General features: G+C 37.8%; 227 protein-coding genes, 14 tRNA genes, 6 rRNA genes and 1 riboswitch (2 of these 248 cut by a window edge). Of the genes, 207 read left to right on the top strand and 40 right to left on the bottom strand.

Annotated elements, in window-relative coordinates; genetic code table 11:
• The 8 genes from rpoC to NYE67_RS19835 form a co-directional block, all read left to right on the top strand.
• A protein-coding gene (gene rpoC / locus NYE67_RS19870) for a DNA-directed RNA polymerase subunit beta' (protein ID WP_191701143.1) crosses the window boundary here: on the top strand, positions 1-1,063 show its end. 2,618 nt of this gene lie to the left of the window's left edge; only the last 1,063 of its 3,681 coding nucleotides appear in the window; the start codon falls outside the window, past its left edge; it ends in the stop codon at positions 1,061-1,063.
• 181 nt (positions 1,064-1,244) lie between these two features.
• Positions 1,245-1,496, top strand: coding sequence for a ribosomal L7Ae/L30e/S12e/Gadd45 family protein (locus NYE67_RS19865; RefSeq protein ID WP_191701144.1), 252 nt, complete (start codon positions 1,245-1,247; stop codon positions 1,494-1,496).
• 100 nt (positions 1,497-1,596) lie between these two features.
• The gene (gene rpsL, locus NYE67_RS19860; RefSeq protein WP_191701145.1) at positions 1,597-2,016 is read left to right on the top strand and encodes a 30S ribosomal protein S12; all 420 of its coding nucleotides are present in this window, start codon (positions 1,597-1,599) and stop codon (positions 2,014-2,016) included.
• Between the two features lie 41 nt (positions 2,017-2,057).
• Positions 2,058-2,528, top strand: coding sequence for a 30S ribosomal protein S7 (gene rpsG, locus NYE67_RS19855; protein WP_191701146.1), 471 nt, complete (start codon positions 2,058-2,060; stop codon positions 2,526-2,528).
• An 82-nt stretch (positions 2,529-2,610) separates the two neighbouring features.
• A complete protein-coding gene (gene fusA, locus NYE67_RS19850) occupies positions 2,611-4,689 on the top strand; it encodes an elongation factor G (RefSeq protein WP_191701147.1) in 2,079 nt (692 codons plus the stop codon).
• Positions 4,690-4,825: 136 nt separating this feature from the next.
• A complete protein-coding gene (tuf, locus tag NYE67_RS19845; RefSeq protein ID WP_191701148.1) occupies positions 4,826-6,013 on the top strand; it encodes an elongation factor Tu in 1,188 nt (395 codons plus the stop codon).
• A gap of 191 nt (positions 6,014-6,204) precedes the next feature.
• Positions 6,205-8,385, top strand: a complete 2,181-nt coding sequence (locus NYE67_RS19840; protein ID WP_340726493.1) for a malate synthase G — start codon at positions 6,205-6,207, stop codon at positions 8,383-8,385.
• Positions 8,386-8,526: 141 nt separating this feature from the next.
• A complete protein-coding gene (locus NYE67_RS19835) occupies positions 8,527-9,348 on the top strand; it encodes a methyl-accepting chemotaxis protein (RefSeq protein ID WP_340726492.1) in 822 nt (273 codons plus the stop codon).
• A 39-nt stretch (positions 9,349-9,387) separates the two neighbouring features.
• Here NYE67_RS19835 and NYE67_RS19830 read toward each other — a convergent pair whose 3' ends face one another.
• Positions 9,388-10,275 (bottom strand): LysR family transcriptional regulator, encoded by an 888-nt coding sequence (locus tag NYE67_RS19830; RefSeq protein ID WP_340726491.1) that lies wholly within the window; start codon positions 10,273-10,275, stop codon positions 9,388-9,390.
• Between the two features lie 102 nt (positions 10,276-10,377).
• On the opposite strand from NYE67_RS19830, the gene NYE67_RS19825 reads away from it, so the two are divergent.
• The 40 genes from NYE67_RS19825 to rpsI all read left to right on the top strand — a co-directional run bounded on the left by NYE67_RS19825 (position 10,378) and on the right by rpsI (position 35,784).
• Positions 10,378-11,058, top strand: a complete 681-nt coding sequence (locus NYE67_RS19825) for a response regulator transcription factor (RefSeq protein ID WP_340730843.1) — start codon at positions 10,378-10,380, stop codon at positions 11,056-11,058.
• Entirely contained in the window at positions 11,055-12,026 is a 972-nt protein-coding gene (locus tag NYE67_RS19820) for a sensor histidine kinase (RefSeq protein ID WP_340730842.1), read from the top strand. The genes NYE67_RS19825 and NYE67_RS19820 overlap by 4 nt, the downstream gene beginning before the upstream one ends.
• A 96-nt stretch (positions 12,027-12,122) precedes the next feature.
• Positions 12,123-12,884 carry an ABC transporter ATP-binding protein gene (locus NYE67_RS19815; protein WP_340730841.1) on the top strand — a complete coding sequence of 254 codons (762 nt, stop codon included), beginning with the start codon at positions 12,123-12,125 and terminating at the stop codon, positions 12,882-12,884.
• Positions 12,885-12,903: 19 nt separating this feature from the next.
• Positions 12,904-14,856, top strand: coding sequence for an ABC transporter permease (locus tag NYE67_RS19810; RefSeq protein WP_340730840.1), 1,953 nt, complete (start codon positions 12,904-12,906; stop codon positions 14,854-14,856).
• A 125-nt stretch (positions 14,857-14,981) separates the two neighbouring features.
• On the top strand, positions 14,982-16,301 hold the full coding sequence (locus tag NYE67_RS19805; protein WP_340726486.1) for a Na+/H+ antiporter family protein: 1,320 nt from the start codon (positions 14,982-14,984) through the stop codon (positions 16,299-16,301).
• 370 nt (positions 16,302-16,671) lie between these two features.
• Entirely contained in the window at positions 16,672-16,980 is a 309-nt protein-coding gene (rpsJ, locus tag NYE67_RS19800) for a 30S ribosomal protein S10 (protein ID WP_008406970.1), read from the top strand.
• Positions 16,981-17,034: 54 nt separating this feature from the next.
• Positions 17,035-17,664, top strand: a complete 630-nt coding sequence (rplC, locus tag NYE67_RS19795) for a 50S ribosomal protein L3 (RefSeq protein WP_191701156.1) — start codon at positions 17,035-17,037, stop codon at positions 17,662-17,664.
• Between the two features lie 26 nt (positions 17,665-17,690).
• The gene (rplD, locus tag NYE67_RS19790) at positions 17,691-18,314 is read left to right on the top strand and encodes a 50S ribosomal protein L4 (RefSeq protein ID WP_191701157.1); all 624 of its coding nucleotides are present in this window, start codon (positions 17,691-17,693) and stop codon (positions 18,312-18,314) included.
• Positions 18,314-18,598 (top strand): 50S ribosomal protein L23, encoded by a 285-nt coding sequence (gene rplW / locus NYE67_RS19785; protein ID WP_008406966.1) that lies wholly within the window; start codon positions 18,314-18,316, stop codon positions 18,596-18,598. The genes rplD and rplW overlap by 1 nt, the downstream gene beginning before the upstream one ends.
• Positions 18,599-18,640: 42 nt before the next feature.
• Positions 18,641-19,471, top strand: a complete 831-nt coding sequence (gene rplB, locus NYE67_RS19780; RefSeq protein WP_191701158.1) for a 50S ribosomal protein L2 — start codon at positions 18,641-18,643, stop codon at positions 19,469-19,471.
• 60 nt (positions 19,472-19,531) lie between these two features.
• Entirely contained in the window at positions 19,532-19,810 is a 279-nt protein-coding gene (gene rpsS, locus NYE67_RS19775) for a 30S ribosomal protein S19 (RefSeq protein ID WP_004233637.1), read from the top strand.
• Positions 19,811-19,832: 22 nt separating this feature from the next.
• Positions 19,833-20,177 (top strand): 50S ribosomal protein L22, encoded by a 345-nt coding sequence (gene rplV, locus NYE67_RS19770; protein WP_191701159.1) that lies wholly within the window; start codon positions 19,833-19,835, stop codon positions 20,175-20,177.
• Between the two features lie 3 nt (positions 20,178-20,180).
• Complete coding sequence (gene rpsC, locus NYE67_RS19765; RefSeq protein ID WP_340726485.1) at positions 20,181-20,837, top strand: 30S ribosomal protein S3; 657 nt, start codon at positions 20,181-20,183, stop codon at positions 20,835-20,837.
• 2 nt (positions 20,838-20,839) lie between these two features.
• Positions 20,840-21,274 carry a 50S ribosomal protein L16 gene (gene rplP / locus NYE67_RS19760; protein WP_191704084.1) on the top strand — a complete coding sequence of 145 codons (435 nt, stop codon included), beginning with the start codon at positions 20,840-20,842 and terminating at the stop codon, positions 21,272-21,274.
• Positions 21,264-21,464 (top strand): 50S ribosomal protein L29, encoded by a 201-nt coding sequence (gene rpmC, locus NYE67_RS19755; RefSeq protein ID WP_008406958.1) that lies wholly within the window; start codon positions 21,264-21,266, stop codon positions 21,462-21,464. Before rplP ends, rpmC begins: the two co-directional genes overlap by 11 nt.
• Positions 21,465-21,482: 18 nt before the next feature.
• Positions 21,483-21,746 (top strand): 30S ribosomal protein S17, encoded by a 264-nt coding sequence (rpsQ, locus tag NYE67_RS19750; RefSeq protein WP_008406957.1) that lies wholly within the window; start codon positions 21,483-21,485, stop codon positions 21,744-21,746.
• A 45-nt stretch (positions 21,747-21,791) separates the two neighbouring features.
• Positions 21,792-22,160, top strand: a complete 369-nt coding sequence (rplN, locus tag NYE67_RS19745) for a 50S ribosomal protein L14 (RefSeq protein WP_008406955.1) — start codon at positions 21,792-21,794, stop codon at positions 22,158-22,160.
• A 37-nt stretch (positions 22,161-22,197) separates the two neighbouring features.
• Positions 22,198-22,506, top strand: a complete 309-nt coding sequence (gene rplX / locus NYE67_RS19740; protein ID WP_191701161.1) for a 50S ribosomal protein L24 — start codon at positions 22,198-22,200, stop codon at positions 22,504-22,506.
• 28 nt (positions 22,507-22,534) lie between these two features.
• Positions 22,535-23,074, top strand: a complete 540-nt coding sequence (gene rplE, locus NYE67_RS19735) for a 50S ribosomal protein L5 (protein ID WP_191701162.1) — start codon at positions 22,535-22,537, stop codon at positions 23,072-23,074.
• Between the two features lie 21 nt (positions 23,075-23,095).
• Positions 23,096-23,281, top strand: coding sequence for a 30S ribosomal protein S14 (gene rpsN / locus NYE67_RS19730; RefSeq protein ID WP_008406949.1), 186 nt, complete (start codon positions 23,096-23,098; stop codon positions 23,279-23,281).
• Positions 23,282-23,311: 30 nt separating this feature from the next.
• Positions 23,312-23,710 carry a 30S ribosomal protein S8 gene (gene rpsH, locus NYE67_RS19725; RefSeq protein ID WP_008406947.1) on the top strand — a complete coding sequence of 133 codons (399 nt, stop codon included), beginning with the start codon at positions 23,312-23,314 and terminating at the stop codon, positions 23,708-23,710.
• A gap of 31 nt (positions 23,711-23,741) precedes the next feature.
• Positions 23,742-24,281, top strand: a complete 540-nt coding sequence (rplF, locus tag NYE67_RS19720; protein WP_340730839.1) for a 50S ribosomal protein L6 — start codon at positions 23,742-23,744, stop codon at positions 24,279-24,281.
• A 41-nt stretch (positions 24,282-24,322) separates the two neighbouring features.
• Entirely contained in the window at positions 24,323-24,682 is a 360-nt protein-coding gene (gene rplR / locus NYE67_RS19715; RefSeq protein WP_191704081.1) for a 50S ribosomal protein L18, read from the top strand.
• Positions 24,683-24,703: 21 nt separating this feature from the next.
• Positions 24,704-25,204 carry a 30S ribosomal protein S5 gene (rpsE, locus tag NYE67_RS19710; protein ID WP_191701165.1) on the top strand — a complete coding sequence of 167 codons (501 nt, stop codon included), beginning with the start codon at positions 24,704-24,706 and terminating at the stop codon, positions 25,202-25,204.
• A gap of 14 nt (positions 25,205-25,218) precedes the next feature.
• A complete protein-coding gene (gene rpmD / locus NYE67_RS19705; RefSeq protein WP_008406936.1) occupies positions 25,219-25,398 on the top strand; it encodes a 50S ribosomal protein L30 in 180 nt (59 codons plus the stop codon).
• 33 nt (positions 25,399-25,431) lie between these two features.
• A complete protein-coding gene (gene rplO / locus NYE67_RS19700) occupies positions 25,432-25,872 on the top strand; it encodes a 50S ribosomal protein L15 (protein WP_191701166.1) in 441 nt (146 codons plus the stop codon).
• Entirely contained in the window at positions 25,872-27,167 is a 1,296-nt protein-coding gene (secY, locus tag NYE67_RS19695; RefSeq protein WP_191701167.1) for a preprotein translocase subunit SecY, read from the top strand. The genes rplO and secY overlap by 1 nt, the downstream gene beginning before the upstream one ends.
• 62 nt (positions 27,168-27,229) lie before the next feature.
• Positions 27,230-27,883, top strand: coding sequence for an adenylate kinase (locus tag NYE67_RS19690; protein ID WP_340730838.1), 654 nt, complete (start codon positions 27,230-27,232; stop codon positions 27,881-27,883).
• 416 nt (positions 27,884-28,299) lie between these two features.
• Entirely contained in the window at positions 28,300-28,518 is a 219-nt protein-coding gene (gene infA, locus NYE67_RS19685) for a translation initiation factor IF-1 (RefSeq protein ID WP_016839390.1), read from the top strand.
• Positions 28,519-28,555: 37 nt separating this feature from the next.
• Complete coding sequence (gene rpmJ / locus NYE67_RS19680) at positions 28,556-28,669, top strand: 50S ribosomal protein L36 (protein WP_000868344.1); 114 nt, start codon at positions 28,556-28,558, stop codon at positions 28,667-28,669.
• A gap of 24 nt (positions 28,670-28,693) precedes the next feature.
• Positions 28,694-29,059, top strand: coding sequence for a 30S ribosomal protein S13 (gene rpsM, locus NYE67_RS19675; RefSeq protein WP_008406720.1), 366 nt, complete (start codon positions 28,694-28,696; stop codon positions 29,057-29,059).
• A gap of 26 nt (positions 29,060-29,085) precedes the next feature.
• Positions 29,086-29,475, top strand: coding sequence for a 30S ribosomal protein S11 (rpsK, locus tag NYE67_RS19670; RefSeq protein ID WP_008406718.1), 390 nt, complete (start codon positions 29,086-29,088; stop codon positions 29,473-29,475).
• Positions 29,476-29,624: 149 nt separating this feature from the next.
• Positions 29,625-30,569: a DNA-directed RNA polymerase subunit alpha gene (locus NYE67_RS19665; protein WP_008406717.1), complete on the top strand. Its 945-nt coding sequence runs from the start codon at positions 29,625-29,627 to the stop codon at positions 30,567-30,569.
• 56 nt (positions 30,570-30,625) lie between these two features.
• Positions 30,626-31,003 (top strand): 50S ribosomal protein L17, encoded by a 378-nt coding sequence (gene rplQ / locus NYE67_RS19660; protein WP_008406715.1) that lies wholly within the window; start codon positions 30,626-30,628, stop codon positions 31,001-31,003.
• 444 nt (positions 31,004-31,447) lie between these two features.
• A complete protein-coding gene (locus tag NYE67_RS19655; protein WP_191701169.1) occupies positions 31,448-32,293 on the top strand; it encodes an energy-coupling factor ABC transporter ATP-binding protein in 846 nt (281 codons plus the stop codon).
• Positions 32,269-33,141, top strand: a complete 873-nt coding sequence (locus NYE67_RS19650) for an energy-coupling factor ABC transporter ATP-binding protein (protein ID WP_340730837.1) — start codon at positions 32,269-32,271, stop codon at positions 33,139-33,141. The genes NYE67_RS19655 and NYE67_RS19650 overlap by 25 nt, the downstream gene beginning before the upstream one ends.
• Positions 33,138-33,935 (top strand): energy-coupling factor transporter transmembrane component T family protein, encoded by a 798-nt coding sequence (locus NYE67_RS19645; RefSeq protein ID WP_340726481.1) that lies wholly within the window; start codon positions 33,138-33,140, stop codon positions 33,933-33,935. The genes NYE67_RS19650 and NYE67_RS19645 overlap by 4 nt, the downstream gene beginning before the upstream one ends.
• Before the next feature lie 13 nt (positions 33,936-33,948).
• Positions 33,949-34,692, top strand: a complete 744-nt coding sequence (truA, locus tag NYE67_RS19640) for a tRNA pseudouridine(38-40) synthase TruA (protein ID WP_340730836.1) — start codon at positions 33,949-33,951, stop codon at positions 34,690-34,692.
• 236 nt (positions 34,693-34,928) lie between these two features.
• A complete protein-coding gene (gene rplM, locus NYE67_RS19635; RefSeq protein WP_191701173.1) occupies positions 34,929-35,366 on the top strand; it encodes a 50S ribosomal protein L13 in 438 nt (145 codons plus the stop codon).
• Between the two features lie 25 nt (positions 35,367-35,391).
• A complete protein-coding gene (gene rpsI, locus NYE67_RS19630; RefSeq protein WP_191701174.1) occupies positions 35,392-35,784 on the top strand; it encodes a 30S ribosomal protein S9 in 393 nt (130 codons plus the stop codon).
• Positions 35,785-35,853: 69 nt separating this feature from the next.
• Here the strand turns inward: rpsI and NYE67_RS19625 are convergent, their stop codons facing one another.
• Complete coding sequence (locus NYE67_RS19625) at positions 35,854-36,891, bottom strand: C45 family peptidase (protein WP_340730835.1); 1,038 nt, start codon at positions 36,889-36,891, stop codon at positions 35,854-35,856.
• A 166-nt stretch (positions 36,892-37,057) separates the two neighbouring features.
• Between NYE67_RS19625 and NYE67_RS19620 the strand changes: the two genes are divergently transcribed.
• From NYE67_RS19620 to NYE67_RS19600, 5 genes are all read left to right on the top strand, one after another.
• The gene (locus tag NYE67_RS19620; protein WP_340730834.1) at positions 37,058-37,342 is read left to right on the top strand and encodes a 2-keto-3-deoxygluconate kinase; all 285 of its coding nucleotides are present in this window, start codon (positions 37,058-37,060) and stop codon (positions 37,340-37,342) included.
• A 31-nt stretch (positions 37,343-37,373) separates the two neighbouring features.
• Positions 37,374-39,113, top strand: coding sequence for an ABC transporter ATP-binding protein (locus NYE67_RS19615; RefSeq protein WP_340730927.1), 1,740 nt, complete (start codon positions 37,374-37,376; stop codon positions 39,111-39,113).
• On the top strand, positions 39,106-40,914 hold the full coding sequence (locus NYE67_RS19610) for an ABC transporter ATP-binding protein (protein WP_445683380.1): 1,809 nt from the start codon (positions 39,106-39,108) through the stop codon (positions 40,912-40,914). Before NYE67_RS19615 ends, NYE67_RS19610 begins: the two co-directional genes overlap by 8 nt.
• 57 nt (positions 40,915-40,971) lie before the next feature.
• A complete protein-coding gene (locus NYE67_RS19605) occupies positions 40,972-41,685 on the top strand; it encodes an N-acetylmuramoyl-L-alanine amidase (RefSeq protein ID WP_191701178.1) in 714 nt (237 codons plus the stop codon).
• A 73-nt stretch (positions 41,686-41,758) separates the two neighbouring features.
• Positions 41,759-42,814 (top strand): P-loop NTPase, encoded by a 1,056-nt coding sequence (locus NYE67_RS19600; RefSeq protein ID WP_339214509.1) that lies wholly within the window; start codon positions 41,759-41,761, stop codon positions 42,812-42,814.
• Positions 42,815-42,863: 49 nt separating this feature from the next.
• Here NYE67_RS19600 and gerD read toward each other — a convergent pair whose 3' ends face one another.
• The gene (gene gerD / locus NYE67_RS19595) at positions 42,864-43,478 is read right to left on the bottom strand and encodes a spore germination lipoprotein GerD (RefSeq protein ID WP_340726477.1); all 615 of its coding nucleotides are present in this window, start codon (positions 43,476-43,478) and stop codon (positions 42,864-42,866) included.
• Positions 43,479-43,625: 147 nt separating this feature from the next.
• Here gerD and NYE67_RS19590 point away from each other — a divergent pair, with 147 nt between their 5' ends.
• Complete coding sequence (locus NYE67_RS19590) at positions 43,626-44,306, top strand: KinB-signaling pathway activation protein (protein ID WP_340726476.1); 681 nt, start codon at positions 43,626-43,628, stop codon at positions 44,304-44,306.
• 75 nt (positions 44,307-44,381) lie between these two features.
• Here NYE67_RS19590 and NYE67_RS19585 read toward each other — a convergent pair whose 3' ends face one another.
• Positions 44,382-45,026: a hypothetical protein gene (locus tag NYE67_RS19585; RefSeq protein ID WP_340726475.1), complete on the bottom strand. Its 645-nt coding sequence runs from the start codon at positions 45,024-45,026 to the stop codon at positions 44,382-44,384.
• A gap of 253 nt (positions 45,027-45,279) precedes the next feature.
• On the opposite strand from NYE67_RS19585, the gene NYE67_RS19580 reads away from it, so the two are divergent.
• The 32 genes from NYE67_RS19580 (at position 45,280) to NYE67_RS19425 (ending at position 74,203) form a co-directional block, all read left to right on the top strand.
• Positions 45,280-46,834 (top strand): 16S ribosomal RNA (locus NYE67_RS19580).
• Positions 46,835-47,064: 230 nt separating this feature from the next.
• A 23S ribosomal RNA gene (locus NYE67_RS19575) occupies positions 47,065-49,993 on the top strand.
• A 97-nt stretch (positions 49,994-50,090) separates the two neighbouring features.
• Positions 50,091-50,206 (top strand): 5S ribosomal RNA (gene rrf, locus NYE67_RS19570).
• The 16S, 23S and 5S rRNA genes sit together here, the layout of an rRNA operon.
• A 350-nt stretch (positions 50,207-50,556) precedes the next feature.
• Positions 50,557-51,852 carry an alpha/beta fold hydrolase gene (locus NYE67_RS19565; RefSeq protein WP_340730833.1) on the top strand — a complete coding sequence of 432 codons (1,296 nt, stop codon included), beginning with the start codon at positions 50,557-50,559 and terminating at the stop codon, positions 51,850-51,852.
• Positions 51,853-52,004: 152 nt separating this feature from the next.
• A tRNA-Asn gene (locus NYE67_RS19560) sits at positions 52,005-52,080 on the top strand.
• A gap of 134 nt (positions 52,081-52,214) precedes the next feature.
• Positions 52,215-52,289, top strand: a tRNA-Glu gene (locus NYE67_RS19555).
• A 45-nt stretch (positions 52,290-52,334) separates the two neighbouring features.
• Positions 52,335-52,410, top strand: a tRNA-Val gene (locus tag NYE67_RS19550).
• A 31-nt stretch (positions 52,411-52,441) separates the two neighbouring features.
• Positions 52,442-52,525 (top strand) — tRNA-Tyr (locus tag NYE67_RS19545).
• Between the two features lie 13 nt (positions 52,526-52,538).
• Positions 52,539-52,613 (top strand) — tRNA-Gln (locus NYE67_RS19540).
• 17 nt (positions 52,614-52,630) lie between these two features.
• Positions 52,631-52,703, top strand: a tRNA-Lys gene (locus tag NYE67_RS19535).
• 186 nt (positions 52,704-52,889) lie between these two features.
• Positions 52,890-53,792 (top strand): arginase, encoded by a 903-nt coding sequence (rocF, locus tag NYE67_RS19530; protein ID WP_340726473.1) that lies wholly within the window; start codon positions 52,890-52,892, stop codon positions 53,790-53,792.
• 153 nt (positions 53,793-53,945) lie between these two features.
• Positions 53,946-54,509 (top strand): RNA polymerase sigma factor SigW, encoded by a 564-nt coding sequence (gene sigW / locus NYE67_RS19525; RefSeq protein ID WP_191701471.1) that lies wholly within the window; start codon positions 53,946-53,948, stop codon positions 54,507-54,509.
• 13 nt (positions 54,510-54,522) lie between these two features.
• On the top strand, positions 54,523-55,140 hold the full coding sequence (locus NYE67_RS19520) for a zf-HC2 domain-containing protein (protein WP_340730832.1): 618 nt from the start codon (positions 54,523-54,525) through the stop codon (positions 55,138-55,140).
• Between the two features lie 202 nt (positions 55,141-55,342).
• Complete coding sequence (gene cdaA / locus NYE67_RS19515; protein WP_340726471.1) at positions 55,343-56,179, top strand: diadenylate cyclase CdaA; 837 nt, start codon at positions 55,343-55,345, stop codon at positions 56,177-56,179.
• Positions 56,172-57,170 (top strand): CdaR family protein, encoded by a 999-nt coding sequence (locus tag NYE67_RS19510; RefSeq protein WP_340726470.1) that lies wholly within the window; start codon positions 56,172-56,174, stop codon positions 57,168-57,170. Before cdaA ends, NYE67_RS19510 begins: the two co-directional genes overlap by 8 nt.
• Before the next feature lie 88 nt (positions 57,171-57,258).
• Positions 57,259-58,611, top strand: coding sequence for a phosphoglucosamine mutase (gene glmM, locus NYE67_RS19505; protein WP_340726469.1), 1,353 nt, complete (start codon positions 57,259-57,261; stop codon positions 58,609-58,611).
• Positions 58,612-58,797: 186 nt separating this feature from the next.
• Positions 58,798-59,322 (top strand): type 1 glutamine amidotransferase domain-containing protein, encoded by a 525-nt coding sequence (locus tag NYE67_RS19500; protein ID WP_191701466.1) that lies wholly within the window; start codon positions 58,798-58,800, stop codon positions 59,320-59,322.
• A 644-nt stretch (positions 59,323-59,966) separates the two neighbouring features.
• Positions 59,967-61,766, top strand: a complete 1,800-nt coding sequence (glmS, locus tag NYE67_RS19495; RefSeq protein ID WP_340726468.1) for a glutamine--fructose-6-phosphate transaminase (isomerizing) — start codon at positions 59,967-59,969, stop codon at positions 61,764-61,766.
• Positions 61,767-62,028: 262 nt separating this feature from the next.
• On the top strand, positions 62,029-62,529 hold the full coding sequence (locus NYE67_RS19490) for an RNA polymerase sigma factor (RefSeq protein ID WP_339214501.1): 501 nt from the start codon (positions 62,029-62,031) through the stop codon (positions 62,527-62,529).
• Positions 62,522-63,364: a TIGR04104 family putative zinc finger protein gene (locus tag NYE67_RS19485; protein ID WP_339214499.1), complete on the top strand. Its 843-nt coding sequence runs from the start codon at positions 62,522-62,524 to the stop codon at positions 63,362-63,364. The genes NYE67_RS19490 and NYE67_RS19485 overlap by 8 nt, the downstream gene beginning before the upstream one ends.
• An 85-nt stretch (positions 63,365-63,449) precedes the next feature.
• Positions 63,450-63,962: an RNA polymerase sigma factor gene (locus NYE67_RS19480; RefSeq protein WP_339214497.1), complete on the top strand. Its 513-nt coding sequence runs from the start codon at positions 63,450-63,452 to the stop codon at positions 63,960-63,962.
• Positions 63,955-65,085: a hypothetical protein gene (locus NYE67_RS19475; RefSeq protein WP_339214496.1), complete on the top strand. Its 1,131-nt coding sequence runs from the start codon at positions 63,955-63,957 to the stop codon at positions 65,083-65,085. The genes NYE67_RS19480 and NYE67_RS19475 overlap by 8 nt, the downstream gene beginning before the upstream one ends.
• Before the next feature lie 121 nt (positions 65,086-65,206).
• The gene (locus NYE67_RS19470) at positions 65,207-65,824 is read left to right on the top strand and encodes a YdhK family protein (RefSeq protein WP_340726467.1); all 618 of its coding nucleotides are present in this window, start codon (positions 65,207-65,209) and stop codon (positions 65,822-65,824) included.
• Between the two features lie 494 nt (positions 65,825-66,318).
• Positions 66,319-67,542, top strand: a complete 1,224-nt coding sequence (locus NYE67_RS19465) for an urea ABC transporter substrate-binding protein (RefSeq protein ID WP_340730831.1) — start codon at positions 66,319-66,321, stop codon at positions 67,540-67,542.
• Positions 67,543-67,595: 53 nt separating this feature from the next.
• Complete coding sequence (locus NYE67_RS19460) at positions 67,596-68,471, top strand: ABC transporter permease subunit (RefSeq protein ID WP_191701460.1); 876 nt, start codon at positions 67,596-67,598, stop codon at positions 68,469-68,471.
• A gap of 1 nt (position 68,472) precedes the next feature.
• The gene (locus NYE67_RS19455) at positions 68,473-69,528 is read left to right on the top strand and encodes an ABC transporter permease subunit (protein WP_191701459.1); all 1,056 of its coding nucleotides are present in this window, start codon (positions 68,473-68,475) and stop codon (positions 69,526-69,528) included.
• A complete protein-coding gene (locus tag NYE67_RS19450; RefSeq protein ID WP_340726465.1) occupies positions 69,512-70,240 on the top strand; it encodes an ABC transporter ATP-binding protein in 729 nt (242 codons plus the stop codon). The genes NYE67_RS19455 and NYE67_RS19450 overlap by 17 nt, the downstream gene beginning before the upstream one ends.
• 11 nt (positions 70,241-70,251) lie before the next feature.
• Complete coding sequence (locus NYE67_RS19445; RefSeq protein ID WP_191701457.1) at positions 70,252-70,950, top strand: ABC transporter ATP-binding protein; 699 nt, start codon at positions 70,252-70,254, stop codon at positions 70,948-70,950.
• 18 nt (positions 70,951-70,968) lie between these two features.
• Positions 70,969-71,922, top strand: a complete 954-nt coding sequence (locus tag NYE67_RS19440; protein ID WP_191701456.1) for an acetamidase/formamidase family protein — start codon at positions 70,969-70,971, stop codon at positions 71,920-71,922.
• A gap of 157 nt (positions 71,923-72,079) precedes the next feature.
• Complete coding sequence (locus NYE67_RS19435; RefSeq protein ID WP_191701455.1) at positions 72,080-72,478, top strand: CidA/LrgA family protein; 399 nt, start codon at positions 72,080-72,082, stop codon at positions 72,476-72,478.
• Complete coding sequence (locus NYE67_RS19430; protein ID WP_225231364.1) at positions 72,456-73,130, top strand: LrgB family protein; 675 nt, start codon at positions 72,456-72,458, stop codon at positions 73,128-73,130. Before NYE67_RS19435 ends, NYE67_RS19430 begins: the two co-directional genes overlap by 23 nt.
• A 197-nt stretch (positions 73,131-73,327) precedes the next feature.
• Positions 73,328-74,203 (top strand): pirin family protein, encoded by an 876-nt coding sequence (locus NYE67_RS19425; protein WP_340726464.1) that lies wholly within the window; start codon positions 73,328-73,330, stop codon positions 74,201-74,203.
• Between the two features lie 47 nt (positions 74,204-74,250).
• On the opposite strand, the gene NYE67_RS19420 is transcribed toward NYE67_RS19425, so the two are convergent.
• The gene (locus NYE67_RS19420) at positions 74,251-75,027 is read right to left on the bottom strand and encodes a sulfite exporter TauE/SafE family protein (RefSeq protein ID WP_340726463.1); all 777 of its coding nucleotides are present in this window, start codon (positions 75,025-75,027) and stop codon (positions 74,251-74,253) included.
• Between the two features lie 89 nt (positions 75,028-75,116).
• On the opposite strand from NYE67_RS19420, the gene NYE67_RS19415 reads away from it, so the two are divergent.
• The 3 genes from NYE67_RS19415 to psiE all read left to right on the top strand — a co-directional run bounded on the left by NYE67_RS19415 (position 75,117) and on the right by psiE (position 77,511).
• Complete coding sequence (locus NYE67_RS19415; protein ID WP_340726462.1) at positions 75,117-76,007, top strand: LysR family transcriptional regulator; 891 nt, start codon at positions 75,117-75,119, stop codon at positions 76,005-76,007.
• A gap of 357 nt (positions 76,008-76,364) precedes the next feature.
• The gene (locus NYE67_RS19405; RefSeq protein WP_340730830.1) at positions 76,365-76,952 is read left to right on the top strand and encodes a DUF4166 domain-containing protein; all 588 of its coding nucleotides are present in this window, start codon (positions 76,365-76,367) and stop codon (positions 76,950-76,952) included.
• 130 nt (positions 76,953-77,082) lie between these two features.
• Positions 77,083-77,511, top strand: a complete 429-nt coding sequence (psiE, locus tag NYE67_RS19400; protein WP_340730829.1) for a phosphate-starvation-inducible protein PsiE — start codon at positions 77,083-77,085, stop codon at positions 77,509-77,511.
• Positions 77,512-77,580: 69 nt separating this feature from the next.
• On the opposite strand, the gene NYE67_RS19395 is transcribed toward psiE, so the two are convergent.
• Both NYE67_RS19395 and NYE67_RS19390 read right to left on the bottom strand, forming a co-directional pair.
• Positions 77,581-78,516: an S-layer homology domain-containing protein gene (locus NYE67_RS19395; RefSeq protein ID WP_340730828.1), complete on the bottom strand. Its 936-nt coding sequence runs from the start codon at positions 78,514-78,516 to the stop codon at positions 77,581-77,583.
• Between the two features lie 194 nt (positions 78,517-78,710).
• Complete coding sequence (locus NYE67_RS19390; RefSeq protein WP_340730827.1) at positions 78,711-80,699, bottom strand: methyl-accepting chemotaxis protein; 1,989 nt, start codon at positions 80,697-80,699, stop codon at positions 78,711-78,713.
• 159 nt (positions 80,700-80,858) lie between these two features.
• On the opposite strand from NYE67_RS19390, the gene NYE67_RS19385 reads away from it, so the two are divergent.
• The 3 genes from NYE67_RS19385 (at position 80,859) to NYE67_RS19375 (ending at position 83,092) form a co-directional block, all read left to right on the top strand.
• Positions 80,859-81,323, top strand: coding sequence for a GNAT family N-acetyltransferase (locus NYE67_RS19385; RefSeq protein WP_340730826.1), 465 nt, complete (start codon positions 80,859-80,861; stop codon positions 81,321-81,323).
• Positions 81,320-81,862, top strand: a complete 543-nt coding sequence (locus NYE67_RS19380; protein ID WP_340730825.1) for a GNAT family N-acetyltransferase — start codon at positions 81,320-81,322, stop codon at positions 81,860-81,862. The genes NYE67_RS19385 and NYE67_RS19380 overlap by 4 nt, the downstream gene beginning before the upstream one ends.
• A gap of 165 nt (positions 81,863-82,027) precedes the next feature.
• On the top strand, positions 82,028-83,092 hold the full coding sequence (locus tag NYE67_RS19375; protein ID WP_340730824.1) for a PQQ-dependent sugar dehydrogenase: 1,065 nt from the start codon (positions 82,028-82,030) through the stop codon (positions 83,090-83,092).
• Between the two features lie 57 nt (positions 83,093-83,149).
• On the opposite strand, the gene NYE67_RS19370 is transcribed toward NYE67_RS19375, so the two are convergent.
• Both NYE67_RS19370 and NYE67_RS19365 read right to left on the bottom strand, forming a co-directional pair.
• Positions 83,150-83,353 (bottom strand): helix-turn-helix transcriptional regulator, encoded by a 204-nt coding sequence (locus NYE67_RS19370; RefSeq protein ID WP_191701444.1) that lies wholly within the window; start codon positions 83,351-83,353, stop codon positions 83,150-83,152.
• A 6-nt stretch (positions 83,354-83,359) separates the two neighbouring features.
• Positions 83,360-83,878, bottom strand: coding sequence for a DUF6773 family protein (locus tag NYE67_RS19365; RefSeq protein WP_340730823.1), 519 nt, complete (start codon positions 83,876-83,878; stop codon positions 83,360-83,362).
• A gap of 183 nt (positions 83,879-84,061) precedes the next feature.
• Here NYE67_RS19365 and NYE67_RS19360 point away from each other — a divergent pair, with 183 nt between their 5' ends.
• The gene (locus NYE67_RS19360; protein WP_340730822.1) at positions 84,062-84,535 is read left to right on the top strand and encodes a GNAT family N-acetyltransferase; all 474 of its coding nucleotides are present in this window, start codon (positions 84,062-84,064) and stop codon (positions 84,533-84,535) included.
• A 43-nt stretch (positions 84,536-84,578) separates the two neighbouring features.
• Here the strand turns inward: NYE67_RS19360 and NYE67_RS19355 are convergent, their stop codons facing one another.
• From NYE67_RS19355 to NYE67_RS19345, 3 genes are all read right to left on the bottom strand, one after another.
• Positions 84,579-85,562, bottom strand: a complete 984-nt coding sequence (locus NYE67_RS19355) for a threonine ammonia-lyase (protein ID WP_340730821.1) — start codon at positions 85,560-85,562, stop codon at positions 84,579-84,581.
• Positions 85,563-85,635: 73 nt separating this feature from the next.
• Positions 85,636-86,817, bottom strand: a complete 1,182-nt coding sequence (locus NYE67_RS19350; protein ID WP_340730820.1) for a M20 metallopeptidase family protein — start codon at positions 86,815-86,817, stop codon at positions 85,636-85,638.
• A gap of 9 nt (positions 86,818-86,826) precedes the next feature.
• Positions 86,827-87,366, bottom strand: a complete 540-nt coding sequence (locus NYE67_RS19345; RefSeq protein ID WP_340730819.1) for a GNAT family N-acetyltransferase — start codon at positions 87,364-87,366, stop codon at positions 86,827-86,829.
• 425 nt (positions 87,367-87,791) lie between these two features.
• Here NYE67_RS19345 and NYE67_RS19340 point away from each other — a divergent pair, with 425 nt between their 5' ends.
• Positions 87,792-89,495 (top strand): putative bifunctional diguanylate cyclase/phosphodiesterase, encoded by a 1,704-nt coding sequence (locus tag NYE67_RS19340; protein WP_340726449.1) that lies wholly within the window; start codon positions 87,792-87,794, stop codon positions 89,493-89,495.
• 44 nt (positions 89,496-89,539) lie between these two features.
• Here the strand turns inward: NYE67_RS19340 and NYE67_RS19335 are convergent, their stop codons facing one another.
• Together NYE67_RS19335 and NYE67_RS19330 are read right to left on the bottom strand one after the other, a co-directional pair.
• Positions 89,540-89,944: a PH domain-containing protein gene (locus tag NYE67_RS19335; RefSeq protein WP_340730818.1), complete on the bottom strand. Its 405-nt coding sequence runs from the start codon at positions 89,942-89,944 to the stop codon at positions 89,540-89,542.
• Between the two features lie 136 nt (positions 89,945-90,080).
• Positions 90,081-91,292 (bottom strand): NAD(P)/FAD-dependent oxidoreductase, encoded by a 1,212-nt coding sequence (locus tag NYE67_RS19330; protein ID WP_340730817.1) that lies wholly within the window; start codon positions 91,290-91,292, stop codon positions 90,081-90,083.
• Between the two features lie 119 nt (positions 91,293-91,411).
• Here NYE67_RS19330 and NYE67_RS19325 point away from each other — a divergent pair, with 119 nt between their 5' ends.
• The 4 genes from NYE67_RS19325 (at position 91,412) to NYE67_RS19310 (ending at position 93,985) form a co-directional block, all read left to right on the top strand.
• Complete coding sequence (locus NYE67_RS19325; protein WP_340730816.1) at positions 91,412-92,071, top strand: phospholipid phosphatase; 660 nt, start codon at positions 91,412-91,414, stop codon at positions 92,069-92,071.
• Positions 92,072-92,189: 118 nt separating this feature from the next.
• Entirely contained in the window at positions 92,190-92,504 is a 315-nt protein-coding gene (locus NYE67_RS19320) for a PadR family transcriptional regulator (protein ID WP_191701435.1), read from the top strand.
• A gap of 1 nt (position 92,505) precedes the next feature.
• Positions 92,506-93,552 (top strand): DUF4097 family beta strand repeat-containing protein, encoded by a 1,047-nt coding sequence (locus tag NYE67_RS19315; protein WP_340730815.1) that lies wholly within the window; start codon positions 92,506-92,508, stop codon positions 93,550-93,552.
• Between the two features lie 76 nt (positions 93,553-93,628).
• Entirely contained in the window at positions 93,629-93,985 is a 357-nt protein-coding gene (locus tag NYE67_RS19310; RefSeq protein ID WP_340730814.1) for a hypothetical protein, read from the top strand.
• Positions 93,986-94,328: 343 nt separating this feature from the next.
• Here the strand turns inward: NYE67_RS19310 and NYE67_RS19305 are convergent, their stop codons facing one another.
• Complete coding sequence (locus tag NYE67_RS19305; protein WP_340730813.1) at positions 94,329-96,041, bottom strand: ABC transporter ATP-binding protein; 1,713 nt, start codon at positions 96,039-96,041, stop codon at positions 94,329-94,331.
• Positions 96,038-96,772 (bottom strand): MerR family transcriptional regulator, encoded by a 735-nt coding sequence (locus NYE67_RS19300; RefSeq protein ID WP_340730812.1) that lies wholly within the window; start codon positions 96,770-96,772, stop codon positions 96,038-96,040. Before NYE67_RS19300 ends, NYE67_RS19305 begins: the two co-directional genes overlap by 4 nt.
• A gap of 334 nt (positions 96,773-97,106) precedes the next feature.
• On the opposite strand from NYE67_RS19300, the gene NYE67_RS19295 reads away from it, so the two are divergent.
• From NYE67_RS19295 to NYE67_RS19260, 8 genes are all read left to right on the top strand, one after another.
• Positions 97,107-98,663: an NlpC/P60 family protein gene (locus NYE67_RS19295; RefSeq protein ID WP_340726441.1), complete on the top strand. Its 1,557-nt coding sequence runs from the start codon at positions 97,107-97,109 to the stop codon at positions 98,661-98,663.
• A 119-nt stretch (positions 98,664-98,782) separates the two neighbouring features.
• The gene (locus NYE67_RS19290) at positions 98,783-99,187 is read left to right on the top strand and encodes a DUF948 domain-containing protein (protein ID WP_340730811.1); all 405 of its coding nucleotides are present in this window, start codon (positions 98,783-98,785) and stop codon (positions 99,185-99,187) included.
• Between the two features lie 385 nt (positions 99,188-99,572).
• Entirely contained in the window at positions 99,573-99,695 is a 123-nt protein-coding gene (locus tag NYE67_RS19285) for a hypothetical protein (protein WP_263617280.1), read from the top strand.
• A gap of 24 nt (positions 99,696-99,719) precedes the next feature.
• A complete protein-coding gene (locus tag NYE67_RS19280; protein WP_263617279.1) occupies positions 99,720-99,842 on the top strand; it encodes a hypothetical protein in 123 nt (40 codons plus the stop codon).
• Positions 99,843-100,289: 447 nt separating this feature from the next.
• Positions 100,290-100,853 carry an alkyl hydroperoxide reductase subunit C gene (gene ahpC, locus NYE67_RS19275; protein WP_191701428.1) on the top strand — a complete coding sequence of 188 codons (564 nt, stop codon included), beginning with the start codon at positions 100,290-100,292 and terminating at the stop codon, positions 100,851-100,853.
• Positions 100,854-101,070: 217 nt separating this feature from the next.
• Complete coding sequence (gene ahpF / locus NYE67_RS19270) at positions 101,071-102,627, top strand: alkyl hydroperoxide reductase subunit F (protein ID WP_340727296.1); 1,557 nt, start codon at positions 101,071-101,073, stop codon at positions 102,625-102,627.
• A gap of 145 nt (positions 102,628-102,772) precedes the next feature.
• Positions 102,773-102,994, top strand: a complete 222-nt coding sequence (locus NYE67_RS19265; protein ID WP_191701426.1) for a hypothetical protein — start codon at positions 102,773-102,775, stop codon at positions 102,992-102,994.
• 162 nt (positions 102,995-103,156) lie between these two features.
• Positions 103,157-103,729, top strand: coding sequence for a CueP family metal-binding protein (locus tag NYE67_RS19260; protein WP_340726437.1), 573 nt, complete (start codon positions 103,157-103,159; stop codon positions 103,727-103,729).
• A 76-nt stretch (positions 103,730-103,805) separates the two neighbouring features.
• On the opposite strand, the gene NYE67_RS19255 is transcribed toward NYE67_RS19260, so the two are convergent.
• Positions 103,806-104,678 (bottom strand): MerR family transcriptional regulator, encoded by an 873-nt coding sequence (locus NYE67_RS19255; RefSeq protein WP_340730810.1) that lies wholly within the window; start codon positions 104,676-104,678, stop codon positions 103,806-103,808.
• A 180-nt stretch (positions 104,679-104,858) separates the two neighbouring features.
• Here NYE67_RS19255 and NYE67_RS19250 point away from each other — a divergent pair, with 180 nt between their 5' ends.
• A complete protein-coding gene (locus NYE67_RS19250; protein WP_340730809.1) occupies positions 104,859-107,060 on the top strand; it encodes an MMPL family transporter in 2,202 nt (733 codons plus the stop codon).
• 47 nt (positions 107,061-107,107) lie between these two features.
• Here the strand turns inward: NYE67_RS19250 and NYE67_RS19245 are convergent, their stop codons facing one another.
• Positions 107,108-108,844 (bottom strand): ABC transporter ATP-binding protein, encoded by a 1,737-nt coding sequence (locus NYE67_RS19245; protein ID WP_339214457.1) that lies wholly within the window; start codon positions 108,842-108,844, stop codon positions 107,108-107,110.
• A complete protein-coding gene (locus tag NYE67_RS19240; RefSeq protein WP_340726434.1) occupies positions 108,841-110,583 on the bottom strand; it encodes an ABC transporter ATP-binding protein in 1,743 nt (580 codons plus the stop codon). Before NYE67_RS19240 ends, NYE67_RS19245 begins: the two co-directional genes overlap by 4 nt.
• Positions 110,584-111,150: 567 nt before the next feature.
• On the opposite strand from NYE67_RS19240, the gene NYE67_RS19235 reads away from it, so the two are divergent.
• The 5 genes from NYE67_RS19235 (at position 111,151) to NYE67_RS19215 (ending at position 116,190) form a co-directional block, all read left to right on the top strand.
• Complete coding sequence (locus NYE67_RS19235; RefSeq protein WP_340726433.1) at positions 111,151-111,657, top strand: membrane lipoprotein lipid attachment site-containing protein; 507 nt, start codon at positions 111,151-111,153, stop codon at positions 111,655-111,657.
• Positions 111,658-111,674: 17 nt separating this feature from the next.
• Positions 111,675-113,252: an amidohydrolase gene (locus tag NYE67_RS19230; RefSeq protein WP_340726432.1), complete on the top strand. Its 1,578-nt coding sequence runs from the start codon at positions 111,675-111,677 to the stop codon at positions 113,250-113,252.
• Between the two features lie 155 nt (positions 113,253-113,407).
• The gene (locus tag NYE67_RS19225; RefSeq protein WP_340726431.1) at positions 113,408-115,009 is read left to right on the top strand and encodes a glutathione ABC transporter substrate-binding protein; all 1,602 of its coding nucleotides are present in this window, start codon (positions 113,408-113,410) and stop codon (positions 115,007-115,009) included.
• A gap of 146 nt (positions 115,010-115,155) precedes the next feature.
• A complete protein-coding gene (locus NYE67_RS19220; RefSeq protein ID WP_340730808.1) occupies positions 115,156-115,659 on the top strand; it encodes a DNA-deoxyinosine glycosylase in 504 nt (167 codons plus the stop codon).
• A 60-nt stretch (positions 115,660-115,719) separates the two neighbouring features.
• On the top strand, positions 115,720-116,190 hold the full coding sequence (locus NYE67_RS19215) for a DinB family protein (protein ID WP_340730807.1): 471 nt from the start codon (positions 115,720-115,722) through the stop codon (positions 116,188-116,190).
• A 76-nt stretch (positions 116,191-116,266) separates the two neighbouring features.
• On the opposite strand, the gene NYE67_RS19210 is transcribed toward NYE67_RS19215, so the two are convergent.
• Positions 116,267-117,037, bottom strand: coding sequence for a TSUP family transporter (locus NYE67_RS19210; protein WP_340726429.1), 771 nt, complete (start codon positions 117,035-117,037; stop codon positions 116,267-116,269).
• A gap of 134 nt (positions 117,038-117,171) precedes the next feature.
• On the opposite strand from NYE67_RS19210, the gene NYE67_RS19205 reads away from it, so the two are divergent.
• The 9 genes from NYE67_RS19205 (at position 117,172) to NYE67_RS19165 (ending at position 125,485) form a co-directional block, all read left to right on the top strand.
• Positions 117,172-117,885 carry a YjjG family noncanonical pyrimidine nucleotidase gene (locus tag NYE67_RS19205; RefSeq protein WP_340726428.1) on the top strand — a complete coding sequence of 238 codons (714 nt, stop codon included), beginning with the start codon at positions 117,172-117,174 and terminating at the stop codon, positions 117,883-117,885.
• Between the two features lie 109 nt (positions 117,886-117,994).
• Positions 117,995-118,660: a nuclease-related domain-containing protein gene (locus tag NYE67_RS19200; RefSeq protein ID WP_340730806.1), complete on the top strand. Its 666-nt coding sequence runs from the start codon at positions 117,995-117,997 to the stop codon at positions 118,658-118,660.
• A gap of 273 nt (positions 118,661-118,933) precedes the next feature.
• Positions 118,934-120,556 (top strand): glutathione ABC transporter substrate-binding protein, encoded by a 1,623-nt coding sequence (locus tag NYE67_RS19195; protein ID WP_340730805.1) that lies wholly within the window; start codon positions 118,934-118,936, stop codon positions 120,554-120,556.
• Positions 120,557-120,676: 120 nt separating this feature from the next.
• Complete coding sequence (locus NYE67_RS19190) at positions 120,677-121,435, top strand: SDR family oxidoreductase (RefSeq protein ID WP_340730804.1); 759 nt, start codon at positions 120,677-120,679, stop codon at positions 121,433-121,435.
• 171 nt (positions 121,436-121,606) lie between these two features.
• Complete coding sequence (locus NYE67_RS19185) at positions 121,607-122,467, top strand: polysaccharide deacetylase family protein (protein WP_340726424.1); 861 nt, start codon at positions 121,607-121,609, stop codon at positions 122,465-122,467.
• A 100-nt stretch (positions 122,468-122,567) separates the two neighbouring features.
• Entirely contained in the window at positions 122,568-123,404 is an 837-nt protein-coding gene (locus NYE67_RS19180; protein WP_340726423.1) for a putative RNA methyltransferase, read from the top strand.
• Between the two features lie 6 nt (positions 123,405-123,410).
• The gene (locus tag NYE67_RS19175; RefSeq protein ID WP_340726422.1) at positions 123,411-124,298 is read left to right on the top strand and encodes an NAD-dependent epimerase/dehydratase family protein; all 888 of its coding nucleotides are present in this window, start codon (positions 123,411-123,413) and stop codon (positions 124,296-124,298) included.
• 67 nt (positions 124,299-124,365) lie between these two features.
• Positions 124,366-124,968 carry a lysophospholipid acyltransferase family protein gene (locus NYE67_RS19170; RefSeq protein WP_340730803.1) on the top strand — a complete coding sequence of 201 codons (603 nt, stop codon included), beginning with the start codon at positions 124,366-124,368 and terminating at the stop codon, positions 124,966-124,968.
• Between the two features lie 55 nt (positions 124,969-125,023).
• On the top strand, positions 125,024-125,485 hold the full coding sequence (locus NYE67_RS19165) for a low molecular weight protein-tyrosine-phosphatase (protein ID WP_340730802.1): 462 nt from the start codon (positions 125,024-125,026) through the stop codon (positions 125,483-125,485).
• Positions 125,486-125,527: 42 nt separating this feature from the next.
• Here NYE67_RS19165 and NYE67_RS19160 read toward each other — a convergent pair whose 3' ends face one another.
• Both NYE67_RS19160 and NYE67_RS19155 read right to left on the bottom strand, forming a co-directional pair.
• Entirely contained in the window at positions 125,528-126,889 is a 1,362-nt protein-coding gene (locus NYE67_RS19160) for a hypothetical protein (protein WP_340730801.1), read from the bottom strand.
• A complete protein-coding gene (locus NYE67_RS19155; protein WP_340730800.1) occupies positions 126,882-127,400 on the bottom strand; it encodes a sigma-70 family RNA polymerase sigma factor in 519 nt (172 codons plus the stop codon). Before NYE67_RS19155 ends, NYE67_RS19160 begins: the two co-directional genes overlap by 8 nt.
• A 241-nt stretch (positions 127,401-127,641) precedes the next feature.
• Between NYE67_RS19155 and ypfJ the strand changes: the two genes are divergently transcribed.
• The 7 genes from ypfJ (at position 127,642) to NYE67_RS19120 (ending at position 135,277) form a co-directional block, all read left to right on the top strand.
• Positions 127,642-128,505: a KPN_02809 family neutral zinc metallopeptidase gene (gene ypfJ, locus NYE67_RS19150; RefSeq protein ID WP_340730799.1), complete on the top strand. Its 864-nt coding sequence runs from the start codon at positions 127,642-127,644 to the stop codon at positions 128,503-128,505.
• 157 nt (positions 128,506-128,662) lie between these two features.
• Positions 128,663-129,382 carry a YebC/PmpR family DNA-binding transcriptional regulator gene (locus NYE67_RS19145; protein WP_340730798.1) on the top strand — a complete coding sequence of 240 codons (720 nt, stop codon included), beginning with the start codon at positions 128,663-128,665 and terminating at the stop codon, positions 129,380-129,382.
• A 240-nt stretch (positions 129,383-129,622) separates the two neighbouring features.
• Positions 129,623-131,362, top strand: coding sequence for a methyl-accepting chemotaxis protein (locus NYE67_RS19140; protein ID WP_340730797.1), 1,740 nt, complete (start codon positions 129,623-129,625; stop codon positions 131,360-131,362).
• A 154-nt stretch (positions 131,363-131,516) separates the two neighbouring features.
• Positions 131,517-133,214: a M3 family oligoendopeptidase gene (locus tag NYE67_RS19135; RefSeq protein ID WP_340727295.1), complete on the top strand. Its 1,698-nt coding sequence runs from the start codon at positions 131,517-131,519 to the stop codon at positions 133,212-133,214.
• 147 nt (positions 133,215-133,361) lie between these two features.
• Positions 133,362-134,450 (top strand): AI-2E family transporter, encoded by a 1,089-nt coding sequence (locus tag NYE67_RS19130; protein WP_340726414.1) that lies wholly within the window; start codon positions 133,362-133,364, stop codon positions 134,448-134,450.
• Between the two features lie 117 nt (positions 134,451-134,567).
• The gene (locus NYE67_RS19125; protein WP_340726413.1) at positions 134,568-135,032 is read left to right on the top strand and encodes a hypothetical protein; all 465 of its coding nucleotides are present in this window, start codon (positions 134,568-134,570) and stop codon (positions 135,030-135,032) included.
• 20 nt (positions 135,033-135,052) lie between these two features.
• Positions 135,053-135,277, top strand: a complete 225-nt coding sequence (locus NYE67_RS19120) for a hypothetical protein (RefSeq protein WP_340726412.1) — start codon at positions 135,053-135,055, stop codon at positions 135,275-135,277.
• Positions 135,278-135,601: 324 nt separating this feature from the next.
• On the opposite strand, the gene NYE67_RS19115 is transcribed toward NYE67_RS19120, so the two are convergent.
• The 4 genes from NYE67_RS19115 to NYE67_RS19100 all read right to left on the bottom strand — a co-directional run bounded on the left by NYE67_RS19115 (position 135,602) and on the right by NYE67_RS19100 (position 140,848).
• Positions 135,602-137,719, bottom strand: a complete 2,118-nt coding sequence (locus tag NYE67_RS19115; protein ID WP_340730796.1) for an MMPL family transporter — start codon at positions 137,717-137,719, stop codon at positions 135,602-135,604.
• A gap of 107 nt (positions 137,720-137,826) precedes the next feature.
• A complete protein-coding gene (locus NYE67_RS19110; RefSeq protein ID WP_340726410.1) occupies positions 137,827-138,843 on the bottom strand; it encodes an inorganic phosphate transporter in 1,017 nt (338 codons plus the stop codon).
• 18 nt (positions 138,844-138,861) lie between these two features.
• Complete coding sequence (locus tag NYE67_RS19105) at positions 138,862-139,482, bottom strand: DUF47 domain-containing protein (RefSeq protein WP_008405849.1); 621 nt, start codon at positions 139,480-139,482, stop codon at positions 138,862-138,864.
• A gap of 202 nt (positions 139,483-139,684) precedes the next feature.
• Entirely contained in the window at positions 139,685-140,848 is a 1,164-nt protein-coding gene (locus NYE67_RS19100; RefSeq protein WP_340726409.1) for a class I SAM-dependent methyltransferase, read from the bottom strand.
• 136 nt (positions 140,849-140,984) lie between these two features.
• Here NYE67_RS19100 and hflX point away from each other — a divergent pair, with 136 nt between their 5' ends.
• From hflX to zupT, 11 genes are all read left to right on the top strand, one after another.
• Complete coding sequence (gene hflX / locus NYE67_RS19095; protein WP_340730795.1) at positions 140,985-142,262, top strand: GTPase HflX; 1,278 nt, start codon at positions 140,985-140,987, stop codon at positions 142,260-142,262.
• Positions 142,263-142,783: 521 nt separating this feature from the next.
• On the top strand, positions 142,784-144,268 hold the full coding sequence (locus NYE67_RS19090) for a peptide MFS transporter (protein ID WP_340726407.1): 1,485 nt from the start codon (positions 142,784-142,786) through the stop codon (positions 144,266-144,268).
• 311 nt (positions 144,269-144,579) lie between these two features.
• Positions 144,580-145,413, top strand: a complete 834-nt coding sequence (locus tag NYE67_RS19085; RefSeq protein WP_340726406.1) for a GNAT family N-acetyltransferase — start codon at positions 144,580-144,582, stop codon at positions 145,411-145,413.
• 69 nt (positions 145,414-145,482) lie between these two features.
• On the top strand, positions 145,483-146,592 hold the full coding sequence (gene menC, locus NYE67_RS19080) for an o-succinylbenzoate synthase (RefSeq protein ID WP_340730794.1): 1,110 nt from the start codon (positions 145,483-145,485) through the stop codon (positions 146,590-146,592).
• Positions 146,593-147,727: 1,135 nt separating this feature from the next.
• The gene (locus NYE67_RS19075; RefSeq protein WP_191704274.1) at positions 147,728-148,684 is read left to right on the top strand and encodes an ABC transporter permease; all 957 of its coding nucleotides are present in this window, start codon (positions 147,728-147,730) and stop codon (positions 148,682-148,684) included.
• Positions 148,671-149,627, top strand: a complete 957-nt coding sequence (locus tag NYE67_RS19070; RefSeq protein ID WP_340726404.1) for an iron chelate uptake ABC transporter family permease subunit — start codon at positions 148,671-148,673, stop codon at positions 149,625-149,627. Before NYE67_RS19075 ends, NYE67_RS19070 begins: the two co-directional genes overlap by 14 nt.
• Positions 149,624-150,391, top strand: a complete 768-nt coding sequence (locus NYE67_RS19065; RefSeq protein WP_340726403.1) for an iron ABC transporter ATP-binding protein — start codon at positions 149,624-149,626, stop codon at positions 150,389-150,391. Before NYE67_RS19070 ends, NYE67_RS19065 begins: the two co-directional genes overlap by 4 nt.
• Before the next feature lie 178 nt (positions 150,392-150,569).
• Positions 150,570-151,607 (top strand): siderophore ABC transporter substrate-binding protein, encoded by a 1,038-nt coding sequence (locus NYE67_RS19060; RefSeq protein ID WP_340730793.1) that lies wholly within the window; start codon positions 150,570-150,572, stop codon positions 151,605-151,607.
• A gap of 63 nt (positions 151,608-151,670) precedes the next feature.
• Positions 151,671-152,003 (top strand): antibiotic biosynthesis monooxygenase family protein, encoded by a 333-nt coding sequence (locus NYE67_RS19055; protein ID WP_191701387.1) that lies wholly within the window; start codon positions 151,671-151,673, stop codon positions 152,001-152,003.
• A gap of 118 nt (positions 152,004-152,121) precedes the next feature.
• Positions 152,122-152,724, top strand: coding sequence for a phosphatase PAP2 family protein (locus tag NYE67_RS19050; RefSeq protein ID WP_340730792.1), 603 nt, complete (start codon positions 152,122-152,124; stop codon positions 152,722-152,724).
• 138 nt (positions 152,725-152,862) lie between these two features.
• Entirely contained in the window at positions 152,863-153,684 is an 822-nt protein-coding gene (zupT, locus tag NYE67_RS19045; RefSeq protein ID WP_340726400.1) for a zinc transporter ZupT, read from the top strand.
• Positions 153,685-153,741: 57 nt separating this feature from the next.
• On the opposite strand, the gene NYE67_RS19040 is transcribed toward zupT, so the two are convergent.
• The 3 genes from NYE67_RS19040 to thrC form a co-directional block, all read right to left on the bottom strand.
• Complete coding sequence (locus NYE67_RS19040) at positions 153,742-154,389, bottom strand: NAD(P)-dependent oxidoreductase (protein ID WP_340730791.1); 648 nt, start codon at positions 154,387-154,389, stop codon at positions 153,742-153,744.
• Between the two features lie 183 nt (positions 154,390-154,572).
• Positions 154,573-155,484, bottom strand: a complete 912-nt coding sequence (gene thrB, locus NYE67_RS19035) for a homoserine kinase (protein ID WP_340730790.1) — start codon at positions 155,482-155,484, stop codon at positions 154,573-154,575.
• On the bottom strand, positions 155,481-156,539 hold the full coding sequence (gene thrC / locus NYE67_RS19030; RefSeq protein ID WP_340730789.1) for a threonine synthase: 1,059 nt from the start codon (positions 156,537-156,539) through the stop codon (positions 155,481-155,483). Before thrC ends, thrB begins: the two co-directional genes overlap by 4 nt.
• A gap of 211 nt (positions 156,540-156,750) precedes the next feature.
• Between thrC and NYE67_RS19025 the strand changes: the two genes are divergently transcribed.
• The 3 genes from NYE67_RS19025 to NYE67_RS19015 all read left to right on the top strand — a co-directional run bounded on the left by NYE67_RS19025 (position 156,751) and on the right by NYE67_RS19015 (position 160,311).
• Positions 156,751-157,983 (top strand): MFS transporter, encoded by a 1,233-nt coding sequence (locus tag NYE67_RS19025; protein ID WP_340730788.1) that lies wholly within the window; start codon positions 156,751-156,753, stop codon positions 157,981-157,983.
• Between the two features lie 369 nt (positions 157,984-158,352).
• Positions 158,353-159,192 carry a MurR/RpiR family transcriptional regulator gene (locus NYE67_RS19020; protein WP_340726396.1) on the top strand — a complete coding sequence of 280 codons (840 nt, stop codon included), beginning with the start codon at positions 158,353-158,355 and terminating at the stop codon, positions 159,190-159,192.
• Positions 159,193-159,384: 192 nt separating this feature from the next.
• Positions 159,385-160,311: a manganese-dependent inorganic pyrophosphatase gene (locus NYE67_RS19015; RefSeq protein ID WP_340726395.1), complete on the top strand. Its 927-nt coding sequence runs from the start codon at positions 159,385-159,387 to the stop codon at positions 160,309-160,311.
• 20 nt (positions 160,312-160,331) lie between these two features.
• Here NYE67_RS19015 and NYE67_RS19010 read toward each other — a convergent pair whose 3' ends face one another.
• Positions 160,332-161,711 (bottom strand): FAD-dependent oxidoreductase, encoded by a 1,380-nt coding sequence (locus NYE67_RS19010; protein ID WP_340726394.1) that lies wholly within the window; start codon positions 161,709-161,711, stop codon positions 160,332-160,334.
• Between the two features lie 153 nt (positions 161,712-161,864).
• Between NYE67_RS19010 and NYE67_RS19005 the strand changes: the two genes are divergently transcribed.
• Together NYE67_RS19005 and NYE67_RS19000 are read left to right on the top strand one after the other, a co-directional pair.
• The gene (locus NYE67_RS19005) at positions 161,865-162,569 is read left to right on the top strand and encodes a DsbA family oxidoreductase (protein ID WP_340726393.1); all 705 of its coding nucleotides are present in this window, start codon (positions 161,865-161,867) and stop codon (positions 162,567-162,569) included.
• Positions 162,570-162,769: 200 nt separating this feature from the next.
• Entirely contained in the window at positions 162,770-163,408 is a 639-nt protein-coding gene (locus NYE67_RS19000) for an FMN-dependent NADH-azoreductase (RefSeq protein ID WP_340730787.1), read from the top strand.
• A gap of 50 nt (positions 163,409-163,458) precedes the next feature.
• Here NYE67_RS19000 and NYE67_RS18995 read toward each other — a convergent pair whose 3' ends face one another.
• The gene (locus tag NYE67_RS18995; protein WP_340726391.1) at positions 163,459-163,983 is read right to left on the bottom strand and encodes a YceI family protein; all 525 of its coding nucleotides are present in this window, start codon (positions 163,981-163,983) and stop codon (positions 163,459-163,461) included.
• A 178-nt stretch (positions 163,984-164,161) separates the two neighbouring features.
• On the opposite strand from NYE67_RS18995, the gene NYE67_RS18990 reads away from it, so the two are divergent.
• From NYE67_RS18990 to NYE67_RS18935, 12 genes are all read left to right on the top strand, one after another.
• Complete coding sequence (locus NYE67_RS18990) at positions 164,162-164,467, top strand: winged helix-turn-helix transcriptional regulator (RefSeq protein ID WP_340726390.1); 306 nt, start codon at positions 164,162-164,164, stop codon at positions 164,465-164,467.
• An 85-nt stretch (positions 164,468-164,552) separates the two neighbouring features.
• Positions 164,553-165,464, top strand: coding sequence for a UDP-N-acetylmuramate dehydrogenase (murB, locus tag NYE67_RS18985; RefSeq protein ID WP_340726389.1), 912 nt, complete (start codon positions 164,553-164,555; stop codon positions 165,462-165,464).
• Positions 165,465-165,636: 172 nt separating this feature from the next.
• Positions 165,637-166,395, top strand: a complete 759-nt coding sequence (locus tag NYE67_RS18980) for an exodeoxyribonuclease III (protein WP_340730786.1) — start codon at positions 165,637-165,639, stop codon at positions 166,393-166,395.
• 80 nt (positions 166,396-166,475) lie between these two features.
• Positions 166,476-168,884: a penicillin acylase family protein gene (locus NYE67_RS18975; protein ID WP_340730785.1), complete on the top strand. Its 2,409-nt coding sequence runs from the start codon at positions 166,476-166,478 to the stop codon at positions 168,882-168,884.
• 118 nt (positions 168,885-169,002) lie between these two features.
• Entirely contained in the window at positions 169,003-169,344 is a 342-nt protein-coding gene (locus NYE67_RS18970; protein ID WP_340726386.1) for an ArsR/SmtB family transcription factor, read from the top strand.
• Between the two features lie 5 nt (positions 169,345-169,349).
• Entirely contained in the window at positions 169,350-171,467 is a 2,118-nt protein-coding gene (locus NYE67_RS18965) for a heavy metal translocating P-type ATPase (protein WP_340730784.1), read from the top strand.
• 114 nt (positions 171,468-171,581) lie between these two features.
• Positions 171,582-171,863, top strand: coding sequence for a late competence development ComFB family protein (locus tag NYE67_RS18960; RefSeq protein ID WP_191701369.1), 282 nt, complete (start codon positions 171,582-171,584; stop codon positions 171,861-171,863).
• Between the two features lie 197 nt (positions 171,864-172,060).
• Complete coding sequence (gene mntR, locus NYE67_RS18955) at positions 172,061-172,480, top strand: transcriptional regulator MntR (protein WP_191701368.1); 420 nt, start codon at positions 172,061-172,063, stop codon at positions 172,478-172,480.
• A 30-nt stretch (positions 172,481-172,510) separates the two neighbouring features.
• The gene (locus tag NYE67_RS18950) at positions 172,511-173,374 is read left to right on the top strand and encodes a CvfB family protein (protein ID WP_191701367.1); all 864 of its coding nucleotides are present in this window, start codon (positions 172,511-172,513) and stop codon (positions 173,372-173,374) included.
• A gap of 147 nt (positions 173,375-173,521) precedes the next feature.
• Positions 173,522-174,442, top strand: coding sequence for a DUF1002 domain-containing protein (locus tag NYE67_RS18945; protein WP_340726384.1), 921 nt, complete (start codon positions 173,522-173,524; stop codon positions 174,440-174,442).
• A gap of 93 nt (positions 174,443-174,535) precedes the next feature.
• On the top strand, positions 174,536-174,817 hold the full coding sequence (locus NYE67_RS18940) for a GNAT family N-acetyltransferase (protein WP_340726383.1): 282 nt from the start codon (positions 174,536-174,538) through the stop codon (positions 174,815-174,817).
• A 333-nt stretch (positions 174,818-175,150) separates the two neighbouring features.
• Complete coding sequence (locus NYE67_RS18935) at positions 175,151-175,552, top strand: 3-oxoacyl-ACP reductase (protein ID WP_340726382.1); 402 nt, start codon at positions 175,151-175,153, stop codon at positions 175,550-175,552.
• 69 nt (positions 175,553-175,621) lie between these two features.
• On the opposite strand, the gene NYE67_RS18930 is transcribed toward NYE67_RS18935, so the two are convergent.
• Together NYE67_RS18930 and NYE67_RS18925 are read right to left on the bottom strand one after the other, a co-directional pair.
• A complete protein-coding gene (locus NYE67_RS18930) occupies positions 175,622-177,142 on the bottom strand; it encodes a succinate CoA transferase (RefSeq protein ID WP_191701363.1) in 1,521 nt (506 codons plus the stop codon).
• A gap of 341 nt (positions 177,143-177,483) precedes the next feature.
• Positions 177,484-178,134, bottom strand: coding sequence for a LytTR family DNA-binding domain-containing protein (locus tag NYE67_RS18925; RefSeq protein WP_191701362.1), 651 nt, complete (start codon positions 178,132-178,134; stop codon positions 177,484-177,486).
• 542 nt (positions 178,135-178,676) lie between these two features.
• On the opposite strand from NYE67_RS18925, the gene NYE67_RS18920 reads away from it, so the two are divergent.
• From NYE67_RS18920 to NYE67_RS18910, 3 genes are all read left to right on the top strand, one after another.
• Positions 178,677-179,471: a helix-turn-helix transcriptional regulator gene (locus NYE67_RS18920; RefSeq protein WP_340726381.1), complete on the top strand. Its 795-nt coding sequence runs from the start codon at positions 178,677-178,679 to the stop codon at positions 179,469-179,471.
• Positions 179,472-179,753: 282 nt separating this feature from the next.
• Positions 179,754-180,008 (top strand): hypothetical protein, encoded by a 255-nt coding sequence (locus NYE67_RS18915; protein ID WP_191701360.1) that lies wholly within the window; start codon positions 179,754-179,756, stop codon positions 180,006-180,008.
• A gap of 25 nt (positions 180,009-180,033) precedes the next feature.
• Entirely contained in the window at positions 180,034-180,906 is an 873-nt protein-coding gene (locus tag NYE67_RS18910) for a M15 family metallopeptidase (RefSeq protein ID WP_340726380.1), read from the top strand.
• A gap of 37 nt (positions 180,907-180,943) precedes the next feature.
• Here NYE67_RS18910 and cls read toward each other — a convergent pair whose 3' ends face one another.
• Together cls and NYE67_RS18900 are read right to left on the bottom strand one after the other, a co-directional pair.
• The gene (cls, locus tag NYE67_RS18905) at positions 180,944-182,359 is read right to left on the bottom strand and encodes a cardiolipin synthase (RefSeq protein ID WP_340727293.1); all 1,416 of its coding nucleotides are present in this window, start codon (positions 182,357-182,359) and stop codon (positions 180,944-180,946) included.
• A 145-nt stretch (positions 182,360-182,504) separates the two neighbouring features.
• On the bottom strand, positions 182,505-183,305 hold the full coding sequence (locus NYE67_RS18900; protein WP_340726379.1) for a YwqG family protein: 801 nt from the start codon (positions 183,303-183,305) through the stop codon (positions 182,505-182,507).
• Between the two features lie 387 nt (positions 183,306-183,692).
• On the opposite strand from NYE67_RS18900, the gene NYE67_RS18895 reads away from it, so the two are divergent.
• Entirely contained in the window at positions 183,693-183,830 is a 138-nt protein-coding gene (locus NYE67_RS18895; protein WP_176141992.1) for an Lmo0850 family protein, read from the top strand.
• 89 nt (positions 183,831-183,919) lie between these two features.
• Here NYE67_RS18895 and NYE67_RS18890 read toward each other — a convergent pair whose 3' ends face one another.
• The gene (locus NYE67_RS18890; RefSeq protein WP_340726378.1) at positions 183,920-185,110 is read right to left on the bottom strand and encodes an FtsW/RodA/SpoVE family cell cycle protein; all 1,191 of its coding nucleotides are present in this window, start codon (positions 185,108-185,110) and stop codon (positions 183,920-183,922) included.
• A 284-nt stretch (positions 185,111-185,394) separates the two neighbouring features.
• Here NYE67_RS18890 and NYE67_RS18885 point away from each other — a divergent pair, with 284 nt between their 5' ends.
• The 7 genes from NYE67_RS18885 (at position 185,395) to NYE67_RS18855 (ending at position 193,573) form a co-directional block, all read left to right on the top strand.
• Positions 185,395-186,144, top strand: a complete 750-nt coding sequence (locus NYE67_RS18885; protein WP_339214388.1) for a hypothetical protein — start codon at positions 185,395-185,397, stop codon at positions 186,142-186,144.
• Between the two features lie 98 nt (positions 186,145-186,242).
• The gene (locus tag NYE67_RS18880; RefSeq protein ID WP_340726377.1) at positions 186,243-187,316 is read left to right on the top strand and encodes a D-alanine--D-alanine ligase; all 1,074 of its coding nucleotides are present in this window, start codon (positions 186,243-186,245) and stop codon (positions 187,314-187,316) included.
• A 12-nt stretch (positions 187,317-187,328) separates the two neighbouring features.
• Complete coding sequence (locus NYE67_RS18875) at positions 187,329-188,699, top strand: UDP-N-acetylmuramoyl-tripeptide--D-alanyl-D-alanine ligase (RefSeq protein ID WP_340726376.1); 1,371 nt, start codon at positions 187,329-187,331, stop codon at positions 188,697-188,699.
• 98 nt (positions 188,700-188,797) lie between these two features.
• Positions 188,798-189,490, top strand: coding sequence for an alpha/beta hydrolase (locus tag NYE67_RS18870; protein WP_339214382.1), 693 nt, complete (start codon positions 188,798-188,800; stop codon positions 189,488-189,490).
• A gap of 365 nt (positions 189,491-189,855) precedes the next feature.
• On the top strand, positions 189,856-191,415 hold the full coding sequence (locus NYE67_RS18865; protein ID WP_340726375.1) for a DEAD/DEAH box helicase: 1,560 nt from the start codon (positions 189,856-189,858) through the stop codon (positions 191,413-191,415).
• 213 nt (positions 191,416-191,628) lie between these two features.
• Entirely contained in the window at positions 191,629-192,108 is a 480-nt protein-coding gene (locus NYE67_RS18860) for a PH domain-containing protein (RefSeq protein WP_340726374.1), read from the top strand.
• The gene (locus NYE67_RS18855; RefSeq protein WP_340730783.1) at positions 192,101-193,573 is read left to right on the top strand and encodes a PH domain-containing protein; all 1,473 of its coding nucleotides are present in this window, start codon (positions 192,101-192,103) and stop codon (positions 193,571-193,573) included. Before NYE67_RS18860 ends, NYE67_RS18855 begins: the two co-directional genes overlap by 8 nt.
• A 50-nt stretch (positions 193,574-193,623) precedes the next feature.
• Here NYE67_RS18855 and NYE67_RS18850 read toward each other — a convergent pair whose 3' ends face one another.
• A complete protein-coding gene (locus tag NYE67_RS18850) occupies positions 193,624-194,247 on the bottom strand; it encodes a rhomboid family intramembrane serine protease (protein ID WP_340726372.1) in 624 nt (207 codons plus the stop codon).
• Between the two features lie 90 nt (positions 194,248-194,337).
• Between NYE67_RS18850 and acpS the strand changes: the two genes are divergently transcribed.
• The 29 genes from acpS (at position 194,338) to tsaD (ending at position 214,893) form a co-directional block, all read left to right on the top strand.
• Entirely contained in the window at positions 194,338-194,691 is a 354-nt protein-coding gene (gene acpS / locus NYE67_RS18845) for a holo-ACP synthase (protein ID WP_339214377.1), read from the top strand.
• A 65-nt stretch (positions 194,692-194,756) separates the two neighbouring features.
• Complete coding sequence (locus tag NYE67_RS18840) at positions 194,757-195,755, top strand: LolA family protein (RefSeq protein ID WP_191701347.1); 999 nt, start codon at positions 194,757-194,759, stop codon at positions 195,753-195,755.
• Between the two features lie 187 nt (positions 195,756-195,942).
• On the top strand, positions 195,943-197,061 hold the full coding sequence (gene alr, locus NYE67_RS18835; RefSeq protein WP_340726371.1) for an alanine racemase: 1,119 nt from the start codon (positions 195,943-195,945) through the stop codon (positions 197,059-197,061).
• Between the two features lie 169 nt (positions 197,062-197,230).
• Positions 197,231-197,518, top strand: coding sequence for a transcriptional regulator (locus tag NYE67_RS18830; RefSeq protein ID WP_191701345.1), 288 nt, complete (start codon positions 197,231-197,233; stop codon positions 197,516-197,518).
• Between the two features lie 4 nt (positions 197,519-197,522).
• Positions 197,523-197,873: a type II toxin-antitoxin system PemK/MazF family toxin gene (locus tag NYE67_RS18825; protein WP_191701344.1), complete on the top strand. Its 351-nt coding sequence runs from the start codon at positions 197,523-197,525 to the stop codon at positions 197,871-197,873.
• A gap of 284 nt (positions 197,874-198,157) precedes the next feature.
• Complete coding sequence (locus NYE67_RS18820; RefSeq protein ID WP_191701343.1) at positions 198,158-198,556, top strand: anti-sigma regulatory factor; 399 nt, start codon at positions 198,158-198,160, stop codon at positions 198,554-198,556.
• A 16-nt stretch (positions 198,557-198,572) separates the two neighbouring features.
• A complete protein-coding gene (locus NYE67_RS18815) occupies positions 198,573-199,565 on the top strand; it encodes a PP2C family protein-serine/threonine phosphatase (RefSeq protein WP_340726370.1) in 993 nt (330 codons plus the stop codon).
• 69 nt (positions 199,566-199,634) lie between these two features.
• Positions 199,635-199,967: an STAS domain-containing protein gene (locus tag NYE67_RS18810; protein ID WP_191701341.1), complete on the top strand. Its 333-nt coding sequence runs from the start codon at positions 199,635-199,637 to the stop codon at positions 199,965-199,967.
• Positions 199,967-200,437 carry an anti-sigma B factor RsbW gene (gene rsbW / locus NYE67_RS18805; RefSeq protein WP_191701340.1) on the top strand — a complete coding sequence of 157 codons (471 nt, stop codon included), beginning with the start codon at positions 199,967-199,969 and terminating at the stop codon, positions 200,435-200,437. Before NYE67_RS18810 ends, rsbW begins: the two co-directional genes overlap by 1 nt.
• A complete protein-coding gene (gene sigB, locus NYE67_RS18800; RefSeq protein ID WP_191701339.1) occupies positions 200,415-201,200 on the top strand; it encodes an RNA polymerase sigma factor SigB in 786 nt (261 codons plus the stop codon). The genes rsbW and sigB overlap by 23 nt, the downstream gene beginning before the upstream one ends.
• A gap of 121 nt (positions 201,201-201,321) precedes the next feature.
• Positions 201,322-203,493, top strand: coding sequence for a Tex family protein (locus NYE67_RS18795; protein ID WP_340730782.1), 2,172 nt, complete (start codon positions 201,322-201,324; stop codon positions 203,491-203,493).
• 76 nt (positions 203,494-203,569) lie between these two features.
• Positions 203,570-204,037 carry a SprT family protein gene (locus tag NYE67_RS18790; protein ID WP_340726368.1) on the top strand — a complete coding sequence of 156 codons (468 nt, stop codon included), beginning with the start codon at positions 203,570-203,572 and terminating at the stop codon, positions 204,035-204,037.
• 194 nt (positions 204,038-204,231) lie between these two features.
• A tRNA-Asn gene (locus NYE67_RS18785) sits at positions 204,232-204,307 on the top strand.
• A 5-nt stretch (positions 204,308-204,312) separates the two neighbouring features.
• Positions 204,313-204,387, top strand: a tRNA-Glu gene (locus NYE67_RS18780).
• 35 nt (positions 204,388-204,422) lie between these two features.
• Positions 204,423-204,498, top strand: a tRNA-Asp gene (locus NYE67_RS18775).
• Between the two features lie 5 nt (positions 204,499-204,503).
• A tRNA-Gln gene (locus NYE67_RS18770) sits at positions 204,504-204,578 on the top strand.
• Between the two features lie 5 nt (positions 204,579-204,583).
• Positions 204,584-204,659, top strand: a tRNA-Lys gene (locus NYE67_RS18765).
• A 54-nt stretch (positions 204,660-204,713) separates the two neighbouring features.
• Positions 204,714-204,799: transfer RNA gene (locus NYE67_RS18760), tRNA-Leu, on the top strand.
• 15 nt (positions 204,800-204,814) lie between these two features.
• Positions 204,815-204,891, top strand: a tRNA-Arg gene (locus NYE67_RS18755).
• A gap of 21 nt (positions 204,892-204,912) precedes the next feature.
• Positions 204,913-204,986, top strand: a tRNA-Gly gene (locus tag NYE67_RS18750).
• A 196-nt stretch (positions 204,987-205,182) separates the two neighbouring features.
• A 16S ribosomal RNA gene (locus tag NYE67_RS18745) occupies positions 205,183-206,738 on the top strand.
• A gap of 286 nt (positions 206,739-207,024) precedes the next feature.
• Positions 207,025-209,953, top strand: a 23S ribosomal RNA gene (locus tag NYE67_RS18740).
• Between the two features lie 99 nt (positions 209,954-210,052).
• A 5S ribosomal RNA gene (gene rrf, locus NYE67_RS18735) occupies positions 210,053-210,168 on the top strand.
• A gap of 391 nt (positions 210,169-210,559) precedes the next feature.
• On the top strand, positions 210,560-211,651 hold the full coding sequence (locus NYE67_RS18730; protein WP_340726367.1) for an NADH-dependent flavin oxidoreductase: 1,092 nt from the start codon (positions 210,560-210,562) through the stop codon (positions 211,649-211,651).
• 140 nt (positions 211,652-211,791) lie between these two features.
• Entirely contained in the window at positions 211,792-212,130 is a 339-nt protein-coding gene (locus NYE67_RS18725) for a hypothetical protein (RefSeq protein WP_340726366.1), read from the top strand.
• A 153-nt stretch (positions 212,131-212,283) separates the two neighbouring features.
• Positions 212,284-212,736, top strand: a complete 453-nt coding sequence (gene tsaE / locus NYE67_RS18720) for a tRNA (adenosine(37)-N6)-threonylcarbamoyltransferase complex ATPase subunit type 1 TsaE (RefSeq protein WP_340726365.1) — start codon at positions 212,284-212,286, stop codon at positions 212,734-212,736.
• Complete coding sequence (tsaB, locus tag NYE67_RS18715) at positions 212,733-213,437, top strand: tRNA (adenosine(37)-N6)-threonylcarbamoyltransferase complex dimerization subunit type 1 TsaB (RefSeq protein WP_340726364.1); 705 nt, start codon at positions 212,733-212,735, stop codon at positions 213,435-213,437. Before tsaE ends, tsaB begins: the two co-directional genes overlap by 4 nt.
• Positions 213,437-213,880, top strand: a complete 444-nt coding sequence (rimI, locus tag NYE67_RS18710) for a ribosomal protein S18-alanine N-acetyltransferase (RefSeq protein ID WP_340726363.1) — start codon at positions 213,437-213,439, stop codon at positions 213,878-213,880. Before tsaB ends, rimI begins: the two co-directional genes overlap by 1 nt.
• Positions 213,880-214,893, top strand: a complete 1,014-nt coding sequence (tsaD, locus tag NYE67_RS18705; protein WP_340730781.1) for a tRNA (adenosine(37)-N6)-threonylcarbamoyltransferase complex transferase subunit TsaD — start codon at positions 213,880-213,882, stop codon at positions 214,891-214,893. Before rimI ends, tsaD begins: the two co-directional genes overlap by 1 nt.
• Before the next feature lie 567 nt (positions 214,894-215,460).
• Here the strand turns inward: tsaD and NYE67_RS18700 are convergent.
• Positions 215,461-217,401: an ABC-F family ATP-binding cassette domain-containing protein gene (locus tag NYE67_RS18700; protein WP_340730780.1), complete on the bottom strand. Its 1,941-nt coding sequence runs from the start codon at positions 217,399-217,401 to the stop codon at positions 215,461-215,463.
• Positions 217,402-217,614: 213 nt separating this feature from the next.
• Between NYE67_RS18700 and NYE67_RS18695 the strand changes: the two genes are divergently transcribed.
• The 3 genes from NYE67_RS18695 (at position 217,615) to tatC (ending at position 219,396) form a co-directional block, all read left to right on the top strand.
• Positions 217,615-218,247, top strand: coding sequence for a redox-sensing transcriptional repressor Rex (locus tag NYE67_RS18695; protein WP_191701832.1), 633 nt, complete (start codon positions 217,615-217,617; stop codon positions 218,245-218,247).
• 83 nt (positions 218,248-218,330) lie between these two features.
• Positions 218,331-218,558, top strand: coding sequence for a twin-arginine translocase TatA/TatE family subunit (gene tatA, locus NYE67_RS18690; protein ID WP_318245232.1), 228 nt, complete (start codon positions 218,331-218,333; stop codon positions 218,556-218,558).
• Between the two features lie 16 nt (positions 218,559-218,574).
• Positions 218,575-219,396 (top strand): twin-arginine translocase subunit TatC, encoded by an 822-nt coding sequence (gene tatC, locus NYE67_RS18685; RefSeq protein WP_191701830.1) that lies wholly within the window; start codon positions 218,575-218,577, stop codon positions 219,394-219,396.
• 107 nt (positions 219,397-219,503) lie between these two features.
• Here the strand turns inward: tatC and NYE67_RS18680 are convergent, their stop codons facing one another.
• Positions 219,504-220,232, bottom strand: a complete 729-nt coding sequence (locus tag NYE67_RS18680) for a CPBP family intramembrane glutamic endopeptidase (protein WP_340730779.1) — start codon at positions 220,230-220,232, stop codon at positions 219,504-219,506.
• Positions 220,233-220,506: 274 nt separating this feature from the next.
• Between NYE67_RS18680 and groES the strand changes: the two genes are divergently transcribed.
• The 3 genes from groES to NYE67_RS18665 all read left to right on the top strand — a co-directional run bounded on the left by groES (position 220,507) and on the right by NYE67_RS18665 (position 224,091).
• Positions 220,507-220,791: a co-chaperone GroES gene (gene groES, locus NYE67_RS18675; RefSeq protein ID WP_191705257.1), complete on the top strand. Its 285-nt coding sequence runs from the start codon at positions 220,507-220,509 to the stop codon at positions 220,789-220,791.
• A gap of 117 nt (positions 220,792-220,908) precedes the next feature.
• Entirely contained in the window at positions 220,909-222,540 is a 1,632-nt protein-coding gene (gene groL / locus NYE67_RS18670; protein ID WP_340730778.1) for a chaperonin GroEL, read from the top strand.
• 177 nt (positions 222,541-222,717) lie between these two features.
• Entirely contained in the window at positions 222,718-224,091 is a 1,374-nt protein-coding gene (locus NYE67_RS18665; protein ID WP_340730777.1) for an S-layer homology domain-containing protein, read from the top strand.
• 197 nt (positions 224,092-224,288) lie between these two features.
• On the opposite strand, the gene NYE67_RS18660 is transcribed toward NYE67_RS18665, so the two are convergent.
• Entirely contained in the window at positions 224,289-225,035 is a 747-nt protein-coding gene (locus tag NYE67_RS18660; RefSeq protein WP_191701825.1) for an alpha/beta hydrolase, read from the bottom strand.
• Between the two features lie 195 nt (positions 225,036-225,230).
• Here NYE67_RS18660 and NYE67_RS18655 point away from each other — a divergent pair, with 195 nt between their 5' ends.
• The 5 genes from NYE67_RS18655 to NYE67_RS18635 all read left to right on the top strand — a co-directional run.
• Positions 225,231-226,118 carry a LysR family transcriptional regulator gene (locus NYE67_RS18655; RefSeq protein WP_191701824.1) on the top strand — a complete coding sequence of 296 codons (888 nt, stop codon included), beginning with the start codon at positions 225,231-225,233 and terminating at the stop codon, positions 226,116-226,118.
• A gap of 1 nt (position 226,119) precedes the next feature.
• Positions 226,120-226,965: a tetratricopeptide repeat protein gene (locus NYE67_RS18650; RefSeq protein ID WP_340730776.1), complete on the top strand. Its 846-nt coding sequence runs from the start codon at positions 226,120-226,122 to the stop codon at positions 226,963-226,965.
• Between the two features lie 100 nt (positions 226,966-227,065).
• On the top strand, positions 227,066-227,557 hold the full coding sequence (locus NYE67_RS18645; protein ID WP_340726356.1) for a chemotaxis protein: 492 nt from the start codon (positions 227,066-227,068) through the stop codon (positions 227,555-227,557).
• A gap of 153 nt (positions 227,558-227,710) precedes the next feature.
• On the top strand, positions 227,711-229,096 hold the full coding sequence (gene hemG, locus NYE67_RS18640) for a protoporphyrinogen oxidase (protein WP_340730775.1): 1,386 nt from the start codon (positions 227,711-227,713) through the stop codon (positions 229,094-229,096).
• A gap of 96 nt (positions 229,097-229,192) precedes the next feature.
• Positions 229,193-229,290: riboswitch (SAM riboswitch) on the top strand.
• Positions 229,291-229,399: 109 nt separating this feature from the next.
• Positions 229,400-230,686: the 5' portion of a bifunctional homocysteine S-methyltransferase/methylenetetrahydrofolate reductase gene (locus tag NYE67_RS18635; RefSeq protein ID WP_340730774.1), read on the top strand. It continues 558 nt past the right edge of the window; the window shows 1,287 of its 1,845 coding nt (coding positions 1-1,287); the start codon lies at positions 229,400-229,402; the stop codon falls past the right edge of the window.

Raw genomic sequence — 230,686 nt, 5'->3', positions numbered from 1 at the left:
TGGTCGTTACGTGAAGAAAACAGTTCGCCACCCAGAAACAGGAGCGGTTATCGTAGAACGTGATGGTTTAGTAACACAAGATGTTGCTCGTGCAATTGAAGATGCAAATATCGAAGAAGTTACAATCCGTTCAGCATTCACATGTAATACAAAACATGGCGTATGTAAAAAATGTTACGGTATGAACTTGGCTACTGGTGAAGAGGTAGAAGTTGGTGAAGCGGTAGGTATTATCGCAGCTCAATCTATCGGTGAACCAGGTACACAGTTAACAATGCGTACATTCCATACAGGTGGGGTAGCAGGTAACGATATTACACAAGGTCTTCCACGTATCCAAGAGATTTTCGAAGCTCGTAATCCGAAAGGGCAGGCAGTGATTTCTGAAATTACTGGTACAGTTATCGAAATCGAAGAAATCCGTGAAGGTCTAAAAGAAATTACGATCCAAGGTGACGTGGAAACACGTAAATACCAAGCACCTTATAATGCACGCCTAAAGGTAGCTGAAGGCGATACAATTATTGCAGGTCAAACTTTATCAGAAGGTTCGATCGATCCTAAACAATTACTAAAAGTTAAAGACGTATCGACAGTTCAAGAATATCTATTAAAAGAAGTACAAAAAGTATACCGTATGCAAGGGGTAGAAATCGGTGATAAGCACATCGAAGTAATGGTTCGCCAAATGCTTCGTAAAGTGCGTGTAATCGAAGCAGGTGACACAGAGTTATTACCAGGTTCACTGCTTGATATTCACCAATTCTCTGAGGCGAATGTTGATGCCGTACTTAACGGAAAAACACCAGCAACTTGCCGTCCAGTCATTTTAGGTATTACTAAAGCTTCTCTTGAAACAGAATCATTCTTATCTGCTGCATCATTCCAAGAAACAACTCGTGTGTTAACGGATGCTGCAATTAAAGGTAAACGTGATGAGCTTCTAGGTCTGAAGGAAAACGTAATTATCGGTAAACTAGTTCCGGCTGGTACTGGTATGCAACGTTACCGTCAAATTCGCATGGATCAAGAAGGTTCAGCTGAAGTTGTAACAGCTGAATAAACAGTCTATCAACAATTGAAATTCCGGTAGAGGTCATTCTCTGCCGGGGTTTTTCTAATAAATATTCCGGAATTAACAATAATCAATATTCTTTCATAAGAAATTGGTTGACAGTATAACTTTGGAATGATAATATATTGAAGGTTGATAGTTAACTGTCTGTACTTAGGAGGATATGTAAATGTCTTACGATCAAGTAAAACAGGCCAGTAAAACAATCATAGGTATAAAGCAAGCAGTGAAAGCAATGTATGCTGGACAAGTATCAGCTCTTTTTGTCGCAATCGATGCAGACAAGTGGGTTACCGATCCGGCCATTCTTCTCGCGAAAGAAATCGGTGTACCAGTTTATTATGTCGATTCTAGAAAAGAACTTGGTAAAGCTTGCGGCATTCATGTTGGAGCTGCAGTTGTTGCGATTACTGCGATGTAGTTTTTGTGTAAAATACACAAAGACTTTGTTTTTACCCAAAAAATGAACCACCTGGATGTGTGGTATTGAAACAAGGAAAAAATGAAGGGAGGACAAATCGATGCCTACAATTAACCAATTAGTACGTAAGCCTCGTCAATCTAAAAACACGAAATCAAAATCTCCAGCGTTAAACAAAGGATATAACTCATTTAAAAAATCTTTAACTGACGTTAAGTCTCCTCAAAAACGCGGAGTTTGTACTCGTGTTGGTACAATGACACCACGTAAACCGAACTCGGCTTTACGTAAATATGCTCGTGTACGCTTAACTAACCAACTTGAGGTTACTGCGTATATCCCAGGTGAAGGTCACAACTTACAAGAACACAGTGTAGTTCTTATCCGTGGCGGACGCGTAAAAGACTTAGCTGGAGTACGTTACCACATCGTTCGTGGAGCACTTGATACAGCTGGTGTTAACGGTCGTTTACAATCTCGTTCTAAATACGGTACTAAACGTCCAAAAGAAAAAAAATAATTTAAGTTTAAATAGACAACGATTTGAAAGGAGGAAAACACATGCCTCGTAAAGGTCCTGTTTCCAAACGTGACGTGTTACCAGATCCAATTTATAATTCAAAACTAGTAACTCGTTTAATCAACAAAATGATGATTGATGGTAAAAGAGGTACTTCTCAAAAGATTTTATACGGAGCTTTTGAATTAGTTCAAGAGCGTTCGGGTCAAAATGCTTTAGAAGTATTTGAAGCTGCTTTAAACAACGTAATGCCTGTACTTGAAGTACGTGCTCGTCGTGTTGGTGGTTCTAACTACCAAGTACCAGTAGAAGTTCGTCCAGAACGTCGTACAACTTTAGGTTTACGTTATTTAGTAAACTACGCTCGTCTTCGTGGAGAAAAAACGATGGAAGAGCGTTTAGCTAACGAAATCTTAGATGCATCTAACAACACAGGTGCTTCAGTTAAGAAACGTGAAGATATGCACAAAATGGCAGAAGCGAACAAAGCATTCGCTCACTACCGTTGGTAATTTGATCTATGCTCTAGCTTGCTAGGGCTTAGGTTTTTTACCCACTTATACAGCTAACCCAATATGGAAGGAGAAATTTCCTATGAAACGCGAATTCTCTCTAGAGAATACACGTAATATTGGGATCATGGCTCACATTGATGCTGGTAAAACAACAACAACTGAGCGTATCCTTTATTACACTGGTAAGATTCATAAAATCGGTGAAACTCATGACGGCGGATCTCAAATGGACTGGATGGAGCAAGAACAAGAGCGTGGTATCACGATCACTTCTGCTGCAACAACAGCTCAATGGAACGGTCACCGCATTAACATCATCGATACTCCTGGACACGTAGACTTCACTGTAGAAGTAGAACGTTCTTTACGTGTACTAGATGGTGCTGTAACAGTATTAGATGCTCAATCAGGTGTTGAGCCTCAAACTGAAACAGTATGGCGTCAAGCTACTACGTACGGGGTTCCTCGTATCGTATTCATCAACAAAATGGATAAAATGGGTGCAGACTTCTTATATTCTGTAGGAACTTTACACGATCGTTTACAAGCGAACGCTCACCCAATCCAATTACCAATCGGTGCTGAAGATGAGTTCTCAGCTATCATCGACTTAATCGAAATGAACGCTACGTTCTACGGTAACGAAGAAGGTACTGCAGTAACTGTTGGAGAGATTCCAGAATCTCATAAAGCACAAGCCGAAGAGTACCGTGAGAAGTTAATCGACGCTGTTGCAAGTGTTGATGAAGAGCTTATGGAAAAATACTTAGAAGGCGAAGAAATTTCTAATGAAGAATTAAAAGCGGCTATCCGTAAAGCTACAATCGCGGTAGAATTCTACCCTGTACTTTGTGGTACAGCATTCAAACACAAAGGTGTTCGTAAAATGTTAGATGCTGCTGTTGATTACTTACCAGCTCCAACTGATGTTCCTGCTATTAAAGGTACTGATGTTGACGGCGAAGAAGAAATCATCCGCCATTCTTCTGATGAAGAGCCATTCTCAGCTCTTGCATTCAAAGTAATGACTGACCCATTCGTAGGTAAGTTAACATTCTTCCGTGTGTACTCAGGTACATTGGATGCAGGTTCTTACGTACAAAACTCTTCTAAAGGTAAACGTGAACGTGTAGGACGTATCCTACAAATGCACGCTAACTCTCGTGAAGAGATTGGAAAAGTATTTGCTGGTGATATCGCTGCAGCTGTAGGTCTTAAAGATACTACAACAGGTGATACTCTATGTGACGAGAAAAATCTTGTTATCTTAGAATCAATGGATTTCCCAGAACCAGTTATCTCTCTTTCTGTAGAACCAAAATCTAAAGCTGACCAAGATAAAATGGGACAAGCTTTACAAAAATTACAAGAAGAAGATCCAACTTTCCGTGCTCATACTGACACTGAAACAGGTCAAACAATCATCTCTGGTATGGGTGAGCTTCACCTTGATATCTTAGTTGACCGTATGAAACGTGAATTTAAAGTTGAAGCTAACGTGGGTGCTCCAATGGTATCTTACCGTGAGACATTCCGTAGCGAAGCTAAAGTTCAAGGTAAATTTTCTCGTCAATCTGGTGGTCGCGGTCAATACGGTGACGTAACGATCGAGTTCTCTCCAAATGAAGAGGGTAAAGGTTTCGAATTCGAAAACGCTATCGTTGGTGGTGTTGTACCTCGTGAATACATCCCTGCAGTAGAAGCGGGTCTACGTGACTCTCTTGACCGCGGTGTAGTTGCTGGATACCCATTAATCGACATTAAAGCGAAATTAGTATTCGGTTCTTACCATGATGTTGACTCAAGTGAAATGGCGTTCAAAATTGCTGCATCTATGGCACTAAAAGAAGCAGCTAAAAAATGTAACCCAGTTATCCTTGAGCCAATGATGAAAGTAGAAGTTGTAATTCCAGAAGAGTACCTTGGTGATATTATGGGTAACATTACTGCTCGTCGCGGACGCGTTGAGGGTATGGAAGCTCGTGGTAACTCTCAAGTAGTACGTGCTATGGTACCACTATCTGAAATGTTCGGATATGCTACAACTTTACGTTCTGCAACTCAAGGTCGCGGTGTATTCTCAATGGTGTTCGATCACTATGAAGAAGTACCAAAATCAATTGCAGAAGAAATCGTTAAAAAAAATAAAGGTGAATAATTGAAATTTCACCTTGCATCAAGTATAAATAATTTGTAAGCTATGATTGACTGACTAGAGATGGGGCCCGTTGATAGTCAGCAATCTTAGAATAAATTTTAAAAAATAAAACATATCTCTGAGGAGGCATTTTCTAATGGCTAAAGAAAAATTTGACCGTTCAAAAACGCATGCTAACGTTGGTACTATCGGACACGTTGACCATGGTAAAACTACATTAACTGCTGCTATCGCAACAGTTCTTTCTAAAAAAATGGGTGGAGTAGCTAAATCTTACGCTGACATCGATAACGCTCCAGAAGAAAAAGAGCGCGGTATCACAATCAATACTTCACACGTTGAGTATGAAACTGAAACTCGTCACTATGCACACGTTGACTGCCCAGGACACGCTGACTATGTTAAAAACATGATCACTGGTGCTGCACAAATGGACGGCGGTATCTTAGTAGTATCTGCTGCTGATGGTCCAATGCCACAAACTCGTGAGCACATCTTACTTTCTAAACAAGTAGGTGTTCCTTACTTAGTAGTATTCATGAACAAATGTGATATGGTAGACGACGAAGAATTATTAGAATTAGTTGAAATGGAAATCCGTGACTTATTATCTGAGTACGACTTCCCAGGCGACGATCTTCCAGTAATCAAAGGTTCTGCTCTTAAAGCTCTTGAAGGAGAGCCAGAGTGGGAAGAAAAAATCGTTGAATTAATGAACGCTGTTGATGAGTACATCCCAACTCCAGAACGTCAAACTGACAAACCATTCATGATGCCAGTAGAGGACGTATTCTCTATTACTGGTCGTGGTACAGTTGCAACTGGTCGTGTTGAGCGTGGACAAGTTAAAGTTGGTGACGTTGTAGAAGTTATCGGTATCGATGAAGAAGCTAAAACTACAACTGTAACTGGTGTAGAAATGTTCCGTAAATTATTAGATTATGCTGAAGCTGGTGACAACATCGGTGCTTTATTACGTGGTATTGCTCGTGAAGATATCCAACGTGGTCAAGTATTAGCTAAACCAGGTTCAATTACTCCACACACAAACTTCAAAGCTGAAGTTTATGTTTTATCAAAAGAAGAGGGTGGACGTCATACTCCATTCTTCTCTAACTACCGTCCTCAGTTCTACTTCCGTACAACTGACGTAACTGGTATTTGTATGTTACCTGAAGGCGTAGAAATGGTTATGCCTGGTGATAACATCGAAATGACTGTAGAGTTAATCGCTCCAATCGCTTTAGAAGAAGGTACTAAGTTCTCTATCCGTGAGGGTGGCCGTACTGTAGGCGCTGGCGTAGTAGCTTCTATCCAAAAATAATTTTAGCTAATTGCTAATTGTTTAAACACCTTGCAGGGACGCTTGCAAGGTGTTTTTTTATTTGCCTTATAACTTAAAAGCATAATGTTTATTCGAATTATGTATTTCATTTATACCCACTCTTTCTATTATAATGAAAACAAGAACAGGGGATTCTTATTTTATTTTTAAATATGAAGGGGGATATATTTATGACAAATTATGTACAGGTGGGGAATTTACAAGTAGCAGATGTATTGCTTCAGTTTATTAATGAACAGGTACTACCAGACAGTGGCGTTGAGCAACAAGCATTTTGGGACGGTTTCGATCAATTAATTCACGAGCTGGCACCTGAAAATAAAGCGTTACTTGCACATCGTGATCAATTGCAGGATAAAATTAATCAGTGGCATAAAGAAAACAAGGGGAATTTCGAATTTGATAGTTATAAAGCTTTCTTAGAGCAAATCGGTTATGTTGAGCCAAAGGTTGAGGACTTCCGTGTAGAGACAGAAAATGTAGACGAAGAAATTGCTTTCCAAGCGGGTCCGCAATTAGTAGTACCGGTAAGTAATGCACGTTATGCCATTAATGCTGCGAATGCACGTTGGGGAAGTTTCTATGATGCATTATATGGGACTAATGTTATCAGTGATGAAGATGGTGCAACTGCAGGGAAAGGCTATAATCCGATTCGCGGGAACAAAGTTATTGAGTATGCAAAAAATTTCTTAAATCAGGCTGTTCCGTTATTAGATGGTGCTTCACATAAAGAAGCAACTCATTATGCAATTGTAAAAGGCACATTACAAGTAACGTTAAATAACGGCGAAAAAACAACATTAGCAAATCAGGAAAAATTAGTTGGCTACCAAGGTACAGCTGAAGAACCAACTGCAATTTTACTTAAGAATAATGATTTACACATAGAAATTCAAATCGACCGTAACCATCCAATAGGAAAAGATGATGCCGCTGGTGTAAAGGATATTTTCCTAGAGTCTGCCATTACAACGATTATGGACTGTGAAGATTCTGTTGCAGCAGTAGATGCAGAAGATAAAGTTGAAGTATATTCAAATTGGTTAGGTTTAATGAAAGGTGATTTATCGGCAACATTTGAAAAAGGTACAAAGACAGTGACGCGTACTTTAAATCCAGACCGTGAATATACAGGTTTAAATGGTGATACAGTTACTTTAAATGGACGTTCATTAATGTTTATTCGGAACGTGGGTCACTTAATGACGAATCCGGCTATTCTCGATAAAGATGGTGGCGAAGTACCTGAGGGAATTATGGATGGGGTTTTGACGAGCTTAATTGCAAAGCATGAAGTAATCGGAAATGGACAATATAAAAACTCACAAAAAGGCTCTATTTATATTGTAAAACCAAAAATGCATGGGTCTAAGGAAGTCGCTTTCGCTAATAAATTATTTGATCGGATAGAGGATTTAATCGGGTTGTCACGCTATACTTTAAAAATTGGTGTAATGGATGAAGAACGCCGTACGTCTCTTAACTTAAAAGCATGTATTCGTGAAGTAAAAAATCGTATTGTATTCATTAACACAGGTTTCCTAGATCGTACAGGTGATGAAATTCATACATCGATGGAAGCGGGACCAATGATTCGCAAAGGTGAAATGAAAACATCTACTTGGTTAACTTCTTATGAAAAATCAAATGTTGTAGTTGGTTTAAATACGGGATTACAAGGTCGTGCGCAAATAGGTAAAGGAATGTGGGCAATGCCGGATCTAATGGCGGAAATGATTGAGCAAAAGATTAATCATCCAAAAGCAGGTGCGAATACAGCCTGGGTACCATCTCCTACAGCAGCTACCTTACATGCAACACATTATCATGAAGTAAGTGTAAAGGATGTTCAAAAAGGTATTTCAACTTCAGAAGAATTACAAGATGCCATTTTAGAAATTCCGGTTGCTGCAAATACGGACTGGACAGCGGAAGAAATTCAGCAAGAGCTAGATAACAATGCTCAAGGAATTTTAGGGTATGTGGTACGTTGGGTGGAGAATGGTGTTGGTTGCTCAAAAGTGCCGGATATTAATAATATTGGCTTAATGGAAGACCGTGCAACTTTACGTATTTCAAGTCAGCATATTGCAAACTGGTTACACCACGGCATTTGCACAAAAGAACAAGTGGAAGAAACTTTAAAACGCATGGCAAAAGTGGTAGATGAGCAAAATGCAGATGATCCATCATGTACGTCAATGTCAGCAAACTATGAGGAATCTGTAGCTTTCCAGGCAGCAAGTGATTTAGTGTTTAAAGGTTACGAACAGCCAAACGGTTATACTGAGCCGATTTTGCACAAAAAACGAATTGAAGCAAAAGCAAAACAAAAAGTAAACGCATAATATTTTCTGAGTTACTGCTATTTTTAACGAGATAGCAGTATTTTTTTGTTTATTAGGTAAAGGTTAGTAGAAATTTACACGTTTAAAAGACAATAAGTGGTATAATAGTCATGATATAGATAATGAAAGAAGAGATTTGAGATGTTAAATAAAATTGAATCATTGGAGACGTTTATTTCAACGATAGAGGTTATGAATAAAGCCATTCCAACAGATTTATCAATTGCCGTATGCAATTTGGAAAAGTTCGTTGCGTATTTTCCAGGTAAAAATATAAATTTAAAAATAAAAGTCGGTCAACAGTTAAATATAGAAGAACCATTATTGGTTGCATTAAGGAAAAATCGCCGTTTAGAGGCTATAGTACCTTCTGATTTCTATGGGTTTGAATTTATAGGTACAGCTACGCCTTTGCATGACCTAACAGGAAAAGTAATTGGCGGGATTGCAGTACAAGTACGTAAACAGACTGAGTTAATAGAAATCTCAAACACGATGACCGGTTCTTTAACACAGGCAAACAATCAAATTAGTATGATTGCGGATGGTTCTTCTAAACTGACAGAATCAGCAAATGAGTTACTGGTACAATCTAAGCAAGCCGAAGAAAATGTACGGCAGACTTCAGAAATTCTAATATTATTGAAGCGGATGGCTGATCATACAAATTTGCTTGGATTGAATGCCGCCATCGAAGCTGCCCGTGCAGGCGAAAAAGGAAAAGGCTTTGAAGTTGTTGCAACTGAAATCCGTAAGTTTTCCAAAGAGACGATTGAATCTACCCAAAAAATTAGAGAAACAATGACGCAAATTAACGAAGCAACACAAAAAATTGCCCAATCAATTGCTCAGATTTCCAGTATTGGTGCTTCACAGACAGAGTCGATCCATCAAGTTTCAGATTTTGTGAAGGAAATTCAAGAGATGTCTACCCAGTTAAATGATTATGCCAATAAACTATAAAACGGTTGCCTAGATTTTGAACTTTTCTAGGCAACCGTTTTATTGTAAAACATATTCATGTGCGAGTTTGATAAATTCACGTACTGAAAAAGGTAGGTATTTGTTTTTCTTCCATGTTATACCGAGTTCTAGATGAATTGCTTCCTCTTGAAAAGGTATGCACTTGATGGATTTGTACGGAATCTTTTCTGCTAGCTTTTCTGGTAGTAAAGCAATGCCAAGCTTTGCCTGAACCATTTCTATAAAAAAGTCTTTTTGGGTCGTTTCACAGGCAATCATTGGAAAAAAACCATTTTTTGAACATTCTTCAATAATCCGATCATATAAAATAAAATCTTTCCTATATATAATAAAACTCTCTTTAGCTAAGTCTTTTAATTGTACTTTTTGCTTTTGAGCAAGTGGATTACTTTCATGTACGATTAAAAGTAGTGGATCTTTTAAAAACCGGATTGTCTCCAAATTTTCATTCGACGATGTCACACTACATACTAAACCAATATCCAACTCGCCTGATTCAATTTCCTGACGGATCCGCTTTGTACCTACTTCTGTTAATAAAATTTCAATGTATGGATAAAGCTCTTTGTAATAGCTAATTAATCTGGAGAAAAATTCAGCGCCGACAATTGGTGGAATGCCGATCCGAATTTGCCCCTTTTTTAGTTGCATTAAATCGGTTAGTTCTGAGCGCAAGTTTTGAAAGGATTCGAGTACTTGCATTGAATTAATGAGTACCGCTTGACCGGCATCCGTTAGTTCAAGCTGTTTTGATGAACGGTAAAATAACGGCACACCAAGTTCAGCTTCAAAGTTTTGAATTGCTTTACTAATAGATGGCTGCGATACATGCAATGTAGTAGCTGCTTTAGTAAAACTTAAATGTTTTGCTACTTCCACAAAGTATTCAATTTGGCGTATATCCATAGTTTCACCTCTTCTGGTGTAATTGAATTGATTATAGCAAAGTTTAGAAGTAGTGGCGTATTAGTTTTTGTATAATAGTAGTAGGTAAAAGGAGTGAATTGGATGAAGGTGCTACTCATTGAAGACGATGTTTCAATTTTTGATGTAATTTGTGAGCGTTTTGCCCAGTGGAATATAGATGTAATCGGTCCGGAAGACTTTCAGCAAATAATGGTGACTTTTAAAAAAGAGGAGCCACAGCTTGTTATTATTGATATTCAACTTCCGGCATTTGATGGCTTTCATTGGTGTCGCGAAATTCGGGCAGTATCAAATGTACCTATTTTGTTTCTTTCTTCACGTGACCATCCAATGGATATGGTTATGGCTATGCAAATGGGTGCTGATGACTTTGTTCAAAAACCATTTCATACAGAAGTTTTAATTGCAAAAGTACAAGCACTATTACGTCGGGCTTATAACTACCAGGAAACAATTCAGAGTGATGTTGAGAAATGGAATGGTGCTGAAATTCATTATGATCGGGCGATGGTTCATTATATGGGTGAACGTGTTGAGTTGACGAAAAATGAATTGTTTATTTTAAAGGTGCTGGTAAAGGCTAGAGGACAGATCGTTTCCCGGGATGAACTAATGCGTAAATTGTGGGATGATGAACGATTCGTAAATGATAATACTTTAACTGTAAATGTAAACCGTTTAAGGCAACGTTTAGAGGATATTGGTCTTTTAGATGGCATTATTACTAAAAAGGGCTTGGGCTACATGGCGGTGGATGCATGATTTCACTGTTTCTAAGACAATATTTATCGACCATCCTGTTTGTTACTGTACTTCAGCTAATTATAAATTTAATTATATTTATCGATAAAGGATTTGAAGGTGTTTCCTTTTTTTATGTAAACATTGTATGGTTTGCACTCGTTATTGGTTATTTTACCTGGCGTTTTATGAAAGATAGACAAACGATGAAGCCCTATGCAAAACGCAAAGGTAATTATATGGCAGTTATTCATGAAGAGCATGAAGAACAACTAGCAAGAAAGAGTGCTCAAGTGCAAGAGCAAAAGCTGTTAGTACTTGAACGACAGGATGAGTTTTTAGCATGGGTGCATGAAATGAAATCCCCTTTAACCGCTATGCAATTATTAATGGAAAAGATTGAGGATAGCGAATTAAAGGAACGTATTGAAAATGAGTGGCTACGTCTTTACTTATTATTAGATCAACAACTCCACGCAACCCGTCTGATGACAATCGAACTCGACAATCGAATCGAAAAAGTTGATGTTAAAAGTGTTATTATACAAGAAATAAAAGCACTTCGCAGCTGGTGCTTTGAAAAACAAATAGCTATAGAGCTTGATATTGAAAAGATAACAGTTCAATCTGATGCAAAGTGGCTTGGATTTATCGTACGGCAAATTTTATCTAATGCTGTAAAGTATAGTGACGTCGGAGGAGAAATCAGGGCACTAGCACATATGAAAGATGAACAAGTTATATTGGAAATCCAAGATGATGGAATAGGAATAAAAAGTGAAGATTTACCTCGTGTTTTTCGTAAATCCTATACCGGAACTATTGGTCGGGAAACAAGTGCGGCAACGGGAATGGGCTTGTATTTAGCTAAGCAGGCAGCCGACTCACTGCATGTTCTTCTCACAATTGAATCAACCGAAAATATCGGGACTTCCGTAAAAATTACTTTCCCAAAATCGAATAGTTATCATAAAACGCTTGGAATGTGACGAACTTGTCATTTACCGAGCGTTTTTGTCATGTAAATCAAACGATTAAATAGGGCAGAACTTGTAAAATGAACATAACAAGAAAGGATGGGGACAATGAGTATTCTAATCGCACGTAAAGTTCGAAAAACATATGGTAAGCGTTCGCTTGCACAGGAAGTATTAAAGGGGATTGATTTAGAAGTAGAAAAAGGTGAATTTGTTGGGATTATGGGTCCTTCAGGCTCAGGGAAAACAACGTTATTAAATGTACTTTGTTCAATAGATCAAGCGACAGATGGATTTGTGGAGATTAACGGACAAAAGTTACAAGGGATGAAAGAACGTACACTAGCAAAATTCCGACGCGATGAGCTCGGTTTTATATTCCAGGACTATAACTTACTCGACACATTGACAGTAAAGGAAAATATTCTATTACCGCTATCGCTTAGCTCTATTCCAAAAGCGGCTGCAGAAAAACGGTTGCAGGATCTCGTATCCATTTTGGGTATCTCGGATATTTTATCGAAGTATCCGAATGAAATTTCAGGTGGTCAGAAACAGCGTACATCTGCTGCACGTGCACTAATATCTAATCCTTCGTTAGTATTTGCCGATGAGCCAACAGGAGCACTTGATTCAAAGACGGCTACTGCACTGCTCGATAATTTATCGAAAATTAATGAAGCGAAAAACGCAACGATTATGATGGTTACACATGATGCAGTCGCTGCAAGTTTCTGTTCACGTGTACTGTTTTTAAAAGATGGTCAAATTTATACGGAGTTGTACAAGGGTGATAAATCCCGCACAGAATTTTTCCAGCAAATTTTAAATACGCAAAGTGTTTTAGGCGGTGAGCAAGGTGAAGCTTAGTCAGCTCGTTTTTAAAAGCATGCAAAAAAACATGCGTCACTATTATTTATACTTTTTTGCACTAATTTTTAGTGTGACACTGTTTTTCTCTTTTGTAACATTACAATACAATGAATCCATCATAGCAGCGACAAAAGCGAGTGGTACAGCATCATCAGGTTTTGAAGCTGCATCGTATATGCTGTATTTTATTGTGTTATTCTTTGTGCTTTATGCCAATCACTTATTCATTAAGCGCCGGAGCAAAGAAATTGGTCTGTACCAGCTTATCGGTATGACAAAAGGACTTGTAACACGCTTAATTGCCTTTGAAAATATATTACTATTTATCGGAGCAGTAAGTATCGGAATGGTATTAGGGTTACTGAGCTCACGATTGTTTGCAATGATTTTGTTGAAGCTTTTGCAATTTGATGCAGTAGTGACAATGACTTTTAGTAAAGTAGCGGTCGTAAATACTTTAATGGTATTTGGAATTTTATTAGTTATTATTTTAATTCAAATGGCGTTTATGGTTCGTAAAACAAGTTTACTTTCCTTATTTAATGCTTCTAAACAAGCAGATGAGCGTGTAAAACGTTTTAGTTTATTCCCGATGATGATGGGGGCGATTGGCCTCGGCTTAATAATTTATGGATATTATAGAAGTACTGTATTGTTTACAGGGCAAACGACAAATTTATTTGTAAGCATGGTTGTTATTTTAGCGACTACAATTGGCGGCACATATCTAGTGTTTCGTTTTTCAGTAGCATTTTTGTTGAATTTATTCCGTCTTACAAAAAAGGGACATTTAAATTTAACGGATGTACTGGCACTTACACCCATTATGCATCGAATGAAAGGTAATGCTAAATCCTTAACGCTTATTACAGTATTAACAGCGGTGTCCCTTGCGATTACAACACTTTCGTATATAAGCTACTATTCAGCTAGTAATACTGCAGAAGATGAAGTGCCGGCTGATTATATAGCTGTAGATGGGCGCGGGGAGCCATTGATTCAGGCACTTGAGCAGGAAGGAATAGCATTTGAACAAAAAACGTTTAGATTAACGAGTGCACAATTTGATTTGGCTACAGTATTTTCAGATGATGTAATAGGTATGTTTCAAGGTAATACATTAGCAGATGTCATGATACTTCCGCTTTCGGACTATCATCAACTTAATCGTGAGGTACAGCTCAACGAAGGAGAGGCTATCATTACAGGCTTTAGCGGCTTTCAGGCAAATATAATGCCTATTGAAGCACCGATTGATTTAACTCTTTTACATCAGGAAAGTGAATTCCCGCTACGTATCAAAGAAGTGAATGATACGGCTGTACTAGCTTGGCGGGTTACGGCAGGGGGATTTATCGTTGTAGTTGAAGACAGTGTTTTTAATCAGCTTCAACAATTAAATAGCGACTCCGCAATTGGTTACGCAACACAAGAGCAAACATCGATTAATTTAACTGATGCCGATGAGGAAACATATAAGCTGGTGGAAAAGCTTTATAAACAGACAGGTGCGAATGTATTATTTGAATCTCATGAAGGCAATACAGTGAATAAATTAAGTTCACAGCAGTCAACGGTTGAATATAATTTAAACCTTTACGGTACAACAATTTTTACAACAGCATTTTTAGGCTTGGCTTTTTTATTTGCAACAGGTAGTATTCTTTACTTTAAACAAATGTCTGAGGCAGATGAAGAGGCTGAATCATATAGAATTCTCCGTAAAATTGGTTTCACACAGGATGAATTATTAAGAGGCATTATGATGAAGCAGCTATTTAATTTTGGCGTTCCATTGCTTATTGGTTTACTGCACAGCTATTTTGCGGTTAAATCGGGATGGTTTTTATTCGGTACAGAAATGACAACCCCACTTCTGATTACAATGACTTTATATATTGCAATGTATATTGTGTTTGCAACATTAACGATCAGTTATTACAAAAAAATAATTAAACAAGCTTTATAATACTCCAAACCGTCAATTTTTCCTTAATTGACGGTTTTATTTTGTCCTGAAATATTGACTCGATAGTAGATTTCTTGTAACTTTAACACATTAGTAATTTAGCAGACGAAAGTGAAGTGTATAACATGAATGCTGTTTTAATAGCGGTTGGGGTTATGCTTATTTTAAGCCTACTGCGTATAAATGTCGTTTTATCTCTAACAGTAGGGGCTGTCATTGGTGGTCTTGTTGGAGGATTAAATTTAACTGATACAATAGAAGCTTTTGTAGGGGGGCTAGGAGGCGGTGCAAATATAGCGTTGAGCTATGCACTACTTGGAGGCTTCGCATTGGCAATATCCCGTACAGGCATACCAGAAGTGCTAGTAAAGGCAATTCTAAAAGTAGTACAACGTGAGGGCGACTCAAAAAAGCAAGGTGCTGCCAAAGCATTAATTTTCTTAGTATTACTGGCAATGGCGATCATGTCACAAAACCTTATACCAGTGCATATTGCTTTCATACCATTAATCGTTCCGCCACTGATTAAAATAATGAATATGCTGCAAATTGACCGCCGCTTAATCGCATCTATTTTAACATTTGGATTAATTATGCCTTATATGTTTATTCCAGCAGGCTTCGGCTTACTTTATCAAGGTATAATCGTGGAACAACTTGGTTTAGCTGGTCTTGAAATTGCTTTAAGTGATGTTCCAAAGGCAATGGTTATCGTGGCATTAGGAATGGTAGTAGGTCTTATCGGTGCATTTTTCGCTTTCCGTAAACCACGTCAATATGATGACTTAGAAATGGAAGTAACGAGTAGTTTAGAGAAAGAAGTAAATAGATTACACATACTATTTGCTGTAGTTGCACTAATTACTTCTATAGTAGTGCAAGTTATGACTGATTCAATGATCATTGGTTCGCTTGTCGGCATTATGGTTTTATATATAACAGGTGCACTAAAAGTGAAAGAAGCTGACGAAGTTCTTTCGGATGGTATGCGCATGATGGCATTTGTCGGTTTTGTAATGATTTCAGCAAATGGGTTTTCAGCGGTTATTAATGCTACAGGCGATGTAGAATCGCTTGTTGCTGGAGCAATGACTATTTTTAATGGAAATATAAGTGTTGCTGTATTAATAATGCTCATTGTCGGTTTAATCGTCACAATGGGAATTGGTTCTTCATTTGCAACTATACCGATCATCGCAGCAATATTTGTTCCGATTGCAATGGAACTAGGTCTAAGTGAACTAGCGATTATTTGTCTAATTGGAACGGCAGGGGTATTAGGAGACGCTGGTTCACCAGCTTCCGATTCAACGCTAGGACCGACAGCAGGGTTAAATGTGGATGGTCAACACAATCACATTTGGGATACGTGTGTACCGACATTTATCTTCTATAATATACCGCAAATCATTTTTGGATGGATTGCAGTTGTTTTCTTCCTATAGTAAGTAGCCACTTTCACTTAAATGAAAGTGGCTTTTTTTTAATTAAACACAACAGTTGTATTTTCAGAATATTTTATTTAAAATAGATTCTTCTCTTAATAGTTGCTTTCAAGTTAATACTCTTATATACTAGAAAACGGCTCAAAAAGAGCGAACGCAATTAATTAAAAACAAAGAACGAAACATTATTTAAAAGAAATTTGCTAAAACACTTGCGAACTTCTTTTTTATTGTATATAATGTTGAATGTTGGTCTTTGACTGCGATGAAGCGAGAGGTTGCCGACACACCCGGCCGCTTTGCCATGGCGGTGTGTAGGAGAAATTTTCGTGGAGAATGTCTAGAAAATAGGCGAGAAGGAGGGAAAGTAATGGCAAAACAAAAAATTCGTATTCGTTTAAAAGCGTATGATCACCGTATCCTTGATCAATCTGCTGAGAAAATCGTTGAAACTGCGAAACGTTCAGGTGCTGGAGTATCGGGTCCGATCCCACTACCAACTGAAAGATCTGTATACACGATCTTACGTGCGGTTCATAAGTACAAAGATTCTCGTGAGCAATTTGAAATGCGCACACACAAACGTCTTATCGACATCGTTAACCCGACACCACAAACTGTTGATGCGTTAATGAAGCTTGATTTACCATCTGGCGTTGATATCGAAATCAAACTTTAATGGTAAAAACACAATATAAAATCTTTTTCTCAAAATTTACAGGAGGTGTGACAAATGACTAAAGGAATCTTAGGTAGAAAAATTGGCATGACTCAAGTCTTTGCTGAAAACGGCGATTTAATCCCAGTAACAGTTATCGAAGCTGCTCCAAACGTAGTTTTACAAAAGAAAACTGTTGAAACTGATGGTTACGAAGCGATCCAATTTGGTTTTGAAGACAAGCGTATTAAGCTTTCTAACAAACCAGAGCAAGGACACGTAGCTAAAGCAAACACTGCTCCTAAGCGCTTCATCCGTGAGTTCCGCAACTTAGATGCTGCAGCTTACGAAGTTGGTCAAGAAGTCAAGGTAGAAATTTTCGCTGAAGGCGATGTAATCGATGTAACAGGTGTAACAAAAGGTAAAGGTTTCCAAGGTGTTATTAAACGTCATGGTCAATCTCGCGGCCCTATGTCTCACGGTTCTCGTTATCACCGTCGTCCAGGTTCAATGGGTCCAGTAGCTCCGAACCGCGTATTCAAACAAAAGAAATTACCTGGTCAAATGGGTGGCACAGTTGTTACTATTCAAAACCTTGAAATCGTTAAGGTTGATGCAGAGCGCAACTTACTACTTGTTAAAGGTAATGTTCCTGGTTCTAAAAAAGCATTAGTAACAGTTAAGACTGCTATTAAATCTAAATAATTTTCTCAAGAAAGGAGGAAACAGGAATGACAAAGGTTTCAGTACTTAGTCAAACAGGTGCTTCAGTTGGTGAAATCGAATTAAACGATGCGATTTTCGGAATCACACCAAACGAAGCTGTATTATTCGACGCAGTTGTTGCACAACGCGCATCTCTACGTCAAGGTAATCACAAAGTTAAAAACCGTTCAGCAGTTGCTGGTGGTGGTCGTAAACCATGGCGTCAAAAAGGAACTGGTCGTGCTCGTCAAGGTTCGATCCGCTCTCCACAATGGCGTGGCGGTGGTGTTGTATTCGGTCCTACTCCACGTAGTTACGCTTACAAGCTACCTAAGAAAGTTCGTCGCTTAGCGATTAAGTCTGCTTTATCTACGAAAGTATTAGAGCAAAACTTAGTAGTACTTGATGCATTATCATTTGATGCACCAAAAACAAAAGATTTCAAAGCAGTATTAGCTGCATTAGAAATCAGCAAAAAAGCATTATTCGTAACTTCTGAAGTTAACGAAAACGCAATTTTGTCTGCTCGTAACATCCCTGGTGTTACAGTGTTAACAGCTGAAGGAATCAACGTATTAGACTTATTAGGTCATGATAAAGTTGTATTCACTCAAGATGCTGTAAAAAAAGTTGAGGAGGTGCTTGGATAATGGAAGCACGTGATATCTTAAAACGTCCGGTCATTACTGAGCGTTCTTCAGAAATTATGGCAGAGAAAAAGTATACTTTCGAAGTAGACACTCGCGCTAACAAAACTCAAGTTAAAGATGCTGTTGAAGAAATCTTCGGCGTTAAAGTTGAGAAAGTAAACGTTATGAACTACAAAGGTAAGTTCAAACGCGTTGGTAAATTCGGTGGATACACTAACAAACGTCGTAAAGCGATTGTTAAATTAACTGCTGATTCAAAAGAAATCGAATTATTCGAAATCTAATTTCTAATTTATAAAGTAACCTTTAAGAAGGAGGGAAAACAAATGGCGATTAAAAAGTATAAGCCAACCTCAAATGGACGTCGTAACATGACATCATCTGACTTTGCTGAAATCACTACTAATAAACCTGAAAAGTCTTTATTAGAACCGACTAAACGTAAAGCTGGTCGTAACAACCAGGGTAAAATTACTGTTCGTCATCACGGTGGCGGTCACAAGAAACAATACCGTGTTATCGATTTTAAACGTCTTAAAGACGGCATTCCAGGACGCGTTGCTACAATCGAGTACGATCCAAACCGTTCTGCGAACATCGCTTTAATTAACTATGCTGACGGTGAAAAACGTTACATCTTAGCTCCGAAAGGTCTTGAAGTAGGTCACACTATTTATTCAGGTCCAGAAGCGGATATTAAAGTAGGTAACGCTTTACCATTAGCAAACATTCCAATGGGTACAACAATCCATAACATCGAAATGAAACCTGGTAAAGGTGGACAATTAGTACGTTCAGCTGGTACTTCTGCGCAAGTATTAGGTCGTGAAGATAAGTATGTAATCGTTCGCTTACAATCTGGTGAAGTACGTTTAATTCTTGCTACTTGCCGTGCAACAATCGGTCAAGTTGGTAACGAACAACACGAACTTATCAACATCGGTAAAGCAGGTCGCTCTCGTTGGTTAGGTAAACGCCCAACAGTTCGTGGTTCTGTAATGAACCCTAACGATCACCCACACGGTGGTGGTGAAGGACGTTCTCCAATCGGACGTAAATCACCAATGACACCATGGGGCAAACCAACTCTTGGTTTCAAAACTCGTAAAAAGAAAAATAAATCATCTAAATTTATTATTCGCGGACGTAAAAAATAAAGTGGTAATACTACGGTTCAGTTCGAGAGCCGTGGTCGTATCACGGAGGGAGGTTCCTAAATGGGTCGCAGCTTAAAGAAAGGACCTTTTGTTGATGACCACCTTATGAAAAAGGTGGAAGCACAAGAGGCTTCTGAGAAAAAACAAGTTATTAAAACTTGGTCTCGCCGTTCTACTATCTTCCCAAACTTCATCGGTTTAACAATCGCTGTATATGATGGACGTAAACACGTTCCTGTATACGTGACAGAAGATATGGTAGGTCACAAACTTGGTGAGTTCGCACCGACACGTACTTATAAAGGTCACGGTGCAGATGACAAGAAAACAAGACGCTAATTTTGAGAGGAGGTAAATCCTAATGACACAAGCTAAAGCTATCGCTCGTACAGTTCGTATCGCTCCTCGTAAAGTTCGTCTAGTAGTAGACTTAATTCGAGGCAAGCAAATTGGTGAAGCAGTTGCAATTTTACGTCATACTCCAAAAGCGGCGTCTCCAGTCGTTGAGAAAGTATTAAAATCTGCAGTCGCTAACGCTGAACACAACTACGAGTTAGATATTAATAACTTAGTTGTATCTGAAATCTTTGTTGATGAAGGTCCAACATTAAAACGTTTCCGTCCACGTGCCCAAGGTCGTGCATCGGCAATTAACAAACGTACTAGCCACATTACTATTGTGGTATCTGAGAAGAAGGGGGTTTAATCCGTGGGTCAAAAAGTACATCCAATAGGACTACGTGTTGGTATTATTCGTGACTGGGAATCTAAGTGGTTCGCTGAGAAAGATTATGCAAACTTATTACACGAAGATATCAAAGTACGTAAATATATCGAATCTAAACTTAAAGATGCATCTGTATCTAAAGTAGAAATCGAACGCGCTGCAAATCGCGTAAACATTACTATTCACACTGCGAAGCCAGGTATGGTTATCGGTAAAGGTGGTACGGAAGTTGAAAACTTACGTAAACATTTAACTGATTTAACTGGTAAACGTGTGCATATTAACATTATTGAAATTAAACGTGCAGATCTTGACGCTAAATTAGTAGCTGAAAACATCGCTCGTCAACTTGAGAACCGCGTATCATTCCGTCGTGCTCAAAAACAATCAATCCAACGCACAATGCGCGCTGGTGCAAAAGGTATTAAAACACAAGTATCTGGTCGTTTAGGTGGCGCTGACATCGCGCGTGCTGAACACTATAGCGAAGGAACTGTTCCACTTCACACATTACGTGCTGACATTGATTATGCACATGCTGAAGCAGACACTACTTATGGTAAACTAGGCGTAAAAGTTTGGATCTACCGTGGTGAAGTCCTTCCTACTAAAAAGAACTCTGTGGAAGGAGGCAAATAAAAATGTTATTACCTAAACGCGTAAAATATCGTCGTGAACACCGTGGTAACATGCGTGGAGAAGCGAAGGGCGGTAAAGAAGTATCTTTTGGTGAGTTTGGCTTACAAGCTACAACTGCATCTTGGATTACTAACCGTCAAATCGAATCTGCTCGTATCGCAATGACTCGTTACATGAAACGTGGCGGTAAAGTTTGGATCAAAATCTTCCCACATAAGCCTTACACGAAAAAGCCTCTAGAAGTCCGAATGGGTTCTGGTAAAGGTTCTCCTGAAGGTTGGGTAGCAGTAGTAAAACCAGGAAAAGTAATGTTCGAAATCGCTGGTGTATCTGAAGAGATCGCACGTGAAGCACTTCGTTTAGCATCACACAAGCTTCCTGTGAAATGTAAAATTGTAAAACGTCAAGAAACTGGTGGTGAATCTAATGAAAGCTAATGAAATCCGTGACCTTGCCACTAATGAAATTGAATTAAAAGTAAAATCACTGAAAGAAGAGCTTTTCAACCTTCGCTTCCAATTGGCGACTGGTCAATTAGAAAACACAGCTCGCATCCGTGAAGTTCGCAAAGCGATCGCACGTATGAAAACTGTGATTCGTGAAAGAGAAATCAGTGCAAATAACTGATAAAGGAGGGTTTTATGTATGACTGAGCGTAACCAACGCAAAGTTTACACGGGCCGTGTCGTTTCAGACAAAATGGATAAAACAATTTCTGTATTAGTTGAAACTCATAAAAAGCATAAGCTTTATGGCAAGCGTGTAAAATACTCGAAAAAGTTTAAGGCTCATGATGAGCTAAACACTGCGAATATCGGTGATATCGTACGTATCATGGAAACTCGCCCGCTATCAGCTACTAAACGCTTCCGTTTAGTTGAAGTTGTAGAAAAAGCGGTTATTATTTAATAACATTTCGGAATAAAATAAAATTTCCGAAGGGAGGTAACCTAAGTGATTCAACAAGAAAGTCGTATGAAAGTTGCTGACAACTCAGGTGCACGTGAAGTTTTAACAATTAAAGTTCTTGGTGGTTCTGGACGTAAAACTGCTAACATCGGTGATATCGTTGTTTGTACAGTTAAGAAAGCAACACCAGGTGGCGTTGTCAAGAAAGGCGACGTTGTTAAGGCTGTTATCGTTCGCACAAAATCAGGTGCACGTCGTAAAGACGGTACTTACATTAAGTTTGATGAGAATGCTTGCGTAATTATCAAAGATGATAAATCACCACGCGGAACTCGTATTTTCGGACCAGTTGCACGTGAATTACGTGATGGCAACTTCATGAAAATCGTTTCTTTAGCTCCAGAAGTTCTTTAATTTCATGACAGTACCAATCAAGGAGGTGCGACACATAATGCATGTTAAAAAGGGCGACAAAGTAAAAGTAATTACTGGTAAAGACAAAGGTAAAGAAGGCGTAATCTTAGCTGCTTTCCCTAAACAAGACCGCGTTCTTGTTGAAGGTGTAAACATCGTTAAGAAACACGTTAAACCTAACCAACTTAACCCACAAGGTGGAATTGTATCTCAAGAAGCTGCAATCCACGTTTCGAACGTAATGCTAATCGATCCTAAATCTGGCGAGCCGACTCGTGTAGGTATTGAGATCAAAGATGGCAAAAAAGTTCGTGTTGCAAAAAAATCAGGTGTAGTAATCGACTAATAAGTAAAATGAGAAGGGAGGTACACACATGAGCCGCCTAAAAGAAAAGTATTTAAATGAAGTATCACCTGCTCTTATGAGCAAGTTCGAATATAAGTCAGTAATGCAAGTGCCTAAAGTAGACAAAATCGTAATCAACATGGGTGTTGGTGACGCAGTTCAAAACTCTAAAGCTCTTGATGTAGCTGTTGAAGAATTAACAACAATCACTGGTCAAAAACCAGTTGTAACTAAAGCGAAAAAATCTATCGCAGGTTTCCGTTTACGTGAAGGTCAAGCGATCGGTGCTAAAGTTACATTACGCGGTGAGCGTATGTATGAATTCCTGGATAAATTAATTTCTGTTGCACTTCCACGTGTACGTGACTTCCGTGGTGTTTCTAAAAAAGCATTCGACGGTCGCGGTAACTATACATTAGGTGTTAAAGAGCAGTTAATTTTCCCAGAAATCGATTACGATAAAGTTTCAAAAGTACGCGGTATGGACATCGTGATCGTAACTACTGCGAATTCTGACGAAGAAGCTCGCGAGTTATTAACACAGTTCGGTATGCCGTTCCAAAAGTAATAAAATAAGGAGGGCGAAGACGTGGCAAAAAAATCAATGATCGTTAAACAACAACGCACGCAAAAATTTAAAGTTCAAGAATATACACGTTGTGAACGCTGTGGCCGTCCACACTCTGTATACCGCAAATTTAAACTTTGCCGTATTTGTTTCCGTGAACTTGCATATAAGGGACAAATTCCTGGCGTTAAAAAAGCCAGCTGGTAATCCCCTAATTTGGGAAGGAGGTAAATTTTCATGACAATGACTGATCCGATTGCAGATATGCTTACACGCATTCGTAATGCGAACATGGTACGTCACGAGAAGTTAGAAGTTCCTGCTTCTAACGTAAAGAAAGAGATCGCTGAAATTTTAAAGCGTGAAGGTTTCGTACGTGATGTAGAATATGTAGAAGACAACAAGCAAGGTATCATCCGTATTTTCTTAAAATATGGTAAAGAGAACGAGCGTGTTATTACTGGTCTTAAACGTATTTCTAAACCAGGTTTACGTGTATATGCTAAAACAAACGAAGTACCTAAAGTATTAAACGGTCTTGGTATCGCTTTAGTATCTACTTCAAACGGTTTATTAACTGACAAAGAAGCTCGCGCTAAACAAGTTGGCGGAGAAATCTTAGCATACATTTGGTAATTAGTAAGAAAAGAACGGAGGTGCAATATAAATGTCTCGCGTAGGTAAAAAAGTTATCGAGGTACCTGCAAACGTAACGGTCGAAGTCGGTACTGACAACGTTGTTACTGTTAAAGGTCCAAAAGGCGAATTAACTCGTCAATTCAACCAAGATATGAAAATCGAGCAAGAAGGCAACATTCTTTCTGTAGTTCGTCCTTCTGATTCTAAAGAACACCGTACTAACCACGGTACAACTCGTGCGTTATTAGCTAATATGGTAACTGGTGTTTCTGAAGGATTCACTCGTTCTCTAGAACTTATCGGTGTAGGTTACCGTGCACAATTACAAGGCAACAAGCTTGTATTGAACGTAGGTTACTCTCATCCAGTAGAGTTCACACCTGAAGAAGGTTTAGAGGTCGAAGTTCCTTCGAACACTAAGATCATCGTAAAAGGTATTTCTAAAGAGCGTGTTGGTGCATTAGCATCTAACATTCGTGACGTTCGTCCACCAGAGCCGTACAAAGGTAAAGGTATTCGTTACGAAGGCGAATTCGTTCGTCGTAAAGAAGGTAAAACAGGTAAATAATGCGGCTTAAATCGCATTAATAATTGAAAGGAGTGACCACTGTGATTACGAAACAAGATAAAAATCAAGTTCGTAAAAAACGTCATGGGCGTGTTCGTTCTAAAATTTCGGGTACTGCACAACGTCCACGTTTAAACGTATTCCGTTCTAACAAGAACATTTATGCACAACTAATCGACGACGTAGCTGGCGTAACTTTAGTTTCTGCTAATACTCAAGAAAAAGCTTTCGAAGGTATGAGCGCAAACATTGAGGCTGCTGCTAAAATCGGTGAAACAATCGCTAAACGCGCTGCTGAAAAAAATATTACTACAGTAGTATTTGACCGTAGCGGTTACTTATATCACGGACGTGTAAAAGCTTTAGCAGAAGCTGCACGTGAAAACGGCTTAGAATTTTAATAAGAAGGAGGGACATACTTCATGAGTCGCATTGACGCAAACAAATTAGAACTTGAAGAACGCGTAGTTACAATTAACCGTGTTGCTAAAGTTGTTAAAGGTGGTCGTCGCTTCCGCTTCTCTGCTCTAGTAGTAGTAGGAGATAAAAATGGTCATGTAGGATTTGGTACTGGTAAAGCCCAAGAGGTTCCAGATGCAATCCGTAAGGCTGTTGAAGACGCGAAGAAAAACTTAATCGAAGTACCACGCGTGGGTGGAACTACTCCACACTTAGTGCAAGGTCGCTTCGGTGCAGGTTCAATCTTAATTAAACCTGCAGCTCCTGGTACAGGAGTTATCGCTGGTGGTCCAGTACGTGCCGTACTAGAACTAGCTGGTATTACTGATATTCTTTCAAAATCTCTTGGTTCAAACACACCAATTAACATGGTGCGTGCAACTGTAGCAGGTTTAACTGAATTAAAGCGTGTAGAAGATGTAGCAAAACTACGCGGTAAATCAGTGGAAGAGTTATTAGGATAAGGGGGGGAATTATAATGGCTAAATTACAAATTACCCTTAATAAATCTGTCATCGGTACTAAACCAAACCAACGTAAAGTTGTTGAGGCTTTAGGATTACGTAAATTAAACCAAACTGTGGAACAAGCAGATAATGCTGCTATCCGCGGGATGATTACAAAAGTAGCTCACTTAGTTACTGTTAAAGAAATTTAATTTCAATTATACGAACAAGGAGGTGCCACCCAAATGAAACTTCATGAGTTAAAACCAGCAGAAGGTTCACGTAAAGTACGTAACCGCGTTGGTCGTGGTATCGGTTCTGGTAACGGTAAAACTTCTGGTAGAGGTCATAAAGGTCAAAACGCTCGTTCTGGCGGCGGCGTTCGCCCAGGATTTGAGGGGGGTCAAAACCCACTTTTCCGTCGTTTACCTAAACGTGGCTTTACGAACATTAATCGTAAAGAATACGCGATCGTTAACCTTGATGCGTTAAACCGTTTTGAAGATGGTGCAGAAGTAACACCTGCATTATTACTAGAAACTGGTATCGTGAGCAATGAAAAAGCTGGAATCAAGATTCTAGGTCATGGTACGTTAAGCGTTAAGCTTAATGTTAAAGCTCACAAATTCTCTGCTTCTGCAAAAGAAGCAATTGAGAACGCTGGCGGAACAACTGAGGTGATCTAATGTTTCAGACAATCTCTAACTTTATGCGCGTTCGAGATATACGAAATAAAATCATCTTCACACTATTAATGTTAATCATTTTTCGTATCGGGACATTCATCCCGGTACCAAATGTTAACGCAGATGTATTAAAGGCAACTGATGAGTTCAGCTTAGTAGGTTTCCTTAATACGTTTGGCGGTGGTGCATTAGCAAACTTCTCTATCTTTGCGATGGGGATTATGCCATACATTACTGCTTCAATCATTGTCCAGTTACTTCAAATGGATGTCGTTCCTAAGTTTGCAGAATGGGCGAAACAAGGTGATGTAGGTCGACGCAAGTTGGCTCAATTCACTCGTTACTTCACAATTGTACTAGCATTTATTCAATCTTTCGCTATGAGTTTTGGTTTTAACCAATTTTATGGAGGATCATTGATTACGGATACTAGTATTCAATCGTACTTAACGATTTCTGTCGTGTTAACAGCAGGTACAGCATTCCTATTGTGGTTATCTGAACAAATTACTGCATATGGTGTTGGTAATGGTATTTCAATCATTATCTTCGCTGGTATCGTAGCTGCGATTCCTAACGCAGTAAACCAAGTGTATGCACAACAAATTGATGGAGCTGGAGATCAATTATTTATTAATATTGCTATCTTAGCTTTACTAGTTTTAGTGCTACTAGCTGTTGTAGTTGGAGTTATATATATTCAACAAGCGTTGCGTAAAATTCCAATTCAATATGCAAAACGAGTTGCTGGGAATTCACCTAAAGTAGGAGCACAGCAAACGCATTTACCGTTAAAAGTAAATGCTGCAGGGGTTATTCCGGTAATCTTTGCAATAGCGTTTATTGTTACTCCACAAACTTTAGCAACATTCTTTGGAGATAATAATGTAACTGCATTCATCACTAATGCGTTTGACTATACTAAACCTATTGGGATGATTATCTATGTTGCGTTAATTATCGCCTTCACATACTTCTATGCATTCATTCAAGTGAATCCGGAAAATGTGGCAGATAACTTGAAAAAGCAAGGTGCTTATATTCCGGGTATTCGCCCAGGAAATGACACACAAGCTTACTTAACAAAAGTTCTTTATCGTTTAACATTTGTTGGTGCTCTATTCTTAGTAGTCATTTCAATCATGCCAATTTTATTCATCAACTTTATGAACCTGCCAGCTTCGGCTCAAATCGGGGGAACAAGTATGATTATCGTAGTTGGTGTTGCACTTGAAACGATGAAACAGTTAGAGTCTCAATTAGTAAAACGCCATTATAAAGGATTTATGAAATAATGCAGGTTTAGGAAACATTTACGTTTCCTTGCCGGCTTATGTTGTAAAGGGGAACATTACGTATGAATATCGTTTTAATGGGTCTTCCAGGTGCCGGTAAAGGTACTCAGGCTGACAAAATTGTTGAGAAGTACGCAATCCCTCATATTTCTACAGGCGATATGTTCCGTGCCGCTATTAAAGAAGGTACTGAATTAGGTTTAAAGGCAAAATCGTTTATGGATCAAGGCGCATTAGTGCCGGATGAAGTAACGATTGGTATTGTTCGTGAACGTCTTTCACAACATGACTGCGAAAAAGGATTCTTATTAGATGGATTCCCACGTACAGTTCCTCAAGCAGAAGCTTTAGATAGCATTCTTGATGAATTAGGTCGTCCAGTTGAGCATACAATTAATGTTCAAGTTGAAAAAGAAGAATTAATCGCACGTTTAAGTGGACGTCGTATATGTAAGACTTGTGGTACATCGTATCATTTAGTGTTCAATCCTCCAAAAGAGGAAGGCAAATGTGATAAAGATGGCGGCGAATTATATACACGTGCGGATGATAATCCTGAAACTGTTGCAAACCGTCTGGAAGTAAATATGAACCAAGCACAACCTTTACTTGATTTTTATGAAGCAAAGGGTGTACTTAAAAATATTAATGGACAGCAAGAAATTTCTAAAGTATTTGCTGATCTTGATGCTCTATTGCAGGGCAGCCGCAGCTGATATCCGTCCGGGCGCTAGACAGCTTCCGCGGTATTCATGCGGAGGCAACAACGAAACATAATTTTTTGAGAGTTGCAAAAGCATATTGTGCCCGGTATATACTATAAGGGTTGAGCACAAAATTCGTGTGATGACATCTTTGTAACGTATAATGGGTTTCGTGGAAGCATCTGTGTAACGGGTATGAATCTCTCATCAAGACATTCCGGCTATCGTGTTAACATAAGGGATGCGGTTCCTTATTATAAGGACTGTTTCCATGGATTGTGTGAAGCGAAACCAGACGAGCGTCTTATTGTACATCTCTCATGCAATCCAAAACATATGTTGGAACGAGTTGCTTCTTAATCAGGAGAAACAGTTGCAAGAGCTCGCATGAGTTTTTTGATATTAGCATATAGAAGGGAGACGAGAAGATGGCGAAAGACGATGTAATTGAAGTCGAAGGGACAGTTGTTGAGACTTTGCCAAACGCGATGTTTAAGGTAGAATTAGAAAATGGGCACACTGTGCTAGCACACGTTTCTGGAAAGATCCGTATGCACTTTATCCGTATCCTACCTGGAGATAAGGTTACTATTGAGTTATCTCCTTATGATTTAACTCGCGGTCGTATCACATACCGTTTTAAATAATCTTTTGCACTCCGGACTATTAAGGAGGTTAGGTTAGATGAAAGTGAGACCATCTGTGAAACCGATCTGCGAAAAATGTAAAGTAATTCGCCGACGCGGTAAAGTAATGGTAATCTGTGAAAATCCTAAACACAAACAAAAACAAGGATAATTAATCAAGGAGGTGCACTAACGAATGGCACGTATTGCTGGTGTTGATATTCCTCGCGACAAACGCGTTGTAATTTCATTAACTTACATTTACGGTATTGGTAAAACTACTTCTCAAAAAGTATTAGCAGGTGCAGGTATTGACGAAAATACTCGCGTTAAAGACTTAACAGAAGATCAATTAAACCAAATTCGTGAACAATTAGATTCATACAAAACAGAAGGTGACTTACGTCGTGAAGTTTCTTTAAACATCAAACGTTTAATGGAAATCGCTTCAAACCGTGGTATCCGTCACCGTCGTGGTTTACCTGTTCGTGGTCAAAATACGAAAAACAATGCGCGTACGCGTAAAGGTCCTCGTAAAACTGTAGCGAACAAGAAAAAATAATTAAGTAAAGGAGGTTCCTTCTTAACATGGCTCGTAAACAACAAACTCGTAAACGTCGTGTGAAAAAGAACATCGAATCTGGTGTTGCTCACATCCGTTCTACATTCAACAATACAATCGTAACGATCACTGATATGCAAGGTAACGCATTATCTTGGTCTTCAGCTGGTGCTTTAGGTTTCCGTGGTTCACGTAAATCAACTCCATTCGCAGCTCAAATGGCTGCTGAAACAGCTGCTAAAACTTCAATGGAACATGGTTTAAAAAACATTGAAGTAACAGTTAAAGGTCCTGGTTCTGGTCGTGAAGCTGCAGTTCGTGCACTTCAAGCTGCTGGATTAGAAGTAACTGCTATTAAAGACGTTACTCCAGTTCCACATAACGGTTGCCGTCCGCCAAAACGTCGTCGCGTGTAATGGGTGCAGCTTAGAAGTATAATTTTGTACTTCTATGTACATCATGTTACTTTGTACAAAAGTCTTGTGCATTTTTTAGTCTATCTTAGATTAACAACTATGATGATAAGAACCTATACATTAGATGTTTTGAAGGAGGGTAAATTGGAATGATCGAAATTGAAAAACCAAAGATTGAAACAGTGGAGATTAGCGAAGATGCCAAATACGGCAAGTTTGTTGTAGAACCGCTTGAACGTGGTTATGGTAATACTTTGGGAAATTCTTTACGTCGTATCCTTCTGTCTTCATTACCTGGAGCTGCTGTAACGTCAATTCAAATTGACGGCGTACTACACGAATTCTCAACTGTAGAAGGCGTTGTAGAAGATGTTGCTTCAATTATCTTAAACGTGAAAAAGCTAGCTTTAAAAATCTACTCGGACGAAGAAAAAGTCATTGAGATAGATGTGAAGGGTGACGGAACGGTTACTGCAGCTGACATTACACATGACAGTGATGTAGAAATATTAAACCCAGATTTATATATCGCAACAATCGCAAAAAACGGTCATTTACGTATGCGTATGTACGCACAACGTGGCCGTGGTTATACTCCTGCTGATCAAAACAAACGTGAGGATCTTCCTATCGGCGTGATCCCGATCGACTCTATTTACACTCCAGTTTCACGCGTCAACTTCCAAGTAGAGAACACTCGTGTTGGACAAAATTCTGACTACGACAAGTTATCACTTGATGTATGGACAGATGGAAGCATCGGTCCTAAAGAGGCGATTTCACTTGGAGCGAAAATTTTAACTGAACACTTAAATATCTTCGTAGGCATGACGAACGAGGCACAAACTGCTGAAATCATGGTCGAAAAAGAAGAAGATCAAAAAGAAAAAGTATTAGAGATGACTATCGAAGAACTTGATCTTTCTGTTCGTTCTTACAACTGCTTAAAGCGCGCTGGTATCAACACGGTATTAGAGTTAGCTAATAAGTCTGAAGACGATATGATGAAAGTACGTAATCTTGGTCGTAAGTCTCTTGAAGAAGTTAAGCATAAGTTAGAAGAGCTTGGTTTAGGATTACGTAAAGAAGACTAAGCGAAAAATTATAAAATTTAGCTAGATCAGATATATTTAAAAGGAGGGAAACGTCCATGGGTTACAGAAAACTTGGTCGTACAAGTTCTCAACGTAAAGCATTACTACGCGACTTAGCTACTGATTTAATCATCAACGAGCGCATCGAAACAACTGAAGCGCGCGCTAAAGAAACTCGTAAAGCAGTTGAGAAAATGATTACTTTAGGTAAACGCGGTGATTTACACGCTCGTCGTCAAGCGGCAGCATTCATCCGTCGTGAGTTAGTAACAGTTGGAGAAGGCGAAGAAGAAAAAACTGTTTTCGCACTTCAAAAATTATTTGATGATATCGCACCTCGTTATGCGGAGCGTCAAGGTGGTTACACTCGTATTCTTAAAGTAGGTCCTCGTCGTGGAGACGGCGCACCAGTAGTAGTTATCGAATTAGTTTAATTCTAACGAAATAGGTGAAGAGGGGTGTCCGGTTCACCGGTTGAACCCATGCACCCCTCTTTTTTCATAGGTTTTGTGATTTTATACGACAATAATTAAGCTGAGCGTTATGATGAGCGGAGTAGTCAACTACTGGCGTCTCGTTTAGCTCTCCGCACCTCATTCAATGAATTTTCGGGCTTGAGCACCCGTAAATTTTGTAAATGTAACGACAAGCGCATTTCTCTGAATGAGGTGCGCGCTTTTTTATTTATGGAATACTAGGATTGAGCCCCTACATTCCTCATACATATGCAAACATAAAGTACGTTTAAATAGGTGGCATTAAGCTGAACTTGTTTGAGAACGTGCTTTATTTTTATATATGTATAATTTCCTGGGAAATTTAAACTACATATTTATATATGTGTAATACATTCAATGCAAAGGGGAGAATAGCTGAGTATGAATGAGATTTTATCATTTAATCATGTAACATTTTCATATACGCCCGATGAACCAAATGCACGAAATGCTGTAGAGGATGTCTCTTTTGCAATTAACAAAGGTGAATGGATTACAATAGTTGGACACAATGGTTCTGGAAAGTCGACAATGGCAAAATTAATGAGCGGCTTACTATTACCTCAGCAAGGGGAAGTCCGCATAAAACATAATATTCTAACAGAAGAAAACCTATGGGACATACGTTCGCAAATTGGGATTGTCTTTCAAAACCCAGATAATCAGTTCGTTGGGGCTACTGTGCAGGATGATGTAGCTTTCTCTCTTGAAAATAACGGTGTACCGCATAAAGAGATGGTTCAGCGGGTACAGGATGCACTTCAACAAGTTAAAATGGAGGCGTTCATTAATCATGAGCCACATCATTTATCAGGAGGACAGAAGCAGCGTGTAGCGATTGCAGGGGCTTTAGCTATGCATCCTCAAATTCTAATATTGGATGAAGCGACTTCGATGTTGGATCCTCAAGGTCGTGAAGAAGTATTGACGCTCGTTGAAACATTAAGAAAAGAAATTGACTTAACTGTTTTGGCAATTACGCATGATTTGGAAGAGGCACTTTTGGCGGATCGTATAATTTTTATGAATGATGGTAAGAAGTATGAAGAAGGTACACCTGCAGAAATTTTTTCATTAGGAGATAAACTGCTGCAGTTTGGTCTGGATATGCCTTTTGCCATGAAGATGACTAAGCTACTACAAGCACAGGGAGTACAGCTTGTAGGGCAACATATGACAGAAGAAGAGCTGGTGAATGATTTATGGACATCCAACTTCAACAAGTAAGCTATGCCTATGCAAAAGGCACTCCATTTGAAAAACAAGCTTTACATGAGGTTGACTTAACAATTAAAAGTGGAACATTTCAGGCAATCATCGGACATACAGGATCAGGTAAATCAACAATACTCCTTCATTTTAATGGTCTACTAAAGCCATCGAGTGGTACGGTGAAAATCGGAGACCGATTAATTGAAGCTGGAAAAAAGGCGAAAGATTTGAAATCCGTACGGCAGAAGGTTGGAATTGTCTTTCAATTCCCGGAGCATCAGCTATTCGAGGAAACCGTATTAAAGGATATTATGTTTGGTCCGATGAATTTCGGTGTTTCAGAGGAAGAAGCGGAAAAGCGTGCACGTGAATTAATCTCGCTTGTAGGGCTGCCTGAGGATATTCTCGAAAAATCTCCGTTCGATTTGTCAGGGGGACAAATGCGTCGAGTAGCAATTGCAGGGGTTTTAGCAATGGATCCTGAAGTAGTTGTTTTGGATGAACCAACTGCTGGTCTTGACCCTCGAGGGCAAAAGGAGATTATGGACTTATTTTATGAGTTACATAAACAACGAGGCTTAACAACAATTCTTGTTACACATAGTATGGAAGATGCAGCACGTTATGCGGATTCAATTGCCATCATGCATGAAGGTCGATGTGTGTTAAATGGCAATCCAAGAGAAATCTTCGGTGACAGCCGAACACTTGCACAATTTCGTCTAGAACCACCACGCATTGTCCGTTTCCAGCGGCAAGTTGAGAAAATGATGGAGAAATCATTATCAAAAGTTTGCTTAACTGAAGAAGAGCTTGCATTTGAAATCGGACAAGCGATTCCTAAGGAGCGTGAAGGACAATGATGGAAAAAATGATTTTTGGTCGATATATTCCGGGGAATTCATTTGTTCATATGCTTGACCCACGCTCAAAGCTGCTCTTTGTATTTGCATTTATTATTGTTGTCTTTTTGGCCAATAATACGTTAACGTACGGAATATTATTAGCTTTTACCTTAATTGTAATTTTGCTTTCAAAAATTCGGCTTTACTTTTTAATTAATGGATTAAAGCCGGTTATATTTTTAATGCTTTTTACACTCATATTGCATTTATTTATGACGAGAGAAGGCCCTGTACTCATTGACCTTGGCTTTATGAAAATTTATGAAGAAGGTCTGCGCCAAGGTGTATATATTTCACTGCGCTTTTTAATGCTCGTCTTTATGACATCCATCTTAACGCTAACAACTTCGCCTATTTCCATTACAGATGGCTTAGAGGTACTGTTAAACCCATTTAAGAAGTTGAAGCTCCCTGTGCATGAGCTAGCACTTATGATGTCTATTTCACTGCGTTTCATTCCCACATTAATGGATGAAACAGATAAAATTATGAAAGCACAAATGGCGCGAGGTTCAGATTTAAGTGCGGGACCGATTAAAGACCGTCTAAAGGCCGTGGTACCATTGCTAGTGCCGCTGTTTATTAGCGCATTTAAACGGGCAGAAGATCTTGCTACGGCCATGGAAGTACGTGGCTATCGCGGAGGCGAAGGTCGTACGAAGTATCGTTTGTTGAAATGGCATGCAAAAGATACGATTATTTTAGTCGCGCTAGTAATAATGGCGGTCCTGCTGTGGATGCTACGAGGTTAAGAGGGGTATTGAAATGGTCAGATTAAAAGCAACAATAAGCTATGATGGTACGTCATTTGCTGGTTATCAAGTTCAGCCTGGAGAACGTACAGTACAGCTTGAAATTGAAAAAGTATTAGCTATCATGCATAAAGGAAATCAGGTGAAAATTACAGCCAGTGGACGTACGGATGCGCGTGTCCATGCAACAGGCCAAGTGATTCACTTCGATACACCTTTATCCATACCGCTAGAAAAATATCAAAAGGCATTAAATGTGCAGTTACCACGTGATATTCGAGTAATGCAAGTAGAGCAAGTAAAGGATGATTTTCATGCACGCTATGATGTACTAGGAAAGCGTTACCGGTACATTTGGGATTGCAGCATGATTCAAAGTCCATTTAGACGTCATTATGCAGTAGAGACTAATGGGGTAAAACCCGATATTGAAGCAATGCGGGGTGCGGCTCAAGCTATTATAGGAAAGCATGATTTTAGCTGTTTTTGCGCGGCGAATACAAGTGTGGTTGATAAGGTGCGTATAGTTAATGCATTAGAGCTTAATTGGCATGATGAGGAATTACATATGACAATAAGCGGGAATGGCTTCCTGTACAATATGGTCCGGATTATAGCGGGTACGTTATGGGAAGTCGGCACAGGGAAAAGGGAAGTAGGTTCGTTACCCCAAGTGGTTGCTTCAAAGGATCGTTCCCTTGCAGGTAAAACTGCCCCAGCTAACGGTCTATATTTGGAACAAGTTTTTTATGAATAATTTATATATTTTTTAAAAAAATTTTGTACGATTTTCCGAAAATACGAGAGAAACAGCCATTTAAAAAGGATTAACAACCTCTCCAGGTGTTCAATTAAATATCTTGACTTTAAACGCGATACATTATATGATGATGTATGGTATTTTCATTACCACCACAATAATAAGCCCCGAAACTTATATAGTGTATATAATGAAAAATAACGGTAATTCATATCGATTAGGAGGATACAAACATGCGCACAACTTTCATGGCTAAAGGTCAAGAAGTAGAACGTAAATGGTTAGTAGTTGACGCAGAAGGCCAAACATTAGGTCGTTTAGCTTCTGAAGTAGCTTCTATCTTACGTGGTAAACATAAACCAACATTCACACCAAACGTTGATACAGGAGATCATGTGATCATCATCAACGCTGATAAAATTGAGTTAACAGGTAACAAATTACAAAAGAAAATTTACTACCGTCACACTCAATTCGCTGGTGGATTAAAACAACGTACAGCTGGTGAAATGAAGGAAAAATACCCAACTCAAATGCTTGAGTTAGCAATTAAAGGTATGCTTCCAAAGAACTCTTTAGGTCGTCAAATGTTCACTAAACTGAACGTTTACACTGGTTCTGAACATCCACATGCTGCACAAAAACCAGAAGCTTACGAGCTACGTGGTTAATAAACTATAATAGGAGGAAATAACTTTGGCACAAGTACAATACATCGGCACAGGTCGCCGTAAAAGCTCAACTGCTCGCGTACGTTTAGTACCAGGCGAAGGTAAAGTAGTAATCAACAATCGTGAAATTGCAGATTACCTACCATACGAAACTTTACACTTAATTATCAACCAACCATTAGTAGCTACAGAAACTAAAGGTTCTTATGACGTTCACGTTAACGTAAACGGTGGTGGATTCACAGGTCAAGCTGGAGCAATCCGTCACGGTATCGCTCGTGCATTATTACAAGTTGATCCAGACTTCCGTCCAGCTTTAAAAGCTGCAGGTCTATTAACTCGTGATTCTCGTATGAAAGAGCGTAAAAAACCAGGTTTACGCGGCGCTCGTCGTGCACCTCAGTTCTCAAAACGTTAATCTTTACGATTACTATTTTGCGAAATTACAAAACCCTTTCTTGGACTTTTCCAAGAAAGGGTTTTTTCTTTATTCATTTGCAAAGCCGTTTGTCGCATGAAGTTTTCCTTTAACTTTTGTGAGAGGTAAATGATTACCGCTTAACCACGAATGAAAATCAATGACGATAGGTAATGCGTCTCCACCTAAAGCGAAAATACATTTACCTTCAATTGGTATATAGCCAACCGTATGGAGAGTACCATCCCAAGCTCCGTATTTTGTAGCAAATACACCATTTTCGATTCGATTCATTAATTTAAACGCATTTTCAAAAGAAAGTGAATTTTCCTGGGCATTCGAAATAATGTGTTCGCGTGCTAAAGAATCTTCCATTCGGTAACGATTTTCTTCTGTCAGAACTTTAAAGTGGTTTGTGCAGGCTGTTGCATCTCGAACGGCAACGTTGCGCGGAGATGCTTCTACTGCCACCATAGTTTGCTCCGCATCAAGTAATACATAATTAAATGAATGCTTATGGGGGATATTTTTTAATAATGAAATCCCCTCGGCAACATTTGCGCAACGTTCCAATAATAGACGCCCGATCATATTGCAAACAAAGCCATCCGCCCTGTTCTTCGTATTTACAAAGTTATAACCGACGACTAGCCCTTTTTCATTCATTCCATCCATACGCCCTGTAATTTGCATAGAAGGTCCGACTGTCGCGTAACCACCATTAGTTGGGGCATATAACACGAAACGCCCATCATAACTTTGTGGGTCATTGTCATAGTTGCGAATCATATAATGCGGATTTGTCGTAATAGAACAGCCACTTTTTTTATGTGCGGCATAATAACCACCATAATGAAGTAAAGCCTGTTCTTCCTTATAACCAAGTACATAAGCAAGACCTTCTATTTCCTCTTCAATTCCTGGACCAAACTGGGTTAAAAGTTGCTTAACATATAATTTATCTATAGAAAATCTATGATCTAATTGTTTATAAAGTTCTTCTCTATTATAAAAAAGAGGGGAATTCTTGAAAAGCTCTCCTTGGTATATACCAAACTCATAATGCGATCCTCTGAATTGAATAATATCGCTCGTCACGTTTTTCATTTTATGTACCCCTTTAATGAAACTGTTTTTTCCATAGTAACGATTTTTAGTGGACAAACAAAACAAAAGGATTTGGAAAGCAGTCCTCCCGAAAAACCTTCAGTAGCAGTAGAATTTTTGTATACATTGGTATACAATAGTATTCAAAAAGAGTAGGGTGAAAAATATGAAATCAGAAGGTAGAGGGAGACATCGAAAAGAAGGGGAACAAAGTAATCGCCGTTCAAAGGGTGCCCAAACATTCCGTCGCGGACGTGCACTGGAGTTTTATCGTCAACTTGAAATGAAGCGTTCAACATTGAAACAACAGTTAGAGTCTGCAGAATTGCAATCAATTCATCCTGTCATTGCAGGGGAGTTGAAAGCAACCGAAGCAATTATGAATGACTTTGTAGGCTTATTTCAGTTGAACGAATTGCTGGAAGAAGCACAAGCAACAGAAGAGGAATAATTTTTCACAACATAAGGAAGTGAACTTGGTAATGCAGGCAGTAGGGAAATTATCGAAATATATAAAACCATATATTCTGTTTGCTATCATTGCACCGATAATGATGATAGTCGAAGTAGGTATGGATTTATTACAGCCAACAATTTTACAACATATTATTGACGATGGGATTGCTGAAAACGATACGGCATTTATACTAAGAAGTTTTGGTTTAATGATTATTACATCATTAATCGGTTTGATAGGTGGGGTTGGATGTTCGATTTATGCCTCACGTACAGCGGTTAATTTTTCAACGGATCTTCGTCATGATTTGTATGAAACGATTACTTATTTTTCAAATAGTAGTAAAGACAAATTTACACTCGGAAAACTTGTTACGAATTTAACGAGTGACATTGAAATGCTTCAGCGTGCATTAACGATGCTGCTTAAAATATTTGTTCGTGGTCCAATGATGTTTATCGGGGCTATTGTCATTGTATTTATTACAGCGCGGGAGCTATTTCCGATTTTGATGGTAGTAGTACCGATTTTAGCATTTTGTATGTATTACTTCACAGCACTGTCAGGCAAGCTTTTCCATAAAGTTCAGTTGGTAGTCGACATAGTAAATACAAAAGTTCAGGAAAATTTGGCCGGTATTCGGGTTATTAAGGCTTATAACCGAAAAAATCATCAAATTGATCAGTTTACAGACATTAATACACAATTAATGAAACGCTCTATGTCAGCAGATCAAATTATTGGTGTGCTAGCTCCATTGACGATGTTTGTCGTGAATATGGGAATTGTTGCAGCATTATGGATGGGTGCCATTAAGGTAGATAATAATACCTTACAAGTAGGGGTTATTTTAGCCTTTATTAACTATTTAATGATGGTCATGCAAGGGCTGATGAGTTCTTCAATGGTTCTTGTACAGCTTGCACGTGCAGTTCCGAGTGCAGAGCGTATTGTAGAAGTATTGGAGGAAAAAATAGAGTTTACAAATCCTTCCGTACCAGAGTCACATAAGATTCAAGGAAGTGTGAGTTTTGAAAATGTCAGCTTCTCTTATTTAAAAGGAACGGAATCAGTACTTAAAAATATTAGTTTCCATGTAAATGCCGGTGACACGGTTGGCATTCTAGGAATGACAGGGAGCGGGAAATCCACGTTGGTCAAGATGATTCCAAGATTGTTTGATGTCGATAGTGGTGTGATAAAAATTGATGGGATACCAATAGGACAATACGGTCTTGAACATCTACGTCAGTCAATAGGATTTGCTCCTCAAAAGGCGACCTTGTTTTCAAAAACAATAGCTGAGAACCTTCAATATGGAAAGTCAGAGGCAACAGAGCAGCAAATTTTACAAGCATTGCAAGCATCGAATGCGAGAGAATTTGTTGATAGACTTGAGGCAGGGACAGAGCATGTGCTAACACAAGGGGCAACGAATTTATCGGGTGGACAAAGGCAACGGCTGGCAATGGCACGAGCATTTATACGCAAACCGAATATTTTAGTGTTGGATGATGTGACGAGTGCAGTTGATAGTATTTCCGAAAAGGCTATTCAGCAGGCAATTGATGAACAGTTTGCCGGGGCGACGAAATTTATCGTTTCATCTAAAATTTCCTCAGTTCGACATGCCAATCAAATTCTCTTAATGGATGACGGGAAAATAATTGCCAAAGGGACACATGAGCAATTGTTAAAGACGAGCGAGTTATATAATGAAATGGCAAAAACACAAGCGGAAAAAGGGGTGACCTTAAGTGAATAAACAACAAGGGGGACCACCAAATCCGATGGGCCATCCAGGAGGGCGATTTACCGGTCCTGTTGTGAAGCCGAAAAATCAAAAAGAGACATTACTTCGTATATGGAGCTATTTACGTATTCAAAAGGTTGAGCTAATTAGTGTTGTTATTTTTGTAATTATAAGTACGCTTTTAAGTTTAGTCGGTCCATTTTTAATAGGTAAAACAATTGATGACTATATTATAAAGTTAAATATATCAGGTTCAATTCGTATGGCGCTTCTGTTAGCGGGAGTGTATATCGCATCATCTTTACTAACGTGGATTCAAACATTTGTAATGATACGTGTATCACAAAAGACAATTCGCCGTTTACGTCAACAGCTTTTTGAGCAATATCAATCACTGCCATTAGCTTTTTATGATAAAAAGCAACAGGGTGATTTAATGAGTCGGATGACAAATGATATTGAAAATTTAAATGCAGCATTGTCGCAAAGTGTTATTCAAATAGTATCGAGCTTTTTAACCATTGTTGGTACGGCATTTGCGCTATTTTATTTGGATTGGCGTTTAGCACTTGTCACACTTATTATCATCCCGCTTATCGTGTTCGCTACGAAACAGATTATAAAAAGAAGCAGTGTAAACTATAAAGCGCGTCAACGGGATCTAGGTAATTTAAATGGCTACATTGAAGAGACGATTTCTAATGCAGATATCATTACACTGTTCGGTAAAGAAAAATCAACGCTGGCAGAATTTAAAGAAGCGAACGAAAGACTACGTGGTTCTGCAATGCGGGCAGATATTATTTCCGGGTTCATGGGTCCAGTTAATAACTTCATGAATAACCTAGGATTAAGTTTAGTAATTGGGACAGGTGCAGTTATGTCGGTAACGAGTGGACTTACGATTGGGGTTATCGCATCGTTTGTTACATATACACGCCAGTTTTTCCGTCCAATTAATCAGCTATCAAACTTATTAAATACATTCCAGTCTGCAATTGCTGGTTCTGAGCGAGTATTTGAAGTTTTAGATGAAGTAAGGGAAATAGAAGACATCGAGCATGCAAAAGAAAAACCTCAGTTTAAAGGGGATGTCACATTTGAAAATGTCAAATTTGCGTATGAGTCAGGGAAACCAGTACTGCGCGGCATCAACTTTAAAGCGAAAGCCGGGGAAACAATTGCGATTGTTGGTCCAACCGGTTCAGGAAAAACGACCATTATTCAATTGCTTACACGTTTTTACGATGCAACAGGAGGCCGAATACTACTGGATGATGAGCCGATTACGCATTACAAAATGAATAATGTTCGGGATCATGTCGGGGTAGTCCTACAGGATACGTATTTATTTTCCGGGACGGTGCGTGAAAATATCCGTTTCGGCAAGCTGAATGCTACAGACGAGGAAGTAGAGCAGGCGGCCAAAATTGCCTATGCTCATAATTTTATCAAGTATTTGCCAGAGCAATACGATACAGTGTTATCAAGTGGCGGCTTAAACTTAAGTCAAGGGCAGCGTCAGCTTATTGCCATTGCACGTGCGATTTTGGAGGATCCTGATATTTTAATTTTAGATGAAGCAACTTCGAGCGTTGATACGATGACTGAAGTTCATATTCAAAAAGGGCTGAATAATTTAATGAAAGGCCGTACAAGCTTTGTTATTGCACATCGTTTAAAAACGATAGAAAACGCCGATCAAATTCTCGTAATTAAAGATGGACAAATTTTAGAGCAAGGCAATCACGATTCTTTAATTAATGCCAAAGGATTTTATGCAACGCTTCAAAATCAGCTAATGGCCAATTAATCGAGGTAATAAACGCCCCCTCTTTTGCGTATAGTAGGCAAAAAGGGCGGTGTTTTTATGAAGCGTTGGCTTGCACTTATATTCGTTATTTTTTGTTCGATGCTAGTCGTTGTATATGAAACAAATGCTTCCGACCGGCGATTTTTTTTACCCGAGCCATTAGGTGGGTTGAAAATTGTATTGGATGCTGGTCATGGAGGTATTGATGGTGGTGCTTCAAATGGTGATGTAATCGAAAAAGATGTGACATTGGCAATTACAAAAAAAGTAGCTCGTCAATTGACACGTTTAGGGGCAGAAGTAATATTAACGCGTTCAACAGATGGAGATGTACTAAGTGAACATGCACCAAAGGAGACATTTCCAACACTTCGTGAGCGTAAGAAACAGGATATTTTCCTACGTGAAACATTAGTGGAATCACATGAGCCGGATATATTTATTACGATTCATGCAAACGCAATTCCAAATAGTAAATGGAGAGGAGCCCAAGTGTTTTATCATCATGAAGGACATGAAAAGAGTGAAGCACTCGCACAGGCTGTTCAACAATCCATTCGTACTACGATGGAAAATACAGACAGGGAAGCATTATCGATTAAAAATGTTTATTTACTAAAGAAGGTGGAAATACCTGCAGTATTGGTAGAAACGGGTTTCCTAAGCAATGAAGAAGAAAGGGACTTGCTTGCTACTGAAAGTTATCAGGATAAGATGGCATTTGCTATTGCGCGCGGAATTGAAAATTATATTCATGTGAAATTTGACTAGGCAACATGTAATAGCAATACGGGACTAGTATGATATACTAACAATGGATATTTCATTCAGGGGAGTGTTTGATGTGCTAAATGAACAACAAGTTCGAGAACTATTAGGCGAATTACAGGATCCGTTTTTACATAAAACATTAGCAGAAACAAAAGGTGTAACAAACGTTTCAATTAAAGCAGAAAAAGGGCATGTTAGTGTTCGTATTGCAATTGCAAAGGTAAATACGCCGGAACAAATGACACTTCAAATGAAAATTGTAGAAGTGTTAAAAGAAAATGGCGCGGCTTCAGTAGGGATTCGTTTTGAAGAATTACCAGCAGAAGTTTTACAATCATTCCGTGGACAAGCGACGGAGTCACAGGCTCAAGATATATTATCACCATTATCAAGTGTGCAATTTATCTCAATTGCTTCTGGTAAAGGTGGCGTAGGGAAATCGACTGTATCTGTCAACATGGCAGTTGCTTTAGCGCGCTTAGGAAAAAAAGTAGGATTAATCGATGCAGATATATATGGCTTCTCTGTTCCAGATATGATGGGTGTAACGGAAATGCCAGTTGTAAAAGAAGATCGTATATATCCAGTTGAGCGTTTAGGTGTAAAAGTTATTTCAATGGGGTTCTTCGTAGAAAATAATGCACCAATTGTATGGCGCGGTCCTATGCTTGGAAAAGTACTAGACCAGTTCTTCCGTGATGTAGAGTGGGGCGAATTGGATTATCTACTATTAGATTTACCGCCAGGAACAGGGGACGTAGCACTTGATATTCACCAGATGCTACCGGCTTCAAAGGAAATTGTTGTTACAACGCCACACCCAACAGCAGCATTTGTAGCAGCTCGTGCAGGTGCAATGGCATTACAAACGAATCATGAGATTTTAGGTGTTATCGAAAACATGGCTTGGTATGAAAGCAAAACTGGTGAAAAGGAATTTGTATTCGGTCAAGGCGGCGGTCCAAAGCTAGCTGAAGAATTACGTACTAAGCTACTTGGTCAAATTCCGTTAGGTCAACCAGATTGGACTGAAGAAGATTTTGCGCCATCTATCTATGCAGAGAATCACCCTACAGGTCAGATTTACTTGAAAATTGCTGAAGAGATTGTATCGGCATTAAATAAATAAGCTTATATTAACAACCAGTTGTCCCAAAATGGAACAACTGGTTGTTTTATTATGATCCGCCGCCACCGCTTTTTTCTTCACTACTTCCCTTCTCAGATCCACCTCCACCACCAGATCCGGATTCTTTTTCAGACGAAGAACCTTCACCACTCTTTTTAATCAGCTCTTCCCATTTTGACTGCATCAGAGGGTTCTCTATTGTTTCGGTCACCACTTTTTCCAGTTCCTTACGCATTACAGCACCTTTCATAATTGATTCCAGTTGCTTTTGCATATCCGGCTGTCCAAAAAATGATGTTAAAGCTTCTTGGTACGCAGCATCGTTTAATAGGTTTTTCATTAAATCCTTTTGTTGATCCTGCATACTTTTTGCGAAGTTCTCTTTAAACTTAGGGTCTTCAAATGTTTTTACCCAAAAATCCATGGCTTCTTTTGACAGCATTGTTTCCTCGGTCGCCTTTTTTACTTCCTCGGTATTTAAAATAAGCAGCTCCCGGAAGCTCTTATCTTCAAATATTTGTCGGATCGCCTTTTTCCCATCTTCTGTTTGGATAGCATCAACCATAATTTTCTTTACTTCGTCATAAGAAAGCGTCGTTGATTTGGAATCGTTACAACCAGCAATTAGAATGATGGAAAAGGCAAGTATTATTAAACGTTTCACTATTTCTTCCTTCCTTTCTTCACTTAAGCGCTTTCGTTTATTGTTCACAATTTAACAAAATATATGTAACAACTTTTAGTAGAGGTCGCTTTTTTCAAATCGAATTGATAAAATATACAAGTATATTAAAAAATGGGGGAATTGTTCGTGACGATACGAAACTGGGTTAAATTTGCTTTTTGGGCATTGTTAATTGGTGGTTTAGTGAATGCAGTTGCCTCGTTAATTATTCGTTGGGACTTTTACCAACCATATTTAGCGAACGGGGAAATTTCTGAATTTCTGGCTGCGGTTATTTGGAATATCGTTTTAGGTATGACGATGAGTGTGATGGCCCAAGCAGGTTTTTTTGCTTATTTAACGTTACATCAAGTTGGTGTTAATATATTTAGATCATTAACGCTTTGGAACTGGATACAAATGTTATTGATCATTATTGTTTTAGTCGATATTGTAATTTTCCGCTTTGCCCCAGGAGCTAGTACAATGGGGGATTGGCTGATTTACGGATTTTTACTTATAGTTTTAGTCGGAGCGGCCATATTAACGGCAGTAAAGAAAATAAAAATGACGAAAAAGCCACATGTCTTAATCTCCACAATGTTCTTTATGATTGTTGTAACTTCATTAGAGTGGATTATCGCTTTAATGGGACGCCAGGATAACATTGACGTATATGTTGCACTATTATTGTTCCCGTTAGTGGCAGTTAATGCATACCAAATTTTAATGTTGCCAAAATATAATGCACAATCTGAAGCTGATCGAAAAAAATTGGAAGAACGTCGTAAAGAAAGAAAAGAGTCGCATACTACGGCAAAAGCTTAAATAGAAAGGGCTGTCACAAATATAAACGTTTGTGACGGCCCATTGTTTTTTTAAAATAGACATAGATTCATATTATTATGGGAATCGTTTTGTAGAAATTTCATATCCAAATATATTTTGTTCAATTGAAACAAAAATATGCTCATTCATAAATTGTTTAATGGCATCAAAAGAGACATTCTCCTCACGATGTAAAGGAATACTTACAAATGAACCTTCAGGAATTTTACTTTCTACTATAGGAAAGGTTTCTGTTGGAGCAATTATGTTAATGCCAAGTTGATGTAAAGCTGATTGCATAGAATCTTCCATTTTGTAATCAGCGGTCGCAAACCATAGTGGCTTTTTGTAAAATGTTTTTTCGTAAATAGCGAGCTGTTTGTTTAAAAGTGTTTCATCGACATATTGATCACTCGTAGAACCGAGTAGACCAACTCTAATATTCTTTTCTATTAATACTTTTACCAAATCAGGACTTCGTAATAGCCAATCACTATCTGCTAAAAAAAGTGGATAAGGCTCTTTCAGGTTTGTCACCCATTCTTCCAAACCTTTATGAGAATAACTGAGTTCAATGATTACACTTTTTCCGAATTGACCTTTTGTGATGATTGCTGGAGTCTCTGTTAATTGAAATACGGGCATAATACTACTTTTTTCATCAAAATAAATGAATACCAGAAATAAGCATAAAATTAGTGATACCAACGTTTTGAACATGATTAACTACCCACTTTCCGATTGTATTAAACACGATTCTATTAAAAACTTATGAAAAAGTGTTGACGGATATAACAAGAGGATGTTACTATAAGTGAGTCGCCAAGAGATGACGCGACAAACGAAACACAATGAACCTTGAAAACTGAACAAGCAACGTTAATGAAACAAGCTTCTTAAATGAAGCAAACAATAGATTTCAACTTTTAATTAAGTTGAATCGCTAGCAAAGCAAATGAGCTTTCAAACTACTTTTATGGAGAGTTTGATCCTGGCTCAGGACGAACGCTGGCGGCGTGCCTAATACATGCAAGTCGAGCGGATGATGAGAGAAGCTTGCTTCTCTCTGATTTAGCGGCGGACGGGTGAGTAACACGTGGGTAACCTACCTTATAGATTGGGATAACTCCGGGAAACCGGGGCTAATACCGAATAATACTTTTAAACACATGTTTGAAAGTTGAAAGACGGTTTCGGCTGTCACTATAAGATGGACCCGCGGCGCATTAGCTAGTTGGTGAGGTAACGGCTCACCAAGGCAACGATGCGTAGCCGACCTGAGAGGGTGATCGGCCACACTGGGACTGAGACACGGCCCAGACTCCTACGGGAGGCAGCAGTAGGGAATCTTCCACAATGGACGAAAGTCTGATGGAGCAACGCCGCGTGAGTGAAGAAGGATTTCGGTTCGTAAAACTCTGTTGCAAGGGAAGAACAAGTAGCGTAGTAACTGGCGCTACCTTGACGGTACCTTGTTAGAAAGCCACGGCTAACTACGTGCCAGCAGCCGCGGTAATACGTAGGTGGCAAGCGTTGTCCGGAATTATTGGGCGTAAAGCGCGCGCAGGTGGTTCCTTAAGTCTGATGTGAAAGCCCCCGGCTCAACCGGGGAGGGTCATTGGAAACTGGGGAACTTGAGTGCAGAAGAGGATAGTGGAATTCCAAGTGTAGCGGTGAAATGCGTAGAGATTTGGAGGAACACCAGTGGCGAAGGCGACTGTCTGGTCTGTAACTGACACTGAGGCGCGAAAGCGTGGGGAGCAAACAGGATTAGATACCCTGGTAGTCCACGCCGTAAACGATGAGTGCTAAGTGTTGGGGGGTTTCCGCCCCTCAGTGCTGCAGCTAACGCATTAAGCACTCCGCCTGGGGAGTACGGTCGCAAGACTGAAACTCAAAGGAATTGACGGGGGCCCGCACAAGCGGTGGAGCATGTGGTTTAATTCGAAGCAACGCGAAGAACCTTACCAGGTCTTGACATCCCGGTGACCACTATGGAGACATAGTTTCCCCTTCGGGGGCAACGGTGACAGGTGGTGCATGGTTGTCGTCAGCTCGTGTCGTGAGATGTTGGGTTAAGTCCCGCAACGAGCGCAACCCTTATTCTTAGTTGCCATCATTCAGTTGGGCACTCTAAGGAGACTGCCGGTGATAAACCGGAGGAAGGTGGGGATGACGTCAAATCATCATGCCCCTTATGACCTGGGCTACACACGTGCTACAATGGACGATACAAACGGTTGCCAACCCGCGAGGGGGAGCTAATCCGATAAAATCGTTCTCAGTTCGGATTGTAGGCTGCAACTCGCCTACATGAAGCCGGAATCGCTAGTAATCGCGGATCAGCATGCCGCGGTGAATACGTTCCCGGGCCTTGTACACACCGCCCGTCACACCACGAGAGTTTGTAACACCCGAAGTCGGTGAGGTAACCTTTATGGAGCCAGCCGCCGAAGGTGGGATAGATGATTGGGGTGAAGTCGTAACAAGGTAGCCGTATCGGAAGGTGCGGCTGGATCACCTCCTTTCTAAGGATTATTTCGGAATCATTCTCACGGAGAATGAAACATTAACGTTTGCTGTTCAGTTTTGAAGGTTCATTCTTAATTGAATGAGATACTTCAAAACTTCGTTCTTTGAAAACTGGATAAAACGACATTGATAGCAATAAAACAAATTTCTATTTTATAGAAATGTAACAAGTCAAGCAATTGACGTGTAAACTTAAATCTTAGATTTTATCTAAGTGTTAACTTTTGGTTAAGTTAATAAGGGCGCACGGTGGATGCCTTGGCACTAGGAGTCGATGAAGGACGGCACTAACACCGATATGCCTCGGGGAGCTGTAAGTAAGCTTTGATCCGGGGATTTCCGAATGGGGGAACCCACTATCTTTAATCGGATAGTATCTACACGTGAATACATAGCGTGATGAGGACAGACGCAGGGAACTGAAACATCTAAGTACCTGCAGGAACAGAAAGAAAATTCGATTCCCTGAGTAGCGGCGAGCGAAACGGGAAGAGCCCAAACCAAAGAGCTTGCTCTTTGGGGTTGTAGGACACTCTATACGGAGTTACAAAAGAATGAGTTAGACGAAGCGACTTGGAAAGGTCCGCGAAACAAGGTAAAAGCCCTGTAGTCAAAAGTTCATTCCCTCCAGAGTGTATCCTGAGTACGGCGGAACACGTGAAATTCCGTCGGAATCCGGGAGGACCATCTCCCAAGGCTAAATACTACCTAGTGACCGATAGTGAACCAGTACCGTGAGGGAAAGGTGAAAAGCACCCCGGAAGGGGAGTGAAATAGATCCTGAAACCGTGTGCCTACAAGTAGTTAGAGCCCGTTAATGGGTGATAGCGTGCCTTTTGTAGAATGAACCGGCGAGTTACGATTACGTGCGAGGTTAAGTTGAGAAGACGGAGCCGCAGCGAAAGCGAGTCTGAATAGGGCGAATTAGTACGTGGTCGTAGACCCGAAACCAGGTGATCTACCCATGTCCAGGGTGAAGGTGAGGTAACACTCACTGGAGGCCCGAACCCACGCACGTTGAAAAGTGCGGGGATGAGGTGTGGGTAGCGGAGAAATTCCAATCGAACCTGGAGATAGCTGGTTCTCTCCGAAATAGCTTTAGGGCTAGCCTCGTGATTGAGAATACCGGAGGTAGAGCACTGTTTGGACTAGGGGGGCATCTCGCTTTACCGAATTCAGACAAACTCCGAATGCCGGATATTTATACACGGGAGTCAGACTGCGAGTGATAAGATCCGTAGTCAAGAGGGAAACAGCCCAGACCACCAGCTAAGGTCCCCAAGTAATCGTTAAGTGGAAAAGGATGTGGCGTTGCTTAGACAACCAGGATGTTGGCTTAGAAGCAGCCATCATTTAAAGAGTGCGTAATAGCTCACTGGTCGAGTGACGCTGCGCCGAAAATGTATCGGGGCTAAACGATTCACCGAAGCTGTGGATGCATACTTTGAGTATGCGTGGTAGGAGAGCGTTCTAATAGCGTTGAAGTCAGACCGGAAGGACTGGTGGAGCGATTAGAAGTGAGAATGCCGGTATGAGTAGCGAAACATGGGTGAGAATCCCATGCACCGTATGACTAAGGTTTCCTGAGGAAGGCTCGTCCGCTCAGGGTTAGTCGGGACCTAAGCCGAGGCCGATAGGCGTAGGCGATGGACAACAGGTTGATATTCCTGTACCACCTCCTCACCGTTTGAGAAATGGGGGGACGCAGTAGGATAGGGTAAGCACGCCGTTGGTTGCGCGTGTTCAAGCAGTAAGGCGTGTATGTAGGCAAATCCGCATACTATAACGTTGAGCTGTGATGACGAGCTCTTTAGAGCGAAGTTCCTGATTTCACACTGCCAAGAAAAGCCTCTATCGAGGTGAGAGGTGCCCGTACCGCAAACCGACACAGGTAGTCGAGGAGAGAATCCTAAGGTGTGCGAGAGAACTCTCGTTAAGGAACTCGGCAAAATGACCCCGTAACTTCGGGAGAAGGGGTGCTTCTTTGGGTGCATAGCCTAGAGAAGCCGCAGTGAATAGGCCCAGGCGACTGTTTAGCAAAAACACAGGTCTCTGCAAAACCGTAAGGTGACGTATAGGGGCTGACGCCTGCCCGGTGCTGGAAGGTTAAGAGGAGCGGTTAGCGCAAGCGAAGCTGTGAATTGAAGCCCCAGTAAACGGCGGCCGTAACTATAACGGTCCTAAGGTAGCGAAATTCCTTGTCGGGTAAGTTCCGACCCGCACGAAAGGCGTAACGATCTGGGCACTGTCTCAACGAGAGACTCGGTGAAATTATAGTACCTGTGAAGATGCAGGTTACCCGCGACAGGACGGAAAGACCCCGTGGAGCTTTACTGTAGCCTGATATTGAATTTTGGTACAACTTGTACAGGATAGGTAGGAGCCAGAGATCCCGGAGCGCCAGCTTCGGAGGAGGCGTCGGTGGGATACTACCCTGGTTGTATTGAACTTCTAACCCATGCCCCTTAGCGGGGTAGGAGACAGTGTCAGGCGGACAGTTTGACTGGGGCGGTCGCCTCCTAAAGAGTAACGGAGGCGCCCAAAGGTTCCCTCAGAATGGTTGGAAATCATTCGAAGAGTGTAAAGGCATAAGGGAGCTTGACTGCGAGACCTACAAGTCGAGCAGGGTCGAAAGACGGGCTTAGTGATCCGGTGGTTCCGCATGGAAGGGCCATCGCTCAACGGATAAAAGCTACCCCGGGGATAACAGGCTTATCTCCCCCAAGAGTCCACATCGACGGGGAGGTTTGGCACCTCGATGTCGGCTCATCGCATCCTGGGGCTGTAGTCGGTCCCAAGGGTTGGGCTGTTCGCCCATTAAAGCGGTACGCGAGCTGGGTTCAGAACGTCGTGAGACAGTTCGGTCCCTATCCGTCGTGGGCGTAGGAAATTTGAGAGGAGCTGTCCTTAGTACGAGAGGACCGGGATGGACACACCGCTGGTGTACCAGTTGTCTTGCCAAAGGCATCGCTGGGTAGCTATGTGTGGACGGGATAAGTGCTGAAAGCATCTAAGCATGAAGCCCCCCTCAAGATGAGATTTCCCATTACGCAAGTAAGTAAGACCCCTGAAAGACGATCAGGTAGATAGGTTCGAGGTGGAAGTGCGGTGACGCATGCAGCTGACGAATACTAATCGGTCGAGGACTTAACCACATTTTATTGCACAACTCAATGAAACGTTTATCCAGTTTTGAAAGAATGATTCTTTCAAAGGGTTCCAAGACATAAGCTGTATTGGAAGCCAAAATAGTCTAGTGATGATGGCAAAGAGGTCACACCCGTTCCCATACCGAACACGGAAGTTAAGCTCTTTAGCGCCGATGGTAGTTGGGGGCTTCCCCCTGTGAGAGTAGGACGTCGCTAGGCTCAAAAAGTCGTTGCTGATTCAGTCAGTAGTGGCTTTTTTATTATTTAAAATTAGCGAATTAAAGATAACAAGCATGACTTGAAAGGATAAAACTTTCTAGGTCATGCTTGTTTGTTTATATAAAAATAGAAATTAGATCTTACCGGTTATAAATTAATACAAATAGGAGAAGAGGTAGCTAGATGAACGTCATCTATGTAAATAAAAGTATATATAATAAAGAAAGAATTTCAGTTTTCATTCTTAGTTGGATTAGATAGTTATCATTCCTCAAGGCACTTTTATCATTTGAAACTTTTACAGCTAAATTACGTATACAAAGGAATAAGTTTAATTAAGGAGGAAGCTGATGCGTAAAATATTGTATATGGCAGTAGCTAGCGTATTACTGACAGCCTGTGGAAATGATAAAACAAGCAGTACCGACTTAGCTACAACAGGGCAAACTGAAAGCTCTCAGGAGGTCATCCAGATGAACGAAGCATTATTAGGGAAATGGCAAGGTATGATTGAAATCCCGCAGTCACCATTGGAAATTATTTTGGATTTGCAAAAAACAGGGGGGAATATATCGGTTCCAGCCCAAGGATTAAGTGAATTTTCATTTGAATCTGTTCAATATAATGATAGTGAAATAGAGATTAAAATTGATTTGGCAGGGTCTTTAATAAAAATAGAAGGGACTTATGAAAAGGAACAAATAGAAGGGACGTTTACACAAAATGGACAAACATTTTCGATTACTTTAAATCCATATACAGAGGCTTCTATAACATATGAAGAGCATACCGTTCCTGTTTTAGGAGGGGAATTAAAGGTAGCCCTACAAGTGCCAGAACAACCAACAGGGGAGCTTGTTATTATCCATGCTGGTTCAGGACCAACGAATAAAGATGGAAATACTATTGGTGGTGGATCTAATAACAGCCTTAAGATGATTGCGGAAAGTCTAGCCGAACAGGGAATTGCATCAATACGGTTTGATAAGCGGGGTATTGGTGAAAATACAGCACTAATTGCAAAAGAAGAGAACTTAACATTTGAAATGTATGTACAGGACGTAACGTCAATCGTTGATTATGCTAAAAAAGACAGCCGTTTTACGGAGGTTCATTTACTTGGTCATAGTGAAGGTGCATTAATTATGGCAATCGCTGCACAAAAAGGCAATGTAGACTCACTTATCTCCATTGCTGGGGCAGGTAGACCGGTCGATGAGATTTTGATGGAACAACTAGCAGCGAGTCTACCACCTAATTTGTTGTTGGAATCTGAAAAAGCATTGGAGCAGCTGAAAGCCGGTAATAAAGTCGGGAAAGTTTCGTCTGAACTTCAGTCCTTATTTAGACCCTCTGTTCAACCGTATATGATTTCTTGGTTAAAATATAACCCACAGCAGGAAATAATGGATGTGAAAGTTCCTATACTAATCATACAAGGAAAAATGGATATCCAAATTACAGAAGAAGATGCGGAAAGTCTAAAATCGGCAAATAGCAAAGCACAGCTTCATTATTTTGATCATATGAATCATGTCTTAAAAGACATACAAGGAAATCGTGAACAAAATATAGCGAGTTATTCAAATCCCACGATACCATTGGCGAATGGTTTAGTGGAGAAAATTGTTAAATTCGTAAAATAAACAAAGTCCAGGAAAGAGGAGTTTTCCTCTTTCTGCAATAAAAAAATAAAAGACAAATTATTTCAATAAAGTGCTTGTATAAATTAAAAACGTTGCTATAATAATAAATGTACAAGGGAAACATTGTACATGAGGTACATATATAGTAGCGTTCCGAAGTAGCTCAGTTGGTAGAGCATCCGGCTGTTAACCGGCAGGTCGCAGGTTCGAGTCCTGCCTTCGGAGCCATTTTTTTTTGCCTTTTTGTATTGTGGAAAAAAATAAAAACATTTTTTAAAAAAAGTTTTTAAAAAGGCTTGCATGATAGTGAAAATGATGATATTATAAATCTTGTCTTAAAGAGAACGTATCATTTACATAACGGCCCGTTGGTCAAGTGGTTAAGACACCGCCCTTTCACGGCGGTAACACGGGTTCGAATCCCGTACGGGTCACCATTTAAGGCTTCATAAAAAAATAAATTAGTAACACTTGTTATGTATGGAGGATTAGCTCAGCTGGGAGAGCACCTGCCTTACAAGCAGGGGGTCGGCGGTTCGAGCCCGTCATCCTCCACCATTCATTTTTTAACAGTGTTGCATCATTTGTCGGAGGGGTAGCGAAGTGGCTAAACGCGGCGGACTGTAAATCCGCTCCTTAGGGTTCGGCGGTTCGAATCCGTCCCCCTCCACCATCTTTAAAATGTTTGGGGTATAGCCAAGCGGTAAGGCAACGGATTTTGATTCCGTCATGCCCTGGTTCGAATCCAGGTTCCCCAGCCATTTTTTTATTTTTTTCTGAGCCATTAGCTCAGTTGGTAGAGCATCTGACTTTTAATCAGAGGGTCGAAGGTTCGAGTCCTTCATGGCTCACTTTTATTTTATAAATTTAGAAGTGCACTTAAACTTAAAAACTACAATCCTTTACTTATATTAATGAGTAAAGGATTTTTTGCATATTAAAGGGAAAACCGTTTGGGAAATCGAAATTTCAATAGAGAGTTTAGCTGAGCATAGAATAGCCGACCAAATATTAAGATTTCGTAAGGGGATGGGAAAATGAATAGAAAAATTTCAATTGTAGGGGTTCCGTGTGATTATGGTCAACAACGTCGTGGGGTGGATATGGGACCAAGTGCTATTCGATATGCAGGCTTGCAACAACGTTTAGTAAACCTAGGATTTGAAGTTGAAGATGAAGGCAATATTCAAGTAATTGAACGAAATGCAATTGACCAGAAAGACGAAAAGCTTCTAAATTTAGATGAAGTAATTAAAGTGAATACAGCACTTGCCGAGAAAGTATATGAAGTTGTAAAAAAGGATCATACACCTCTAGTACTAGGTGGTGACCATAGTATAGCAATAGGTACGTTAGCGGGACTTTCTATGAAGTATAAAAACTTGGGGGTAATATGGTTTGATGCCCATGCCGATTTGAATACGCCGGAGACAACACCGTCAGGGAATATTCACGGTATGCCTCTTGCTACAAGTATAGGGCTTGGGCATAAGCGATTGACTTCTATATTACATGGAGAACCAAAAATTAAAGCGGAAAATATAATTATAATTGGCGGGCGCTCAATTGATGAGGGAGAACGTGAATTAATAAAAACGCGTGGCATTAAAATTTATACGATGCATGAAATTGACCGGCTTGGAATGACACATGTAATGGAAGAAACGGTGAATTATTTTAAACAAAATCAAATAGATGGTATGCATTTATCTCTTGACCTTGATGCACTGGATCCTTTATACACACCCGGAGTTGGAACACCTGTGGCCGGGGGAATTACCTATAGGGAAAGTCATCTAGCAATGGAGATGATTCAGGAATCAGGATTGTTGACGTCTGCAGAGTTTGTCGAAGTGAATCCTATACTGGATGAACGTAATAAAACGGCTGATGTAGCAGTTGCGTTAATTGGTTCTTTGTTTGGTGAAACTTTAGTATGAATATTGTGAAAAAATGGGTATAGCATAATGAAATTTGTTATAATGGGAACACATATTTTTGCGGAAAAGACAAAATAATTTTTTTGAAAATGAAACCTTTTAAGAAACAATCCGTATATATAGAACAGCTGAAAAGGTGGAGAGGAAAGACAAATGGATGCGTTAGTAAATAAAAGAATAAAGCAAGTGCTTAAAGGTGATCAAAACGCATATGCCGACATTGTTAACCTCTACCAGCACAAGCTGTACCAAGTGTGTTTTCGAATGCTTGGAAATAAACAAGAAGCAGAAGATATTGCACAAGAGGCATTTATACGTGCCTATATTAATCTACATTCGTATGATCAAAATCGAAAATTTTCAACATGGCTTTATCGTATAGGTACGAATTTATGTATCGACCGTATTCGTAAAAAGAAGCCAGATTACTATTTAGATGCCGAAGTTGCTGGGACAGAAGGATTGGATATGTATTCACAGATTGCTGCGGATGAGCAATCACCTGAAGCAGCTATTGAACAAATGGAGCTTCAGGACAGAATTCAATTTGAAATCAGTCGCCTTCCTGACAAATATCGTTCGGTCATTGTTTTAAAATATATTGAGGAATTATCGCTCCAGGAAATCAGTGAAATTTTAGATATGCCGCTTGGTACAGTAAAAACCCGTATTCACCGTGGTCGTGAAGCGTTGAGAAAGCAGTTAAACAATTTGTAGGAGGAAGATACGCATGAAAACGTGTGCATCACAATTCGTGGATTATATGCACGAATATTTAGATGGTGATATTAGTCGTGAGCATGAACAATCATTGAAACAACATTTGCAGACATGCCCGGATTGCCAACAACATATGCATGAATTAAGTGACACGGTTGCGTTTATCAAGAGTGCAGCGCATATTACTGCCCCTCCAAGCTTTGAGGAACAAGTAATAAGTCGTTTACCGAAACGCAAAAGTTCTGTCGGCATAAAACGTTGGTTCCGTCAGCATCCGATGCTCGTTGCTGCTGCATTGTTTTGCTTGTTTATGAGCGCTACAGTGCTAAGTAGTTTCCCGAACGACAATCAATTTTCTGTGACAAAACAGCCAAATATAGTTGTTGAAGGGCAAACGGTAACAGTTCCCGCTGGTGAAGTTGTTAAAGGTGACATCGTTGTGAAAAACGGCGATATCATTATTGAAGGGGAAGTAGATGGGAATGTTACAGTAATAAATGGAAACTATATGGCTTCCACTGCAGTAGTTACAGGACAAGTCGAGGAAATCGATGAAATGTTCGAGTGGTTATGGTATAAAATTAAAGATGGCTTTAATGATTTGATGGCGGTCTTTAGCAATAAATAAATATCAGTTTTACTGAAAACCACATAAAAATAATTTTTTCCTGACGAATAGTGAAACTTTCTTCAAAAAAATGACGTTCTATTATAAAAAGCAAAGTCTACTCGTTCGGGTAGACTTTTTTCTGTTATGAAAGTTAATCATTGCCGGAATTATGCTATACTAAAGGCAATATGGATTAGCTATAAAAGGTGGGGGATGCCACATGCAAATAATTGAACAATTTACAGACATTGCTGCTGTAGAGATGATTTTTAAAGTGTTGGACGTACTGCTTGTTTGGTACGTAGTTTATAAGGCATTGACCCTCATTAAAGGAACGAAAGCCGTTCAATTATTAAAAGGGTTGCTGATTGTTGTTTTGGCAAAGTTTGCTACCTATGTTTTTGGTCTAGATACACTCGATTGGCTATTACAGGAAGTAATTGACTGGGGTTTCTTAGCAATCATAATTATATTCCAACCGGAAATTCGCCGGGCACTTGAGCAAATAGGGCGTGGGAAGCTTTTCCAACGTACTAATAATCAGCAAGATGATGAACAAACACGTTTAATTGAAGCTGTAAAAAAATCTGTGAGCTATATGGCAAAGCGTCGTATTGGAGCACTTATCTCAATTGAAAAAGATACGGGTCTAAATGAATATGTAGAAACAGGTATTAAAATGGATGCCGCGCTTTCTTCTGAGTTGCTAATTAACATTTTTATCCCAAACACACCTCTACATGATGGGGCTGTGATTATCCAAAAAAACCAAATTTCAGCTTCTGCCTGTTACTTACCGTTATCTGAAAGTGCATTTATTTCTAAGGAGCTTGGAACAAGACACCGGGCTGCACTTGGATTAAGTGAAGTGACAGATGCGATTACAATTGTTGTATCAGAGGAAACAGGTGCCATTAGTATTACAGCAAATGGTAACTTGCATCGTAACCTTACTATGACAGAATTTGAAGAACTATTACGTAAAATGTGGTTTGGTCCTGAGCAAGATTCTAACTTAGCTTCTAAGTGGACTTGGGGAGGGAAAAAGAATGGATAAATTATTCGATAGCCCGTGGATGCTACGTTTAACAGCATTATTTTTAGCTGCTGCTCTATTTTTATATATTCAAACTGAAGATAATCGAGCAGCAGATTCTGGTTCATCAAATGAAACAGATGTTATTACAAATGTGCCGCTTGAAGTGTATTATGATTCAGATAGTTTGTTTGTTACAGGGCTTCCCGAAACCGTCGATGTAAAAATTTCTGGACCGAAGGCAATTGTTTTAACAACAAAGCTGGAAAAGGATTACAAATTATTTGTCGATTTAAACTCATTGTTAATCGGTGAACATAGCGTTACAATACAGCAGGAAAACTTTTCTGAAAAACTAAATGTATCAATTGAACCGAAAATCGTTAATGTGACAATTGAAGAAAAAATTACCGAGCAGTTTCGTATAGAGCCTGAGATGAATAAAAGCCTTGTCGCCGAAGACTTCATCGTAAATAGGATGAGTGTAGAACCGACGAAAGTTGCCATTACCGGTGCAAAAAGTGTGATTGATAACATAAGCTTTGTAAAGGCAACAATTACAGGTGAAAAAGGTTTAAAAGAATCGTTTGAGCAAGAAGCTACTGTAAAGGTTCTTGACCGTGATTTAAATAAACTGGATGTGCGTGCTAATCCAGATAAGGTCAATGTTAAAGTAGAAATTAATGAATATAGTCGGGAAGTCCCGATTACATTGGTTGAAATTGGGGAATCAGTAGATGGGCTTAAGATTGAAAAGTTGTCGTCAGAGCCATCCCGCATCACTGTTTATGGGCCGAAAGCGGCAGTGGATGCTTTGGAAGAAGTAATTGTAGAAGTATCTCGTGAAAAAATTACCGAGTCTGGCTCCTATGATTTTAAAATTCCACTTCCAACAGGTGCAACAAAGTTATCGCAGAATAAACTTACGGTATATGCAGATGTATCAGGCGAGCCTGTTAGTGAAGAGGAAAGCGAAGCCAATGCAGATGAAAGTGTTGACAACGCGGAGTAAAACTTAACTACCAACAAAAACAATCAGTCCACATTAGGTGGTAAATTTAAAACGTATGTAATTTAAGCGTTGAAGGAGAGAAAAAGTAATGGGTAAATATTTCGGAACAGATGGCGTCCGCGGTGTCGCAAATAGTGAGCTAACACCTGAGTTGGCGTTTAAACTAGGTCGTATTGGCGGCTATGTGCTAACGAAGGATGCTAAAGATCGCCCGAAAGTATTAATTGGACGAGATACACGTATTTCTGGAGAAATGTTGGAAGGAGCACTTGTAGCAGGTCTTCTTTCGATTGGTGCAGAAGTTATGCGTTTAGGAGTGATTAGTACACCAGGTGTTGCTTACCTTACACGTGTCATGAATGCAGAAGCAGGTGTTATGATTTCAGCTTCGCACAATCCTGTGGCAGATAACGGCATTAAATTTTTTGGTCCAGATGGCTTTAAATTAACTGACGCACAAGAAGCCGAAATCGAAAGCCTAATCGATGCAGAGGAAGATACATTACCACGTCCTGTAGGAGCTGCTGTTGGTTCAGTGACAGACTACTTCGAGGGTGGACAAAAATATATTTCATACTTAAAACAAACTGTGGATGAAGATTTCGAAGGTTTACACGTTGCGTTAGATTGTGCGCATGGGGCAACTTCATCTTTAGCAACACATCTGTTTGCAGACTTAGAGGCTGATATTTCCACTATGGGTGCTTCTCCAGATGGCCTGAATATTAATGAAGGTGTCGGTTCGACTCATCCGGAAAAATTAGCTGAATTTCTTCTAGAGCGTAATGCAGATGTTGGCTTGGCCTTTGATGGAGATGGTGACCGTTTAATAGCAGTTGATGAGAATGGAACAATTGTCGATGGTGACCAGATTATGTTTATCATCGGAAAGCATTTACAAACAAAAGGTCGCTTAAACAAAGGTACGGTCGTTTCTACTGTAATGAGTAACATGGGCTTCTACAAAGCATTAGAAGAGCATGAGATGACAAGTATCCAAACAGCTGTAGGTGACCGGTATGTAGTAGAAGAAATGCGCGCTAACGAGTATAACCTGGGCGGCGAACAATCAGGTCACATTGTATTTTTAGATTACAATACAACAGGTGACGGACTTTTAACGGGGATTCAATTAGTGAGCATCATGAAAGCAACAGGTAAAAAACTATCTGAGCTTGCAGGAGAAATGACAATCTACCCGCAAAAATTAATTAATGTTCGTGTCACAGATAAACATGCAGTAACACAAAATGAAAAGGTTGCAGCAGTAATTGCCGAAGTGGAAGCAGAAATGGCCGGCAATGGTCGTGTATTAGTTCGCCCTTCAGGTACTGAGCCTTTAGTACGTGTGATGGTAGAAGCAGCTTCTGCGGAGGCTTGTGAAGAATATGTTACCCGCATTGCAGATGTAGTAAGCGCAGAAATGGGTTTAGCTGAATAATCTAGAATAAGGCATCGGGAGTAATGGAAACATTGCTTTCGGTGTTTTTTTTGTCACTTTAATATACCCGAATGCCGTTACTTAATGATAACTAGTAAACATGAATATAGTTTAGCAAATGTTTTAATTCATAAAGTTAAGGGAAATGATATGGTGTACCCTAATAAGACGAAGGAGTGTTTTACATTGGCTAAAATTGCAACATTAATTACAGATAAGTTTGAAGATGTGGAATTCACAAGTCCGAAAGAAGCACTAGAGGCTGCAGGGCATACACTTGTGACGATTGATAAAGAAGGTAATAAATCCGTTACAGGTAAAAATGGTGAGGCTACAGTTCAAATCGATAAAGGTGTGGCAGATGTAAATCCTGCAGACTTTGATGCGCTGTTTATCCCAGGAGGCTTCTCACCGGATTTACTTCGAGATGATGATCGTGTCGTAGCTTTCGCAAAGTACTTTATGGATGAAAAGAAACCTGTATTTGCGATTTGCCATGGACCACAGTTATTAATTACGGCGAAGTCCTTAGAGGGAAGAGATACGACAGGTTATAAATCGATTAAAGTTGATTTAGAGTATGCAGGTGCAAAATTCCATGATGAGGAAGTATTTGTTTGTCAGGAACAGCTTGTGACAAGCCGTACTCCAGATGATTTACCTGCATTTAACCGTGAAATCGTGAAGTTATTAAAAGATAAGGCACTGTAATAGTGCTCTTGGCATAAGATAATATAATAGTGCATATCCCGTTTGGAAGTCATTGGAGTGAATGAATAAATCAGTGGGCAGCACAATTCTTCACTGATGCGTTATTCCAATGACAAAAACGGGATTTTTTTCTATGAAGCGCTTACATTAGATGCAGAGGATTGACGTATGAATTTGATTATGTGTATGATGGAAATGCTCATGGAAAAAACTATTTCTTGAGTTGCGCTAAAGGAGGGAAAAGCTGCGCATAAAATAAAATCGGAAAAAAAGTAAAAGCGCCAGAGCTAAGGAAATCGAGCGAACATTAATCCTTAGCTGACGAGGTGGAGGTTTATCGAAATTTCGGCGGATGCCTCCCGACCGCACATGCCCGGTTGTAACTTTCGTTTTAAAACAGAAAAGCGATTTTCTGGACAGAAGAACGAAACGGCATACAAATAAAAAATACTAACAAGCTACATCACCTTTTAAAGAGTAGGAATTTTATAGATGAGTTGACACTTTGCTAATCGAGAGCAAAGAACCTTTTCTAGTTAACATTCCTAAAGCGCATCAGGCGAAAAAAAAGGTAGATTTCGTAGTCTGCTTTCTTATTGCCAAATGTCGCTTAGATATAGCTGTTGCATCGGAGGAAATGGATTATGTGTGGAATTGTAGGATATAATGGCGTATTAGACGCAAAGGAAATTTTATTAAAAGGTTTAGAGAAACTAGAATACCGTGGCTACGACTCAGCGGGGATTGCTGTGCATAATGAAGAGGGGATTACGATCTTTAAAGAAAAGGGTCGTATTGCTGATTTGCGTAAAGCAGTAGATGGCGATGTTGAAGCTGCAGTAGGAATTGGTCATACACGTTGGGCAACTCATGGTGTACCGAATCGTTTAAACGCGCACCCTCATACAAGTGCATCAGGAAGATACACACTTGTACACAATGGCGTTATTGAAAACTATCACTTATTACAAAAAGCTTATTTAAAAGGCATAAAAATGTCTTCAGATACAGATACAGAAGTTATTGTACAGCTAGTTGATTTATTTGCAAAAGAAGGATTATCAACTTTAGAAGCATTCCGTAAAACTTTATCTTTAGTGCATGGTTCATATGCATTAGCGCTTTTAGATAATGAAGATGTTGAAACAATCTATGTTGCGAAAAATAAATCTCCTTTATTAGTAGGTGTGGGAGAAGACTTTAATGTAATCGCTTCAGATGCTATGGCGATGCTGCAAGTTACAGATCAATTTATTGAATTACATGATAAAGAAGTTGTTATTGTTCGTAAAGACAAAGTAGAGATATCTACTTTAAATGGTCGTTCGGTTGAGCGTGCACCATATACAGCAGAGCTGGATGCTTCTGATATTGAAAAGGGTACTTACCCTCACTACATGTTAAAGGAAATAGATGAACAGCCTACTGTTATCCGTAAAATTATTCAAGCTTATGAACAGGGCGAGGATGTAACTGTTGATGCCGATATATTAAACGCATTGGCTGAAGCGGACCGTTTATATATTATTGCAGCAGGTACGAGTTACCATGCTGGCTTGATCGGTAAACAGTACTTTGAAAAAATTGCGGGTATTCCAGTAGAGGTGCATATTTCAAGTGAATTTGGCTACAACATGCCATTACTTTCGAAAAAGCCTTTATTTATCTTTATTTCGCAATCAGGTGAAACAGCAGATAGCCGTCAAGTATTAGTGAAAATTAAAGAACTTGGCTATAAGTCATTAACTGTAACGAATGTTCAAGGTTCTACGCTTTCTCGAGAAGCGGACTATACATTACTGTTACATGCTGGACCGGAAATTGCAGTTGCTTCAACTAAAGCCTATGTTGCACAGGTAGCTGTGTTAGCGGTAGCAGCTTATGCAGTTGCGAAGGAGACAGGTGTGGCACTTGATTTTGATCTAAAACAAGAATTAGCAATTGTTGCAAACGGCATTCAAACGATTATCGATTCTAAAGATGTAATGGAACAAATTGCGGAGGATTACTTGAAAATCGCACGCAATGCATTCTTCATTGGTCGTAACATGGACTTCTGTGTATCGTTAGAAGGCGCATTAAAGCTAAAAGAAATTTCTTATATTCAAGCTGAAGGTTTCGCAGGCGGTGAGTTAAAGCACGGTACAATTGCTTTAATTGAAGAAGGTACACCTGTATTTGCTTTAGCAACACAAAAAGACGTAGCACTTAATATTCGCGGTAATGTGAAAGAGGTTGTTGCGCGCGGTGCCAATGCATGCATTATTGCAATGGAAGGTATGGAAGAAGAAGGAGATTGCTTAGTCCTTGCTCCTGTACATGAACTATTAACACCACTTGTATCGGTTGTACCGCTACAGTTAATTAGTTACTATGCAGCTCTTCACCGCCGTTGTGATGTGGATAAACCACGTAATCTAGCAAAATCGGTTACAGTTGAGTAGAATGATAAAAACAACCTCTATTGGTGAAATATCCATAGAGGTTTTTTTATATATCTTTGACTAAAAAATCGAATTGAAAATGTGCATAGAAAAAACCAAGAAATATTAATGTTGATTTGATAATGGTCCTAATATGAATAAGTAAAGATACCTTCTGTCTCCACCCCTCTATTTAACGAGGGGTTTTTTTAGTATATTTAAATAAAAATGAGATGTCCTGCTCATTTTTTCCGTCTAATAAATATAGAAAGGAGGCGGGCGAATGGATATTGAATATTACGTAGAGCAATACGGGGATTATTTATATCGCATTGCCTACATTTATACGAAAGATCGACAAGCAGCGGAAGAAGTAGTGCAGGATGTTTTTATTAAACTGTATGAAACGCAACAGTTCGAACAGAAAAGCTCGGAGAAAACATACTTAACGAAAATGACGATTAACCGTTGCTATGATTATTTGCGAAAATGGAAAGCGAAAAAAGCCCAAATTGTTCATTACTTTATGAAGCAGGAGCCTAGTGGTGAGCAGGTAGTAGTGGAGGGTGAGGAGCGCGATGTAATTGTAGAAGCAATTTTGAAGCTGCCTTTAAAGTACCGGGAAGTGTTATTACACTACTACTATGATGATTTGTCCATTGCTGAAGTGGCATCTTACATCAATATTCCGGAATCGACAGTAGCTACGAGACTGCAAAGAGCACGTCAAAAACTGAAAGATCAATTGCCAGCAATCGAATGGGAGGTGTTGCGTGATGCATAATTTAAAACAACGATTAGAACCAATACGTTTAACGAAAGCGCAAAAGCAGCAAATGATTGCCAATGCGAAAAGACCGTCAAAGAAAGAGCCATCATACATACCGGTAATTTTACCCGCTTTTCTTATTTTAAGTGTCTTTTTTGTGAGTATTAGTTTTGCGCCAGACAGCTGGACACTTCAGCCGACGACAGCTTCTAGTGGCAGTGAATCACCGTTTCACAATATATCATTAGCAGTCGTGCTTTGGTCAGTGGTAAGTTCGATTGAGCTGATTGTGATTTATTTTATCGGAAAAGCTTGTATAGCCAATACGAAACGTTGGCAAACAAATGAAAGAGTGCAAGAATGGAATGCTTTTTTATCGAAGCCGATTCAACCTAAAATTGCGGTGATCTTCACACTTCTTCTTTTATGGGCAGGAACGATTTATTTTGCGAGCCTTTGGTATAGCCAGTTAATTTTTGTCATATTATCCGTAGTTTTGGTGACATTATGGGTTTTATATGATGCCCGGGAACGAGAACAGTCACATTGTCCCCATTGTGAGACCCCATTTACACGAAAACAAATTTTCCGTAAAACCTATATGCCCTATCGTGAAAAATGCGATTCTTGCCAAAAAATTATCTATTTAGAGGGTAATGCCTCACAAAGTACAATGAGATATGCATTAATACCATTAGCACCGATCTGGCTACAAAATTTCCTGTCACTTCACTTTCCCTATGTATTGTTATTTTCAGCGCTAATTGTTGTCTCCTTAACATATTTTTATACCCCGCTTATGGTACAGTTTACTGATCGAGATACGACAATGGATGATTTTAAGAAGTGAGAATTTAAGCTTGGCAAAATATGCTAAGCTTTTTTCGTCTTTTTAGCAGTCAGCTTCGTTTATATAGAGAAGGGAGGGAGAACGTTTGAAATCTTCCGGGTTCATTGAAGAAGTGATGCATACTTATACCGACTACCTGTTTCGCATTGCCTATTATTACGTAAAAGATTCACATATGGCAGAAGATATTGTGCAGGATGTGTTCATGAAATTATATTGTTCGAACTATGTGGAACAAGGCGAACTAAAGGCGTATTTATCTCGAATAACAGCGAATGCGTCCAAAGATTATTTAAAGAGTTGGGCGTACCGCAAAATCAAGTTAACTGAGAAATTATTTTCAAAAGAAAATGTTTTACATAGAGATCACCTAGTGCACCAGGAAGAATTAAATACAATAGACAAAGCGATATTAGCATTGCCTCTAAAACAAAGGGAGGTAATTGTTTATTACTATTTAGAAAGTTTATCGACCAAGGAAATTTCGGAGCTTGTAGAACGTCCTGAAAGTACAGTGAAATCGAGGCTAAAGAGTGGACGGGATTTGCTGAAGCAAAATCTTGCAAAAGAAGAATGGGAGGTGCTTTTACATGACTAATTATCGTTTAACACCACTTCGAGATACATCAGAGAATAAAAAGCGCATTATGGAACATATGCGAAACAATATGTCTTCACCCAAACCAACAACTAAACGTAATTGGATGCCGGCGCTTATTGCTGTTTTCACGCTTGTCGTTGCTATATTTTTGATCGGTCCTTCTTTGTATCAGGCGTTATTTAATAAACAAGATTTTACGATTGAGAAAGTTGTATTTCCTGAAGTAGCCTATACGGCGTTAACTAACTCGACTTACCTTGATGAGACAAATGAATTTATTTATCGGACAGAGCGCGGATTTTATTCATTTGATGTTGCTAGTAAGCAAGAAAGATTTTTGGTAGAAACAACTCACTGGGGTTATGACTATGGAGTATCAGAAAACTGGCTTGTTTGGGCACAGCCTGTTGAAAACGAAGAGAAACTTCATGTAATGAATCGTCAAACGAATGAAGTCCAAATATATGAGACGGATTACTTTTATGGGATTGAAGTGAAGGACAATACATTATTTTTTATGGGGGTCACGAGAATTGATGGGAATTCTTCAAGTGCTGCCTATAAAATGATGGATTTGAAAACGGGAGAAATCAAAGAGTTAAGAAAACTTCATGGAGAAGGGGGGAGTAGTCTTCCTGAAATTAATGGGAGTCTTATGGTCACTTCTGAAACAGTAGAAGGAGAAAGCGGTATGTCGACAGAAATTACCGTACAAGATTATAAAGAAATAAACGATTATGGAAACTATACAGTACCCTATCGATCTGTTCAATATTTGCAATTAAGAGAAAATCAAGTTTATGGTTATATGTGGAATGAAGGGGACGATGAGCCTTTTATCGGTTCAATTGATATGGAAAGCGGTCAATTCCATGCAATTAAAACTTCTTTCAAGCTACATGACTTTGCAACAGATGGTGAGCATTTTGCTGTTTCGGTACAAAGAGGCGACAGCGATACAGTATGGCTCTTTGAAAATAATGATGGTGCATTAAAGCGAGTATCTAAATTGCCAAGTATTAAAGAACGTCTTGTTTTACCGAGATTTACGGAAGCCGGTACACTTGTCTTAAATGGAGAAGGACCAGATCGTGCCATGTACTTAATACGATTTAAATAGTGTATAAAATTTGAGCATTTAGCGTCCATTTGAATTGCAATCCCAACATAGGGATTCCCAATTTCCCAGTTTAGCTTTACACACTAAGGGTAAATACGTTAATAGCTAGGAGGGATAGACAATGAATATTAAATTTAAGATGGGCATTATTTCTCTATCTGCTGCATTAGCACTTGCTGCATGTGGCGGGGAAGGGGATGAAGATACTACTCAAAATAAAACAACACAGGAAGAAACAAACGGAATGTTAAATGAACAAAGTGAAGGTGCAGAAAATGGTAGCGAGAAAGATATGGATCATTCTTCAATGAACCATTCGGGGACAGGCGAAGTACCAGAAAATTTAAAAGAAGCCCAAAATCCAACATTTCCTGTTGGAAGCAACGCAGTAATTCAAACCAATCACATGCCTGGTATGAAAAATGCGGAAGCCACAATTGCAGGAGCTTTTGATACAACGGTATACACGGTTTCCTATACACCGACTACGGGAGGAGAAACCGTTAAAGATCATAAATGGGTTATTCATGAAGAAATAGAGGACGCAGGAGAAGCACCTTTAGAACCTGGAACAGAAGTATTACTTAATGCGGATCATATGGAAGGAATGCAGGGAGCAACTGCCATAATAGATTCAGCTGTAGAAACAACGGTTTATATGATTGATTTTACTTCCACAACAGGAGAACAAGTAAAAAATCATAAATGGGTAACAGAAAGCGAACTATCTTCTAAATAAAATCAGAAAGGTGTCCATGTAAAGGTGGGCATCTTTTTTTATTTGCGAAAAAATAAGAGTTCTATGGAGTTACAAATCCCATTCCGAAACAATTACTTCAAATAGTATTTAAACCTACTTCAAATGCTACTAAGAAAAAAATTTTATATAACATGAAATTGATAATATTATTCTAAAAACATATTTTACCAATTAGATAAAATTTAGAATATTCAGCATACTTTAGGCGACTAAATCGTAATTTACTAGATTATTTTAATTTAACCCATATAAACGAATAATCCTAAATTACACATTAACTATATTTATTTGTTAAGTTTTATAACATGAATAAAGTAATTGTATGGTTTTTAGTGATATTGACCATTAAAAATTAGCGTGATATATTCCTTTTATGTTAGAAAGACTAACATTAAATCTATTTCGGAGGTGTAATGTTCATGAAAAAACTATTTAACCTTAGAAAAGGGCTAGTCCTAACTTCTCTACTCTCGATGCTATTTTTAGCAGCATGCAATAGCGAAGAGAGTGATAAGGATGCTAGTGCAGCGGGAAAAGATACGATTAAATTAGGTCTATTAGAAGATCACTCAGGAGACTTTTCATTAATTGGACTACAAAAATTACATGCTGCTGAATTAGCTGTATCGGAAATTAATGAAAGCGGTGGTCTATTAGGTAAACAAGTTCAATTGATTGCTCCTGATACGCAGTCAGATAACACCAAATTCCAGGAGTTGGCTAGAAAACTTATTTTACAAGATGAGGTGGATGTATTGATGGGGGCTGTGTCAAGTGCATCTCGTGAAGCCATTCGACCAATCGTCGAGCAAAACAAAATACTATACTTCTATAACAATCAATATGAAGGTGGGGTTGCAAGTAAATATACCTTTGCAACTGGAGGCGTTCCTGAACATCAAATTCAAACATTAATGGAAGGCTTAATTAAAGACTATGGTCCAAAAGTTTATGTAATTGCAGCTGATTATAACTTCGGTCAGATTTCAGCGGATTGGGTATATAAAGAAACTGTCGAGAATGGTGGAGAAATTGTAGGAGAAGAATTCATACCACTAGGTGTTTCACAATTTAGTAGCACAATCTCCCGTATAAAAGATGCAGATCCGGATGTATTAATTACGTTATTAGCTGGTGCGGAACAATCTGCTTTTTATGGTCAATGGGCAAATTCAGGCGTTAGAGATATTCCAATGGGTACTACGGTTAATATGGCACAGGCCTATGAACATTTGAGGTTCCAGCCGCCAGCATTAGAAAATATGTATGTAACTGCAACATTTATGGAGGAGTTAGGTAAAAGTGATTTAGAAATTGCACCAAAAGCTCAGGAATTTGTTGATAAGTTTTATAAAATGTTCCCTGACGATAAATATGTAGGGATGGAAGCAGAAGCTGAATATTCGGCAATTATGCTTTGGGCTAAAGCGGTTGAAAAGGCAGGTACTACTGAAACTGATGCTGTAATTGAAGCATTGGAAACTGGAATTAGTTATGATGGCCCTGCTGGTTTAGTCACTATCGATGGTAAAACTCATCATGCAATTCGAAATGTTTATTTAGCTCATAGCGGCAAAGGTCATGAGATTACTTTCCCTAAACATTGGGAGGCAATCGTACCTGATTGGCTATCAACTGAAAAGGGTGTTGATTTAACTACTAAACCTGAATTTGTACAATATAATCCACTTGATTAAAAATTGATGAAAGGCGTTTTTAAAGCGCCTTTCACAAAAAGGGGGTAGAATCTATGAAATCATTTGAGCTTTTGTATCAGTTTATGGATAACTTTGCCTTCCTTGTTTTATCGGCAGTAGGCTTAGCTATTATTTTTGGAATGATGGGGATTATAAACCTGGCTCATGGTGAATTTATTATGTTAGGTGCCTATACAGCAAGTATTGCTGTAATGAGTGGGGTACCCTTCATATTAGCAATTGTACTGAGTGTTTTAGTTGTTGGCTTAATAGGTTTTATAATCGATAAATTAATAATCAGTAAGTTATATGGTAGAACGATAGATTCGGTAGTTGTAACTTTTGGTATAAGCATGGTATTAGGTCAGTTAATGCTTATCGTATTTGGACCTTCGATGCAAAGTCCTGCTACACCATTAGGAGCGGTAACGATCTTCGGTAGCTCCTACTCCGTATACAGAATTTGTTTGTTTTTTGTAGCTGTATTTATTCTAATTTTCATCTATTGGTTATTTATGCATACTCGCTTTGGTCTATTATCGAGAGCTACTATCCAAAAAAATGATATAGCAAAATCATTAGGGGTTAATACTGAAAAATACTATTCTTTAACATTCGTACTAGGTTCTGCTTTAGCAGGTTTAACAGGTGCTTTATACGCAGCGACAATGACGGTTTCTCCGACATTTGGAAATGGATTTTTAACGCCAAGTTTCGTAACGGTTATTGTAGGTGGTGCCAACGCTTTAATAGGAACAGTTATGTCTGGGACAATGCTTGGAATCGTTAATACAGGTGTAGATTATATATGGGGAACACTTTATGGTCGTTTAGGTTTATTAGTTGTAACAATTTTAGTCATTAGATTATTGCCTCTTGGTTTATCTGGCTTCGTTGAATCAAAATTTCTAAAGGTAAGGGGTAAATAATATGCAAAATAAACTATTTAAATTAAACACTGAAAATATAGTGATGATTGGATTATTTTTAACTCTATTAATTTATCCTCTAATGACTACTGCATACAATGTATTGAATCTGTCCTATTTTCTAACGATGGTTTTATTATCAATAAGTGTAAGCCTGGTCTGGGGGTATGGTGGCATCTTTAGTTTTGGACAAGCTTTGTTTTTTGGACTAAGCGGTTATTTTTACGCCATCTTAACGATGAACATTAATAATGCACAATTCAATTTTATTGCACTGATTATTGGTGTTTTATTTGGTGCTTTAATTGCTACAGTTATAGGTTACTTTATTTTCTACGGAGGCATTAACGATGTATTTGTAGGGTTAATTACATTGTGTTTGGCAGTTGGAATCGAAACATTTTTAGCGCAAACTGCAGGACCACAATGGAAGATAGGTAATATTTTATTAGGCGGTTTTAACGGTATTAATGGAATACCTACAATTCAAATGGGCAGTTTTGTGCTACAGGGCAATAGTTTATATTACTTCATTCTCCTAGCCATAATAGCTGTATTTATCGGGATTAAATATTTGATGATTTCAAGATACGGTTATGCTCTTATTGCCATTCGTGAAAATCGTGATCGTACACAACTGTTAGGCTATAACGTTCCAAAATATCAACTTGCTGTATTTGCATTAGGTGGAGCAATTGCTGCTTTAGGCGGGATATTATACGCCATCTGGGGGAGTTATTTAACACCTGCAACATTAAACTTAACTGCTGCAACACTCCCTATAGTTTTAGTAGCTGCTGCTGGTCGTAAAAATCTTTCTGCAGGGATTATTTTTACTTTAATTTATTATTGGGGTTCACAACAACTTGCTGCTTCCGGTAACCAATATGCACTGATTATTTTAGGAGTGGTGTTAATAGTTGTAATGTTATTTGTGCCTAATGGCCTTATTCAAACGCTATTTTCATTAAGCGATAAAGGTGTTAGCTCCCTTTATCAACAACTTCAAAAAAACCCGAAAAAGAGGGGGGCTTTACAAGATGCAAGTACAAAATAGTGAACCTATATTGAAGTTATCAAATGTTGGTAAATCCTTTGGAGGGTTAAGAGCTGTAGATGAAGTGGATTTAGTTATTAGAAAAGGGGAGCTGCATTGCTTAATTGGCCCCAATGGCGCAGGGAAAAGTACTATTTTTAAAATGATCATGGGAATCTTTGACCCGAGTGATGGTCAAATATTGTACAAGGGTAAATCACTTGCACATATGAAGAAGTGGGATCGTTTTAAAGAAGGGATTAGCATAAAAATGCAGGTGCCGGGTGTTTTTGGAGATCTTACAGTTTATGAAAATTTGAGGATTGCTGCACAACGGACGTATTCAAAAAAGGCATTAGAAGAGAAAATAAATTACTTATTGGAAGAATTTAATTTAACCCACTTAAAAAGTGAAATGGTTAATAATTTGTCGCATGGTCAACAACAATCTTTAGAGATGGGGATGGCAATCGCAAATGACCCTACGCTGCTTCTATTGGATGAACCTGTCGCTGGAATGGGACCTGAAGAAACTCAATTTATCTCAAACTTAATTAAAAAGATAAATAACAATGGAATTACGATTCTATTCATAGATCACGATATGGAGTTTGTTCGGTCTCTAGCACAACAAGTTACAGTATTACACTTAGGTAAAAAATTTGCTGAAGGGACGATTGAAGATATTGAAAACAATGAAAAGGTAGTAGAGATCTACCTTGGACAATCGTAGGAGGTGGTCTAATGCTGAAAATCAATAATATGGAAGCAGGATATGGAAAAATAATGATTGTGCGGGATTTAGATTTAGTTATAGAATCCAAAGAAATTGTTTCTATAATAGGTCGTAACGGAATTGGAAAGAGCACATTAGTTAAGTCAATTATTGGCTTAGTTCCTATAAATAAAGGGGAGCTAATTTATAATTCAAAAGCTGTAACGAATAAAAAAGCTCATGAGCGTGCATGGGAAGGTATGGGCTACGTACCACAAGGTCATCAAGTTTTTCCCATGTTAACTGTTGAAGAAAATTTAAGGATGGGAAAATTAATTAATAAGAAAAGCGGAAATTTAGACTTTGAAATAATTTATAATTATTTCCCTAAATTATTCGAAAGACGTAAACAAAAAGCAGGAACATTAAGCGGAGGCGAACAGGCAGCTTTATCATTAGGGAGGGCATTGGTAGGGAATCCTGAATTATTAATTTTAGATGAACCTACTGAAGGCATCCAGCCAAATTTGGTACAAGAAATTGGAGAAATCATTAAACAAATAAATAAAGATTTAGGTATTACCGTACTATTGGTTGAACAGCATATTGGACTTATACAAGCTATTTCCCAACGCTGTTACGCAATGGATAAAGGGAAGATTGCCCAGGAGATTCAGGGTGATGACATAAAAAATTATGATTTACTGAAAGAGTATTTAGCAGTTTAAATAATGGAGGGATATGAAATGGTAAAAATTCAAGAGAACCAAGTAACAGTAATCACTCAACCAGGAGAGCATAGCTATGTTTATTCTAAATATTTAGAACCAATTGCCGTTGTAAAACCAGGTGAGGTTGTAGAAATTCACACAAAAGATGCATTTGGCAATCGAGTTACAAATGAAAATGATCTTCCGTCTGTTGTATTGGTCGATGTAAAAGGCTTAAATCCTCAAACAGGTCCAATCTATATAGAAGGAGCGGAGCCTGGCGATACATTAGTAGTTCATATTATAGATATTCAACCTGACCGAGATTGGGCGGTTAGTGCGCTAAAAGAAAGTTTTGGCGGATTAAGTTCCACAGATTTAACTCCTTCTCTGCAAGAACCACTACCTGAAAAGGTTTGGATTTATAAAATTGAGGACGGGATGGTAACTCATAATAAGCAATTATCTTTCCCATGGCGACCTTTCCTAGGAACTATTGGTACAGCACCTGAATTAGAATCAATATCTTCATTAACCCCGCATAAACATGGCGGAAACATGGATGTTCCAGATGTAAAACCAGGAAATAAAGTCTATTTACCTGTTAAAAATAAAGGGGCATTTTTCTATACTGGAGACTGTCATGCCGGTCAAGGAGATGGAGAATTATGCGGTGTAGCTCTTGAAGTATCAGCGCGCGTAACACTAAAGTTTGAACTTATTAAACAAAAAAGTATTGAATGGCCACGTATAGAAAGTGAAACAGAATATATGGTAGTAGGTAGTGCAAGGCCAATGGAGGATGCAGCTAAAATTGCGTACTCTGAGTTGATTTACTGGATGGAGGAAATGGGATGGGATAAGTTTGAAGCTTATCAGGCACTTACCCAAATCGGAAAGCTTTATGTAGGAAATATGGTAGATACAAATTACTCGCTTGTAGCGAAAATTGAAAAGAAATATGCAGATGTCATTTTAAAAGATGAATAATTGCCTCTTAATATTTCTGAATATTTAGAAATTATGAAGATAAAAACAATTACAGTGTTAAGTTATCTTATTGTAATTGTTTTATCTTTTTCCGATTATGGCTTATTTGTAGAAGCCAAATATCCGTTAATGTCCGTTTTAGAAAGAAGGGGCCTCTATGAAAATAATACGTATTATTGCCCAAATATTTATTTTATGGATTTTCTATTTTATAGGTCAGGTTATTGTAAGCTGGACTGGAATATTTATTCCTTCTAGTATAATTGGTCTTCTATTGCTTTGGATTTGTTTGATGACCGGTATTATAAAAGTTGAATATATTAAAGATGGAGCAAGTTTTATGATTTTATATTTAACTTTATTCTATATTCCGGCAACTGTTGGTTTGATCGAATACCCTGAATTATTAAGATTAGAAGGGATATTATTAATGGTTGCAATTTTTGTTAGTTCTGCAGTAACGCTAGTGATAACTGGAAAGGCGAGTCAATTTATAGAAAATAAAGAAGGCGAAAAAATAAATGGAGGGGACTATGCAAATCTTAATAATCATTAGTACCGTTGCATTATATATTTTAATGAATAGATTATATTTAAAAATAAATAGTCCCTTACTTGTACCATTTTTCACCGTAACCGTCTTTTCAATTGCGGTATTATTAATATTTAATATTCCATATGAGACGTATATGGCTGGAGCTGAATGGATTCAAATCATGCTTGGTCCAGCTGTGGTTTCTTTAGCATATCCTCTATATAATCAGCGTTTACTAATCAATAAGTATAAAATGGCAATTATTTCAAGTATATGCATAGCTATGCTAACAGGTTTAGTGAGTGTTTATATAATACTAAAGCTATTTAAATCCTCACAGGAATTTATTTATACAGCGTTGCCAAAGTCTATGACTACACCTGTTGCAATGCAGGTAAGTGAATCAATTGGAGGCGTTGCACCGCTGACAGCTGTACTAGTTATGATAGCAGGATATACAGGCGTATTGCTTGGACCTTTTTTATATAAAATAGCAAAAATTAATACTCCGATTAGTCGTGGTGTTGCTATGGGTAGTGTCAGTCATGGGGCAGGGGTATCAAAACTAAAGGAATTTGGAGAAAAGGAATTATCAATAGGCTCGCTATCTATGGGACTAAGTGCAATTATTGGTGCTATTGTTGTTCCGTTTTTTTCTCTACTAATAATGTGAAAAATTAATTAAACGAAAATCATAGGATAAAAGCGTTATTCCATTTGGAGATAACGCTTTTATCTTTTTACTTACCTATTATAGATAAGTTGCATTGCTTGAGAGGTAATTAGAATATATCTATACTTTAATTATGCAATAAGTGTTGTGTAAAAAATTGTTAATAGGCGGCAGAGTATATCAAAGGGGGCTTTAAAGTGAAGAGTGATTCAACGTTTCAAAGAGAAGTAAAAGATTATTGGTATCCGAAATATAACAAGAATGGTTACCCTCATATTCAGCAGGGCTTCATCCTTTCTCCAGATAGGAATAAAGAATTTGACCCATTTATTTTAATGGCGGAAGACTGGTTCAAACGCGGAACATTTTCGGATCACCCACATCGAGGCTTCCAAACGGTAACGTATGTAATCGATGGAAGACTTGAACATATCGATAATGCAGGCGGATATAGCATATTAGATGCTGGCGATGTTCAATATATGAATGCAGGTTGGGCAGCTAGACATGCGGAAGAAGCTTATGATGATGATCTTATTCATACATTACAGCTATGGTTGAACCTTCCGAAAGGCCTGAAACATACAGAGACAACTTATCAAAATATATATGTAGAAGATGCGCCTGTTGTAAATTTTGAAGGGGGCTCCATTCGAGTATATTCAGGGGAGATTGCAGGAGTAACAGGTCCAATGAATAGTTTAGTCCCGATAACGATGACGGAAATTAGCCTCCGCGAAGGAGCGGAGTATACACATGTTTTACCTGAAAACCATAATTCATTTTTATATATGCTAGCAGGAGAAATGGCGTTCGGGGATAATGAGACAACGATTACTAAAACAGGGGCAGCTACTTTGTCCTTTTACGAAGAAGGTTCAGAAACGAATCAAAGTGAGTTGAAAATCAAAGCAGTCACGCGTTCGAAAGTGTTAATTTATTCAGGCGTTCCAATCCGTGAAGAAATTGCTCTTGGTGGACCATTTGTAATGAATACAATGGAAGAAATCAAAGAGGCATTCCGAGATTTTCAGCAAGGAAAGTTTGGCGCACCGGCCGTAAAAGAGAAGTAAGTTCAAAGGAAACCAGATGGAGCAATCATCTGGTTTCTTTCTATAAATTAAAATAGTAAATCAGCGATAACTTGGACAATTAATAAGAAGAAGATAATAGGAAGCAAAATCTCAATCCATTTACCCTTTAAATAAGGGATAATTTTAAGACCGATTTGGGAGCCAACGATTGATCCAACAGCTACTGGAACGGCAACCCCCCAATTAACAATTCCATAAAAAAGGTAAAATAAAAATGCGGTCGTACAGCTTGCAAACATAACAAAGCGAGTCATTTCAGCAGCCATTACATAGCTGAATTGTTTTTTCAGAAAGTACGTTATATTTAAAAGCGCGGACCCCGTTCCAAGCCCGCCGTCATATATTCCTATGAGGAATGGAGCTATTAAAGTAGTTTTCTCTTCAATCTCAGGTTGTTCGTTAACAACTGATTTTTTATTACTTTTTATAACGAAAATGAACATTACGATTAACACAATACAAGCTACAATATTCATCGTTTGTTCCGACAGTCTTGTTGCTAAAAAGGCTCCGCTTATTCCGCCAACTGCAGCGATGAGCATGAACGGAATCATTTTTTTCAGATCCACTCTCTTTTTCATTGTCAGAACAATTACTGTCGAAAATGAAGATATGCCTGTTGCAAATTTGTTTATTGCAACGGTTGCATGGATGGGGATGCCGACCAGTAATAAGGAAGGAAGTAATACAAATCCTGCCGCTCCAAACATTACACCCACAAGTGCTGCAAGTAAACCAATTCCAAATAATATGAGACCATCAAATGATAGCCACTCTATTAGTAAGTTTTCCAAACAAATCACCCCTAATGACAAAATACTGCTATACTACTCATAAAACAAATATATATATTTTGTTTATTCATAAATTTTAGTTATGAATGGGTGAGAAAATGAATTTACATACACTAAGAATTTTTACAAATGTCGCAAAGTTAGGCAGTATTACTGAAGCGGCAAATATCCTGCATATTAGCCAACCAGCTGTTACCGCACAGATTCGCAAACTTGAAGGGGAAATCGGGGTCAAGCTCATAACTGGAAAGGGAAGAGGGATACAACTAACCTCCGAAGGGGAATTTCTTTATGAACAAGGACTGCGCTTATTCTATTTAGAGGAACAAATTGATGAGAAATTTAAAACGTTTTTGGCGAAGAAGGAGAACGTAAAAATAGCTTCTTCCTATATATCAACGAATTATATTTTACCATCAATAATTGCGGGTTATAAATTAGAAAACCCACAAATCGATGTATATGTATCGTTAGGTAATGTGCAGTCAGTAGAGCGGCTCGTCCTGAATTATGAAGTCGATTTTGGCTTTGTTGTACAGAGTAATATAGGTCATGAAGATTTATCCTTTGAGAAAATACTGGATATCCCATTTTGGTTTGTGGTAAATCCAACTCATCCTCTAGCAAATAAAGAAGTATCAATTTTTGAATTGAGTAGGCATGATTTTATTTATAGAGAACGGGGCAGTTCAACGCTGGATTTACTTGAGGCGATTTTTTATACACATAATTGTCCGCTACCAAAATTCGGCTTACAAATGGAAGGTGTACTTGAATCAATAAAAGTCGTTGAAGCTGGTTATGGAATGGCCATTGCACCAGCCGTCAGCGTAAAGGAGAAATTGGAACAAGGTAGTCTTGCGCGTGTATTTGTAGATCAAGTAGAAATCAGTCAAAGCCTGTTTATTTGTACAAGGAAAGCCGATCAGAATGAGTATCCGTTTATTCAATTTTTAAAAAGGAAATTAGGAGACTTAGAAATAATCTAACTTCCCTTTATAGTGTTTAACCGTAGTTTCTATCCAAAAATAGAAGCATATAACTAGCTGCAAAAAGAATAATAGCAATTCTAGTAATAATATATATTGAAAGCTCTGATGAATTCAGCTTTCTTTCCCTCTTCATCTTTTTAAAATGTCTATAATAATAGATAGCGCACAATAATAATATTATCGCTGATATTTGATAAATGTTTTCTAATAAATTAACTATCAAAAGAATGCCTCCTCATCTAACGTATAAATAATTTACCGTATTTAATGAAGGTAATTTCGTGTTTCAATAATAAGTTCCACAAAATAGCACATAATCCTGTTTTTTATGGATGCACTATTAGGAGGATTTCTATGATCTATCAATCTCTGCTAGGTAAACAGTTCGAGCAACTCCATCCAAAATTGCAGCATCGATATACAATGCCCTTTTATGCAAAGGGCCTCATGCATGAAATTCAAACAGGTTCTCCATTTATAAAGCCTGTTTATCTACTCGGAAAGTATGTGAATTTCCTGTTTCCTGAAAACGGCAAAAACATTCCTTTTACACTTAAAAACACATGGGACGGCAAGGACACTGTAATATTTGAAAGAACTTTTTACTTTCCTGCCGCAACAAGAACCTTTACAACTGCAATGCATGTTAATTTAAACAATCTAACAGCACGAGATTATTTAGGTAAACCCGCCATTGTATCCGCGGATTTAGAATTTTTCACAACGAAAGATGGTGGTCTTATTACAAAATCCGGGGCACAAAAGCTTGTCGCAGGTACTGTTGAAATTCCGCTACCTTCTATTTTAGAAGGGCGTGGCAGCGCGGTAGAAAGCTTTGATGAACAAAAACAAATGTATACAATTGAAATTGCTACCTATAATCATCTATTTGGTAAAATTGTCAGCTATATTGGGGAGTTCGAAGAAACAGAACCTTTTTAGCAGTTTTTTTGCACGAGATTTAATCAATAAAACAAAGAGAAAAAATTTTTTGGAATAGTAATCGCTTACAAAATTGACACATATAAACAGATGGAATAATCTGAAAATATAACATCTGGAGGTGTGTACAATGAAGCTTTTAACCAATCCTAAGCCATTCAAGGAATTAATTCCTAAAGTGTTGCAAGTGATTTTGAATATTGGTTTATCGGTACTGGCGTTAGCTCTATGCGTCATGCTCATCGTCGAGATGGTCGAATTTCTAAAGTTTATAATTAATAGCGGGAAGCAGGAGTATAAATACTTTTTAGCTAAAATTTTAGTCTTCTTTCTGTACTTTGAGTTTATAACAATGATTGTGAAATACTTTAAAGAGGATTACCATTTCCCGCTTCGTTACTTTATGTACATCGGGATTACGGCAATGCTAAGGCTTATTATTGTCGAGCATGATTCTGCATTAGATACACTTATTTTCGCAGGAGTTATATTAATTTTAATCATTGGTTACTATATTATTAATATAACTCCGAGAGAGAGACCATCGAAGAAACATTAAATAAAGTGAGTATAAGTTTCAAGTCTTGAAAGGGCTTGAAGCTTATTTTAAAGTGTAATAGCAAGTTCTTTAATTCTTAACTACATTTATTAGCCACTTATCATCCGCATCTTTTGCAACAATAAGTTTCACTTGAATATCTTTAAATATAATTTCCCCTTCTTTTCGGACTGTTGCCGCCATATTAACCGTATCTATATAACGAATATCTTTATAAGAAGCGATATATTTTAGCACCTCATTATTTGAAAGGGATTTCAGCTTTTCAACTGCAACGTCTGCATTGATACCTAATTTTATAAAATCCCTCACAAGAGTGGATTGATTAAAAAAGGTTAGCTCATCTCTATCAGCCTTTACTAGCATATTGGCAAACTGTGAACGCTTAATGGGTGTACTAGGTTTAAAGTTGCCATCCTGATAGCCAGATATAATTCCGAGTGTTTCAAGTGTGGCAATTTGTTGTCCCCATGGATCCGTAAAGTAATTGCCGTTAAAAATATCCGATTTAACAGTTCCATTTTCTTTGTAACTGTGCCGCTGAATTAATGGAATGTCATAGGCTTTTATAATGATTCCGGCAAATTGTCCGCGTGTTAAAGGTTGATTTATACCAAATGCCCAATCGGAAGAATTTCCGACAGTATAGCCACGCATTATCCCATTAAAGAACAGTCTATCAATATAAGGGTAAAATTGATCTGTCTTCGGCACGTCTATATAGTCGATTCCATAATACAAATCTGAGTATTCTACCTCTTTTAAGCGATTGTCCAATGCCTTTGTCAATATACTGGAAACCTGCCCGCGTGTAATATTTCCATAAGGTCTAAAATTAGGCAAAGTTCCACTAATGGCCTTTTGATCCAATAAATATTGAACAGATGGGTAAAAGTTATCGGATTTCTTGACGTCTTTGTAATGTAAGTTTGCTGCATTTACACCCATACTTGCCGAAAACAGTAATCCTACTGATATTCCAATCGTTACTAAAGTTCTTTTCATCTATTCAGCTCCTTTACCGATTTGGGTTAATTTTCCTTTAACATACCATATTATTACCAGAATAATCAATAAATTGATAGGGGGGCTTAGTATTTCATTAATAATCTTAGTGAATAGAGTAATTAAAAAGTGCAGCCAATGTACAACTTAATGTACATTGGCTGCACTTTTATTTGGAAACATCTTTTCTTCCTTTAAATCTTGAAACGACTAACAGCTGTCGCAAGGTCAGTGCTCAATTGATTTAATTCCTCTGAAGCCTGTGCGACCGATTGAATCGCATGTAACTGTTCGTCTGTCGATGCACTTACTTCTTCACAAGCAGCAGCTGCCGTTTGTGAATTCATCGACATTTCCTCGATTGTATCTAGCACACGGTCTTTGTATTTATTTACATTATCAACTTCTGAATGAACAGCAATAAATGAATGGTTTACACTGTCAATTAAATTTGATAGCTGTGCGAACAGCTCGCCTGTTGTATTAACGACCTCATTTGATTCATTAAAAGACCGCTTCATTTCATTCATACGGATTGTCACATCATGAGACTGGCTTTGAAGCTGATGAATCGTTTTTTTAACGGATTCTGTTGCCTCTGCCGATTGTTCAGCTAGTTTGCGTACCTCCTCTGCAACAACCGCAAATCCCTTGCCATGCTCACCAGCACGAGCAGCCTCAATGGAAGCATTAAGTGCAAGTAAATTTGTCTGGGAAGATATAGAGGAAATCGTATTCATTATAGAATCGATTGAACCAATTTTTGACTCTAACAACATAATCACTTTTGTCAGCTCTATTAGTTCCTGATCATTTTCTGTAAAGCTTTCTAAAAGGTTATCCATCTTCTGACGCCCCACCTGATTCAGGGCTGTTGCTTCTTTTGTTGTTTGTTCTACTTGAGTGGATAGATTATTCATATTGTTGATTTTCTCGCTTAAACTTGTTGATTGCTCAGTTACAGTGTCTGCCTGATCAGATGTACTCGCAGCACTAATTGCTATTTCATTTACAGCTTGTGCCACTTGTACGGAAGAGGCACTCGTTTGTTCAGCCATCGCACTTAAATGTTGTGAGCGATCATCTACTTGTTCGGAAGAAGTTTTTACAATACTAATAATATTTTTCATTTCACCAATCATTGAGTTAAAGTGGTGAGCTAAACGTCCAATTTCATCTTTTGATTTTACATCAATATGAACAGTTAAATCTCCTTGAGATACTTTTCCCATTAATGTACCGAGAGTAAAGAGCGGTTGAACAATTTTTGAAATAAAGAAATATAGCACGATAAAGGTAATAGTTAATATTCCGATTGTAATTAAGAAAATAATCTTTTGAATATCAGTTGCTGTACTGTTGAGACTGGATTTATCATAAATCGTGGCTATGGTCCAATCTACATTATCGATACGCTCTGAAACGATAATGCTCTCCACATTATTTATTGATTCTTTAATAGTTGTAGAATCAGTTGTTTGCAGTAACTGCTTAGCGTACGGTTCCACCGATAAGTCCTCACCCGCGAGCTCGGGGTGGACAATTGCTAAGCCTGTACGGTCAAAAATGACAGGATATCCGTTATACCCAAGCTCCATTGCTGAAACCATTTCTGTTAAGTTTGTTAACAAAATATCTGCTGCAAGTACCCCGATTACTTGGTCATTTACTTTTATGGCTGTCACTCCTGTAATAGTAAAAGTACCAGTTGCCGCATCCAAATAGGGCTCTGTCCAGCTCACGACATCCGGATTCTCTAGGCCAAGCTGATACCAAGGGCGTGTTGTCGCATCAATATCTTCGAGACCATCAAAGTGAGGCTCATACATCAACCCTTCAACGTCAGCAGTATAAATTCCGGACACATTAGGATATGTAGCTAAAAATGTTTGAAAATCCTGACGAAGTGTTGTATCCGCTTCGTCAAAAAGCACACTATTATTCAAATAGTAGTTTTCAATTTCATCAGATTGTGCAATTATTTGAAGAGAGCTACCATAATTTTCTAAAACCGTTTGAACATTCGTTGATAACTGTTCCACAATGGTCTTGCTTTGATTCACAACGCTTTCTTCTGTTTTGTTCGAAATAATAATGGAACTAATGGTTGCCAATGATCCTAAGCCAATAATAATAATCATGATAACTATCCCTATTATTTTCCATTTTACTGATATTTTCATAGGCTCATCCTTAAATTAGTAGTAAGTTTTTACTTTTCTAATAATAATAATAATAAATAATGAATATTGCAAAATCATTTTGGTGAACAAGTTGTTATAGTATATAGATTAATAAATAAAGTAATTAATGATAAATAGAATTAAGGCAGGTGTATAGTAATGGAATTTCGATTGGCATCAGTAGACGATATGGAATTGTTAATTGATTTGCGTAAGCGGTTATTGATCGAGGAAGGGCAACATATGTCTGCGAATATAGATGAACAATTAACAGCTTTTTTTGAGAATCAATTAAAATCAAGTCAATTTGTACAATGGTTAATACAAGAGGGAAATCATATTATTGCGACAGGAGCGATTCAATTTATTTCATTTCCACCCAGCTATTTTAACCCAACAGGTATTCGAGGATATATATTGAATATGTATACAAGGCCTGAAAGTAGAGGCCAAGGATTAGCGAAAAAGTTAATGGAACGATTAATAGATGAAGCACAGGCTAGAAATGTTCATCACCTATTTTTAATCTCTTCACCGATGGGAAAACCACTATATAAGAAAATTGGATTTAAAGAAAATGATATTTATATGGAATATTTTATTGAAGGGAGGAATAGTGATTGATTTTAGAAACAGAAAGACTCTTATTAAAGCCTTATGAAAAAGAATTTGCAGATGATATTTACAATGTCGTTAAGCATAAAGAAATTGCAGATACAATGGTGATGATTCCGCATCCTTATCCCCGAGAAGTGGTGGATAGTTGGATTTCTTATTTACAGAAAAGTTTTGAACAAGGAAAAGCCTATGAATTTGCAGTATTTCTAAAAGAAAATGGCCGTTATATTGGAAATTGTGGGTTAGTTACGATTTCAAAAAATCACAGAAATGCTGAGGTAGGTTATTTTATTGATGTTTCGGAGTGGGGCAAGGGGTATGCAACAGAAGCATGCAAGAAAATAATAGAATATGGATTTCAGGAACATCAATTAAATAGAATTTATAGCCGCTGTATGGTTAGAAATACAGCTTCAAGAAAAGTAATGGAAAAGTCAGGAATGATATGGGAAGGGCGCCATAGACAAGAGTTTTTAAAAGATAGTGTATATGAAGATATGGATTATTTAGCTATTTTAGCGGAAGATTTTATTAAAAATAATTAAATTCTGCCCTTTTAGAAATCATTATTAAACACTTAAAATGTTGTTATAGCAATATTTTAAGTGTTTTATTTTTGGGGTGGGCAAATACTCCAAAATGAATAGTAAATGTCCAACTATTAGGGTATTTATATGAACGATAGTATTTATAAAAAGGGAGGTTTTATTTTGAAACTGCTTGTCGGATTAAGCATAGTTGTATTATTTTTCTTCGGATGTTCAGCGAAAGAAGACGAACAGGTTCAGCCTTTGCCTGCAAATGAGGACATACAGGTTGATAGCCGATATGAAGCCATCGCAACTAACCTCAATGCACCATGGGCAATTAATAAGATTGGTGATAGTTTTTATATTACGGAGCGTACAGGAAATATTGTAAAGGTAGAGCAAGGTGAAGTAGTAAGACAGGAAGTAAGCTTGGAACAAACACTTTCAACTGCTTCAGAGGCAGGCTTATTGGGACTTGTATTAGCACCGGATTTCGAACAGTCAAATAAAGCATTTGCGTATTATACTTACGAAAAAGGACAAGAACAGTTTAACCGGATTGTGTTACTCCAATTAGAAAACAATAGATGGCAAGAGAAGCAAGAGCTTGTTGATGAAATCCCAAGTGGCACCTATCATCACGGGGGCCGTTTGAAAATAGGTCCAGATAACATGCTTTATGCTACAGCAGGTGATGCGTCTGATCCCAAAATTGCGCAAGATACGGATTCGTTAGGTGGTAAAATACTGCGTATACAACTAGATGGCGGTATTCCTAAGGACAACCCATTCCCTGACTCATATGTATATAGCTATGGACACCGCAATCCACAAGGCATCACTTGGTCTCCAGAAGGAAAAATGTATGCGAGTGAGCACGGACAAAGTTCGAATGATGAAATTAATGAAATAGAAGCAGGGCAAAATTATGGCTGGCCTACTATCGATGGGGATGAAGAACAAGAAGGATTAATGTCTCCTTTATTTACCTCAGGTGAGGGAACGACTTGGGCTCCTTCAGGTATGGCTTTTTACAATGGAAAGCTATATGTTGCTGCACTGCGAGGGACGGCGATACTTGCTTTTAATTTAGATACAAAAGAAGTGGAAGAGATCGTTAATGATGTCGGTCGAATACGGGATGTTTGGATAGAAGAAGATAAACTTTACTTTATTACAAACAATACAGATGGTCGAGGAAATCCATCTAATACAGATGATCAGCTATACTTATTGGATTTATAGAATAAAAGGGGCTAGTAAAAGCAGATAACTTTTACTAGCCTTTTTACGCGTCCTCTTTTATTCAGATTGTTCTTCCCAAAACAAATCGTCCAACGTTTTATTCAATGTTTTACAAATCGCTATACACACACTTAATGTCGGGTTGTATTTGCCCAGCTCAATAAGTCCGATCGTTTGTCGAGTTACCCCCACTTTTTTAGCCAATTCATCCTGCGATAAATCATGTTCAATACGAGCCATTTTTAAACGTACATTTTTCATCTGCATTCACCACGTATCTTCATCATCTTTTAACATCTTATCATTTACTTTTTTGCTTTTCTTCACAGCTGATTGATGGCCAATAAATAAAAATATCGCTAGAAACGGTGCGTAAATAAGCAATGATATTAAAAACACCATAAAGAAATATTCAATAGCCTGGGCATTACTATCTGCATAGTTAATACCGCTATTTAATCCCATTGCTAAAGCAATTAAAACACCAATAAGAATGCCGATAAAGACAGTTTTAGTACTAGATCGGAATTTACTGTTGGCATCATGGATTTCTACCTCTTCCGATAAAACCCCGGTATACATCGCGCGATAACTATAATAAATACCGCATACAAATAGGATAATAAGTTCAGTTGCTACATGTTCTACACCCCGACCGTAAATAATCATTTTAGTAATTAATGAAATAAGACAAATAATGGATACGATGTAGTAAATTTCACGATAAATTTTGTTTTGTATATTTTGTACACGTTCATCAACAATTTTGCGTTTAAATAACCCCATAATTAACGCCTCCTTAGTTTGTTTGTTAATTTTATTATACATTATAAATTACAAAATGCAATTTATATATGTCATAAAGTAATGTATTTTTTGCTTTAAAAATTTACTAATAGGACTGTTTTTGTATTTTAATTAATGTTATGTTATTTTTATACATTTATTTCAAATGAGGAGGTTATATAAATGCTTGATACGATTAGAAGTGTTACAGATGAAGAGAAAATTATAAAAGTAATTCATGCAGCATTTAAACGTTATGAAGATGATCCGATGCCCTCGAGTGCTTTAATTGAAACGGCATCAACAATTAAAAAAGAGCTTGAAAGTAATGTACTAATATTAGGTACAGAGTTTCTAGGGCAGATTGTGGGGGTAGTAAAAGTGGTTTATCATAAAGATTATATCTATTTTTCAAGGTTATCGGTATTGCCTGAATACCAAGGAAGGGGAATTGCGAGTAAGCTTGTCAAACATATTGAAAAGCTGGCGGTTAATGAGGAAATTCCATATGTGCGCTGCAAAGTTCGGAAATCGGAAGAAGCTAATATACGGTTGTATAGGAAACTGGGGTTTCATATTTCAATAGAAGAAGTAATGACAAGCCCGTTAGGTTTTGTGATGGAGACTTTAACGATGGAAAAGAAGGTTATAGATTAAACCACTAACCTAAGTTTTTGTTAGTGGTCTTTTGGGATGATCTTTAAACATTTGTATGAAGAAGCGAAAACTTAGTGGTATCTTCAAATATGCCATGCACATGTTGAATATCCACGTTGCCTCCGGAAATGAGTGTGACAATATTTTTTCCTTGCATGTTGATTTTATTATATAGCGCGGCTGCAACTGTTATAGCACTTGAAGGTTCGATTAGTTGTTTCATGCGTTCAAGTACAAAGCTGAATGCCATGCGAATTTCCTCTTCACTAATGAGAACGAGGTCGTCTAAATACTTCGATAATACAGGGAATGTTAAATCGCCCGGCTGATTTGTACGGAGACCGTCTGCAATAGTATGTGTTTCGGGAATTGCCGTAATTTTATTGTTCTGTAATGATAGATAGGTGTCCTGTGCAAGTTCAGGTTCAACGCCGATAATTTGTATGGAAGGATTCGTCTCTTTTACTGCGGTTAAAATTCCTGAAATTAAGCCACCTCCGCCAATCGGTACAATAATAGCATCGATATTATGGAGTTGTTGTAAAACTTCCAGACCCACTGTTCCTTGCCCTGCCATTATTAGGGGATCATCATAAGGGGGAATATAGGTGCCGTTTTGATCGTCTGCAATTTGCTTTGCTCTTGGCAAACGCTCAGCAGAAGTTGTTCCGCACTTTTCAACTTGACCGTTATAACCTAAGATGGCATTAATTTTACACTGGCTCGCATTTTCAGGTACAACAATTGTGGAGGATATCCCGTATTTATTGGCAACGTAAGCCACTGCCTGACCATGATTTCCGGAAGAAGCAGCTGTTACATGCCGGGCGCCATTTTCAATAGCATGAATGACCATGTTGCTTGCCCCACGAATTTTAAAAGAACCAGTTTTTTGTAAATGCTCTGCCTTTAAAAATAACTGATTTCTACATAAATTTGATAAATGCTCAGATTGAAGAATGGGGGTTTCAAAGACCACATTTTGAATACGCTGTCTCGCATCCTGAATATCTTTAAGTGTAATCATCATTTCCCTCCTTTTTTCAACCTCAAAAATTGGAAGGATCTATCCGGAAATAGAGATAGATAGATCCCAAGAATTACTTTAGTACGCCATGTAATGTCAGTGCTTGTAAAAATACCTCACTTATATGCAGCATAGACTGTTCATCAACATCAAATTTCGGATGGTGATGCGGGTAAATAGCATTTATGTCGTCATTACCGCCACCAACGAAGAAGAATGTACCGGGCTTTTCCTGCAAATAATACGTAAAATCTTCGGCACCCATACGAGGCGGTACATCTATTACTTGAAGCTTTGGTAAATTAATTGAAACGGCTTTGCGTAAAGCAGCTGTTTCGACAGGATGATTGTATACTGCATCATAACCACGTGTATAGTCAAAATCCAGCTTTGCGTCGTATTGAATTTCAATGGCCTTGCATAAATTATTTAACTTTTGCTCTACCATATCGCGCACTTCGGGATTGAATGTGCGTACAGTCCCTTTTAAGTAGGCCTTATCAGGTATGACATTGCCGACGGTTCCACTTTCAATTTTGCCTACAGTAATAACAGCGGATTCAATCGGATCAGTATTACGGCTTACAATCGGCTGTACACCGAAAACAAATTGAGCTGCTGCGACAATCGGATCAATTGTTTCATGCGGAGCTGCTCCGTGACCGCCTTTTCCTTGAATTGTCAGTTCAAAAAAGTCTGCAGCGGCCATCGCATATTCTTCACAAAACAGCACCTTACCGAGCTCGCTCCATGAAGCAACATGTGCACCATATACGTAATCGACCCCCTCCAAACAACCTGCCTCTACCATAGCCTTTGCACCGCCGGGAACAACTTCTTCAGCGAACTGGTGAATAAAAACGATATTTCCGTGTAAAATTTCACGTGCATCGGCAAGTGCTTTGGCTAAACCAAGAAGTGCAGCTGTATGAATATCGTGCCCACACGCGTGACTTATCCCATCAATTTTAGATTTGTAAGACACATCCTTTTCATCTTGAATCGGAAGTGCGTCAAAATCTGCACGAAATGCAATAGTTGGTCCATCAAAGGCACCTTTTAACACCCCAACAACACCATTACCGCCAACGTTTTCTTTTACTTCAATTCCAAATGAAGCAAGTTTTTCAGCAATAAGTTTTGGTGTATTTACTTCTTTAAAAGAAAGCTCAGGATACATGTGTAAATGTCTTCTTATATCTATCATCTCACTAAAATTTGCCTGAAGTTTTTCCGAAATGCTCAACTCATCCACCCCTAAATTTTATTGATGTAAAGCTTTCCATTCTTCTCGTAAAATGCCCATACGAATTGAATCGTAATAATGTCCTTCATAATAACGGACTTTACGAATGCGCGCTTCCATTTGCATGCCAAGTTTTTCACCGACATGAATCATCCGTTCATTGCCTGACCAAGTGGTGAATCCAACCCGAACAAGTGGCATAGATTCAAATAAATGTTCAATCCATAATTTCAATGCGCGTGTGCCGATGCCTTTACCCCAAGAGCCAGCTTCGTGCAAAACAATGCCGATTTCAAGCCATTGTGACGGCTTATGCTCCCAATAATACGTAATAATCCCGCGTACGACACCAGCTACTTCAATAACCCAAAAGCTGTCATCACCAATCCAGTCACCATTTTTTTGAATAAAGCTTTCGTAAGGGATAGCTTTATGCGGATAGTAGGGTGCATCCCACTTTTTCCACTCAGGTTGTTCCTCTTTATAAATTAGTTCCCATAAGCGTTTCATATCATTTTCATTAATAGGTCGAATTGTTAATTCTTGATTGTTATACATTGTTTTCCTCTTTTCAATTGTTCTTTTCTGTAAATAGATTGAAAAGAGCATAATGTCTACTTTTCAATCACCTTTGCCATGTTTTTCATCTGAATCATCCTTTCTAAAACTAAGTTAATACTATTTTATCAGAAAATTAAGTGAAATATAAATAGAGTTTTACTAAAAAGGAAATTAAAGGGTGTATACTTTGTTTATTTTATAAAATCATCCATTCTAATAGAAAATAATATGGATAGGCAAGAAGATAATCGTGATAGATTATAAAAATAGGAGTAAAAGGTAAAGATTAATGAAAATGAGCCGAATTTAATGATATGTACTATTAATAATGTTTATTTAGAACTATAATAACTCATTAAAGAGGCGCTGGTAATATAATATAGTAATAGAAAATATTCACAAGTTAAATGTGAGGTGGAGGAATGGTTAAAATAGAAGAGACAAATGTCCTAGGTTCAATGCAACTTACAGTAGAAGAATTACAAAATATAAAATTGGCATTAGACGAAGCCTCCATTTTAGCTGTTACTGACCAACGCGGTGTAATTACAATGGTAAATGACCGATTTTGTGAAATATCTAAATATGAAAGAAATGAGCTAATTGGACAGGACCACCGACTGTTAAACTCAGCTTACCACCCGAAAACATTTTTTAAGGAAATGTGGCGTACAATTGGTTCAGGGCAAACGTGGCATGGGGAAATATGTAACTGTGCTAAAGATGGATCAATATATTGGGTGCAAACAACGATTGTCCCTTTTTTAAACTCTAAAGGAAAACCGTATCAATATATTTCTATACGTTCAGATATTACAGCTCGGAAGAAAATCGGCGAAATGATACATATCGCCCATCATGATGATTTGACAGGACTACAAAATCGCCGTCAATTAATAAATGACTTAAATAAACTGATAGAAGTAGAAAATCACCCGTTCACTCTTATGCTGTTTGATGTAAATCGCTTTAAAAATATTAATGATGGTTTAGGTCATCATATAGGTGATATTTTCTTGGTGGAAATAGCTCAACGCATGAAAACTTTAAATAGTGATGAAGTCACTTTTTACCGATTAAGTGGAGATGAGTTTGTTTGTATTTTAAAGGAACCCACATTACTGGAAAAAATTGTGGATGATCTCCAAATGCAATTTCAGCGGCAATTTGATTTAAATAATCATAAATTTTATGCATCAATTAGTATAGGCGCCGTGAATTTCCCCGATCATGGTCAGTCAGCGCAGGACATCCTAAAATATGCAGATATTGCGATGTATGAAGCGAAGAAAAGCAATAATAAAAGCTATGTAATGTATAAAAAGCAGCAACGTTTTTCGCATAATCAAATGCTGAAATTAGAAACGAGATTGCATGATGCAATTATTAACGAGGCATTTGAACTATATTACCAACCTAAAGTAAATTTGCAGACGAATAAAATTGATGGAATGGAAGCACTTATTCGCTGGTTTGATGATGAACTTGGCTTTGTTGCACCGGACCAATTTATACCCTTTGCCGAAGAGGTTGGTTTTATAACAGATATTAGTGAATGGGTCATTGCTAAAGCTGGACGCCAAGTTATGAAATGGAATGAACAATTTAACTTGAACATGCGAGTTGCTGTTAATATTTCACCAAGCCATTTGAAAGCAGAAAATTTTATTGAGCGATTGAAAACTATATTAAAAACCAATGAAATTTCCCCGAGTTCATTGGAAATAGAAATTACCGAAATGAGCTTTCTAGATCAAAATGTAGATTTACTAAGCACGATAATGCAATTGAAAGAAATGGGAATTACATTAGCGATTGATGATTTTGGTACAGGCTACTCGTCACTGAGCTATTTGAAAAGATTTCCGGTAGACCTGTTAAAAATTGATCGTTCGTTCATCCATGAAATGTATAAAAATGAAGCGGATGTTGCAATGGTAGCAGCTATAATTACATTAGCGCGGGCACTCGATTTAAAAATAGTTGCAGAAGGTGTGGAGGAATATAAAGACTTATTGCTACTACGTGATTTTAATTGTGAGTTTGTCCAAGGCTATTATTACAGCCGACCATTAACTATTGAAGATTTTTCAAAACGATTAAGTGAAAAGGGCATACAAGTATAACGATCCACGCATGTTGATGTATTGAGCATGCGTGGTATTTTGAGTTATGGAATTAACTTTATATTTGGGTTTATTTCGAGCAGTATTTTAACAAAGCCTTCTTTGTCTTTAGGGGAGACAAGGATGACCTCACTAAAAGTAGTATTATATGTAATTTCGATACGGTCTATTGACATTGCGGGTGCAGAAAGCGGATTTTTCGATGGGCGTAAGCTTCGTATTTGTTCAATATCAATACGTTTCTTATAAATACCGCCATATACAATTAGCTCTTCACCCTCGATAATATATTTTGTTCCAAAAAATAATGTTGCTAACAAAACGGTTACAATTGTAGTAACTAGCATTAAAATTGCATTAGGTTCCGTTATTACTCCATAAATCATTGAAATAGGTACAGCGAGAAAAATAGCTGCCATCCACCAATCAACCTTTGATTTGAAAATCAATATATTTCCCCCCTTAAATAATGTATTAATTATATTGTAAATGGATGTAATTATACTAATCAATGAAACTTTAGGAAGCTGAAAATAAAAAGCCATGGATGTCTTTGCAAACTAATAGACAAACCATGGCGGTTATTTATTTAATACCATATTTACGGTCTAATGTAACAATACGTGCATCGGCATTAGGTCGGTTCATGATTAAGTCAGCTATAATTTTTGATCCGAGCATGCTATAAACTGTACCGTTGCCGCCAAAGCCAAGCAAATAATAATGATTTGGCTCTTCAGGATGTTGCCCAATGAATGGTAGGTGGTCCAATGATTCGCCGAACGATGCACAATATTTATATGGTGCATGAAAGGTTTCATTAGGTAATAACTCATGGAGTTTATCGAGTAGGCTATTTGCCATTGCATCAACCTTTGTTTCATGTTTGGCAGGTGATGCCTTCTTTTCATCCAATCCTCCTATTATAATGCGGTTGTCCACCGTTTTTCTCATGTATAAATATGGACGGGCTGTTTCCCAAATGAGTGCGTTTTCATACCAACGCTCGAAGCTCGGTTTTTGCTCAGTAACAATCGCATAGGAACGATTAATGTCTGCCCCTTCCATTGTTCCGTATGGAAGACGCTCATAACCGGTTGTATAGACAATGCGGGATGCTTTAAAGTCACCATTCATTGTCCGCAGTATAACCTCATTTCCTTCATTTTCAATAACATTGGCAAACGTATTTTCAAATAAATCCATTCCTTGATCTATTAGCTGTTCTGCTAAAGAGACAACAAGTTTATAAGGATTTACTTCTGCATCATTATTCGTGTACAATGCAGCTGGCGCTTTAAAAGGCAACCGCTTTTCTACGATAAGTTCGTTCCAGAACTCAGCAGGAAATCCGTGTTTAACCAACATTTCACACTCTTTTTCCAGTAGTTTTACATCGCCTTTTTTACTTGCAAAACAGATGCTTGGGCGACGTATAAAATCTGCCTGATCTAGTAATGAAGATGTTATTTCCTCTAATTGATCAACTGCTTCATAGCAAAGTTTATAAAAGCGTACGGCATCCTCTTCACCTATCAATTCGCTCAGTTCATACAACTGAATGTCATTTGAATATTGGAGAAGCCCTGTATTTGCGGCAGTACTGCCATAGCCGAGTTCGTTTCTTTCTAGCACAGCTACGGTTAATCCCTCATCCATTAATGCCTTTGCCGTTAATATTCCACTCATTCCGGCGCCAACTACGATGGCATCATAATGCGGCTTAATAGGTGGGTTTGAATGTTGTTTTTTAACGAATGTACTAGGCCAAAACAATAAACCGTTGTGCAATTCCATAAATAATCCCCCTTATAATCATCTAGAGAATAATTCCCGCTTGATATCATTTCTAATCTTTAAATTTTATAAAATTGGGTAAAAGAGGAAAGAGTTGAAATTAGGAGGAGGTATTGTAAATGGATCCTTACATTTTCGGATTTTTCGCATTAGCTTATATTGTTATCTTGATTTGGGGAATTGCAAAACATAAAAAAACAGCTTCGGCTATTATATTTTTTGTTATTCTTGCCCTTATTTATGATAATGCAATATTAGCGGTAGGGCATTTGTTTGGAGAAGGGGAGTTACTGAAAAATTTAAGTTATGGACGATTCTGGCTTCACGCAATCTTTACCCCAACTTTGATCATTTTTTCATTACTTGTCATGAGAGAAGCGAATATTGAATTTGCATATAAAAAATGGGTTGCCTTTTCATTTGGTGCATTATGGATTGTGGCAATGATTGTCGAGTATTTTATGGAATTAAGCGGTCTTGAACTCGCACCAAAAGAGTCATATGGGGTGCTTAACTATAGTACAACCGAAGCCGCCTCAGGACCACCACCCATGATTTTAATTGTTCTTGTGGCGTTATTAATTGCTGCAGTTACGCTTGCCTGGAAAAGAAAGTGGTGGTGGATGCTTGTTGGAACCATCTTTATGACAATCGGCAGTGCGGTTCCTATTGATATTGGGAGCGATGCGATTACAAATGCCTTCGAATTATTTTTAATTGCAACATTGATGTGGACAGCTATCCATTTCTCTAATGATAGAGCTTATAAAAGGTTTTAAAAAAGTTGTGCTAAGTTTTTTACTTAGCACAATTATTTTTTGTACACTACCTTGCAATGAACAGTAGTGTTTGATACACTACTGTATATAAAACAATAGTGAGGTGTGAGGTGAAGTAGTGAATCCTCAATTTAAAAAAGGTGTATTGAATTTATGTGTACTCGCCTTGTTAGAGCAGAAAGATATGTACGGATATGAGCTTGTCCAGGCGATCTCAACACAAATAGAAATTTCAGAAGGCTCGGTCTATCCGTTGTTGCGCAGGCTCACAAAAGATGGACTTTTTACAACGTACTTAATGGAGTCTACAGAGGGGCCACCACGCAAATATTATCAAATTACCGAACAAGGCATTGAACAACTAAACAGCTTACGTAATGAATGGGAAAGTTTTATTTCAGGTGTAAATACTTTAATTCAAGGGAGCAAATAAAATGAACGAACAACAATTTTTAATTTTACTTGATCACCATTTAGAAAAATTACAGCAGCAAGAGCGGGAGGATATTCGCCGAGACTTTGAGGAGTATTTCGAAAATGGTCGTGCCGAGGGAAAAACGACAGAGGAAATCATTCAATCGTTCGGAAATATAAAGGAGTTAGCCGAAGAACTTCTTGCCTCATATGATGAAGAGGATTTCACAGAGAATATGGCCATTATGAAAAATGATGAAACGATTCCATATCGCAATGTAGAGATAGAAGCTGACGGAGTGAACATATTAATTATTCCAACAGATGCTAGTGAGGCAATGATTGAAGCAAAGGATAAGGACAACTTAACAGAAGCAACGATGGAAATTAAAAATGATACACTTTTTATTGCCGTAAAACGTCAAGAACAAGTTCGCCGTTTTTGGTTTATAACGATAGTAGGGTCAATCAATCCTATAGATACGGTTATTCATTTGCCGAAAAAACAATATGAGAAGCTAAAAATTAATAATGACAGTGGGCGTATTAAGGTATCCGAAACAGTCGCACAGCAATTTTATTTAAGATCAGATAACGGTCGTATTTTAACAGATCATATTCAAGGGAAGATGCTTGATGCTCACTCTGCTAATGGGCGTGTCGTACTTACAGAAACTAATATTAAAAATGTAAAAGCAAGTTCAAATAATGGTCGAATTATTGCAGAGAATGTAGTTGGTCAGCAACTACAATTAGAATCTGATAACGGGCGTGTAGAACTGAAAGATGTTGTAGGGCAAATTAAAGCACAATCAAGAAATGGACGGATTGTAGCCCAATTAAAAACTGTGCAATCTCCATTAAATTTTGCATCCGATAACGGGCAAATTTTATTAAGCACAGAAGGAAAGCTAGAAAATGTTGAAATTGAAAGTTCGACTGCCTGGGGTTCTGTCTCTATTTATAATGAAAAAACGTCGCATTATACACATGGAACGAAAGAACATCGAATTCAATTGAAAACTAGTAATGGGAAAATTACAGTAGAGGATCGGTTAGTACTGTAATCATTGTCAAAATTAGAATTTCATCGTCATAATCCGTATAATAAAACTAATGATAGTTGAAATGGAGTCGTTAACGATGAAAACATATAGCTTTAAATTATTTGGTGGCTATAAGGTGATGCTGGATCAAAGGGATATAATAATTGACTATGCGGGGGAGAAGTTCCTTTTTATAAAAAAAGCAAAACCTCGCAAAAAGGCCATTCCTTATCAGGAGATTTTACGAGTAGATTATAAGGAATCCGGCATGACATTCGGTTATGTACGTCTTATTACCGAGCACAACGCCCCCTATGTTAGCAGTTCTTATGTTGCTCAGCATGATGAAAATTCTTGGATGGTAGAAAAAGATGAAATCGGTAAATTAAACGAAGTGTTGGATTTACTGAAAAAACAATGTAAAAATATAGAGTTCGTTCATATGAAAGCTTAGCTAATATGCTAAACTTTTTTGTTTGAAAACTAAATTAACATTGAACCGTTGATTTCCATTCCGGGACCGATGCTTTCCCCGGGCACGGCTCCAGCTAACTAAATTGCGCCTACCACGGCAGGCACAATTTAGTGGATCTTCCGCGCGTGCGTTTCCCGGTGGAGTCACGGTCCCTCCACTCCAATCAACTTATTAATTCCTTTAAATAGGAGAAATTTTTTAACAACTTGTCCCTGCTAAGCATCTAGTTGAAATTTATAATAAAAAGACAAAAGGCCTCTCGAGACATTTTGTCGACAATCGGAAGTACCCAATTTATTTTGGATACTTCCTTATATATATATTAAATCGTTTGCATTTTTGACCACAGCTGCTTGTAATAGGAGTGGGAGTTAATCAGTTCCTCATGTGTGCCTGCGCCTGAAAGCTGGCCTTCTTCAAATAGTAGTATTTGATCGGCATTTGTAATCGTTGAAAGACGGTGGGCGATAATAATCGTCGTCCGGTTTTTCATCAATGCCTGCAAAGCAAGCTGAACTTCCCGTTCTGATTCATTATCTAAATTAGATGTTGCCTCATCTAATAATAATATTTGGGGGTTACGTAAAATTGCCCGGGCTATCGCAATTCGTTGTTTTTGGCCGCCGGATAATTTAATGCCGCCTTCACCAACCTCGGTATCCAAGCCCCGTTCCAATGCCATAACAAAATCATATGCATATGCAGCTCGTAATGCTTCCACAACCTGCGCCTCTGTTGCATCATGTTGACCGTATAATACATTTTCACGTATTGAACCATTCATAAGCGGGGCATCCTGGGTTACATAGCCGAACAGCTTTCGCCATTCATATAAGTTATATTGTTCAATATTTGTCTGCCCATATAAAATTTCACCATCTGTCACTTCATAAAAACGTTCAATTAAGGAAAACATCGTCGTTTTCCCCCCGCCACTAGTACTTACAAATGCGGTCGTTTTGCCAGCAGGAATTGTAAAGTTCATTCCTTTTAAAATAGGCTGCTCGGCATACTGAAATTTTACATTTTGAAAGGCGATTGCCTGTGCAGTAGTTGGGATAACAGAGCCAGGAATCTTTTCAGTCGCCTGTGAAATGATGGATTGAATACGCTCTGTGGCACCGAGTGCTTTTTGTAATGCAGTAAAAAATGTAGCCATTTGTGTAAATGGAATAATAATTTGTACTAAATAAATCATTATCGCTACAAGTGCCCCTGAAGAAATTGCACCAGTAGAAACCTGAGTACCACCGTAACCGAACAAGAGAATTAGAACAACCATCATAATAAGTGTCATAATCGGGGACAAAATAGCTAAAATTTTAGCTTCCTTTAGACCGAATCGATAAAGTTGCTCAATACGGTTTTCTCCACGCTCCTTTTCCAAACGCTCAGTTTGAGACGATTTCACGAGTCGAATATTCGATAATACCCGGCCTAGATGTCCGCTGAATGAAGCAAGTTCATCTTGATTGGCTTTTGCTATTTTATGCATTCTTTGTCCAAGCGGTATTGTGACAAAAATGGCAAGTGGCACAGCAATTAACATAAGTAATGTCATCTTCCAGTCAATCCACAATAAAATTGCTATCGCTCCAATAATAGAGAAAATACCTGAAACGAAGCTGACAAGATGACTTGTCACTAATTCTTTAACAACGCTTGTATCTTGTGTAATACGGCTCATCGTTTCACCCGATTCATGGGCATCAAAATAAGGTGTTTTTAAATGTAAAATGTGCTGCCATAGTGTATTGCGTAAATTTGCAACAATACGTTCTCCAAGCATGCGCATTAAGAAATAGGTAAGACCGCTTAGTATTGCTTGAATAACTAAAATGACCGCTACAGCGGTTACCGCTGTCCATGCAAATCCAGTACTCGAAAAATCATTGATCATATTCATTGTAAATAGGGGTACGGCTAAAGAAGCGAGTGTTTCAATAATGCTTAAGGCAAAAACAACTATGACTAGCCTTTTTGGGAATTTACTTCTTTTTACGAGTGCCCATAATTGCTTAAGTTGAACGTTCATGTAATAACCTCCTCTAGTATTTTTAACCGCTCAACTTGTTCCATTAACCAATTTTCCTCTTCAGTAGTAAAAGGAATTGAAAATAACCAATTATCAACTTCAATTGTCTCATATTTCCCGAATTCCTGAACTAAACTTTGCGCTAAATCCTGCGGGATAATACTAAATAAACGTTCGATGATCTCTTTTAATACAGTATCAGTAGGAGTGCAAATAAAAGCTTGCTTTATTTCATGTACACTTTCAATATAGCACCGATTAATTTCGATAAAGTTCATACCAAAATAGCTATATATGCGATCAATTAGTTGTTCAGGAATATATTGTCTTAAATAGTCCCTTTGAGCATCCTCTGTTAATAAACTATGGATAACGAGCAATAATGTCGTAGGATCAACAGCCGTATGTTCTTGGTGTATATGAATGGCGGTATCGATTGTTGAAATCATTTGTTCAAGTTGTTTTTTCTTTATGAGTAACTGGTATTTTTGCTGTTCCAAAGATTCAAGTAAGGAATCGTTCTTTTCCAGAAGTTCCTTAATATCCTCTAAAGAATAATCAAGGTATTTAAAAGTTACAATCTTTTGAACTGTAATTATACTGTCGTCATTATAATAGCGCTGTCCGCCATCAGAAATATAGGCCGGTTTCAGTAAGCCTTTTTCACCGTAGTACCGTAATGTACGAATTGTAATGCCAGTTTTTTTAGAGAATACCCCAATTGAATACATTCATTTCCACCCCTTTATATGTAGTATAAAAGCTAACGTAACGTCACATGCAATAAAAAATATTTAAACAATATTCATATAAAAAGTTATTACGTTATTGTCGAAAAGTGTTGCAATATGTTTCACGTGAAAACTTTTGACCTAAATTTAAATATATAAATAACCGAATATAATAAAAATTTGTAAAAATTAAAAAACATTAACAGAAAACATAGATAAAAAATACAATAAATACTATTATATTTAGTAAGAAAGAGTTAGGTTGTTAAGTAGATTTTCTGCTTTTTTATACAAATTAGTTTCCAACAACGACGATAGTGAGGAGAGAGTGTTTATGTTTCGAAGGATTTTGTTTCAATTTGTAGTAATATGTATTTTTTTGTCGGCAGCAAACGGTGTAGGGTATGCTAATACATTTCCGGATGTTCAGCAGGGCACAAAATTAAGCGAAGAGCTTACTGTTTTAAGTGATTTTGGTGGAGTCACGATAGTGCCAAATGAACCTTTTCGGGTAAATGATGCAATAACAAGATATGAAGCGGCAGAACTTATCGTTCGAACAATGCAAATTGATTCTGAAGCTATAGCAATACCTACATATGAAGATATTTCAGTAGATGACCCTCGCATGCCAATTATCGCAGCGATTACAGAGCTGCGTATTATGACAGGGTTTGAAGGTAAATTTAATCCCGATACAAAACTCACGCGTGCACAGGCAGTGAAAATCCTTGCGCATGCTTTTAGCTTATCAGGGCAAGCAAAGGTGACTTATACAGATATTCCTAAAAATCATAGTGGGGCAAATGCCATTCAAGCTTTTGTAGCAAACCAAATTCTATTTCCTGCAAAAAACGAAAAGTTTAATCCAAACGCAATGATGACACGCGGGAATTTTGCTTCTTATGTTGCAAGAATTATCGAACCATCACTACGACCTACTGAACCAGAACAACCAGTTTTTGAAAGTTGTGTTAAAGAAACGAATAAAAAAAGATATGTAGTCGATGTTGCAGTAACAAATTTATGGAATAAACCAAATCAAGCGCGTGCTGTTGATTATCCTTCAACGAAAAATCCAGTAGAAATGCAAAAGTGGGTTTCATCGTTAAGCTTATCTCAGAAAAAGTGGCTAGTTGGACGTACAGATACGCAAGCATTGTACGGGGATGAGGTTACGCTGCTTGATACAAAAGGAAAATGGCAACGAGTGGCGGCAAAAGATCAATATGTACCGTATTTAAAAGCGGGTTACCCAGGCTGGGTACCACAAAGCCATATCGCAACGACGAATAAAAATTACGATGACTGTGCCATTGCAATCATAACTTCACAAAAAGCACACTTGTTTGAGGAAGATGCAAAAACAAAATTTCTTCAAATTAGTTATGCGACGATTTTACCTGTAATCGATGAAGATAAAAAGTATTATTACGTCGAGACACCAAGTGATGGCGTTAAGCTATTAAAGAAGGGGGACGCAAAATCGTATACAGCATATAGCAAAGTGCCAAAACCAACAGCACAAACGATTATTAAAGAAGCGAAGCGTTATTTAGATCTACCGTATTTATGGGCAGGAACATCTTCATGGGGATATGATTGTTCAGGAATTTTATATGCGGTATTTAAAGCGCACGGCATTATGATACCCCGAGATTCATTTTACCAAGCGACAGGCGGGAAAGCAGTTGCAAAGAAAGACTTAAAGCCTGGAGACCTTGTATTTTTTGCTTATAATGGCGGCAAAGGGAAAGTATATCATGTCGGTCTGTATGTGGGGGAAGGTAAAATGCTGCATGCCCCACATTATGCGTCAAAAGTGAAAATTGAATCGATGAATAATGGCGCCTATAAAAAGAATTACTCAGGAGCAAGACGTTATTTATAAAAAATGAGGTGTGTTGAAAGAGGGAAAGCTTTTAACACACTTTCGTATTTTTTCAGATGTATTAATAATTGCCAAATGGGTATATGTATTAAAATAGAGGAATAGAAGGAGGTATATTAATGAATAGTTGGCTTTTGGCTTCAATTATAATATTAGGAATAGCTGTTGTTGTTTTAGTTGGATGTATAGTTGCTGTTCTAGGACCAATAAAAAAAATCGTCACTTTATTATTGGCACGTGTTGAAGGTATCCAAAAACAGATGAGCTATATTCAAACTGAAATAATAAAGTTAACGGAAACAATGGATCGTTTAAAAACCGATATTGAATTTAAAAAGGACTCTGTTCAATCTGTTATTCATTCAGTAAAAAATACCGGGACTATATTAAACGAGGTGAGTGATGTCTCCTATGACAGGACTTCGGCTGTTATGAAAAAGGCAAATAATGATCCACAACGACAAGCGGAAGTTAAAGCGTGGACAAATACAGTGATGAGTTATATAAACCGCAAAGCACAATGAGTAAAAGTATAAGGCTGTGTTAAAAGTCAGGTTGACTTTTAGCACAGTTTTTTTGGGTTTTAAAACAGCGTGCGCATAAAAAGATGTGCTATGTAAATTTATAATTGCTTTTGAAAGCGTTTTTATTGTGTGCTATAACAGATGATGCTAGCTAATGATCTATTCTTCTAAATTAAATTTAAAACCGATAAAAGTGAGGTGTCACAAAGTGTTCAAAGAAAGCGTTTTATTTTTGAACACATTGTGAAAAGGGGTATTTTCCACTTTTAATTTTATAAAAAGAGAGTACAATGTGAAGTAAGAAAGTTGTTATATAACAAGTCGCAAAAGTCATTGGGGAATAGGCTTTTTAAAATAATAGGTTTTAAAAAAGGAGAAATGAAACATGTGGGTAGTAACAGTATTTAACAACATAAATGATATACGTATGTTCGAGTATACGACGAAAAACGAAGCAGCAACAAAATTAGCAAAATATACAAATGCAGTTTTATCTTACACAAAATAAAACAATTCAAAGGAGCTGGAATTTATGTGGGTAGTAACTATTTTTAATAATCCAAACGATATTAGAATGTTTGAATATACAACGAAAAAAGAAGCATCGGCAATCTTAGCTCAATACAAAAATGCCGTATTATCTTTTACAAACTAATAATAGAAAAGTCTATGCTGTAAGTGAAAGCTTATTGCATAGACTTTTTTACTTTTTATGAAGAATACATAGTACGTGATGCATCCTCTTTCTCATTTATTAGGATGAAATGATGTGTTAAACGAGAATTGCCAGAATTAAAATGATTTGATTCTATTAAAAGAGATAATGCTTTTAATTTTTTGAGGGATAATTATTTCTTCATAATTTCTGTATACAAGAATAACGTATATATGAGAATTTCCTTTTATTAAAATACAATTTATTGTATGTTTGAATTATACTGATATTGATATCTGCCAAGGGATTGACCATTCTACAAGAAAATCTCGCAATTTATGTAGCTACTAGTTGACGAAATATTATTAATGTAAGATAATTTTAGATGGTAATAATAATTATTTTATAATAATTATTCAACGATATTTATATAGGAGGAATTTTATCATGGCATTAATCGGTAAAGAAATAGCACCATTCGCTGCAAAAGCATTCCAAAAAGGCGAATTCATCGACGTATCTTCAGAAAACTTCAAAGGACAATGGTCAGTAGTATGCTTCTACCCAGCAGACTTCACATTCGTTTGCCCAACTGAGTTAGAAGATCTACAAAACGAATATGCTACTTTAAAATCTTTAGGAGTAGAAGTCTACTCAGTATCAACTGACACACACTTCACTCACAAAGCATGGCATGATACTTCGGATGCTATCGGTAAAATCGAATACATTATGATTGGTGACCCATCACATACAATCTCTAAAGCATTTGACGTATTAAACGAAGAAGATGGTTTAGCAGAGCGCGGAACATTCATCATCGATCCAGATGGTATTGTACAAGCAGTAGAAATCAATGCTGGCGGTATCGGTCGTGACGCATCGATTTTAGTTAACAAAATTAAAGCAGCTCAATACGTACGTAACAATCCAGGTGAAGTTTGCCCAGCTAAATGGGAAGAAGGCGGAGATACGCTAACACCAAGCTTGGATCTAGTAGGTAAAATCTAATCTAACTTTTAAGTTATAAATAACAATAAAAAGGCGGCAAAAAACAACCATTATGGCTTGATTTTTGTCGCTCTGTTTTTAACGTGGAAAAGAAAGACAAGCTCTCTATCTTTTAATTTAATATGAAAGAAGGTGAAAGGCTTGCTGTATTAGAGGGAGAATGGTCGATTATTTTTCGGGGGGAACAATCATCGGCATTCATACAGCAGCCAGTGCAATGTTAGATAATCAAATTAAAGTGCAATTACAGCAGTATTTAACGATGCTTGAAGGAGATTTATTAATTAAAGCGAGTATTGGTGATGACAAAACATCACAAGATATGCTCAATTTAGTAGAGGAACTTGAAAAAATGTCGCCTCGTATTACGGTGCAACATGCATTGTTGGAACGTACACCAAGCTTTAGCATTAATAAGGTAGGTGCAGAGGAATCAGGCGTTGTGTTTGCAGGGTTACCGCTTGGTCATGAATTTACATCATTAGTTTTAGCGCTTTTACAAGTTTCAGGTCGTGCGCCAAAAGTAGATGCCGCGGTTATAAAACGTATTCAATCAATTAAACAGCCATTGAAATTTGAAACGTATGTAAGTTTAACTTGTCACAACTGTCCGGATGTTGTACAAGCATTAAATATTATGTCAGTGTTAAATCCGAACATTTCCAACGTGATGATTGAAGGTGGTACTTTCCAGAACGAGATTAAAGATCGTGACATTATGGCAGTACCTACAGTTTATTTGAACGGTGAAAATTTCGGCGGCGGTCGTATGGAATTGGAAGATATTTTAACAAAGCTTGGGGAAGTATCGGATGGTTCGGAGTTTGCGGATAAAGAACCTTTTGATGTATTAGTTGTAGGCGGTGGTCCGGCGGGTTCTGCAGCGGCAATTTATTCGGCGCGTAAAGGGATTCGTACAGGTATTGTTGCTGAGCGCTTCGGTGGTCAAGTAAATGATACGCTATCAATCGAAAACATTATCGGAACAAAGGCAACGGAAGGTCCTGCATTTGTATCAAGCTTAGAGGCACATGTATTAGACTACGAAATCGATGTCATGAAATCCCAGCGCGCTAAAAAGATCGAGAAAAAAGATCTTATTGAAGTTACATTGGAAAATGGTGCTGTCTTAAAAGGGAAAACGGTTATTCTTTCAACAGGCGCACGATATCGTCAATTGGAAGTGCCGGGTGAAGAGAAGTTTAAAAATAAAGGCGTTGCTTATTGTCCGCATTGCGACGGTCCAATCTTCAAAGGGAAAGATGTAGCGGTTATCGGTGGAGGTAACTCAGGTGTTGAAGCTGCAATTGATTTAGCAGGTGTAGTAAATCACGTAACTCTAATTCAACGAAGTGAAGAATTGAAGGCTGATAAAGTACTCCAGGAACGTGTTCGTAGCCTGAAAAACGTAACAATCATTACGAATGCTTTAACAACAGAAATTACAGGTACTGATAAAGTAAATGGCTTAACATATAAGGATCGAAAAACAGGTGAAGAAAAACAAATTGTATTGCAAGGCGTATTTATTCAAATTGGCTTATTGCCAAATACAGAGTTCCTTCAAGGGGCAGTAGAAATGAATGCGCATGGAGAGATTATTGTCGATAAGCACGGTGCGACAAACGTCTCTGGCATCTTTGCCGCAGGTGATTGTACAGACACGGCGTATAAACAAATCGTCATCTCAATGGGTTCAGGTGCAACGGCAGCTTTAGGAGCATTTGATTATATGATTCGTAATGTTGATTCCCGTGACTATATAGAGGCATAAAAAATAGATCCGTTGTGCGAAAAACTCGTGCAACGGATTTTTCTTTTGGAATCATGGTGGACAATTGACTTGAGAGAAAAAGGTGTATTCTTTCTAGTATTCGGGTAATAAATATAATGAGTACTAGAAAGGGAGGTTTTTAAAAATGAGAGAAGAAAGAGATGAAAAAATTAAACATAAGAAACTCGACAATCCTGATTTATTAAATACCGAAAACGAAAGTATTTTTGATAAAGATGAGGAAATGAAATTTGTCGATCCGATCCCGATGGAAGAACTTAATGATCAAGTAAAAGACGAAAGACATCCTGCGGACACTAAAAAGACGTCAGGCAGTGAACGTAAAAACCAGCCAAGACGTAGATAAATAGTTTATTTTTATAAAAAGATTGATCATTTTACGAAAAAAGTGAAATGATCAATCTTGTTTTTGAAAAATCTATCATTTTTCAGAATTGTCCTATCTTTTTCACAGTATTGCATCACTAAATGGATTACAATATTGGGATAAAGGGAGGGAGTTCTAAAAATGAATTGGAAATCAATGGTATTAAGTGTATTTGTGATAATGTTTTTAGCTGCGTGCGGTAATGAAAAGGAAACGGATAGTCAAGCGATCGATAACAAGGGAGTCGAGCCTGAAACTGAAACTATTTCAAAAGGCGAAAGCGAAGATGTGAAGGGTTTGGTGGCGGAATATAGTGCCAACAAAACGACTGATGAAAAAGCATCAATTACTTCAACACAATTAATCATAACGGATACAAATGAAAATAAAATTACATATGATTTACCTGAAGATGAGTTTTTTATTTCGATTGCACCGTATGTTAATGAAACTCATCCTTGTAAAGACCATAGTTTAACAGGGTGCCAAGGAGAATTAGTTCAAAAGGAAATAGATGTGTTTATTGAAAATGAAAAAGGCGAAGTTATAGTGGATGAGAAGTTGACAACTTTAGAGAATGGTTTCATCGATTTATGGTTGCCACGTAATGAAGCGTTCATTGTTGAAATGTCTTATGATGGGAAAAGTGTAACAGGGGATTTAACAACGTTTGAAGAAGATGGAACATGTATCACAACATTACAACTACTGTAAATTGGATATAAAAATTACAAGCTCATAGTAGGGGAAAACATCCTTTACTGTGAGCTTGTATTGTCAGGGTTATTTTTTAAGTCTTTTTTGCGGGGATGATATCATCAATCGTGCGTGATAATTTTAAAGCGTTTAATTCAAATTCGCTATAGTGGATCTCCGCACCTGCTCCACCAATATAAAAAGATATATCCTGATGTGCTTGGGCCAACTTTTCCAATGTTGTAATCGATTGTGCAAATTCAGTAAAAGCAATTTCAGTGGATCCTGTGAGGAGCACAATGGTCGGCTTTTTTAAAGCGATAGTCGATTGAATCGCGGTAGGTGCAGGTGAAGGACCGAGCATTAGTGTTCGATAACCACGTAACATGCATTGAATAAGCAGAATCTGCATAGGGATTTCATGTCTTTCTCCAGGAAGACAGCTCCCTAAAACGAGCGGAGCATCTTCTGGGACGTAAAAGTGCCGACGGATATGACTTAAAAAGTCTCGCACCGTTTGACTACTGATGGCTTCCTGATATTCCCCCCATGCATTTTCGCACCAAAGTTGGCCAATTTCATGTAAAAAGGGAACAACAATTTCATGAATCAGCTTTTCAACACCAAACTTATGGTGTGCCTGTTCGAGTAAATGTAATATCTCATGTTCATCCCCTTCCGTACCAGCCTTAATCAGCGCTTTATGAAAGAAAGTAATAGGATTTACTTCTGGGGCGTCTTTATATTTAAGATAATGGTCTACAGCTTGCTTAATTGTCATGCCATTATTTATATGGTTTTTCAGCAGCATTAAAGTTTGTACTTCGCCTTCGGAATAAACGCGATAACCATTGTCCAATCTTTCAGGTTGAATGATTTGATAGCGATCTTCCCATTTACGAATCAGTTGTTTAGAAAGATTTGTAATATCGGATACTTGCTGAATAGAATACGTTTTTTTAACCAAGTTTTGCACCTCCTTAAGTAATTACTTATTTATGTCTATTCAATCGAAAAAAAAAGCACTTGTCAAATGTTTTTCATATGCTGTACAATGTTTGTATAACCATGTATGAGGGTATTATTTGTAGGGTATGATTATTAGTAAAAAATGGTAAATAGAAAAGTAGGAGAAGGGGGTTGTATTATGTCAAAACATCCATTAGAAAAATGGGGAAGTGTAATGGGCGGCAAGAATACACGCTGGATAGTTTTAGGGCTATGGATTGTATTTGCTGTTACATTTGCACTTATATTCCCGCAAATTAATAGTGTAGAAAATTTTGCGGGTGATGAAATCCCAGAAACATATACATCAATACAAGCAGGAAAAATTTTAGAAGAAGAATTTGCTTCCGATAGTGGAATTCCATTATTAATTACTTGGTATAACGAATCAGGAATTACAGAACAGGATTTGACAAATATCCAAGGGTTATACAAGCAACTTGCAGATGATCCACTAAATGGGCAGGAATCTATTCCGCCATTCCATGAACTTCCGGCTCAAGCATTGATGGGCTTATTATCGGAAAATGGGGCCGCACTTGTAACACCTGTATTTTTCTCCCCAGATAAAAATACAGATGTATTAAAAGAAAACTTAGCAATTATTAAAGAACGTACGGAAGAACAGTTTGGCGAAAATCCATATGAGTCGAACCTGGAAGATAAAGGATTACATGCTCGTTTCTCGGGACCGGTTGGAATCTCAATTGATGCTACGGATCTTTTTAAAGCAGCTGATGTTCAACTTATGATTGCCACTGTGATTATTATTTTAGTCATTTTATTATTAATTTACCGTTCTCCAATTTTAGCTATTATTCCTTTAGTTGTTGTTGGGATTGCATATTTAGTTGTAAGTCCTTTATTAGGGGTGATGGCAGAAAACGGCTGGATCGATAAAGATGCGCAGGCAGTAGCGATTATGATTGTCCTACTATTTGGTGCGGGTACAGACTATTGTTTATTCTTAATTACACGTTACCGTGACATATTATTAACAGAAGAAAACAAATTTACGGCGTTAGCTATGGCAGTACGTGAATCTACCGGTGCCATTGTGATGAGTGGTTTAACTGTAGTAATCGGTTTAGCAACACTGTCTTTAGCGGACTATGGTGCTTTCCAGCGATTCGCTGTTCCATTTAGTTTCGGTGTATTAATAACTGGTTTTGCCGTTGTCACATTATTGCCGGCAGTACTCGGCATTTTAGGTCGTGCAGCATTTTGGCCATTCGTTCCACGTACGGAATCGGCTGAAAAAGCACATGCGGAAAAGAAAAATAAACCATATAAGCCTCGAAAGCCAAATCACCGTTATATGCGTGCGGTCGGTGAATTCGTAACGACAAAGCCATGGCTTGTTATTGTTATTGCAGGTGTAATTTTGATTGGTTTAGCTTTCGCTTCAACGAATATTAAATATAATTATGATTTAATTTCTTCATTCCCTGAAGATATGCCATCACGTGAAGGCTTTACAATTATTGAAGATAACTTCACACCAGGCGAATTAGCTCCGGTACAGCTTTTAGTAGATTCAGAAGGAACAGATATTAATATTACAGAACAATTATTAGGGTTGCCTTACGTGAGCATTGTAAAAGAAATGCGTACAGGTGATGTAAATAATAATATTCAGCTTTATGAAATAGATTTAGATAAAAATCCATACTCTAATGAAGCAATGGATGATGTTGAACAGATGAAGGATGATGTCAAGTCGATTTTAGCTGAAAATAATCTGGAAGATGGTCAGTTCTGGATAGGGGGCGAAACAAGCGCCCAATTAGATACAAAGGTTGTGCAATCAGGTGATGAAAATATTATTCAACCTGTTATGATTATCATTATTTTTATCGTCTTACTAGGTTACTTACGTGCCCTTATTACTTCGATTCAACTGATGGTAACTGTATTGATTTCCTTCTTCTCAGCTTTAGGTGCAGGTTGGTTAATAATCCATTACGGCTTAGGGCATGAAGCGATGGCAAGTGCAATTCCGTTATACAGTTTTGTATTTATTATTGCGTTAGGAAATGATTATAATATATTCATGATTTCAGATATATGGAAAAACCGAAAGCGTGGTATTGCTCATCGTGAGGCAATTGTGAATGGTATTGCATCGACTGGAGCAGTTATTACTTCGGCAGGGTTAATTTTAGCGGGTACATTCTTAGTATTAGCTACATTACCGATTCAATTATTAGTACAATTCGGTATCGTAACGGCAGTCGGAGTATTACTGGATACGTTTGTTGTACGTCCGTTGCTTGTACCAGCAATTATTACGGTATTTGGAAAATGGTCTTATTGGCCAAATAAAAAGCTTCAAAAATAGAAAAAGGGTGCTGTCCGAAATGAATTTCCGGACAGCACCTTTTGCTTTTAAGAAATTAACGAACCTGATTGTAATCGGTACATCAATTCATATTTACCGCCAAGTGCAACAAGCTCATCATGGCTGCCTTGCTCAACGATCTCACCACGGTCTAATACTAAAATTTTATCTGCATTTTTAATAGTAGAAAGACGATGTGCAATGATGAAAGTAGTCCGTCCCTTTTTGAGTACATCCATCGCATGCTGGATAATCTCCTCTGTTTCCGAATCAATATTAGATGTTGCTTCATCCAAAATCAAAATGGCTGGGTCAAATGCTAATGCCCTTGCAAATGAGATTAATTGGCGCTGACCAGATGAAAGGGTACTTCCTTTTTCGATTACGGGTTCATCAATTCCTTTTTCGAATTTTGATAGAACACGGTCACCACCGACAGCCTCCAGTGCATTTTCAACCATCTCACGTGAAATACGTGCATCATTCAAGCTAACATTTGATGCAATCGTTCCGGTAAATAAATACGGGTCCTGTAATACAATGCCCATATGCTCACGAATTGCTTGTCGAGGCAGCTTTGTAATGTCCTGCCCATCAATGATAATACGTCCTTTTTGTGGGTCATAGAAGCGGAATAACAAATTCATTATTGAACTTTTTCCTGAGCCTGTATGACCAACAAGTGCAATGGTTTCGCCTTCCTTTGCTTCAAAGTGAATATTTTTTAATACATAATCGTCATTTTTGTATGCAAATGAAACATGATCGAATACAACATTTCCTTTGTAGCGCTCAATTCTTTCTTTGCTTACTTCTTCTCCCGGCTGATCAAGTAACTCGAATACACGGGTACCCGCTACAAGTGAACGTTCCAGTTGCGAAAATTGATTGACCAAGTTAGTAATTGGGTTGAATAGACGTGTAATATAATCAACAAATGCATAAAGTGTACCTGCTGATACTGCTTCAGGCAATGTCATCGATTGTGTACCGAAGTAATAAACGAATACAGCAAACATACCAAGTCTTAAAATATTTACTAAGTTATGTGAAGTCGCAGAATCCAATAGTAAAAGCTTACGGTTGTATTGGTAATGCTCATCGTTCATCTCATCAAATTCAAGTCTCATCTGATCTTCGCGGCGGAAAGCCTGAATAATTGTCATTCCATTAATCGATTCGTTAATCATCGCATTAATATCGGCAATTTTTGTACGAATGACATGATTGTATTGTGAAGCAAATTTACGGTATAAAATCATCCAAATATAGACGATTGGAATGAGCACTAGGGCAAAAAGCGCCATTTTCCAATTTAAAATAAATAAAGCTATATATACCCCTGCAATGGTAATAAAGCTGTTCGCAAATTGCGAAAGTACGGTTACGTAAAGGTTTCGAATTGCCTCTGTATCATTTGTGACACGGGCAACTACTTTACCGGCCGGCAAGTTATCAAAGTATTCAATTGGTAGCTTTTGAATATGCCCGAACACATCTTTCCGTAGCTGTTGAATGACAAAGTTTGCACCCCGTTGTAAAAAGATGAACATTAAATAACGGAACACAGCAGTCAGTACGGATAACAAGAAGAAAATCGATAATAAAATCGCAATTGGCTCTGCCTGTAAATTACCTGGTTCCATGTAATGGTCGATAATATATTTTGCAATAAACGGACCTGCGATATCCGTTGCAACAGCAATAGTTAATAATGATAATCCGATTAAAATCGGCTTTTTAAATTTTAAAGCATACAGGTACAGTCGTTTTGATGTACTCATTGCTCCACCTCCTCAAGCTGCTGGCGGTCAAATTGCTCTTTGTACCAACCACCTAAGCGTAGAAGCTCTTCATGTGTACCTCGTTCAACGATATAACCATCATCCAGTACAATTATTTCATCCGCATGTTGAATACCTGATAATCGGTGAGTTGAAATGATTGTCGTTTTTCCAGCACGCTCTGTTTGTATATTTTCAATAATTTTTGATTCTGTTTTAGCATCGACAGCAGATAAAGAATCGTCCAAAATTAGAATTTCCGGATCTTTAATTAGTGCACGTGCAATTGATACACGCTGTTTTTGTCCACCAGATAACGATACTCCTTTTTCTCCCACTAGTGTTTCGATACCTAGTGGTAAATTCGCTAAGTCTTTTTCGAAGTCCGCTAAGCGAATAGCCTCATCAATATCTGCTGATGATGCATCCTCTTTTCCGAACAATATATTTTCACGAATGGTACGGGAAAATAGCACGTGATCTTGTGGTACATAGCCAATCCAATCTAAAATTTGTTCCTTCGTCATATGTGCCAAATCGGTATTATTAATAATAATTTGCCCGTCTCCTAACGGGTACTCACGCAGTAGTTGACGAATGAAGGTTGTTTTTCCCGCACCTGTCTTTCCGACAATGCCAAGAGTTTGCCCCTTTTGTAAATTCAATGAAATTTGCTGTAAGTTTTTTACCTGAGATAAAGGGTATTGGAAAGTAAACTCAGAGAAACCAATTGAATTGGGTACGTTATGTTTCATTGGATTATTTGGATTTTTAACATCTGCTTCATATTCTAATGTATCCTGTACACGGTCAAGAGATGCACTTCCTTGCTGCATGACGTTAATCAGCTCGCCAATTGCGAACATTGGCCAGATTGCAAGCCCTAAATACACATTAAATGATACAAGCTGACCGACTGTTAGCGCCTCATTTGATACAAGGACGGCCCCGTAACCAAGCGCGATAACGTAACAGACTCCTGTTCCGATTTTTGTAATTGGCATAAAAAGACCATTAATATAGGCAACACGCATATTTTTTACAAAGATATTTTCGCTCATCTCTTCAAAACGTTCTTCGTCTTTACTTTCTTGGACGTAAGCGCGGATAACACGTGTTCCCGCAACAGATTCCAAAACGTTGTCATTCATTTCACCGAACGCACCCTGTGCAATCATATAACGCTCATGGACAATCTTACCTAAATATTGAATAATGATTGCCATGACCGGTATTGGAAGCATTGCAAAGAAAGTTAGTTTCCAGGAGATGAAGAAACCCATTGCCAAAATAATAAGCGCCATAAACACCGTCGAATCAATTAGCGTCATGATTCCGAATCCTGCTGTTAGAGTGACGGCATTTAAATCATTTGTAGCTTTTGCCATTAAGTCCCCTGTACGGTTTTTTTCATAAAATGTAGGGGTCATTTGTAGAAATTGATGCATTAATTTTTTTCGCAATATTCGGTCCAGTGCAATTGAACCACCGAATAACTGGTATTGCCAATAGAAGTTTAATCCATAGCTTGCGATTGCAGCTGCCAGAATAAATCCGACATACTTAAGAAGCTGTGCCTGATCCATTTCGCCACCAGTCATAACATCAATGGCTTCACCTAAAATCCATGGTGGCAATACTTCTATAAAACTTGCAATTATCAATAGCGTAATAGCAACGGTGTACTGCTTACGGTACTGTTTAAAAAACCATTTTAATTTCACAAACACATTAAACATTACTTATACCTTCCTTCTATAAAGTTTGTAGCATTGGCTACCCATCATCGAATCGATCCGTTTTTAATAGTTTTCGAATAAAGATTGTCATACAAAGCCCTCCTGAATTTTTTTCACTAAATAGCACTGTTTTTCTAGGTTTCGAACATCCGTAAGCTCTTATCCAACAAAAAAACACCTCTTTCGATTTTTCGAAAAGGTGTCATTACGAAAAAAAGCACAAGGAAGTCCAAATCCGTGCCCTTTAATTAAAAGTGCAAGCTAAATTAAAACAAAAGTACGGAAAAGGGAAATATGAAGTTGTCGCTTTGAAACGTGTACATCTAAAGGTGTTGTCTTCATGCCCCTAATCTCCTTTCCTTGTTCCAATTTATTTAGTGTTCCTTAATATTATTAGAGCGAATTATCATTGTCAATATATTTTGAAAACAATTTATATTCAGTATTGGTATTTTATGGTTTAAGGTGCGAATTCCTATAAAATACAACTTTATTATTATAAAAGTTTGAAAATTGAGAGTATATTCGTTATCGTGGAAGTAACACATCAAAAGGAGTGGTCCAACAATGAAGAAGCTATTTTTTACTTTGTCACTTATATTTGTGCTGGCAGCATGTGGGACGGAAGATACAACGGATATAACAAATAATGTCCCGGGAAATACTACAGATGATGTAACACAAGGTGATACAAATGTAGAGGAAAAAATGATTACTTTATATAAATCAGATGCAAATGCTGAAAATACAGTTCCATTTGAAGAAGAATTTGAAGGCGATGAAGGGAACCTAGTATCTTTTATTTTCGAGGAAGTAAATGAGCATGACGTAGAGTTATTGGATTATACACTAGAAACTGAGAGTAAAAGCTTAGTGTTAAATTTAGGCGACGATATTTATACTATTCAAGGTTCTGCTGGAGCGAGAATGTTCGTAGAAACATTAGCACGCTCTTACTTTGAAAATTTACCGGATATTGATGAAATTACATTTATTCATAAAGGCTCGTATGAACCGGCATTGGATCATATGAACATAGGACAGCCTTACTTAAGAAGTGAATTTGATATGTAGATTGGGGATTGTGGGAGATGAAACAACTATGGACAAATGGCACGATTTATACGATGGAACAAGAAGGAAGTACAGTTCAGGCTGTACTTGTTCATGAAGGTAAAATTATAGAAACAGGAGATTTCGATCAATTACAGGAAAAGGCAGATGAAATTATCGATCTACAAGGGGCATTCATGTATCCAGGCTTTGTCGATAGTCATTTGCATATGATTGGGCATGGCGCAAAGTTAATGCGACTGGATTTAACGCAGGCGAAGAATGGAAAGGGAATTTTGGAACTTGTACAGAACGCGACAAGTCTGCTTGATAAAGGGCAATGGTTGATGGGCGATGGTTGGAATGATAATCAATTTATAGATGGTCAAATACCAACAAAAGAAGAACTTGATGCCATCACTAACAAACCCATATTCCTCAATCGCGTTTGTCACCATGTTGCATTAGTAAATTCAGCAGCACTCCAAATAGCAGGTATAACAAAAGACACACCAGATCCGGAAGGCGGAAAATTGGGACGTCATAAAAATGGCGAGCTGAATGGCTTACTGTATGAGCAAGCTATGAATTTGGTTTCGTCTACTTTCCAGCAAGAAGGAGAAAGCTATATTGCTAGTTTGGAGCAGTACCTTCAACTGGCCATTGAACATATGCAATCTTATGGATTAACAGGAGGACATACCGAGGAAATGGCCTATTTTGGACAGTATACGAATCCACTAACAGCTTATCAGCGTGTTGTTGGTGGTAAAAAACATTTCCGTGTCAATTTATTGCGTCACCATACAGTCTTTGAAGAAATGGTTATAAATAATGCGTCATTTGATGAACCGTTTATCGAGCCCGGTGCAATGAAGATTTTTGCTGATGGATCCTTTGGAGGCTCGACAGCTGCAGTTCTGGAACCATATGCAAATGAAGCTGATAATAAAGGTATGCTCATTCATACAGATGAACAACTGGAAGCCCTTATTCAATTAGCGAGAAAATACGGGGAAGCAGTAGCCATTCATATTATTGGAGACGGTAGTATGGAACAAGTATTACCATATTTAGAGAAATACCCGGTTGCTAAAGGAAAGCGTGACCGCCTCATTCATTGCTGTCTCGTATCGGAAGAGCAGCTAAATCGAATAAAAAAGCTGTCTGTTATTTTGGATTTACAGCCTGCTTTTGTAACGTCAGATTTCCCATGGATACTTGAAAAGCTGGGGGAAAACCGTTCTGGTCATTTGTATGCATGGAAGACTTTTGTTGAAGAAGGCTTAATGTGCGCGGCAGGAACCGATGCGCCGATAGAAGCGATTAGTCCATTTGAAACAATCTATGCAGCAGTAGAACGTAAAAAGCTAGAAGATACGCATGACGGATATGGTGCTGAACAAAAGCTAACACGCTTTGAAGCCGTAAAAATGTACACTGTGGGAAGTGCTGAGGCCATTTGTAAAGAAAATGAACGGGGTTACATCCGCTCAGGATACGATGCAGACTTTACAATACTAGATAAAGATCTATTAAATTGCACTGCCGATGAAATATTACAAACAACTGCATTAAAAACAGTTGTTGCAGGTAATGTAGTATACCAAAAATAAATAATAAAATTAAAAGAATCACAGACTACCTGTGGTTCTTTTAGTTTTGGGAAAAATAATCCAAGTAAACTTATATGAAAAAACATTGAAATCTCTTCTATAAAAAGCTATGATATAAAAAAATTGAAAATTCAGTTATATAAGGAGTGTTAAAAATGAAGTTACATAGGTTTTGGATGTTATTAACGTTCTCTTTTCTTTTATTGTTAGCCGCATGTAGCGGTGATGAAAATGCGACATCAGAGAATAATGAAACAGCTACAAATGAAACTACAGAAAAGACAGATGCTCAAGGGGGCGAGTTAGTAATAGAAGTGCTTTCAGAGGCAGTAGAATTGGATCCCCACGGTTCAAATGATATTCCTTCGTCAAATATACAACGCAATATTTTCGAAACATTAGTTGTTCGAAACTTTGAGACTGGTGAAATTGAGCCATTATTAGCAGAATCATGGGAATATGTAGACGATTTGACTCTACAATTAAAATTGCGCCAAGGGGTAAAATTCCATGATGGCACAGAATTTAATGCTCAAGCAGTAAAGGTGAATTTGGACCGTATACTTGACCCGAATATTGCTTCGCCACGTCTTTCAAACTTTGAACCGATTTCAGAGATTGTAGTTGTGGATGATTATACAGTTCAAATTAAAACAGAGAAACCGTATGGACCGCTATTATTTGCTTTAACACATCCAGGGGGTAATATTATGAGCCCAGCTGTTATTGAAGAAGACTATAAACGGATGGAAAATGGCGGAGAGGCACGTGCTTACGGAAATGAGAACCCTATCGGCACAGGCTTCTTAAAATTAGAGAAGTGGTCACCAGGTCAGGAAATTCGTTTAGTGAAAAATACAGAATACTGGGGTGAGCAAGTTGCTTACGATTCAGCGGTCTTTAAAACAGTACCTGAAAGTGCAACACGTGCAGCGGATTTAGAAGCTGGATATGCACATATTATAGATCCAGTGCAACCAACAGAAGTACCACTAGTAGAAGGGTTTGCACAAGTATTAAAGCAACCTTCCGTATCTATTTCATACTTAGGCTTCAATACGGAAAAGGCACCATTCGATAACCCGAAAGTTCGTCAAGCCATCGCAAAAGCATTAGACCGTGAAGCAATTATTAAAGGAGTATTTGATGATTTTGGTGTGCAAGCCTTTGGTCCATTATCACCTATGGTATGGGGATATACAGAAGATGTAACCAAACAGGATACAAACTTAGAAGAAGCGAAAGCATTATTAGCGGAGGCAGGCTTTGCTGATGGCTTTAAAACGGCAATTTGGACGAATGACAATCCACAGCGTCAACAAATAGCAATAATTTTACAAGAAGCATTGAAGCAATTGAAAGTCGAAGCAACAATTGAAGTAATGGAATGGGGTGCATATTTAGAAAAAACATCCAAAGGAGATCATGACATGTTCATGCTAGGATGGGCGCCTTCTACAGGGGATGCAGATGGTGCACTTTACCCATTATTCCACTCATCCGATATCGGTAATAACAACCGTACTCGCTATAGCAATGCGAAGTTGGATGAATTATTGGAACTAGGTCGTATTGAAACAGATGAAGCGGTACGTGCAGATATTTATAAGGAAGTACAGGAAATGATTAATACAGAGGCACCAGCGGCATTCATTCATCACCAAGCATACTTAACAGGATATGCGAATAATGTTACAGGTTTATCCGTTGACGCGACAGGCATCTACCAAATCCAAAACGTACAAATTAATCAATAAGCAAAAAAGTGCTACTTGCAACCGACGAAACTCACTCGGTATGCAAGTAGCCTTTTTCATGGGTGAAAGTTTATGACTATTTCCTGATGTTTGGCATGTCCTGTCTGGATTTAATATACTAAATTTACGAGAAAGGATGGGATACGATGGAACCTATACAAAATGTATTGCCTCCAATTGTAGATGATAAAACATATGTGCTTGTCATAGGCTCGATGCCAGGAAAACAATCATTAGAAAAACAGCAATATTACGGTAATCCAAGAAATCATTTTTGGGCAATCATCGGGAAGCTACTGGCAACCGAAATTCCTGAAAACTATAATGATAAAATCAGTCTTCTTCGTACACATAGAATTGGTTTATGGGATTCAATAAAAAGTTGTGAACGGAAAGGGAGTTTGGATGCAGCGATAAAAAATGAAGTTCCAAATGACTTTGCGACGCTTTTTAAAAAGTATCCCCAAATTAAACTTATCATATTTAATGGCGGTAAAAGTTTTGAAGTATTTAAGAAGCATGTGGGATTAGAGACTTTAGAAAATCGTGCGTATGAAAAAATGCCTTCTACAAGCCCTATACCAGGAAGAAATATAAAGTCATTCGATGAAAAGGTAGAGCTATGGCGTATTATTCAACAATATCTATAAATAGACCATTTTTGTGTTGTTCGGTATGATTATATAAATGATTAAAAAGGGGAGTTTTCCATGTATCGTATAGCAGAAGATTTCGTAAAAGATTGGGCAATAGCATCAAAAGGTGCACTAAGAGTAATGCAGGCAATTTCGAATGATAAAATGAAAATTGCGATTGTCGATGACCACAATTCACTAGGTTGGTTATCATGGCATTTAGTGAGTGTAGCAGGTGCATTTGGTCAATTTGCAGGGTTACAAATTCCTGCTCCGGGGCCAGATATGCCACAGCCTGAAACAATGGAAGAGATCATCGAGAAATATGAACTAGTACGTGAAGCCTATAAAAAAGAAGCAGCCACATTGACGGAAGAGCAATTATTAGAGGAAGTGCCTGCATTTGGAGGAATGATGCAGCGCGGTGATTTATTGAGTAAAGTCATTGCACATCAAACACATCATGTTGGTCAAATGACTGTATTACTGCGCCAGGCAGGCTTAAACGTTCCACCGGTAATGGGTCCAACAAAAGAAATGCAGTAATATAGTGACCTGCGCCTTTTTGATAAATGAAAAAAAGAAAGTGCCCCAATTTTAAGGCACTTTCTTCTCTTGCAAATTAATTGGAAAAATAATCATATGCATTTTTTGCAAGTAAAGTAACTGTGACAATGATGAATAGAACACGAACATAGCCACTTCCACGCTTAATGGCAAATCGTGAACCGACAATTGCGCCGAAAATTTGTGCAGCCCCCATTATAATCCCATATGTATAATTGATTTGTCCTAAATAAACAAACATTAAAAGTGCCCCAATATTACTTCCAAAGTTCAGAAGTTTTGCATTGCCCGCAGCCTTTAAAAAATCATACCCCACTATTAAAAATGCAAAAATTAAAAATGAACCTGTACCTGGTCCCAAAAAGCCGTCATAAAAGCCAATAAGTGCAATGACTAAGAAGAATAAAATATATTTTGTCTTCGATAGTGACTTAACTGCAGAAATACTGCCCCAATCCTTTTTAAAAATGGTGAAGATTGCTACAGCGGCCAACATAATAAGCATTAGTGGTTTCAATAGATTTGGATCTAGTAAATGAACAATCCATGCCCCAATCATAGAACTAATAAAGACGTAAGGGAAGTATTTCATTACCGATTTAAAATCCAATTTTCCAGAACGGTAAAAAGTAATGGTACTTGTTAGTGATCCCATTGTTCCGGCAAGTTTATTTGTTGCAACGGCTGCAGATGGACTAAGCCCAGCAAACATTAGTGCCGGTAAGGAAATAAGACCACCGCCTCCCACAACAGAATCAATAAAAGCAGCTAAAAAACCAAAGGAAATTAAAATAATAATGAGTTGTGGGTCCAGCTCGAATCCCATAAAGGAAAACCTTCTTTCTTCATTTAAACCAATATAGTCATGCTAACGAAAATCATGGTTCGTGTAAATACTTAAAATTTTATAATAACTGTGATATTGTTAGTAAATTAGCTTTATAAGAACGGAGTATATAAATGAAGGACTATCAATTTTTATTGTTTGATCTAGATGATACATTGCTCGATTTTAAAGCAGCAGAAAAATTAGCTTTGCCGAAGTTATTTGAAGCACATCAATTGCCATTAACTCCACAAATCGAAAGTGTCTACCGTGAGATAAACTCTAACTTATGGCGCTTACTTGAAGAGGGGCTAGTTACTAGAGAAGAGTTAATGCAAACACGTTTTGGGAAAACATTTGAATACTTTGGGTATGAAGTAGACGGAAGAGCATTGGATGCTGAGTATCGCGGCTATTTAACAGAGAGTAAAGTGTTTGTAGAAGGTGCAATGGAATTAATTCAAACATTGGCACCTCAATATGACTTATATATCACGTCAAACGGCTTGGCAGATACACAAATGAAACGCCTCCAAGTTACGGGACTAGCTCCTTATTTTAAAGGAATCTTCGTTTCGGAAAATACAGGCTATCAAAAGCCGATGAAACAATTTTTTGATTATGTCTTTAACCATATTCCGAATTTCGATTTAAATAAGGCATTGATTATAGGTGATTCCTATAGTGCTGACATTATTGGCGGGGCTCGTGCAGGCATTGATACGTGCTGGTTAAACCCAATGTATATTGCACCGCCACAATCCATAGTGCCGACTTATGAAATTAGTAGGCTGGATCAGCTCCTTTCGATTATAAAGAATGAAAGCCATTTAAAAAGCACTGTATAATATTGTTTTTTGAATGTGTTTACGATTTTTATTAGCCTATTGGTGCATAGTAAAAGGGTTCAGTTGTCTGTTAAAATGGAGTATAAAATGTACGCAAGGAGTGAGCGTAATGACCTTATTTATAATAGTTGTAATGGTAATTGTAGGCTATCTCGCATACAAAGTTTATGTTCATGACAATACTATTTTTTACAAAATAACGGGTTATTCCTATTTTGATGTATTAATGAAGAAGAGGGTCCGAGTATTAAATAAAATTATGCATGATCTAGAGCGTGCTAAAGGCGCTCGAAAAGTAATGATAAATTTACAAATTCCTATTTATGAGGAACTTCATTTAATTGATGCATTACTCCTACATGAATCCGGTATTTATGTAATGACCATTAAAGATAAATCCGGCTGGATTAATGGACGAGAGCAAAATATTGAATGGAAAGAGCTCTTATATAAGAATAAAATACGCACATTCAACAACCCGATTCACGAAACAAAGCGTCTGGTAAATGCCTTACAGGATCAGCTTCCAGAAGTGGATGCCACACTATTCGAGTCAGTTGTTGTCTTTACAAACGATTGTTCAATTCAACAAATTGAAATTCATTCGCAAAATGTCGAAGTGTTAAAAATGTCCGAGTTAAATAACTGGACAAAAACCCTTGATAGAAAACGTCTAACGGAAGCAGATATTGCAACGTTATTCTCAGCATTAGAAGGCTTTATGATTGGGAAAAACATTGAATTAAAGTCGAAACCAACAGTATCGGCGAATTAAAATGAAGAGCTAAGCAGGTAGTCCGCTGCTTTAGCTCTTTTTTTATATTAAACGAAAATGTATAAAAATGCATAATGTACTATTGAAAAAAGGTTGGTTTTGCTATATAGCATATTTTATTTGCTCATTTAAGTAATTTATTTCGAAAATAATATGAACGAATTATTTGTCTGAAATGAATAAAAATTTAAAATATTGTTTGTTTTATGAATTTCAACCTGTAAAATTTAGGCTGTAATATGGATGAAACAAAAAACAAAGGGGGCACAACAAATGAAGAAAAACTTTAAAAATAGTTTTCTACTATTTATAGTAATGGCATTTGCCTTATTACTTGTTGCTTGTAGCGGTGGAGATGATTCAACAGAAGATTCTTCTAGTAATAACGATTCTTCGGCAGATTCTTCGAATAATACAGATGGAGCAGGCGGTGATTTAGTATTAGCAACATTATCCGATGCCGCAAATCTAGATCCTCATATGTCAACGGATGTTCCATCAGCTTCGGTATTATCAAACATTACAGAGGGATTAGTAAAAAAGGATAAAGACGGAGAAATTGTACCGAGCTTGGCAAAAAGCTGGGCATCCATTGATGATTTAACATGGGAGTTTGAACTTGAAGAAGGGGTACAATTTCATGATGGAGAACAATTCAATGCTACAGCAGTGAAAAAGAGCTTTGAACGAATTTTGGATCCGGAAGTTGCAGCGCCACGCGCATTTTTATTTGAAGCCATTAAGGAAGTGGAAGTTGTGGGTGATTACACACTACGTATTCATACACACTATCCATTCGCACCACTATTAAACCACTTAAACCACCCAGTAGGCGTTATTCTTTCACCAGCACAAATTGATGCAGATTATGAAAATATGAAAGCGGGCAATATAGCCGGAGCAATCATGAATGCTAATGGTCCAGTTGGTACTGGCTTTATGAAGTTTGATTCATGGACACCAGGCACGGAAATTAAATTAGTGAATAATCAGGATTACTGGAATCAGAAGGCATATATTGATTCAGTAACTTTCAAAGTAATTCCTGAAAGTGCAACGCGTGCAGCCGAGCTTGAGACAGGGTATGCACAGATTATTGAACCAGTTCAACCTAATGAAGTAGAAATGATTGACGCCACATCTAGTTCAGTTAGTATTACTCCGGGTTCTTCATTATCCTACATCGGATTTAATATTAATAAAAAGCCGTTTGATGATGTACGTGTGCGTCAGGCGATCTCAATGATTGTAGATCAACAGTTAATCATTGATGGAATATATGAAGGAATTGGCGAACCGGCACGTGGTCCGCTAGCACCAACTGTATTTGGCTATGATGGAACACTAACACCAATTACAAAAGATATTGAAAAGGCAAAAGCACTTTTAGCAGAGGCTGGGTACGCAGAGGGCTTTGAGACTTCGATTTGGACAAATGATAATCCACAACGACAAAATATTGCCATTATGCTTCAGGAAGATTTAAAGCAATTAAATATTACAGCTAATATCGAAGTTTTAGAATGGGGTGCATATCTAGATAAAACGGATGCTGGAGAGCATGAAATGTATATTCTAGGTTTATCAAATCCAGTAGGTGATGCAGATTACTTCCTGACACAACTATACCATTCTAAAAATCATGGAGGATCTGGTAATACTACTTTCTATAGTAATAAAGAGTTAGATACAATATTAGATGAAGCACGTGAAGAAATTGATACAACGAAACGTCTTGCATTGTATAAACAGGCTCAAGAAATCTTAATAGAAGAAGCACCAATGATATACGTACACCATCAAGCCTATATTACGGGCTTAAGTGAAAAAATAGAAGGGCACTGGATCAATGATTCAGGTCATCATAAGCTTCAGGAAGTGAAATTTGTAAAGTAAGTATAAAGGAAGCGGAACTTTTCGGAGTTCTACTTCCTTTTTATGTATTTTTTAAAGGTGAACTGGCTGTTAGCGTCGAAATTATTAAAGTAACGAAATCCTATTTAGGAGGTTTTATGTATGAGATTGAAGGATAAAGTCGCAGTAATAACAGGTGCTGCATCAGGAATGGGGAAGGCGACGGCCATTTTATTTGCCCGAGAAGGTGCAAAGGTTGTTGTATCGGATCTAACTCTTGAAGGTGCAGGGGCAACAGTAGCAGAAATTACAGCACTGGGTGGAACGGCAACTGCTGTAGCAGCTAATGTTGCGACGGAAGCAGATATTCATAAATTAATAAAAGCCGCTTTAAATAGTTATGGTACACTTGATATTTTAGTAAACAATGCTGGTATTATGGACGACTTTTCTCCAGTAGGCGACGTGAAAGATGACTTATGGGATCGCGTATTTGAAGTAAATGTAAAAGGTGTTATGCGTGCAAGCCGTCAAGCAATGCCTATTTTTCTGGAAAAGGGTGCAGGAACGATTATCAATATTGCCTCAATAGGTGGTTTATACGGCTCTAGGGCAGGGGCTGCTTATACAGCATCTAAACATGCGGTTATAGGATTAACGAAAAATACAGCATTCCAATATGCAGAAAAAGGAATTAAATGTAATGCAATTGCTCCAGGCGGGGTCAATACAAATATTGGGGCAAGTTTCAGCAATGCAAACCAAGAAGGTATGTCTCGTGCAATGGCAGGAGCAAGTTTTAACCCACGCAGTGGCGAACCGGAAGATATCGCGCGGGTTGCACTTTTTTTAGCATCTGAGGATTCTGATTTTGTAAATGGGGTTGTCATTACTGCAGATGCAGGATGGACAGCTTACTAAAAATTTATTATAAAGGTTCGGTATGTAAACCGAACCTTTTTTATAGGTGAAAATGCATTTGAAGAACAATCCAATACAATTTTAAGAAAAATATGTTTTTTTTGAAATATTATCAACTTTTTGCTGTGTTCATACGTCTAATTAATATACTGACGATTGGAGGGCAATAAGATGGGCAAAAAAGTTGGACTACTCGGTATTATGTTTAGTTTAATAGTTTTTCTAGGCTTTCGTTTTTGGACAGATGTGCCATCCACATTTGCAGATAGCGAGAAGATTACGATGAGCTTAACTTATTCTGAACAAGTAGCGTACAACCAATTTATTAATACAGCATCAAGTGACAGTGGCTTAGTGAAACCCTTTTATTTATATAATGGGGGGTTATCACGGACTATTCAAAACTGTGATGAATACATAGAGGTTGAAAAAATATTAACTCAAAAACAAGAGGATGAACAGAGCCAACCTACTAGGGGAGATAAGAAAAGAATTGCGCTTACTTTTGATGATGGTCCACATCAATATGTGACAAAACAGGTTTTAACAACGCTTCAAAAACATGAAGTGAAGGCAACATTTTTTGTCCTTGGTCAAAATGTTGTGAAGCATCCGGAAATTGTAAAAAAGGCAGATGCATTTGGGCATGAAATTGCCAACCATTCATGGAGCCATAAAAATTTAACGAAGCTTAATGTTAAGCAAATGCAAGCGGAGATCAATCGTGCAAACGAAGCAATTTGTGATGCAATCGGGAAATATCCCACAATGTATAGACCCCCATTCGGCGCCATTGACGAGACGGTACGAGAAGTCATTGAGTTAACTCCGGTTTTATGGAATATTGATACACTTGATTGGCACCATAAAACACCGTCAAAAACTTTGGCGAACTTGAAGGAACAAGCAAAGGATGATGGCATAATTTTGATGCATGATATTCACCAACAATCCGCAGATGCTTTGGAAGATGTGATTCTTTATTTAAAAGAGGAAGGCTATGAATTTGTGACAACAAGCCAATTATTATAGTTTGCGAGTTTTAAAAGGAAGTAGTGAGGGCTATTTCCTTTTTTTATTTTTATCAGTTTATGGTACGATACAAGCGAACACATACGAAGGAGGATCCATCGTGGGTCTATTATCAAAAAGAGCGTTAAGTATTAAACAATTTCAATTAAACAGTAAAATTTTTGCTTGTCCTATTTGCAAACAGCAAATGAATATGAGCGATGAAGGGAAAATGAGCTGTCCCTTGAATCATACATTTGATGTAGCAAAGCAAGGCTATTTATATATGTTAAATCGACCGGTCCAGTCGATGTATGGTAAAGAATTATTCGAATCACGCCATACGGTTATTCATGCGGGAATATATGACAAAGTGCAAAAAGCGATTGCCAGTGAAATTATACAGCAAAATCCAATCATTTTAGATACAGGTTGTGGAGAAGGGTCTCATTTACACCGCATCTGTGAGCAATTAGACGGTGCTGTTGGCATCGGAATCGATATTTCAAAAGAAGGAATTATGGCAGCGGCAAAGTTTTATAATGAACAGCTTTGGTGCGTGGGTGATTTGGCGAATAGCCCATATAATGAACAATCCTTTGATGCCATCCTTAATATTTTATCACCTGCAAACTATGAGGAATTTAAACGACTGCTGAAGCCAGGGGGGAAGGTTATTAAAATTGTTCCCCAGGAAAATTATTTAATGGAGCTACGCAAGCAAGCATTTGCAGATTCTGAAAAGGAAAGCTATACAAATGCTCAAACGGTAGAGCGTTTTAAGACAGCCTTTACACATGTCGAAGTGAAGCGAATTACGTATACCGTTCCACTTGAAGCACATCTAGTACAAAACTTACTTGAAATGACACCAATGGGCTGGCACATTGAAGGAAAAGAAAGTATTCAATTAAGGGAAATTACAATTGATTTGGATTTATTAATTGGAATGGAGTGATGATGGATGAAGAAAATTTTAGTATTAGGTGGAACGCGTTTTTTTGGACAGAAATTAGTGGAATTATTATTAGAGCAAAAGCATGAAGTAACGATTGTAACACGCGGGGTTTCTGAAAATCCGTTTGGTGATGCAGTGGAACATATTAAAGTCGACCGTAAAGATAAAGCTGCATTTGAGCAGGCTTTAGTAAGCCGCACTTTTGACATAGTTTACGATAATATTTGCTATTCACCGAATGAAGCGAAACAACTGTGCGACATTTTTAATGGTAAAATCGGTAAACTCGTTTTCACCTCTACATTAGCTACATATGAGGCAGATGGCAAACCTCATGAAGAGGTGGATTTTGATCCAACTTCATATGAAATCGTTATGGGTGAAACACATGAATTTTCATACGGTGAAGGTAAGCGTTTAGCGGAAGCGGTTTTTTATAGATTTGCCGATTTCCCAGTAGTGGCTGTTCGTTTCCCTATTGTGATGGGGGCGGATGATTATACGCGCCGATTGCATTTCCATATTGAACGCATCGTAAATAATGAGCCGATAGGATTTAGCAATATGGATGCGGAAATGTCGTTCATTCAAGCAACAGAAGCTGCAAGATTTTTAATGTGGGCCGGAATGGAAAATGTTGAAGGACCAATTAATGCTACGGCTAATGGTGTTATAGCATTAAAAGATTTGATTTCACTTATAGAAGAAAAAACGGGTGAACGCGCAAAGATAGCACTGCTCGGTACTGAAGAAATCCGTTCGCCATATGCAATCCCTGCTTCCTGGTATATGAAAAATGATAAATCACAGCAACTAGGATTTAAATTTAGTCATATTGATGATTGGTTGCCTCAGTTAGTCGAAGAAATTGCAAAATCTACACCAAAACAGTAATGATTGTATAGCAATACGACTATAGATTACAATAGATTGAGAATTAAACATAAGGTAGGAATGAACAGTGTATAAATTTATTGCAAATGTTGTATATGGTATTTTAGGAGTTAACGGGTCAAAGGCAAAGGTATATGGGAAAGAAAATATACCGAAAGAAGGAGGCTTTGTCATTGCTTGTACGCATAATGGCTATATCGACATTTTAAATTTGGGAATATCGATGTTGCCAAGAGAAGTACATTTTATGGCTAAAAAGCAATTGTTCGATGTTAAAGGCTTAGGTTGGCTTATTAAAAGGTTGAATGCATTTCCAGTTGATCGTGATAATCCAGGGCCTAGTGTGATTAAAATCCCTCGCCAACTTATTAAAGAGGGAAAGGTTGTAGGGATATTTCCTAGTGGGACAAGAAGCTCCGAAAACTCGGAATTAAAAGCCGGTGCTGTTACAATCGCCCAACTATCTAAGGCAGAAATTGTGCCCGCTGCCTATATCGGACCGAAAAATGCAAAGGGTGTATTCAAACGTCAAAAAGGCTATTTAATTTACGGCAAGCCATTTACAGTGGAAGCGGGAAAAGAAGGTCGTGAAAAATCGGTACAGTTTTTGGAACAAGAGCTCAACCGACTGACTGTCCACCTAAAAGATATGCATCCAGAAGTGAAGTAATATATAGAAGCTGCCTATATTTTTGTGGGTGGCTTCTTTATGAGGAGGAGTCAATATGAAACAAGTGTTATTCGTGTGCTTAGGAAATATTTGCCGTTCTCCCATGGCAGAGGCGGTCATGCGTGATTTGATAGAAAAGCGTGGTTTAACTGAGCAAATTAAAGTCGATTCAGCAGGGACGAGCAACTACCATATCGGTGAGCCTCCACATAAAGGGACAAAGGCGAAACTACAGGAGTTTGGTATTACTACAAGCGGTATGAAAGCTCGCCAATTACGAAGCGGTGATCTGGATAGCTTTGATTATATTGTTTGTATGGATGAAAGTAATGTAACTAATACAGTTGAAATGTTGCGTGCAGAAGAGGATGCGAAAATATTCCGCTTCCTTGATCTCACTAATCATAAGAAGGATGTACCTGACCCATGGTATACAGGTGACTTTCAGGAAACTTATGAGCTTTGCTTGGAAGGGTGCGAGGCGCTGCTGGACCGTATTTTGAAAGATATGAAATAATAAAGAGCGGGGTTGATGAAGAGATCAATCCCGCTGTTCATTTTAATAGGATAAGGAAACTTCGATGATTTTCCTTTTTTTCTCTTGTGACTGCTGCCACTTATAAAGTGTCGGTGATTCATAATTTTCTACGTCTGGCACTTCCGCTTGAATTGTCGTGTCATCTATCCATTCGTAATGAAAGATTGGATACCATGGATCAGTAAAATAATCTTGATTGGAGTTTGGTATAATAACTGCCATCTTATCAATATTAAGCACATGAAGCATACTTCGAGAAAAGGAAGAGTCTTCGTAATATTCATCATGGTTAATGGAAATAATGACATTTTCTAAATTTGGTGAACGCTTAAAGCTCTGCATTTCCCCCCATACTTTACTGCCGAATATAACTTCCTCATTAAGTCTTTTAACGAATGCCATTTCACAATAATTTTCGAGACAATGGTATTTAAAAACGCCAATTTCAGCTTCGTTATATTTAAATAGCGATTCATACGTCAATTCAAAGTTACCAGCCGCATACTTGTATAATAAAAGTTGATCTAAAAATGTTAACTGGTAAAACGGAATTTCTTCCACTGTATTCGTTGAAAGGTTTCTAAACGAAATAACTTTCTCTTTGTTTAGTGTTGGTAATTCATTGATCGATCCTAATAATGATAATATTTCTTCACCATCCTTAGCATCCTTTGGAAGAGTTTTCATAGCAACAAGTCCGTCGCCATCATCATAATAAAAGTGGTTTTTCCATCCTTCACTCTCCTCAGTAATTTGTATTAAGTTATCATATTCCTTGTAAGGTGTTATCAGTTTTACTGGGTACGACATGGTTTTCCCTTCAAATGTAAAACCATCCGTTATAGGTAATTTAATAATAGTTTGTAAAGGTGCTAAATCGTTTAGTTGTGCTAACGTAAACGATTTTTTTTCAAATTCCATCATTTCCTGATACACAAGTTCAATTGCATCTGTTTTTATACGGTAAATTTTTTGCATCACTGCGCCAGTATTATCTTCCAATATTTCTACATAGTCATCAAACAGCCATGTTGTTGTTTCTGTAAATCCTGCATATTCATTTCCCATACCAAGAAAATAAGCAACATCGCCATCCTTTTTAAAGTAATTTTGTAATGGTAAATCTATATTTTCCTTTGTTTCTTCATCTACAGGTGGAGTTGGGGTTGTTTGGCTTGAGTCATTTGATGACCACGGATTCACTACAAGAAATGTAAAAGTAATTACTGCTAAAAAGGTTGTAAACGTTGCGTAGTATAATCGGTTGGATTTTTTTGTAGGCTGCTTTTGCCGCTTTTGCTCGTTTACTTTTGCTATTACTTGTTCCGCTCTTTTAGAAGTAGCACCCATTTTTTTATTAAGCTGACGTTTTATCTCATTCATTGGCAAGCACCTCCCATTCATCTGCAGAAAGATTTTCCTTTAATAATTGTCTTGCTCTTCGCATCCTCGTTTTTACGGTGTTATCAGATATTCTTAACAAGTTTGCAACTTCCAGAACAGAGAGTTCCTCATAGTAGTAATAAATAATGACTTCCCTTAAAGGTATAGGTAAGTTTAAAATTGCTTCGGCAATATCGAGTCGTTCTGCTTGTTGAAGCATCTTTTGTGGATCTGTTTTTGTTTGAAAAAAGGTGTTTGTTAATTGCTGTTTTCGGTATGACCAGCTTTTTAAATAATCTTTGCATTTATTGATAACAATGCGTACGAGGTAAGTTTTTAATGATGCACGTTCTTCAAACTGCTCGAACTTGACGTAATACGATAAAAAGGAGTCTTGCACAATATCTTCTGCTACTTGCCAGTCCTTCACATATAAGTAGGCAATGCGGAGCAGATAATCGCTATACGTTTCCATTACTTGCTGAAATGCTTGTTCATCGGAAAGCATCATATAAAAAGCGCTCCTTTCTATTGATTTATCCATTAGACGAAACAAATACAGTTCTCGTTTTAGCAAATGGTAATTTTAATGTATTTCAATTTATCCAGTACGTTATAGGAAACGCTATTTAGGGTAATTATAGGGCAAAGTATATCGTGAATCACTTATTGTATTTATGTTACGTTTTGCGTCAGTGCTCAACTGAATCCGGACAAACGGTTACGCATAAATGATTTTGGAGGTAAAATAAATGGATGTTAAAGGCAGACGAAAGAGTAGTAATGTGGAAGATCGGCGGGGAATGAGTGCTGGGAAAATTGGAGGTGGCCTAGGCGGTGTTGGAATTATAATAGCTATTATCTTTACATTATTAAATGGTGGAGATGCTAGGGATGTTATATCTGAAGTCGCAAAAGGTATTACACAAAACGGTGTTGCGACGGAAAATTACGAGCCGACTGCAGAGGAAGAGGAATTAGCTGAATTTGTTTCGGTTGTACTTGCCGACACGGAGGATGTATGGCAAAAATTATTTGCAGATAATGGGCTAACTTATCAAAATCCAACACTTGTGTTATTTACTGATAGTGTAAGCTCAGGCTGCGGATTACAGAGTGCCGCGGTAGGGCCGTTTTATTGTCCGGCTGATTATAAGCTATATATAGATTTAAGCTTTTATAAAGAATTAAAAAATCGCTTTGATGCACCAGGAGATTTTGCGATGGCATATGTTGTGGCGCATGAAGTAGGACATCATGTACAAACATTGCTAGGAACTTCTCAAGAAGTGCATGCTTTAAGCGGTAAAGTATCACAGGCTCAGTACAATGAAGCAGTTAAACGCCTAGAATTACAGGCGGATTATTATTCAGGTGTATGGGCACATCACATACAAAACAAAGGCTATCTGGAAGAAGGCGACTTTGAAGAAGCATTAACTGCAGCAAATGCCATTGGTGACGATACATTACAAATGGAAGCGCAAGGTTATGTCGTACCGGAAAGCTTTACTCATGGTACAAGCGAACAACGGATGCGCTGGTTTAATAAAGGCTATGATGCCGGGACACTTCAAGGTGGCGATACATTTAGCTTAGAGGCTTCACAGTTATAATGAAACCTGTAGCATATGAAAAATTGCTACAGGTTTTACATTTTTTTGAGAAGGCAATTTAATTTTTTTTGGACTTTATGTATAATGAGTAAGTTAAATAATATTTTTTCGTTTCTTAATAACGTGATGAATAGATAATCGAAAGAGAGTGGATATAATGGGTCGTAAATGGAATAACATTAAAGATAAAAAAGCTGGTAAAGATGCAGCTAACAGCCGTATTTATGCAAAGTTTGGTCGTGAAATTTATGTGGCGGCTAAATCTGGGGAACCAAACCCGGAATCTAACCGTGCACTGAAAACAGTTTTAGAACGCGCGAAAACTTACTCTGTACCAAAGCATATTATTGAAAAAGCAATTGACAAAGCAAAAGGTGGCGGCGATGAGCAATTCGATGAGTTACGCTATGAAGGTTTCGGTGTAGCAGGTACAATGGTTATCGTTGATGCATTAACAAACAACGTAAACCGTACAGCTTCAGAAGTACGTGCAGCATTCGGTAAAAATGGCGGAAACATGGGTGTATCAGGCTCTGCGGCACATATGTTCCAAAATACAGCTGTATTCGGTATTGAAGGTAAATCAGAAGATGAAATACTGGAAATCTTAATGGAAGCTGACTTGGATATGCGTGATATTATGGAAGAAGAAGGAACAATTATCGTTTACGTTGAGCCGGAACAATTCCATGCAACTCAAGAAGCGTTTAAAGCAGCTGGCATTGAAGATTTTACTGTAGCAGAGTTAACGATGCTACCAATGACTGAAGTAGCTTTAGATGGTGATGATCTAGCGAAATTCGAAAAGATGATTGATGCACTGGAAGATTTAGAAGACGTGCAACGTGTATATCACAATGCTGATTTAGGTGAATAATAGTTGGGCTGCCGGGTAAGTTTAACCGGGCAGCTCTTTTTTTATATGTGAAGGTATTCGAATAAACTTCAATAAAAAAGACACAACTTTTTGTTATTTTATAGCACACTTAGTTTTTTTATAGTTTTAAATAAAAGAGTAAGTTATACTATTCCAGACTTTGAGGGATTTAATACATAATATTATACGTAAAGCAGATAAAAGTATCATAATAATAGTAATTATTTGCGGGGGGATTAAATGAAAGTTTTAAGTTCAATCAGGGGGAAGTTATTAGTTTTTTCATTTTTATTATTCTTTATTCCAAGTGTGATAATAGGTACTGCGAGCTATTTCCAGGCAAAGAGTGGTATGGATCAGCTTGGCGAAACAATCATAAAAAATAGTGTAGAAACTTCATTACAGTTAATCGCTACGACGAATGAGCGAGTGAAAGCTGGAGAAATTTCAATTGAACAAGCGCAGGAGGAAGTATTAACCGTATTAATCGGCCCAAAGGATAGTGAAGGTAAGCGTCCATTATCGAATCCAAGTGATTTAGGGGAAAATGGCTATATTTATATTTTAGGCCATGACGGGACATTACTTGGTCACCCGACCCGTGAAGGGGATAATTTATGGGAGAATAAAGATGGCTCGGGTAAATATTATATACAAGAGGTAAAGGCACAGGCAGAAGCGGGAGGGGGCTTCACATATTATGATTTCCCACTACCAGGGACAGACATAGAAGCACCTAAACTTATTTATTCAGTTGTAGACCCGAATTGGAATTGGATTGTAACATCAGGAAGTTATTTAAAGGATTTTAATGCACCAATTCTGTCACTTTTATGGGTTATCATCGGAACGCTTATCGGCTCCACAATATTGGCAACAATCGTATCTATATTATTTTCACGCCATTTGGCCCAACCTTTACATCGCTTAGCAAAGCAAGTACATCAAGTGGCACAAGGGGATTTAACAGTAGAAGTATTACAAATGGAACGTAAAGATGAAATTGGTACATTAAATACAGGCTTTAATGAAATGTGTGTCCAGTTAAAGAACTTAGTAAGCGAAATTCAGGAAACAATTGTAGAGATTCAAGATACATCTGAAAATTTAACTGCAGTTACTGAAGAAACGAATGCACATAGTGATGAAATTATAAAAGCAGTGAGTGCAGTTGCTGAAGGGGCATCGCAACAGGCCATGGATACCGATGCGACAAACCGTACAATTGTCCAGTTTGCAGGGGAGGTAGAGCATTTACATGAAAAGAATAATTTTATGCTTCAATCTTCAGTCCAAATGCAAAGCTCAAATGAGCAGGGATTACGAAATTTAGTTCATTTAAAAGCGCATTCAAATGAATCTATTGAGCTGATAGAACAAATGCAGACAGTATTTGAATCATTAACAAATAAAGTAAGAGAAATTGAAGGTATCGTTGGTTCAATCAATGAAATTTCAGACCAGACGAATTTACTTGCCCTTAATGCATCGATAGAAGCAGCTCGAGCAGGTGAGCATGGAAAAGGATTTGCAGTGGTGGCGGAAGAAGTAAGAAAGTTAGCTGACCAAACGACGAATGCTACAGATTTGGTGAAAACTACTTTGCGAGGAATTGAAAATGAAACAAGTTTAGTAACGACAGAAATGAGCAAAACATATAAAATTATTCACGAGCAAAATGCATCAGTAAGCAATACGGAACATTCGTTTAAAGAAATAGAGCAAGCGGTACAGCAAATAAGCCAATCCATAGAGGAAGTATCAGCAAGTATTTCGGAATTAAATACAACAAAAATAGTCATTATTGATGCTGTCGAAAGTATCTCCCATGTAAGTGAAAGGAATGCTGCAATGGCGGAAGAGATGACAGCTTCTGTTGAAGAGCAGCAAAGCGCCATGTCTGTTGTAACTACTTCAGCAAGCAATTTAACGGACGAGATTACGGGTCTTCAAGAATCAATTAGTCGTTTTCGAATATAAAGGGTTACAAGGATAAACGGTGGCGACAATTCTCCACTGTTTATTTTTGATTATTTATAAGAAAAGGATAAATATTCTGATAATAATTGCAATTTTTTACATTATAATAAATAATAAAGAGTGTATTTTGAATTACTAGATGGGGTGAATGAGTTTGGTAACATTTAAAGAATTTGAATATAAACGTCCAGATTTAGAACAGATGAAAGAACAAACAGCAGCATTATTAGAAGAGTTTAAAACTGCCGCTACTGTAGATGAGCAAAGCGCGGTTATCGAAAAATTAAACGCCATTCGTAACACATTTTCTACAATGGCCAATATCGTTTATGTGCGTGCATCAATTGATACGAATGATGACTATTATCAAAAAGAGCGTGATTTTATTGATGAAGTAAGCCCACTGGCAGATGAGCTTGTTTTTAATTACTATACAGAACTGGTGAAATCGCCATTCCGAGCTCAGTTAGAAGAGAAGTGGGGTACGCAGCTCTTTGCTTTAGCGGAAAACTTATTAAAAGGTTTCTCGCCTGCAGTAATCGAGCTTATGCAAAAGGAAAATAAATTAACATCTGAATACAGCAAGCTAGTTGCTTCTGCTCAAATTGAATTTGATGGTAAAACATTGACATTGGCACAAATGGGGCCATACGCAGAATCTACAGATCGTGAAGTTCGTAAAGCAGCACGTAAAGCGACGGCAGACTTTTTTGCTTCAAATAAAGAGAAATTCGATCAAATTTATGATGATTTAGTGAAGCTGCGACATGAAATCGCGACACAATTAGGCTTCAAAAACTATGTGGAACTAGGCTATGTCAACATGAACCGTATTGACTACAATGCAGAGATGGTCGCAAAATTCCGTGAGCAAGTACGTGAATATATCGTTCCTCTTGCATCAAAACTATATGAGCGCCAAGCGGAACGAATTGGTGTAGAAGACTTCAAGTTCTATGATGAGGGCTTAACGTTCTTAACAGGAAATGCTGTACCTCAAGGGGACCCACAATGGATTATTGATAATGGTAAGAAAATGTACGAAGAATTATCAAATGAAACAGGCGAGTTCTTCAACTATATGATCGAGCATGATTTAATGGATTTAGTTGCGAAGAAAGGTAAGGAGAGCGGTGGGTATTGTACGTTTATCGAAGATTATGAATCTCCGTACATCTTCTCAAACTTTAATGGCACATCCGGAGATATCGATGTACTGACACATGAGGCTGGCCATGCATTCCAAGTATATTCAAGCCGAAATATTGGGATTCCTGAATACTTATGGCCGACATATGAGTCAGCTGAGATTCATTCAATGAGTATGGAATTCTTTACTTGGCCATGGATGGAGCTATTCTTCAAGCATCAGACAGATAAGTATAAATTCTCTCATTTGAGCAGCGGGCTACTATTCTTACCATATGGTGTAGCAGTAGATGAATTCCAGCATGTCGTGTATGAAAATCCACAAATGACACCAGCTGAACGCAATGCTGCATGGAAAGAAATTGAGGCGAAATATTTACCACATCGTGATTATGATGGACATGATTATTTAGAATCAGGTGCTTTTTGGCAACGACAAGGGCATATTTATTCAAGCCCATTCTATTATATCGACTATACGTTAGCGCAAATTTGTGCATTCCAATTTTGGAAACGTTCACGAGAAGATTTTGAAGGAGCTTGGAAGGACTATCTTCACCTATGTAGTCTTGGCGGTTCATTTGCATTCACAAAACTTGTTGAAGAAGCCGGCTTAGTTTCTCCATTTGAGGATGGCTGTGTAGAGTCAGTTATTGGCACAATTGAGGACTATTTAAATTCAATCGACGATAAAAAACTATAGTAGATAAAAAGGATTGTTTTGCAAATACTCAGTTGCAAAACAATGCCTTTTTATTTTGTATTTTATGAAGCTTTATGGCATGCTAAAACGTACATAATCTATAGTGATTAATAAAAGAAAAAGATAGTTGAGAAAGAGAGTGAGCCGATGACAAGGAAGCTGTGGTTTCAAGTTGGGGTAGGGATTTTAATTACTTTACTGATTATTAAATATTTTATTGAAATTCATGCGATATTTAATCCAATTATCATTATTTTTACGACAATTCTTGTACCGCTACTACTCGGCGGAGTGCTCTATTATATTTCAGAGCCGTTGCAGCGTATATTGGAAAAACGCGGAATGCCGAGATGGGGAAGTTTAATTACAATTGTTCTTATAATTGCCGGTTTATTCGCAAGCTTTTTGATTTTAGTTGGATCTCCAGTAGCAACCCAAGTAAACAGACTTGTTGAAAATGCACCGACAATCGCGAAAGATATTGAAGAAGCAGCTGATTTTATTTTAGATAATAAGGAAAATATTCCGATGTTACCTCCTCAGGTAGAAGAGTTTATCGGGTCGGTAACCAATTCCATTCAAGACATTGCTGTCGCAAGTAGTAAATATCTTATGTCCTTCTTAAGTGGAGCGGTAACGGTGACATTAACTTTAGTATTAGCGCCGTTTTTCTTTATTTTCATGTTGAAAGACCATGAAAAGTTTGCTCCCCAAATTTATGGTATATTTTCCGGGGAACGTCGCACATGGGTGAAGAAAACTTTAGAAGACATTGATAATGTATTAAGAAGCTATGTACAAGGACAAGTATTGGTCAGCTTTTTACTCGCAATCATGATGTACATTGGCTACTTGATCATTAAATTGGAGTATTCGTTATTACTTGCTTTATTTGCATTTTTCATGAATATGATTCCATTTATCGGTCCATGGCTTTCGCTTTTACCGGCTGTGATTGTGGCAATGATTTATGATCCGTTTGACGTTATTTGGGTTGCTGTTATCACACTTGTGGCTCAGCAAGTAGAAAGTAACTTAATTACACCAAATGTAATGGGCAGATCTTTGGATATTCATCCACTGACAGTTATTTCGATTGTATTGGCAGCAGGAAATATTGCCGGATTTATCGGAATTTTAATCGCCATTCCTACGTACTGCGTCATTAAAGTAATCGTTCAGAATATTTATGGAGAACGTAAACAAATTAAAGAGACAGCCAATAAGACGGTATAGCTATATTTAATAGTGTTAATATTGCGGAGCATATATGATAAGTATATGCTTCGCTTTTTAATTTTCACTGAACACGGTATACTAAATAATTGAAAAGACATTTAAAAGGAGCATACAATGCTAACATTTGAACAAAAACAAGAAATTATCGAATCATTTCCTCAGTTGACTAAAAAGGAAATTTCATTAAAACGTGTGAATTATCACTTTGAAGGAAGCCTTTACGAAAAAACAATTGTTGTAGAAAAGTTGCACCCTAACGGCAATGGTTTTGTTTTCGTAGGAGACTTATTAAAATATGAAAAAGAAGCAGGCGACAATGGACTTGTGAACATTCGTGATTATGACGAAGAAGCGTTACGTGAAATTGTACGTGATGCCATCGACTATTTATCGGAAGAAGAAGTAGAGGACTTGCCTATTATCGAGACATGGGTATCTCGTGAAGGTACGAAGCTGAATCTCGAATTTAACGATCGTTCTTGGAATATTTATCATCAAGGAAATTTAGAGGAAACATTCGGTACGCGTGAAGACGCTGTCGCTTATTTACGTGAAGATGGTTTCCGACTTTCAAAATAGATAAGTGGGGGATATGAAGGATGGGGCAGGAGCAGCAATCAAAAGAGATGTCGGGGAATAAAATGGTAAAAATTATCATAGCTATAATTTTAGTCGCTTCTATTATTATCGTTGTTGCAATTCAAGCATTTTATATGCTGTGGGAGCCTAAAGAGCCGAAGCAAATTGAACAGCAAAAAGATGAGCAGCCAAGCTATTCGAAATCGGCACATCATTATTATGAAGAGCTACTTTATTTAGGTTAATATAATGAGCTAATCCCTCTTGTTGTGTCTACGGCGAGAGGGAATTTTAACAATAGTATATAGGTTATTTTCTAATAAATAAGGGACTGTTTTAATATATTTTTAAAACATCTAATAAAATTGTAATTTTCTAATAACCTAATGTGTTGTGCTAATAAGTGTTAGAGAAATGCTAAAATAGGTTATGGATGTTCTAAAATCATCTCAAGGTGTTCTAAATTCCATTCGATTTGTTCAAATAAATTTACATCTACCATTTACAGTGAATTTAAAATAGCCATCTATCCTCATAAATCAGGATAGATGGCTATTCTCATTTTCTCTTTATTTCGGTCTTGTGTCTTTTCTAAACGGCAGCCACCAGTTCCAATCGCCGAACAGCTTCATGAAACTAGGAACAAGCATGAGTCGGATAATTGTTGCATCAATGGCAATAGCTATTGCAATACCGACACCAATTTGCTTAACAGGCATTACATCAGTAAATGCAAATGCGCCAGTAATGACGATCATAATAAGTGCGGCTGAAGTAATGATTTTACTTGTTGAGACAAGTCCATCTATTGTTGCTTTTGTATTAGTTGAACCTTTTAAATATTCCTCTTGAATACGGGAAATTAAAAATACCTCGTAGTCCATACTTAATCCGAATACTAAACAGAATATAAGAACAGGAACTATCAACACAAGTGTTGTTGCCTCCAAACCGAAATGTCCATATTGGAATATGTAGACGAGAATCCCGAACGTTGCACCAAGCCCTAAAATGTTCATGATAATCGCCTTTAATGGAATTAAAATCGATCGGAATGCCACCATTAAAATAAAGAATGTTGAAACGATGATAATCGCAATTGCAATAAGTACCTTATTTGCTATTTCATCAAATATTTCCTGGTTGAACTTCGCTTGACCAGACAATGCGAAATCAACACCTAAATCTTTATCCATCCAGTCGCGTACAAAATCCTGTGCTTCTGAAGTTGCACCAGTTGTATTTAAATAGGCCACCATATACATTTTATCTTCTTTAATAAAGTTTTCGGCAACTTCATCGAGTACTCCCGGTGCTTGTGGGTTACTATTTGCCATTTCCCACATTTCAGCAGATTCAATATTTGCCACCGTAAACATAGAAGTTACTCGGTCTACCATTGGATCATCTAATAGCTGTTGTTGAATATCAAATATTTTTTCGCGTCCATCTGTCGTATCCCAGTCATCATAGTTTTCAGCAAGTAAGAAGACAGGTGTATTTTCAGCTATGCCAAATTCTTCATCCAGTTTATCGAAAGTTTGGCGAGATTCATAAGAAGTCGGTAATGACTCCGTTGAAGGAATCGTTAACTCAATATCTTTAATCGGTACCATTGCAATGATTAGAAGGATAACGGCAACGAAAATAATCGTGACGGGACGCTTCATAACGAAAGCGGCAAACTTTTGCCAACGAGAGGCAGTCGGCTTGATACGGAAAATACGTCCTTTATTTAAACGGTCTCCGAGCAGAATAAGAGTTGCAGGTAAAAGAGTTAGCCCTGTTAATACTGCCAATAGCACAACAATTGTTCCGCCCAAAGCGATATTCATGAAAATCTCAACATCAATGACAACCATTGCACCGAGCCCAATCATTACACAAAGTGCGGAAAATATAATCGAGCGCCCTGCTGTTTGAATAGCGGTTTGTACAGAGTGTTCAATTGACTGTGTATTGCGCTCTTCACGATAACGATTGATTAATAATAAAGCGAAATCGATACTTAACGCCAAACCGAGCATTGGCACAATATTTAACACGAAAATGGATAGGTTAACTGAATCCCCTAAAAGTGTTAAAATACCGAGTGTCATTACAACCGTTGCACCACCAACAAAAATTGGCAGTAATGAGGCAACAATAGTACCGAATGCAAGGAGTAGGACAATCAATGCAATAGGTAAACCAATTGTCTCTGCTTTAATTAAATCATTTTGGCTAGCTAGATTAATATCTTTTGAAATAACAGGTTCGCCCGTAATGGAAATGCCATTATTTTCACCGAGCTTTTCTCTCAGTTCATCAATAATGGGGAAGTAATCAACGACTGTGTTATCAAATTCCAAAAGACCGTAAGCATACTCATTGTTATTTAATTCTTCCACACCTACTGGAGAGGTAATAGTTTGTATTTCCTCGATCGCTTCTAAACTTTCAAGTGCTGTATTGATTTCTTCGTCGGTTTTATCATCAAACAATATGAAAATCGTTTTTGCAGGTAGGTTGAAAGTTTCGGAAAGCTCATCTGTTACATAAGAATGATCCCCATCATAAAAAAATCCATCCCCTTGCAGTTTAGCGGGAAGTTGTAGTGCCAAATAGGCAAGAATGACTAAAAGCGTACACCATATAATAACTATGGGCTTTGCGAACCTTGTGACAAATGCTGCGAACTGTTTCATCTAATACCGCCTTTCTTTCTCAGTAATTACAGTGTAATAGATTCCTGGGAAAAAAGAAAAGAGGGAGGTTTGCCCGAATGAAATTTCGGAACATACCTACCCTCCAACTAAAAGAATATGTTTAATATTGTGTAAATAACTGCTGCCATGACAGCAGAGATAGGCATTGTAATAATCCAAGTAGTGACTATTTTACGAGCCATTCCCCAGTTTACGCCTTTAACATTTTGAGCTGCACCAACACCCATGATCGCAGATGAAATAACATGTGTTGTAGATACTGGTAAATGGATTAGTGTTGCCCCAAAAATAATCGATGCAGAAGAAATATCGGCTGCTGCACCATTTACAGGGCGGATTTTCATGATTTTCCCGCCAACTGTTTTAATAATTTTATAACCACCAATTGATGTACCGAGACCCATTGCTAAAGCACAGGCGAAACGTACCCAGCTTTGTACATCATCAGTCGTTTGCCAATTGGCTGCAATAAGTGCCATTGTAATAATACCCATTGCTTTTTGCGCATCGTTTGTACCGTGTGTAAATGACTGGATCGCAGCCGTAAAAATTTGCATAATACGGAAGCCCTTATTTGTTTTATAAAGATTCATATCTTTAAAAAGGAACTTCATAAGTGTCATCATAATATATCCGACAGTAATAGCAATAATTGGTGAAGCTAATAAAGCGATAAGAATTTTAGAAAAGCCACCATAATTTAAAACACCAATTCCTGATGCTGCAATGGCTGCACCGGCAATTGAACCAATCAATGTATGTGAAGAACTTGATGGAATTCCAAAATACCAAGTGACTAAGTTCCAAGTAATTGCAGATAATAATGCTGCTAGTATAACAACAGAACCAATTAATGGTGCATCCGGAGTTGATAATGCAAATGGATCAACAATATCTGATGCAATCGCTTTAGCTACGCCTACAAATGTAATGGCACCTAAAAAGTTCATGATTGCTGCCATGATTACCGCTACTCGAGGTGGTAGGGCACGTGTAGAAACAGATGTTGCAATAGCATTTGCAGTATCATGAAAACCATTAATGAAGTCAAATGCAAGTGCAAAAAAGACTACTAAGACGGTAATGATAAGTAGTGTGTTCATAAAAGGACTCCCTAAATTTTACGCGTTACGCATAATGATTGTTTCAATTGTGTTTGCCACTGTTTGACAGTAATCAGCAATTTCTTCTAACTGCTCATAGATGTCTTTGAATTTAATTAAACGAATTGGATCTTTTTCATTTAAAAATAGTTTTTTGATAGAAGAACGTAATACTTCATCGCATTCACGTTCATAATCTTTAATTAAAATCGCATGCTGACGCATACCAACAAGATCCTTTTTGTTTAATAGTTCCATTGCTTTTACAATTTCATCTGTAGATTTGGCAATGTAGGCTAGGAAATCACGCATCGATTCATCGATTTCTGTTAATGAAAACATTTCGAAGTGTGCAATCGTACCTTCTGCGCCATCTAACACATCATCCATACGAATGGCTAATGATAATATATCTTCACGCTCGATTGGCGTCATAAACGACTTATTCAGCATAACGATCAATTCATGGATCAATTTATCGCCCGCTGTTTCGTATTGTTTCATACGAATACTAATCTCTTTTAAATCTGCAACCGTTTCGATACGGAAATCATTTGCATAGTGAATGCCCTCACGCATATTTTCAGCAATTTTTAATAACGCCGAGAAAAACGGATCTTGCTTCTTTGAACTAAACATGGAATTGCCTCCTGAATTTATATAATAGAAATTATTTTAAAAATTAACCTCAATTATCATAACAAAAACTTAAAAAAATCTATACAAAATTTACGTTGTATGAGTTAATCTTTACAATTCTGTAACATAAGGAATAAGTGAATATTTGCTTATATTTAGTCAATAAAGAGAAAATTATTAGCAAATAGAGAATATAGTTATGTTATTTCAATAATATTTGTAGTTCGTTTTCTAAAAAGGGCTTTGCATTTAAAAAGCGCACAAATTCGTCATATTTTACTCGTTGTTCATTTGTTGGCTTTTTCCCGGTGAAATATGCACGGATTAGAATATTCTTTGGTGTATTTTCCATATCGATAAACTCTAATAGCTGTGTGTCATAGCCAACAAGTGATAGTAACTCAGCACGAATGGAGTCTGTTGCTAATGCAGCAAAGCGCTCTTTCACTAATCCATGTTGAGTCATGACTGATAGAGCTGGTGCTTGAAGTTGACGGTTAAGCTCATGCTGACAGCAAGGAACACTTAAAATTACTTTTGCTCCCCATTTCACTGCACGTGCCAATGCCATATCTGTCGCAACATCACATGCATGTAGCGTTACAACCATGTCGACCTGAGTTTCTTCATTAAAGTCATTTATATCTCCTACTAAAAACTGTAGATTTTCATACTTTAAATCTTGGGCAATCTGATTACATTCATCAATTACTTCTTTCTTTAGGTCTAGACCTGTGACGTGAATATCAAGTTCTTTTTCGACTTTTAAATAATAATACAGCGCAAATGTTAAATACGATTTACCAGAACCAAAATCTAAAATACGAATTGTTTTGTCTTTTGGTAAATGGGCTAAAGAATCATCAATAAACTCTACAAATCGATTGATTTGTTTAAACTTATCGTACTTTTGCTTTTTGATCTTCCCATCTTCCGCCTGCACACCTAAACGGACTAAAAACGGGTGTACTCTGGAGTCATCCAGTAAGTATTGTTTTTTACGATTATGTGATAAATCAACTTGTTTTGCCGTCGCATTTTGACTGGATTTCCAGAGTACTTTGTTCTTTTTGGAAAGCTGTACATGTATCGTCTGTTCCTGAAACTCAGCATGTACTTGCCTGAATTGTTCAAAAAGCATGTCGAGCTTAGCAGTCAAATCCTGTACCGTAATATTTTCGTGCTTTAAAATTCTTTCATATTGATATTCAAGCTGGATCATATATTCTTCGCGTATTTCGACTGGCTTTAGCTTAACGCGTTTTAAGTCATTTGATTTTTGCCGAGGTTGGCTAATTGTTGCTTGGATTAATGTTTTATTAGAAATTAGTGCGAGAAGCTGCACTTTCATTTGTTCAAATTCCATAAAAACCGCCTTTTCTTTTTTCAAAATAATCATGTTCGTATAATATAATAATGCGCCTTTGTCGTCTCATTGTACAGGCTTTTGAATTGTGTGATACGATGGGAAAAAGTTTTAATGTAAGCAAGGAGGCAACAGTTTGAAAGATGTTGAAGTATTAGTTGAACGCGGTGTATTAGTCGGAGTCAATTTACAAAAGAATGAGCATTTCGATTATTCAATGGAAGAATTGGCGAATTTAGCAGAAGCATTGGATGTAGAAATTGTCGGTATGGTAACGCAAAATTTAGAGCGTGTAACATCGTCACATTATGTAGGCACTGGGAAAATTGAAGAAATTAAAGCATTCTTTGAAGAAACAAATGCAAACATTGTTATTTTTAATGATGAATTGTCCCCTTCGCAAATTCGAAATTTAGAGCGGGATTTAGAATGTAAAGTAATTGATCGTACTATGTTGATTTTAGATATTTTTAGTCGTCGTGCAAAAACACGTGAAGCGCAATTGCAAGTGGAACTTGCTCAACTACAATATATGCTTCCACGCCTAGTTGGGCTTCATGCATCATTATCACGTCAGGGCGGTGGCACAGGTGGAGGCTTTAAAAACCGTGGTGCAGGTGAAACGAAGCTTGAGTTGGACCGTCGAAAGATAGAAGATCAAATTTCGAAAATAAAAAAAGAATTAGAAGTAGTAAAAGAACAGCGTGAGACACAACGTAAGCAACGCCGTAAAAATGCTGTACCAGTTGTTTCCATTGTAGGATATACAAACGCAGGGAAATCTACAATTATGAACCAGCTGCTTGCAAAGGCTGGCCAAGATACTACAAAGCAGGTTTTTGAAAAAGATATGCTTTTTGCAACATTAGAAACCTCTGTCCGTAATATCGAACTTGAAGACAATAAGTCATTTTTACTTACGGATACTGTAGGTTTTGTTAGTAAATTACCTCACCATTTAGTGAAGGCTTTCCGTTCGACTTTGGAAGAAGCACGTGAAGCGGATTTACTTTTGCATGTTGTCGATGTATCAAATGAAGAATACCGCTTCATGATGGACGTGACGAATGAAACGTTGAAGGCTATCGATGTTGAGAATATTCCTACCATTTATGTATACAACAAATCTGATTTGGCAAGTTTAGAATATCCGTTAGTAAGTGGCGATAATATTTGGCTTTCTGCGAAGCAAAATGTTGGCTTGGATGAATTGCTGCAGCTTATTCGCAAACAAATTTTCGCCAACTATATCACTTGTCAAATGTTAATTCCTTACGATCAAGGAGCTGTGGTTTCTTATTTAAATGAACAAGCTACCATTATTGAAACAGCATATGAAGAAGATGGTACGTTACTGACGCTCGAGCTTAAAGAAGCGGACTATCAAAAATACGACAACTATGTCCTGAAATAAAATAATTAATCTAAGAGGCTGGGACATAAGTAGAAATTTCTTTGTATAAGGAAAATACTCTTATTAAGAAATGAATATTATATGAATTGATTGGAGTGAAGGGGCGACTCCTGGGGGAACAGCACGACGCCTGAGACTACAGGCTCAGGCCGTGCCCCCCGGAAAGCGTCCCCGTAACGGAAATCAATTCTGGCAGAAGCAGAAAAACATCTATTTTTTCCTTGAAAAAATGGATGTTTTTCGTTTTGTCCCAGGCTCTTAAATTTTTTTGTGGTTATTTATCCAAAAAGAGGAAGAGTCAAAATGTTTTCTTTATATAATTAATTACTTTATAATTCAAAAGTCTAAAATATAATAATATGTCTTAATTGTTAGAAAATAATGAAAAATGACATTATTATAACATTTTGATTATTTGTTGATTTTAATCAACTATTGCGCTAAAGTGTTTCAAGTGTATTATTTCAAATGTCAGACAACAGACTTAATTGTCGGAATATTTATTAATCGGAGGATTTCAAATGTATTCAAAAGAAGAAATAGTGAAATCTGTTCCTCAAACAGGATTTGTCGGTCAACCAAAAGGTTTATTTACATTATTCTTTACAGAGTTTTGGGAACGATTCTCATATTATGGAATGCGTGCCATTCTACTTTTCTACATGTACTATGCTGTTAAAGATGGTGGATTAGGATTAGATCGTACGCAGGCAAACATTATCATGTCAATATATGGTTCATTAATCTACATGTCAGGTATTATTGGCGGTTGGATTGCTGACCGTATAACGGGTACACGTAAAGCTGTATTCTATGGCGGTATATTAATTATGGTCGGTCATATATTATTGGCATTACCGCTTGGTGTAACAGCGCTGTATTCATCAATGTTCTTTATTATCATTGGTACAGGCTTACTTAAACCGAACGTATCATCAGTTGTAGGTGATTTATATGCGCCAACAGATGCACGTCGTGATTCAGGCTTCTCCATTTTCTATATGGGTATCAACATGGGTGGTTTCTTAGCACCTCTATTAGTTGGACTATTCCAAAAGAACTGGGGCTTCCATGCCGGATTTGCAGTAGCTGCAGTAGGTATGTTCATCGGATTGGTTGTATATTTAATGTCTCAGAAGAGTCTAGGCTTAGCTGGTTCATTTGCACCAAACCCTCTTACTGACGTAGAGAAGAAAAAATCAGTACGTAACTTTACAATTGGTGGTTTAATCATTGTAATTTTAGGCTTCATTGCATATCAAACAGGTAATGCAAATATCGAAAACTTCTCATTATTAATTACAGCATTAGGTATTTTAATTCCAACTGTATTTATTACTTATATGTACCGTAGCCCAAAAACAAATGCGGATGAAAAGTCTCGTTTGTTGGCATATATCCCATTATTCCTATGTGCGGTAATGTTCTGGGCAATTGCAGAGCAGTCTTCAACAATTCTTGCGACATTTATTGATACACGTACAAATTTAACATTTTTAGGATTTGAAATTCCTGCAGCATGGTTCCAATCGTTTAATCCACTGTTCATTATTCTAATCGCACCATTATTTGCGGTTCTTTGGACAAAGTTAGGGGATCGTGGTCCTTCAACACCGAAGAAGTTTGCGCTTTCGTTATTCTTCTCAGGTACATCATTCCTAATAATGATTGCTGCAATCGTTTTAACGCCTGCGGACACATTAGTTAATCCATTATGGGTTGTATTCTCGATTTTCCTAGTTGTATTAGGTGAATTATTACTTTCACCAGTTGGTTTATCTGCGACAACAAAACTAGCACCTGCAGCATTCGCTGGACAAACAATGGCGTTATGGTTCTTGGCGGCAGCAGCAGCTCAAGCAATTAACGCACAATTAGTTCGTGTATATGAGCAAGTTTCAGAAACAGCTTATTTCGGTGTATTAGGTATTTTATCTATTGTATTAGGTATAGTTATCTTAATCATTTCACCAATCATTACGAAAGCAATGCGCGGTGTAAAATAATTTTTAAACCTTAATTTGTAGAATTTTTTACGAATTAAGGTTTTTTTTTTTGGAAAAAAAGGAATAATAAAAGTTAACTACTTAAAAAGGTAGCTTGTGGTATATAATGGAATTGGGAGAATCCTTACTAAAATAAAAAATCTCCAAAAAATTTTAGTTGGGAAGGACAAATACAACACTTGAAATATGCAGAACATTCCCGATGGTTACAAGGATCTCAATAAGCAGTGTAAACGGCTGAGAGGTGCAAATAATTTTAATAACAGTTTTAAGGGCACGATGAAAAAGTAACTATAGGGGAGGCAAACATTATGTTAGAATCAGTAACGATTAAGGAATTGACGACAATTGAACAAATTGAAGAGGCACGTGAGTTAGAACATGAGATTTGGGCAGTCGGTAGCATCCCTGTTCATCAAACCATTGCAACAATCCGTAATGGTGGAATTGTTCTTGGAGCTTATTTAAATGACGAGATTATTGGCTTTAACTATAGTTGTCCTGGATATATGGATGAGCAAGTGTATTTATATTCCCATATGATCGGTATTAAACGAAATTACCGTGAGCAAGGTGTAGGAGAATTACTAAAAAACTATTTGAAAGATATCGCTATTGAACGCGGCTATCGAACTTGTCGATGGACGTTTGACCCGCTTGAAGCGCGTAGTGGCCATTTAAACTTTTCGAAGTTGCGCAGTTATAGCGATACTTATATAGAGAACTGTTATGGTGAAATGGAAGATCCATTTAATAAATTATTGCCTACAGATCGCCTTTGTGTAGAGTGGCAGCTTGTTGATAATGATTACTTACGTTGGGATGCAAAAGTAGAAGAATTGCTTGATGAGGCAAAACCTATCGTAGATTGGGAAGCAAATATTGTAGGGTTGCCTACATTGGATAAGGAACAAAAGTTTAGTAAAGAGGAAACACTTATCCACGATGCATATACATTGCCTATTCCAACAAACTTTCAAAAAATCAAAGTTGAGAGTGTCGCTTTAGCAGAAGATTGGCGGTATAAAACAAGAAATATATTACAATCAATGTTTGACCAAAATTATAAAATTATTTATTTAATGAAAAAAGATGAGCAAATAAGCCATTACTTACTTGTAAAGCGTTCCTTATTTGCCCTTTAATTCCTTTTCAGCGGGTGCGTCATTACCCGCTGAAAGTTTTTTATGTAACTATCAATAGGAGAAATGAACATGAAATTAGTCGAAGTCACGATGCATGAACTCGTAATGAAGATGAAAACACCATTTACAACGAGCTTAGGGTCAATGCAGGATAAACGATTTTTAGTAGTGGAGGCGAAGGATGAAAGTGGTGTTGTCGGTTGGGGAGAAGGCGTTGCTTTTGAAGAACCATCCTACACTGAAGAAACTTTTAAAACTATGCGTCATATATTGGAGGATTTTTTAATTCCAACGTTATTGGGAGCTGAATTGAAACATCCAGATGATGTATTTGAAATGTTTCGGTCCATACGTCGCAACAATATGGCGAAAGCGGCGATCGAAGGCGCAGTATGGGATATTTATGCCCAATTAATGAATCAACCGTTAGCGAATGTCATCGGAGGGTCCCAGGATAAAATCGAAGTGGGTATTAGTATTGGATTACAGCCTACAGATGAACAGCTTATAAAAACGATTCAACATTACTTAGATGAAGGTTATAAAAGAATTAAAGTAAAGATTAAGCCTGGAAAAGATATCGAACTTTTACATACAATTCGTCAAGCATTTCCTAATATCCCTTTAATGGCAGATGCAAATTCCGCGTATACATTAGAAGATATGGAAAGTTTAAAAAAGCTGGATAAGTTTAATTTAATGATGATTGAACAGCCGCTTGCCCATGATGATTTAATCGACCATGCCTTATTACAAAAGCAAATTAAGACACCTATTTGTTTAGATGAAAGCATTACCTCTCTTGAGGATACACGTAAGGCGATTTTGCTGGGGAGCTGTGGTGTAATCAATATTAAAATTGCGCGAGTAGGCGGTATTAGTGAGGCGAAGCGCATTCATGATTACTGTATGGAGCACCATATACCCGTATGGTGTGGAGGGATGCTTGAAGCAGGAATAGGACGGGCACAGAATGTTGCCCTTACAAGTCTTGCTAATTTTATAATGCCTGGAGATACTGCTGCCTCAAGTCGTTATTGGTATGAAGATATTATTAGCCCGGAAGTAACAGTAGAAAATGGCTACATTAAAGTTCCTCAAAAAAATGGAATCGGCTATGAAGTAAATCGTGCAATATTGGAAAAGTACAGTGTCAATAAAACAACATATCGGATTTAGATACAAGTGGCTGGGACAAAACCCGCCCAAAATCAAAAGCCCTGCAAACTTTACGATTAGTAAATTTGAATGGCTTACTTATTGTGTCAACTGCGTAGCCGTTGTTCTCCGTCACGGCGGACGCTTTCCTAGGGGCACGGCTCGAGCCTGTAGTCTCTCCCTCGTGCTGTTCCCCTGGGAGTCGCCGCCTTCACTCCGAACAACTAATTTTTCATCTATATCAAGTAAATCTCTGTATAATTTCAGGCATGAAAAAAGGACATTCTCTGTAAAAATTTAAGTATCCTACCACCAAATTTTAAACGAAAGAAGTGTTACCTCTCCGAATCTTTCCTTATAAAGCGCAAAAGAGAAATTGCACAATGCAATTTCTCTTTTTGCATGAACTGGAACTAATTCTTTCCCCTCTTTGAGATTGTCGACAAAAGGCCAGGAGAGATGAACTCTCGAGACTTTTTGTCTTTTTATTATAAATTCAACTAGATGGTTAGCCGGAACAATTTGTTCACGTTCATTGTTTGATTACTATTCATTAGAGAAATCCTAACTCAATTTATTTAAAGCGATTAATAAGTTGATTGGAGTGGAGGGACCGTGACTCCACCGGGAACAGCAAAATTTATTTTGCGACGAGTAATCGCAGGAGCACCGCGCGGAAGATCCACTAAATTGTGCCTGCCGTTGCAGGCACAATTTAGTTAGCTGGAGCCGTGCCCGGGGAAAGCATCGGTCCCGGAATGGAAATCAACGGTTCAGTGTTAAGGTGATTTTTAAACAAACATTTTTTAAGAATTTGTTTACAGTCTGAAACCACGAATTTATATTTGTGGTTTTTTATTATTTCGTCTAATTTCCTATATATACTGTACTTTGTAAATAAAACGGCTAATTGCTCTTAAAATACGATTTTCAATATATTCGCTGTTCAAAGATGCCTTATTTTTAAATCGTGTGTTTGATTTTCATTATTAGCAATTATATAATGATGTAGGGAAAGAAATGATTCTCATTTTCATTGAGAATTAGTGAATACGTTTTAGTGTATTCCATCAGATTTATTAGTTCACTCAAAAATTCAACAGCGTTTGGCTATTGGAATTAAAATAAAATATATAAAGAATAGTGGGAAAATGAAATGAGACTTTGGATGCTCGTTGCAGCAACCATCGTTCTGTCCTTTATATCATTATTTATTGGGGCAATCGACATTAAACCATCTGATTTATTAGATTGGGATTCAGATAAAACACAAATTTTCCTGATGAGTCGAGTGCCACGATTAATGGCGATTATACTTGCTGGGGCAGGGATGGGTATTTCAGGCTTAATTATGCAAAGCTTAAGCCGTAATAAATTCGTATCACCGACAACATCGGGCACGTTGGATGCGGCTAAACTAGGTATTGTAGTATCGATGGTATTTTTCACAAGTGTAGGTTATATGGAGAAAATTCTCTTTAGTTTTACCTTTGCACTTATTGGTATGATGATTTTCATGCGCCTTCTGGAAAGTATTAAATTTAAAGATGTAATTTTCGTGCCTCTAATCGGGATTATGTACGGGAATATCATTGGCGCTATATCCACATTTATTGCTTATGAAGCAGATGTTTTGCAAAGTGTGGATACATTCTTTTTAGGAAGTTTTACACTTGTTGTTTCAGGACGCTATGAGTTGCTTTATGTAGCTGTACCTGCGATTATTCTTGCTTACTTATATGCAAATAAGTTTACAGTGGCAGGGATGGGTGAAGATTTTGCGAAAAATCTAGGATTGAGCTATCGGACTGTGTTAAATCTCGGTTTAGTGCTAGTCGCGATTATTTCAACAACTGTAGTATTAACAGTAGGGATTATTCCTTTCTTAGGATTAATTGTACCAAACATCGTTTCATTATATATGGGTGACAATTTACGTAAAACAATTCCACATACCATTTTCTTAGGGGCAGCATTCCTATTGATGTGTGATATTTTGAGTCGTCTTATTGTGTATCCGTTTGAAATTCCGGTAAACACAACGGTTGCGGTAATCGGCAGTGCAATCTTCTTAGTAATGTTATTTAGGGGGAAAGCATATGCGAAAAAATAGGACGAAACTTATTGTTTTAGCGGTAATCGCGCTTATTAGTATACTGTTATTCTGTCTATATAATATTCAAGGTGGATTTAGCTACGCCTTTCCAAAACGTGTAGAACGCGTATTGGCAATGATTATTACCGGTACTGCCATTGCGTATGCGACAGTAACATTCCAGACCGTTACACATAATCGATTATTAACTCCTTCAATGATGGGTGTTGACTCGATGTATGAAGTCGTCCAAACGGTCATATTCTTCTTTGCGGGGTCCGCCTCTATTTTTGTAGTAAGCCGTTATTTGAATTTTGGATTATCAATTGTTGCGATGGTTATCTTCGCACTTATTTTATACAGATTTCTATTCAGGGCAGATAAGCATCCAATCTTCCTACTGCTGCTAGCAGGGATGATTATAGGGACACTGCTCGGTAGCTTAGTAACATTTTTACAAGTAATTATTGACCCGGTAGAATATGAAAGCTTACAATCTCGTTTATTTGCGAGCTTTATGAATGTTAAAACTGAGCTTTTACTTATTGCTATCGTTATATTAGTGGCTTCGTTTATATACGGTTATCGTTTATTAAGGGATTTAGATGTAATGTCATTAGGACGTGAAAATGCAATAAACTTAGGTGTAAACTACGATAAAATTGTATTGAAAGTACTAATTTTATCTTCCGTGCTCATTGCAACATCTACTGCGCTTGTAGGTCCAATTACGTTTTTAGGATTAATCGTTTCAAACTTAGCGTATCAATTTTTTGCTACGTATAAGCACTCTGTTTTAATTGTGGGTGCGAGCCTAATTAGTATTATTGCACTTGTCGGTGGGCAGTTTTTAGTACTGCATGTGTTCCAATTAAGTACCACGATAAGTGTTATTATAAACTTTATCGGTGGATTGTACTTTATCTATCTAATACTGAAGGAAAGTAGGAAAGCAGGATGATTGAAATTAAAGGGCTTTCTAAAAGCTTTGGAAAGAAACCAGTTGTTGAAAACGTATCATTAACTATCCAACCAAAAGCAATCACTTCATTTATTGGACCTAACGGTGCCGGTAAGTCAACATTATTATCCATGGTAAGCCGATTGCTTGATTCAGATACAGGGGAAGTATTTTTAGACCAAAGTGATGTTAAAAAAATGAAATCTAATGATTTTGCTAAACGTGTGGCTATTTTACGTCAGTCAAATCATTTAAATGTACGATTAACTGTACGTGAACTCGTAGCATTTGGCCGTTATCCTTATTCAAAAGGGCGTTTAACAGCAGAAGACGAAGAACATATTGATCGTGCAATTGAATATATGACATTGGGCGATATGGAACATAAATTTTTAGATGAATTATCCGGAGGTCAAAAGCAACGTGCTTTTATCTCGATGGTAATTGCACAAGATACTGAGTATATTTTATTGGATGAGCCATTAAACAACCTGGATATGAAGCACTCGGTTCAAATCATGAAAATTTTACGCAAGCTTGTAGACGAATTAGGCAAAACAGTTGTTATTGTGTTGCATGATATTAACTTTGCTTCTGTGTATTCAGACCGTATTGTCGCTTTAAAAGATGGACGCCTTGTAAAAGATGGTCCAACTCATGACATTATTAATTCAGAAGCACTTCGGGAAGTATATGACATGCATATTCCGGTTCAAGAACAAGATGGCTGTAGAATTTGTGTATATTTTAATTCTCATAGCTAAAGATAAGTAAATGTATAGGTTATTCTCGCTTATGCATTTATTTTCTAAGTTTAAATGAGAATGAATATTAATTTCATAAAAACAATTGACAACTTTAAACAGTTGATTTAGACTTACGTTAGTTAATTGAAAACGATTATCACTCTCGATTGAGAGAAAAGTAGGAGGAAATTTTAACATGAAAAAGTGGAAATTTTTAACGGCAGCAGCATTAACATTAATGCTAGCAGCATGTGGTTCAGATGAAGAAAAGGCGACTGAAACAAATGAACCAGCTGCAACTGAAAACAGTGAAACATCTGCATCAACAGAAACAGCAGCATTCCCAATGTCAGTTTCTCCATTATCAGCAGGTAGTGAAACAGAGGATGGAAAATCAATTTCCTTTGAAGATGTAACATTTGAAGAAATGCCAAAAAACATCGTAGTACTTGACTACGGTTTCTTAGATACACTTGATGCATTAGGCGTTGAAGGAATTGTTGGTATCGCTGCAAACGGCGGTAAAGGGAATATCCCGGCGCATCTTAAAAAGAAATACGTAACAGACTCAGTAGCAGACGTTGGTACTTTAAAGCAAATCGACTTTGAGAAAGTAGCAGCTGCTAACCCAGATGCAATTTTCATTTCTGGTCGTCAGGCTCCATTCTATGAAGAGTTAAAAGAAATCACTCCAAACGTAGTATTCATCGGTTCTGATAACTCGAACTACGTTGATGGTGTATTTGAAACTGTAGACTTAGCAGCAAAAATCTTCGGTAAAGAAGAAAAAGCTGAAGAGTTAAAAGCAAGCTTACAAGCTAAAGTTGATGAAGTGAAAGAAAAAGCGGCTGGCTATGAAAATGCATTAGTAGCAATGTACAACGACAAAAAAATCTCTGGTTTCGATAACGGTGAAGATTCTCGTTTTGCATATGTATATAATGACTTTGGTTTCAAACCTTCTACTACAGATATTAAAGCATCTTCACACGGTTCAGACTTCTCTTATGAGTCTATCCTTTCTGTAGATCCAGAAGTATTATTAATCATCGACCGTACAGCTTCTGATGTAGATACTATTAAAGCTGACATCGAAAATGATATCATTAAAAAGACACGTGCTTACAAAGAAGGTAAAATCGTTTATCTTGATGGCGTAAACTGGTACTTCTCTTCTAACGGTGTAACAACTGAAGCAGAAAAATTAGATGAAATTTTAAACGAATTAAAATAATATTATAAATAGGGCATGTCTCATTTTGAGGCATGCTTTTTTTAAAAAAAGGAGCGATAGATTATGTTTGTACAAATACGTAAATGGGTTGTAACCGAGGGTAACTCTGAAAAAATTATTGAACGTTTTAGTAGGAAGCCGGATCAAGGTCCATCGAAATTAGAACAACGCGAGGGTTTTATTGGTCGCGAACTATTGGTGAAAAATGTCCGCCGCGGTGAAGAAGAAGTGGTTATGATTATCCGTTGGGAATCAGAGGAAGCATGGAAGGCTTGGGAAAAGAGCCCTGAACATATCGCTGGCCATAAAGCGAAAATAAAAGAACATGGTGGTAAACCGCCGAAACCAGAATTCGTCATTTCGATGGAGCATGGAAATTACACTGTTGTAGAATAATGAAAACTTACGAAAATCTACTTTGCTGAAAATAATAGCAAAGTAGATTTTTGTTTTTTTACGTAGCGCATATAATTTTGGGTAAAAGAATAGAAGTATAAGAAAGAGGGGGATGCTAATGAAAAAAGAAGCATATTTTTCCGCACTCATCACTCTGGCTGTTTTCGCCATAATATCGCTGAATTATAATAGCGCAAGCTTGGAAGTATTGGATGCGAAAATCCAATCCTTATTACGTGGTAATGAGATGATTATTTTATTTCATTATTTAGGTGAAACGCGTTTTATTGTAATGATTACTATCCTACTTTTGCTCTTTTTATGGATTTGGAAAAAAAGTTACCGCAGTGTGCTGTTTGTTTTGTTATCAATTGGAGTGGGAAACGGTATTAATCAACTCTTAAAGCATTACTTTGAAAGGCCTCGACCTGATATTGCCGATCAACTAATTACATATAGCTTTCCATCAGGGCACTCTCAAATGGGTTTGTTGTATTTGTTTACTTTAGCTTACCTATTTTCCAATATGATTGGCAGTAGAAAAAAGGCGATGACTATATGGAGTATAGCTATTGTACTGGCTTTCTTTATTGGTTTAGCACGTATAGCAGAAGGTCGGCATTTTCCTACAGACGTCTTAGCAGGATGGAGTATAGGCTATAGTTGGTTTATTATTTGTGTATTATGGTATGAGTCGCCTAAACGTTGGAGAAAAAAGTGAATTCCTAAATAATAGGGATTCTTTTTTATAACAGAAAGTTGGTTTATGACATAAGATGTTACCTTAACAAAAAAAGTTGCATAAAGGAAACTTCTCGCATATAATTTGATAAATGAATAAAATCCAAAGGAGAATGTTATGGATGAGAATGTATTATTAGCATTAGGATTAACGTTGTTTGCAGGGCTTGCTACAGGAATAGGTAGCTTAATTGCTTTTTTTACAACGCGTACAAATAAAAAATTCCTATCAATTGCATTAGGGTTTTCGGCAGGTGTCATGATTTATGTATCGCTAATTGAAATTTTTGTGAAGGCAAAAGATTCATTAGTAAACGTTCATGGGGAAACGACTGGTTATTGGTATACTTTGTTTGGATTTTTCGGGGGGATGCTATTAATAGCATTAATTGATCGCTTTATTCCAAAGGGCAACAATCCTCACGAAGTAAAATCGGTAGAAGATGTTCAAAAGGCACAAATAATAGGCAATGAAGAAATAGAAGCTGATCGTCTAATGAAAATGGGGCTCTTTACAGCATTGGCGATTGCAATTCATAACTTCCCGGAAGGTATTGCTACTTTCATGGCCGTTCTACAAGATCCCAATGTAGGGATTGCCATTGCCATTGCTGTAGCTATTCATAATATCCCAGAAGGTATTGCTGTAGCTATTCCTATTTTCTATGCAACTGGGAAGCGTATGAAGGCTTTTAAATGGTCATTCGCTTCAGGTTTATCAGAACCTTTAGGGGCATTAATCGCTTATTTTGTACTAATGCAGTTTATGACAGATACGTTGTTTGGTATTATTTTTGCGGGTGTCGCTGGTATTATGGTATTCATCTCGATTGACGAACTACTTCCGGCTGCCAAGAAATACGATGAAGCCCATTCGTCTATTTATGGTTTAGTGGCAGGTATGGCTGTGATGGCGATAAGTCTAGTAATGCTAACTTAATTAAGACAGTATAAAAGCCAGCATCCTATGCAGATGCTGGCTTTCGTATATTCGTTTTTAGGAAGCAGCTGTTACATTTTCAGATGCAACAGTAAAAGTTGTATTCGGGTATTCATTCTTTTCTATTTCATCGAGTAACGCTACGGCAAAATCAGCATAGCTAATATAACTGTTAAATTGTGAGTTTACTAAAATTTTCTCAGCACCTTTAATATAATGACCTGTACGCGGTCCGTCAGAATCGAACATAGCTGAAGGAATAGCAAACGTCCATTGAATTGAAGAGCTTTCTAAATCCTGCAAATTTTGCAATTGTGCCCTTGCCGTGTCAACAAGGTCTTCTGGATAATCTTCCAAATCCATAAGGCGTACAGTCTTTTCACGGTTCACATATAGACAGCCTGAGCTACCAACAACGAACAGTTTTTTTGATGTCCCTTCCAATAAGGAAATCAAATATTCGCCTGCAGTTACATGCAAATGTTCTTCCCCTGGTAGTGGGGCAAAGGCATTAATTAAGATATCAAAAGGTTCAATTTGTTCTTTCGTTAAATTGAACAAGTCGCTTTCAATTATCGAAATATTATTCTCTTGTAATGTTGCCTTATTTTTCACAATAGCTGTCACATCATAATTTCTCATTAAAGCCTCACGTAAAATATGAGTCCCTGCTTTACCAGCAGCACCAATAACTGCAATTTTCATAAACATTACCCCTTTCTAACAGTAGATTTATTAATATACCCATAATTAAAGGGAATTATGCATATTTTAAGAGAAAATGAGATTGAATGTTGTACGACAGTCTCATTATTTAACATATTACTATAGGAAATATATAGTAAAAAGGGTTGCAAATTTAGATTAAAATTTGCAACCCTTTGAGAATTATTTACTATTTGAATAAGTAGTGACTTGTATCCCTGCGGAAGCTCCCGTTGTTAAAACAATTTGATGTGTAGAAAATTGTTTTTGCATAGCTTCAATAAATTGTTGCTTTATCGATAGTGGGATAATTGAAATTAATGTTGGTCCCGCTCCGCTTAAAGCAGTTCCGTATGCTCCAGCCAATTTTGCTGCTTCATGTATTTCGTTGTAATTTGGTATAAGCTTCGCGCGAAACGGCTCATGAAATAAATCTGCTTCCATGTAACGACCGATACGAACATAATCCTTCGCGATTAAAGAAGCTGCTAACATATTCGCATTTGCACTTGCTCGGACAGCATAGCCCCGCTCTAATTGGCTTGGTAAAACACCTCGTGAATCAGATGTTTTTAACTCAACATTTGGAATAAACACTACAAATGCTGCATCCATTTCCTGAATATGAAGAGTATCGACATTCCCTTGTTCATCCATAGAAGAAATAGTTAGTCCCCCTAATACGGAGGCAGTAGCATTATCAGGATGTCCTTCAATTTGGGAAGAAATATTCAACTTGTCCTGAGTCGATAAATTTAACTCTCCTAAAATATTCGCTAATTCAATGGCCGCAACTATAGCTGCTGCACTACTGCCGAGTCCTCTTGCTAGAGGAAGCTCGCTCTTCATTTCCACTTTGCATGGTCGTAATGAAGCATTGTACTGATTAGCCACTTGCTGGGCAATTTTATAAATTAAATGTGTTTCAACTGTTGTATCTGAAGGGACATTTTCTCCAATATGAACAAATTCCCACTCATTTTGTAAAGTTACTTCCAAAGTTAAATAAAGTGATAGTCCAAGACCAATCGAGTCAAATCCAGGTCCTAAATTTGCTGTACTGCCTGGGACTTTGATTTGCCAACTGTTGCTCATAAACTGAAAACGCCCTCAATATAGCTGCGGATTTCTTGCTCATCATTTTTAAGTGCCACTAAGTCAACAGTTGAAACATTCATTGCTGTATCAGGATCTTTTAAACCATTACCTGTAAATACTGATACTACTTTACTGCCCGGAATAATCTTACCCGCTTTAACGGATTTGATGACACCTGCTAAAGATGCAGCAGAGCCTGGTTCAATGAAAATTCCTTCTTTTTGGGCAATTAACTTATAGGCTTCCAAAATTTCCTCATCTGTAACGGCCTCGATTAAACCACCTGATTCATCACGTGCTGCTTCTGCATATTTCCAGCTCGCAGGATTCCCAATGCGAATTGCTGTCGCAACTGTTTCTGGATTTGCAATTGGAGCTCCGTTAACGATGGCAGCCGCACCTTCTGCTTCAAAGCCATACATTTTTGGCAGACCGCTTTGTTTTGCTTCATTATATTCTTTAAAGCCTTTCCAGTATGCTGTAATATTTCCAGCATTCCCAACAGGAATACATAGGTAATCCGGTGCTTGGCCTAATTGATCAACTATTTCAAATGCTGCTGTTTTTTGTCCTTCAATACGGTAAGGGTTAACGGAATTTACTAACGCGATTGGAGTAGTTTCTCCAATTTTGCGCACAATATTTAATGCATCATCAAAGTTACCATCAATCTCGATAATTTTAGCGCCATACATCGTAGCTTGTGCTAATTTTCCAAGTGCTACTTTACCTTTTGGAATTACAACGATTGATTGGATGCCTGCACGTGCTGCATAGGCTGCAGCCGCAGCTGAAGTATTACCTGTAGAGGCACAAATAACTACTTTTGAACCTTCTTCAATAGCTTTTGCAACGGCAAATACCATGCCACGATCTTTAAAAGAGCCAGTTGGATTGGCACCTTCTATTTTTCCATATAATTCAATCCCTAGTTCCTTCGATAAATTCACTAAAGGAATTAAGGGAGTATTTCCTTCATTTAAAGAGAGAGCAGGTGTATTTTCAGTAATAGGTAGATACTGTTTATATTCTTCAATAAGACCTTTCCACATAGACAATTTAACTCCTTCTGTTCTCGGTAGATGAACATTTGTTTTTGTATACAAGACATTTTAAACCTATGCGCCTCTTATTTCAATAGGAATCGATAAATTGTCGGAACAATTCGTTAAGTAAAAAAAATGTTGTCACTTTTAAGAAAGAAATGTATGATAGGAATGTTGTTAAGTCAAGTGTAAAGACACATGGAGGGTGGAATAGTAAATGTTAGTGGAAGTAAATGAACAAAAGCCTTTATCACGTAATAAATTATTGGGCATTGCTGGTGTCGGTTGGATGTTTGACGCTATGGATGTCGGCATTCTCTCTTTTATCATTGCTGCACTTGCAGTGGATTGGGGTTTAAATAGTAGTCAAATGGGGTGGATTGGTAGTGTAAACTCCATCGGTATGATGGTAGGTGCGTTAGTTTTTGGACTACTCGCAGATAAAGTGGGCCGCAAGCAAATTTTTATGTGGACACTTATATTGTTTTCTGTAGCGAGTGGACTGTCTGCGTTTACAACTACATTAACACTCTTTCTAATATTGCGTTTCTTCGTTGGGATGGGACTTGGTGGAGAATTACCGGTTGCTTCTACATTAGTATCTGAAAGTGTGAAAGCAGAAGAAAGAGGAAGAATCGTTGTTCTTTTGGAGAGCTTTTGGGCAGCAGGTTGGTTATTGGCAGCAATCATATCTTATTTTGTAATTCCTGCAGATTTTTGGCCAATTGAAGGATGGCGTGTTGCTTTATTAATTACTGCAATACCAGCATTTTATGCGATCTATATACGAATGAAATTACCTGATTCACCGCAGTTTAGGGTAAAAGAAGAGTCTAAAAAGCGATCTGTATTTCAGAACATTGCTGAAGTTTGGGCAAAAAAGTATGCTCGCTCTACCGTTATGCTATGGATACTGTGGTTTACAGTTGTGTTTTCCTATTACGGTATGTTCTTATGGTTGCCAAGTGTAATGGTTGGAAAAGGGTTCGATTTAATATCGAGTTTTAAATATGTACTTATAATGACGTTAGCTCAATTACCGGGTTATTTCACTGCTGCATGGTTTATTGAAAAATTTGGGCGGAAATTTGTTTTGGTTACATATTTATTAGGTACTGCAGCAAGTGCATTTGTTTTTGGAGGTGCAGAAACAATTACAACTTTGCTGATTGCAGGTATGTTGCTTTCGTTCTTTAACTTAGGAGCATGGGGAGCTTTATATGCCTACACACCAGAGCAATATCCAGCAATTGTACGTGGTACAGGGGCTGGAATGGCAGCGGCGGTAGGACGTATTGGCGGAATATTTGGTCCGTTATTAGTCGGTACACTTTTAACAAAAGGTTATGATATTAGCTATATATTTACCATTTTCTGTGGTGCTATTGTCATAGGGGTGTTAGCTGTAATTTTCTTAGGAAAAGAAACAAAACAGACAGAATTACAATAAATGTAAAAATCAAGGACCTGTGCAGATTGAATTTGCACGGGTCCTTTTAAACATAATTTATACATTCAATTATACCCAACTAATTTAATTTGAATAGTAAGTTTATAGTAAGTATATTTACTAAAATACAATAAATTTACAAAAATATGTCTATTTTATACATAAAACATACAGTTCTTTAGCATAATAAAGTTTTTTCAGAAAACTCATTGTATTCTATTAATATTCATGATAATGTATTTTTTATTATTAGAAATTACTGCGCGGAATTTACATCGTAATAGTTATTAATCACTATTTTAGTTGCCATAACCATGTCAACTAATTAATAGGTATATAAGATGATTTTAAGAAAGGGAGATGTGGAGTTTGAGTATATGTAATGATATTAAAAAAAGGTATATTCGATTGTCAAAAGGACAACGCAAGGTAGCCCAGTTTGTCATTGATAATCCAAATGTAGTTGCCACACAAATTGCTTCTGAAGTAGGTAGGCTTGCAGATGTTAGTGAATCAACGGTTATTCGATTTTGTTATGCAATGGACCTCTCGGGTTTTAGTGACCTTCAAGACAAAGTGAAAGGTTACTTAATGGAAAAAGGGGAAACAGTAGAAGCGAAAAAAGCAATTGCGAAGAATAGAATTAGACAGCAAATTGGCGCTGATATTGTAAAGCAGGATATTGCCGGTATTTCCAAAACTTTTAATGAATTAAAAGAGCGCGATGTCGAAGAAGTTATTCAATTGCTGCATCAATCAAAAAGAATACACTTTTTAGGATTTAGACACTCGGAACCTGCTGCTTTTTGGATGTTCAGCAATCTGAAGATGCTGCGCGATCAAGTATATTTTATTGAACATGAAACGGAAAAAATTGCTCAACAATTAGCATTTATGGATGAGAACTCTTTACTATTTATTATTTCATTGGATGATGAGTATGAAGATCTGGCAACAACAGTAGAGATTGCTAAGAGAAAAAATGTAAAAATTGTTGCGATTCGGGATAAAAAGCTGACTTCTCTAAAGGAGCCTGCAAATCCAGTGCTGATTGTTCCTTCTGCAAAAGAAGGCGGGGCCACATGCACAATTGCTATATATTCTCTATTACATATTTTAGTGGAAACGATGGTAATGCAATATCCAGAGAAATATTCTAAAGAAAACAATAGTTCGAAAAAGCAAATTAATTTAACAGCAATTAGCTGAGTAAGAGACTGCGATATAACCTGAAAATGCCATTATTCTCCATGAGGAAAATGGCGTTTTTTTCTGGCATGAAAAATTGATCTGTCCGACCCCCTTTTATACATCCTTAGTCAATGAGAAATGTTGTTTTTCACTTTCATACCATTATGTTAAAATGAAGGGCGAACAGTATTTTATATAGGAGGCTCAATTATGAGTAAAACATTAGTTTTTGGACATAAAAACCCTGATACAGATACAATTACTTCGGCGATTGTTTATGCATACTTAAAGCAACAGTTAGGTGTCGATGCAGAGGCGGTCCGTCTTGGAGAATTAAATAACGAAACTAAATTTGCATTGGAGAAGTTCGGATTTGAAGCACCTCGCCTAATCGGAAATGTTAAAGAGGAAGCAAGCCAAGTAATTTTGGTCGATCATAACGAATTTCAACAATCGGCAGATGGTATAGAGGAAGTAAAAATTACAGAAGTAATTGACCATCACCGTATTGCTAATTTCCAAACATCAGATCCGTTATACTTCCGTGCTGAACCTGTAGGATGTACAGCAACAATCTTAAATAAATTATTTAAAGAAAATAATGTTGAAATACCGGCAAATATTGCAGGCCTAATGCTTTCTGCTATCATCTCGGATACGTTACTATTCAAATCGCCTACATGCACAGAGCAAGATGTTAAAGCGGGTGCTGAATTAGCAGCGATTGCAAATGTTGATTCGGCAGAATATGGTTTAGCGATGCTAAAAGCGGGCGCCGACCTTTCTGATAAATCATTGGAAGAATTATTATCACTTGATGCAAAAGGCTTTGAATTCGGGGAATATAAAGCAACTGTTGCACAAGTAAACGCTGTTGATATTGAAGATGTACTTGGGCGTCAGGAAGAGCTTGTAAACTTATTGAACAAAAATATAGCAGAAAATGGTTTAGATTTATTCTTCTTCGTCGTAACGGATATTTTAAATAACGACTCAACCGCGGTAGCTGCCGGACAAGTTGCGGAAAATGCAGCGAAAGCATTTGGAACAGCAATCGTCAATGGCCGCATTAATTTACCTGGTGTTGTATCACGTAAGAAGCAAATTGTTCCAGTATTAACTGAAGGCTTAAAATAATAAAAAATCCGGTACTCCATTTAATTGGAGTGACCGGATTTTTTTATATCTAGAGGATAAACGGCTGGACCTTCTATTACTTGTCCTTCTGCATTATATCGTGACCCGTGACATGGACAATCATACGTTTGGTCTGCTTCATTCCATCTTGTTTTACAACCTAAATGGGTACAGCGCGGTGCTTTAGGCCGTTTTATATATCCTCCAATTAACTCCTTGCCAATAACCCCACCTGTCTGAAGCATGAAATAAAGGTTCTTACCAAAACTTGACCGATGTGGAGAGAACAGATTTGCTGCATCATTTGGTACATTTTTTATAAGATCCGTAAGAAGATTCCCTGCAACAAGTGAAGAAGATAATCCCCATTTATTAAAGCCCGTTGCCACATAAAGGCTATCATCATCTGGAGAAAGTTGTCCGATATAAGGGACTTGATCAGCTGTCATAATATCTTGCGCACTCCATGCATATTCGTATGAAGGTAGTTCAAAATCCGTAGTTAATTCATGCTGCAATGTTTCGTAAAAACGATCAGTATCACCAGTGGACCCTGCTAAATGGGACTGTCCACCGTAAATGAAGTAAGGTTGGTTATCGATAAGTGCACTTCGGATTGTACGACTTTGATCATCAATGCTTAAATATTGCCCCTCTAACAGTTGCGAAGATTTTGTAGCAGTTAAATATGAACGTTTTATTTGTAGTTTAATCGAATAAAGTTGGCGAATTGATTCGATTGGGTAATGAGTACATAAAATTAGTTTATTATACTGAACCGTGTAGCCATTGCTCGTACGAATCTGATTATTACGGAGTTCAATATTTGTAACACGGGTATTTAAATAAAGTTGTGCCCCGTATTTTCTTGCTAAGTGAACATAAGAATTTGTGAATTGTACGGGATTGATTTGTCCTTCATTCTTTATACCAATGGCCAACTCTACAGGAAGATTAAGTTCAGTTTCATTCGTTGCTTCAAATGGAATGCCGATTTTTTTATAAAGCTCAGCTTCATTTAATAGCTGTTCTTTTCCTTTGGAAGTGGAAGTGTATAAATAGGAAGTAGCCCTTGTAAATCCACTATTATTTTCAGAAATGCCTTTTTCAATTGCAAATTTATTTGCTTGATAATAGATTTTCCCATCTTCTGGTGTCAATTTCGAATAAATGAGATTATGCTGCACAGTTAATTTACCTGTAGAATAGGCAGTAGTTCCATTTGCAAATTGTGGAAGTGCTTCAATCAGTACAACTTGAAATCCTTCTTTAGCAAGTAAATAAGCGGTATACACCCCGCTAATCCCACCTCCAATAATACAGATGTCACATTTAATAGGTTGTTGAATGGACGGAGAGGAAAAACCTGAATCCGTTGGGAGCCATAGCGATTGTTTCAAAATATCACCTTTTTTATTTTTAGCTTAGGATATTTTTTAATTTTTTATTCAACTAGAGTGAATATCGAAAATTCTATACGTATGCATAGGATCTGAATAATTGTACTTTTTAATCGTAGCTCGTTACAATACAAGACAAGGAGAGTGATTAACATGAAAATAGAAGTGTGGTCTGATTATGTTTGTCCATTTTGCTATATCGGCAAAAAACAACTCGAAATCGCATTGGAAGAATTGGGATATGGAGATAGTATTGAAGTTGAGTATAAAAGCTATTTATTGGATCCTACTACACCAGTGGATACGAACAGCTCAGTTTATGAAGAGCTGCAACGTAAATATCAAATTTCTTTGGATGAAGTAAAGAAAATGACAGCTAATGTTAAAACTCGGGCAAAAGAAGTTGGATTAGATTACAATTTTGACGAAATGAAAAGTGCCAACACTGTAAAAGCCCATCGTTTGGCAAAATGGGCTGAAACAGAGGGCAAAGGGAAAGATTTCACAGAGCGAGTTTTGAAAGCGTACTTTTTGGAAGGGAAGGCAATTGGTCAAACTGATGTCCTCCTAGAATTAGTAAATGAAGTGAATTTACCGATAGAAAAGGCTAAACAAGTAATTGAAACCGATGATTATATAAAAGAGGTAGAGCAAGACATCGCTGTTGCCCAAAACTTAGGTGTACGTGGTGTACCATTCTTTGTTATCGATAATAAGTATGGTATTTCAGGTGCACAGCCACAAGAAGTATTTGAACAAAGTATCGAAAAGGCAGCACAAGAATTGGGCTTACGAAAACCTTTAAAAATGCAGGGCAATAATGGTGCAGCATGTACCGATGGTTCCTGCGAAATTTAATTATTCCTACCGTAAGTAACAAGTCTAAGACTCCCTAAATAAATGATGCCATGAATTTTCGGTCGAAAGTATGAGGGCATTTATGTTGATTTTCTTTGGAAGTTATTTTATTATAGTAAAGTACCTCGAATTTGAGATATCTAAAAATAGGATAAAAATTCAGAAAATAAATATACTAATTAGTAGGGAGATATAGATAAATGACAAACGTATTAGTAGTAAAAGCAAATAACCGACCAGATGGTGTATCAACAAAAATGTATGAAACGTTCATGGCTGAAGTAGCTAATGTACAAGGTGTCAACGTAACAACTTTTGATGTATTTGAAGAAAATATGCCGTATTTTGGTCAGGAACTATTCAATGCATTCGGTAAAGCACAAGCAGGCGAAGAATTATCAGCAATTGAAGCAGGGTCTTTAGCTGCATTCAATAAATCACGTGAAGCATTAACAGCTGCAGATGTAGTTGTATTTGCATTCCCATTATGGAACTTAACAATTCCAGCTGCATTACAATCATTCATCGATTACACATACGGTGCTGGATATTCATTTAAATATAATGAACAAGGTCAATTAGTAAGTTTAATGACTGACAAAAAATATATCGTATTAAGTGCACGTGGTGGTATTTACTCTACACCAGAAACTGCACCACTAGAAATGGCTGCAACATACATTAATGCGGTTATTGGTGGCGTATACGGTATGGAGAAAATTGATGAAGTAATTATCGAAGGTCATAATTCTAATCCAGCTGGTGCTGAACAAATTATTGCTGAAGGTTTAGAGAAAGTAAAAGCTACAGCTAAAAACTTAGTAAAAGTAACAGCATAATTATTTTATATTGAAAAAGGGGCGCCCATCATTTGGTGAGCGCCTCTTTTTCAGTTTTTATTTAATTGTATTTCCACAGATATTTGTACTTGTTCAGAGATTAAAAGTCCGCCCGATTCAAGTGAGTCATTGTATGTTAAATTGAAATCGCTTCTATTAATTTCGGTTTGGCATGTATAGCCGTATGTATCGATGTCCCATGGATTTTTAACACAACCATTGTATGTTACTTCGAAAGTAACAGGTCGTGTAACGTCTTTAATAGTTAAGTCTCCATGTAATTTAATTTGATGTGGGTCTCTTGTGATTTCTTTACTTATAAATGTAATCTTAGGGTAACGGTCCGCATTAAAGAAATCTGCAGAAATTAAATGATGATCCCTTGAACTGTCCCGAGTATTTATACTCGCTACATCTATCTCAAAACGTATGTATGAATCATTAAAATCTTCTATTTTACTTGCCTCTATGTGTGCAGCAAAAGAATCGAATGTACCATGTACCTTTGTAATCATCATGTGTTTAATGGAAAAGTTAATTGATGAATGAAAAAAATCTACTGAATAAGTCGTCATAGTTTCACCTCCAATATATTACAATGTTTTAATTCCATCATAAAATAGAAGATATTTTTTTACAACATGAATTAAGTTCTAAGTAAGCTACTTACTTTTCGTAATCTATAAAAAGTGGTAATATAATATTAAGGAGTTAAATAAAGTTTATTTTAAGCAATAAATTTGAGGTGAAGAAATGAAGGAATCAGCATTATGTCCACGTTTGTCCAAGGCTATGGAGCTTGTAGGGAAACGGTGGACTGCTTTAATTATTTATCAACTACTGGAGGGTCCACAACGCTTTAACGCGATTGAATCGGCATTGCCGATAAGTGGACGATTATTGTCAGAACGCTTAAAGGAACTTGAAAAAGAGGGCATTGTTGAACGAAAAGTATTTTCGGAAGTACCGATCCGTGTGGAATATAATTTAACAGAAAAAGGAAAATCACTTGAACAGACGGTTAGAGAAATTGAAAAGTGGGCGAAAAGTTGGTTATAAATCATGTTGTTTTACTTGTAAAAAGCGCGTCAAAAACAGATACTAAAAAGGTATGTCAGCTTTTGAGGAAAGGAAAATGGCTTTTATGACAATTCAACAATGGGAAAATGATTTATTACAATGGATACCTTCAAATAATATAAAAACAAATGAAACGTTAAAAAAATATACGATGACAAAACTTGGTGGTAAGGCGGATATTCTCGTGCTGCCTGAAACAGAAGAGCAAGCAGCAGCTGTCGTTAAGTATGCATATGAAAATAATGTACCGCTACTCATGCTGGGGAATGGCTCCAATATGGTTGTACGTGATGGCGGTGTCCGTGGAATCGTCCTGCATTTTGCTTTACTGGACAAAATACGCATTGAAGGCGAAACGGTTTATGCACAAAGTGGTGCATTAATTAAAGAAGTATCAAAACAAGTTGCAGCTCAATGCTTAACCGGTTTTGAGTTTGCATGCGGTATTCCAGGTTCAATCGGTGGAGCAATGGCAATGAATGCCGGCGCTTACGGTGGTGAGGTTAAAGACATCGTCACATCTTGTAAAGTACTAACACCGGAAGGAGAGCTTCTAGAGCTGAACAACGAGCAACTTGAACTTTCTTACCGTAAAAGCATTATTGCTAAAAAGGGCTATTTCGTTCTGTCAGCTACGTTCCAATTAGAACAGGGCGATCAAAAGCAAATCGATGAGAAAATTGCTGATTTAACATACCAACGCGAATCAAAGCAACCACTCGAATACCCTTCTGCTGGCAGTGTATTTAAACGTCCCCCAGGTTATTTTGCAGGTAAACTTATTCAAGACAGCGAATTGCAGGGGAAAGGCGTTGGTGGTGCCGAAGTCTCTACGAAGCATGCCGGATTTATCGTAAATAAGAACAATGCAACAGCTAAAGATTATATTGAAACAATTCAAATGGTACAGCGTGCTGTGAAGGAAAAGTTTGATATCGACTTAGAGATGGAAGTAAAAATCGTCGGTGAAGATTAATCTTAGGAGATAAAAAGACTCAACTCGTGCTCATTTGGCACGGGTTATCTTTTTGTCGATAAGAAAGTGATAAGGTGGTGAGCTTGATTTAACTAAGACCTCCACCTTACTAATATATTGGCTGAATTTGTAGCTATTATAAATCAGAATATAACATAGAAGGAGCTCAAAGATGAAATTTATTTCATGGAATGTCAATGGTATACGTGCATGTGTAAATAAAGGCTTTTTAGATTATTTTCATGAAATGGAAGCTGACTTTTTCTGTCTTCAAGAAACTAAATGCCAGGAAGGACAAATTGACCTTGAACTCAAAGGGTATTATCAGTATTGGCATTCAGCAGTAAAAAAAGGATATGCAGGTACAGCGGTATTTACGAAACATAAACCATTAGCGGTATTTTACGGTATTGAAAATGAAATTGCACCTGATGAGGGACGCATTATTACATTAGAATACGAGAATTTTTATTTAGTAAATACGTATACACCGAACGCAAAACGGGATTTAACGCGTTTAATAGAACGCCTCCTTTGGGAAGACCGTATGGCGGATTATTTAAGGGAACTTGATTCAAAAAAGCCCGTCATTTATTGTGGGGATTTAAATGTTGCACACGGCGAGCTTGATATAAAAAACGTTAAATCCAATATTGGCAATTCCGGATTTACATATGAAGAACGTGGAAAAATGACCGACTTACTTAATAGTGGATTTACAGATACATTCCGCCATTTCCACCCGAATGAAACGGACCATTATACGTGGTGGAGCTATATGGCAAAAGTGCGTGAGCGAAATATTGGATGGCGAATTGATTACTTTATTGTTTCGAACCGTCTCGTTGAACAAATTGAAGAAGCGTCCATACATTCACAAGTTTTAGGTAGCGATCATTGCCCTATCGTATTAAAATTAAAAACAGTGTAAGATAAAGAGAATTATAGAAAACTATTTTTTGTAAAGAACAAATCGCACTTTGCAAAAAACAAGATAAAGAGGTGGATCTAATGGCACAACAGGCTACAAAGGCAAAAGGGCGCAAAATTGTTAACATTGTCATTTGGACAATTGGGATTTTGATTGTTCTTGGCGGTTCAGCAGTTGCTGGGTTGCATTTATACGTATCTAATTCGAAGCCTTTAATTGAAGGTGAGAATATTGTTACGATTTTAGATGAAGATGTGGAAGTTACAAGAGATGGTGTAGGGGTTCCGCATATTGTGGCGAAGTCAGATGCCGACCTTTATCGCGCCCAAGGCTATGTCCAAGCGCAGGATCGATTGTTCCAAATGGATTTAGCTCGTCGTCAGGCAAGCGGTACTTTAGCAGAAGTGGTAGGTGCGTCTGCAGTTAATACCGATAAATTTTTCCGTACATTCAGCTTGCGTCATGCAGCGGAGAATTCATGGGATGGTTATGATGCGGAATCTAAACAAATTTTAGAATGGTATGCAGAAGGTGTAAATGCCTTTATTGATGAAGTAAAAGGAAGCAGCAAGCTTTCCTATGAATTTAAGCTGCTTGGTTATACACCAGAAGCTTGGACACCAATCGATTCATTAGTGATCGGAAAATATATGGCATATGACCTGGGTGGAAACTGGAATCAACAAGCATTCCGTTCATGGGCATTACAAAATTATACAGAAGAGCAAGCTAAAGAATTATTTGTAGAATACCCGGAAAATGCAAAATCAATTATTGAGGCAAATTTAAATATAGAGACAGATATTACAACTGCCTTTACAACAGATTATTTACCTAATGAATTTAACGGAAGTAACAACTGGGTAATTGGCGGGAAGTTTACGAAATCAGGGAAACCGCTACTTGCGGATGACCCGCATTTAGGTTTAAGTACACCATCTGTATGGTATCAAATGCACTTGAAGTCCCCTGAACAAAATGTGAGCGGTGTTATATTTGCAGGGATTCCAGGTATTATTTTAGGACATAACGAACAGATTGCCTGGGGAGTTACAAATGTAAACCCTGATGTCCAAGATTTATATATTGAAAAGCCAAACCCGGAGAACCCATATCAATTTGAATATGATGGTAAATGGGAAGATGCAACTGTTCGAGAAGAACCTATTAAAGTAAAAGACGGTAAAACGATTGACTTCGAAGTGGTGGAAACACGTCACGGTCCAATTGTTTCAAATATAATGCTAAAAGAAACAGAAGTTAAAGAGCAGTTTTCAATGCAGTGGACTGCGCTTCAATCTACACAGGAATTAAAAGCAGTATTAGGCTTCAATAAAGCATCAAATTGGGAAGAGTTTGAAGTTGCGTTAGAAGACTTCAAAGCACCCGCACAAAACTTTGTGTTTGCTTCAACAGACGGAACGATTGCCTATAAAGCAAATGGTCTAGTACCGATACGTAAACAAGGTACAGGTGCATTACCAGTACCGGGGAATTCTTCTGAATATGGTTGGGAAAGCTATATCCCATTTGATGAGTTACCGACTGTCATTAACCCGGAAGAAGGTTATATTGCAACAGCTAACAATCAAATAGTTGGTGAAGAATATCCATACCATATTTCCAACCTTTGGGCACAGCCATATCGTTATGAACGAATTGTGGAAATGATCGAAACGCCTGTTTATAACGACGAGGGAGAATTATTAAAGCTGACGGCTGCGGAAATGAAAGGTATGCAAATGGATAAGAAAAACTTGCATGCCGTAGAGTTTTTACCGAGTCTACTAGAAACGATTAAAGCGCAGGATACAGAAGGCAAATATAACAGGGTTATTACATTGTTAGAAGAGTGGGAGTATTATGATGATAAAGATCAGGGTGCACCGCTTGTGTATCATTTCCTAATTGAAAATATGGAAAATGCCTTATTCAAAGATGCCATGCCGGAGGATGTCTTCAAATTAATGCCAGGGAAATCCCAAATTACCGACCAAATGCTTCGTGATGCATATGCCGGCAATCCAGGTGTTTGGATTACTGAAGAGGGCGGTTTAGATCAATTCGTTTATACTGCGTTTGAAGATGCTGTAACGAAAATTCAAGGTAAATTTGGGACAGCGGTATCAAAATGGAAATGGGGAAGTTACAATAAGTTAACTTTCAACCATCCATTAGCAAGTGCGTCTGACTTTTTAGCAGATTACGTTAACCCTGAAAGATTAGCGGTAGGCGGTTCAAGTGTAACAGTTCAAGCTGCTTCAGAAGATGGAAACGGAAATGTAAAGCATGGTGCATCTTGGCGCTTTGTGGCTGATTTGAATAATTTGTCTACAGCACATCATATTGTCGGTCCGGGTCAAAGTGGACATATGAAGTCAAAATGGTATGACAATCAAACATCGAATTGGGTATACGGTCGTTACCATAAAACTAATATCGATGGCACTATTAACACGAAATACGAGTTAATATTGAAAGCCGAATAAAGAATGAAAAACCTTCCTTTTAGATAAAGGGAGGTTTTTTACATTCAAACAATCATTTGAATGTAAAAAGTACATAAGCTATAATACATTCAAACGGATATTTGAATGAGGTGTAAAATTGAAGGATACTTGTGATATAACAAAAGTGAATGAACAGGCAGTGGAAGCTGTAAGAGAGCAAATGCCCGAACTTTCAAAGGTAGCGAAATTTTTAAAGGCGCTTGCAGATGAAACACGTTTGAAAATTACATTTGCGCTGACAATTGAAGAACGGTTATGTGTTTGTGATGTAGCAGCAATCATCGGTACGAGTATGGCAACGGCATCCCACCACTTACGTTATTTAAGAGAACATGGTTTGGCAAAGTCGACACGTGAAGGAAAATTAGTTTACTATTCGTTAGCAGATGACCATGTGCATCAAATTGTCATGATTGCTTATGAACATTCAAAGGAGTGAATCACATGGGGCAAAAAACAGAACAATATCGCTTGGAAAATTTATCTTGTGCAAACTGTGCTGCAAAATTCGAACGAAATGTAAGGGAAATTGATACAGTTGAAGACGTACTTTTAAATTTCGGTGCAGCAAAGTTAACGGTAACCGGCACAGCGACACTTGATCAACTAGAAGCTGCTGGGGCTTTTGATGGTATTAAAGTTTCCCGGGCGAATGAGCGATTAATGGCTGAAGCGATCCCATTTTATAAACGTAAAGAAAATAAACTTGCAGCATTTGCATTGCTGTTTGTATTAATAGGAGTCATTTGCAGTTTCGTTCTTCATGAAGGGCATATAATCGTAAATAGCCTTTATGCGGTCGCAATTGTTGTGGGTGGCTACACTACTTTCATAACAGGGATAAAGAATTTAATCCATTTGGAATTTGATATGAAAACATTAATAACAATTGCGATAATCGGAGCTGCCATCATAGGTGAATGGCAAGAGGCTGCAATTGTCATTTTTTTATTTGCGGTAAGTGAAGCTTTGGAAGCGTATTCGATGAATAAAGCTCGTCAATCCATTTCCCAGCTAATCGATTTGGCACCTGATACAGCCACTATTAAGCGAGTGCAGGATGGTCACAATGATGAAAAGGTAGTCCCGACTGAGATGATTCAAGTTGGTGATATTTTAATTGTTAGACCGGGACAGAAAATTGCCATGGATGGTGTCGTCATTACTGGTATTTCAACCGTCAATCAAGCAGCCATTACAGGCGAACCACTCCCCGTTGCAAAACAAATGGGGGATCCGGTGTTTGCAGGAACATTAAATGAAGCTGGTGCTTTAGAGGTTAAAGTGACAAAGCGGGTAGAGGATACAACAATTGCTAAGATTATTCATTTAGTTGAAGAAGCACAGGCTGAAAAAGCGCCATCACAAAAGTTTGTTGACCGCTTTGCAAAATATTATACGCCAGCAATTATAGTTGTCGCTTTATTAGTAGCGATTGTGCCAAGCATTATAACGGGGAATTGGCTACATTGGGTCTATCAAGGTTTGGCAGTCTTGGTTGTAGGATGTCCTTGTGCGCTTGTGATTTCCACACCAGTTGCAATCGTTACAGCAATTGGTAATGCAGCTCGCAACGGCGTATTAATTAAAGGTGGGGTTTATTTAGAGGAATTAGCCCGCATTAAAGCAGTTGCGTTCGATAAAACGGGAACTTTAACAAAAGGGCAACCGGAAGTAGTGGCAATTGAAATAGAAGGGAATACTGATAATGCGGATATATTACTCGCAAAAATTGCCGCTGTTGAGAAGATGTCACAGCATCCTTTAGCTCGAGCGGTTTTAGCAAAAGCATTTGATAAAAAGATACTTATTCCAAATGCTGTAGATTTTCAGTCAGTAACAGGAAAAGGTGCTTATGCATCAGTGAATGGTGAAGTAATTTATGTAGGAAGTGTAAAATGGATTCAATCGATTGTAACTATTCCTGAGTCCTTATTACAAAGAGTTCAACAGCATGCATCGAGCGGTCATTCGGTAATCGTAGCCGCAAATGAGGAGTGTGTTTTAGGGATACTATCTATAGCTGATCAGCTTCGACCGGAAAGTAAAGAAGTGATTGCAGCGCTTCACGAAAATGACATCCAGCACACTGTAATGTTGACAGGCGATGAATCTTTAACTGCAAAAAAAATTGCAGAGCAGCTTCATATCAATGACGTAAGGGCAAATCTTTTACCGCAGTCCAAGTTACAGGCTATGAAAGACTTGCAACAGCAATATCACTCAGTCGCAATGGTTGGAGATGGGGTAAATGACGCTCCTGCTTTAGCGTCAGCTAACATCGGTATTGCGATGGGGGGAGCAGGAACAGACGCAGCGCTTGAAACAGCTCAAATTGTTTTTATGGCGGATGACCTTACAAAGCTACCTTATACGATGAAGTTGAGTAAAAAGGCAATGAAAATAATTAAACAGAACATTGCTTTTGCACTTGGGTTGAAGCTTATTGCGCTTTTATTGATTATACCGGGATGGTTAACTTTATGGATTGCAATTTTTGCCGATATGGGTGCAACATTGCTAGTCATTTTAAATGCATTGCGATTACTGAAAGTAAAGTAGACTAGACAAACACTATAAATAGGTATCAAACGACGGAGTTCTTGAGTTATTTTAACGAAAGTTATATTATTAAGTGAATATTAATGAAATGAGGCGAAAGGTCGAAATATAAAAATGTCCAATATAAAATTAGTAAATGTTACAGAAGAGATAGTAATGGGGCTTGTAAGTTTTTTGCTGCATGGCGTTCAATACCAGACATTTTGTCACTGTAAACAGTGTGAAATGGATGTCGCTGCTATAGCATTGAATTCTTTACCTGCTCGATATGTCGCTTCAGAAGAATCAAGAGATGCAGCATTCAACCAAATGAACACACCAGAAAGCATTGAGGAAATTAACAAGCAAATTATCCGTGCACTTCATCTTGTTAAACAATATCCAAGTCATTCATAATTCCTTGGGGATAATTATTCATATGTATAAATCATGTAGCTGTATGGCAAGCTTTAACATAGATTTGAAATAAAAGGGTATTCAATTAGGGACAAACTAATTTGAATATCCCTTTTTTAACGTTCACTGTTTTCAGTTAACTTTTTGCATGAAATTGTAGTAAACTTAAAAGAGCAATTGAAAGAGAGGGAACAGTTATGCCAACACCTAGCATGGAGGACCACATTGAACAAATTTATTTATTGATCGAAAATAAAGGGTATGCTCGTGTGTCCGATATCGCAGAAGCTTTATCTGTTCTACCTTCCTCCGTTACAAAAATGGTGCAGAAATTAGATAAAGATGGATATTTACTGTATGAGAAATATAGAGGCTTAACATTGACGCCAAAAGGGCAAAAATTAGGAAAGCGACTTGTTCAGCGTCATGAATTGCTGGAACAATTTTTGCGTTTAATTGGGGTAAATGAAGAACATATTTATGAAGATGTTGAAGGTATTGAACATCATTTAAGTTGGAATTCGATTGACCGTATAGCTGATTTAGTACAGCTTTTAGAAGAAGAGCCCGACATGACAAGGAAGCTAGAAGAAATGAAATCAAATCATAATATGTAATGATTGACGAGAAAAAGGAGAATGTATTGAATGAATCAATTAATTAAATCAGGACAAGTAGTGGAATTAACTGTATTAGAGGAACAAGGATCACGATATGTATTAACGAATGGCGATTTAGAAATCCCATTAAATGCATCGGATGTTATAGAAACATTAGCGATTGGGGATTTAGTAAAAGTTTTCCTATATACGGATCGACGTGGGGACCTTCAAGCGACAACAGCCATTCCACATATTACAGAAGCCGATTATGGTTGGGCACGCGTTTTAAAAGTTACAAAAGAAGGTGCCTTTTGTGATATTGGCACATCTCGTGAAGTTTTAGTCCGTGCAGAAGATTTACCAGCTATTTCCGAAGTATGGCCGGAGTCAGGTGACCATTTGTATATGACATTGCGTACAGATCGCAATGGTGATTTGTTCGGACGTCTCGTTACTGAAGAAAAGGTAAATGACATGTATGAAGGTGCTGAAGCAGAACTGTTCAATAAAAACATTACAGCTCGCCCATATCGTCTATTACCAGTAGGGTCATTTTTGCTAGGTGTTGAAAAACCATATCGTATTTTCGTACATGAGTCAGAAATGAAAGCTGAACCTCGCTTAGGACAAGATGTACAGGTACGCATCATTGATGTGAAGGAAGATGGATCACTAAACGGGTCATTTTTACCTCGAAAACATGAACGTTTAGGAGAAGATGCAGAAAAAATCTTCGCGTATTTAGAAAGTGTCGGTGGTAAAATGCCGTTCGGTGACAAGTCAACGCCGGAAGAAATTACGGAAATGTTCAATATGAGTAAAGGTTCATTTAAGCGTGCGCTTGGTACATTAATGAAGGCTCGTAAAATTACACAAAAAGATGGCTGGACGGAAATCGCCAGAGATTAAAAAAGAGTAAAGTACATTGAAAAGTAAAAGGTGAATTAAAATTTGCAACCTTTTACTTTTTTTATACGTATTAATAGAGAATGTATATGAAATTAGGACAAGATTAAGTGAAAATGGGAATATACATTTAAAAAGGGGGACTTAATAATGAAACAAAAATGGATTGCATTAGTTGCGATGTTTGCACTATTAATCTCGGTAGTATTACCATTGAGTGTGTCTGCAGCAGCAACAGAGCAAAAAAATCCAATCAATGAAAAGCTAGGGGTACCAATCGTAGTTTATGGATCGAATTTATCCGATAGTGAAAAGGAGATTGTAAAAACTGCATTACGTGTCTCCCAAGAAACAGAAGTTGATGAAATTACTATTTCTGGCCAAGATTTAGCCAAATATATAAAAGACAGTAACCCTAGTTCCCGTATGTTTTCATCTGCTAAAATTACGCGTCAAGATGCAGGGAAAGGACTGACAATTAGTATTGTCACTCCAACTAATATTACACAAGTGACATCAGAAATGTATGCAAATGCAATGTTAACTGCAGGTATTGAAGACGCGATTGTGGAAATTGCGGCACCAAAACCGGTAACAGGTCACTCTGCGTTAGTGGGAATTTATAAAGCGTATGAAGTAAAAACAGGTGAAACATTGGATATTGAACGTACAGATGTTGCCAATGACGAATTATCAGTTGCCACTTCAATTGCCGAGTCGGCAGGTGTTACAGATGAACAGGTAGCAGAGCTATTAACACAAATCAAAAAAGCGATTGCTGAAAACAAGCCGGCTAATAAAGAGGAAGTTCAACAAATTGTTGAAGAACAATTGGCTAAGCTACAAATTAATTTAAGCGAGAAAGACCGTCAATTATTGGTAGATTTAATGGATCGCATTAGTAATTTAAATATCGATTTTAGTAAACTATCTTCACAGCTTTCAGATTTAACGGCAAAATTTGATGAAACTTTCGGTGGTATTTTAGAAGATGAAGGTTTCTGGCAAGGTGTCAAAAACTTCTTCACTAATCTAATTGATACGATATCAACTTGGTTTAAAAAAGAATAGTAGTATTTAAAAGCACTCATCATTGGGTGCTTTTATTTTTCATGAAAATTCAAACTATGATATATTATTGTGAATAATAAAGGAGGGTGAAAAATGGAATTTACGTACAAAGACAATGGAAATAACAATGGAGCTTTTGAATATGAAGTGAACGGAGAACGTCTAGCAGAGATTACTTGGGTGCTACGCGATGGAGTCATGGTTATGGATCATACGTATGTATCAAATGAATTGCGCGGTCAAGGTGTAGCTAAAAAACTTTTGGATGAAGCGGCAAACTATGCCCGAGAAAATAACTTTAAGATGAAAGCCCTTTGCTCATATGTCGTATCTTCATTTGATAATAGTGACGCATATGACGATGTAAAAGTATAAAAAATACAAAAACACGAATTCCTATTACGATAGGGAATCGTGTTTTTCTTTATACATATTTAAGTGAAATTAATATCGATTAAAATCCTACAAAAAGTGAAATTATAAAAGTAATGACTCCAGAGACGCCAAGAAGAGTGAGCATCTCAGTTCCTTTATATGTAATTTCCTTTTTTTGAATCATAGCCAACACCCCTTTTTTCTTTAGTTAATTATTATTATCCGTTTTTTGGATTTTCTAATCCTAAATAGTTAAGGTTTTAAAAGAAATTCACAGGGTATATTAGATTATATGAATGGAAATCAAAATCAAATGATACTGGAGGTAATATTATGGCTAAATTAAAAGGTAAAGGCGTTGTAATGGCGGGATTAATAGCTGGAGCAGCTTCTTTCTTAAGTAAGAAGGAAAACCGTGATAAAGCAATGGATTATTTAAATAAAGCAAAAGGTAAAGTAGATGAAAGTGGTGGCGTGCAAGGTTTAATGCAGAAAGCACAAGAAAAAGTAACTGGTAACGATGCTGCTCACTCTCCGGTTACGAAAGATTTAAATACAAATATTGCTAAGTCTGCCTCTGTCGGCAAAGATGCTTATGAAGAAGAAACGCTGGAAGAGGTTGCAATGACAGCGGGCGATGTTGCAGATCATACTTTAGAAGGTAACCAGATGGTTGAAGAAGGTGCCCAAACAACAACGGATTATTACAATGAAGAACAGGATAAACGTTCTTAAAATAAATATAAAAAAAGGGTTTGTCCGAATAGTCGCAAGACTTCGGACAAACCCTATATATTGTGTTAATTAAGCTTTAGTTACTTCTTTTTTCATTGTTTTGTTTTTAGCAAGGTTTACGTGCCAAGAAAGAGCTTCCTCTAAAATGTGAGGAGTTTGCGCACCGCCTGTAGCTTCAAAAGCACGGTTGTAGTAATCCCATAATTGCTCTTTGAAATCAGGGTGTGCACAGTTTTCGATGATTAACTTAACGCGCTCTTTTGGAGCAAGTCCGCGTAAGTCAGCGATACCTTGTTCTGTTACGATTACATCTACATCGTGCTCAGTGTGATCTACGTGAGAAACCATTGGTACGATTGAAGAAATCGCGCCGCCTTTTGCGTATGATTTCGTTACGAAGATACCAAGACGAGCGTTACGTGCGAAGTCACCAGAACCGCCGATACCGTTCATCATTTTAGTACCTGAAACGTGTGTAGAGTTTACGTTACCATAAATATCTAACTCAAGAGCAGTGTTGATTGAGATTAAGCCCAAACGACGGATAAGCTCTGGGTGGTTAGAAATTTCTTGTGGACGTAAGCAAATTTTATCAGCATACTTTTCTAAGTTGCCGTAAACTTTTTTCTGTAATTCTTCAGTAAGTGTAATAGAAGTTGCAGCAGCAAAGCGTACTTTACCAGCATCAATTAAGTTGAATACTGCATCTTGTAGTACTTCAGAAGCAACTACTAAGTTTTCGAATTCTGAATCAGCAAAACCGTCTAAAACTGCGTTTGCTACTGAACCTACACCAGATTGTAACGGCATTAATTCATTTGTTAAACGACCCGCTTTGATTTCTGAACGGAAGAAGTCTAATAAAATGTTCGCCATATTTTGTGTTTCTTCATCTGGAGGTACGATTAATGAAGGCGCATCTGGCTCTTCAGAAATAACGATTGCTTGGATTTTATCTAAGTCTACACGAATACCAATTTCACCAATACGTTGCTCAGCATTTGTCATTGGAATAGCATCACGCTTACCTTGTTCACCTGGAACGTAAATATCGTGAATACCGATTAATGCTTCTGGATGAGAAATGTTTAATTCGATAATAATGTTCTCAGCATACTCAGCAAAAATTGGAGAGTTACCTACAGAGTTTGATGGGATAATAAGTCCATCTTCTGTAATAGCTACAGCTTCTAAAATTAAGTGTTTAATTGGACCGATAACTCCTTGGCGCACTAACTCAGCATTGTGAGATAGGTGAGCGTCTACATAAGAAATTTGGTCTTTGTTAATCATACCGCGCATTACCGCATCCCCTTGGAAAGGACCGCGTTTGTTAATAACACCAGCAGCAGCTAAATGGTTATCAACTTCAGGACCTAATGAAGCCCCTGTATATACATCAATTTTAATTTTTTCATTTTTAGCGCGCTCAACTAAAGCCATTGGTACTACTTTAGCATCCCCTGCACGTGTGAATCCGGACATCCCTACTACTGTACCGTCTTCAATTAAAGCAGCTGCTTGTTCAGCTGTTACGATTTTATCTGCTAACCCTTTTAAACCTAAACGTTTCTCAACTCGTGGATCCATTTAAAAATCCTCCCCTAAAAAGTTTTTTAATCGTTTGATTAATCAGAAAATAATATTAGAATTTTCTGTTTTTTTTACCAGGTACTAAACCGGCATTTATGTTAATAATATCACCAAATTGTCACATTAACTTCACAGATAACATAAAAGCGCTTAAAAAACGATTAATCGAGAACTTTATTGCGTAGAGTAGATAAATTATGTTTTATTATTATTTTACCGAAACTAAAAATGAGCAGATTTTTACAATTTAGATGAAAAAATGGTTGAAAAGGAGAAAGTAATAAGTGGTAAAAAGGTAAAAGCGACCTGTTTATAACAAGTCGCTTAGAAAGTTTCGTTTAGAAACCTAAAGAACGGCGGAAGTAGCTCGCATAGCGTTGGCTAACAGGAATGCGTGTGCCGTCTTTCATAATTAATAAGAAAGTAGAATGTGAATCCGGTTGGATTTCTTCAATATAATCGATGTTCACAATATATGAACGGTGGCATCGAATAAATGAATCTGGTGCCAAGAATAATTCCAGGTCACTAAGGTTCAAACGGTGGTAACCTTCACGGTGCATTGTTTTAACAAAAGTTTTACGTAATTGAGTCTCCAAATAGATAACTTGGTTATGTTTGATTGGGTACCAGCAATCATCGATTTTCACTGTAATATAATTTGTTAAAAACGGTGAGGGCTTTTGAGGGAAAATGGCCGTGATGGCACCTTTTGTTTCGCCTTCTTCAATGAGGGGAATGCTCATTCCGTAATAAGGAACCCCGAATACATCCGACTCAATGTAAGAGTTAATCTTCTGTCCATACGTTAATGCTTTGTAAGCTGCTGATCCTTCTTTAATAGGGTCACCCGGCTTAATTTTTAAATCTACTTTTTTGCTTGGTTGGTAGTAAATATACTCATTCGTATCTGAAATAGCAATGGAAGTATTTTCAGGGAAAAATTCTTTAATGACTTCCATAATTTCTTCTATTTGTTTTGGCTCCACTTTATAACACCTCTTCATAAGCATTTTATACAATTATGAACTATTTTGCTACATATTAAAAGAGATTAAGGTTAAGAAGATTTATTTTATAAATAATTAATTTTTGGATAAAAGTAAAGTGAATTTTGTTAGAAGATTTTATTGGTGGAAAGTATTCCAGTAATAATATAAAAAAGGTTTGATTTTCTAGGAATATAAAATTATTTACGGAGACTATTTCTAAAAAAGGGAAGTATCATAATCATTTTGAACTATACTATTTGTTAAAATTAGGTTGAAAGGAAAAGTTAGAATATGTTAATATTCACTATAGTTACTAATAAATGCACAAATATATACGAAATATATTATAGTTAATGGAACTCAAACAGCAAAAAAATAATTACTTTACATAATATTTTGTAATTTATTATAGGAAATTTGGCAGATTGGATGGAGCGGTAGGCATCTTTATCTGCAATGTAAGGACAAAATCACAGATTAAAGTTGTCTTTAAAAGTTTAGAAACAGAATGTCTATTCTGAAGAAAGATGGGGTAATTTATGCAACTACATCAGTATTCGATTTCGGAAACAATTTCAAAGCGCTATTTTCAGGAGATTGACAATATTAATCAATATGCAGGTATTGAAGATTTTTTTGTATTGGAATCTCGATTAATTTTTGAGATTTATCATCTAGAGGCAACAAAGGCGAAAAAGACATTACATGAAATAATAGACATCCTATCTGCACGCTTTGGCAAACAAGTGATAAAAGTTGTCCGTTCATATTTTGTTACTTTGTCATCAATTGTGGCACGTAAGCTATTAGACAACCAGGTTCCATCTAAAAAAGCATTTGCCTTCAACTTAGCATGTGCGGATATGGTTGAAAACAAAATGAAAGACGCCGAGTTTCTGCAATTTGCAGATGATTTAGTAGAATTTTATGTATACTTTATTGCTGATCGTAAACAGCCAACATTCCGCCATCAGACAGTAAACAAAGTAATTATGTACATAAATGATGAGCTCGAAAATGATTTGACAGTTGAAAGCATTGCAGCAAACTTCCATATAAGTACGAGTCATTTATCACGAATATTCCGCGAGCATGTAGGTATAACATTAGTGGAATATTTAAATGTCCGTCGAGTAGAGGAATCTCAATACTATTTACGTCATACGAATAAGAGCATTACATCAATTTCCGAGCAGTTCCACTTTTGTAATCAAAGTTACTTCACAAGAATATTTAAAAAATATACAGGTGTGACACCGAAGCATTTCCGTGATGAGTTGCATCATGAGTTTTTCCGTTTTGAAATGGCAGAAGTCGTTTATGAAAATGTATGATGTTTTAAATCTACAACATTAAATACTAATCAACATAAATAAAATGCACTTTTATTTAAGAACTTTTAACGAGAAGTTTCAGAAAAAAAAGAAAAATATTTAAAAACTCTGCATGGATTATCGTTTTACATGTAGAGTTTTTATTTTGCTAATAATGAAGCGATTGATTAAGATTTTCAAAATTGATTCTCATTCAAACTAGTTTTATACTAACTAGAGGTTAAAAAATAGGTTGCCTTAATCGAATAGGAAATTTTGCAATCATAGTTTAAGGAGATAATGATGAAAAAGTATGAAAAAGCAGTATCGCTTGTATTAGTTGCAGGAGCAAGTTTATCAGCATTGTATTTTATCGTAAAACAAAATATGGAAGCAGCGATTTTATCAATGACGATTATGTTTACATTCACAAATTTTTTCCGTTCAAGGACATTTAAAGAAAAAGGTCATGTAAAAGAAGCAAAATGGATGCGCAATATGTCTGCATTGTTTGCAGTTTTATCGATAGTTGTATTATTAGTCATTGTCAGCGGATAACAATAAAAGAAGAAGGCGAACTTTAATGAACTACAAAGCAAAAAGAAAGAGTCCCATCGCTTTGATTTTTTCCATTTCCATCATTTTATTAATCGCGATTCTGGGCTCCGTTTATTATAAATATAATAGTGCTCAGACACCGGAGCAACCGGTCATCCCAATGGAGGAGGAAACAGCGGAGTCAGATAAACCATCTACTCCTTCTCCATTGGAAGGGAATAATTCCGATACAAAACTACAGGAGGAAAAACCTCCAACTGTGCCAGGTACGAAAAACGAAAAACCGGTTGAGGAAAATCCAAAAACGCCGTCAGTAGATACTAAAGAAGAAACAATATTAGAAAATGGCTATATTGTAGGACAAAAACCTGCAACAGAACCTACGTTTATAAAAGGTGTTTTAATAGTAAATAAAAAAATACCTCTACCGGCCTCATATAATAAAGGCGAGGATTCCAAAGCACGTGCAGCATTTGAAAAAATGGCTGATGCTGCCAAGGGAGAAGGGATGGAGCTAGTAGCATTTAGTGGCTTCCGTTCCTATGAGTATCAAAAGTCATTATATGATCGTTATGTGAAAAGAGATGGGAAAGATGCTGCCGATCGATACAGTGCGAGACCTGGGTATTCCGAACACCAAACAGGCTTAGCCTTTGATATTGGCGAGAAGGGTAAAGAAGATCTGTGGTTGACGAATGCTTTCGGTGAAACAACAGCGGGGCAATGGTTGGCTCAAAATTCCCATAAATACGGCTTTATATTGCGTTACCCTAAAGGTAAGGAGCAGGTTACCGGTTTCATGCATGAATCATGGCATTTCCGTTATTTAGAAGGAGATTTGGCAACAAAGGTTTATGAAGCAGGAGTTACATTAGAAGAATATTTAGGGATAAATTAAAAAATGGGATGTGCTGTTCATAAGCGCATCCCATTTTTTATAAAATCGGTGATAACAATCGTGACATCGATTCTCTGAATTTAGTGTAGTTCGAACGGTTTTTATAAAGCTCCAATGTAAGCTCGGAGCAATCCATTATGTCTCTTTCAAATATTTCTGCAAGACGATGGGCCAATAAACGGTCATAGATAAGGGCATTCACTTCAAAGTTTAAACTAAAGCTTCTTACATCGATATTGGCTGTTCCGACAGAAGCAATCTCATCATCAACGACAATCATTTTTGCATGAATAAAGCCTTTTTCATAATGATATACTTTCGCACCTGCTTCAACAAGTGGACCTACATATGAATAAGTGGCCCAGTAGACAAACATGTGGTCCGGCTTATTTGGAATCATAATGCGCACATCAATACCTGTAAGAGTTGCAATACGGATGGCATCAAAAAATGATTCATCTGGAATGAAATACGGGGACTGTATGTACACGTATTTTTTTGCATTTGCTATTAAATGCAAATAATTATTTTTGATTACTTCCCATTCTGTATCAGGTCCGCTTGAAATAATCTGAAGGGCGGCCGTTCCCTTTTGTGGAATGATAGGGAAATAACGCTCTGCATAGATAATATCGTTTTTGGCACTCGCCTGATTCCAATCCAATATAAATCGCGTCTGTAATGGATGAACAGCACTACCTTCAATACGAAGATGGGTATCCCGCCAATAACCGAATCGATCGGATAGGCTTAAATATTCGTCCCCTACGTTAAACCCACCTATATAGCCAATTCTACCATCTATAACAGCGATTTTACGATGATTCCGGAAGTTTAATCGAGGATTAATTAAAGGAAGGATGGATGGGAAAAATACTTCTACTTCTCCTCCTGCTTCAATCAGTTCTTTAAAATGACGTTTGCGAATGCCCCGGGAGCCCATTTCATCAAATAGAACCCGTACTTTCACACCTTGCTTAGCCTTTTTTATTAATGCATTTATAATTCTTTGCCCTAAATTATCCAGTTTAAAAATATAATATTGAATGTGGATATGATTTTTTGCGTGGTTTATATCACTAATAAGTGCTTCAAACTTGTCACTACCATCATCGAAAATTTTCACATCATTATCCTGTGTTAAAACAGCATTATTTGTTTTTAAATTCATATAAATAAGATGGCTATAATTTTTTATATGCTCAGTACGCAACTCCAGTTCATTATTCTCAATTGCTTCAATTTGATAATTAATGAGTTGTTCAATTCCAATATCTTTCCTTCCGTCCCACCGGAATAAGTGCTTTTTCCTTAACTGTCTTCCCAATAATAAATAGAGGAAAAATCCAACAAACGGGAGGAAAAAAAGTACGAGTAACCATGCCCAAGTGGATGAAGGTTTTTTACGCTCTAAAAAGATAACTGTTATTGCAAAAAGAATATTTAAAACCATTATAATAGGGAATAAAAAATAGCCTTGAATAAGAGAGCTCAAAAAGTTCACCTACCTTCCTTCTTATCTCCATTATAGCGTACGGAGGCTAAACAAAAAAAGAAACACTCGACAATTCTATAAAAGCGAGTGTATCTTAATTTTCTTAATACTCTTCCACATGAAAGTATATATCCGAGAAATCACATTGCGCTAATTTTTTTGAGTTGATAAAGAAGCTAATAATCCCACTATCTCCCCACATTATATTTTGTTCATCGTTAGAAACAATCTGCAGCAATAATGTGTCATAATGCTGCAAATACATAGAGCCCTTTCGGAAATCCTGATGAATAAAATACGGGTAGCCTCCAATTTTATGTTCTGCTGCTAAATAACTTTCCAGATAAACATCTTGGAATGACCGCTCATCTAATGTAATAGACGTATTCATCATTTCAGGCTTGAAATAATTATGTAGCCGATAGTCCATGGCTGATACAGGTTCAAATTGTTTAGTAGGGAGAAGCTTCATTTCCTGCTGAATTGGAAAATTATTTAAATTTACGTCTTCTAAATAGGTAAAGTCATGAATAAATTGATTATAGTGTGCAATATGAGGGATATATTGAACTTTAAAATGACAATATTCCGAATGTGACTTTACTTTTTCATAACAGTGTTGAGCAATATAAAATTGTAAAATACCTTTTTCAGGAAATGGATGGCCTAGCTGTATTTCCGAGAAGTTCAGCTGTGCCAAAAACAGCATATATCGATTTTGTCTATCTTTAGGATGCTCCATTTCATGGGTTAAGAAAGGCAAACCTGCAAATTTACTTTCGTGCAGAAAAGCCGGCTCCATTACAGGCTTTAATATGGCCACCTGTTCAGCAGAATGACTTAAGCTCGTATGAAAATTAATTAACTCTTTAGGGATAAATATATTTTTATCTAAATGTGCCATTTTGATGTTCCTCCTTTTGAAGTAATTTAATTCGAAATAGTCAATATTACTTCAAAACTGTTCGTGATAATAACACTATTTCCACTTGTAAAATTTGCTAAACATGCCTAAAATTTAAATGCGAATTGTTTTTAATATGTAAATGAAAAACATAAATAAATTGTTAGGAAACAAGTAAAATTCCCGCAAATGTTTTTTTAAGGGTTTATTTATTATGGGAAAAGGTTAAGTTTAACTATATTTAACTTTTGTAATGAAACTGAAAAGTATAAATAAGCTTTTACATGGTACTCTATAGAAGTAGAAGGTCTGACCTTTGAAAAATGAAACTTTTAAAACCTAAAATCGTTATATATATTAGAAAAGGAAAGTTTGAGGTGTAATCAAATGGCGAAAGAGATTGATTTAAAGCGTATTGTTACAAACTTATCAAAATTAGGTGTTACGGCGACAGTTACGAAATCTCGTCTTGAGCTTTTAAAAGTTTTAACACCACCAACGCAAACTCCACAAACACAAAATTAAAGAAATTCAGGTAGGATGAAAGTTATCTTCATCCTACCTGAATCTCTAAGTAGTAGAGGACCCTTTATAATAAAATGGGTCCTTTCATTTTATTCGTCGTCGGGATCATTCGTAGTGAACATATACGTACGGTAATGAAACTTCATACTATATACGAGTCCGATTGCAAGAGCATTCCCCATCATCGAACTTCCTCCGTAACTAATGAAAGGTAAAGGAATCCCTGTGATAGGTAATAGTTGTATCGTCATCCCGATATTTTCAAAAACATGGAACGTAATCATGGCAATAATTCCTGCACATACATAAGTACAAAATGGATCTTTAAGTAATAGCGTCGTTTTCGTTAAATGGTAAATTAACAAAAAGTATAAGCAAATAACAGCACTCGCACCAACAAAGCCCCATTCTTCACCAATTACTGCGAAAATAAAGTCTGTATGGTTTTCTGCAACATATACTTCACGTGCCATAAACCCTTTCCCGAAAATCTCACCTGAACCTATCGCATTAAGTGAGGTAATTAAGTGATATCCGTCTGAAGATGCATATGAGTACGGGTCAATCCAAGAATAGATACGGGCAAATTGATATGGCTGGAATCCAAATGTTTTTTCAAGGAAATCCTGCATGTACAGTGCCATCCATAATAAAGATCCGCCGATAACAGCGGCTCCGCCGAATAAAGGTACAATTATTTTCCAGGTAACACCGGCAACAATAACAAGTGCCGCGGTAATCGCAAAAAATACTAACCCCGAACCTAAATCAGGCTGCAACATAATTAAGAAAAGAGGCACAATAAGTGTTAATCCAATTTTACCGAGTAACATGAAATCTGATTTGATCGTTTTAATTTGATATCTTTCATTATGCTTACTTATTAAATAAGCAGTAGCTAAAATGAAAAATGTTTTCATGAACTCAGCAGGTTGAATGCTTCCAATTGGTGTATTAAACCAACTTTGTGCACCATTACGATAAATTGTTATATTTGTTGACGGTGGAATGGCTACAACTGCAATTAACAAGAGTAGTCCAAAACCATAAAGCGGCCACGCCAGCTTTTTGTATTGATCTGGGTCAAAGTACATGACAACTGCGACTATAAAGGCGAAAATTGCATAGTTAAGCATTTGTCTCGGAACAAAGTTTGTCCCGTATTGACCGGAAGTTTGCGCAGAAGCGATAGCCAGTAAGCTTACACCAAAAAATATGAATAGTATGATTGTAAGCGGCCAGTCGAAGCGCTTATTAAAATTATAATTGTTTGTATCCATTCATTTCACCTTAAATTATTAAATTTAACCCATCTAGGGGTTAGAAGATACCAACAAATTGAAGGTATTTAATATGAGAATGGTTAAATGTTTTACCATTCAAGAAAGTATCGTGCTTAAAATATAGTAATATTTTAAGCTTTATTAACTTTATCATATTCTTAAAAAAATTACTTTAGTAAGTCCAATTTAAAAGTTCGACGAAACATATGAGAAAATGTTTCAAATTTGAATAAGAAGTCATATAATAATCATATTATTCATGTTAAAGGGGCGTGCAAGTAGTGGCAAAGAAATTGAAGTCTGCTGAAGATTTTATGCATCATTTATATGTCCATATGAACGATGTGGAAAATTTTGTTATTTATAGTGGGCTTACACTGAGGGAATTTATGGCTTCAGTAGAACCGGTAAAGAATGTTTTGCTATTAAGGCATGCCTACGACAATGGCTCTTTTAACATGCATACACAATTTGATTTTGTTACTAATGAAGATATGCGGGATTTTTTGAAAAGAGAAAGCGACTTAAAACAGGATATATGCTGGGTAGACTTCGCGGCAGAAAAAAATGTTAATGCATTGACGCCGCTGGAACAGGCAGAGCTTCTCTATTTAAGTCATAAGCGTGAACCATTAGCATCACCTTTTTTCAGCAAGTTGCAAAATCGGTACGCTTATTATTCATCTGTGGCGGACAAAATGACAAAAGTATATTATCGTTTCATTGGCGATTCTGAAATACTCATATCGAATTTATTTAATCAAATGATAAGAGAAAAAGAAGGAGGAGGAAGTTTTTGGAGAAGAAAAAACAAAAATAATTCCCCTACAATTGATCCTTCTACATTAAGATTATATAGACCATTTGCAAAAGAGGGTGCATTGCTTTCGTTATATAAATTAGATAAGCCAAATGCCCATTATGCAATCGAAGTTCGAGTGTTAAGTGACTATGATTATCCCGATGAAGTTTGGGATGATTTAGATGAAATATTAAAACAAGGCTATGATGAATTAATACAAATTAGTTAACACTCACAGCGAACCAGGCAGTGAGTGTTTTTTATCCGATTTCAGCGTACAGGAGATTCGTGATAAAATAACGTTAGTAAAAACTGGAGGTCAAAAGAATGAAAAAAAGAATCGGTTTATTATATGGTGGTAAGTCTGCCGAGCATGAAGTATCACTATCTACTGCAAAGGCTGTAACGCAGGCGGTAGATTTTAATGAGTTTGACGTCTTTCCGATTTTTATTACATTAAAGGGTGAATGGCGTGTTGGACCTCAATTAACAGAACCCGCTCAAACAATTGAACAATTACAATTTACAACGACTTCAGAGCAATCTGAAAATAATATAACGCAATTCATAAATGCTCATATGGAAAATCCATTCGATGTAGTTTTCCCATTATTGCATGGCACGAACGGCGAGGATGGAACTGTACAGGGCTTTTTAGAAGTTTTGAATATTCCTTATGTAGGAAATAGTGTTCTTGGTTCTGCAGCCGGTATGGATAAAGTAGTAATGAAACAGTTATTTGAAATGGCGAATTTACCCCAAGTACCATATGAATCTTTTATTCGTAGTGAGTGGGAGCATGATAAAACAGCATGGATTAATAAATGCGAAAAAGCATTAGGTTACCCTATGTTTGTAAAACCGGCTAACCTTGGATCTAGTGTTGGAATCAGTAAAGCAACTAATGCGGAAGAGTTGGAAAAAGCAGTACAATTCGCATTGCAGTATGATCGCAAAATTGTCATCGAACAAGGTATTAAAGCACGTGAGATCGAGCTTGCCGTTTTAGGGAATGATACTCCAAACGTTTCTGTAGCGGGTGAGATTAAGCCAATGACAGATTTTTACGATTATGATTCAAAGTATAAGGACGGCTCAACAGCCTTGATTATTCCGGCCGATTTGCAAGCAAATGTCTATACAGACTTAGTGGATATGGCGAAAAGAGCGTTTAAAGCAATTGATGGAGCAGGATTAGTCCGAGCGGATTTCTTCGTAACGGATAACAATGAAATTTACATTAACGAAGTAAATACTATGCCAGGTTTCACACCGGTTAGTATGTACCCGTTGCTATGGCAGCATACAGATCTAACATATCCTCAACTAGTTAAGGAACTTATTAACTTAGCGTTAGAGCGCCATACTGAAAAACAACAGCTTCAATACAATAGAGATTGAGTGGGATAAAAAGTGAAAAAAAAATTACAACAGCTTGCAACATGGCTAACGATAGAAAATCAATCATTTCCTGATACGGTTGTCACAGGTATTTCCATTGATACACGCACCATCGCTAAAGGTGATTTATTTATTCCTTTTCGCGGTGAAGCTGTAAATGGACATCGCTTTGTGGAACAGGCATTTGAAAAAGGTGCAGCAGCTTCATTGTGGATGAAAGATGAACCTAACCCACCGGAGAATCTACCGTTAATATTTGTAGATGATCCGGAACAGGCACTGCAAAAAATGGCGGAATGTTATCGTAATGAGCATAAAGCAATATTTATCGGTATTACTGGTTCAAATGGGAAAACTTCCTCTAAGGACATTTTGGCGGGAACTCTTTCTCCGTATTTTAAAGTGCAAAAGACGATTGGTAATTTTAATAACCAATTAGGTTTGCCGATAACAATTTTACAGCTTGATGAAGATACAGAAATCTCCGTTTTGGAAATGGGTATGAGTGGCTTCGGAGAGATTGAATTTTTAACTAAACTTGCACGCCCGCATTATGTAATTATTACAAATATCGGTGAAGCCCATATGCAAGATTTAGGGTCGCGAGAAGGTATCGCAAAAGCGAAGTTTGAAATAGTAAAAGGTTTAAATGAGGAAGGTTTGCTTTTCTTTGATGGAGATGAGCCATTATTGCAAAGTCTTGTTGCCAAAACGCCAAATTTAAAAACGCAGTCGTTCGGTTTTACACGAAGCCAAGATTTAGTGGCTTCTAATATTGTAGCGACAGCACAAGGCAGTAGCTTTCATGTAGAAGGAGCCATTAATGGAGACTTCTTTATATCTGTTTTAGGAGAGCATCAGGTAAAAAATACATTAAATGCGATGCTTGTAAGTAGAGCTTTAGGGTTAACGGATGAGCAAATTCGAGAAGCATTAAAGCAAGTTGTGTTGACGGATATGCGTATGCAGCTTATTTCAGTAGGTGAGCTATTATTTATTAATGATGCATATAATGCCGCACCGACTTCGATGCACGCTGCTATTCAATTTATCGAGCAAACGACAATTCGTAAGGAAAAATGGCTTGTCCTCGGTGATATGCTGGAGTTAGGGAATGATGAGCAGTCGATGCATGAAGAAGTGGCTGCCTATATAAACGATCAGAAAATCAGCTATGTTTGTCTATATGGTCCGCGCATGAAATGGCTATATGAAAAGCTGCAAGCTAAATTTGATGCAACGCACTTAATATATTCTGAGCGAGACTATGATCCGATTATAAATAAAATTAAATTAAATGCTACGAGTGAGTCCATAATTTTAGTAAAAGGCTCACGAGGAATGCAGTTGGAGAAAATTATTCAATCAAACGAGTTGGCATAGCTAACTCGTTTTTTTTTTATTAAAAGCGCGGAAGCTTTTTTCTACGGAAAGAGTCGCTTATTATATTTATAAGAACATCAATAAAAGTAGGTGAATTGATGATAACAGGCGTACTTTTTTTACATGGATTTTCTGGTGGACCGTATGAAGTGCAACCTTTTGTGCATTATATACAACAACGTACAGATTGGGTTATAAGTGTTCCTACATTTTCAGGTCACGGGGATGCAGAACATTTATCGATGAAAGGCTATAAAGCTGAGCATTGGATGATGGAAGCGGAAATTGCTTATCGTCAGCTAAAAAAGCAAGTAGATGAAGTAATTGTTGTTGGTTTTTCAATGGGCGGAGTTATTGGTATGTATTTATCAATCCGCTATCCAGTAAAGAAATTAGTGTTATTGAGTGCTGCGATTAAGTATATAGACCCACCCCAGCTAGTGAAAGATGTTCGGGCAATTGCTCAAGATATGGTTCATAAAAAGCTGGAAGAAAACGAATTGTTTGCACGCTATAAAGATAAATTCAAAAATGTCCCACTATCGGCGACGGTTGAATTTATGAAAGTCGTCAAAAAGACGGAACCTTATATAAAAAACATTCAATGCCCAACCTTTATTGTTCAAGGAAGGCTGGACGGCATCGTACCGAATACGACTGCACAGATTTTATACAACCAAATTCCCTCACTGCAGAAGCAAATGTATATTTCAGATTGTGGAAAGCACCATATTTGTTATAGTGATGATTGTGACGAATGGTTCGATGCGGTGTTCAAATTTATAACGTGAATAAATGTCAGACTATTCGATACAAGCATTATCATTGCATACCGTTACAACCCATGTTAGACTATTAAGAGCAATGGATACATTTTGTGCGAAGACTCTTCAGACTTTTTGATGAAGAGTACTTTTTTTTGATAAACGGTTTTATTCTATTTTTTTAAAAAAGCTAGAACAAATAACAACGGTAGAATTGAACCGCTCGGCAATGACCGGGCTTTCCTTTTCATATAAGAGACTCTGCATGTGAAGCAGAGAGAATTTTTTAAGTAACGGAAACGTTCCACATACAATGGCTCGAAATTTGCCGCCATTTCATCTGAAAATGTAACCATTTGTCAACTTATATAGGAAAAAGGAGATTGAAGAGTTTGACAAATTTTTCAGAATTAAACATTAGTGAATCGACATTACGCTCTATTAAGCGTATGGGGTTTGAAGAAGCAACACCAATCCAAGAAGGAACAATTACGTTTGCAATGGCTGGTCGTGACGTATTAGGTCAAGCACAGACAGGTACTGGTAAAACAGCTGCATTTGGTATTCCATTAATCGAGAAAATCGATCCAAAAAACCCAAATGTTCAAGCGTTAGTAATTGCTCCAACTCGTGAATTAGCAATTCAAGTATCAGAAGAACTTTATAAATTAGGCTATGATAAACGTGTAAAATTATTATCAGTTTACGGTGGTCAAGAAATCGGCCGTCAAATTCGTGCACTGAAAAATAATCCTCAAATTATTGTAGGAACACCAGGTCGTATTCAAGACCATATTAACCGTCGTACATTACGATTAGACGAAGTTCAAACATTAATATTAGACGAAGCAGACGAAATGTTAAACATGGGCTTCATTGATGATATTAATGCGATTTTAGAAAATGTACCATCGACTCGTCAAACTTTACTATTCTCAGCGACAATGCCTCCAGCAATCCGTAAAATTGCAGAGACATTTATGAAAGACCCTGAAATAGTAAAAATTAAAGCAAAAGAATTAACAATGGAAAATATTGAACAATTTTTCGTAAAAGCAACAGAGCGTGAAAAATTCGATGCATTATCTCGTTTATTAGACTCTCAAAAACCAGAATTAGCAATCATTTTCGGTCGTACGAAACGCCGTGTTGATGAGTTAAGCCAAGCGTTAGGTTTACGTGGTTTCTTAGCAGAAGGTATCCACGGTGACTTATCACAAGCAAAACGTATTTCTGTTTTACGTCAGTTCAAAGAAGGTAAAATCGACATTTTAATCGCAACAGACGTAGCGGCTCGTGGTTTAGATATTTCAGGTGTAACACATGTTTATAACTTTGATATTCCACAAGATCCGGAATCATACGTTCACCGTATCGGCCGTACAGGTCGTGCAGGTAAATCGGGTGTTGCAGTAACATTCGTAACACCTCGTGAAATGGGTTACTTACGTATCGTAGAAGAAACTACGAAAAAACGTATGACTCCTTTACGTCCACCATCATCAGAAGAAGCATTAGTAGGCTTACAAGAAGATGCAATGCAATCGTTGGTGGAACTAGTTCAAAATAATGATTTAGGAAGTTACCGTGAATTAGCGGCTAAGTTATTAGAAAATAACGAAGCGTTAGATTTAGTGGCAGCTGCATTAAAATCAATTACAAAAGAACCTGATGCAACTCCAGTATCATTATCTGAAGAGCGTCCACTCCCAATGCGCCGTGAGCGTTCAGGCGGCGGTGGTGGCCGTGGCCGCGGTGGCAATGACCGTAACCGTGGTGGTGGTAACCGCAGTGGTGGTGGAGACCGTCGCGGAGGAGATCGCCGTCGTGAAGGTGGCGGTGGCGGAAGCCGTAGTGGTGGCGGAGGAAGTCGCGAAGGAGGTCGCCGTGAAGGTGGCGCTCGTCGTGAAGGATCTCGTGATCGCCGTCCTCGTCCACGTCGCGAAGACTAATATCATTCAAACACATCAACGAATTTTCGTTGGTGTGTTTTTTTTACATAAAACGATAGGAATATAAACTTTTCATAAATTATTTAACAAAAGTACCATTTATCTATACTATATAAGGTAATGGAAAATTTTTAACATCATTTATATGGGAACTATGAAACAATTAAGAGGTTGAACCGTATAGCATAATAGAAAGAAAGAGGTGTAAAGCTTGTGAGAGAACAACCGAAATACCAATTACCGAAAAAAGCACAAACTGTTTGGCGATTATATGGGCTAATTCAAACTATATTCATTGCTCTTCTTGTCGCGGGAGTTATATTTCTAGTGGTGACATTTGATTGGCCCCAATGGATTATGTGGGTTGCTATTGCATTTGTAGTCTTATCCATTATTTTTTCCATCGCTGTCTTTCCTCGTGTACGTTGGAGGATTTGGCGCTATGAAGTGAGAGAGCAGGAAATCGAGATTCAAAGTGGGTTATTTGTCGTAAAACGAACATTAATACCAATGGTGCGTGTTCAGCATGTAGATACGGAACAAGGTCCGATTTTAAAAAAATATACGTTAGCCAATATTTCCATTTCTTCAGCTGCAACTGTACATACGATTCCGATGTTAAAAGTAGAGGAAGCCGACTTACTACGGACAAAAATTTCTGAACTTGCAAGGGTGGCGGAAGATGATGTCTAACGAAAAATTTAAACTTCACCCTGTTACAGCTATTATTAACGTGGTAAAAGCATTAAAAGACCTATTGATTCCGATTGTGATTATCTTAGTTGCAAATGGCTTTAATATTAATTTGGATTATCGCAGTGAAACATTTTTCAGTGAAATGATTCCACTTTTTATTTTAGTGATTGTCGTCTTCGGTACGATGGTGAGTGGTCTTATTAAATGGTGGACGTTTGTATACTGGTATGAAGATAGCGAACTGCGGGTTGAATACGGATTATTCGTAAAGAAAAAGCGTTACATTCCATTCGATCGAATTCAAAATTTAAATTACAAAGAAGGGATTTTCCATCGCCTCTTTAAGCTTGTTCAAGTGCAGGTAGAAACGGCGGGGAGCAAAAGTGGTAAGCCTGAAGCTGAGTTAACTGCTGTTACGAGAGCAGCGGCGGATGATGTGGAAATCCAAATGAAAAAAGCGAAGCAAAAAACACCGTTTGAAAGTGAATTAATGGAAATAGTAGAAGAGGAAGAACCGCCTTCAACTATTCTACACAAAATGAAGGTCCCTGAACTGTTATTATTGGCAAGCACTTCAAGTGGAATCGGCGTAGTACTGGCCGGGGTTTTTGCTGTCTTCTCGCAATTTGCGGAATTTATTCCATTTGATGCGATATATGATGAAGTGGCATTTTTAATGGAATACAGCTTTATCGCGGCAATGATACTGATTGCTCTTGCGCTCATGGTAGCGTGGATAATATCCGTGGGGATTACATTTTTAAATTATTATAACTTCACGGTGAGTAAACAGCAGAATCGTTTAATTATTACTCGAGGGTTAATTGAAAAAAAACGTGTAACAATCCCGTTAAATCGTGTACAGGCAATTAAACTAGTGGAAAATCCATTCCAGCAAATGCTGGGCTTAGCATCGATTGCAGTGGAAAGTGCTGGTGGAGGATTTAGTGGGGAAGCAGATAAGAAAATTATATTATTTCCGTTAATTGCAAAAAAGGAAGCTTTAAAACCATTGGCTGAGCTATTTCCTGAATATGATTTTCACCTTGTGGAAGCAATTCAGCCTCCTAAAAAAGCATTACCTTTTTTCTACAGGATAGATTTTATTTGGCTCGTACCATTGATAGCCGCTATTTCTTATTTTTTCTATCCATATGGATTACTGTCCTTACTATTGGTATTACCGATAATTTTGTTAGGAAGATGGCAGTTTAAAACAACGGGCTATACAATTGAAGGTCAGCAAATTACAATTGTATCTCGCATGATTAGCCGTGTTACCTTTTTTGCTTTAAAAAAACGTGTACAGGTAACGCAGGGGAGTCAAACCTATTTCCAAAAACGCCGTAAAATTGGTTCTGCGAAAATTATAGTTATGTCTGGGATGACAGGGGCTTCGGCGACGGTTCGTCATATAGACCAAAAAGAAGTTGAAAAGATATTAACTTGGTACGAATATTAAAAAGAATAGGATGTGTGCAAAGGTGGTTCCTTTTTCACACATCCTATTTTTTATTTTACTCGTTTTATAGAGTTGTTGCGCCAACGAACCATATTTTTGGGATTAAAATAAACAAATCCTAAAATAAAGCCGGTAACAAGCCCGCCTAAATGAGCACTGATATTAATATTAGGCGTTACGAAAGTCATGATAATACTAATGACGATTAATGGTAGCATGATTTGTTTTAGTTGTGGGAATAAATGTCTCGTATAATAAATGAGTGCCCCAAACGCACCGAATATACCATAAATCGCACCACTAGCCCCTACACTAGCGTAATCTGGGGCCTGTGTTACAAATGTAGCAGCACCACCGAAAATTCCTGCTAAAAAGTAAATCGTTAAAAAACGAACTTTACCAGCTATTTTCTCCAGCTCCGGACCAAATAAAAATAGTGAGAACATATTAAAAAGAACATGCATAAATCCAGCGTGTAAAAACATTGACGTAATAATACGCCACCACTCACCAGCGGCAATTAGACCATTCACACTAGCGCCTGCAATAAGTATTTCCCTTCCTAATGAGGGAATTAATGTCAAGGTGTATACGATTAAATTAATCGCAATGATTGACGAGACAATTGGATATAACGTAATGTATTGTTTGAAATTTTCTCTGCGAATAAACATTTTCCACCTCAATTATGTCGATATAAAATAATACAAATTAATATTCATTATACATTGGACTAATGTTCAAATGAAAGGGAGAGCTACTAATTGATTAAAGGTATTGGTTTAGATTTAGTAGAATTGGATCGAATTGAAAAGATGTTAGGGCGTTCTGCAAAATTTGCACAACGTATTTTAACGGAACGCGAATTAATTATTTTCGATGAGTTATCACCAGCTCGGAAAGTGGAGTTTTTGGCTGGGCGCTTCGCTGCAAAAGAGGCATATTCAAAAGCTATCGGTACAGGAATTGGTAAAGGGTGTGAACTCCATCAAATGGAAATTTTAAAGGATGGGCTAGGAAAACCAGTCCTCTATTTTGATGGCGAACTGGTAAATGGCTTTATTTCTATTACGCATACTCGAACAACGGCAGCTGCTCAAGTAATCTTAATGCAATAATACATACATGCCCTCATTCGTTCATATAGTAATTTATCGAAAAAGTTAATCGAAAGGATGAAACTTTGAAACTCCGACTGCTAGTTGTTGTCGTTTGTTGTCTATTTTTGGCGGCGTGTGGGAAAGCAACGAAAGATGAAGTGATTGAAGATGTAAACAAGAAATGGAATGAGGCAAAGGGTTATGAATTAAGTGCTTCGATGGAAGTACGTACTGGGGCTGAGCCGAGAATTTATGATGTGAAAGTATGGCATACGAAACCGGATTTTTATCGAGTAGCAGTTAACCCGCAAGGAGAAACGGAACAGCAGTTAATTGTTCGTAATGAAGAAGGGGTATTTGTTGTAACTCCGGCTCTTAGAAAAACGCATAAATTCCAGAGTGAGTGGCCGAAACAAAATAGTCAAGCCTATATTATTGGAACGCTTGCAGATGATTTAATGGCGGATTCAAAAGCTGTTATGACAGAAGATGATTCAACTTATACATTTGAGCTGGCTACACGGAATGTAGATCAAACAGCTTTACCTATCCAGCAAATTATGGTTGATAAGAAAACAATGCTTCCGACAAAAGTTAGTGTGTTAGACGAGTCTTTACAAGAGCAGGTTGTTATTACATTTGGAGAAATTAAGTTAGGTGTACAACATACCGCAAAGGATTATGAAGTAGAAAAGTTCACTGAAAAAGAAGAGAAAAAGGCAGCATCAGCTGATGTTGTAAATACAGATTTCAGTGTATACTATCCAACAATTGACTGGGCACATACTAAGTTGACAGAAGAGTATGAGGTTAAAGAAGATGGCAATTCCCGTGTTATTTTAACGTTTGAAGGTGAAAAACCATTTACATTAATGCAGCAACCAATTCAATATGACAACATGGTGTTGCCTGTATTCTCACCTGGGGATCCAGCTGATTTAGGCTACACGATTGGCGCAATTACAGATCATTCTATTCAGTGGGATAAGGATGGCATGACATTCTTTATCGCATCTACAAAATTATCTAAAGAGGAATTATTGGAAGTGGCAGCTAGTGTGCAGCAAAGTAGTATGAAATAAATTGCCATGACAGATGATTTATTGCGAACCTAGCTATATGTCTTCTAAAAAAGATGCATCTTGCACATACTTGTGCAAGATGTTATTTTTTTGTATTAATTTTAGCTTTATTCGAAGTGAAATGTATGCCATAATTTTCTTAACATTTACGGGGTGTTTATACTTTTAAAAAGAGGGTAAAGTCAAAATGGAAAAACCAATAAATTACCGACCTACAAAAGCAATTATTGATTTACAAGCAATCGAACATAATCTCATTTCATTACGCCAATATATTGGCAAAGACATTCAAATTATTGCGGTAGTAAAAGCGAATGCATATGGGCATGGAGATGTAGAAGTGGCAAGAACAGCTATTCAGGCAGGAGCAACGATGCTAGCTGTAGCAACACCTGATGAAGCTGTACACATGAGGGAAAATTTTAAGGATATTGATATTTTAGTGTTGGGTGCTACACCACCTAATTTTGCTCCTTATGCTTCCCAGGAAAATATTATCCTTACCGTATTTTCAACAAGCTGGATAGAAACGGTAAAACAATATATACCTTTGGCAAATCAATTAAAGCTTCACATTAAAGTTGATTCAGGTATGGGGCGTATTGGAGTCTCTACGAAAGAAGATTTACTGGAATTGTACGAAGCAATTGTTATGTCCGATGATTTTATTTTGGATGGTATTTTTACACACTTTGCTACAGCAGATGAAGAAGATTCATTGTACTTTGACAACCAAGTAACCCTATTTAAGGACTTTTTGAGTGTATTGCCAAAAAGACCAAGACTAGTCCATGTGGCAAATACTGCTACCACTTTAGTTAAAGAGCCGTCTTTACAGTATGATGCGGTTCGCTTCGGTATTTCGATGTACGGATTATTACCTTCGTCTTTTGTTGGTTCTAAAATGCCGTTTCCAATTAAACCTGCATTTTCACTACATACTGAACTCATACATATAAAAAAAATGCATGCAGGGCAATCGGTTGGCTATGGTGCAACTTATACGTTAGAGGAAGATTGCTACATTGGTACGATTCCGATTGGATATGCGGATGGCATGCTTCGTAAGCTCGAAGGTCAAGAAGTGCTTGTTGGAGGAAAAAAGGCGAAAATTGTCGGTAGAATTTGTATGGATCAAAGTATGATTTTACTGCCAACAGCATATAATGTAGGAGAAGAAGTTGTATTGATTGGTCGCCAACAGCATGAACAAATCACAATGGATGATTGGGCAACTAAACTCCAAACGATTAATTATGAAGTACCATGCGTGATTACAGCTAGAGTTCCTAGGGTATACAAATAAATTTCGATGTAATTTTACTGTAAAAAATTCCAAAAAATCGAAACAAATATGTTCACATTTATCCCCCTAATAGCGAGAATTGTCAGTTTTTTTATTTTCCTGTCTTTTCATTGTAGGTAATCAATGATAGAATTAATGGGAAATGGGATGTTCGGTGGAGGTGCTTGTTTTGTACGCGAAGGAATTGGTAGAAGTAGAAGAAGTGGTAATTGACATACCAAATGAGCTAGTTACTCAATTTGAAAGAACGTTTGGACGCAATACTGAGAGTGGTTATATGATGGCGTATTTGGCGACTCAAAAATATACAAAGCATATGCAACCAAATCAAATACGGGAAGCTTTAATAAAGGGCTATGTGGAAATGTCGCAAATTAATCTGACAATTTGCAGTGAGTGCTTGCATGCAGAGTATGAAGCGGAACATATGGTGGAGCGTCTCGTAAGCGGGGGATGACAAGTTGATTGTAAAACGTGGAGACGTTTTTTTTGCTGACCTATCACCAGTGGTAGGTTCAGAACAAGGCGGGACTAGACCCGTGCTTATTATACAAAATGATATTGGAAATCGTTTCAGTCCAACTGTCATAATAGCTGCAATAACTGCGCAAATTCAAAAAGCAAAATTACCTACACATGTAGAAATCGATGCGAAAAAGTATGGTTTTGAACGCGATTCGGTAATTTTGCTTGAGCAATTGCGTACAATTGATAAGTCACGATTAACAGATCGGATTACTCAGCTTGACACAAAACTAATGCAGGAAGTCGATATCGCGCTCAATATTAGTTTAGGACTCGTAAAATTTTAATACATAAAAAAAGCATCGAAACTTATGGTTTCGATGCTTTTTATTATCTTCACAATAATATTATTTTATAAATAGTAGCTGTAATCATGTAAAAATATAACAAATAGTTTACAATAAATACATCGAGTATTTATATAGATATACTTCTAATTAAAAATAATTTTGAAATCAAATTTAAGTTATAAACATACCGTATGCTATAATAAAAAAGATTAATAATTCCGAAAATTGATAATGTGTATTAACTCCTTATAATGAAAATGTAGGAAATTGGAGGCACTATGATGAAGACGAAATCTACCGTAGAGATTATAACAGAATGGGATATTGTAGCTGCACGCCAACTTGGACGAAACGAAGCGAAAGCTATTGGCTTTGGCGCGGTAGATCAGGCTCGAATTACGACTGCAATTAGTGAACTTGCCAGAAATATATATTTATATGCCAGGGCAGGGGAAGTGACAATCGAGCGTATTAGCGAGGGCGTGAAAGTTGGTATTCGTATTACAGCGGCAGATAAAGGACCCGGAATAAATAATATAAAAAAAGTAATGGAAGATGGTTATTCCACTTCCGGGGGGCTAGGTGCAGGGCTGCCAGGTGTTAAAAGATTAATGGATACGATGGATATCCAATCCTCTGTTGAAAAAGGAACGACTATAATTATTGAAAAATGGGTTTAGTAGGATGTGATAAAATTTGAAAGAGCTGCAAATGCAATATCAAAAAATATTATCGGACTTTTTATCAAATCAAACGGAAAGGAATTTATATATTGGCCAAAACTTTATTCGCCAGTTAATCCAGAAGAAAGTAGCTCCGGAAGAAGTTATAAATATTCACAAACATGCGATGGAGCAACTCTATCCTGACTTACCCGAATATATTTCGCATAGCTATGATTTTTTAATTGAGATTATGGTCCATTTTGGTTTAACCTTAAAAGAGCATCAAAGTTTGTTAGAACAGCAGGAAGAACTGCGTATGGAGATGAATGTTGCTACAAAAATTCAAAATATGATATTGAGCACGGAAATTCCCAAATTTAAAGATATTGATATCGGAATGGTATCAATACCGATACGGAAGATGAATGGTGATTATGTTCATTTTTTGGGAGATAAATCGAATGTGAGTGTAGCGGTAACGGATGTTGTAGGGAAGGGTGTTCCGGCAGCGCTTTGTATGTCGATGGTAAAGTACGGTCTTGATACACTTGAATGCTCTAATAATGCACCGTCTCATATTTTGGGAGTGTTAAATCGAATTATTGAAAAAAGTGTAGATGATAGTATGTTTGTCTCAATGTTTTATGGAACTTACAATGTCGAAAATGGTAAATTTACATACGGTTCAGCTGGTCATGAGCCCTCTTTATATTATAATTCCAGTAAAAGAACTTTTTTCGATTTAGAATCAAAAGGATTACTTTTGGGTGTTATGCCCGAAGTTAAATATCCACAATACGAAGTTCAGCTCGATGAAGGCGATTTCATCGTAATGATGACAGATGGCGTAACAGATTTCCGGAAACAGGGGGAACTGGATCCACGGGATGTAATTAAAAACATAGCATTGAGTTATCGTCACTTTACGGCTCAGGAAATGTGTGAAAAAATGTATGCATACTTAAAGAGTCTGCCGGAGTTTGATTTAGAGGATGATTTTACAGTCGTCATTTTTAAAAAATAAATAATTATATGTTTAGTTACCTAGGGTTTTGGGTAATGTAATTAAGTTTATAGATGGAGGTGTCTAATAATGAATGTGAATGTTCAATTTAGAGAAGATGGTAATGTTTTGCGAGGCTATATCGAGGGTGAAATCGATACTTATACAGCTCCGGTATTGCGTGAAGAATTGGAAACGGTGCAAATTGTTGAAGGCCGTGTAATTGAGTTGGACTTATCAAAAGTAAATTATATGGATAGTACAGGTTTAGGGATTTTTGTTGCGTTTTATAAAAAGGTGACAAGGGACAATGCATCACTTAAATTAGTGGGCTTATCAAATCGTTTAGTTAGATTGTTTGAAATTACAGGATTAAGTGAACTGATGAGTATTGAGACAGACGAGGAATTGGAGTTGAAATAATGAAGGCATTTGACTATATTGAAATTCGAGTACCTGCCAAGTCGCAATATGTAAGTGTAATCCGTCTGACAATTTCAGGATTAGCGATGCGAGTTGGATTTACTTATGATGAAATTGAAGATTTAAAAATAGCTACAAGTGAAGCGGTAACAAATGTTGTCCACCATGCATATAAAGCCAACGAAGATGGTGAAGTTGTAATTGGATGTGCATTATTTGAAAACAAAATTGAAATAATGGTAGCTGATTATGGTGTAAGTTTTAATTTTGAAGAAGTAAAATCAAAGATTGGTCCATATCACGAAGATGAAAACGTAGCCCTTTTACGTGAAGGGGGATTAGGAATTTTTTTAATGGAAACTTTAATGGATGAAGTGAAATTAACTAACGAAGGTGGCGTCACTGTTTTCATGACGAAGTATGTCTCGAGAGAGCAGGTGAAAGGAAATGTCGAAAGAATCACTACCTAAAAATTCATCAAAAGAAGAAGTACTAAATTGGATTGCCGAATATCAAGACAATGGCAGTGAAGAAGCACAGACAAACCTTGTGCTTCATTATCAACAATTGGTAGAGTCGATTGCTCGCAAATACTCCCATGGTAAATCTTATTATGATGATATTGTACAAGTCGGTATGCTTGGCTTGTTAGGTGCAATCCGACGTTTTGACCCTTCTTTTGGCCGGAGTTTTGAGGCGTTTGCAGTTCCAACGATTGTGGGGGAAATAAAGCGCTTTTTACGTGATAAAACATGGGACGTGCATGTTCCTAGACGAATAAAAGAATTAGGACCTAGAATTAAAGCGGCAGTAGAAGCATTGACTACTTCGCTACAACGTTCTCCTTCAATTACTGAGATTGCTGATTATTTAGAGGTTCAGGATGAAGAAGTGTTAGAGGCAATGGAGATGGGACGAAGCTATCAAGCGTTATCAATGGATCACTCGATTGAATCTGATTCGGATGGAAGTACAGTAACATTATTTGATGTTGTCGGAAGAGAAGATGTCGGATATGAAGCGACAAACCGCCGAATGCTTGTTGCGGATGCGATGAATGTATTAAATGAGCGTGAGCGACAAATTATCCAGTTAACCTATTTAGAACAATTAAGTCAAAAGGAAGCTGGAGAAAGACTCGGTATTTCACAAATGCATGTTTCAAGAATTCAGCGAAAAGCTGTGAAAAAATTACAGGATGCCATTGCAGCAAGTGGTGGCGTATCTTTATAAAAAAGTTTGAGTCTACTAGATAAGTAGGCTCTTTTTTTACGGGAATTTGATCGATAATTGGGAAAATACTTATCCATAAGTGATACACTAAAGGCAGTTTAAAATTTAAAGGAGTGGCATAATGGAGCAACAAAAAATGTTACAGATAATCGCCAAAGATGCGAATGTAGAACCAAAACAAGCGCAAGCAGTTATTGGGTTATTAGAAGAGGGCAATACCGTACCTTTTATTGCACGCTACCGAAAAGAAGTTACAGGTTCCTTGGATGAAGTTCAAATTAAGGCAGTAGAAGACCGCTACCATTACATACAACAACTCGAAACACGTAAAGAAGAAGTAGTTCGCTTGATTGATGAGCAAGGGAAGTTAACCGAGGAGTTACAAGCATCAATTAATGCAGCAACAGTTTTACAACGAGTGGAAGATTTATACCGTCCGTATAAGCAAAAACGCCGTACCAAAGCGACAATTGCAAAAGAGCGTGGCTTAGAACCGTTGGCAGAACAAATATTAAAATTTAGTAAGCAATCTTTAGAACAGCTTGCGAATCCGTTTTTAAACGAAGAACAAGGTGTAATAACGATTGAAGACGCATTGACAGGTGCGCGTGACATATTAGCGGAGCGATTTGCAGATGATGCTACAGTTCGCGAAAAACTACGTACTCTTTCTTGGCGAGAAGGAAAGCTCGTGACTATGTTGAAAAATGCGGATAAGGATGAGAAGCAAGTATTTGAAATGTATTATGAATATGAGGAACCTGTCCACCGAATGGCCCCGCACCGTACATTGGCGGTGAATCGTGGGGAGAAAGAAGAAGTATTAAGAGTTTCAATTGAAGTACCTGTAGATAAAGCCACTGCTCAAATGGAAAATCATTTTATTCCTAGAAACTTTATAGGCCCGTCTGTGAATGAAGTTAAATCAGCGATTACTGATAGCTATAAACGTTTAATTAAACCATCCATTGAGAACGAATTGCGGGCGGAACTTACTTCAAAAGCTGAGGCACAAGCAATTCACATTTTTTCGGAAAACTTGAGAAATCTATTATTGCAGCCTCCAATGCGCGGAAAAGTTGTTCTAGGTGTAGACCCTGCTTACCGTACAGGTTGTAAACTAGCGGTAGTTGATGAGACAGGGAAAATGATTGAAGTTGGGGTTATTTATCCGCATACAACATCAGATCCATCAAAAGCAAAAGAGGCTGTTAAAGCATTACTGAAAAAATATCCAATTAGTATTATTGCGATAGGGAACGGTACAGCATCTCGTGAAACAGAGCAATTTATTGCGGAGTTATTGAAAGAAACTGATGGGGATATTGCCTATGTTATTGTAAATGAAGCAGGGGCATCGGTGTATTCAGCATCGGAAGTGGCACGTGCGGAATTCCCGAATCTACAAGTAGAGCAACGTAGTGCCGTATCAATTGCACGCCGTTTACAGGATCCACTATCCGAGTTGGTGAAAATTGATCCGAAAGCTGTCGGTGTAGGTCAGTACCAGCATGATGTATCTCAAAAACAGCTAGCTGAATCATTGACGTTCATTGTAGAAACTGCAGTAAACCAAGTGGGGGTTGATGTGAATACGGCATCTGCATCACTTTTACAATATGTATCAGGGCTATCCAAAACAGTGGCTGAAAATATTGTAGCTATGCGAAGTGAAAATGGATCATTCTCTTCACGGACACAGCTTAAAAAGATACCGCGTTTAGGTGCCAAAACCTATGAGCAAGCAATTGGCTTTTTACGTATTTCAGAAGCAAAAAACCCATTGGATGCAACCGGCATTCACCCAGAGAGCTATAAATTGGCTGAAGCAATATTGGAGGCAGCGGGGGTAACAAAAAAAGATGTAGGTACGCAAAAGGCAGAAGAGGCTATTAATAAATTAAGTTTATCGACATTAAGTGAAACACTAAATGTCGGAGGAGTAACCTTGAAGGACATTATTGATACTTTAATAAAGCCAACCCGTGATCCTCGAGATGCATTTCCACAGCCTTTACTAAAAACGGATGTATTGCAGATGGATGATTTACAAGTAGGAATGGAATTGCAAGGAACTGTTCGAAATGTTGTGGATTTCGGAGCGTTTGTGGATATTGGTGTAAAACAAGACGGTCTAGTTCACATATCTAAATTGCAGAAGGGCCGGGTAAAGCATCCGTTAGATGTCGTATCATTAGGTGACATTGTGACGGTATGGGTAGAAAAGGTAGAAGCAAGTAAAGGGCGTATTTCATTAACGATGCTCTCACCGGAAAATCAACTAAACGTGTAAAGTAAATAAATATCAATTATAATAAAAAGCGCATAAATTAATATGTGCTTTTTTATTATGTGTGGGGAGGTAGCGTATGACAGATGAACAACTTCAAGAACTTGTAGAACAGTTATCTAATGAATATTTTAACCGACCTTTTGTTCATAAAGCGTATTTTAATAGTCGTTTAAAAACAACGGGTGGACGGTATTTATTAAGTAGTCATAATATAGAGCTCAATAAAAAGCTTTATGATCATTTCGGTTTACAAGAGCTCAAGGGGATTATCTTACATGAACTTTGCCATTATCATTTACATATTTTAGGAATGGGCTATAAGCATCGAGATGCGGATTTCCGAAATTTATTGAAAAAGGTCGGAGCGCCAAGATTTTGTTCTACAATAGAGCAGCCAAATAAACCTCTAAAGAAAAAGGCAATTCATATGTATAGTTGTGTAAATTGTGGGCAGATTTATAAAAGGAAAAAAAAGATGGATGTAAAAAAGTACTCTTGTAGCATTTGCCGAGGGAAAATTAAATTTTTGCGAAGTGAACTTTAACTTAATAAGATGTTTAGATAGTAGAAGATAAAGGAAAAGATTAATTGTGAGCTTTTCAGATGAATATGTTTTTTTGTATATATAATAGGAAATAAATTATTTTTAAAAAAAATTATTAAAAAGTGTTGACGAAACTTATTTCGATATCTATAATAGTAAAAGTCGACAAGATGATGTCGCTAAGAAGTTATTATTCCGAAGTAGCTCAGTTGGTAGAGCATCCGGCTGTTAACCGGCAGGTCGCAGGTTCGAGTCCTGCCTTCGGAGCCATTGTAGGCCCGTTGGTCAAGTGGTTAAGACACCGCCCTTTCACGGCGGTAACACGGGTTCGAATCCCGTACGGGTCACCACTTTTAATTTCATATTATAATTATAGTTTACTTATGGTCCCGTGGTGTAGCGGTTAACATGCCTGCCTGTCACGCAGGAGATCGCCGGTTCGATCCCGGTCGGGACCGCCATTTATTGGGGTATAGCCAAGCGGTAAGGCAACGGATTTTGATTCCGTCATGCCCTGGTTCGAATCCAGGTACCCCAGCCATTTTGGAGCCATTAGCTCAGTTGGTAGAGCATCTGACTTTTAATCAGAGGGTCGAAGGTTCGAGTCCTTCATGGCTCACCAGTTTTCATATTGACAAATTATTTTAAAGATGTATAATAATTAAAGTCGAATGAAGCGGTCGTGGCGGAATGGCAGACGCGCTAGGTTGAGGGCCTAGTGGGGGCAACCCCGTGGAGGTTCAAGTCCTCTCGGCCGCACCAAGTAACTTTTAACTTGCGCCCGTAGCTCAATTGGATAGAGCGTCTGACTACGGATCAGAAGGTTATGGGTTCGACTCCTGTCGGGCGCGCCAAAAAACATAAAATAATAAAATGCGGGTGTAGTTTAGTGGTAAAACCTCAGCCTTCCAAGCTGATGTTGTCGGTTCGATTCCGATCACCCGCTCCAGTTTTTTTAAAAAAACTGTTGACATTCACAAAAGGATGTTGTATGATATAAAAGTTGTCGCTAACGACAATACAATGAACCTTGAAAACTGAACAAGCAACGTTAATGAAACAAGCTTCTTAAATGAAGCAAACAATAGATTTTAACTTTTAATTAAGTTAAATCGCTAGCAAAGCAAATGAGCTTTCAAACTACTTTTATGGAGAGTTTGATCCTGGCTCAGGACGAACGCTGGCGGCGTGCCTAATACATGCAAGTCGAGCGGACGAATTTTTGGTGCTTGCACCGAATTTTCGTTAGCGGCGGACGGGTGAGTAACACGTGGGTAACCTACCTTGTAGATTGGGATAACTCCGGGAAACCGGGGCTAATACCGAATAATACTTTTAAACACATGTTTGGAAGTTGAAAGACGGTTTTGCTGTCACTATAAGATGGACCCGCGGCGCATTAGCTAGTTGGTGAGGTAACGGCTCACCAAGGCAACGATGCGTAGCCGACCTGAGAGGGTGATCGGCCACACTGGGACTGAGACACGGCCCAGACTCCTACGGGAGGCAGCAGTAGGGAATCTTCCACAATGGACGAAAGTCTGATGGAGCAACGCCGCGTGAGTGAAGAAGGATTTCGGTTCGTAAAACTCTGTTGCAAGGGAAGAACAAGTAGCGTAGTAACTGGCGCTACCTTGACGGTACCTTGTTAGAAAGCCACGGCTAACTACGTGCCAGCAGCCGCGGTAATACGTAGGTGGCAAGCGTTGTCCGGAATTATTGGGCGTAAAGCGCGCGCAGGTGGTTCCTTAAGTCTGATGTGAAAGCCCCCGGCTCAACCGGGGAGGGTCATTGGAAACTGGGGAACTTGAGTGCAGAAGAGGATAGTGGAATTCCAAGTGTAGCGGTGAAATGCGTAGAGATTTGGAGGAACACCAGTGGCGAAGGCGACTGTCTGGTCTGTAACTGACACTGAGGCGCGAAAGCGTGGGGAGCAAACAGGATTAGATACCCTGGTAGTCCACGCCGTAAACGATGAGTGCTAAGTGTTGGGGGGTTTCCGCCCCTCAGTGCTGCAGCTAACGCATTAAGCACTCCGCCTGGGGAGTACGGTCGCAAGACTGAAACTCAAAGGAATTGACGGGGGCCCGCACAAGCGGTGGAGCATGTGGTTTAATTCGAAGCAACGCGAAGAACCTTACCAGGTCTTGACATCCCGGTGACCACTATGGAGACATAGTTTCCCCTTCGGGGGCAACGGTGACAGGTGGTGCATGGTTGTCGTCAGCTCGTGTCGTGAGATGTTGGGTTAAGTCCCGCAACGAGCGCAACCCTTATTCTTAGTTGCCATCATTCAGTTGGGCACTCTAAGGAGACTGCCGGTGATAAACCGGAGGAAGGTGGGGATGACGTCAAATCATCATGCCCCTTATGACCTGGGCTACACACGTGCTACAATGGACGATACAAACGGTTGCCAACCCGCGAGGGGGAGCTAATCCGATAAAATCGTTCTCAGTTCGGATTGTAGGCTGCAACTCGCCTACATGAAGCCGGAATCGCTAGTAATCGCGGATCAGCATGCCGCGGTGAATACGTTCCCGGGCCTTGTACACACCGCCCGTCACACCACGAGAGTTTGTAACACCCGAAGTCGGTGAGGTAACCTTTATGGAGCCAGCCGCCGAAGGTGGGATAGATGATTGGGGTGAAGTCGTAACAAGGTAGCCGTATCGGAAGGTGCGGCTGGATCACCTCCTTTCTAAGGATTATTTCGGAATCATTCCCTCGGGGAATGAAACATTAACGTTTGCTGTTCAGTTTTGAAGGTTCATTCTTAATTGAATGGAATACTTCAAAACACTTGCTCCTGCGGTTACTCGTCGCAAATATGCGAAGAAGTAAGACAGGAAGCATATTCGTTCTTTGAAAACTGGATAAAACGACATTGAAAGCAATAAAACAAATTTCTATTTTATAGAAATGTAACAAGTCAAGCAATTGACGTGTAAACTTAAATCTTGGATTTTATCCAAGTGTTAACTTTTGGTTAAGTTAATAAGGGCGCACGGTGGATGCCTTGGCACTAGGAGTCGATGAAGGACGGCACTAACACCGATATGCCTCGGGGAGCTGTAAGTAAGCTTTGATCCGGGGATTTCCGAATGGGGGAACCCACTATCTTTAATCGGATAGTATCTACACGTGAATACATAGCGTGATGAGGACAGACGCAGGGAACTGAAACATCTAAGTACCTGCAGGAACAGAAAGAAAATTCGATTCCCTGAGTAGCGGCGAGCGAAACGGGAAGAGCCCAAACCAAAGAGCTTGCTCTTTGGGGTTGTAGGACACTCTATACGGAGTTACAAAAGAATGAGTTAGACGAAGCGACTTGGAAAGGTCCGCGAAACAAGGTAAAAGCCCTGTAGTCAAAAGTTCATTCCCTCCAGAGTGTATCCTGAGTACGGCGGAACACGTGAAATTCCGTCGGAATCCGGGAGGACCATCTCCCAAGGCTAAATACTACCTAGTGACCGATAGTGAACCAGTACCGTGAGGGAAAGGTGAAAAGCACCCCGGAAGGGGAGTGAAATAGATCCTGAAACCGTGTGCCTACAAGTAGTTAGAGCCCGTTAATGGGTGATAGCGTGCCTTTTGTAGAATGAACCGGCGAGTTACGATTACGTGCGAGGTTAAGTTGAGAAGACGGAGCCGCAGCGAAAGCGAGTCTGAATAGGGCGAATTAGTACGTGGTCGTAGACCCGAAACCAGGTGATCTACCCATGTCCAGGGTGAAGGTGAGGTAACACTCACTGGAGGCCCGAACCCACGCACGTTGAAAAGTGCGGGGATGAGGTGTGGGTAGCGGAGAAATTCCAATCGAACCTGGAGATAGCTGGTTCTCTCCGAAATAGCTTTAGGGCTAGCCTCGTGATTGAGAATACCGGAGGTAGAGCACTGTTTGGACTAGGGGGGCATCTCGCTTTACCGAATTCAGACAAACTCCGAATGCCGGATATTTATACACGGGAGTCAGACTGCGAGTGATAAGATCCGTAGTCAAGAGGGAAACAGCCCAGACCACCAGCTAAGGTCCCCAAGTAATCGTTAAGTGGAAAAGGATGTGGCGTTGCTTAGACAACCAGGATGTTGGCTTAGAAGCAGCCATCATTTAAAGAGTGCGTAATAGCTCACTGGTCGAGTGACGCTGCGCCGAAAATGTATCGGGGCTAAACGATTCACCGAAGCTGTGGATGCATACTTTGAGTATGCGTGGTAGGAGAGCGTTCTAATAGCGTTGAAGTCAGACCGGAAGGACTGGTGGAGCGATTAGAAGTGAGAATGCCGGTATGAGTAGCGAAACATGGGTGAGAATCCCATGCACCGTATGACTAAGGTTTCCTGAGGAAGGCTCGTCCGCTCAGGGTTAGTCGGGACCTAAGCCGAGGCCGATAGGCGTAGGCGATGGACAACAGGTTGATATTCCTGTACCACCTCCTCACCGTTTGAGAAATGGGGGGACGCAGTAGGATAGGGTAAGCACGCCGTTGGTTGCGCGTGTTCAAGCAGTAAGGCGTGTATGTAGGCAAATCCGCATACTATAACGTTGAGCTGTGATGACGAGCTCTTTAGAGCGAAGTTCCTGATTTCACACTGCCAAGAAAAGCCTCTATCGAGGTGAGAGGTGCCCGTACCGCAAACCGACACAGGTAGTCGAGGAGAGAATCCTAAGGTGTGCGAGAGAACTCTCGTTAAGGAACTCGGCAAAATGACCCCGTAACTTCGGGAGAAGGGGTGCTTCTTTGGGTGCATAGCCTAGAGAAGCCGCAGTGAATAGGCCCAGGCGACTGTTTAGCAAAAACACAGGTCTCTGCAAAACCGTAAGGTGACGTATAGGGGCTGACGCCTGCCCGGTGCTGGAAGGTTAAGAGGAGCGGTTAGCGCAAGCGAAGCTGTGAATTGAAGCCCCAGTAAACGGCGGCCGTAACTATAACGGTCCTAAGGTAGCGAAATTCCTTGTCGGGTAAGTTCCGACCCGCACGAAAGGCGTAACGATCTGGGCACTGTCTCAACGAGAGACTCGGTGAAATTATAGTACCTGTGAAGATGCAGGTTACCCGCGACAGGACGGAAAGACCCCGTGGAGCTTTACTGTAGCCTGATATTGAATTTTGGTACAACTTGTACAGGATAGGTAGGAGCCAGAGATCCCGGAGCGCCAGCTTCGGAGGAGGCGTCGGTGGGATACTACCCTGGTTGTATTGAACTTCTAACCCATGCCCCTTAGCGGGGTAGGAGACAGTGTCAGGCGGACAGTTTGACTGGGGCGGTCGCCTCCTAAAGAGTAACGGAGGCGCCCAAAGGTTCCCTCAGAATGGTTGGAAATCATTCGAAGAGTGTAAAGGCATAAGGGAGCTTGACTGCGAGACCTACAAGTCGAGCAGGGTCGAAAGACGGGCTTAGTGATCCGGTGGTTCCGCATGGAAGGGCCATCGCTCAACGGATAAAAGCTACCCCGGGGATAACAGGCTTATCTCCCCCAAGAGTCCACATCGACGGGGAGGTTTGGCACCTCGATGTCGGCTCATCGCATCCTGGGGCTGTAGTCGGTCCCAAGGGTTGGGCTGTTCGCCCATTAAAGCGGTACGCGAGCTGGGTTCAGAACGTCGTGAGACAGTTCGGTCCCTATCCGTCGTGGGCGTAGGAAATTTGAGAGGAGCTGTCCTTAGTACGAGAGGACCGGGATGGACACACCGCTGGTGTACCAGTTGTCTTGCCAAAGGCATCGCTGGGTAGCTATGTGTGGACGGGATAAGTGCTGAAAGCATCTAAGCATGAAGCCCCCCTCAAGATGAGATTTCCCATTACGCAAGTAAGTAAGACCCCTGAAAGACGATCAGGTAGATAGGTTCGAGGTGGAAGTGCGGTGACGCATGTAGCTGACGAATACTAATCGGTCGAGGACTTAACCACATTTTATTGCACAAATTCAATGAACCGTTTATCCAGTTTTGAAAGAATGATTCTTTCAAAGGGTTCCAAGACATAAGCTGTATTGGAAGCCGAAAATAGTGAAGTGATGATGGCAAAGAGGTCACACCCGTTCCCATACCGAACACGGAAGTTAAGCTCTTTAGCGCCGATGGTAGTTGGGGGCTTCCCCCTGTGAGAGTAGGACGTCGCTTCGCACACGCAAAACCACTGAATTTTCAGTGGTTTTTTTGTCGACAAAAAATAGAGGGAGAAATTCCGCTTATTTAGAAATTAAAATATAAAAAGACGAAAATAAACGGAAGAATTCCGCCTATTGATCACAAAAATAGAATTACACACACTTTTTCCATGAATAACCGGAAATTTGACCTTTATTTATAGCTTAAACTAGTGCCCATCTACAAATAACCGGAAAAACGTCGCTTATCTTATCTTATTTTCTGTTGATGGCAGGATCATATCCCCATCCACTAGTGCCAATATAAAACACTCCAAAAGCAAACTTATAAGTTTAGTAGCTGTTGCTTGAAAATAATTGATTGTTTAGTTAAAGTCATAGTCATAGCAAAAGGAGGAATTAAAGTAATGAAGGCACTTTTTGAAAAGGTTAAGTTAAATGAAAAGATTGAACTTAGAAATCGTTTTGTAATGGCCCCAATGACAACATATTCGGCTAACGAAGATGATACAGTTTCTGATGAAGAGATTGCTTATTATAAAGAACGTGCTTCAGGAGCTGGCATGATTATTACGGCATGTGCTTATGTTGCGGCAAATGGAAAGGCATTTCCGGGGCAAATAGCAGCTCATGAGGATCACTATATCCCAAGCTTACAAAGGATTGCACAAGCTATTCAACAAGGTGGTGCTAAGGCGGTACTGCAAATTCATCATGGCGGTCGTCAGTCACTTCAGCACTTAGTTCCAAATGGCGATGTTGTAAGCGCAAGTGCAGCAATTACAATAGAAAAAAATGAAGCTCGACCATTAACACTCGATGAAACGAAACAAATTATTAAGGCATATGGAGAAGCAACAAGACGAGCAATTCAAGCAGGCTTTGATGGTGTTGAGATCCATGGAGCGAATACGTATTTAATTCAGCAATTCTACTCAGCATTTACAAATAAAAGAACCGATGAATATGGTGGTACCATTGAAAAACGTATGCGATTCCCTTTAGAGATAGTGGAAGAAGTTCTAAAGAATAAAAATATGTATGCAGATGAGTCGTTCATAGTTGGCTATCGATTCAGTCCAGAAGAGCCAGAGGAAGATGGGATTACGATGGATCATACAATTATGTTAGTAGATGAATTAGCTAAAACAGAGCTAACTTACTTGCATATTTCACTTGGTGATTTCCGCTCTGAGACACACCGCTATGAAAAAGGACAACAAAATCGTATCTCCGCTATTCAAAGCTTATTAGATGGAAGAAAACCTTTAATTGGTGTTGGTTCCATTTATACTGTTGAAGAGGCAGAGCATGCATTACAGCTAGGGTCAGATTTAGTTGCGCTCGGTCGTGCATTACTTATTGAACCTCACTGGGTTGAAAAAGTGCAAAAGGGAGAGAAGGTTAATACAGCATACAATGAAAACGTTGATACTGTACTTCCAAGCCCATTACTGAAAAGACTGCAATCTAGACCAGGGTGGGTACCAGGTTTTTAATCAAAGTTCATTTAGTTTATTACAAGAGGTTTAGTAAAAGGGGAATTCCTTTACTAAACCTTTTTTATGCTACAGAAATGTTTTATAGTGCGATATTACGGGAAAAGTCCGCTATATACATAAGTAAAGGAGGGATACTGATGAATAAAAAGGGTTTTATTATCTACCTATCTATTTGTCTGGTTTTCTTTCTAATGATGCTCGTTTCTGCATGTACTGATGAAATTTTGGAAATTGAAGAAGGTAATGCGTTTACGTGGCAGAAGTACATGAACGAAGAGGAATTTAATAAGCTGGAAGAAGGTATGTCGTATCTGGAGGTAGTGAGGGTTACGGGAGGTGCCGGTGAAGAAATAGATAATGGAGTTTTTGAATGGAATGATGAATTTTTAATGACACAGGCTTATCGTCTGCAATTTAAAGAGGATGGTTTAGTCCAAAAAGAAATAGTAGAACGAAAAGGTAACTCTTCACGTTAAAATGGATCTTATAGGCATTTTGCTTATAAGATTTTTCTTTTTATATAGATTTATCCTGTAAACATCCATCTAAAAGTGATACATTTTGAACAATTGCCTCAGTTCAAGTAAACTAGAGGTAATGGATTTTTTTGTGGAAGGAAGCAACTTTAAATGATATACGAAAAATATATAGAAACACTTGAGGAGACGCAAGCACTTGCGATAAGGCTGGCGAGTTTAGTTCAATCTCAATATACAATTACGCTTGAAGGCGATTTAGGTGCTGGTAAAACGACTTTTACACAGAGCTTTGCAAAAGGTCTTGGTGTAAAACGTACAGTTAATAGCCCAACTTTTACGATTATGAAACAGTATGAAGGACGAATTCCACTGAACCATTTAGATGTCTATCGTTTAGCCGATAGCGATGAAGATTTAGGGTGGGAGGAAATCTTTTTTGGTGATGCGGTAACAGTAGTTGAATGGGCGCATTTGATTGAAGAGGATTTACCAGAAGAACGTTTAGCAATAGAAATTACACGTATTGATGAAACGAAACGTAAATTTGTATTGAAACCAATTGGCGAAAAATATATTCGCCTTTGTGAGGAGTTATTAAAATGATTTGGTTAGGAATTGAAACAGCAAATGCACCGCTTTCAGTTGCAATAGTAAAGGAAAATAAAGTGCTAGTAGAAGTGGTACAAAATATAAAGTTAACACATTCAGTTGGAGCAATGCCCGCAATTGAAGAAGTAATAAAAAAGGCAGGATTAGTACCAGCAGATATCGAGGCTGTTGCTGTTTCGGAAGGACCTGGCTCCTATACCGGTGTCCGTATTGGTGTTACCCTTGCCAAAACTTTAGCTTGGTCACTAAAAAAACCATTAGTAGGAGTTTCCAGCTTAAAAGTGCTGGCTGCCAATGCCCGTATTTCTAATTATGCGATTTGTTCTTTAATCGATGCGCGCCGTCAAAATGTATATGCAGCGGTTTATGAATCAGGTAGTTTAAATACAGTGATTGAAGATTATCACGATCATATAGACGGATTATTACTTAAACTTCAACAACTTAATCGTCCAATTTTATTTATAGGGAGCGATGTTGAAGTATACTTTGAAAAAATTCATCATGTATTAGGTGATTTAGCCATAAGAGCACCTTATACAATGGATTTACCGAGAGCTTCCGAGCTAATAGCATTAGCTCAGCAAATGCCATTACCGAACATTGAATCCACTCATACATTTGTTCCCCAATATCGCCGTATTGCAGAAGCAGAAGCGAACTGGATTAAGGAACAAAAAAAGGAGCAACACTAATGGTACAGTATCGTAAAATGGTGATTGACGATGTTCCAGCTGTCCATGCAATAGAGCTTGCCACATTTCCAACACCATGGACGTTGGAGTCGTTTTATTATGAAATGACAGAAAATCAATTTTCTCATTACTTAATAGCCGAAAACGAGACAGGTGACATTATCGGCTTTTGTGGAATTTGGCTTGTTATTGATGCAGCTCAAATCACAAATGTAGCTGTTGTGAACTCTGTACGTGGTCAAGGTATCGGTGAAGGGTTGATGCGTGAGGCGATGCGAATAGCCAAAGAAGCTAATATGGACGTCATGAGTTTAGAAGTACGTGTAACAAATACGGTTGCACAAAATTTATATCGCAAGCTTGGATTCCAAGAGGGTGGGCTTCGTAAAGGCTACTATACGGATAATCATGAAGATGCGTTAGTAATGTGGGTGAAATTATAATGGATAACTATATATTAGCAATAGAGACAAGCTGTGATGAAACGGCAGCAGCAATCATTAAAAATGGAACAGAAATTATTTCAAATGTCGTGTCATCGCAAATTGACAGTCATAAACGCTTTGGAGGTGTTGTACCTGAAATTGCGTCACGCCATCATGTAGAACAGGTAACAATTGTATTAGAAGAAGCATTAAATCAGGCAAATATGGAACCAAAAGATTTAACTGCTGTAGCGGTAACAGAAGGTCCAGGTCTAGTAGGAGCTTTATTAATCGGGATTAATGCGGCAAAAGCTTTTGCATTTGTTCACGGCTTACCGTTAATTGGAACTCATCATATTGCAGGGCATATTTATGCAAACAATTTAGTACAGCCGATGGAATTCCCATTGTTAGCATTAGTTGTGTCAGGCGGACATACTGAACTGGTCTTAATGCGTGAACATGGCTTATTTGGAGTAATCGGTGAAACTCGTGATGATGCGGCTGGTGAAGCCTATGATAAAGTAGCACGTGTATTAAATATGCCATATCCAGGTGGACCCCATATTGATCGTTTGGCTCACGAAGCAACTGAGGCTGTACCTTTTCCTCGTGTTTGGTTGGAGGAAGGATCCTATGATTTTAGCTTTAGTGGCTTAAAATCGGCTGTTATTAATTACAAGCATAATATGGATCAGCGCGGGGAAGAAATTATTCCTGAAAAAGTCGCAAAAGGATTCCAAGATAGTGTTGTGGAAGTATTAACAGCGAAAACAGTACGCGCGGCACGAGAATATCATGTGAAGCAAGTTATTGCAGCTGGTGGCGTATCGGCAAATAAAGGGCTACGTACAGCATTGGAGAAAGCATTTAAAGAAGAAGGTATTCCGTTTTTCGTACCACCGTTAAAATTATGTACAGATAATGCTGCTATGATTGGTGCAGCTGCCTATCAAATGTATCAAGCAGGTATTCGTGGGGATTTAGCTATGAATGGCCGTCCTGGTATGGAACTAAATAGTTGGAAATAAGGACCAAAAGCATGATAGAACGGAATTATATTATTTCCGTTCTATCATGCTTTTTTATGGGAAAAAATAAAGGGATAATTGTTTTAGTGTATTGCAATAATATAAGAAAGTCGAAACTAATAATTTATGATAGATAAATCTCATTTATAACAAGATTTTATTCAATGTTGAATTTTTCTGAAAATTATCCACAGATAAAGTTAATTAATCACAAAAAAGTTGTACGAACATGCGTACTTATGCACAAAGTGTTAATAACTTGTGGAAAACATGTGACTTATCTATATATAGTGGTGTCTTTTTCACATCGGATTGTGTATAACTTTGATTTTAATTGTGGATAATGTGGAAAACTATGTTGATATGTTGGTAGAACTAGATTTGTATTGTGTATAAAATTGTGGAGAAATTTGTAGAAATTTGGCGTATTGACCTATATATATGATTATTATGTAGATAGGAAAATTATAGAATTAGTATTATACAATAATAATGAGAACTAGAGTTACTTACAAAAGAGGCTACAGTAAAAAAGAGTGCCCAAAATTTCTTTTGGACACTCCTTTACTATAGTTGTTCTAGTTCGTCATTTAATTCAAGCCATTCCATCTCAAGTTCCTCGTGTTGCTGCTTTACTTCATTTAATTCAGATTGTATCGATAATGTTTTTTCGTGGTCTGAGTAAATGGCAGGATCACAAAGTTGCTCTTCAAATGTTGCAATAGTGTCAGCCAATGCACCCATATTTACTTCGATTTCCTCGACAGCACGGCGAATTTGGCGTTCTCTCTTTTTCGTATCTTTATCAATCATAGATGTCGATTTCATTTGAGTATTTTTTTCTGCCGCATTTTTTTCAGTTGCAGGTGTTTGCATAGCAGCCAGCTCTTGAAGTTCTTCTTTTTTCTCTAAATAATAGTCATAGTCTCCTAAATATTCAAAAGAACCTGTGCTGGATAGTTCAATAACTTTAGTTGCGATCCGGTTAATGAAGTAACGGTCGTGTGAAACGAAAAGAAGCGTCCCTGGATAATCGATTAATGCATTTTCCAATATTTCTTTACTGTCTAAGTCCAAATGGTTTGTAGGCTCATCTAGTACAAGAAAGTTAGATTTTTGCATCATTAATTTTGCCAGTGCAAGACGTGCTTTTTCGCCACCGGACAGTGAGTTTACAGATTTCGCCACGTCATCGCCACTAAAAAGGAAGCGCCCCAAAATATTGCGGATATCTTTTTCGTTTAATAATGGCCATTCATCCCAAAGTTCACTTAATACAGATTTATTGGAATGGAGTTTTGCCTGTTCCTGATCATAGTAGCCAATTTGGACATTCGTACCGTAACGAATATCTCCTGCAATTGCCTGTATATCCTTAACGATTGTTTTTAATAAGGTAGACTTGCCGACACCATTCGGTCCGACAAGGGCAATGCGGTCTTCCCTAAATACGCGCATTCGAATATTTGTCGAAATTTCCTTTTGGGAGAAGCCGATTGATAAATCATCAATGGATAGTACATCATTTCCACTTTGACGCTCAATAGTAAAGCCAAAGTTCGCACTTTTTTCATCGCCATCCGGAGAGTCCATCCAATTTGTTTTTTCCAATACTTTACGACGGGACTGTGCCATTTTGGTTGTCGAGGCACGTGCTAAGTTTTTTTGAATGAATGTTTCAAGCTTTGATTTTTCATCCATTTGGCGTTCATACATTTTTAAGTCCCGCTCATAATTTTTTGCCTTTTCTTCTAAATAACCACTGTAATTCCCAACATATTTAGATACTTTCGTACGTGATACTTCATAAACGATCGACACGACCTGGTCTAAAAAGTATCGGTCATGGGAAACGATTAAAATTGCACCTTCATATCCTTTTAAATACCCTTCTAGCCATGACAATGTCTCAATATCCAAATGGTTTGTCGGTTCATCCAAAATCAGTAAGTCCGGCTTTGATAAAAGAAGCTTCGCAAGGGCTAGGCGTGTCCGTTGTCCGCCGGAAAGTGAGCGAATCGGCTTATCATAGTCCTCAGGGAAAAACTGCATCCCATGTAATACGGAACGTGTATCGGCTTCATATTGGTAGCCACCTGCATCTTTGAAGTCATGCTGTAATTGGTCATATTCTCCAGTAACCCGTGTATATTGTTCAGTGTTTTCATAGATGCTTGGATCTGCCATTTGTTTTTCTAACTGGCGCAGCTTCTGTTCTTGATTTTGTAGGCTTGAAAAAATTGTCATCATTTCGTCCCAAATTGATAGCTCTGAATCGATTCCTGCATGTTGCTCCAAATAGCCGAGTCGTATATCTTTCGGAATAATAATTTCACCTGAGTCGTAACTCATTTGCCCGGCAATTATTTTTAATAACGTTGATTTCCCTGCACCGTTTCGACCGACTAATGCAATACGATCACGGTGTTGAACTTCCAACTTTACACCACTTAAAATTTCATCGGTAATAAAGGATTTATATAATTGATTTACTTGTAAGACAATCATTTTTACACCTCAGTTTCTCCTATTTAGTTTAATGGAAGGGAACATCGTACGCAACGATGGATACTTTACTTGTTGCTAGTAGTTTAGTAAGATTAACTTGCTTCTGCTCAAATTAGAGAGCTCAGACAAAGAGTGCTGGATTATGTAGCAACACCTGAATGACCAACATAATGTTGGCCTAACAATTTTCAAATGTACATAGGAGGAGAATGTGTGAAACCAGATATAAAAATTCCACAAGCAACGACAAAAAGACTTCCTCTTTATTATCGGTTTTTAAAAAACTTCTCAAATGAAGGTAAAAAGCGTATTTCATCACAAGAATTAAGTGATGCGATGAAAATAGATTCAGCAACGATTCGACGTGATTTTTCTTATTTTGGGGCACTCGGTAAAAAGGGGTATGGCTATGACGTACAATATTTGCTAGAGTTTTTCCGTCAAACATTGGACCAGGACGAAGCGATGAATGTTGCGTTAATAGGAGTCGGTAACCTAGGGAATGGTCTACTAAAATATAATTTCCAAAAAAATCATAATACACGTATTGTTGTCGCATTTGATACGAAAGCACCTCTTGAAGGAACGACAGTTAGCGACATCCCTGTATTCCATCCAGATCGTTTAGAGGAAATGTATGAAGAATTTGGCGCAGAGTTAGCCATTCTTACTGTCCCATCACGATCTGCCCAAATGATGACAGACCGTCTTGTTAAAATGAATGCAAAAGGGATTTTAAACTTCACGCCTGTACGATTATCCGTACCTGATACATTAAAAGTAATGAACATCGATTTATCGGTAGAATTACAGGCACTTATTTATTTAGTGCGAAATTCAGGTTAGTAACAAATTGTTCACATTACTATAAATAGCAAATTCTAGTTAATTACTGTAAAATGTACATAATAATAGAGGAGGTGGCTATAGTGGTTGTGCATTTAAATGCGATTGGACCGGTGAGCCTAATTATCATTGGACTTATTGCTTTATTAATTTTTGGACCAAAAAAATTGCCATCATTAGGTCGTGCAATGGGGACTACTTTACGCGAGTTCCGTAGCGCTACGAAAGGCTTGACAGATGACGATGATGATTTTGATAACAAGAAAAAAGTTATTGAACATAAAGATAATGAAAAAAATGACGTTAAGTAAATAAGGAAGTCTTACTATGAATTCAAGAGAATTAACTGTAGTTGAACATATGGAGGAGCTTAGAAAGCGCTTGTTTTTCGTGGCGATTTTCTTTGTAATGGCTCTTTTTGTAGGGTTTTATACAGCTAAACCACTAATTCGACACATTCAACGTAGCGATTTAGCTGCTAGTTTTTCCATGAATGCATTTAGTCCGGCAGATCCTTTAACTGTTTATTTACAAGTAACCTTTATTGTGGCAGCAGTCATTGTGTCTCCGCTTTTGCTTTATCAGCTATGGGCTTTTATTACTCCTGGCTTGCATGAAATGGAACGTAAAGCGACTTTGAAGTATATCCCTTATGCATTTGTTTTAGGTATTGGAGGAATTGCCTTTGCCTACTATATATTATTCCCGTTTATTATGCGCTTTATGACGGATTTATCGGCAGACTTGAATATTACACAAACAATTGGTATTAACGAATTCTTCTCTTTTTTAATCAAGCTGGTAGTACCGTTTGGTATACTATTTCAATTGCCTGTTGTTACATTGTTTATATCCCGTCTTGGTATTATTAATCCTAATCTCATGATAAAGTTTCGTAAGTATGCCTACTTTGTTTTAATCGTTATTTCAGTACTGTTGGCACCGCCTGATTTAGTATCGAATATTATTATTGCGATTCCGCTTTTTATTTTATATGAGATCAGCATTGTCATTTCACGTATCGGCTATCGGAAATACGAAGCGGCCGAAAAGGAACGCATATTAGAAGAGGAAGAACGTGAACGTGAGCTGCAAGTAGAAGAGTTACTCGAACAGCAACGTCGACAAATGGAGCAAATGAATAGTTAAGGTAAAACGCTATCAAAAGGGGTAGCGTTTTTTTTATTGTAAAATACTGCAGTCCATATTTATGGAATTGAAAAACCCGCTATTCAATCTATAGCGGGTTTGAAAAATTATACTTGAAACTTATCTGCATTCATCTGAACAAATGTCACGAACCCATTTAAAAGGATATGAGCGATAATCGGTGTGAGAAGTCGCTTTGTTTTAAAATATAAAAATGAAAAAATCATACCACAAATGGTATAAAGTAAAATGTGAGTGAAGTCCATATGAATGGCAGCAAAGATGATAGCACTAATAATGCTCGCAATCCAGAAGTTATAATTTTGAATAATTGAACCGAAAATAACGCGACGGAATACGAGTTCTTCCAAAACTGGTCCTAGAAATACGGTAGCAACAATCATGATAGGTGCTACTTTTGTGACATTCATAATTGCTTCTGTATTTTCTGAACCCATATCAATTCCTAAGGCGAGCTCTATATACGCTCCAATAGTTTGCCCTAAAAATACGAGGAAAAATCCAATAATCCCCCAACCGATGGATGACCCAATCGACGCTTTTTCCCCTTTAAAAACATCCCAAAATTGCTTATTGCGGGAGATCAAAATAAAACTCACGACAAATGCGACCCCAAATGCTATTGTTGTCCACCAAGCCTGTAATTTAATTATACGGTCTTGCTCAGATACACCAGAAAAAAGTTGTAAAAGGGAATCTTTTAAACTAGGAATGAATATAAGTAATAAGACTGATAATTGACAAATGATATAAGTTAATAACACATAAAATGCAGTTTTCTGTGTTTTAAACTTAGAAGATGAGGTAGACGTCACGGATTAATAACCTTCTTTCTAATTGTTACAGCATGAAATTCTACACAAAAATCGTGTGAAATGCCGTATTTTTTATTATACATTTAACTAAGGACTATTATGATATAGCCATTAGCATACATTACTTCTTTATTGTAGAGGAATTTAGCAATAAAACAAAATTTTTTAAAGCACATACTTGCAAAAAAATATAGAATTCATTAAACTAATAAATGTGTTAGCACTCGACAATTGAGAGTGCTAAAAAGAAAATTTCTTTAGGAGGTTGTTTCAATTGTTAAGACCATTAGGAGATCGCATCATTATCGAACTTGTTGAGGTAGAGGAAAAGACGGCATTTGGTATCGTTTTACCCGACTCAGCAAAAGAAAAACCACAAACTGGTAAAGTAGTGGCAGTAGGTACAGGTCGTGTTCTTGACAACGGCACTCGTCTTGAGCTTGACGTAAAAGAAGGCGACGAAATTATCTTCTCTAAATTCTCTGGTACGGAAGTGAAGTACGACGGCGTAGAATATTTAATTATACGTGAGAGCGATGTACTTGCAATTGTCGGATAATTCCAAATTAAAACGTAATTATGCAGCTAGTTTTACATATTAAACTTTGCTAGCTGCTCATCTTCATAAAAAATATATTTAAATAATAGATCGCAAATTTTAGGAGGAAAATGAATTATGGCAAAAGATATTAAGTTTTCAGAAGAAGCACGTTCATTAATGGCATCTGGTGTAGATAAATTAGCTAACGCTGTAAAAGTAACTTTAGGACCTAAAGGACGTAACGTTGTTTTAGAGAAAAAATTCGGTTCTCCACTTATTACAAATGACGGTGTATCAATCGCCAAAGAAATTGAATTAGAAAATGCATTTGAAAATATGGGTGCAAAATTAGTAGCTGAAGTTGCTTCTAAAACGAATGAAATTGCTGGTGACGGTACAACTACTGCAACAGTTTTAGCACAGGCTATGATTCGTGAAGGTCTTAAAAACGTAACAGCTGGTGCTAATCCAGTAGGTATTCGTAAAGGGATGGACAAAGCGGTTGCAGCTGCATTAACAGAGCTTCAAGCGATTTCACGTCCAGTAGAAAATAAAGAATCAATCGCACAAGTAGCGGCAATCTCTTCAGCGGATGAAGAAATCGGTCAATACATTGCAGATGCGATGGAGCGCGTAGGAAACGACGGCGTTATTACAATTGAAGAATCAAAAGGTTTTACAACAGAATTAGATGTAGTGGAAGGTATGCAATTTGACCGTGGCTATGCATCACACTACATGGTAACAGACACAGATAAAATGGAAGCGGTACTAGATAACCCATTCATTTTAATTACAGATAAAAAAATCGCTAACATTCAAGAAATTTTACCAGTGTTAGAGCAAGTAGTACAACAAGGTCGTCCAATTTTAATTATTGCTGAAGATGTTGAAGGGGAAGCTCTTGCAACATTAGTAGTAAATAAATTACGTGGTACATTCAACGCAGTAGCTGTAAAAGCTCCAGGCTTCGGTGACCGTCGTAAAGCAATGTTAGAAGATATTGCTGTATTAACGGGTGGACAAGTAATTACTCAAGATCTTGGCTTAGATTTAAAATCAGCGGATTTATCAACTTTAGGTCGTGCTGCTAAAGTTATCGTATCAAAAGATAACACAACAATCGTTGAAGGTGCTGGTAACACAGATGCAGTAGCTGGTCGTGTAAACCAAATCCGCGCACAACTTGCTGAAACAACTTCAGAATTTGATAAAGAAAAGTTACAAGAACGCTTAGCAAAATTAGCTGGTGGCGTTGCAGTAATTAAAGTTGGTGCAGCAACAGAAACAGAATTAAAAGAGCGCAAATTACGTATTGAAGACGCATTAAACTCAACACGTGCAGCAGTAGAAGAAGGTATCGTATCAGGTGGTGGTACAGCACTTCTAAATGTTTACGCAGCAGTTGAAAAAGTATTAGACCAAGTAGAAGGCGATGTAGCAACAGGGGTACGTATTATTTTACGTGCATTAGAAGAGCCAGTACGTCAAATTGCTGAAAACGCTGGTTTAGAAGGTTCAATCATCGTTGACCGCCTAAAACGCGAAGAAATTGGAATCGGTTTTAATGCAGCAACAGGTGAGTGGGTAAACATGATTGAAGCAGGTGTAGTTGACCCAGCAAAAGTTACACGTTCAGCATTACAAAATGCAGCTTCTGTAGCTTCATTATTCTTAACAACAGAAGCAGTAGTTGCAGATATTCCAGAACCAGCTGGATCAGGTATGCCGGATATGGGCGGCATGGGTATGCCAGGGATGATGTAATTCGTAATTAATCCTTATCCGAAATTAATATAGACAGCCTTAATTGGAGTTAAAAACATCGTATGATTTTGAAGTCATACGATGTTTTTTGTCTAAATAAACAATATAAGAAGATTTTGTTTTTTAACAACCAATAATTTATAATATGAACAAGTTACATAATAAGGGGGAAATTGGATGAAAAAATTCTCGTTTTTTGCAGTAGTACTAATGGTATTGCAACTAATACTGCCTTTTTCTACAACGGTAAGTGCTGAAGAAAATAGTGATTTATTGAACTATTTAGCGCTCGGTGATTCATTAGCTGCAGGGGTGAATGAAAATAGTGAAATTGGACTCGGGTATGCCGATCTAATCGCTAAAAGTTATATGGATGAGCAAGAGGGAATCCAGTTTAACAAAGGGTTTTCTTACCCGGGCTATACAACTGTAAATGTTTTAAATGATATTGTTGAAAATGTCACAAAGCCAATTTATGATCTAAATGGTCAGTCAGAAAAAACAGCTTCCATTAAGCAGGCAATTCAGGAAGCCGACCTAATTTCATTAAGCGTAGGTGCAAATGATATATTAAAATATGTGACTCGCTCAGAGACAGGCGGCATTACATTTGATGCAGCAGGTGTTTTAAAAGGAGTACAGGAAGTATCATCGAACTATGATAAGATTTTCAAAACTCTTTATTCAATTAATCCGAATGTTGAGATTATCGTAATGGGACTTTACAATCCATTTCCCGCTATTCAAGATCCAGTTATCCAAACCCAATTAAATATGCTTGTAACAACGATCAACAATTCAATCAAAAATATAGTAGAAACTAATAAAGGTATTTTTTCGGAAGTAGCCCAATTAATTGCAGCTGATTCGAAAGCGTACCTTCCTAACCCTGCAAATATTCATTTAAGTGAAGCAGGCTATAAAGTAGTCGCAGATAAGATGATGAATGATTATTTAAATTCCATTATTAAAGAAGTAGAAGAAACAATTCCGGAAGAGGAAATTAAAGAAGCACCGTTTCAGGATACTAAAAATCATTGGGGTAAAGAATATATTGATATCGCTTATACTAAAGGTTTTATGAATGGGTTCGAAGATGGTTCCTTTAAGCCGAATACGAATATGACACGTGCCCAAGTATTATCGGTTATTTCACGTGCCTTTGAATTAAAGGCAACAAAACCTGCCCCATTTAAAGACATTAGCCATTATGCACAGCAATCACAAAATGAAATTGCGGCAGCATATGAAGCAGGATTAGTCCTTGAAAATGATGGATATTTTAATCCACAAGGCAATATTACACGCTCACAGCTAGCTTTAGTTTTAATGCGTCTATCAAATGCTTTAGCTGGAGAAGAGTTTGAACCAAAAGAACTTGCTCCATTTAAGGATATCGAGAACTATGCTTATGAAACACAAGCAGCAATTACTTATTTATTTGATAGTGGTATTGTACAAGGAACTAGCGCTACTACATTCTCGCCAAAAGGCAATGTTACACGTGCGCAATTAGCAAAAATTCTCGTACTCGCAAATTCAAAAGAATAGAAAAAACGAGCGTTAAATGGACGGGGATCCATTTGGCGCTCGTTTTTTTTGTGACGAGTAAATAAAACTCCACTCGTCAAGAAAGGGTACATTCCCACCCAGAAGAGCATGGAATGTCTTTCAAATATATCATTGCAAAAACGGGGATTTTTGCAAGGGGACACTATTTTATCTTAATACACTTACTTCGAGTAATTCTACTCTTTCCACTTTAAACCTTCAAAGAAACGGTAAATTTCTTCAAACACTAATTCACGTTCTTTACCTAATGTTAATATATGTCCGGAATTAATGAAAGTTTTAATTGATTTAATTCGTGAATTTACTGAACTATAAATTAGATCGGCACTTTCACAATAATATTCATCATCTTCAAAACCGCGTAAAATATGAACAGGTGTTTCAATGACATTTAACTTTTCGCTTGTTTCATTAATCATGCTCTGTAAATAATTTAAAGACGGCATTTTCATAAGTTCAGCAATTTTAGTATGGCTATCCACTGTTTCATCATACGTACCTGATAACTTTTTATAGTTAATCGCATATTCAACAATTCGATTTTGTAAACTATCCGTTGATTTTGACATTGCTGGAGCAGACATTGTAACAATTGCCTTTGTTGGTCGTTCTTCTCCAAGCTTTAATGAGAAAATACCTCCAAGGGAAACACCTGCTACTGCGATTTCTTCATAGCCACGATTACGTAAATCATCATAGCCTTCGATTACACTATCCCACCACTCAGTTGGTTGAGATTGGATTAATAAGTCAGGACCACCGCCATGACCTTTATATAATGGTGCATGAACTGTGTAGTTACGATCCGCTAAATATTTTCCTAAACGTTTTACATCATTTGTATTTCCAGTAAAACCATGCAGTAATAAAACAGCACGTTTACCGGCTTCCATTGTAAAAGGTTTCGGCGCGATGAGTTTCATTGTCTATTAGACCCCTTTGTAAAATTAATTATGTCCATTTTATAAAAATTTATAAAAACTATTGAAATTTTAAATTATTTTTGTTATGAAAACTTGCTGCTATCGCTTATTATAAAGAGTATAGATATATAAGTACAATTTATTATTCTTATTGTTTTGATTCGAAAAAGTTATGAATAATGTGGGGGTTGAATTATGGAGATTGAACAGCTTCAATATTTCAAAACCGTTGCTACAATGCAACATATGACACGTGCGGCAGAAGTTTTAGCTATTTCCCAGCCAGCATTAAGTAAATCAATTGCGAACATCGAACAGCATCTCGGTGTGCCACTTTTTAACCGTGAAGGTCGTTCGATTTATTTAAATCGATTTGGTGAGCTTTTTTTGCAAAGTGTAAATGTAATTTTAGATGAATATGATCGTATTAAAGAGGAATTTGAAGATATTATTAAGCCAGGTTCAGGAGAAGTATCATTTGGTTTTATTCATACACTCGGTATGGAAGTAGTTCCCGAATTAATCGCTTCAACAAGCTCGGCTTTTCCAAATATGCATTTTTCTTTAACACAGGCTACTTCACTAAATTTAATGAAAAGACTAGAAGAAGGGGCCATTGATTTGTGCCTATCTCAAAAAATAGAATCAAAGGTAATTGAAATAGAAACTGAGGAATTATTTGTGGAGGAACTTTTCGTAATTGTTCCGACAACACATCCATTAGCTATGCAGGAATCCGTAAAACTAGATGAAGTAAAAAATGAACCATTTATCGCAATAAAAAAAGGCAACTCGCTACGACAGTTAGTCGATGAATTTTTTTTAGATGCGGGAATTGAACTTAATACAACATTTGCTGCTGAAGAAATGCATACTGTGGCGGGATTTGTAGGCGCGGGGATGGGTATTTCCCTCATTCCAAATATTAAAGGGCTTGACCATTATAAGGTAAAGAGGTTAAAGGTAGAGCCTCCATGCTATCGTTCTGTTGGTGTTTCTTGGGCGAAAAACCGATATCTCCCGCCTGCTGTTGTTGAATTCAGACAATATTTATTAGATTATTTTCAGCAAAGGGAAGTTTAAAATGATGGACAAGTATGCAAAATTTTTAGTGTGGCTTAAGGAACGGGAAGTAGACAATTTAGCGATTTGGTTACAGGAATTCGAGTTAGCGGAAAAAGGTAGCGAAAAAGCAATTATCAATATTGCTTTATTATATAAACAATATGGTAATTTTGGTGAAATGTACGATTTACTCAATGAGATGAGTGAACGAAAAAATTCAGAGGCGATGTATGAGCTAGCGAACTGTTATATTGAAGGCCTTGGTGGAAAAGGCAGTGAGCATCAAGCTTTATCCTTGTATAAAAGTGCTGCACAATTAGGTCACCGTGATGCAATGAATAATTTGGCTGATATGTATTTCAATGGTGAAGCTACAGAAGTCGACGAGAAAAAAGCATTTTTTTGGTTTGAAAAAGCAGCGGAGCTTGGTGTACCAGAAGCGATGTATACACTGGGAATTATGTATGAGCAAGGTTTGGGAACCAAATGTAATGCATCCAAAGCTTTGGACTATTATAAGCGCAGTGCTGCTCTTCAATATGTAGAGGCTAAATATCGGCTAGGTATGATTTTCTATTCAGGGGAACTTAACCAGCAGCAGAACGATAGAGAAGCAATCAACTGGTTTAGACAAGCGGGCGAGCATTTCCATGTCGATGCAATTTATAACTTAGGTTACTGCTATGAGCATGGTCATGGCGTCATGCAGGATGTAGACAGAGCCATGGCTTATTACAAGCAGGCCAGTATACTAGGGGATATCGAAGCTACAAAAAGGGTAGTAGACTATTATGAAAAAACAAATTCTATAGAAGCTGCTAAGTGGCATGAAAAATTGAAAAGCCTTGAAAACCTTAACGAATAGGATGGAATTTAGTTATACTTCTTAGTAATTTATATGTTTAATTTTCCAGTAAACTTGGGAATATAACCAATAGGGAAAAGTGATAAGGAGGGGAATTTTTATGTTCATGTTTGCCGTACCGCATATCTCTTCTAATGACAATGAAGATGTTATTCAAAAACTACAGCAAATTCTATTGGAGCAACGGGAAAACTTAACAATGCTTTGTACAATTGTTGAATATTTAAGGGAATATGTCCAAACTGGATTAGATAATAAAGATGTCATAAAATATAATCAAAGAATCCAAATGATGACGTATAAACAAACAGATCGTTATAATGAGATTGATCATCTCATTAATAAAAATATTATCGAAATAAAAAAAGGTAAAACTACTGATAACACGGCTTTAACATTTGGAAAAGAAGTAAGGAAAATTGAATCGGGTTTCCGTACGTTAAAACTTTTCACATGTGATGTTATTAATATGTTAGATTCCAATAAACATATCGAAAATCGTAGTTTAGAACGCATACGTTATTTTGATAAACGTTCTGCTTCGTTGGAAGCGGAGATTATTTCACTGACACAGCAATTATCCTTTAAATAGAACTATGAAGCAAACTTTCTCAAATAACCAGAGGAGGTTTGTGTTTTTTTTATTCAATATAAATTTAGAAAATTGTAATATCGTTATGACCATATTTTGAACGAAAAAGATTATACTGTTAGGAGAGAGTGAACGAAATAGGAGCGAATTAATATGAAAACTGTAGTTGTAGTAGGTGGCGGAATTACCGGATTGTGTACGATGCATTATTTAAAAAACCAAATGCATGAAAAGAATATCGAAGCAAGATTAGTATTAATCGAAAAAAATCCCTATTTAGGCGGAAAGATACATTCCGTACATGAAGGAGGGTTTATTATGGAAACCGGCGCGGATTCCATTGTGGCCCGCCATCCAAATGTCCTAGAGCTCGTAAAAGAGCTTAACTTTGATTCGGAGCTTGTTTATAACGAAACAGGTATATCCTACATTCATACTAATAATGAGCTACATGCTATTCCCGCGGGGTCAACATTCGGGATTCCAATGAGCGTGGAATCACTTATGTCGAGCACGTTAATTTCAGAAGAAGGAAAGAAAAGAGCATTAAAGGATATAGACATTCCAAATACAAAATTTACGAAGGAAAGTTCCATCGGTGCATTTTTGGAATATTTTTTAGGGGAAGAAATAGTGCGAAAACAAATTGCTCCTGTATTGGCAGGGGTATATTCGGGAGATTTATACCAGCTGAGCTTAGCTTCAACATTACCGTATTTAGTCGATTATAAAAATAATTATGGGTCGATTATGAAAGGTTTTGAAGCTAATCGCGAGCAGTTTGAAAAAGCAGCGGATAAGAAATTTATTTCTTTCGAGAAGGGGTTATCTTCATTAATTGACCGCCTTGAAGAGCAATTGCCGGAAGTGGAATTCATAAAAAAGGCCGCAACTGAGCAAATACAAAAAGTAGGGGAACAGTATAAAGTTGTATTAGAGGACGAAACGATTATAGCGGATATTGTGGTCCTTGCTGTGCCGAATAATACAGTACGTACTGTATTGCAAGACGAAAAATTAGATGGACAGTTAGAAAAGTTTACAACAGCATCAGCATTAACGATGTATGTTGGTTTTGATGTACCAGACAGTGTTTTACCAGCAGATGGTACAGGTTTTATCGTCTCCCATAATAGTGATTTAGTATGTAATGCCTCTACATGGACAAGTCGTAAATGGAAGCATACTTCAGCAGAAGGGAATCTGCTTGTTCGTTTATTTTATAAAAATATTAATCCGCGCTATGAAGAACTGGCAGCCATGACTGATGAAGAGTTGGAGAAAGTCGCAATGGAGGATATTCGCTTAAGTTTGGGTATTGAAGCGAAACCAACCGTCGTAAATATAACGAAATGGATTAATCAGATGCCTCGCTATGATTTAGCGCATAATGAAGCGTTATCTGAAGTTGTGGACGATTTAGAAGTGCACTATCCGAATCTGCTTTTAGCTGGATGTTCATACTTTGGGGTAGGGATCGGTGCTTGTATTCAAAACGGTAAAAAAACGGCGGAACAAATTATTGCACGAATTATGTAAAGAAATACTTTATTAGGCTAAAGGGTATTGACGTCTTATTTAGATAACGATATGATAGCTTAAATAATTTTAAATTTTTAGAAAAATTCATAAAATTTCTTATCGAGAGAAGTTGAGGGACTGGCCCGTTGAAACTTCAGCAACCAACATTATGTCAGGTGCTAAATCCAGTGGCGATAGCCAGAAGATGAGAAGGGATTAAGTTGACGACTGACAACTATCAAGCCTTCTTTTGCTTAGTGAAAGAAGGCTTTTTTGTATTAAAAATATACTGAAAATACTGTGAATAATGGAGTGAAATAATTGGGTTTACTACAAGATTTAAAAACACGCGTTTTAACGGCGGACGGAGCAATTGGAACTTTACTTTATTCCTATGGGTTGGATTACTGCCATGAGGAAATGAATATTGCACGACCAGAAATTATCGAGAAAATTCATAGTGAATATATTGCTGTAGGTGCAGACATTATTCAAACAAATACATATGGAGCGAATGCGATTAAGTTAGCTCGATATGGTTTTGAAAGTCATGTAAAAGAATTTAACGAAGCTGCACTGAAGATTGCGAAGCGTGCAGCTGCTCCGGGGGGACAGTATGTTCTGGCAACAATCGGTGGCATTAGAGGGATTCGGAAAAGTGATGCAACATTAGATGAAATCTTAACTGCCTTTCAAGAGCAAGTGGAAGTATTACTAACTGGTGAACCGGATGGCTTCTTACTGGAAACGTATTACGACTTTGAAGAATTATCGCATTGTGTCCACCTATTACGATCAATGACCGATTTACCGATCATTGCCCAAGTGACGATGCAGGAACCAGGTATCCTTCAAAATTTAATGTCTTTAAATGAAGCATTTCATGAATTGGAAAGGTTAGGTGCAGATATTGTTGGGAGCAACTGCCGGTTAGGTCCTTTCCATACAATTCAGGCGTTTGAAGGGGTCAACTTACCGAACAAAGCTTTTTTATCAGCTTATCCAAATGCATCGTTATTAGATATTGAAGATGGCCGTGTTGTCTATGAATCAGAAACCGATTATTTTGCTCGTGCAGCCGTTGAACTCGTAAATCAAGGAGTCCGTTTAATTGGCGGTTGCTGTGGGACGACACCGAAGCATATTGCGGCGGTAAAACAACGTCTGGCGAATATGCAGCCAATTGAAACGAAAGAGGAAAAACCCGGGTATACACAATTTGTCCGTATTCCGGAGCCACGTAAGCAAGAACCGCTCCATGAAAAAGCAAAACGTGAACGTTCTGTCATTGTGGAACTTGATACACCGCGTCATCTAGAAATTGACGGGTTTGTAGAAGGGGCAAAACAACTGGCAAAAGCGGGAGCCGATGTCATTATGATGGCGGATAACTCACTTGCATCCCCGCGCATCAGTAATATCGCGATGGCTGCGATTTTAAAAGAGCATGGAATTCGTTCATTGCCGCATTTAACGTGCCGTGACCGCAATTTAATTGGGCTTCAGTCACATTTAATGGGACTTGATGCACTTGAACTTCATGATATTCTGGTCGTGACAGGGGACCCGACAAAAGTGGGGGATTTCCCGGGGGCAACGAGCGTATAT

This window comes from Solibacillus sp. FSL W8-0474, from assembly GCF_038004065.1.
GTDB classification, from domain to species: Bacteria; Bacillota; Bacilli; order Bacillales_A; family Planococcaceae; genus Solibacillus; species Solibacillus faecavium.
Note: the sequence above shows the minus strand (reverse complement) of the source record. Positions and strands in the feature narration are given on the sequence as shown.

Excerpts from the sequence above, each read along its gene's own strand:
- NYE67_RS18995 (WP_340726391.1), bottom strand. The coding sequence starts at position 163,983 with ATGACGACTTATTCAGTAGATTTTTTTCATTCATCAATTAACTTTTCC.
- rplO (WP_191701166.1), top strand. The coding sequence starts at position 25,432 with ATGAAACTTCATGAGTTAAAACCAGCAGAAGGTTCACGTAAAGTACGT.
- NYE67_RS19220 (WP_340730808.1), top strand. The coding sequence starts at position 115,156 with ATGGAACCTATACAAAATGTATTGCCTCCAATTGTAGATGATAAAACA.
- NYE67_RS19805 (WP_340726486.1), top strand. The coding sequence starts at position 14,982 with ATGAATGCTGTTTTAATAGCGGTTGGGGTTATGCTTATTTTAAGCCTA.
- tuf (WP_191701148.1), top strand. The coding sequence starts at position 4,826 with ATGGCTAAAGAAAAATTTGACCGTTCAAAAACGCATGCTAACGTTGGT.
- NYE67_RS19360 (WP_340730822.1), top strand. The coding sequence starts at position 84,062 with ATGCTTGATACGATTAGAAGTGTTACAGATGAAGAGAAAATTATAAAA.
- rpmJ (WP_000868344.1), top strand. The coding sequence starts at position 28,556 with ATGAAAGTGAGACCATCTGTGAAACCGATCTGCGAAAAATGTAAAGTA.
- psiE (WP_340730829.1), top strand. The coding sequence starts at position 77,083 with ATGAAGCTTTTAACCAATCCTAAGCCATTCAAGGAATTAATTCCTAAA.
- rplM (WP_191701173.1), top strand. The coding sequence starts at position 34,929 with ATGCGCACAACTTTCATGGCTAAAGGTCAAGAAGTAGAACGTAAATGG.
- NYE67_RS19230 (WP_340726432.1), top strand. The coding sequence starts at position 111,675 with ATGAAACAACTATGGACAAATGGCACGATTTATACGATGGAACAAGAA.
- NYE67_RS18730 (WP_340726367.1), top strand. The coding sequence starts at position 210,560 with ATGAAGGCACTTTTTGAAAAGGTTAAGTTAAATGAAAAGATTGAACTT.
- NYE67_RS19810 (WP_340730840.1), top strand. The coding sequence starts at position 12,904 with ATGCAAAAAAACATGCGTCACTATTATTTATACTTTTTTGCACTAATT.
- NYE67_RS19405 (WP_340730830.1), top strand. The coding sequence starts at position 76,365 with ATGATCTATCAATCTCTGCTAGGTAAACAGTTCGAGCAACTCCATCCA.
- fusA (WP_191701147.1), top strand. The coding sequence starts at position 2,611 with ATGAAACGCGAATTCTCTCTAGAGAATACACGTAATATTGGGATCATG.
- hemG (WP_340730775.1), top strand. The coding sequence starts at position 227,711 with ATGAAAACTGTAGTTGTAGTAGGTGGCGGAATTACCGGATTGTGTACG.
- rpsE (WP_191701165.1), top strand. The coding sequence starts at position 24,704 with ATGAGTCGCATTGACGCAAACAAATTAGAACTTGAAGAACGCGTAGTT.
- NYE67_RS19345 (WP_340730819.1), bottom strand. The coding sequence starts at position 87,366 with ATGTATAACAATCAAGAATTAACAATTCGACCTATTAATGAAAATGAT.
- NYE67_RS19225 (WP_340726431.1), top strand. The coding sequence starts at position 113,408 with ATGAAGTTACATAGGTTTTGGATGTTATTAACGTTCTCTTTTCTTTTA.
- NYE67_RS18975 (WP_340730785.1), top strand. The coding sequence starts at position 166,476 with ATGGCACAACAGGCTACAAAGGCAAAAGGGCGCAAAATTGTTAACATT.
- sigW (WP_191701471.1), top strand. The coding sequence starts at position 53,946 with ATGGATGCGTTAGTAAATAAAAGAATAAAGCAAGTGCTTAAAGGTGAT.
- NYE67_RS19025 (WP_340730788.1), top strand. The coding sequence starts at position 156,751 with ATGTTAGTGGAAGTAAATGAACAAAAGCCTTTATCACGTAATAAATTA.
- NYE67_RS18900 (WP_340726379.1), bottom strand. The coding sequence starts at position 183,305 with ATGGCACATTTAGATAAAAATATATTTATCCCTAAAGAGTTAATTAAT.
- rplE (WP_191701162.1), top strand. The coding sequence starts at position 22,535 with ATGAGCCGCCTAAAAGAAAAGTATTTAAATGAAGTATCACCTGCTCTT.
- NYE67_RS19175 (WP_340726422.1), top strand. The coding sequence starts at position 123,411 with ATGAAGAAAATTTTAGTATTAGGTGGAACGCGTTTTTTTGGACAGAAA.
- NYE67_RS19085 (WP_340726406.1), top strand. The coding sequence starts at position 144,580 with ATGTTAGAATCAGTAACGATTAAGGAATTGACGACAATTGAACAAATT.
- NYE67_RS19000 (WP_340730787.1), top strand. The coding sequence starts at position 162,770 with ATGACAAACGTATTAGTAGTAAAAGCAAATAACCGACCAGATGGTGTA.
- rplQ (WP_008406715.1), top strand. The coding sequence starts at position 30,626 with ATGGGTTACAGAAAACTTGGTCGTACAAGTTCTCAACGTAAAGCATTA.
- sigB (WP_191701339.1), top strand. The coding sequence starts at position 200,415 with ATGTCGAAAGAATCACTACCTAAAAATTCATCAAAAGAAGAAGTACTA.
- NYE67_RS19565 (WP_340730833.1), top strand. The coding sequence starts at position 50,557 with ATGCGTAAAATATTGTATATGGCAGTAGCTAGCGTATTACTGACAGCC.
- NYE67_RS19310 (WP_340730814.1), top strand. The coding sequence starts at position 93,629 with ATGAAAACATATAGCTTTAAATTATTTGGTGGCTATAAGGTGATGCTG.
- NYE67_RS19280 (WP_263617279.1), top strand. The coding sequence starts at position 99,720 with ATGTGGGTAGTAACTATTTTTAATAATCCAAACGATATTAGAATGTTT.
- NYE67_RS19155 (WP_340730800.1), bottom strand. The coding sequence starts at position 127,400 with ATGATGCTTTCCGATGAACAAGCATTTCAGCAAGTAATGGAAACGTAT.
- NYE67_RS19115 (WP_340730796.1), bottom strand. The coding sequence starts at position 137,719 with ATGAAACAGTTCGCAGCATTTGTCACAAGGTTCGCAAAGCCCATAGTT.
- rpmD (WP_008406936.1), top strand. The coding sequence starts at position 25,219 with ATGGCTAAATTACAAATTACCCTTAATAAATCTGTCATCGGTACTAAA.
- rpsQ (WP_008406957.1), top strand. The coding sequence starts at position 21,483 with ATGACTGAGCGTAACCAACGCAAAGTTTACACGGGCCGTGTCGTTTCA.
- cdaA (WP_340726471.1), top strand. The coding sequence starts at position 55,343 with ATGCAAATAATTGAACAATTTACAGACATTGCTGCTGTAGAGATGATT.
- NYE67_RS19330 (WP_340730817.1), bottom strand. The coding sequence starts at position 91,292 with ATGGAATTGCACAACGGTTTATTGTTTTGGCCTAGTACATTCGTTAAA.
- glmS (WP_340726468.1), top strand. The coding sequence starts at position 59,967 with ATGTGTGGAATTGTAGGATATAATGGCGTATTAGACGCAAAGGAAATT.
- rplV (WP_191701159.1), top strand. The coding sequence starts at position 19,833 with ATGACACAAGCTAAAGCTATCGCTCGTACAGTTCGTATCGCTCCTCGT.
- NYE67_RS19825 (WP_340730843.1), top strand. The coding sequence starts at position 10,378 with ATGAAGGTGCTACTCATTGAAGACGATGTTTCAATTTTTGATGTAATT.
- NYE67_RS19430 (WP_225231364.1), top strand. The coding sequence starts at position 72,456 with ATGCAAATCTTAATAATCATTAGTACCGTTGCATTATATATTTTAATG.
- NYE67_RS18665 (WP_340730777.1), top strand. The coding sequence starts at position 222,718 with ATGAAAAAATTCTCGTTTTTTGCAGTAGTACTAATGGTATTGCAACTA.
- NYE67_RS19355 (WP_340730821.1), bottom strand. The coding sequence starts at position 85,562 with ATGATTACACTTAAAGATATTCAGGATGCGAGACAGCGTATTCAAAAT.
- NYE67_RS19690 (WP_340730838.1), top strand. The coding sequence starts at position 27,230 with ATGAATATCGTTTTAATGGGTCTTCCAGGTGCCGGTAAAGGTACTCAG.
- menC (WP_340730794.1), top strand. The coding sequence starts at position 145,483 with ATGAAATTAGTCGAAGTCACGATGCATGAACTCGTAATGAAGATGAAA.
- rimI (WP_340726363.1), top strand. The coding sequence starts at position 213,437 with ATGGTACAGTATCGTAAAATGGTGATTGACGATGTTCCAGCTGTCCAT.
- NYE67_RS18655 (WP_191701824.1), top strand. The coding sequence starts at position 225,231 with ATGGAGATTGAACAGCTTCAATATTTCAAAACCGTTGCTACAATGCAA.
- NYE67_RS18960 (WP_191701369.1), top strand. The coding sequence starts at position 171,582 with ATGTCCAATATAAAATTAGTAAATGTTACAGAAGAGATAGTAATGGGG.
- NYE67_RS19490 (WP_339214501.1), top strand. The coding sequence starts at position 62,029 with ATGGATATTGAATATTACGTAGAGCAATACGGGGATTATTTATATCGC.
- ypfJ (WP_340730799.1), top strand. The coding sequence starts at position 127,642 with ATGGATGTTAAAGGCAGACGAAAGAGTAGTAATGTGGAAGATCGGCGG.
- NYE67_RS19205 (WP_340726428.1), top strand. The coding sequence starts at position 117,172 with ATGAAGGACTATCAATTTTTATTGTTTGATCTAGATGATACATTGCTC.
- NYE67_RS18915 (WP_191701360.1), top strand. The coding sequence starts at position 179,754 with ATGAAAAAGTATGAAAAAGCAGTATCGCTTGTATTAGTTGCAGGAGCA.
- NYE67_RS19290 (WP_340730811.1), top strand. The coding sequence starts at position 98,783 with ATGAATAGTTGGCTTTTGGCTTCAATTATAATATTAGGAATAGCTGTT.
- NYE67_RS19520 (WP_340730832.1), top strand. The coding sequence starts at position 54,523 with ATGAAAACGTGTGCATCACAATTCGTGGATTATATGCACGAATATTTA.
- NYE67_RS19050 (WP_340730792.1), top strand. The coding sequence starts at position 152,122 with ATGAAAAAAGAAGCATATTTTTCCGCACTCATCACTCTGGCTGTTTTC.
- NYE67_RS19325 (WP_340730816.1), top strand. The coding sequence starts at position 91,412 with ATGGATCCTTACATTTTCGGATTTTTCGCATTAGCTTATATTGTTATC.
- NYE67_RS19285 (WP_263617280.1), top strand. The coding sequence starts at position 99,573 with ATGTGGGTAGTAACAGTATTTAACAACATAAATGATATACGTATGTTC.
- rpsK (WP_008406718.1), top strand. The coding sequence starts at position 29,086 with ATGGCTCGTAAACAACAAACTCGTAAACGTCGTGTGAAAAAGAACATC.
- rpsG (WP_191701146.1), top strand. The coding sequence starts at position 2,058 with ATGCCTCGTAAAGGTCCTGTTTCCAAACGTGACGTGTTACCAGATCCA.
- NYE67_RS19440 (WP_191701456.1), top strand. The coding sequence starts at position 70,969 with ATGGTAAAAATTCAAGAGAACCAAGTAACAGTAATCACTCAACCAGGA.
- NYE67_RS19265 (WP_191701426.1), top strand. The coding sequence starts at position 102,773 with ATGAGAGAAGAAAGAGATGAAAAAATTAAACATAAGAAACTCGACAAT.
- NYE67_RS19465 (WP_340730831.1), top strand. The coding sequence starts at position 66,319 with ATGCTATTTTTAGCAGCATGCAATAGCGAAGAGAGTGATAAGGATGCT.
- rplX (WP_191701161.1), top strand. The coding sequence starts at position 22,198 with ATGCATGTTAAAAAGGGCGACAAAGTAAAAGTAATTACTGGTAAAGAC.
- ahpF (WP_340727296.1), top strand. The coding sequence starts at position 101,071 with ATGTTAGATAATCAAATTAAAGTGCAATTACAGCAGTATTTAACGATG.
- thrB (WP_340730790.1), bottom strand. The coding sequence starts at position 155,484 with ATGAGCAACAGTTGGCAAATCAAAGTCCCAGGCAGTACAGCAAATTTA.
- NYE67_RS19865 (WP_191701144.1), top strand. The coding sequence starts at position 1,245 with ATGTCTTACGATCAAGTAAAACAGGCCAGTAAAACAATCATAGGTATA.
- rplD (WP_191701157.1), top strand. The coding sequence starts at position 17,691 with ATGACAAAGGTTTCAGTACTTAGTCAAACAGGTGCTTCAGTTGGTGAA.
- NYE67_RS18940 (WP_340726383.1), top strand. The coding sequence starts at position 174,536 with ATGGAATTTACGTACAAAGACAATGGAAATAACAATGGAGCTTTTGAA.
- NYE67_RS19620 (WP_340730834.1), top strand. The coding sequence starts at position 37,058 with ATGAAATCAGAAGGTAGAGGGAGACATCGAAAAGAAGGGGAACAAAGT.
- NYE67_RS18935 (WP_340726382.1), top strand. The coding sequence starts at position 175,151 with ATGGCTAAATTAAAAGGTAAAGGCGTTGTAATGGCGGGATTAATAGCT.
- rpsL (WP_191701145.1), top strand. The coding sequence starts at position 1,597 with ATGCCTACAATTAACCAATTAGTACGTAAGCCTCGTCAATCTAAAAAC.
- rplP (WP_191704084.1), top strand. The coding sequence starts at position 20,840 with ATGTTATTACCTAAACGCGTAAAATATCGTCGTGAACACCGTGGTAAC.
- NYE67_RS18660 (WP_191701825.1), bottom strand. The coding sequence starts at position 225,035 with ATGAAACTCATCGCGCCGAAACCTTTTACAATGGAAGCCGGTAAACGT.
- NYE67_RS19185 (WP_340726424.1), top strand. The coding sequence starts at position 121,607 with ATGGGCAAAAAAGTTGGACTACTCGGTATTATGTTTAGTTTAATAGTT.
- NYE67_RS19040 (WP_340730791.1), bottom strand. The coding sequence starts at position 154,389 with ATGAAAATTGCAGTTATTGGTGCTGCTGGTAAAGCAGGGACTCATATT.
- NYE67_RS19830 (WP_340726491.1), bottom strand. The coding sequence starts at position 10,275 with ATGGATATACGCCAAATTGAATACTTTGTGGAAGTAGCAAAACATTTA.
- NYE67_RS18895 (WP_176141992.1), top strand. The coding sequence starts at position 183,693 with ATGGCGAAAGAGATTGATTTAAAGCGTATTGTTACAAACTTATCAAAA.
- rpsS (WP_004233637.1), top strand. The coding sequence starts at position 19,532 with ATGGGTCGCAGCTTAAAGAAAGGACCTTTTGTTGATGACCACCTTATG.
- NYE67_RS19120 (WP_340726412.1), top strand. The coding sequence starts at position 135,053 with ATGGGGCAGGAGCAGCAATCAAAAGAGATGTCGGGGAATAAAATGGTA.
- NYE67_RS19460 (WP_191701460.1), top strand. The coding sequence starts at position 67,596 with ATGAAATCATTTGAGCTTTTGTATCAGTTTATGGATAACTTTGCCTTC.
- NYE67_RS18855 (WP_340730783.1), top strand. The coding sequence starts at position 192,101 with ATGTCTAACGAAAAATTTAAACTTCACCCTGTTACAGCTATTATTAAC.
- alr (WP_340726371.1), top strand. The coding sequence starts at position 195,943 with ATGGAAAAACCAATAAATTACCGACCTACAAAAGCAATTATTGATTTA.
- NYE67_RS19090 (WP_340726407.1), top strand. The coding sequence starts at position 142,784 with ATGTATTCAAAAGAAGAAATAGTGAAATCTGTTCCTCAAACAGGATTT.
- NYE67_RS19070 (WP_340726404.1), top strand. The coding sequence starts at position 148,671 with ATGCGAAAAAATAGGACGAAACTTATTGTTTTAGCGGTAATCGCGCTT.
- NYE67_RS18980 (WP_340730786.1), top strand. The coding sequence starts at position 165,637 with ATGAAATTTATTTCATGGAATGTCAATGGTATACGTGCATGTGTAAAT.
- NYE67_RS19665 (WP_008406717.1), top strand. The coding sequence starts at position 29,625 with ATGATCGAAATTGAAAAACCAAAGATTGAAACAGTGGAGATTAGCGAA.
- NYE67_RS19605 (WP_191701178.1), top strand. The coding sequence starts at position 40,972 with ATGAAGCGTTGGCTTGCACTTATATTCGTTATTTTTTGTTCGATGCTA.
- NYE67_RS19065 (WP_340726403.1), top strand. The coding sequence starts at position 149,624 with ATGATTGAAATTAAAGGGCTTTCTAAAAGCTTTGGAAAGAAACCAGTT.
- thrC (WP_340730789.1), bottom strand. The coding sequence starts at position 156,539 with ATGTGGAAAGGTCTTATTGAAGAATATAAACAGTATCTACCTATTACT.
- NYE67_RS19110 (WP_340726410.1), bottom strand. The coding sequence starts at position 138,843 with ATGAACACACTACTTATCATTACCGTCTTAGTAGTCTTTTTTGCACTT.
- NYE67_RS19445 (WP_191701457.1), top strand. The coding sequence starts at position 70,252 with ATGCTGAAAATCAATAATATGGAAGCAGGATATGGAAAAATAATGATT.
- NYE67_RS19075 (WP_191704274.1), top strand. The coding sequence starts at position 147,728 with ATGAGACTTTGGATGCTCGTTGCAGCAACCATCGTTCTGTCCTTTATA.
- rpsH (WP_008406947.1), top strand. The coding sequence starts at position 23,312 with ATGACAATGACTGATCCGATTGCAGATATGCTTACACGCATTCGTAAT.
- NYE67_RS19210 (WP_340726429.1), bottom strand. The coding sequence starts at position 117,037 with ATGGGATTCGAGCTGGACCCACAACTCATTATTATTTTAATTTCCTTT.
- NYE67_RS19370 (WP_191701444.1), bottom strand. The coding sequence starts at position 83,353 with ATGAAAAATGTACGTTTAAAAATGGCTCGTATTGAACATGATTTATCG.
- NYE67_RS19190 (WP_340730804.1), top strand. The coding sequence starts at position 120,677 with ATGAGATTGAAGGATAAAGTCGCAGTAATAACAGGTGCTGCATCAGGA.
- rocF (WP_340726473.1), top strand. The coding sequence starts at position 52,890 with ATGAATAGAAAAATTTCAATTGTAGGGGTTCCGTGTGATTATGGTCAA.
- NYE67_RS18920 (WP_340726381.1), top strand. The coding sequence starts at position 178,677 with ATGCAACTACATCAGTATTCGATTTCGGAAACAATTTCAAAGCGCTAT.
- NYE67_RS19455 (WP_191701459.1), top strand. The coding sequence starts at position 68,473 with ATGCAAAATAAACTATTTAAATTAAACACTGAAAATATAGTGATGATT.
- NYE67_RS19450 (WP_340726465.1), top strand. The coding sequence starts at position 69,512 with ATGCAAGTACAAAATAGTGAACCTATATTGAAGTTATCAAATGTTGGT.
- NYE67_RS18870 (WP_339214382.1), top strand. The coding sequence starts at position 188,798 with ATGATAACAGGCGTACTTTTTTTACATGGATTTTCTGGTGGACCGTAT.
- NYE67_RS18890 (WP_340726378.1), bottom strand. The coding sequence starts at position 185,110 with ATGGATACAAACAATTATAATTTTAATAAGCGCTTCGACTGGCCGCTT.
- NYE67_RS19295 (WP_340726441.1), top strand. The coding sequence starts at position 97,107 with ATGTTTCGAAGGATTTTGTTTCAATTTGTAGTAATATGTATTTTTTTG.
- NYE67_RS18725 (WP_340726366.1), top strand. The coding sequence starts at position 211,792 with ATGAATAAAAAGGGTTTTATTATCTACCTATCTATTTGTCTGGTTTTC.
- NYE67_RS19615 (WP_340730927.1), top strand. The coding sequence starts at position 37,374 with ATGCAGGCAGTAGGGAAATTATCGAAATATATAAAACCATATATTCTG.
- NYE67_RS19200 (WP_340730806.1), top strand. The coding sequence starts at position 117,995 with ATGACCTTATTTATAATAGTTGTAATGGTAATTGTAGGCTATCTCGCA.
- NYE67_RS18965 (WP_340730784.1), top strand. The coding sequence starts at position 169,350 with ATGGGGCAAAAAACAGAACAATATCGCTTGGAAAATTTATCTTGTGCA.
- cls (WP_340727293.1), bottom strand. The coding sequence starts at position 182,359 with ATGGTTTTAAATATTCTTTTTGCAATAACAGTTATCTTTTTAGAGCGT.
- NYE67_RS18790 (WP_340726368.1), top strand. The coding sequence starts at position 203,570 with ATGACAGATGAACAACTTCAAGAACTTGTAGAACAGTTATCTAATGAA.
- NYE67_RS18645 (WP_340726356.1), top strand. The coding sequence starts at position 227,066 with ATGTTCATGTTTGCCGTACCGCATATCTCTTCTAATGACAATGAAGAT.
- NYE67_RS19130 (WP_340726414.1), top strand. The coding sequence starts at position 133,362 with ATGACAAGGAAGCTGTGGTTTCAAGTTGGGGTAGGGATTTTAATTACT.
- rpmC (WP_008406958.1), top strand. The coding sequence starts at position 21,264 with ATGAAAGCTAATGAAATCCGTGACCTTGCCACTAATGAAATTGAATTA.
- NYE67_RS18700 (WP_340730780.1), bottom strand. The coding sequence starts at position 217,401 with ATGATTGTCTTACAAGTAAATCAATTATATAAATCCTTTATTACCGAT.
- NYE67_RS18810 (WP_191701341.1), top strand. The coding sequence starts at position 199,635 with ATGAATGTGAATGTTCAATTTAGAGAAGATGGTAATGTTTTGCGAGGC.
- NYE67_RS19655 (WP_191701169.1), top strand. The coding sequence starts at position 31,448 with ATGAATGAGATTTTATCATTTAATCATGTAACATTTTCATATACGCCC.
- NYE67_RS18820 (WP_191701343.1), top strand. The coding sequence starts at position 198,158 with ATGAAGACGAAATCTACCGTAGAGATTATAACAGAATGGGATATTGTA.
- tsaE (WP_340726365.1), top strand. The coding sequence starts at position 212,284 with ATGATATACGAAAAATATATAGAAACACTTGAGGAGACGCAAGCACTT.
- NYE67_RS19315 (WP_340730815.1), top strand. The coding sequence starts at position 92,506 with ATGAACGAACAACAATTTTTAATTTTACTTGATCACCATTTAGAAAAA.
- NYE67_RS19100 (WP_340726409.1), bottom strand. The coding sequence starts at position 140,848 with ATGGAATTTGAACAAATGAAAGTGCAGCTTCTCGCACTAATTTCTAAT.
- tsaD (WP_340730781.1), top strand. The coding sequence starts at position 213,880 with ATGGATAACTATATATTAGCAATAGAGACAAGCTGTGATGAAACGGCA.
- NYE67_RS19470 (WP_340726467.1), top strand. The coding sequence starts at position 65,207 with ATGAATATTAAATTTAAGATGGGCATTATTTCTCTATCTGCTGCATTA.
- NYE67_RS19840 (WP_340726493.1), top strand. The coding sequence starts at position 6,205 with ATGACAAATTATGTACAGGTGGGGAATTTACAAGTAGCAGATGTATTG.
- NYE67_RS19305 (WP_340730813.1), bottom strand. The coding sequence starts at position 96,041 with ATGAACGTTCAACTTAAGCAATTATGGGCACTCGTAAAAAGAAGTAAA.
- NYE67_RS19005 (WP_340726393.1), top strand. The coding sequence starts at position 161,865 with ATGAAAATAGAAGTGTGGTCTGATTATGTTTGTCCATTTTGCTATATC.
- groL (WP_340730778.1), top strand. The coding sequence starts at position 220,909 with ATGGCAAAAGATATTAAGTTTTCAGAAGAAGCACGTTCATTAATGGCA.
- NYE67_RS19435 (WP_191701455.1), top strand. The coding sequence starts at position 72,080 with ATGAAAATAATACGTATTATTGCCCAAATATTTATTTTATGGATTTTC.
- NYE67_RS19820 (WP_340730842.1), top strand. The coding sequence starts at position 11,055 with ATGATTTCACTGTTTCTAAGACAATATTTATCGACCATCCTGTTTGTT.
- NYE67_RS19015 (WP_340726395.1), top strand. The coding sequence starts at position 159,385 with ATGAGTAAAACATTAGTTTTTGGACATAAAAACCCTGATACAGATACA.
- NYE67_RS19475 (WP_339214496.1), top strand. The coding sequence starts at position 63,955 with ATGACTAATTATCGTTTAACACCACTTCGAGATACATCAGAGAATAAA.
- NYE67_RS19125 (WP_340726413.1), top strand. The coding sequence starts at position 134,568 with ATGCTAACATTTGAACAAAAACAAGAAATTATCGAATCATTTCCTCAG.
- NYE67_RS19160 (WP_340730801.1), bottom strand. The coding sequence starts at position 126,889 with ATGAATGAGATAAAACGTCAGCTTAATAAAAAAATGGGTGCTACTTCT.
- rpsM (WP_008406720.1), top strand. The coding sequence starts at position 28,694 with ATGGCACGTATTGCTGGTGTTGATATTCCTCGCGACAAACGCGTTGTA.
- mntR (WP_191701368.1), top strand. The coding sequence starts at position 172,061 with ATGCCAACACCTAGCATGGAGGACCACATTGAACAAATTTATTTATTG.
- NYE67_RS18930 (WP_191701363.1), bottom strand. The coding sequence starts at position 177,142 with ATGGATCCACGAGTTGAGAAACGTTTAGGTTTAAAAGGGTTAGCAGAT.
- NYE67_RS18850 (WP_340726372.1), bottom strand. The coding sequence starts at position 194,247 with ATGTTTATTCGCAGAGAAAATTTCAAACAATACATTACGTTATATCCA.
- NYE67_RS19145 (WP_340730798.1), top strand. The coding sequence starts at position 128,663 with ATGGGTCGTAAATGGAATAACATTAAAGATAAAAAAGCTGGTAAAGAT.
- NYE67_RS19060 (WP_340730793.1), top strand. The coding sequence starts at position 150,570 with ATGAAAAAGTGGAAATTTTTAACGGCAGCAGCATTAACATTAATGCTA.
- NYE67_RS19485 (WP_339214499.1), top strand. The coding sequence starts at position 62,522 with ATGCATAATTTAAAACAACGATTAGAACCAATACGTTTAACGAAAGCG.
- NYE67_RS19055 (WP_191701387.1), top strand. The coding sequence starts at position 151,671 with ATGTTTGTACAAATACGTAAATGGGTTGTAACCGAGGGTAACTCTGAA.
- NYE67_RS19235 (WP_340726433.1), top strand. The coding sequence starts at position 111,151 with ATGAAGAAGCTATTTTTTACTTTGTCACTTATATTTGTGCTGGCAGCA.
- tatC (WP_191701830.1), top strand. The coding sequence starts at position 218,575 with ATGAATTCAAGAGAATTAACTGTAGTTGAACATATGGAGGAGCTTAGA.
- NYE67_RS19215 (WP_340730807.1), top strand. The coding sequence starts at position 115,720 with ATGTATCGTATAGCAGAAGATTTCGTAAAAGATTGGGCAATAGCATCA.
- NYE67_RS19390 (WP_340730827.1), bottom strand. The coding sequence starts at position 80,699 with ATGAAAATATCAGTAAAATGGAAAATAATAGGGATAGTTATCATGATT.
- NYE67_RS19250 (WP_340730809.1), top strand. The coding sequence starts at position 104,859 with ATGTCAAAACATCCATTAGAAAAATGGGGAAGTGTAATGGGCGGCAAG.
- secY (WP_191701167.1), top strand. The coding sequence starts at position 25,872 with ATGTTTCAGACAATCTCTAACTTTATGCGCGTTCGAGATATACGAAAT.
- NYE67_RS18795 (WP_340730782.1), top strand. The coding sequence starts at position 201,322 with ATGGAGCAACAAAAAATGTTACAGATAATCGCCAAAGATGCGAATGTA.
- NYE67_RS19195 (WP_340730805.1), top strand. The coding sequence starts at position 118,934 with ATGAAGAAAAACTTTAAAAATAGTTTTCTACTATTTATAGTAATGGCA.
- infA (WP_016839390.1), top strand. The coding sequence starts at position 28,300 with ATGGCGAAAGACGATGTAATTGAAGTCGAAGGGACAGTTGTTGAGACT.
- rplC (WP_191701156.1), top strand. The coding sequence starts at position 17,035 with ATGACTAAAGGAATCTTAGGTAGAAAAATTGGCATGACTCAAGTCTTT.
- NYE67_RS18650 (WP_340730776.1), top strand. The coding sequence starts at position 226,120 with ATGATGGACAAGTATGCAAAATTTTTAGTGTGGCTTAAGGAACGGGAA.
- NYE67_RS19140 (WP_340730797.1), top strand. The coding sequence starts at position 129,623 with ATGAAAGTTTTAAGTTCAATCAGGGGGAAGTTATTAGTTTTTTCATTT.
- truA (WP_340730836.1), top strand. The coding sequence starts at position 33,949 with ATGGTCAGATTAAAAGCAACAATAAGCTATGATGGTACGTCATTTGCT.
- NYE67_RS19245 (WP_339214457.1), bottom strand. The coding sequence starts at position 108,844 with ATGAGTACATCAAAACGACTGTACCTGTATGCTTTAAAATTTAAAAAG.
- NYE67_RS19395 (WP_340730828.1), bottom strand. The coding sequence starts at position 78,516 with ATGAAAAGAACTTTAGTAACGATTGGAATATCAGTAGGATTACTGTTT.
- rplW (WP_008406966.1), top strand. The coding sequence starts at position 18,314 with ATGGAAGCACGTGATATCTTAAAACGTCCGGTCATTACTGAGCGTTCT.
- NYE67_RS19645 (WP_340726481.1), top strand. The coding sequence starts at position 33,138 with ATGATGGAAAAAATGATTTTTGGTCGATATATTCCGGGGAATTCATTT.
- ahpC (WP_191701428.1), top strand. The coding sequence starts at position 100,290 with ATGGCATTAATCGGTAAAGAAATAGCACCATTCGCTGCAAAAGCATTC.
- glmM (WP_340726469.1), top strand. The coding sequence starts at position 57,259 with ATGGGTAAATATTTCGGAACAGATGGCGTCCGCGGTGTCGCAAATAGT.
- NYE67_RS19300 (WP_340730812.1), bottom strand. The coding sequence starts at position 96,772 with ATGTATTCAATTGGGGTATTCTCTAAAAAAACTGGCATTACAATTCGT.
- NYE67_RS18950 (WP_191701367.1), top strand. The coding sequence starts at position 172,511 with ATGAATCAATTAATTAAATCAGGACAAGTAGTGGAATTAACTGTATTA.
- NYE67_RS19365 (WP_340730823.1), bottom strand. The coding sequence starts at position 83,878 with ATGGGGTTATTTAAACGCAAAATTGTTGATGAACGTGTACAAAATATA.
- NYE67_RS19585 (WP_340726475.1), bottom strand. The coding sequence starts at position 45,026 with ATGTTCAAAACGTTGGTATCACTAATTTTATGCTTATTTCTGGTATTC.
- NYE67_RS19165 (WP_340730802.1), top strand. The coding sequence starts at position 125,024 with ATGAAACAAGTGTTATTCGTGTGCTTAGGAAATATTTGCCGTTCTCCC.
- NYE67_RS19815 (WP_340730841.1), top strand. The coding sequence starts at position 12,123 with ATGAGTATTCTAATCGCACGTAAAGTTCGAAAAACATATGGTAAGCGT.
- NYE67_RS19105 (WP_008405849.1), bottom strand. The coding sequence starts at position 139,482 with ATGTTTAGTTCAAAGAAGCAAGATCCGTTTTTCTCGGCGTTATTAAAA.
- rplF (WP_340730839.1), top strand. The coding sequence starts at position 23,742 with ATGTCTCGCGTAGGTAAAAAAGTTATCGAGGTACCTGCAAACGTAACG.
- tsaB (WP_340726364.1), top strand. The coding sequence starts at position 212,733 with ATGATTTGGTTAGGAATTGAAACAGCAAATGCACCGCTTTCAGTTGCA.
- NYE67_RS18910 (WP_340726380.1), top strand. The coding sequence starts at position 180,034 with ATGAACTACAAAGCAAAAAGAAAGAGTCCCATCGCTTTGATTTTTTCC.
- rpsJ (WP_008406970.1), top strand. The coding sequence starts at position 16,672 with ATGGCAAAACAAAAAATTCGTATTCGTTTAAAAGCGTATGATCACCGT.
- NYE67_RS19340 (WP_340726449.1), top strand. The coding sequence starts at position 87,792 with ATGGTTAAAATAGAAGAGACAAATGTCCTAGGTTCAATGCAACTTACA.
- NYE67_RS19625 (WP_340730835.1), bottom strand. The coding sequence starts at position 36,891 with ATGAAAAACGTGACGAGCGATATTATTCAATTCAGAGGATCGCATTAT.
- rsbW (WP_191701340.1), top strand. The coding sequence starts at position 199,967 with ATGAAGGCATTTGACTATATTGAAATTCGAGTACCTGCCAAGTCGCAA.
- NYE67_RS19240 (WP_340726434.1), bottom strand. The coding sequence starts at position 110,583 with ATGTTTAATGTGTTTGTGAAATTAAAATGGTTTTTTAAACAGTACCGT.
- murB (WP_340726389.1), top strand. The coding sequence starts at position 164,553 with ATGACAATTCAACAATGGGAAAATGATTTATTACAATGGATACCTTCA.
- NYE67_RS19510 (WP_340726470.1), top strand. The coding sequence starts at position 56,172 with ATGGATAAATTATTCGATAGCCCGTGGATGCTACGTTTAACAGCATTA.
- zupT (WP_340726400.1), top strand. The coding sequence starts at position 152,863 with ATGGATGAGAATGTATTATTAGCATTAGGATTAACGTTGTTTGCAGGG.
- NYE67_RS18880 (WP_340726377.1), top strand. The coding sequence starts at position 186,243 with ATGAAAAAAAGAATCGGTTTATTATATGGTGGTAAGTCTGCCGAGCAT.
- NYE67_RS19650 (WP_340730837.1), top strand. The coding sequence starts at position 32,269 with ATGGACATCCAACTTCAACAAGTAAGCTATGCCTATGCAAAAGGCACT.
- NYE67_RS18945 (WP_340726384.1), top strand. The coding sequence starts at position 173,522 with ATGAAACAAAAATGGATTGCATTAGTTGCGATGTTTGCACTATTAATC.
- NYE67_RS19260 (WP_340726437.1), top strand. The coding sequence starts at position 103,157 with ATGAATTGGAAATCAATGGTATTAAGTGTATTTGTGATAATGTTTTTA.
- NYE67_RS19385 (WP_340730826.1), top strand. The coding sequence starts at position 80,859 with ATGGAATTTCGATTGGCATCAGTAGACGATATGGAATTGTTAATTGAT.
- NYE67_RS19835 (WP_340726492.1), top strand. The coding sequence starts at position 8,527 with ATGTTAAATAAAATTGAATCATTGGAGACGTTTATTTCAACGATAGAG.
- rplB (WP_191701158.1), top strand. The coding sequence starts at position 18,641 with ATGGCGATTAAAAAGTATAAGCCAACCTCAAATGGACGTCGTAACATG.
- NYE67_RS19415 (WP_340726462.1), top strand. The coding sequence starts at position 75,117 with ATGAATTTACATACACTAAGAATTTTTACAAATGTCGCAAAGTTAGGC.
- NYE67_RS18990 (WP_340726390.1), top strand. The coding sequence starts at position 164,162 with ATGAAGGAATCAGCATTATGTCCACGTTTGTCCAAGGCTATGGAGCTT.